The organism is Spirosoma montaniterrae, assembly GCF_001988955.1.
GTDB classification, from domain to species: Bacteria; Bacteroidota; Bacteroidia; order Cytophagales; family Spirosomataceae; genus Spirosoma; species Spirosoma montaniterrae.
In genome coordinates, this window is sequence record NZ_CP014263.1 from 4,565,231 (window position 1) to 4,767,500 (window position 202,270).

Here is a 202,270-nt window from a genome sequence, read left to right on the forward strand (position 1 = left end):
CAGCCAGCCGGTCGAGCCGGAAGCTGACCGGAAACGATAGCCCCGATACCGTAGCCCAATCGGCCCGAAAAACTGCCGGAACGCTGGGTAAATTAACTGCTAACCAGAACGATGCAATCAGCCCTATGCCTGTTAGCAGAATAGCTATACCGCCCGTCATACGCTGCCTCAATGCCAACAGCACCAGAAAACCGGCGAAGGGCAGCAACAAAACGATCGTTAACACTATTTGCAGACTATTCACTGTTTCGGGTATTCGTAATACGCATCAAATTGGGTGCGAATATCCCTATTCTGCCGTGGTGAAGCAAACAGTCGCATATAAGTAACCCCCGTTTTTGATACATTTACGAATGATTTCTTTACTCTACCTTATTCCAGCCCATGACAACATCAGCTATCCCCAACCTCCCCTGGACCGAATCGCCTTTTTTTCATCAGGAATTACAAAAATCGGGCCTTGATCCCGTTACAGCCGAGCAGGTACGTCGTTATGCAGAAGATGGCTACCTGATTTTCGATCCTCACATTGACGAATCAGTTCTCAATGATGCGCTGAAGGGTGTGCAGCCGCTCTATGGCAATGACCTTCGTAAGCAGGATGCCTGGCAAACGGTTCCGGCGATACGGCAGATTGCTACAGCACCCCACATTATGGAGATGCTTCGGGTGCTTTATCGTCGGGAGCCGATCCCGTTTCAGACACTTAATTTCCCCGTTGGTACTCAGCAACGCACACACTCTGATTCAATTCATTTTAACTCCATTCCGCAACGATTTATGTGTGGCGTATGGGTTGCGCTTGAAGACGTTCGCGACGACAACGGCCCGCTGCACTACTACCCCGGTAGCCACAAACTGCCCTTCTATGACCTGATCGATATGGGTCTGAAAGGTTCCGAGGCCCAAACAGTCGACGAAATATACGGTGGCACGTACAAACGATATGAAGAGCGGCTCGAAGAGATAATTCAGGCACACGGACTGAAGAAGGCTACGCTGAATATACCCAAAGGCAAAGCCATTATCTGGTCGTCGAACTTGTTGCACGGGGGCGAAAAAATTCTGACGCCCGGTTCCACCCGTCATAGTCAGGTGACACACTACTTTTTCGAGGACTGTGTTTATTACACGCCCCTGCGCTCAGACATTACCATCGACAAACTGTATCTGCGCAAAATCACGAATATCGTTACAGGCCAGCCAGTCGATAACAAGTATTTCAGCCAGCCACTGCCCGTCGAAGGCGAAGGCTATCCCAAACGCTATACAATCCCGGCATCGGTTCGGCGGTTTGGCCGGTATGTACCTTCGTTTTTGGTAAAGATGCTAAAACGCTAACGGTCAAACTTTCAGCCAGCCCGTCAGGCTCAGGCGGTCGCGGGTGGCGGGCAACACTTCGTGTTCGAGCCGCCCACTTTCGAAGCAGATCAACCGCCCGCCAACAGGTTCGACCGTAACGGTATGTTCGATGCCGCCGGGGTTGGGTAGGTAAAGTGCCAATTGCCCCCCATCGGTAGGTTGCCAGTTGCTGTTGAGGTAGCAGATGACCGACAGTTTCCGGCGCGAGTCGCTGCGGAACTGATCGAGGTGGCGTTTGTAGAACGTGCCGGGCGGATACAGGGCGTAGTGAAATTCATAATCGCGCAGGCCGAGGTAGCACGTTTGGTTTATATACTCGACAAATGCGCCAATGCGTTGCAGAAAAGTGGCTTCGGCAGGTGCGGCTGTGGCCTCATCAAGCCATACTATTTCGTCGCCCCGAATCGCTTTTTCGACCATTACCTGCTGATTTCCAACGCCTGCCGACCGAAACTGCCCGGCTTCTTTGCGTCGGTGCAATTGATCGGCCAGGGCGGTCGTTTCACCGGGCGACAAAAACGCGTCGGCTATACCGTAACCGTCTGTCAGAATGCCATCGATAATGGGTTCAAAGAGCGGGTTCACTGTTGTAGCTCGTTTAAATCGTCTACCTGAACACTGCGGAAATGCCGGTAAACCTGCAATACAATTGCCAGTGCCACGGCAGATTCGGCAGCAGCCACAACCATGACGAACAGAGCCAGCATCTGCCCCTGAATACGGTCGGGATCATATTGGCTGAACGCAACGAGATTAATGTTAACGGCATTGAGCATCAACTCGATACCCATTAACACCACAATGGCGTGGCGTTTAAGCAGCACAACGGCAAGCCCAATGCTGAACAGTGCAGCACCAACAATCAGAAAATAGTGACTTTCAACAGGTTGCATTCCGTTTTGTCTTACGCTTTTTTTACGCTTGCCAGATAGGTAGTCCCCACCAAAGCTGCCAGCAACAGGATACCAATAATTTCAAACGGGACAATATATTCTGTCATCAACTGACGCCCTACTGCATTGACGGTGCTTTCCCACCCAACGGGCCGGGTCAGTAATGCAAACGACGACCGGGCGATCAGCGTATAAAAAGCCACAAACAGCCCGCCCGCAACGAGAAATCCCACGGCCCAGCCGCCAAAGGCGTTTGATCGGTTCAGCACCGGAATCCGGTTCGGTGTCTGGCTGCCCCCGTTGGTCCTCGAATCAGGTTTGTGGGTTAGCATCACGCCGAAAATAACCAGCACCAACACGCCCCCCACGTAAATCATAAGCTGCGCTACGGCCAGAAAATCGGCACTTGCCAATACAAACAGACCGGCTACGCCCAGCAACGTCAGCAATAGCGAAAAAGCGGCATACATCACGTTGCGCGTGAGCAGCACCGCAACTGCCCCCAGTAGCGTAAGAGCCGAAAATCCGTAAAAAGCAAGCTGAACCATAACAAGTACTTACGACAATTAAGTTGATTCCTGATTCGGCGAGTTGGGCTTCGGTTTCATGGTAGGCCGGAAAGCGGGCTTCGGTTGAGGCATTTCTTTCGTTTCCTGCCTGGCTTCGGCTTCGGTCGGAACCGGCGCAACTTTCGGCTTCATGGCAGGTCGAAACGCCGGGCGTGGCCGGGCCGCGTCGGGCGTTGGCTCAGCTTCTGGTACGGGCGGAGTTTGCGCGGGTTCAGCCGCTTCCGTCTGCGTTACAACTGGCTTTGCCGTTGGTCGGAAAACTGGTTTCGGTTTCGGGGCGGCTTCGGCTGAAACAGGATTTTCAATGGTTTTAGCCGCTACCTGAGCCGCTTTAGCCGCTTCTTTCTCTCGAACATATTGTTCATACAACGCACGTTTTTCGTCGGCCTCTTCGGGCGTCAGGTTCGAGAAGTTGTAGGTTAATTTGCCTAATTCAAACTCGCTGTAGTCGAACTTCTTGTCCATTGTCAGGCACTCGGTCGGGCAAACCACCGTGCAAAGGCCACAGTAACAGCACTTTGCCATGTCGATATCGAATGTAGCTGCGTACAGGCGAATCGGCGACCCATCCGACGCACGGCCAACTTCTTCTGTAGCCTTGATAGGGTCGATGGTAATACAATCGACAGGACAGATTTTGGCGCATTTATCGCAGACAATGCAATCGTCGATTTCGTTTCGGAGCCGATAGCGGCCATTATCTGGAATGGGCAATTGTTCGTGCGGATATTGCAGCGTAACTAAGCCGTTTTGCAGATCGAAATAATTATCATCGGCAATACCTTCCGGTGTTCGGCGGTGCGTAGCATGTCGCAAATGCCGAAAAGTCAGGCTCAACCCCTTCAGCGTTGTCCGAATACCGTTGCGTATATCTTTAAAGTAGGTCATGTTACCAGTTAAGCGATTGACTAACTGAATGCATTCAATCACTTAATCATTCAATCATTCAATACATAGGAAACCGGGCCGGATCGCTCTCACTCATCAGCGCGTAAGCCGTCTCGATTACATCGTCAACACTGGGTTTCGAGAAATAATCCCCGTCGGAGCCGTAGGGCGGGCGGTGCGCTTTGGCCGATAGTGTACGCGGGATGGAGTCCAGATAACGGTATGCGCCCTGGTTTTCAAGTACTTGTTGTAGCATAAACGCCGATGCGCCCCCCGGCACGTCTTCGTCGGCAAAAATGACCCGGTTTGTTTTTTTGATCGATTCTACAATCGATTCATGCACGTCGAAAGGTAGCAGCGTCTGCACATCGATCACCTCTGCGCCGATGCCCATCTGCATCAGTTGATGCGCGGCTTCCAGCACAATCCGGCACATTGAGCCATAAGTAACAATTGTTAGGTCGTTTCCGGTGTGTAAAATTTCGGGAATGCCCAGCGGTACGCAGAACGTATCCAGATTGTCGGGCAGTTGTTCTTTCAGGCGGTAGCCATTCAGCGACTCAATCAACAGAGCCGGATCGTCGCCTTTCATGAGCGTATTGTAGAAACCGGCGGCCTGCGTCATATTGCGCGGCACCAGCACGTGCATACCGCGTAAACTACCCAGCATGGTTCCCATCGGGGAGCCGGAGTGCCAGATACCTTCGAGCCGGTGGCCGCGCGTTCTGACAATCAGCGGAGCTTTCTGACCGCCTTTTGTTCGGTAAAGCAACGTTGCCAGATCATCGGTAAGGGTTGCTAATGCGTAATAGATGTAGTCGAAATACTGAATCTCGACAATAGGCCGAAGGCCGCGCATGGCTAAACCAATGCCTTGCCCAATAATGGTGGTTTCGCGAATGCCCGTGTCGGTGATGCGAATCTCGCCGTACTTCTCCTGCAAACCCGCAAAGCCCTGATTTACATCACCGATATGCCCGACATCTTCGCCGAGGGCTACCGTGCGCGGGTCGCGGGCAAATAACCGGTCGAAGTATCGCTGCATCAGTTGATAACCGTCGACCAAAGGGCTGTCGTCGTTATAATGCGCCGGTACAGCCGCTACATGCATCGGCGATTCCGGCGATTGGCTGTAGAGGTGCGAACTGAATCGGTCGGCGTTTTCGGCATTGGTGCGGTTGAGCCAGGTTTGCAGCCCGCGCCGGGCCGCGCCAGTGTCGGTTCGCAGTACGCGCAACGCTTTCCGAACTGCCGACACCGCATCGCGCCGGAGGGGCGAAGCCGTTTTGCGCAGTTCTTCCCGAATGGCCATCAGGTCAGCCGCTTTGGGGTGATTGCGGGCGGCTTGCTGCAACAGGTCAACGGCTTCGTCGTGGTCGCCTTTCATCGACGTCTGATACGCACTCCAGGCATCTAAACGGGCCTGTTTGGCAACTTGCTTGGCTTCGGCTTCGATGGCGTCCAGCTCATCGTTGGTGGCGTATTCGTTTTCGCGAATCCAGTGCCGGAACATACGATTGCAGTCGTGTTCGTCTTCCCAGGCCAGCCGCTCTTTCGACTTGTAGCGTTCGTGCGAACCAGACGTAGAGTGTCCCTGTGGCTGGGTCAGTTCCTGTACGTGTACCAATACCGGCACGTGCTGCTCCCGGCAAATGTGGGCGGCCTGCTGATACGTTTCGAGCAGAGCCACATAATCCCAGCCTTTCACGGTAAAGATTTCAAACCCTTTGTCGTAGGCATCGCGCTGAAAACCAGCCATTGCCTTGGAAATACTTGCTTTAGTGGTCTGATACTCAATGGGCACCGAAATGCCGTACCCATCGTCCCAGACCGACATCAGCAGCGGCACCTGCAACACTCCGGCGGCATTCATACTCTCCCAGAACATGCCCTGCGAGGTTGAAGCGTCGCCGATAGTGCTAAAAATCACCTCATTGCCATTTCGCGAAAAGCCCCCCATATCGTGCAGTGCTGGGTTTTGCCGAAACAGTTTCGAGGCATACGCCAGCCCCAGCGAACGCGGAATCTGCCCGGCGGTGGGAGCAATGTCACAAACTGAATTGAATTTATCCGTTTGCGGACGCCATAGCCCCTGTTCGTCGAGCCAGCGGGTAGCAAAGTGTCCATTCATGGAGCGGCCTGCCGTATTCGGGTCATGAGCCACGTCAGTGTGGGCGTAGAGCTGGGCAAAAAATTCAGTCCAGCGCAGTTCGCCGAGAGCCGCTACAAACGTTTGATCGCGGTAGTAGCCGGAGCGGAAATCGCCCCGGTCGAACGCACGGGCGGCAGCAATCTGGGCTAATTCTTTGCCGTCACCAAATATGCCAAATTTAGCCCGCCCGCCCATAACGTCGCGCCGACCCAGCAAACTAACCTGTCGACTTTCGCAGGCCAGTCGATAGTCTGATAGGATTTTTTCACGACTGATAATACCTGTCGAGCGGAGTTGTTCGTTTGCTATCACAGCAGAGCCACGGGTTGAAAAAGTTCTACAATTAGTTTTTCTGACGAAGTGTTTTTCACGGATAAAGCCCGCAATCACGCGAAAGTAAAAATAAGGCAAAACATCTCAGCTTTCAAAAAAACGATTTTTTGCCGTTCTTTGTTGACAGGGCAGACACCAACAAGTATTTGGCAAACTCTTTGCTCTGACAACGATTTAGTAAGCGTAGCATATTAACAACCAAACCATAATTCTGATTAGTCCAATGAAAAAGATTTTTTCACTTTTCGTAGCTTTATTTGTCTTCGTTGCAGTTGGCTACGCGCAGAAGGGCGTTATGAAGTTTGCCAAAGAAACGCATGACTTTGGTAAAATTGAGCAGGGCAAGCCTGTAACGCATGTCTTCGAGTTTAAAAATACTGGTGCTGATCCTGTTGTCATTAGCGATGCGTCGGCTTCATGCGGCTGCACCAAACCCAACTGGACTCGTGAGCCAATCATGCCGGGCAAAACGGGTAATGTATCGGCTACGTTTAACGCAGCCGCTATGGGGCAGTTCACCAAAACAGTGACGGTGACAAGTAATTCCGAAGCGGGCCAAACCGTGTTATACCTGAAAGGCGAAGTGGTTTCCCAGAAAGACGCTGAAGCGGCTGCGGCTTCGGGCAGCAAGACTGCCAAGAAAGTTACCAAGACATCACGTTAACACGCTGAAGGGTTAATAGTGTGGTCTGGAAAGGCATCTGGTTGTTTACCGGATGCCTTTTTTTCATTGATCAGTGAGCAGCCAACAGCCATCCGTTTTAGGTTTATTAACCATAAAAACTACGTATCTTACTGCCAGTTGCCAACTGTTGGCTGCTAGTTGATAACTGTTCGCTGCAATGTTTTTTCTGACACTCGGCATCGTTGCCCTCATCGTGGGCTTTGCCATCAACACCCCCTCCCTGACGTTTTCGCGCTTTTCACGCCCTGTCAAAGTGATTGGGGCCGTTCTAATTGTGCTGGGCCTGCTTACCGCCAGTATTCGCCAGATCGACGCCGGGCAGGTAGGTGTTATTTCCCTGTTCGGTAATGTCAGCGACCGCACGCTTGAGTCGGGCCTGAACTTCGTGAATCCGCTTGCCAATGTAACGGAGTTCGACGTGAAAACGCAGAACTACACCATGTCGGCAACGCACGATGAAGGCGAAAAACAAGGTGATGATGCCATTCGGGTACTTACCGCCGACGGGCTGGAAGTCGTGATTGATCTGACCGTGCTCTACCGCATCGTATCGGCTGAAGCCCCGCGCATCTACCGCGAGATCGGCCCCGACTATACCGACAAGGTGGTACGTCCAATTACCCGAACGCGTATCCGCGACAACGCCGTGTATTATGACGCCGTAGCCCTCTATTCGACCCGGCGCGACGAGTTTCAGACCCGTATTTACAAAACTATCGAAGCCGATTTCCGCAAGCGAGGGATGATGTTGGAACAGTTATTGATACGAAACATCGACCTGCCCGCGTCGGTAAAGCGTACTATTGAGTCGAAAATCAACGCCGAGCAGGACGCCCAGAAGATGCAGTTCGTGCTGGCGAAAGAACGGCAGGAAGCCGAACGCAAACGGGTTGAAGCACAGGGCATTGCCGACTACCAGCGAATTCTGTCGACGGGCCTCTCAGACAAGCAGTTGCAGTACGAACAAATCAAAGCCCAGCGCGAACTGGCCCAGTCGCCCAATGCCAAAATCGTGATTATGGGCGGGCGGGGCAACGTGCCGCTGATCCTGAACGATAAGTGATTTATGAGCTATTTTAACGCCATCAGCCAGGCGCGGCAGGCGTCGGGCCAGTTGTTGAGCGAACCGAATTTGGCTGTGCGCAGGCCGTAGCCGTGTCCACCGGTCGGGTACAGGTGCATTTCGACCGGAACACCGTTTTTCAAACAAGCCCGATAATAGCCGATGCTGTTTTCGACCGGCACGGCCTTGTCGTCCTGTGAGTGAACCAGAAACGTGGGCGGTGTCTGACTCGTTACCTGCAACTCGTTCGAGTAGTAGGCAACCATATCCGACGATTTTTTCAGCTTACCGAGCAGTTTATCGCGTGAACCGGTATGTGCATTATCGCCAAACGTCACCACGGGGTATACCAGAATCGAGAAATTGGGTTTAGCCTGTTCGCTGGCGTTTGGGCCCCGGTGGTAGTGGGTAGAAAGCGTGGACGCCAGATGCCCCCCCGCCGAGAACCCCATTACGCCTATTTTATTGGCGTCGATACCGTAGCGGCTGGCGTTTTGCCGAATCAGCTTCATGCCCTGCATGGCATCCATGAGCGGCACCTCGTGCGGATTGGTCATGATCGTGGAGTCGGGCAGGCGGTATTTCAGCACAAAGGCCGTAACGCCCATGCCATTGAACCACCGGGCAATGTCTTCGCCCTCGTGCCCGGATGCCAGAATCCAGTAGCCACCACCGGGGCAGATCATCACAGCCGCACCCGTAGCTTTGTCTTTCGGAGGCAGATAAGCCGTCAGGGTTGGCACCGACACCTGACTGACACGGAGAATGCCGTCGTTGCCAGCTTCTGATTTTTCGGTAATGCTGGCTCCGGCAATGGCATTCGGAATGGCGTTATCGGGCCAGAGTTTAATGACTTCCTGAGCGCGGGCGGTTTGCGTAAACACAAGTAAGGAGACGAACGTAAGAAGCAACAGGCGCATAGCTACAACGAAGATGGATGCAGCAGAAAGCCGACTCCTTAGTCGACTCTACTCAAATTTCCACTTCCTGATCGGCGTCGGTCGAGCTGGTTTTTGGCCCGCCCAGTACGTCGACTAATTCTTTCACCCGATACACGGTCTTATTGTACTTATTGCCGAGCATGATAATGACGTATTCATCTTTCGGGCTGAACCAGAACATGGTGTTGTAGCCTTTCCACCAGCCGGAATGATAAATGTATTCGGGTTTATTAAATCCGTCGAGCATCATCCGAAACCCATAGCCGTAATTCTTGGCCCCTTTTCGCTCGAAACTGCGTGGAATAAACGCTTCAGCGAGGGTTTTGCGTTGCAGCAGACAATCGCCGTTCAGGGCGCGATACCAGCGGAATAAATCGCCAATGGTTGAGTAAATGCCCTTATCGCCCACTACGTCGTCATAATAATCTTTCGGAATACGCCGATTCCATTGGTATCCTGCCGTGCGGTGGTAATTGATCGAGTCGTTTTTGGTGGTTGCCACAAACGTCTGATGCATTCCCAGCGGCTCGAAAATATTTTTGTGGATAAACGCTTCGTAAGACTGCCCCGTTACCTTTTCAATGATCGACGCCAGCACCATATAGTTGGTATTGCTGTAGCTGAACCCCCGCCCCGGCACGTTATATTTCTTCGGTGTTGGCTTCACCGTGGCGAACCAGTGCATAATAGTGGCATTGGTCGGATACGGTTTTTCTTTCTTGTAGAAATTCACCTTCATGCTATCATCGAAGGCATAGGCATAATTGGGTAGTCCACTCCGGTGGCTGAGCAGTTCGCGAATGGTGATACCGTGATACGGAAAGTCGGGGTAGAACTTCTGGATCGAATCCTCCAGTTTTAATTTACCGGCTTCGATAAGCTTGAGCGTACCAACAGCGGTAAACGTTTTCGACAGCGAGGCTAACTGAAACTTGGAATCTTCGACCAGCGTATCGCGTTCGTTGCGCTCAAAATGCCCCAGCCCGAAGCAGTTTTTATAGAGAACAATGCCCTTCTGGGCAATCAGCACGTTGCCGTTGAAGCCTTCGCGGACCTTCTGCTGAATAATTGCTTCTATCTGTTGCGTTTTTGCGTCAGCATTGATCTTTTGCCGGATATTATTCTGTTCATCGGGCGATACCGTCTGCTCATCGGCGCAACTGCGCAGCGCCTGCGCCGACTTATTCAGTTCCTTTTGTGAACTCTGCCCACACGAAGCAACGCCGACACTTACTACAATCCATACACTTAGCCAACTCCAGCACTTTCTCATCCGCACCATTCCAACATGCATTAGTTTCACTCTATTTACGCTACCAACGTCCACAAAAATAAGAATAGTACATCAAGGATTTGGTTAACCATTGATAAGAAGCCAGAATTTCATCGATAGTGCTGTTATATTCTATTGAATGGGTTACGGGGTGATGGCACGGCAGGTCGCCGTTTGAGGATGCCCGTTTTACGAATACCCACATAACCACCGACGCTGTTTGGCAGCAAACCGCCCGCATCGAAACCAAACGAACTGTTTAGCACTACCCCACCCAGAATGGTCAACGGGACCGACGCCGTTAATAGTCCCGAAAACTGCGAAACAATCGGCACGTAAGGCGTTCCATATGTACCGGCATTTCGCCCATACGACAGGCGGGTTGTTAGTTCTACCTTGTTTAACAGCAAACCGCTTGCCCCAACGTGGTAAACGCTAACGCGGTTGTTAGCAATGGGAAATCGCTGCGGCAGCGACGGTCGCGTTTCCTGCGTGGGCGTTAAAAACGGCGTACCGATGGTTCGGCCAAAGTAAGTCCAGCCGTCAACAAACTGGCTGTGGTTAAAATAATCGTCGCGACCACGAAGTTGCGGATTATCGATAACGAACAGGCTTCCGCCCTGACTACCTGTGAAGAGGTACTCAACCGTTAGCTGACGTAGAAAAAACAATTCTCCTTCAGGTTGCCGACGGTTACGGATTCGTAGCCCATTCAAGCCATCCTGAATATTGGTGGCATAGAACAGCGAACCATCATCGTACATGAATTGCCGATACATGAACAGGTTCCAGTTGTTCAGGTCAACGTCTGCAGCCAGGTCGAGGGAGCCAAGATGATTGCCGATGCGATTTTCTTCAAACGAGGTAATGTTTGGGTCATCGGGGTCGGGGTTTCGGGTACCAAACATAACCGCCGGAAAATACCGCAGGGTTGATGGCAGTCTGCCGTTAACAGCCACGACCGGCCCCAGCACCGCCGGGTCGGCCCGCCCGCCCCAGATAACCTGATGATTAAATCCCGCATAAAGCCGAAACCGCCACGACGGTTTACCAATCCGGCCATATACGTACTTGTGATGCAGAAAAGACCCCGTAACCAACCGATTGGCGTTTTCAAACCAGCCATGTGCAAAAGCTCCCAGGAACGATACAACGCCTTTGGTGAACGGAACGGCTGTGTAAACGGGCAGGCCGATTTGTACTTTGGGAATGGGCAGTGCGTTCCCCGACCACGAATAGGCACCAGTAGAAAGCAGCGTATCGACTAAGCCAACAACTTCCCGTCGCCGACCGATGTAGGCTTCAAAGGCACCGAAGCGACCTTTCAAATAAGCTTCGGGTAGTATTAACTGATTTGTCAGGCCGGCATTGACTAATACTTCAGCCGCGTATCCCCAGTCTGCTTTAGGTTTGTAGGTGGTACTATCGGCAGATCGATAATCAGCAGACAGACGGGCACCAACACGAGCAATGGGGGTTTTCAGCGGTACTGTTCCGTACTGATTGGCGCGTAACCAAAAAGGTGTCTGGTCAGAAGCCGCCATTCCGCCCGCTTCAATCTGGTATTGATTACTGCGTTGAGCATGGGTTTCGAATACACCACAGATAATTAATAAACACCAGCCAGCCAGCCATACGATACGTCTCATAAATAGTTGCATTAGCCAACAGCCCGCCAATTGGCTTAGAGGATATGATTACTTACCGCGTCCCTGCGCCATAACCCGAAGCGTCTGTGCGATAATCCACATATCGAACAGAAACGACCGGCGTTCGGGATAGAGTAAGTCATAACGAAGCCGCTGCACCATTTCGTCTAAGTTGGCGGCATAGCCAAACTTGATTTGGCCAATCGAGGTGATGCCCGGTTTCACTTTCAGCAGCGAGCGGTATTCAGGAGCAACGGCAACAATCTGATCGATAAAAAACTGTCGTTCGGGCCGGGGTCCAACAACCGACATATCTCCTTTCAGAACATTATAAAACTGTGGAATTTCGTCTAAACGGGTTTTGCGCATAAAGCGGCCCCAGGGTGTGATGCGCCTGTCGAGCGTTCCAGCCGATAAAACCGGACCGGATTTTTCGGCATCGACGTACATACTCCGAAACTTGTAGATGGTAAATGGTTTACCGTCGCGGCCAATACGCTCCTGCCCATACAACACCGGTCCTGCCGACGTAATCTTCGTGATAAGTGCCATGATCAGGTAGATGGGCATACCCAGAATCAATACGCCGAGCGAGAACGCAATGTCGAATCCCCGCTTGAATATATTGATTCTGAAGTCGACCAGCATTTGCGACGACAGGTTCAGTACAGGCAGGAAATCGTGGTACTCGACGGATGCGCCTTTCAGTAAAAACCCACGGAAATCGACTAAGAGCTTAACCTGATAGTCGGCTTCTTCGGCATGATCTGCAATTTCTTTCAGGCGTGTATTATCGATGTAGGGCATACAGCAATACACACAATCGATGCGTTCTTCTTTGATAAATGCCCGTAGGTCTGTGCAGTCTCCCGTCAGCAACCCTGTATTATCTGGCTTGGGGTCATCGAAATAGCCGTAAAAATGAAAACCCATTTCAGGGTGCGTATCATAAAAACTGCGAATCGTTGCCGCCAGCTTACCGTAGCCCACAATAACGTACCGCCGGTTATTATACCCTCTCGCCCGGTATTCGCGTAGGAAAATCAGCCCACCTATCCGAAAGGCGGCTCCTAAGCTTACAAACAAAGTATAGGTGATCAGTAAATGCTCCCGCGAATAATAATAGCCTTTGACAGCGACCCAGTACACTGATATGACGGCGACGTGAATAGCTATCAACATCAGCAATTTCTTTATTAAATGGTCTGCTTTAAAGAGCTGACGCGGGAAAATATAGGGTTTGAGAAGTAGTATTTCCAGCAGCCAGATCAAATTGAACAGCAGCCAGAACGATGCATACGGAGGTTCGCTCACACTGTCGAGCGTCCGAAATTTAATCCAGTATGCTCCCAAAAAAGCCGCGTTTAAGCTGAGAAAATCAACGAAAACGTGCAATGGAAAGAATAGTATGGAATATCGGTGCCTCATAGGAAAGTTGAATCCACTTCGTAAATTAGAACAAATTGTATTCCAATAGCTCTAATTTACGAATGAGATTAGGTGCTTTTCAGCCGAACTTATTTTACGGTGTTTCCAGAACGTTACAAAATAGCAGCAAAAATCTGGCATAAACAACCTGATAACGAAACGGGTAGCCCATTACCGTTACCTGCTCTGCGTGGCAAACCATTGTTTTCGTACACTGAAAAAAGCACCAACGCCCTGCCGATACAACGTACCAGCATCAACAGCTACATTCGCCGTTAAATCAAATCCACCCAATAAATCAAGCGGAGCGATAAACCCGATAAATCCTGAAAACTGATTTCTGACAGGTACATACGGCGTATTATATGTACCCAGATTTCGGCTATACGAGAGCTTTGTCTGATAGGCAACAGGCCCGGTCAGGAATGAGGTCCGCACAGGCAAACTGCCCGACAGCCCCAGGTGAAGTACTGTCACCCTGTTGTTGGCCGTAAACGTTCCGTAAGGGTATTCGTTGTTCGGGCCAAGTGCCGGTGGAATAAAGGGAGTGCCTATAGTGTGTTGCCGATACCCCCATCCGTTCCGAATTTGCTGATGATTGAAGTAATCGTCTTTACCACGAAATCTTGCCTCATCGATGATAAAGATAGGCCCGCCCTGACTTGTCGTATTCAGAAACTCGACCAGAATGTCCCGCACGATTGCAGTAGGATCGTTCCGGCGAATACGAATTCCATTCAGCCCATCGGTAATATTGATGAGCGAATACAATGACCCGTCTTCAAACAGGCTTTGCCGGTACAGGTATAGCGTGTGCCGCACCAGATCAATTTCTGCCGCCACGTCAATAGACCCCAAGTGGTTGCCCACCCGGTTTGTCAGATCAAAATAGGTGTACTTCGTGGTATCCGTTCGCCCTCGGTTAATGCCTGTTACTACGTAAAAATAGTCGACCAATCCTGAAGGAAGTTTCCCGCCAACCGGAATGGTTCCCCCTGCGGTGCCGCCGTCGGCAGTGCGCCCGCCCCACACCACCTGATGGTTGAAGCCGCCATACAAACGAACGGAACTGGTTGGTTTACCCAATCGCAGATACAGGCTTTTTTGATGCAACATTGTGTTGCGTATGTAGTTCTCGGCATCTAAATAGCCGTGGGCATAGGTTCCCTGGACAGCAAGCCAGCCTTTCGTAAACCCAATGGGCGTAAAAACCGGGATAGAAACCTGTATTTTGGGCACGGGCATGGCATTGCCCGACCACGCGTATGACCCTGTTGACAGAGTCGAATCAGCTAAGCCAAACTTTTCGCGCCGACGACCAATATACATCTCGAAAACGCCCCGCCGAACTTTTAGATAAGCTTCGGGCAGCAATACAGCCCGCTCATACGAAAGTAGATTTGGTGCCATATTGCCAACAACGTTCACACCATAACCGAACTGAAAGGCCGATTCGCGCCATCGTCGGCTGCTGTTGCCGGTTGTGTCGTAGTCGCTGTAGATGCCTGCCCGAACTGTTATTAGTGGCGATTGCTTCGGCACGATGCCATATTGATTGGTTCGTAGCCAGAATGGGGTTTGCGTCGACGATGCTATGTATGTTCCTACTTCGCCCACATACTGGTCGGGCGGGTGAATAGCCTGAGCCACTGATTGATTGGTACTTACCCGCAACAGAACGACCAGAATTGCATAGATACTGTATTGACGAGAGAGGAGGTGCATGAAAAGGACGTTTGCTGCTGAGTTTAATTGCACAATAATAATGCCGCACATGAAGCTTTATTGCTATCTACACAGCTTATCGAGCGAACAGTCTCCGGCAAAGATAGTCACAAATAGAAAGACCCACGCCTAAAGCGTAGGTCTGCTCTGATACCTGTAAGGGTTTTAAAAGCTTACTTTTTTATTAACCGACTGGTAGCCCGTTGCTGATTTGTTTCAATAATGGGAATGTATACGCCCGTTGCCAGTGACTGCGGTTTCCACTCGATCCGGTGCTTACCCGCCGACTGCACTTCATTCTGCACCAACTGACCAACCACTTTCCCCTGCGCGTCTGTTACCCAAAGGCTGACATTGCCATCGGCAGGCAGCGCGTATTCAATTATTGTCGACTGCTCGAACGGGTTCGGAAATGCCGATAGTTGAAGCGGAAACTCTGAAGTGGCTACCAACGACACCGGCTTTATGAACGCCGAAAAGGTGCTGCCCTGCTTCGCTTCAAAGCCGGGCAACAACGTTACCGACCCACCAGCCTGATAGGCAACGTCTGTAGCAGGTTGTACCGTGCTCGTAGCCTCGATGGTTTCGATAGACTGCTCAAGGTGCCGACCACTTCCGGTATAGGTAAGTTGAATACGCAAATGCTGCTTGGGCGTTTGGGCAAAGCTAATTGCTCCACTCAGTAGCAGGGATAAAGCGAGGGCGTATAGTTTTGTCATTATCTGAATATCCTTGATTTATAGCCCTAAACTACAATTTCTTTACGAAACACTGCGTATTTTTCGTGAACAAAATCCTGAATACGTTTAATAAACAGCGATTCATCAAATTGTTCCGCATGTTGACGGATATAAACTGAATTAAACTGATCTTCGATACGCTCAAATTGTTTCACAGCAGCAATTAAACTATCAACCGTCTGCTCAGTAAAGAGTAGTGCTGTTGCTTTCTCAGGGCTATTATGCACTGAGACTGAGACCTGCGTAGTTAAAACCCCACCAGCGTTGTAGGCAATTACAGGCCGCCCCGCTGCATTAGCTTCTAAAGGCGTAATGCCGTAGTCCTCATGCTGGGGAAAAATGAAAGCCCGGCAACCTGCATATACATCGGCTAATTCCTGTGCTGATAAGCCGCTCATAAACGTTATGTTTTTTCCAGCAGCCGCCTTTATTTCATCAGCCTGAACGCCTTTGCCTACAATAACAAGCGGGTAACCCAGTTGGTTAAATGCCTCTACAACCAAATCTACTTTTTTATAGTACTCCAGCCGGGAGACAACCAAGAAATAATCCTTAACCCGGTCAGAGACATAAAACTTATCCGCGTTGACGGGAGGATTGATAATTTTTATAGGCTTATCAACCTTGTATGTCTGCCTAAGCCGTTGAGCGGTCTCATCCGTCATAGCTACATAATGATTGGGCCTCTGACCATATTTAAAATCAACGTCTCGTAGATAATTGAGTACGAGATCAAAGATGCCTTTCTTGACTGATCCTGCCTGTGCGTATTGTGCATATGAAGTCGGCTCCCAAGCTAAACGAAACGGCGTGAAACTATAACTAATTACCAGCGCGTCCGGTCGAACTTTAACGTATTTAGCACAATGTGTACCCGACATCACTATTACATCGTATTCGGTGAGATCATGCGACTGCATTGCCCAGATGCCAAACGGGAAGAATAAGTTCTTCATCAAGTCATCCGTTTTAGCGATTTGCTGTAGCCAAGTAGTGCGAATGTCGCAACCCTGAAACTCAGGAAACGTTAAGTGAGGTTGATAGCACTGCGTATAAATAGGGGCTTGGGGAAAGGCTTTATGGAATGACAATGCTACCTGCTCTCCTCCACCCCGACACATCAACCCATCCTGGACAAGCGCAATTTTCATAGTAAGGTGTTGCCCATTACCACTTTGGACACGGAACTCATTGGCAAAAGTAGACAAACACGTTGGGAAATTGAAATGTTATCAACGATACCCTTGTTTATGAACGCTCTGAATCTAAGTTTGGCCCGCTACTTTAAGAAAGCTTACAAGTGGGCAACGACAGCAAATTGCTGAAATTCCATATCGGCAATAGACTTCAATAAGATTGAGTTAAGAATATTGAAGTTTCTATAACCCTTCGGGTTAATTTCTCTGAGCGAGTTAATTCCCTCAACCTTAGCCAGTTTATAACCTGCTTCAACAAACATTCTTTCTATACTCTTCTTGGTGAAAAAACGTAGGTGAGTTTTATCAAAAATGCCTGCTCCTACATAGTAGAAATCCTTCTGAACAACAATATGGTGCATCGCATCAAAGAACCTGACATTAGGAATCGACGATACAATTACGCCTTTATCAGTAAGATACTTTTTGCAAAGCTCAAGTGCATCGAAGGGGTTTGCCAAATGTTCCAGTACATCGTTAAAAATAATGCAATCAAATTTTTGGCCCTGCAAATCAATATTCTCGTCAAAGACTGTGTTATAGACTTTATCGATAACAGACTGTGCTTTTTCGGCAGCCCTTCGGTCAGGCTCTATCCCCCAAACTTCGCAATTAAATTGTTTTTTCACAGCACCCGCAAATACACCACTGCTGCAACCAACATCCAAAACGTATTTTACATGCGGTGGAATGTAGGCAAGCATTTCATATCTGGCATGAGCATAGTAACTTTCATCCTTTGCGTTGTATTCCTTCTCTAACATAAAAATCTCATCAAAGTGATTTACAGGTGTAATAATAGCAAGTATTTTGATGAATAGCTTATGAGGTCTGAATGAAATTTGTGTTAGAACAAAGGCCATTGCCAATCAAGATAAGCTGATATACTACGTATCTAAGTAACAAAGCAACAAAGCTCTGCCTGAAAAAACAGAGCTTTGTTGCGAACATGGTTATCACCTGCCTACCGATTGAAATACTGTAGAGTAATTATTGCTTTTTAGCAGCATTACGCCTTATGTTGTTCACACGCTTCTCAAGTTGCTTCGAGATCCGTTTTAGCTCCTCATTCTCTTTTTTTAATTGAATCATGTACAACGTCAGTTCCTCTATCTTTTCCAGAAGTTTAGCATCCATCTTACCAACGTCGATTCCTTCACGAACAACCTCTTCTGCCGAGGCAACTCCGGGCAGGTGCTTATATTTTTCAACGTATTTTTCTACCTCGTTTAAACTCTTCAGCTTATATGAAGAATCAAAAACCCGGTCGCTCCAATCATTGGTGCTGGCAATAGCTACTTTAACTTTTTCGGTAAGAATCCCATCTTTTACATACAAACGATATCCGGCTGGAGTTTTCGTAACGCCCTGTCCAATCACCACGCCACCTGTATTTGTATTTACAACATTCTCACCTGCTATTGACCAATAACTGTCCTCTGTAGCAGCCAAGCGTCCACCGCTGTTAGTGCTGCCTAAAACAACATCGCCCTGAGCATTGACTGTAAGAAATTTAGTTTGGTTGATTAGCGCAGCCGAGCTTGCGTTTGTCAAATTAGTGAACCGTAGCCCACTCACACCCGATGTAGCTGACGTTATTTCCAGCTTGGTATTTGGTGCCGTGTTACCTATACCGATGTTAGCATTATTACCCAAAATCAATGCGTTACTTACTGTTACCTGAGCATTAGAGCCTATTGCAGCAGCATTAGTGAGATTTGGCGAAGAAGCGGGAACACCAGCCCCATTGCCAACAAATGTATTAGAACTGCCTGATTGATTTTGAATACCTGCATTTGTGCCAATAAATACATTGTTGGCACCATCTACGTTTAGAAAACCAGCACTCGTTCCAATAAAGAGATTCGAACTACCAGACTGATTTTGCTGACCAGCATTATTCCCTAAAAATGTATTAGCGTTACCGTTTGTATTATAATAACCGGTTTGTGTGCCTAAAAACAGATTATTATTGCCGGATCTATTTTGATTACCAGCTTGTGTACCGATAAAGATATTCAAACCACCATCCTGATTATTAACCCCTGCATTAGAGCCAATAAATGTATTATTACTACCAGTTGTGTTTGAAAGACCCGAGCCAACCCCAATAAAAGAGTTACCTACACCACTACTATTTGCACTACCAGATAAGAACCCTAAAAATAGGTTGGAGTGCCCCGTAGTATTACTGTAACCTGAGTTTGTGCCAATAAACACGTTCTGATAGCCAGAGGTATTCTGAAATCCAGTGAGGTGTCCTAAAAAAGTATTATTGGATGATGAAACACTTGCCTTACCAGAGGAATTGCCAATAAAGGTATTACCGATGCCATCCTTATTGCTGAGACCTGACATTGCCCCAATAAAAGTGTTACCTTCACCAGACGTATTAGACGATCCACTTAATGCACCAACAAACACATTGTAGTTTCCCTGGGAATTGCTACCTCCTGCGTCAGACCCTAAAAAGGTATTATCTGAACCAGACTCGTTCGCATAACCCGCCCCCGATCCATAAAACGAGTTATTATTGCCGCTTAGATTAAAAAAACCAGCCTGATACCCTAAAAAGGCATTATTGTAACCGGCATTATTTCTATAACCGGCTCCTGACCCAATGTATGTGTTATTATTACCAGTCGTATTATTAAAGCCAGAGTTATAGCCAACAAACGCATTACTTTGACCAGATGAGTTTTTATTACCGGCTGACGTACCTAAGAACACATTTTGGGTACCTCCCATATTCATGGTGCCTGTTCCCCTACCAATAAATAGGTTGCTAGATCCAGTCATATTAAGGTTTCCCGCACCAACACCTACTAGCGTGTTGTCAGAGCCAGGTGTTGTAGATGACGGTGAAGTAGCGACGTAATTCGACTGAGAGTACACTCGTGATGCTATTAGAACTAGCATACTAAACGTACATAGTAGTTGTCTGACCATAAGTGCGTAGCGTTGTATGATTAAGCAAATATACAGATTCATGTTATATACCTATCTCTTTAAGAAAAAAACTTGATGCTGACAAATTAATCTTATGTCCTACTTTCCCACTATGTTTATATGAATATATCATGTTTCTTAAATTCCTGCATCTTGATATTTACAATAGATCCTACTTGTTAAACTGTATGCGGGATGAAATAAACAACACAATTAGCAGAAACGTAGATATGTAGAAGTTCCAAAATCCTGCTGAAACTGTCAAATATGACACAAAACTTGAGTATAGGATCACGCTACTTGCTTTAATAACATCACCATTTGAAGCGTACTTTTTCGTCAAAACTGATAGTCTTCTCAACACATAGCCCCATAAGAAACCAAAAATTATTACGCCAATTATTCCGAAATTGATATACATCTCCCCAAAAATGCCCATTCTTAGGCCCGGATGAGTGACAGTGTCCAGACCAGCCGCCTTTACAGTTATTCTTCCTATACCATACGCTTCTCTTATAGGGTAAATTGAGGACGGAATAAACGACATGAAAGCTGCGAAATAGCTTAGTCCCCAATATAGTTCACCATCCCAGTTACCAAGAACCCAACTGAAATCTCTCAAATCGGAGAAAGTATTCCCATAAAAAATTTCCGGGATGAAAGAGATGATGGCTAAGTTGGGATCAATGTTGTCGATTTTGCTAGTATTTCTAATGAAGGCAAGTACCATCACAATTACTAATGTGACAACTATTATAAATATAACTTTTATAAACGGGAAGTACCCTTTGTTTCTGTATAAAACATACAAAACCCCAAAACTTAAACCTTGTAAGATTAAAGGTGCTCTCACTCCAAGAAAAAAACCAAAAAACACAAAGCTTAGCAGTAAGACCTTATCAACTGTTTTTCCGTACTGTAAAGCTCTGGTTGATATAGCTAAAAATACGAACTCAAAAGTTGACAGTATAAGTGTGTATATGGGAGCGAACTGTGTATTTAACTTGAAGAATTCTCTTGGGTTCTTAATTAAACCGGATGTAGCCGCGAAGTAAACAAACCCGCATAGAACCATTACATAAAAGGTAGAGAAAATGCGTATCACTGATGTACTTTTAGTAACGGCTATAAATAATCTTCCTAATGAAATTGCAAATGGTTTAATAATTGCTTCGACTGCCATAACTGGCCTATAAACATCATAAGCGTACTTTCCAATATAAACGCCAGTAAATCCAATCATTGTAACTATATATGCCTTATCTGAGTATTTCTCTATTGTATATAAATTATCGTATCCTAGCACGGCAAAGACATTCAGATTGGCACTACTAAAAGGATACATTACCAATACAGGAATGAAAAAGACCAAAAACATATTAAAACGCCAATAGTCTATATAACTCCCTGTTCTACGATACTGATTATACCAGCCCACCAAATACCATATAAGAACAATCGTATTTATCAGCAGTAGCCAATAATTAAACTTTAATACTCCATCGAATAATTCTACTTTCATAGGTTGACTTTGCTAATCTCCTACCCTGATTTTCTGCATCATATGTTAAGATAATACAGTTGAATTCGGGCTACTAACTTCTTTAATCACGTCCATAAGCTTTATAACCGACTTATTTAGATCAAAAAGTGGCAACCTTTGATAGCCTTTTTCAATTAAGCTTTTCCTCAGGGCAGCATCGTTCAGAATGGTAGTTAACCCATTCGTTATGCTCTCTATTTTGTGTGGATCCACATAAACGCTTGCATCTCCACACACCTCGGGCAAACTGGTTGTATTCGATACTAACGTTGGACAGCCGCAGGCCATTGCTTCAAGTGGTGGAATGCCAAAGCCTTCAAAAAAAGAGGGATAAGCGAACACTTGCGCATTCTGATACAGACCTACTAAATCAGTGTCACTCACATAACCAGTGAATACAACACGGGGGTCGCCAGCTACCAGTTCTTTAATACGATTATCGGCAAACACTTTGTGTTCAGATCCAACAATTAGTAGTTTAGTTTCGCCGAAATTGCCTGCTTTAAAAGCTTCTATCAATCCGGCAAAGTTCTTTCGCGGGTCAATCGATGAAACAGCGAGAATGTACGACCCATACTTATTAGGTAATTTCTGAGCCGGAGGCTCCAGAAATATTGACGATACGCTGGGATAAACGATATCTATTTTAGTTAGTGGAACTCCGTAGTGCTGGGCAATGTCCTGCTTCGTATTTTCACTGATTGTTATGATTCGCTTTGCCCCCGCTACTTCGCGAGGTATAAAGAAATTGTAAAGCAGTGAAAATCTGCGGGAAAACCACTCTGGGTGAAGTTTAAATGATAGATCAAGAACGGAGACAACGTTGTTACGATACATGATTGGGGCCAAGTTGCAAAAATTCAGCAACAATGGGTTCCCAAGACGATTCAATAGTAATGGTAACTCCAACTGCTCCCAAAGTATACCTTTACGCATCCGCCCTACAACCTGCACGTTCAGTTCCTCGGCAATATCTTTATGAATAATCCTGTCTGGTGCCAATAGGGTAATATCGGGGCGCAGTTGCTTGAGACCCCGGCATAATTCGATAGCAAATCGTTGCGTACCCGTGATGGGCTGAGTCAAAAAGCGAGCGTTAACAACTATTGAAGACGGCATAACTCTGTGTTTAATGAATAATGTAAATGGATGCCCAAGAGACACATTAATTAGTATGCCCTCGGCCTAAGAAAAATCTGATGCGATCCATAACAGACCGATAAGCGAACTCTCTCTTCGACAGAAGACCCGCCCATAGCCATAATCGATAATTTTCCTGAACAGCATCGAATGAATGTGACGCTCCTCCTTCGCGGAAGTTGGCCAAGACCTGCTCAAGCCGCACAAAAGGAACTTCTTTTCGCTGAAGCCTCAACATCAGCTCATAGTCGCCAACATATCGATAGGCTTCATCGAACAACCCGAATTGCTTATATAATTGTCGGGGCAAAAAACAGGTGGGGTGTTCAATCATTTGAGTGGTAAGCTGATTGGCGCAGGTGCAGCGTAACCCTATTACTTCTTCGTCTTTATACGTTCGCTGAATACCATGGTATACAGCAAGTCCAAAGTGTTTATAGGCATTCAATACCAACTCAACTGCTTGTGGCTCATACCAGTCATCGCTGTTTATAATACCAATTATATCTCCTTTTGCCATTTGAATGCCTTTATTCATAGCATTATAAATGCCCGTATCTGGCTCCGACTTGTATCGAACCACGGAGGGGTGTAGTGTTGCATATCTCTCTATGATTGATAAAGTTGCATCTGTTGATTGGCCATCAATCAGTATATACTCTATCTGTGGATAAGATTGTGCCAATACAGACTGAATCGTTTGCTCAATATGCTTTTCGCTATTGTAACAAACAGTAATTATCGAAACTATGCTCATAAAGCCAATGAGATTGGCGCGTTCAGTGCGCTAATTACATACATTTATTCGGTAAAATTAACTTACTTGCTATATCCAGGGTAGATTACCCAACCCAAAACTCCTATATTTTATCCAATACTCAAATTTATAGCGAAACCAATGTAAGTAGCTGCTATTATACTGTGTGCCCGATGAGGCACTGTAGCCTTCAATTCTTGGTAAGGTAATAAGCGGCCTGAAGGTGTAGGTGTTAGCAATAGCGGTTAAGGCAGCTTTCGACAAGGCATGTTCCAGGTAAACACCTGTGCTGTCGTTCAGCGTTTCTTTGTATGAAGAAAAATAATCGGCTACAAAGCTGGGCTTAAATCCAAAAAATCTTGAGTCACAGAATGTTAAGTTCCATTTGAAGTCGACCATAATATCAACATCAGGGTGAGATTCATAATCAGACAAGAATGTGTGAAAGTTGATAACTTTATAACGCCCTGTAACTTTGAATACAAAACCGGCATTTTTGATTATAGATGAGTTCAAGGTTGCATACTCTATACAGTTAAGTTCTCCCAATCCTTTACCAAGCCGCTTATCATAATTATTACCATTAAAGTACAAAATCTCAATTTTACCGGAGCCTATCTCATTGCTGAAATAGTCTGACAGATCATTATTCGAATTTTCTACAAAAACTATTGGAAAAGATACTTTTTTTAGCCAAAACTTGATGGACTCAATATATTGTCTTTTTCGGACTTCGGTGTCTTGGATTTCAGTTAACACCATTCCATTCGGATTAACCGTGCCCGTAAGCAATAAAACTGCGTTTGGATTCATCGTCGCAAAATTAGTACGTATGTCCATTTAAAGGCAATTATATCAATTCATGTCTTTACTGTACGTGACAGAAACGTTTGATAAAGAGCAAAAAACGATTTTCTGAACAAAAAGCTAATTAGAAGTAGAAAAACTACCCCTGAAACAGTTGACACAATGGCAATCTTCATTACCTCATTAATGCCTTTTAGCGCGGGTTGGTGCTTCGTATAAAAAGCTAACAGAATACACGTAAATATTACCAGCACTAAAGGCGACAAAGTGCCGGCAAGATAACCCTTAACTGACAATCCCAAACGCTTCAGGCTAATGTACACAACGTACCAATTTAATGTAAGTAATTTTGATAGTAAAGAGGCAAGAGCTATACCAAGCAAACCGTAGAATTGGCTCAAAGCAAATCCTAAAGTTACTGTTAGTAGGCCAGCTAACAGCGTCCATTTATTGAACGGCCATACACCGGTATTCCAAACGAAATTCCCGGCAACGGAATGTTGAACTTCAAAAAAAGTTATTAAGCTAAATACTATTGCATAAGAAGTACCCAAAAAATGTTTAGAGCCTACCCACAGCGTTATAATGTTCTCTCCACATACCAAAAGTATGACCAACATCGCACCTACAATTGACAGGCATACTACCATTGTATTAACAAATAAACTCTGAAGTCCAGCAAAGCGATCCTGTATATATTTTTTAGCAATAAATGGGGATATAACCTGATTAACTACCAGTGCGATAGATGTAACATAAGTGAATAGCTGCTGATTAATGACGTAATCTGAAATTTCGTTGGCACTAACAATAATAGATGCCATTAGTACACTTCCCTGAGCAATTAACCACCCGCCAAACTGATTAATTACTAAGGGAAAAGACTGGCTATAGATGCGTTTGGCAATTATGTATTGAAACAGTTGACGACGCGGTGTTTTATCATTCTCAAATATATATTTATGACGAACGTACAGGGTAAGGTGAAGTGAAATCAATTGGCCCATATTTTGAAACATAAAAGCTACTGCCACAAGTACAACAGATTTGTAAACAGGGAGTAGCACAAATAGTAAGGCGAAGTATAGAATTTGCCAGACGCTGCGAACAATGCTTTCAACGCCAACGTCGCGGTAGCCAATCAATAAAGCAGCCGGAATATTTGATAGCAAACTAAAAACAATACCCACAACATAAATACAGAAAGCCGTTTGAAGTGTAGTAGCATTAACAGCCTGGCTGTACATGACATAGTAAATTCCTACTACAACGATACTCACCCCTGTGAGAATTGCACAAAAAGAAAGTAGTGAAGTAGTGTATATCTGTTTGGGGGAATAAGAAGATAGGTCAGCAATTGTGTGATTATCAGAACTGCTTTCGTTGGCATTGTCTATGTAAGCGATTATTCGGGAGAGAGTTTGTATTAAACCTAAATCTGCCATTTGCAGGAAGGCACCAAACAGAAAAAAAATATACCAAAAATTTAACTCGTCTTTTGCTAAATTTTTAAACAGCAACGGGGTTTGAATGATACCTATTAAAATAGTCAGCAAGAATCTTACCCATGAGAAAGATACCCCTTTTATCAATCTGCCAAAGTCGGTTACGTTTTTTATCATTGTGTAAGTATGAAGCTCTACGATTAGAAGGTGGTATGCTGGATTAACTATCGCCTGTAAATCAACAACTTGATTAAATTTAAACTAGTGCCTTTTTAGCTTGCCTGTAGTGTTAAACTTAAGTGTTCCTGAATTGCTCATTTCACAATGGTAGATTAATAGTCAAAGTCAACATCCAATAGATCTCAAAGATTATATCCCTCTACCATCAGCTTACCCACCTCATCCATAGTATGTTGGGCAGTCCAACCTAATTTTGCGTAAGCTTTCGCCGGGTTAGCATGTCCTTCAGCAATGTCGGTTGGCCGAAAAAAAGAGGGGTCAGAACGGACATGATCCTCCCAATTCAAATCCACACGCTTAAACACGACTCGGATAAAATCGCGAAGTTTGTGCGTATGGCCCGTTGCAATAACGTAGTCATCCGCCTTATCATGCTGTAACATCATCCACATAGCCTCTACGTAGTCGGGTGCCCAGCCCCAGTCGCGGGCAATGTCAATGTTGCCAAGCGTTAGGGTCTCCCGGCTTCCGTTGGCAATACGGCAGGCAGCGGCTACGATTTTTTGCGTTACGAATCGTTCTGGTCGCAGGGGTGATTCATGGTTGAATAAAATGCCGGTGCAGGCTTGTAATTGATACGCTTCACGGTAGTTGGCGACCTGCCAGAAAGCAGCCGCTTTAGCCACTCCATACGGGCTGCGGGGCCGAAACGGCGTATTTTCATCAGCCGCTATGCTGCCCGTGTCTCCAAAGCACTCGCTGGAACCTGCGTTGTAAAACTTGATAGGCAAATTGCTAAAACGAATGGCCTCCAATAGGTTCAGCGTACCCACGCTGATGCTTTCCAGCGTCTCAACGGGCTGTTCAAACGACAAACCTACTGAACTCTGGCCCGCTAAATTGTACACTTCGTCAGGCTTTACGCGCAAAATAGTCTGCAAAACACTTCGGAAGTCGTTGATGCTGATTGAGACGAGTTTAATCTGTTGTTGAATACCTAAGCGGTTCAGGTTACGGAATGAAGCCATCTGCGCATCCCGAGATCCGCCGTACACTTCGTATCCTTTTTCTAACAGTAGTTTCGCTAAGTAGGCCCCGTCCTGGCCCGATACGCCACAGATTAATGCTTTCTTCATACATTCTTCCCCAATCAGACTGCAAGTTTACAGTACTATCGCGAGACGACCATCCGTTTCGGTGATTTACTATGCTCCGGGCAACCAATACCGCATTGAATTCCCGGCGTTTTTGCTATCATCAGACGCGTGTTGTGCCCAACAAACAGCAACCTTCTTGTTAGGCAAGGAGTTGTCTTGAGTATGATTGTCTCTGCTCCTATTCCGGCTCGTCATCATGCCGCCATCCGAACGGTGCTGGTGCTGGCTTACGTGGCCGGAATTATTGGTTTACATTTGCCGGGCCTGGCCAATTTCTTCCGCCCGCTTAGTCCGTTAATGCTTATCGGCTCGCTGGTTGTTCTGCTCCTATACCATACCGACTGGCGACCATCGTTTACTTTTTATGCTGTGTCGGCTGTTTTTGTGGGCTATTTCATCGAAGTGCTGGGCGTTCATACAGGTCTGATTTTTGGCAATTATGCATATGGCGCCGGGCTGGGGCCGCGTGTGCTGGCAGTGCCACCCGTTATTGGCATCAACTGGCTCACGCTTTCTTATTGCTGTGGCTCGGTCTGTAATCTGTTACCCACACCGGCCTGGGTCAAGGTTGCAGCCGCAGCAACGCTGATGGTTGTTCTCGACTTTTTCATTGAGCCGGTGGCCGTTCAGTTAGATTTCTGGACCTGGTTTGGTCAACCCGTGCCTTTGCAGAACTATGTGGGCTGGTGGTTGGTGTCGGCTGTTCTGTTTAGTATGTGGTACGCTCTGCCGTTTAAAAAAGAAAACCGTATGGCAAAGTGGTTGCTCGGTTTACAGTTCTTTTTCTTCATAGGTCATGGTTTGTTGAATTTATTTTAAACAACGTTAAACAAAATCCTTATCGTACGGTTCTTTAGGTGTCAGCAAAGAAGTTAATGAAATTTGGCGGTACGCTGGTATTTGCTTGTACATATCAGAATGGGTTTGTAGCTTGGGGGTTAATTTCGGGTGAAACTGGCTACGGATGCAGTGGTATGGTCAGTTTTGCCGACGTTCCTCCTTAACCACGACATCCGATGAGTAACTATTCAATAAAGGACTTAGAGCAGCTTTCTGGCATAAAAGCGCACACGCTACGCATCTGGGAGCAACGATACAATATTATAGCCCCTAAACGGACTGACACCAACATTCGTACCTACGACGATCAGGATCTGAAGCTGGTGCTGAACATTTCGCTGCTGAAAGATCACGGCTACAAAATTTCCGAGATCTCGAAACTGTCGGTCGAGGAAATGTACAGCGAAGTAATCAAGATTTCGGACCGTCAGCTTAACTACCCCGATCAGATTCACGCCCTTACCATTTCGATGATCGATTTGGATGAGGAGCGGTTTGAGAAGATTGTCAGCACCAATATTCTGCAATTTGGCTTCGAGAACACGATGATTCACATCATCTATCCGTTCCTGAGCCGTATTGGTACGCTTTGGGTAACGGGGTCTATTGGCCCGGCTCAGGAGCATTTCATCACCAACTTAATTCGGCAGAAAATTATCGTTGCCATTGATGGGCAGGTGAGCAAGCAACGGCCTAATGGCAAGAAATACATGCTGTTTCTGCCCGAAGGCGAGCTACACGAGATTAGCCTGCTGTTTGCCAATTACATTATCCGGGCGCGGTACAACAAAGTCATTTACTTGGGTCAAAGCCTGCCCTTCAACGAATTGGTATTCGCGTATAACGTTCATAAGCCCGACTACATATTTTCGGCTATTACATCGGTGCCGTCCAACCACGAGGTTCAGCCGTTTGTGGATCGGCTGACGCGTTCGTTCCCCGACGCTCATCTGCTGCTAACTGGCTATCAGGTTGTTGGCCAAGATATTAACATGCCCGAGAACGGCACGATCATCAACCAAATCGAAGACCTTATCCGCATCGCGGGAACGTGATTTCAGTGAACAGTTAGCAGCCAACAGCCAACCGTTATCTGCCGGATGGCATTGTTGGCTGTTGGCTGCTAACTGTTCACTGTGTTGATTGGTTTCCCGGCCTGGAAAGCCCGCAGGTTGTCGGCCACGTCGTGAAGAAGCCGAAGACGGGCTTCATAGCTGGCCCAGGCGATGTGGGGCGTTATCAGACAGTTTTTGGCCGTCAGCAGGGGGTTATCTGGTTTAGGCGGTTCAACTGACAACACGTCGAGACCCGCCCCGGCAATTTTCCCGGCATTGAGTGCATCGGCAACGTCCTGCTCATTGAGTAAACTCCCCCGGCTGGTGTTGATAAGCCAGGCTGATGGTTTCATGCGGGCGAGCAACTCGCGGTTCACGAACCCGATGGTGTCGGGCGTGGCCGGGCAGTGCAGCGATACGGCGTCGCTTTCGGCAAACAGCGTTTCGCGGTCAACATACGTGATACCCGGTTCGGCATCGCTGGTCTGTCGCCGATTCACCAGAACCTTCATACCAAAAGCGCGGCCAATCTGTGCTACCTTACCACCTATATCGCCGTAGCCAACTAATCCCAGCGTTTTACCCGCCAGTTCGATCAATGGGCTTTTGGCGTAGCTAAAATCGGGCGAGGCCACCCAGTCGCCTGCCCGAACGCTGTCGCTATGCCGCCCTACCTGATGGCTCAGTTCAAGCAACAGCGCAAAAGTCAGTTGAGCTACAGAATCGGTGCTGTACCCCTTTACGTTCGTGACCACGATACGCTGTTCGCGAGCGGCTGCCACGTCCACAATGTCGTAGCCGGTAGCCGTTACGCCGATGTAGCGCAAACGTGGCAGTTGGGCCAGCATGTCGCGGCTGAGTTTCACTTTATTGGTCAGCACGGCGTCGGCATCGCGTAGCCGCTCTACCACCTGATCGGGGGCCGAGCGGTCGTAGAGCGTCACATGGCCGAGCGATTGAAGGGGCAACCAGTCGAGATCGCCGGGATTGAGCGTAAAAGCGTCGAGGTAGATAATGTTCATATCGTTCTGAAACAAAGCTGATTATTTGGCAATATCTTTAGCCTGTTCACCAACGTCAGGCCACGGGTCATGTCATTCAATTTTACCGATATACTGCTGTGTTTCACCATTTTCCAACTGCTGTTCGTAAGTCTGTTTCTGTTCTCGCTCGACCGGGGCAAACGAGTCAGCAACGGCCTGTTGGGCGGCTTTTTTCTAAGCTTTGGCCTGAATTTGCTCGACGCGCTGCTGTTGCTGAAAGGGGTATATTTCGCTTACCCGGCCTGGGGCCTGTGGGGTACAAACATGGCACTGTTGTTTGGACCATTGCTATACCTCCACACGCAGTCGGTTATATACCGCGATTTTCGGTTAAAATTTTATCATATCGCACATGCACTGCCTTTTTTTCTGCTTACAGGATTCATGCTTTTTGGTTTTCACAGCCTGTCAGCCGGGCAACAGCAACAAATGCTGCGGACGATTATTGCCGAACAGTTGCCCAGAACGTTTTACCTCGGTACGGCTTTCATTTTTTGCCACTTCATTACATATCTGACGGTATCGCTGCGGCTTATCCGGCGGTATCGGCATACGCTGGTCAATCAGTTTTCGGCGGTTCAGAATAAGAATTTAAACTGGCTGGCATCGACCATTCTGTTTTTCCTAATGTTCGTCGGGTTGAGTTCGCTGCGATCTGTTATCGTACAAACTCCGCTGGCCCGCCATCAATGGCTGATTCTTGCCGGGTTGTTGCTGGCCCTGCTGTGGTTTATCAATCGCTTTCTGCTCAAAGCATTACGGTCGCCCGATCTGTTCGCCGGCCTGACTACCGACCAACTGGCTGAGTCGGACCGCCCGGCCTCGCTCCCCGCAACCGATCATGCCCCCCTCCTCGAGCAATTGGCCACCTACATGCAGGTGCAACAACCGTATCTCGAACCCGAATTAACGCTCGACGACCTGGCCCGACAACTCAACGTGCGGCCAAAAGCACTGTCGACGGCCTTGAATGAAGGACTCGGGCAGCACTTTTTCGACTATATCAACCGCTACCGGGTCGATGCGGCCAAACACCTGCTGACCAATTCGCCCGACCCGAAGCTGACCGTGCTGGAGGTTATGTATCAGGTAGGTTTCAATTCAAAATCTTCGTTCAATACGCTCTTCCGAAAATATACCGGCCAAACGCCCAGCGCGTTCAGGAAATCAATAATCAGCCGTTCGACTTTATGACGCGGAAAGTCGAACGCATTTAGTTGGTTCGACTTTATGAACTCGGTCGATCTGAATACGTTGCGCGGGCCAGTTTTGTCCCGAAACTAAATCGCAACGGTCATGCAACGCTCACTGATTCATCGTCTTACCCAACCAACCACAACCATTTCGGTTCTGCTCCTTGTGCTGGGAGCTATTGGCATTTTACTTTCATCGCCCAAGTGGCTCGTTCCTGTTGCGCCCTGGCTTAGCCCGGCCTTCTTTCTGTGCTACGTACAATACACAACCCTTCGCCGGAAATGGCTGTGGCTCTTCGTCGCTATCGTACCAGCCTCGGCAGTGGCAACGCTCGACGTGATGCCGTTTCCGTGGTTCGTGCTGGTGTTCGTCGTGCTGCTCGACGGGTTGAAGAACATAGTTTTATATGGTATACATCGATGGCTTACCCGCAACCAGCAGCAGTTTATCTGGACACTGGTTTTTCCCTCACTCTGGACGGTTCGGGAGTTCGTAGAAACGCAGGGCGATATTGGCACGTTTGCGTCTGTTGCCAACACGCAGTACTCGTTTAGCTGGCTGATTCAGTTGGCATCGGTCACGGGCATCTGGGGTATAACCTTCCTGCTCTACTGGTTTGCTGCTGTACTGGTCTGGGCCATTGGTAAGTACGCTGCCCGACAACCCTTTGCACGTGGCTTATTAGTTTATGGTTCCACGCTTGCCGTTGTGCTGTCGTTTGGCATTTATCGCTACTACTCGAATGAAACCGCATCGGCCAAAACGCTGACGGTTGGGGGCGTTACGGTGCCAAATCTGCACGTGCTGGAACGGTTGTACACTGACGCCACCGGCAAATCCGTGCAAATCGACCCGAAAGCGTCGCCAGCGTCGGCAGTGTTGCAGGAAGCGAATCGGGGGTTAATTGCCTTTATCGAAGATCCGGCTCCGGCGCGTTTCCAGCTTGGCTATCAGGCCATTCAACAACAGCAGGACAGTTTGTTCAGCCTATCGGAACGGGCTGTGGCGCGGGGGGCTAACCTGGTGCTATGGTCGGAAGGAAGCGCGTTGCTGCCCAAATCGGGCGAACCGGCACTAATTCAGCGTGGTCAAGCCTTTGCCCGCCGTTATCGGGTGTATCTGCTGATGGCGATGGGGACTATTTTGCCCGGCAAACTTACCTCAGACCGGTTGTTTCTCGAAAACAAAACCGTGTTGGTCGATCCAGGAGGCCGGGTTATAAATACCTTTTACAAGAACCATCCTGTGCCGATGGTTGAACGCAGCCTTCCCGGCGATGGGCGCGTACCGGCTATTCAGACACCTTACGGCACCATAGCCCCGTCTATTTGTTACGATGCCGAACACATCGGCACTATGCGGCAGCTTGGCTGGAAAAACATTGGCCTGTTGCTGCTCCCATCGGGCGACTGGTACGGTATTGCGCCCTATCATAGCTACATGGCCGTGTTTCGGGCTGTAGAAAATGGCTGCTCGCTGGCCCGGCAGGTAAGTGGCGGGCTGTCGATTTTCACCGATTACCGGGGCAACGTGCTGGCATCCAATGATTTTTTTTCGGGCAACGACCGGCTAACGGTTGTTAACATGCCCGTGGCTAACGTACCAACACTCTATACCCGCTTTGGCGACTGGCTGGCGTGGCTGTGTGTATCGTTGTTGGTTGTGTTTACGGGAAAAGCTCTATTTGACCGCATTAATAGAGACAGGACAATGCATCGACACCGCACCGACAAGAGCCTGACCGACGACGAGTTACGGACTGTATCGGTGCCTAAGCAGAACCTCTGAATTTTGACATCCTCCCCCCGCTAAAGCGGGAGGATTCCCTTAATTGGCGTACCATGTCCGATACGGAGAATGTTCCTGGCCGCGTTCACGTCTCTGTCGTGGACAGACCCGCAACACGTACACACCCAGTCTCTTACTCCCAACCCACTTAGTCCACTCGGCCCACTCTTTGCAAAGCAGTCTGAGCAAGTGACTGTTGAGAAATTTTCTTTCACCTCCCTGTATTCGATGCCAAGCGAAATTGCTTTATATCTAAGCATCTGTTTGAGGTCGGCCCAACCAGCGTCCGAGACGCTTTTAGCCAGGCGTGTTTTCCTGAGCTTGGAACTACTCACATTGCCTACTACAATTCGGTCGTACTCGCGTACCAGCCGGGTAGTAGTTTTGTGGTTCCAGTCCTTTCGTTTGTTTCTGATTTTGGCGTGTATGGCCGTTACCCGCCGTTTCTTACCGGCGCGTTGGGCCATTGCCAACAGTTGTTCGTATTTTTGGTTAAGTTCTCCCGGTCGAGTGTTACCCCATCGGAGAGCGTAGCTAATGTTTTCAGACCTAAATCAACGCCAACTTCCTTGCCTGTCTTGATCCGGCCTTTGTCAGCTTCCTCAATGACCAGATTCACAAACCAGTGGCCCTTAGAATCCTGCGCGAACGAGCCAAACCGGACTATGCCTTCCATTGGACGTGACAACCAAAAGCGGAATTTACGACCGCCGTAAGTGATAGAATCACCCTGAACCTTTACGCCCGATGCCTTGAAGGGAATCCAGCCTAAAGAACGTTTACGCGAACGCCAGTTGAGCCGGATACGCTTAAATTGCTTACAGCACTTGGCGTATTCTTCGCATACCGCCTGAACACTTTGGGAGTGCAAACCAAGTTCTTTAGCGCAACCTGACGTTAATTTGTTAAGGTCGAAAGCGGAGAATGTTTTACGGAACTTAGACCAACGCTCCTGGTTGCTTTGGTTACAGAAATTCCAGACGAAATTAACCGAGTAGCCCATCTGTTGCAGATGCTTACCCGTCGTTTCGTCTTTGATTCGGTAACTGAGCGTTGTTAAATTCATTGCCTAAGTATAATCATTAATAGCGAGTTATGCGAAAAAACGTTAACAGACCCGGCCAACGCTTTGGTTGCGCTGTCGCGCTGACCTCATATCCCCGCCCTGGTTGAATCGCTAATGCAAATAGCTTCTTTAAAAGCTATTTGCATTAGCGAACCGTCGCGTAGCGACCTAATGTTTATAGTTGATGCGATTCCCAGCATATCCCTGCGTCGCGTAGCGACCAAACAAATGATGGTCCAGTTCGGTCGCTACGCGACGGAAGGGTGGTTAAGGGACTGATTTTCTACAAACATTGGGTCGCTACGCGACGAAAATGCTAACACAAACAGCTTTTTAGACATCGATTCTTAGCCCATTTGTCCGTAAATTTGTTGTTTATATCAGAGCCATTTTCGATGAAATTGAGCCTTCAGTATCAGGAATCTTTTGAAGATCGCCATCACGGCCAAACCGACTCGGCACAGGCCGACATGCTCCAGACGGTTGGAGTAAGCTCCATCAACGAACTGATCGAACAAACGGTGCCCGAAGCCATCCGGCTGGCCCGCCCGCTCGATTTGCCCGCCCCTAAAACAGAAATGCAGTTTCTGGCCGATTTCAGGAAATTAGCCAGTCAGAACAAAGTCTTCAAATCATACCTCGGAACGGGCTATTACGACACCTTCACGCCGAACGTGATTTTGCGTAATATTCTCGAAAATCCAGCCTGGTACACGGCCTACACGCCCTATCAGGCCGAAATTGCGCAGGGTCGGCTCGAAGCACTGCTCAATTTCCAGACAATGGTATCCGACCTGACGGGTATGGACCTGGCGAATGCGTCGCTGCTCGATGAAGCCACCGCTGCTGCCGAAGCCATGCACATGCTCTATGCCATGCGCCCGGCAACGAAGAAATCGGCCAGCACATTCTTTGTGTCGAAACATTGCCATCCGCAAACTATCGACCTGATTTTCACCCGTGCAACACCCATTGGCATCAAGGTGCTGGTCGGCGATCACCGCACGGTCGATCTGACCAATGGTGATATTTTCGGACTGCTGCTCCAATATCCGGCTTCCAATGGAGACGTTTTTGATTATACCGATCTCATTGCCAGCGCGCATGAGTTGGGCATTACCGTTGCCGTTGCCGCCGATTTGCTCGCCCTGACGCTGCTGACGTCGCCCGGCGAAATGGGTGCTGACGTCGTTGTAGGATCGGCGCAGCGGTTTGGCGTACCGATGGGTTACGGCGGGCCACACGCGGCTTTCTTCGCCACCCGCGACGCTTTCAAGCGGCAGATTCCGGGGCGCATCATCGGCGTATCGGTCGATGCTGAGGGCAAACCTGCCATGCGAATGGCCCTGCAAACCCGCGAACAGCACATCCGGCGCGAAAAAGCTACGTCGAACATCTGCACAGCGCAGGTATTGCTGGCCGTAATGGCGGGCAGCTACGCCGTATATCACGGTCCACAACGGCTTCGGGCCATCGCCGAACGCGTACACGGTCTTACCAAAGTAGCGGCAACGGCCCTGCGCTGGAGTGGCTGCGAGGTAACTACCGAAAACTATTTCGACACCATAACGGTGAAAGTCGGCGATGTCGAATCGTTGAAGAAATCGGCGCGGGCAGCTCAGATCAACCTACGCTATTATGCCGATGACGAACACGTTGGCATTTCATTCGATGAGACAAAAACCCTGGCCGACGTAACCGAACTGCTCGATATTTTCGGAACGAAAGCCGATCTCGACGCCATTGCCGACGAATTAGAAATTACATGGCCCGAACGGCTCATCCGTACCTCGGAATACCTGACGCACCCGGTTTTCAATACGCACCATACCGAACACGACATGCTGCGCTATTTGAAGTCGCTTGAGGAGAAAGACCTTTCGCTGGTGCATTCGATGATTTCGCTGGGTAGCTGCACCATGAAACTCAATGCCACTGCCGAGATGATTCCGGTAACGTGGCCGGAGTTTGGCAAAATCCATCCGTTCGCGCCGAAAGATCAAACGCTTGGCTATCAGCAGTTGTTCAGTGATTTGAACGCCTGGCTGTGCGAAATTACGGGCTTTGCGGCTATGTCGCTGCAACCCAACTCCGGCGCACAGGGCGAATATGCGGGCCTGATGGTGATTCGCGCTTACCATGAAAGCCGGGGCGACAGTCACCGCAACATCGCGCTCATTCCGCAGTCGGCACACGGCACCAACCCCGCCAGCGCGGTTATGGCCGGTATGAAAGTGGTGATTGTAAAGTGCGACGAACGGGGCAACATCGACGTAGCCGATCTCCGCGCCAAAGCCGACCAGCATAGCAACGATCTGGCCTGTTTGATGGTGACGTACCCGTCAACGCATGGCGTTTTTGAAGAAAGCATCAAAGAAATCTGCGCCATTATTCATGAACACGGCGGGCAGGTATACATGGATGGCGCGAACATGAACGCGCAGGTGGGCCTGACCAGCCCGGCCACTATCGGGGCCGACGTGTGCCACCTGAATCTGCACAAAACATTCTGTATTCCGCACGGCGGAGGTGGTCCGGGCATGGGGCCGATTGGCGTAGCCGAGCAATTGGTGCCGTTTTTGCCGGGACACTTTACAGTAAACAGTCAACAGCCAACAGTCCCGGCGGGGAACCGCAACAGTCAACAGCTAACAGCGGGGCAACTACCTGCTGCCTACGGGGCGGTGTCGGCGGCTCCGTATGGCTCAGCCAGTATTCTGACGATTTCGTATGCCTACATTGCCATGATGGGTGGCGAAGGATTGACCAACGCCACAAAGCAGGCCATTCTGAACGCTAATTACATTAAAGCACGGCTGGAAGGTCATTACGAAACGCTATACACCGGCACGAATGGCCGGGCGGCTCACGAGATGATTATTGACTGCCGTCCGTTCAAGCAAGCCGCTGGCATCGAGGTCGAAGATATTGCCAAGCGGCTCATGGACTACGGTTTTCACGCACCAACGGTATCGTTTCCGGTGGCTGGCACGGTGATGATTGAGCCGACCGAATCGGAGTCAAAAGCCGAACTCGACCGTTTCTGCGAGGCTATGATCGCCATCCGCAACGAAATTCGCGAGGTCGAAACCGGCGAGGCCGACCGCGTCAGCAACGTGCTGAAACACGCGCCCCATACCGCAACCGTTGCACTGGCCGACGACTGGAATCGGCCTTACAGCCGCGAGAAGGCCGTTTATCCGCTGCCATACGTTCGCGCCCGCAAGTTCTGGCCAAGTGTTAGCCGCATCGACTCGGCCTATGGCGACCGCAATCTTGTTTGCTCGTGCATCCCGACCGATGCGTATGCCGAAGAAGTAGCGGAAGCGTAGTTCCCTCACCCCCAACCCCTCTCCCAAAACGGGAGAGGGAGCAACTCCCTTTACGTTAGCTTCCCTCCCCAAATAAAAGAGAAAGCGGCTCGCTTTGCATTAGCCCCTCTCCCGTTTTGGGAGAGGGGTTGGGGTGAGGGATTAGCGAAACATTCTTCAATAAAAGCCGATTGTATTCGTTAAAAATAAGTCCTGCTAAAAAACTTCCTATCTTGGCAGACCTACGGTTTTTCGTCTATTAATCGCTATGAGAATCTATACGTCGTCGGCACTGGGCCTGGCACTGGGCCTGACCCTCGCACTGTCGGGATGCAACCCGGCTATGCAGGCGTACAAAAAAGGGGTGCGGCATTTCGACGCCGGGGAGTATAATCTCGCCCTGCCGCAGTTTGAAAAAGCAGCTAAAGGCTCAATCGACGCGGCCCGGCTAAACTACTACACCGCCGAATCATACCGGCTTTCGAACCGGTTTGGCGAAGCGGCTCCATTCTACCAGAAAGCTTTAGAAGCCAACACGACTGAGCCGGAGACCCGCTTCAACTACGCCTATGCCTTGAAATCGCAGGGTAACTACACCGCAGCGTTAGAGCAGTTGCAGCAGTTTGTAGCAAACGCGCCCAAAACCACGGCCAAACCGGTAGTAGACAAGGCGAAGCGCGAAATCGAGACGCTGAAGGCTATCAACGCCATTGCGGCCAACAAGTTGGAGATTACGCTCCGAAATATGAGCAACTTAAACTCGCCAAATTCGGAGTTTGCGCCAGTGATTCGGGGCGATGAACTGATTTTCACGGCATCGCGCAAGGAGACGCAGTACAAGAACAACGGCCAACCGATGCTGGGCCTGTACAAGACCAAACTCAATGCCCGGCCCGACGAAACCGGCACCACAGCCGCGCCCGAACCGTTCAGTACGAACGTCTTTCAGGGCGATGTAAACGAAGGAACGCCCGCCTTCTCGAAAGACGGTAAGGCAATAGTATTTGCGCGGGGCAACAACGGCAAACGCAAGGGCGGCTTAGACGTTGATCTGTATATCAGCCGGTTAGGCGAAGGCGGCTGGAGCCAACCGCAACGGTTGCCCATCAGCGATTCGCTGGCCTGGGACGGCTCTCCTGCTTTTTCGGGCGATGGCCGGACGCTTTATTTTGCCTCAAACCGGGCTGGTGGTGCGGGCGGCATCGACCTCTACAGAACCAGCATCGACGCGTCGGGCCGGTTTAGCCGCCCCGTGAATATGGGCCGCGACATCAACACGCCGGGCGATGAGATGTTTCCCTACGTTGGCCCGAACGCTAAACTATATTTTGCCTCCGACGGGCATCCCGGCTTAGGCAAACTCGATGTCTTTGTGGCAACCCGCTCACAAGGCGTTACGCGGGTCGAAAACATGGGCCAACCTATCAACTCGCCTGCCGACGATTTCGGGCTAATCTACGTCAAACCCACCGAAGGCTATTTAGCCTCGAACCGACCGGGCGGTAAAGGCGACGACGATATTTATTTCTTCCAGGAAGGCACGGGTACATCGACCGATACGACGACGATTGCCCAAAACCCACCGGGCAGCACGGGTACTAACGCGCCGAAAGTTGTTCGTTATTTCCTGGCCGGAACCGTTTCGGTCAACGATTCGCCCGTGCTCCCGCTCGATTCGGCTAAAGTACGCGTGATCGATGATGCAACCGGACAACCCATTGCCGAAATCGTGACCGACCAGACCGGTTCGTTTGGCAAGTATCCGTTGCAGGAAGGTAAAGATTACACCATTCTGGCCGAGCGCAAAGGGTTTCTGACGCGCCGGGAACAGTTCACGATGCAGGGCAAAAGCATTCCGCAGGTGTTTCTGACCAAAGCCCAGACCGACACCACATTCTATGTACCGCTCTTGCTCGATAAGTCGGTCCTGAACAAGACGTTTGTGCTGGAAAACATTTATTACGACTTGGACAAGTACAACATTCGGGCCGATGCTGCCCCAGAGTTGGATAAAATCGTAGTAATTCTAAAAGACAACCCAACGCTCAAACTCGAACTCAGTTCGCACACCGACGTTCGGGCACCGGATGCCTACAACATGAAACTTTCGCAAAACCGGGCCAAATCAGCCGTTGATTATATTGTGTCGCAGGGCATTTCTGCCGACAGGCTGGTCGCAAAAGGCTACGGCGAAACGCGCTTAGTGGTGAAGAACGCCAAAACGGAAGAAGAGCACCAACGCAATCGCCGAACGGAGATTAAAATTCTGGAGTTGTGATTTTAAAGGGGAACACGCCTTACAGTATGGGGCGTGTTTTTTTCTGAACTACATCGGGCTGACGCTCGTGATGAGTTTCTATTGCCGCGCTTTGTCCCCGTGCCTGAATCGTTCTTATACGATACACAGTGCTTTCTGATTCAGTTTTTCGGGTAACTATTTCTACCAATCTTCCTTCCATTCGCTTAGCTGTTTCGACCAGCGTAATAGGTACTCGTACCAGTATCACATTTCTGAAACGTTCAGAGCCTGGATGAAGTACCTTATTGAGCAATTGATATTTACCTGTGATGACAATGTGCCGCTGATACTTCCGCCGAACCAGTCGACTACGTTGAGCTACCGTTTTAGTTTTCATTTTGCTCTTAACAGAGCCTGCAACAACGTGTGCGTCTGCCTTGCGAATACGCAACCAGTATTCATTTTTAACCGGTTTTTCATTGACAGATATGCTTTTCGGCAAAACTCTCGTTCGTAATATTTCCTCTATTGTGTTGCCCAGCGCGGTTAGTTCCGTGACAATGGCTGCCGACGGATTACCAGATAAACCATAGCGGATAAGGCGTTGGGCCTCTTCATACTCACCGCAATTTTTGGCTAAAGCAGCGGCACTTCTAAATAAAACGGCGCGGGTTGGCTGTTTTTGTTCATCCGAAAAGAAAGACATTGCTACTTCTTTCTCTAAATTAAATGCTTTTCGATATAGCAGGATTGCCTGTTCGCCGTTTTTATCACGCTCAGCCAACATCGCTTCCTGGGCATAGGCCATTGCCTGGCGATGTTGCTCTTTGAGTATGTGGCTATCTGTCATTTGAGAAAAAAGAGGGCTTCAGGCTTGCTAAATTCCGTGATGGCTATGTAGGCAGGAAGTTGAGTTGCGTCGGATTGCTGTGTTTGTTTTTTCTTCCGTTCAAGTCTGGACGTTATAGAATTCGTTTTGGTCTGTTGTCGTATGCCCGATACTTCTAAGCGGGCAGCAAAATCGAAGCCATTTTCTTCCATCAGCCAGAAATCGATGCCGTCGCCGGTTTTGGTAGTCTCAAAATTAGTATATCGCGTAAACTGTCTTACCAACAAAATGGCAACGCACATAGCTCCCCAGTCAGTGGTTCGCTTTTCATCGCGATATGTTTTGTGAATGGCATCAGTAATTACCAAATCCCATTGCACGCTAAACGTCAAGATGTCTTCATTAGTTTGCACATGAATCGTTACGTCACTGTCGTGGTTTTGCGATAAAAAACAAACGACAGCACTCTCAATCAGGCAAGCGCAAAATGCATCAGTAAGACCAATTTCAGTTTGTGAAAGACTCTCTAAGTGGAAATTCGACATTATTAAAGCAAACGTACAAGTAAGTATGCAAGTATATAAGATACCTTTTGTTAATGCAAACATTACATTATTACCACAGTTAATAATTCAGTCAAAGCAGGCATGGACAGACAGAACGATAAACTCCGCCAATTTTCCGTTGTATTCAGCGTCGTCACGATGATTGTGATGAATTACCTGTCAAATACGGGCGCATTTGGTGGGAAAACCAACGGCGAGATTTCTGATAAATATCATACGCTTATCACGCCGGCAGGTTACGCCTTCTCAATTTGGGGGCTGATTTTTCTGGGCTTGCTGGCATTCGCTATTTATCAGGCATTGCCGTCGCAGCGCACCAATCCACGTTTTCGGGCTATTGGCTGGTTGGTGGTTATCAATACCCTCGGCAATGCCATATGGAGTCCGCTGTTCAACAACGAACTCATTGGCGTGGCACTGCTCGTTATCTTAGTAATGCTGGTAACGGTGGCTATTATCGAACATCGGCTTTTAGCCCGGCGTGGATTCGCAAGACCGCGCGTGCCGGTCGTGGCCCCGGACTTAGACGCGACGCTACCCGAATCGGCAGCCCCGCCCGCCGAAACGTGGTTCGCCCGGATTCCGTTTTCTATTTATTTTGGCTGGCTTACCGTCGCTACTATTCTAAACGTAGCCGTATTTCTGAAAGCTACAAACTTCGATCTTGGCAGTTTGAGTGAATCGACCTGGGCTTCGGCAGTACTGGTGGTGGGACTGGTGATAGGCGCAGTAGTATTCAACAGATTTCGTAGTGTGGCCTATATATTGGTATTTACCTGGGCGTATGTAGCCATTGCCCGCGAACAGGCTGGAAATGGGCCGGTTGTCATGGTTGGCTACTTCGGAGTAGGCTTCGCTGTTGTTGCAGCTTTGATTGGACTGTGGTCGAAGAAAACGCCGGTATATTCTTGAGGTAGAGCGTGGTGCGGCACTCCGCACCACGCTCTGTTTTACTCTTCTATTACCTCAATACTCTGAATTTTATCGCCCTGCCTAATTTCGTCGATGATATCTAATCCTTCTACGACCTTGCCGAAAACGGTGTGATTACGGTCGAGGTGTTGGGTATTCTGGCGGTTGTGGCAGATAAAAAACTGTGAACCGCCTGTGTTGCGACCCCGGTGGGCCATGCTCAGCACACCCCGGTCGTGATATTGATTGTCGCCGGTTAGTTCGCAGGGAATGGTATAACCCGGACCACCCGCGCCGGTGCCGGTGGGGTCGCCCCCCTGAATCATGAAATTGGGGATAACCCGATGAAAGGTTACGCCGTCGTAAAATCCTTTTTTAGCGAGACTGATAAAGTTTTCGACCGCTTTGGGAGCATCTTTCTCGAAGAATTCGATTTTCATCGACCCCTTATCGGTGTTCATAATCGCAGTTGTCATGCTGAATTGATTTTGTTTGGTCGCAAAGGTACGAGGGAATTAAACGATAAATGTTGAGCTACTTCGGGCCATTATCAATTCGGTGCAAAAGCTTCCTGTGAGGATACAAAATCCTGACTTGACTTTTACTTGCCCATGCAACTAACTTGCCAAATGTTCGGTTAGAAAAGCGTACTGCTTTACCGTAACAAGCTGGTTTTGTGGGTTTTTACTTAGTCTGTTTAAGCATTTCTACCCACGCTTTGCGCCTTCTCCTTTTACATCTGTTCTGCTCGTTATGTGGATTGTACGGTTAGCGTTAGAAAAAAAGTACACCATTGCGGTAATGGCCCTGCTCATCCTGATTCTGGGCGGACTTTCCATTACGCAGATGCCAACCGATATTTTTCCACGCATCAATATCCCGGTCGTTTCGGTTATTTGGGGGTATAACGGCCTGTCGACCAACGAGGTAGAGAAGATGATTACCAACTTCTCCGAAACCTCCATCATCAACAACGTCAGCGATATTCAACGGGTCGAATCGCAAACGTATAATGGTACATCGGCCATTAAGCTGTATTTTCAGCCAACTGTGCGCATCGAAGAAGCCATTGCGCAGGTTACGGCCATTTCGCAGACGATCCTCGTCAGGATGCCGCCCGGCACGCAGCCTCCGCTGATTGTCCGTTACAACGCCACCGACGCGCCCGTGCTGCAACTCGGCCTGTCGTCCGACAGCCTGACCGAACCCCAGATTACCGACTATGCGCAGACGCGCGTTCGTCCGCAAATTGCCACGGTGCAGGGTGCCCGGTTATCGCAGGCGTTTGGCGGCAAAACCCGGCAGGTGGTGGTTGACCTCGACCCTGACCAATTAGTTGCGTATAACGTTACCCCCGAAGAAGTTACCAACGCCGTATCGGCTCAGAACCTGACGCTGCCCAGTGGCGTAGTGCGGCTCGAAGACCGCGAGTACGTGGTTCGGCTCAATTCAAAACCCGACGTTATCAACCTGCTGAACGATATTCCGATCAAAGTGGTCGGTGGTTCAACCGTTCACATGCGCGACGTAGCGAACGTACACGACGGAGCCAGCGTACAGACGAATATTGTGAAGCAGGACGGCAGCAAGGGTGTCTTGATGAGTTTAGTGAAAACCGGCAATGCCTCGACCACCGAGATTGTTGACCGTATCCGCAAACAGATTTTGCCGACCGTGCGGGCCGCTGCTCCGTCGAACCTGCGCATTCAGGAGTTATTCGATCAGTCGGTGTTTGTGCGGGCGTCTATCGAAGGCGTTTTAATTGAAGGGTTGATTGCGGCTCTGCTTACGGCAGCAATGATTCTGTTGTTTCTGGGAAGCTGGCGCAGCACGCTGATTGTGGCAATTTCAATTCCGCTGTCTATTTTATGCTCGCTGATTTGCCTTTATCTGCTCGGCGAAACCCTGAATATCCAGACACTCGGCGGGCTGGCTTTAGCAATCGGTATTTTGGTCGATGATGCCACCGTAACCATCGAAAACATCCACCGCAACGAAGAATTAGGAATGCCGTTGCGGCAGGCCATTCTCGAAGGTGCCCAGCAGATTGCCACGCCCACGCTGGTATCGACGCTGACGATCTGCATCGTGTTTACATCGGTGCTATTTCTGGAAGGCCCTGCCCGGTTTTTGTTTGGACCATTGGCCGAGGCTGTTGTGTTTGCCATGCTTGCATCGTATGTGTTATCCCGGACGCTGGTGCCGACTCTGGCCGATCTGATGCTGAAAGACGAATCGCAGCACGAGAACCAACACGCTCCTAAGAGCTCTGTTTCATTTTATGACCGATTTAACCGGGGCTTCGACCGGTTTCAGGCGCGGTATCTGCGGGCGTTGACCTGGACGCTCAACAATCGCCGAACGGTGTTTGGTATCTTTGTGGTGCTGGTGGCGTTTACTGCCGTGCTGGTGCCGTTTGTTGGTCGTGATTTTTTCCCACGCGTCGATGCCGGACAGATTAAGCTTCACCTGCGTGCCCCCGCCGGGTCGAGGCTCGAAGCAACCGAACAGATAGCAGCCCAAACCGCCGATATTGTACGGGAGGTAATCCCGGAAGAGGAGGTCGGCTCTATTATCAGCAACATCGGTCTGACCGCCGAGCGGTATAATTTTATTTTCACGGATAACTCATCGCTGGGGTCTGCCGACGCCGAGTTACTGATTTCGCTCACCGAAGAACGCTCCCGCCCAACCGGCGACTACATGCGCGAACTGCGGACGCGGCTCCGCGACGAAATGCCCGACGTGACGTACTTCTTCCTGCCTGCCGACATTGTTAGTCAGATTTTAAATTTTGGCCTGACGGCTCCCATCGACGTGCAGGTGTCTGGCTTCGACCGGGTCAATAATTTGACCGTAGCCCGGCAACTTCGCGACCGCATCGCACAAATACCCGGCGCGGTCGACGTGCATTTGCATCAGGTCTTAGATGCGCCCGAACTGTTTCTGGAAGTTGACCGCGAACGGGCCGCTCAACTGGGCTTGACCGAGCAGCGGATCGCTACCAACATGAATATTTCGCTGAGCGGCACCGGGCAGACGCGCCCCAACTTCTGGCCCGACCCGGTTACGGGTTTTCCGTACCTGATTACCGTTCAGACCCCACCCTACAAGCTTGATTCATACGACAAGCTACTGCGAACGCCCGTAGTGCCGGGAGCCGTGACGCCCCAGCTACTGAGCAACGTTACGACCGTAAAACGCACCGCTACGCCAGTGATTATCAACCGCGTCAATACCCAGCCCACCTATGACGTCTATGCATCAGTAGAACGCACTGACCTCGGCTCGGTGGCGAAGGAACTGAACGCGCTGGCGGCTGAGTTTAAAGAGCAGCTAAAACCGGGCAATACGATCAGCATACGCGGGCAGGTTGAAAGCATGGAAAGTGCATTCAGCCGGTTGGGGTTAGGCATTGCGTTTGCGGCCCTGCTGGTGTATCTGCTGATGGTCGTCAATTTTCAGTCGTTCCGGTATCCGTTCATTATCATCACGGCATTGCCGGGCGCGCTCTGTGGCATGGTCTGGATGCTGTTTCTGACCGGTACTACGTTCAGCATTCCGTCGCTGATGGGAGCTATTATGAGCGTGGGCGTTGCCACGGCCAATAGCATTCTGTTAGTCAGTTTCGCCAAAGACCACCTGCCAGCCGTGAACGACAACGCTTACGAAGCGGCTTTAGAAGCAGGCCGAACCCGGTTGCGGCCCATTCTGATGACGGCCATCGCCATGATTATCGGGATGTTGCCCATGTCGCTGGGCCTGGGCGAAGGTGGCGAGCAAAACGCACCGCTGGGCAGAGCCGTTATTGGCGGTTTGCTGCTGGCAACGTTCACGACACTGCTGTTTGTACCGGTGGTATTTAGTTATCTGGCAAGAAAGCCAAAACAAATATGAAAGCCCTCAAATTTCTCATACCGCTCCTGTTGCTGATCGGCCTGTTCGTGTTCTTTGGCGTGTTGCCGCGCATTCGCAACGCGCAGGAGTTGAAAGCCGAAGCCACTGCCGAGAAAAACCGCGAACCCGTCGTGAATGCGGTGCCCCTCAAACAAGCTTCCGACACCAGCGCACTCACGTTGCCAGGGCAGATTCAGCCCTATCGGCAAACGCCCCTCCAGGCCCGCACACAGGGATTTCTGCGGAGGTGGTACGTAGACATTGGTGCACGGGTGAAACAGGGGCAACTGCTGGCAACTATCGACGTACCCGAACTGGAACAGGATATTGCCCGCGCCCGCGCCGACCAGCAGTTAGCCAAAACCAATCTGGAGCGTTTGGAGAGCGTTCAATTACCGGGAGCCGTGGCAAAACAGGACGTCGATACGCGCCGGTCGGCGGTGGCGGTGGCCGATGCCAACCTGCGCCGGTTGCAGGCATTGAAAGCGTTGCAGGAAATTCGGGCACCCTTTTCGGGCGTCATCACCAGCCGAACGGCTGAAGTCGGTACGCTGGTATCGCCGGGGAGTACGCAGCCGCTGTTTACGATCTCTGAGTTAGGTTCGTTGCGGGTGTTTGTCGATGTGCCACAGGCGTATTACCGCTATATCAAAATCGGCCAGCCCGCCATCGTAAAAGTTGCCGAACTCGGAGACCGGACGCTGTCCGGCAAGGTCGTTCGCACGTCGGGTACGCTCCGCAACGACTCGCGGACGCTGCTCACCGAAGTACTGATTCCGAACCCAAAGAATGAGATTCCGGCAGGATTGTATAGTCAGGTGACGTTCAGTATGATTGCAGCGCAGGCTCCCGTGCTGATTCCGGCCAACGCCTTGCAGATTACTCCGCAGGGTGCGCGCGTAGTGGTGCTGGATGCCGAACAGCGCGTTCGTTTCGTGCCGGTTACGCTTGGTCGTGATTACGGTACTACGCTCGAAGCCACAAGCGGGCTAACGGGTAGCGAACGGGTTATTACCAATCCAAACGACCGCCTGCGCGAGGGTCAGAAAGTACGGCTACGGAAACCCGGAGCGGAGAAAAAAGTAGCATGATGAAGAAATACTTCCTGACTTTCTGTTTCTGGTATCTGGTTTTAAGTCGTTTAGCATTTGCCCAGACAACCGCCCCCCTGTCGCCAGCGGGTGGAGCGGTTACCCTGCCCGGCGAACCGGCAACGTCGGGTACTACAAATACGTCTGCTGCGTTGCCCAAACCCGGTGAGCCAGCACCAACGCTTTCGCTGGAAGGCTTTCGCCGGTTCAATGACCCCGAACTCGACCGGCTGATTCAGTTGGGATTAAACAGCAGTCCGAACCTGCGGGCTGCTTTGAGTCGACTGGAGGAGGCCCGAATTCGGGTGCGGGTAGCGCAGTCATTTCTGCAACCCGCGCTGCGGAGTTCGATACTTGTGACCACGCAGAGTCTGTCGGAGCATCGACCCATTGCCATTCCGCTGGCGAATGACCGGTTGCCCCGTTTTCAACTAAATACGTTTCAACTACTGCCCATCGATGCGAGTTATGAACTCGATTTGTTCCGACGCATTCGCACGGGCGTAACGCTGGCCGACTTACAGGCACAAGCCAACGATGCTGATTATCAGTCGTTTCGACTTACACTGGCGTCAGATATTGCCCGGACGTACTGGCTCATTCGGGGCAACGATACGGAGCAGGCCGTTTTTCGCCGGAATATTCAGGCCCGCGATACCACGCTGGCAATTATCCGCGAACGGTTTCGGATTGGTCTGATTAACCAGATTGACGTTCAACGGGCCGAAACCGACTACGCCAGCCTGCGCGTGACCCTGAAAGGGCTTGAACGCGCCCGCGCCGAACTTGTAAACGGTTTGGCGCAACTGTGCGCGCAGGACCCCGCCCGTTTTTCGGTCTCGACCGGAACGCTGCCCGGCGTAGTGCCAACGTATCCATACGCAGCCATCACGCCCGAACAGCTACAGCGTCGGCCCGATTTAGTGCAGTTGACGCGCCAGAATCAGATTGCCGCCACGCAGATTACGCTACAGCAGGCCACCACCATGCCGCGCGTTACGCTCGTTGGGCAGGGCGGGCTGCTGTCGGGGCAGCTTCGCTATTGGGTAGCCCCGAGCAGTGCCACGTATCTGGTAGGCGTAAACGCGTCGGTGCCGTTGTACGAAGGGCATCGCGCCCGGCAAAACATTGCCCTCTCGAAACAGCAGGTTCAAACCAACCAGCAAACCTACCAGCAGGCTATCCAACTCGCTCAGCGCGACGCCGAAACTGCATTGGACAACCTTACTCTTCTGCGCGAACAAATCGACCTGCAAAACCAAACCCTTGCGCTGGCCCGCCGAACCGAGCAATACAACCGCGAACTCTATGTACGCGGCCTGACTACCTACCTCGAAGTGCTTGATGCCCAGCGTACTATCTTAGTCACCGAGCAGCAACTGGCGCAGTTTCGTAGCCAGGAAGTGCAGTTTGTAGTAGCACTGTTACGGGCCGTAGGGGGCGAATTCTAAACCTTTTATTACTCAAATCGGTAAGATAGTAGCAACTTTGTAGCTTCATCACTCAGCCTGAATTTGTAAATCACCAATGAACAGTACATACGTTATCATCATGGCCGGGGGCGTTGGAACACGTTTCTGGCCGTTCAGCCGAACCAGCTATCCCAAACAATTCCACGACGTTCTTGGCACAGGCCGAACGCTCCTCCAACAAACCGCCGACCGTTTCGACGGCGTTTGCCCGCCCGAGAATATATTTATCGTTACCAGTTCGCTCTACAAAGACCTGTGTCAGCAGCAACTGCCGCAACTGACCGACGATCAGATTTTGTGCGAACCCGTAGCCCGCAATACGGCCCCGTGCATTGCCTACGCCTGCTACAAAATTGCCCAGCGCGACCCACAAGCCAACATTGTGGTAGCCCCCGCCGACCATATCATTCTGAAAGAAGAAGAATTTAAGAAAACCATTCGCACGGCACTCAATGCAACCGCCGGGCAGGATATTCTTGTGACGCTCGGTATTCAGCCCAGCCGCCCCGATACGGGTTATGGCTACATCCAATATCTGTTCGACCCGAGCGAAATTAAGCGGGTAAAGACGTTTACCGAAAAACCGAACCTCGAACTGGCACAGCAGTTTCTCGACAGTGGCGAGTTTGTCTGGAACGCGGGTATTTTTGTCTGGAACGTGCAGGCCATCATCACGGCTTTTGAAAAATACCTGCCCGACGTAGCCGAAATCTTCGCCGAAGGCAACGACGTTTACTACACCGACCGCGAAGAAGCGTTTATCGACAAAGCGTATTCGCTCACCAAAAGCATTTCGATTGATAACGGCGTGATGGAACGCGCTGATAACGTACACGTTGTGCTAAGCGATTTCGGCTGGTCGGACCTCGGCACGTGGAAGTCGCTCTACGAAGTGTCGGATAAGAATGGAGATCAGAACGTGGTGGATGGACACGTTATGCTGTACGACACGAAAAACTGCATCATTAAAACCCCTAAAGACCGGCTCGTTGCCATCAATGGTCTCGACGGTTTCATTGTGGCCGAATACGATAACGTGCTGATGATCTGCCGGAAAGAAGACGAGCAGAAAGTGAAAAACTTCGTAGCCGACGCCAAAGAAAAAGGCACGGAGTTTGTGTAGTGTTTTGTTACACAGAGATGCACGGAGCTTAAAAAGAGATTCACGGAGTTTTTTATCTATTTCTTCGTGAATCTCTTTTTAACTCAGTGCATCTCTGTGTAATAATGAAACTCATTCCTCCGGCGTTATGATTTTGTCAGAAGCCCGTCTTCCGTGAAACAGTTTTGCTTATTTATAACTCTATTGACCGGGAGCCTGCTGGCTTGCCGCGATTATACGCCCGCGTTCACGCCCGGCCCCGACGACCCGCGCCTGACCGGTACGTGGCGGCTTGCCGAACGCCGGTTCCGCAAAGACTCGACGTTTAGCGTTACAGACACAAACAAAATACCCCGGCGCGATACGGGTACGATAATCCGAGACGGTAAAGCCATTCGGTTCGATACGGTTGCTACAATTATCGAAACCATTCGTACCCCGCGCGATACCAGTTTTGATGTGCTGCGTCGCTATCCGGCAACTCCGCCCCAGACGCTCACGTTCGGGGCAGATGGCAGGCTGACAGCCAACGGTTCGGAAATGACGTATTTCAACCCTATCCGCACATTTCTCCTCGACCGCACGTTTCCCGACAGTTTATTTATCAATTTATATATCGCCACCAACGGCGCAAACGTACCCTCACGGATGCGGCTGGCGTTTCAGCGCGATACGCTCACACTCCTGCCCGGCTGCGAAACGCCCTGTTGGCTGAAATTTGTACGGGCCCAATAGTTATTGCCAGCCCTGCGCCCGAATCGGCGTTTGCTGACCAGCTTTGGTAGCCAGCACCACCTGCGACGGATCGGCGGTCAAATAGCCAATGGCCGTAATACGGGCATTTTGAGCTAATTTTTCGTACTCTTGTGGGCGTACCGTAAACAACAGTTCGTAGTCTTCGCCCCCGTTCAGGGCCGCTGTGATGGGGCTTATGTTGAACTCATCGGCAGCTAAATATGCCTGATCATCAATCGGAATATTTTCATCGAAGATAACCGCGCCCGTTCCCGACGCCCGGCAGAGGTGCAGCAATTCAGACGCCAGCCCGTCCGACACGTCGATCATGGCCGATGGCTGCACGCCGAGGTCGCGCAGTTCGTGAACAATGTCGGTGCGGGCATCGGGCCGCAGTTGCCGTTGCACCAGATACGCCCGTTCTTCCGAGAGCGTAGGCTGCATGTTGGGGTCGGCCAGAAACACCTGTTTTTCGCGTTCGAGCAGTTGCAGGCCGAGGTAAGCCGCGCCGAGATCGCCCGTCACGCACAGCACATCGTTCGGCTGGGCCGTGTTGCGGTAGGTAATTTTATCTTTAGGAACCTTTCCCAGCACCGACACCGACAGCACTAACCCCGACCGCGACGAGGTGGTATCGCCCCCAACCAAATCGACGTTATAAGCCGCGCAGGCCGCCCGGATACCGTCGTAGAGTTCATCGACCGCTTCGACCGGAAACCGGCTGCTGAGGGCCACACCGACCGTTACCTGCACAGGCAGACCGTTCATAGCCGCAATGTCTGACACGCCAAACGTAATAGCCTTATAGCCAAGGTGTTTCAGCGGTACATAAGTCAAATCGAAATGAACGCCTTCAATGAGCAGGTCGGTAGCGAGCAGGCCATATTGATCGCCCCAGTCGAAAACGGCGGCATCGTCGCCAATGCCGCGAATGGTGTCGGGTTGTGTAGGTATGGGCGTCGCCTGTTTGATTCGGTCGATTAGCCCTATTTCGCCGAGTGTATTTAGGTCAGTCATACGAATTGTGGGTGTAAGGGGTAAAGGTGTAGGGTTGGAAAGACGTTTATCTTCGTATAGCCCTTTCCAACCCTACACCTTTACCCCTTACACCCGTATAGTTAAAAAGCCGCTCCGCTTGACCTACGGAACGGCTTTGCACTAAAATTGGTTTGCTTTGGCTTACGGATTCGAGAGCGTGTAGATGTTTGTTGTGTTCCCCGTTTTCTGGCTTGCCGTTGTACGGGTCAATTTCACGCTATTATCACCCAAATCGCTGATTGTAAATTCGATAGTGCCGTTGGTGCCGGTTGGTGCCGGGTTCAGGCTGCTCAATACCAACCGCGAATCCGACGGAACCGAGTATTGCCCGGTAAATTTATTACCATCGAATTCGGTATATTCAACGGTCGGTGGTTTACTCAGATCGAGTCTGAAAGTAGCGTAGTTACGCACATTGGATGCGGCTCCCCGCGTATACACCGTTGTGTTATTTTCATCAACTTTCTGCGCGGTCCAGACCTTGGCGATACGCTCCGACACAGGGGCTACTTTTTTGCCGCGACAACCCGTCAATAAGCCAAAAATCAGTGTTGCCGCAAGAAAGGTAAACAGGGTATTGGTTTTCATGGTCACTTGTTGCATAAAATAGAAGTCGTGAAAGATACGCTATTTTTGTTTTTCGTAGCAAAAACAACGCCTAATTAATCGGGTCAATTGACTTAATGGACATATGCCGCCCCGCGAACCAACCGAACTTCGTAATTACACCCGCGCCCAACTGGCCCTTCGCAATGGGCAGGACCGCCCCGAAATCTGGTGCGCCTACGCCGGGCTAATCTACGACGTGTCGGCTTCGCGGCTTTGGCGTAACGGTAAACATTACGAACACTGGGCCGGGCAGGACCTCACCTCCGAACTTACCGACGCGCCCCACGCCGATTGGGTCTTCGAGCGGTTTACAATAATTGGAAAATTGATCTAACACCAATCCGTATGCTCATTGCCGACAGTGGCTCAACCAAAACCGATTGGCGGTATCTTGCCGCCGACGGGCAGGTACACGCCTTTCAAACGGACGGTTTCAATCCGTATTATCAGAGTACTCCGCAAATTGTTGAAACATTGCGGGCGCAGTTTCTGCCTCAGCTTGGCAACAACGCTGTCAGCCGTGTTTATTACTACGGTACGGGTTGTATTAACTCAACTGTAAATCAGCACATTATAGATGCGCTACGGGCCGTGTTGCCGGACTTGCAGACGGTTGACGTCAATAGCGATATGCTGGGCGCGGCACGGGGGGCGGCTGGCCGGGAGCCGGGCATTGTCTGTATTCTGGGCACGGGGTCGAACGCCTGTTGTTATGATGGCAACCAGATTACGCGCGGCATTCAGTCGCTGGGGTTCTGGCTGGGCGATGAGGGTAGCGGAGGCTATTTGGGCAAAACGCTGGTTCGGCAGTTTTTTCAGGAGCAACTCCCCACCGACCTGCACGATGCCTTTGCGGCCCGCTACCACCTCGACCGGGCCACATTGCTCGAAAATGCCTATCAGAAGCCCTACCCAAACCGGTACTTTGCGTCGTTCACCCCGTTTCTGTCCGAAAACATCGCGCATCCACACGCAGTTGGTTTGGTGACGGATGCGTTCACGTTGTTTTTGCAGACGTACATAAGCCGTTTCCCGGAAGCAACCATCTGGCCGGTACACTTCGTAGGGTCAATTGCCAGTTATTTTGCAGAGCAACTTCAGCAGGCATTGCAGCAGGCGGGTTTAACGCTGGGCCGCATTGTGAAAGCACCAGCAGAAGCATTGATTAAGTACCATAAACAGGCATAGTGCCTTAACTTTGTATAATAAAAATTAAACGCAGAGTACGCGAAGACTTACGCAGAGAAGAAAGATGAAACTCAGCGTGCTCTGCGCCCATCTCTTGTTACGCTGCGTTTAAACAAAACAACCTGAGAGATTTCAAATGGCAACTCGCTATTTTCTAAAAGTAAAAGACGTCGTTCGGGAAACGCCCGACGCCGTAACTATAACCTTCTGGCACCCGATCAACGAAGAAATTCGTTATCAGCCGGGGCAGTTCCTGACATTTTTGCTCAACATTAGCGGCCAAAAAGTCCGTCGCTCGTACTCGATGGCCTCCTCCCCCCACGTCGACGTGTCGCTGGCGGTGTCGGTGAAGCGTGTGCCGGGCGGTTTGGTTTCCAACTACCTCTGCGACCGTATCCGGCCCGGCGACGTGCTGGAAACGCTGGAACCAATGGGTACGTTTGTGCCGAAACTCGACTCGCAACATCGGCGTAACGTGGTGCTGATTGGCGCGGGAAGTGGCATTACGCCCCTGTTTTCGATGGCAAAATCGGTGCTGCACGTTGAACCAAACAGCCGCGTGTGGCTCATCTACGGCAACCGGAATCAGGAATCGATTATCTATAAAGCGCATTTAGACGCGATGGAGCAGGCATACGGGCCTACCCGTTTCCGCGTCACGCACGTACTGAGCCAACCTAATTTCGGCTGGACGGGGCCGGAAGGTCGGCTGAACCAGCATTTGCTGAGCCAGATGCTCGAACAACTGCCTGCCGCTGAATTGCAGAATGCCAGTTTCTACCTCTGCGGCCCCGATGGCATGATGGCCGAAGCCCGCGCGGCCCTGTCGCTGGTGGGCGTTCTGGCAGATCGGATCTACAAGGAAAGCTACACGACAGCCCTCGTTCCGGCGGGCGAATCCACGCCGGGCGACGTTACTGAGGAACCGCTCACCGACGATGAAGACAATGATTCGCCGGAGGTAACGGTGTTGTATGAAGGCAGCGAATACAAATTCGCCGTAGCTCCGCATCAGACCATTCTGGAAGCAGCGTTGGAATTGGATATTGACCTGCCCTACTCGTGTCAGGCGGGCATGTGTACGGCCTGTTTGGGTCGCTGCACGTCGGGCAAGGTAAAATTAGACGAAGAAGACGGTTTGTCGGACTCCGAACTAAAAGCGGGCTACGTGCTGACCTGCGTAGCCCACCCCGTTGGACCGAATGTGGTGATCGAAATCGAGTAACGCGGGTGGCAACCCGCGCCCTAAGAACGCTGACTGCGTTAAAGTTTAGCATCGTAGGGTATATACGCTTCCCATTGCCAGGGCGTGAACGTATCGCCGATGCTGTAGGCCAGCAGCTCTTTGAAAATCCGTTCGCCATTGTCGTTATTCGTCATGATGACAATGGCGATTTTTTTATCCGGGAACGCAATCGAATAGTGGCCCCAACCTTCGTCGTGCCCTTCCTTGAAGAAAGCCGGGCCATAAGGCGTTTGCAACACACCAACGCCAAGCCCGTAGCTTAGCGCAATAGCGTCATTATCGGTGCTGTCTACCCATGCCATCGGCCCAAACTGCCGACGCGACCGAATCCGTATTTGCGGTCGTATCATTTCCCGGAACGTGGTTGTCTGCAAACCGGTATGGCGTAGCAAAGCCGTATAAAACGCCGTAAAATCGGCCAGTGTCGTACTCATCGAACCGCCCGCGCTGGATTCTTTCCATCGCATGAGTTCGTAAGGTTTTCCAGCGTCATTGTGGCCGAAGCACACAGCGTTCTCAAATTGTTTCTGCCAGACGAAACTCGTGTTTTTCATGCCGAACGGGGTAAAAACACGTTCCTGCGCGAGCGTTTCTAATCCTTTGCCCGTAATTTGTTCAAGAACGAACTGAAGTAAATACAACCCTTCGCCCGAATAACTGTACCGGGTACCCGGCTCGAACTTGATTTTCAACTTTTTGTCGGGTTCAAACCAACGCCAGTTTGGGAAGCCGGTTGTATGGCTCAGGCACATTCGGGCCGTAATTTTTTCGTAACGCCGGTCTTCCCGCAGATGCTGATAGCCGCGATTCCAGCCGTCTATTTTGTAGTCGGGCAATGGTTTGTTGAGGTACGTAATGAGTGGCTGGTCCAGATTCAGTTTGCCCTCCTGCACGAGTTGCATAGCTATGTAAGCAAAAACCGTTTTGGCGAATGAGGCCGCGTACATGACTGACTCAGGCGTTAACGACACGCTTCGGGGTACATCGGCCAGGCCATACGTTTGACTGAAAACGGGCTTGTTCCTGTTGAATACGGAGATTGCCACGCCCGATACATTGGCAACCTGCATTAAGTGTTTGATTCTATGATCCAGACTGTCTGCCGAAAGCCGTGAGCCGTCGAGCCGATGAAGTGTTTGAGCGCGTAGAGTATGGCTAAACAGCGCAATAAGTAGCGAGCAGCGAAGAAGAAACAGCATACGTTATACCTGTGGATTACGGACGTGGTTTTTTAGGTGCAACTGCCGCCGGTGGTGCCGGTGCCGGTACAGACACAGCAGCCGGGCGGGCCGGTTTGGCCGGGCGGGCTACAGGGGCAGGTTTTGGCGGGCGGGGCGCACGAGCCGGACGCGGAGAGGCAACGTCTACATGCACATCAGCAACTGCGCCAATTAACTGAGCAACAGCCTCGCTGTGATTGCCCATTTGATCGGAGAGTTGGCTCATCTGCCTGTGTAACTTTTCATTCTCTTTCTCCAACTGTTCCAGCGGCTGCCGAGCCGCTTCAAGCTTCGCCTGATTTTGTTCAAGCTCTTTGTTTAGATTTTCAATTTCGGCTTCCTGTTTTTTGATTTCTGGTTCAAGGCTACTCAATTGCTTCTCAATATCGGCCTGATTTAGCTTTTGTTTGCCATCGTTATCCAGTAATCGCTGGTGTTGCTCCAGCAATTTTTCACGTTGCTCCATCAACTTGTCTTTCCGCCAGTTCAGCACTTGCTCGGCGCGTTCAACTTCCTCAATTGGAAACCGGAGTTTTTCCATTTGAAAAGCAATTGCCTGTCCTTGCTTTGTCCGTTGTTGAATCAACTGGCTTAAACTATCTAATTTTCGCTGATGCAGCTCTCGTATACGGTTCAGCGAATCGTTTAGCACACCTATATTACCAAGCGGAGCCAACGCATCATTCACCAAAGCGTTGTGATCGATTTCCGAAAGTTCTTTCAGTGTTTCTTCCGAAAACGTCGGGGCGTTTTCCAACGCCGACGTTACGATATTGTCGTAGTCGATGTGTGCCATACCTTCTGATAATGCCTTCATCCCTAAGTCAAAAGCTGCCGATTTCTCAAAGATAGTCAGCAAAATATCACGATCGGGCTGATTAACCGTATCGAGATTGAGCTGGCCGGTCAGTACCTGATCGAGCTGGCGTTGCAGCCGGTCGACGCGTGGTTTGGGCAGGCGTTGGCCGTTAAAAACTACGTAAGTCATTCGACCTTCTACCATACCATAGTCAATCCGGTTGCCGCTCGTGACGCCACTAAATCGCTGTGTCGATTTGGGTTTAGGCTTCGGTTTGGGCGTTGGCTGCTGCACGGCATAAACCGACATACTCACCAATAGCAGGGTAGCCAATGTTAGCCCGGCCAGGCTTGCATTCGAGACGAAAGGCCGCGTTGGAACGCCCAGCATCCGCCGAACCCGGTGCAATAGCTGCTGCCGTTTTCCGGCAAAAGCCATTGCCAGCGCGGGCGCATCCTGATTGGTAAGCCGAATTTCTTCGATACGCGCCAATGCCTGTGCCAGCATCCGGCCATTGCCGCCGATGGCTTGTACGGCCAGGTCGTCGCAGCAGTGTTCGCGCTCTTCGCGCACCCGCGCCGACAGCCACCACAGGGCTGGATGAAAGAAATAGAGTACCTCAACAACCGATTGGAGGAGATTTACGGCATAATCATACCGCTTCACGTGGGCCAGTTCATGCGCCAATACCGCTTCCAGTTCACGAACCGATAACTGCGTAACCAAGCCAACCGGCAACAGCAATACAGGCTTCAGCATACCCACTACCATAGGCATGGCTACCCGCGCCGACTCCCGAACGCGCACCACCGCGCTAATCTGCATAACTTCCCGCAGTTGATTTGCCAGATCATCGACCACCAGCGTAGACGGAACTCGGGCCGTTTGGCGCAGACGTTGAAGGTAGGCCCAGCCGCCTACTAATCGCAGCGCAAACACAGCCACGCCAATGAAATAAACCAGTACAAACTGGCTCAGATGGGCTTCCAGAAAAAGCAGCACCTGCTGATGCCAGGGCAGCGTTTTCGTAACAGCCGCCCACCGAATGGCAACACTGTGCGCTGATGTTGTCAGCGTGGCCGATGCTACCGCCGAAACAGCCGGTTTATAATACCAGCCGAACGTGATGGCCGATAGCAACACCTGCCCCAGCAACACCGACACACTTAGCCGGTATCGCAGTTCGCTCGACCGATTTTGTAGAAAATGCAGTAAAATGGCCGTGGGCAACACCAGCGCGAATCCCTGCCAGAGCGCGTGCAGCAGCGTCCAGCCCAGCGCGTCGGCCACAGGACCCGACAGAAAATTGAGGAACAGATTCATGGCGAAGTAAGGTTTTCGGAGTCAATAAGCCCTTTCTAAAGGGCGACAAATCCTGTTTAATCTTGTAAATCCTGTCTAATCCCGGTTCAGACGATTCAACAACTGCTTAATCTCGTCCAACTCTTCGGGCGAGGTTTTGTGCTGACCTAAGACCTGCATCACTAATTTCGTCGCGGAACCACGAAAAGCCGTTTCAACGAATCGATCAATTAGCCCGCGCTGCGTGTCTTCTTCCGTTACGGCTGCGGTGTAGGTGTGCGATTTGCTGGCTTCGTCGCGGGTTAGCAGCCCTTTTTCAAACATGATCTGCATTAGTTTCAGGGCAGTTGTGTAGCCAATGTCGCGGTTTTGGCTTAAATTTTCGTGAACCTGTCGCACCGTACTGGGGCCATTTTGCCAAAGTACGTGTAGTATCTCAAGTTCGGAATCGGTTGGTTTCATCAGCTATCTACGAATAATTTCGTAACAAACATATACGAACAAATTCGTAGATGCAAGTGATTGAACAAAAAAGTTTTACAATGAATTGTTGTAACGTGGCTGGAAAGCCGCATTATTGGTATGACCCCAACAGAAACACTGACTTTACCATCCCGCCCACCCCGGCGGTTTATTGGCGAAAACCTGAATCTGAACGGCTGGGCCGATGTGCAGCCGTTGTACGACGAACTGCTGAACCGTCCGCTCAACAGTGCCGACGACCTGCGGCAGTGGCTGATCGACCGAAGCGAGCTGGAATCGTACTTATCCGAAGACTTTGCCTGGCGGTACATCCGCATGACCTGCGACACGGCCAATGAGTCGTTGTTAAATCAGCTTAATTTTTTCATTGCCGAGATTCAGCCGCAGATGACCGCCTACGGCAACGACCTCGACCTGAAAACCGTTAATAGCCCGTATTTGAGCCAGTTAACCGACGCGGGTTTCGACGTGATGGTGCGCGGGATGAAAAAAGCCATCGAAATTTTCCGGGACGAAAACATACCGCTGCAAACCGAACTACAAACCGAGGAGCGGCAGTATGGAGCCATTGCCGGGGCTATGACAGTAACCATCGACGGGCGCGAAATGACGCTACCCGAAGCCTCCGACCGGCTGCAATCGACCGACCGGGCCATTCGCGAAGACGCCTGGCGCAAAATCGGGGAACGCCGGTATCAGGATCACGAAACCCTCGACCAATTGTTCGACCGGCTGCGCGACCTGCGGCACCGGGTGGCCGTTAACGCCGGTTTTGCCAACTTCCGCGATTATTCGTTTGCCGCACTGGGCCGCTTCGACTACACGCCCGAAGACTGCTTTACTTTTCACGAATCGGTGGCCGAGGCCGTAGTACCGTTATTGAACGACTTAGCCCGCGAGCGGAAACGGAAACTGAACGTGGAGCCGCTGCGCCCGTGGGACGCAAAAGTTGACGTTGACGGTCGCCCCCCGCTGAAGCCGTTTGAAACCGGAGCCGAGTTAGTCGAAAAAACCATCGCCTGTTTCGACCGATTGACCCCACCCCCAACCCCTCCCCTAAAACAAGGGGAGGGGAGCGAGTTTGGTAATGATCTGCGGATTATGCGGGCAATGGGCCACCTCGACCTGGAGTCGCGGAAGGGCAAGGCACCGGGCGGTTATAATTACCCCCTCGAAGAAATTGGCGTACCCTTTATTTTCATGAATGCCACCAGCAGCCTGCGCGACGTGGTGACGATGGTACATGAAGGGGGCCACGCCGTGCATTCGTTTCTGACACGCGATTTGCCGTTGAAAGCCTTCCGCAACCCACCGATGGAAGTAGCCGAACTGGCGTCGATGAGCATGGAATTATTGTCGATGGACCATTGGGACGTGTTTTTCGATAATCCAGCCGACCTGCGCCGGGCCAAACTGCAACACCTCGAATCGATTATCGAAACGCTGCCGTGGGTAGCTACCATCGATAAATTTCAACACTGGATTTACGAAAACCCGGCGCACACGGTGGCCGAACGACGCGAAAACTGGCTGCATATTTACGAGCAGTTTGCCGATTCTGTGACCGACTGGAGTGGGTTCGCTTATTACAAAGAATACATCTGGCAGCGACAATTGCATTTGTTTGAAGTGCCCTTTTATTACATTGAATATGGCATTGCTCAATTGGGTGCTATTGGCGTCTGGCGCAACTACCGGCGCGACCCGCAGGCCGGGCTTGCAGGCTACAAAGCCGCGTTGAGCTTAGGCTACAAAGCCCCCATACGCGACATTTACGCAGCCGCAAACGTACCATTCGACTTTTCGCGCCAACACATCCGCGAGTTAATCGGTTTTGTGGAAGACGAAATCAAAAAATTGACGGCTGTTGAGTCGTGAGGTTTTTTGGAAACCTTACGGGTCTAAGCTATTTTTGCCGAACCAATTCGTAATCAAGTAGCTATGAAACGCGTATTCCGTTCAGGAATTTTGGCCGTGGCGGTGCTGTCGCTGGCCTCCTGCGATTACCAGAAATACAACACCATCCGTCAGAAAGACGAGCGGGCAAGGGACTATCGGGCCGGTTATCGCGCTGGCGACGAAGAAGTTTACGGCGTACATCCTGATTCGGCGGCTGTGCAATCGAAATACAAATACACACCCAACCCAGCTTTAGAAGAGCGGACGCAGAAGCTCCGCGATAAACTGTTTGGAACCGGAACCATAGGCGAGGGCGCGTAACCAATAACTGATCAATTAGAAAAAGCGGTGAAGCAGCGTATTGTTGCTTCACCGCTTTTTCTTTGCCAGTTGGTACGAATCAACGCGTCTTTTTCCCCTCAAAAGCCAGTACCCAACAGCGGGGAGAAGGCCAGCATAGCTACTGGCAAACTCATTTGCTTATCTTTGCTAAAAATCATTAGTTTCTGAAATGGTAGCCGAAGCGACTCTCTCGCCTGATGCGGCCCAGCCGGATGTTTATGCGCAGTACGAAGCCGTTGTTGGGCTTGAGGTTCACTGTCAGTTATTGACCAACAGCAAAATCTTCGCTGCCGACGCCAACGCGTTTGGGGCCGAACCCAATACCAATATCAGCGTAATCACGCTGGCTCATCCCGGTACGCTGCCCAAATTAAACCGCAAGGCCGTGGAATACGCCGTTCGGATGGGGCTGGCCTGTGGCTGCGACATTACCCGCCATAACGTTTTCGCCCGGAAAAATTATTTCTATCCCGACCTGCCGAAAGGCTATCAGCTTTCGCAGGATAAAGGGCCAATCTGTGTAGGGGGTGGTATTCCGGTGAAAGCTAAAGACCCGCAAACGGGTCAGACCTATCACACAACCATTCAGATTCACCATATCCATCTTGAAGAAGACGCTGGCAAAAGCATTCACGATGGCGACGACTGGGCCACGCAGTTAGATTACAACCGCGCCGGAACGCCCCTCATCGAGATGGTGACGGAACCCTGTATCCGCACTGCCGACGAAGCCGGGCAATACCTGACCGAAGTTCGGCGATTGGTTCGCTACCTCGATATTTGCGACGGCAATATGGAAGAAGGCTCGCTGCGCTGCGATGTAAATGTTTCCATCCGGCCCAGGGGCGCGACTCATCTCGGTACGAAAGTTGAAGTAAAAAACCTGAACTCGATTCGGAACGTGATGCGGGCCGTCGACAGTGAGTTTCGGCGGCAGGTCGAACTGACCGAAACGGGCGGAACTATTGTGCAGGAAACCCGGACGTTCGATGCCGCTACGGGACGCAGTTCGGCCATGCGCGAGAAAGAAACGATGAACGACTACCGCTACTTTCCTGACCCCGACCTGACCCCGGTTGTGATCTCAGACGAGTGGCTGGCCGACATTCGGGCGCAAATGCCCGCTCTGCCGACCGAGTTGTACCAGAAGTTTATAACGCATTACGGCCTGCCCGATTACGATGCATCGCTGCTGACCGACGCCAAAGAACTGGCCGACTACTACGAAGCGGTGTGTCGGCACACGACCAATTACAAAGCAGCCTCAAACTGGATTATGGGTCCGGTGAAGGGGCAACTCAACGAAAAAACCCTGCGCGACCGCCAGTTTCCGCTGTCGGCAGAGCGGTTGGCCGCGTTGGTCGATTTGGTTGATAACGGAACGGTGAGCCAAACGGCGGCCCAGCAGTTGTTTGCCCTGATGCAGCAGCAGCCCGACGTTCGGCCAACCGATCTGGCACAGCAGCATGGGCTGGTGCAGAACCGCAATACCGACGCCCTGCAAGCGTTGGTAGAAGAGGTGCTGGCGGCCTGGCCCGACAAAGTGGAACAGTACCGAAAAGGCAAGAAAAACTTGCTGGGTATGTTTGTTGGGGAAGTGATGAAAAAATCGAAAGGGGCTGCCGACCCAAAATTGGTGAATGAATTGTTAGCGAAGTTGTTACAAGCAAAATGAGAAAACTATTTTTAGGCATAACGAGCCTGCTGATACTGAGTGCAGCCGCCCAGGCTCAGACCAAATCGTTTACGGTAACGGGCAAGATAAACAAAGCCACACCCGGCAGCTACGTGTACCTCGAAGCCAACGCGCAGCCCACGCGCAAGCTCGATTCGGCGAAGGTAGAAACGGATGGCACGTTCAAACTAACGCACCCGGTTGTAGAGGGGGGCGAGGTGTTTGTGCTGAACCCAGGCGGTGGACAGAAAATGGCCCTGCTTGTAGAAGGAGACGAAACACTGAACGTAGTAGCCGACGGTTTTCGCATGGACCCGAAGACCGGGCAACTGGGTAAAGCTGCCATCTCCGGCTCCAAAAACATGGAGTACTACGACAAACTGATGACGTTGCGCACCGACATGGAGAGCAAAGTTTCTAACTGGAATAAACAGGTAGCAACCGCCACCGAAAAGAAAGACAACAAACGCGTTGCCCAGATTGAGCAGGAGTATCAGGCCGCCGAGGCCGATGTGGTGAATAAAGTAAAAGCGATGTTACCCGAAATGGGCACGTCGCTCGTTTCGTTGTTCGCGCTCAATTTCATTAATATCGAAAGCGATTTCGCCACGTATGAAGAACTGGCAAATCGGTTCGAGAAAGAGAAGCCGAATAGCCCACACGCGAAGTCGCTGATTGGCCGGGTGAAGCGAATCAAAGGCGTCATGATCGGCTCGTCGGCTCCTGAAATTGCCCTGACCGATACGTCGGGGGCGGTAGTACCGCTGTCGTCGCTGCGGGGTAAATATGTCCTGATCGACTTCTGGGCGTCGTGGTGTGGGCCATGCCGCAATGAGAATCCGAACGTTGTGCGCATGTATAACAAGTTCAAAGACAAGGGTTTTTCAATCTACAGTGTCTCACTCGACCGCCCCGGCGACCGCGAAAAGTGGGTTCGGGCCATTCGCAACGACAACCTGACCTGGACCCACGTATCCGACCTGAAGTTCTGGCAGTCGCAGGCCGCACAGGAGTACGGCGTTCAGGCTATTCCAGCCACATTCCTGCTTGACAAGGAAGGCAAAATCATCGCCAAAAATCTGCGGGGCGAAGCACTGGAGCAGAAGCTGACCGAGATACTTAAATAGTGATGAGTGATGAACGATGAGTGATGAGTTTGCTGACGCAAAAAGAAATACACCGGCGTCAGCAAACTCATCACTCATCGTTCATCACTCATCGTTTTTTACCCCCACCTTCTATGAAAATTGCAATCGTTGGCTGTGGCAACATGGGCATGGCCTTTGCTAAGTCATTCATTCAGTACAACCTGGTCAAAACCGACGATCTGCTGCTGATTGAGAAAAGTACCGACCGTTCGGAGAGCCTCCGGCACGAAAAAGCGGGCGTTGTGGTCGATACCATCGGGCCGCGCGTGAGTGATGTCGATCTGATTATTCTGTCGGTAAAGCCACAGGATTTTAAAAGCGTACACGACGAACTGCGCCCTGTTATCAGACCCTATCAGTTGGTTTTGTCGATCATGGCGGGCATTCCTATCGCGCAGATTCAGGAGAAGCTCGGCCATCCGCTCGTGGTGCGGGCTATGCCCAACACCCCGGCTATGCTCGGCATGGGCATTACCGGCTTCACCGCAGCCAAAGAAGTTGACATGGCAAGCCTGCGCCGGGTCGAAAATCTGATTAATGCCACGGGCCGGTCGATTTTCTTAGAAGACGAGGCTATGCTCGACGCCGTAACGGCCCTAAGCGGCTCCGGCCCGGCTTATTTTTACTACGTCGTGAAAGCAATGGTCGAAGCCGGGCAACAGATGGGCTTCGACGCGGGCGTATCGTCCCTGTTGGTCAAGCAAACTATGCTCGGCGCGTATCACCTCATTAATAACGCCGATAAATCGCTGGACGATCTTATCAAGGCTGTGGCGTCAAAAGGTGGCACCACTGAGGCCGCCCTTCGCACGTTTGAGTCGGGTGGACTGTCGGATACGCTCATCGCCGGTATCAAAGCCGCCCAAACGCGGGCAACCGAGCTGTCGAAGGGGTGATGTGAAGCCGAAGTTGGAGATTCGGCTTCACATCATACACCTGTATAACTAAACGGCGTAATGGCCCGCAATTCCTGCTTCACCGAATCAGACACGTCTAACCCGTCGATAAAGGTTTGGATGGTTTGCTCGGTGATTTTTTCGTTGGTGCGGGTCAAAGCTTTCAGGGCTTCGTAAGGCTGTGGATAGCCTTCGCGCCGGAGAATGGTCTGGATTCCCTCGGCCACAACCGCCCAGTTGTCTTCGAGATCGGCACGAATAGCGGCCTCGTTCAGCTCAAGCTTATCTATGCCTTTCAGCAACGACTTCAGAGCAATAACCGAATGCGCAAACGGTACGCCGAGACTGCGTAAAACGGTTGAGTCGGTCAGGTCGCGCTGGAGCCGTGAAATAGGTAGTTTAGCTGATAAATGCTCGAACAGCGCGTTGGCAATGCCGAGGTTACCTTCCGAATTCTCGAAATCAATAGGGTTCACTTTGTGCGGCATGGCCGACGAACCTACTTCGCCCGCTTTCAGTTTCTGCTTGAAATAATTCATCGACACATACGTCCACACGTCGCGGTCGAAGTCAATCAGAATGGTGTTTAGCCGTTTGAAGGCGTCGAGCGTGGCTGCCAGCATGTCATAATGCTCAATCTGGGTGGTGAACTGACTCCGTACCATGCCGAGACGTTGCACGAAGTTGTCACCAAATTTTTTCCAGTCTTCGTTCGGATAAGCCACGGCGTGGGCATTGAAATTGCCCGTTGCCCCACCAAATTTTGCTGCCGTTGGCACGGCGTCTAACAGCAATAGCTGCTTTTCGATACGCTCTACAAACACCTGAATCTCTTTGCCCAAGCGCGTGGGCGATGCCGGTTGGCCGTGTGTCCGGGCCAGCATAGATACGTTTGCCCACTGTTCGGCCAGTTGTTGCAAACGCACCTGCACCTGCCGGTACAATGGCACAATTTCAACGTCCATCGCTTCGCGCAGAGACAACGGAATGGCCGTGTTGTTGACATCCTGCGATGTTAGGCCGAAATGAATAAACTCCAGAAATGGCTCAACCGGCGATCCGTTCAGCTTTTCTTTGATAAAATACTCAACGGCCTTAACGTCGTGATTGGTCGTTTTCTCGATTTCTTTGATCCGCAGCGCGTCGGCTTCAGAGAATTGCCCGTACAATGCCCGCAAAGCCGGAAACCGCGCCGACTCAACGCCCGCCAATTGTGGTACGGGCCACTCGCAGAGCGCGATGAAATACTCGATTTCGATACGAACCCGGTAGCGAATCAGGCCGAATTCGGAAAAGTAGGGAGCCAATGCCTCAACCTGACGACGATAGCGGCCATCGACGGGCGAAATGGCCGTAAGAGCAGACAAATTCATAGATTATTCTAAAACGCAAAGGTACAACTTCAGTCCGCTTTGCCACGCCCTATTTCCTCTGCCAGTTTTACCGTTAACCGTCAGCTACTGCCCGACGGAACGCTGTTGGTTTCCTACCAACCCCCACTTAGTAAAACAAGCACCTTTCACCGCCTGACACCCGGCCCGGCCCGGCTCTCTTGCGACTGCGGTTGTGATTGATTATTGATTTGGTGTGAGGGGTTATATTTACTTCGATTTTACTCAAGACATGAAAAAAATACTTTTCGTAATTTTCTATTGCTGGTTAGTCGGACCAGCGAGTGCCCAGACTGGGCTTTTCAATAAATCCATCCGCGTAGCAGGAGACCTGATAAACGATAGTCAGGATAAGAATGGAAAGTTCACCGGAGTAAGATATTCCCTAATCTACTCGAAACAAGTGTGGACGGATAGGTGGAATGTAGAGAGCGGAATAAGTTACATCAACTATTACTCTCTTCAGCAGTTTGAACCATATTCATATTTTTTCAAAGGCGATCACGCTCAACGTGTTTCGGCTGACTTCACCATCTTCTACGGTCTCTTAAAAAGTAAGCGACTTACATTTAAAATTGGCGCAGGGCCATCTATATGGTATCAACGAAACGGTGCCGTGAGAGACTTAACAGGGCATGTCAATGGCTCTCAGGTTCAGTATGTTACATTTGACAGGACATATACCAACGAAGCGGGCATAAGTATAAACATCGGTAGTGGCGTTGATTATAAAGTAGCTCCAAGAGTAGAACTTGGCATACGAGCAGGTATCATCGGCGACGTAACGAACCGATATGGTTATAGCGCGCTCATAGGTACGCTCACCGCTTTAGGCGCACAGGTTAGCTACCGCTTCTAAACGACACTCAAACAATGCCGCAACGCCTGTGGTGGGCGTTGCGGCATTACCAATCAAAACGGATTCAAATACACCCCTACCCCAATCCACGAGGTTTGCTGCTGCTCAAACTGACTGTATGGCCGGAAACCGGAATAGCCTTCGAGCAAAAACGTGATGTTGTTTTGTGTGCGGCCTACCTCTACGCCGATACCGCCGTGAATGCCGGGCCGGAAGTCGGTTTGCTGCCAGAATTTCACGTCGACTCCGCCAACCAGCCGGGCCGCCCGCTCCGACGTTTTTCTGTAGAACGTACCAATCTGGGCACTCAGGCGTTCGCGCTCTTCGCGTTTGCGTAGCCCAATACCTAAGCCGCCATAGACACGCCAATCGCCCACCATGCGCGAGTAGGTGGCATCGAGTACTTCGTAATTGACCGGATTGGGCGAAGGAGCCGTAATACGATTGCGGTAGATGAAATCATCGCCGAGGTGTGCCGACAGGTGGTACACCCGAAAACGCCAGTTGTGCATACCCCGCCGAACGTTATAAATAATGCTGACTTTATAGTCATTGTTCATAATCTGCCGACGCTGCCGCCCTTTGTCGGCATCCCAATAGACTTCAAACTGCGTAAACGATGCCAGATCGAGTACCAGTTCTTCTGAGCGACCGGGCGCGGTAGTTCGGCGGTAGAACGGCTTCGCAAAGCCAAACGCAAACGGCACAATGCTGCCTTTATATTTCTGACCCTCTGTGTAGTACACGGGTAGAACACTGCCGTAGGTCTGCGCTTCGAGCGGATCGAGCAAAATTGGATCGAACAGATGACCTTTCGGTAAAAACTCGTGTTTCGGGCGAGTCACAACGGCGGGTTCGCTGGCGACGGTGGCAGGGGCTACCGACACGCTATCGACTGTTTTGGCCGGGCGTTGCTTTTTTTCGCGCTTTGGGCGTTCGGCTTTTACAGCGGGTGGGGCTGCTTCTACCGGTGTTGGAGCCGTTTTCACGGGTTCTGTTACTACAGGTAGCGTAGCAGGGGCCGGTGGTGCTGGTTCAGCGGGCGTTTCTTTCCGGCGTTTCTCCCGTTTTTCTTTACGCGATGGCTCAGCAGGAGCCGATTTGGCCGTAGTTGGGGCTTCCACTGCGGTTGGCGCAGGGGTCACGGTGGGTTGCGGTGCGCTGGTTGTTTGCTTAGGTGGTTCCGGCTCTTTGCCTGCTCTTTTGGCCTGACGCTGCCGTTCTTTTTCGGCTTGCCGCGCTTCGTATTCGCGTTGTTTCTGCGCCCACTCGGCCCGGATCTGCCGTTCGCGCTGAACTTCGCGTTCTACTTTTTCTTTCTGCCGCTGCTCGGCGGGGGTCAGGGTGCGGGCGGCTGGAGCCGTAGTTTTGGGTTGTTGTGCAAGGGCTGTTGTGCCGGTTATTCCAAGCAGAAGCAACGTTAGTAGCGGGTGTTTCATAAAAAGCCAGATAACTGAAACAGCAAAGAGCACAGCCGCAATGGCTATGCCCTTACCAAATGCTATTTCTTCAATGCAGCGTAATGTTTATAAAAATAGGGGATTGTTTCGATGCCTTTGTAGAAGTTGAACAGGCCGTAGCTTTCATTGGGCGAGTGCAGCGCGTCGGAGTCTAACCCAAAACCCATCAGAATGGATTTGATACCTAACTCACGCTCAAACAAAGCCACAATCGGAATGCTGCCTCCGCCCCGCGTTGGAATGGGTTTCTTACCCCAGGCTTCTTCAAACGCCCGGCTGGCGGCTTCAAACTCCACCGAATCGGTCGGCGTCACATAGGGTAATCCACCATGATGTGGCTTCACCACTACCGATACGCCCGCCGGAGCAATGGCTTTAAAATGGTTGGTAAACAACTCCGTAATTTCATCGGGCGTTTGGTTAGGTACTAAACGCATACTGATTTTGGCCGATGCTTTCGAGGGTAGCACCGTCTTGGCTCCTTCGCCCGTGTAGCCGCCCCAGATGCCGTTTGCGTCGAGCGTGGGCCGGATGCTGGTGCGCTCGTTGGTCGAGTAACCGGCTTCGCCCATTACATCGTTGATGCCGAGGTCGCGTTTGTATTCGTCCAGGTCGAACGGAGCTTTTGCCAGTTCGGCGCGGTCGGCATCGCTCAGGTCAATCACGTTGTCGTAAAAACCAGGAATAGTAATACGACCCTGATCGTCGTGGAGGCTGGCAATCATCTTCGCCAGCACATTGATCGGGTTTGCTACGCCCCCGCCATACACGCCCGAATGCAGATCACGGTTGGGGCCGGTCACTTCCACTTCCACATACGACAACCCCCGCAAGCCCGCTTCGAGCGAAGGGGTTTCGTTCGATATAATGCTCGTATCAGAAATCAGAATTACGTCGGCCTGTAGCATGTCGCGGTGTTCGGCCACAAACGTGCCGAGGTGGTCGGAGCCGACTTCTTCTTCCCCTTCAATCATCACCTTCACATTGCAGGGCAGGCCGTCGGTTGCGCCCATCATCTCAAGGGCTTTGATGTGCATATAAAACTGCCCCTTGTCGTCGCAGGCTCCGCGTGCGTATATGCGCTCGTTGCGGATGGTTGGCTCAAACGGGGGAGTATGCCAGAGTTCGTAAGGGTCGGCGGGCTGAACGTCGTAGTGACCATAGACCAGGACCGTTGGGCGGGCAGGGTCAATTAGTTTTTCGGCGTACACGATGGGATGCCCGGCGGTTTCAAACAGTTGAGCATTGTCTAAACCTGCCGCCGTCAATTTATCGCGGACAAACTCAGCCGCCCGCCGGACGTCGTTTTTGAAGGAAGAATCGGCGGATACCGATGGAATGCGTAACAGGTCGAGCAGTTCATCGAGAAACCGCTGCTTATGTTCGGTAAGATACGTTGTTGACATAGAGGACTGACCCGGTCAAAAAAGTTGCCCCGAAGTTACGTAGTTTTCGCGCAACGACAGGGCAAAGAGCTTTATGATATGATTTTGTAGCTCAGTTTCTTTTCTTTCGGAGCCGAATCAGCACCGTTCGACTTTCCTGCCCACGCAACAGCCGACCGATGTTTTTCTGGTGGGTAAGCACAACCATCAGAAAAATAACAAAGCCGAACGCAATGAGCAGGGGCGGTTCTTTTTCGCCGAAAACGCGCAGCAGCAGCAGCACCGGAAAGGCGAGTGCTGCCATAATCGACCCTAACGAAACGTATTGTGAGGCAATGACCACCAGCAGAAAAACAGCGATGCAAAGCACGGCCACTTCGGGGTGAATTGCCAGCACCATACCTAACAGCGAGGCTACACCTTTTCCGCCTTTAAAGTTGGCAAAGACTGGATACAAATGGCCGATAACAGCAATCAGGCCAAAAACGATTTTGAACGTTAGAATTTCGTTGGTCGTGATGACGTCAAAGTTCCAGAGCAGGGTCGATAAAATAGCGGCTGTGTAACCCTTCAGCACATCAACCAGCATAACCACTGTGCCAGCGCGTTTACCCAACGTGCGAAACGTGTTGGTAGCACCAGCATTGCCGCTACCATACTGCCGAATGTCGATACCAAAAAATCCCTGTCCATACCAAACGGCGGTCGGGATTGACCCAAGTAGATAAGCCACTACTGCCGTTACGCAAATCAGAAGTACGTTCATTAACGAAATCAGAAGGAGTATTCAGTAAAAGAGAGACTGTATTGCAGATTCACTACTCAATTTCACAGTCATGTAACTGTAAAATTAATTTATGTTTGGCAACTTCGCAATTTATTTATCTCAAAAACCACTCGGCACGAGGGCAATTTTTGTCCATTTTACTTCCCTCCTACCACCACTTCAAGCAGTTCATCGTCACCCAAATACTTGTTGGCAGCTTGTAGTATGTCATCGGGCGTTACGGCGCGGATGTTGTTGATGTACGTCGTCAAAAAATCAGTAGGCAGGCCATCGAGGAGGATTACCTTGTAGCGGTCGGCAATTTCAAACGGTGTGTTCAACGACCCAACAAATTCGCCTGCCATGAAATTCTGTACGGTTTGCAGTTCGTCGGCAGTTACGGGTTCGGTTTGTAAAACCTGTATTTCCTTTCGAATCTCATCGAGTGTTTGTTGGGTGTTCTCTTTTTTCACGTCGGTGCCGATCAGCAGATAGCCATCATGCCGAAACGAGGGCATATTCGACGAAATACCGTAGGTAAAACCTTTGTCTTCCCGAATATTTTTCATCAGCCGTGAGCCGAAGTAGCCGCCTAACAACTCATTAGTAACCAGCATTTTAAAAAAATCGGGATGCGAACGTGTAAAGAGCCGACGCCCCAGCCGAATCGTTGACTGTACGCTTGCCGGCTTCGCAGCCAACACGGGCGATTTATCATTTTTCGCCATTGAACCGGCAAAACCCGACAATTCATCCGGGCGTACAGGTAATTGACCAAGCGTTTGATCGATTAGCGCAATATCGGTTTCGCTGACATCGCCCGATAAAATAAGCTGGAATGGACGGTTACGAATAACGCGCTCGTAGAAATCCGCAATATCGGTGCGGCTGATGGCTTCGATAGCTTCGGGCTGCTGACTCCGTCCGTAAGGATGAGCCGTTCCGAACAGTTTTTCACGGAATAGTATCCCGGCCAGATAGGCATTTTTCTCGAAATTGACTCGCAGGTTTTGTAAGGTGATATTACGCAGATCGTCTAACTCTTTCTCCGGAAACGTTGGTTCGGTAAGCAACTCACGAAGCATCGGCAGTACTTCTGGCAGAAAGCGGGTCAGGCAGTAGACAACAAGGCTGGCCCGGTCGGGGCCGCTGTTAAGTTCTAAGAATGCGCCGTAGCGGTCGAAATATTCACTAATCTGGGCTGATGACCGGCTTGAGGTGCCTTCGGCCAGCATTTTTACGGCAAAAAAAGCACTGGCGGGCGTTGTTTCATACCATGTGCCCGCATCAAATATACATTCGAGCCGCATCACCGGTTGGTGAGCCACTGTAATGCGGTGAATAGGAACGCCATTCGTTAGTGAGGTGGCCTGAACAGCGGGCAACCGCACGTCATGAATAGCCTGAAAAGAGGGCGATTGGGTTCTGTCGAGAATCATATTGGTGCTTTAAAAGCGAACGAGTGAAAGCGCGAGCGAGTAAACTGCTTCTACTCACTCGCGCTTTCACTCGTTCGCCTATTGATTTATTCTTCGCTGACGTCGTCTTCGCTGAAGATACGGTTCGCACTATTGAGGTTAATCAGCAACGAAATTCGGAATGTCTGCGCGAGCGGATTTCCCTGCCGCACAGGCAGCAGATATGAGAAATCTACGCCGAATTTCTGCTGAAGCCGCAAGCCAACGCCCGTTGTCAGGTATTTGCGCCCTCCTTTATCTGCCGACTCATGGAAGTACCCGACACGAGCGGCAAATTGCTCGTTATACCAGTATTCGATACCGGTTGAAATGGTAAACTCTTTTAGTTCTTCGCTTAATCCGCCCGGCGCATCGGCAAACGAACCGAAAACCGAACTGAAGTAATTTTTATTGTTGTTCACATTAGTCAACTGTCCATTTACAACCTGCAAATTGGGCGTAGGCACCATCAGTTTGTTCACGTCAACCAGAAAGTTGAATTTGTTGTACTGATCGGTGTAATAGGTCAACGCGGTTCCCAGGCGCAGGTTGGTTGGGATGAAATACCGGTCGATACCGCCGTAGTTGATTCGCCCGCCGAGGTTAGAAATCATACCACCAAAAGCCCAGCCCAAACCACGACCGGTTGAGCGATCACGCACTTCGTTCTGGTAGAACGCGCTAATGTCGGCAGCAGCGGTCGAACCGGGCTGCAAACCGGGCGATGATGAACCTGATGCCAGATTGGAGTTCAGGTACTTGAGGTTTACACCGAGCGAAAAGTTCTGCGACAACCGTTGCACAAACGAGCCGGTAAACGCATACTCTCGGGAGTTGAACGATCCGGCCTGTACGCCCGTTGCGGTCGTAAAGTCGACCGTCCCCAGGTCGAAATACATCATCGATGCACCTACAACCGAGTTTTTACCTACTTTGGTATACCCTCCCAGATACGTATAATACATATCACCGATCAGTTCGCGCAGCCAGGGGGTATAGGAAATAGCCAACCCTTTATCCTGTTTGGCAAATACTAACTTCGATGGGTTCCAGAACAGCGCGTTGGCATCGGCATCGCCCAGGGCTACGCCCGCATCACCCAGTGCCCCCGAACGCGCATCGGGCGTAAAATTCAGAAAGGGCACCGACGAAGTGGGTACACGCAGCGTGAGTGCCTGACCATTGAGGGCAGTCACACTGGATGGAGGAGTGCTTTGTGCGAGAACGGCGAGTGGGAAGAAACTGATTACACCGAGAAGAACACGGGAAAAATTGCGCTTCATAAAGAATGTGTTGGTCAACGACAGCAACAGATTGGGGTGAGAATGGCAGTCGTGTGCGGTCAAAATTACGACGAAAGGTTGGATTATGTGGGTAATTGGGTCGAGTTTCTGTGTTTCAATCGTTTTTTGTCGGTTTACTTACTGAGTAGAACCCGGCTGCTAACCGTTGCCGAAGCTCCGTCGGCGGCTGACCGAATCTGTAGTCGAATCAGATATTGCCCATTCGGAACAGCCTGCCCGGTGTCGGTTTGGCCGTTCCAGCTTCCTACCGGTATGGTAGCCGTACAGCCCGTACATTGGCCCGGCTGCTGACTTATGAGCCGCCCCATCACATCAAAAACCTCAAGTGTCCAGTCGAGCGGTTCATCGGTCCGATTCAGTTCAGCGGTCAGCGTTGATTCGCTCGTGATTGGGTTCGGCCTTGCCTGTAGATTTAACAGAGCCAAACCTGGTTGTTCAGAAACTATTATGGTCAACGCCTTCTCGACTGAATTATTGTTAATATCCCAGGCTTTGACCCGCAGTTGATACATACCCGGCGTCAGATTGCGAAACGTATAAGTGGCTTCTCCCTGCCGCCCGTCGGTGCCTTTCGCTACGTAAGCGTCGTTCAGAACAACCGGTATCTGCTCATTCAGCCGCCCTGTCAGCTCATGCCCTAACCCCGACCGAGCGGTATTTATACCCTTATCGTCGCTTAGCTGAACCCGGATGGTTACGTCAGGCCCGGCCACGCGAACAGCTTCGCCATCAGCGGTACTACCCGCTACTAATAAAGTCATGGATGGCGGCTGATTGTCAACTGCATCCGCAAAAATGCTGCCACCAATCAGCAACCCGTCATAATTTCCTGACGCATTCAGCAAACTATCAGACCGCACGGCGTAGGCATATAGTTTGCCGGGGCCAACTGTGTAGTTAATATCTTTGGGCAACGTAAACCGCACCGAGAAACGCCCTTCCTGCACGGGTACCTGTCCTGAAAAAACGGTACTCGTAAACGCCATATACGTCATTTTCGGACTTGTAGCATCGGCTCCCAGCGTACTTTGTGTAGTAGCTTTATCGAATAGCGTTAGCCTGACTGTACCCGAGAAATTCGCTAATCGTTGATTACTATGGCGGATTTCGCCCGATAGCTGAACCGTCTGTAAAGCCCGCAGCGTATCGGGCCGGGCCGGGTCGAGGTTTCGCCCATCGATTTGGGTTAGTACGACCTGCGCCTGCGGGTAAGCCAGCCGCAGGGATGGGTCGCCGAGCAAGGCGAAATTTCGATTGACCGGTCCGCTCAAACTGTTATTTTTCGTCAGTCGCATCACATCGCCCAATCGCGGCATCTGCCCATCGATAGGCGTGAATGCAGCGCCGTAGAAGGCTTCGTTCAGCAACAGATTCGTATTCGCATAAACCGGGCGCGTGGTTGTCAATAACCCAATGGCACCGCCTGTGCGGCTCAACAACGCTAACTCTGCGCCTGAGCTGACGTTCGGATCATCGTATCGCCCAAACTCACAAGTTGCTGTAATCCAAAGGGGTAAACGCTGATTTCGCCAGGAAAGAATGTCTTGTAGCGTAACGATCTGTTCATCGGCCAAATCAAGAATGCCGCCATGACCGCTATAGTTGATAATCAGCCGACCATCGATCATAGCCCGATTTATTCGCTGGTTTACCAAAGGAGCTTTCTGCCCATTCGGCGTATTTTCCTGCTGGAAGCTGTCTAAAAAAACGCGTTCGGTGCGGTAGGCGGGGCTTTTACGTTCTACGGCAGAGGCCAACTGATCGGCGTCGCGCTGGTGAATGTTATAGTCGCCATCGTCGCCAATCAGCATAACGCGCGTTTGCCAGTCACCTGCCAAAGCCGGGTCCGAACTATACCGGATAAGTTTATCTACTACCGTTCGGGCTTCTTCAATCGATTTAACCGGCAATCGGCCCACGCCAATATCCATACGTTCATCGCCTGCATACGTCTCAATCCATTCGCCCTCGTTCGGGTCCATAAAACCGAAATAATCGTCTGACGAATAACTTAACACAGGATGTAACGACTCGCGGCTTTCGTAGACAGGCACAAAATTCGTCATCTGTGTCCGACTGCTCTGCCTGACAATATTTCGGTAGTCGAATGTGGCATCGCCAAATAGCAGCAGGTAACGCAACTGACCAGGCTGTTTCAGATAAAAATACCGGGCTGCGTCGCGAATAGCTGTCGGATCGGGCTGACCGGAGCCAAATTCATTGACTACTTCGGTGGTCGTTACAACCAAAACCGACAATTTATCGTGTTCCTGCCGGAAGCGGGCCAGCCGTTCGGCCTGTACCCGAAACGCAGCGGGCGTAACGATTAGCAGATTTGGCGCATCCTGACCGCGAACATTCTGATTCCGAAGCCCAGCCAGCGACACAGGCGTTTTGACCTGTGCATCGGTAAACAGGAAATAATCCCCGCTTTGTGGAGCCGACCAAGCCGCTTCGTTAGTAGCCGACAGCGTATAGTTTTGTAGCGTTGGCACGAGTGGGTTTGTGACATTCCAAATACGTAACGCATTGGTAGCCTGCCGTATAACATACTGCCCGGCAACTAATCGGCGTAGCCAGACTGGCTGCTCGTATTGCCGGAGTTCGCGATTAATCTGGATTCCCAGAAAATCTACATACCCCTGCGCCGAAAACAGGCCATTTTTTCGATACGTCAGCGTCAATCGAAGTAAATTATTCGTCGTTGTCAGCCTTGTAACGAACGTATCAGTCCGAGTAATCCCCTGATAGTCATATTGGTATCCCGAAATAGCGGACATTGGCATTGTACCAATCAACTGTTCATTGACCTGCAACCGAAACAGCGTTGGTATGGTTGCCCCGGCCACAACCGACGCTGTTAGCCGAACAGGCGTATTAGCAACCATACCGGGCACCTCGAACGGCACGGTCAGCGTGGTATCAGTTGTCAGGTACTCGCCCAGCCACGCCCGGCCCGACCGTACACCCGGCACTTTCACCAAATCGCGTTCGTGGTATTGATAATCGTCGAAAGTCGTAACAGTTGGCGTAGCTGTCAGCGCACCGACAGGCCGTTCGGCTATCCGCAAACCAGGTGCCGGGCCAATCGTCAGAAAATAAAAGGTGGTATCACTATATGGGTTGATTTGATGTACGAACCGCCGGGTTGTTGAATCGTAGCGAACAGTTCCCGGACTTTGTCCAAAAAACAGTAGGGCATCGCCCGTATCGAAACGGCCATCGGCCTCGCCCGTAACCTGAATAGCGTTTTCGAGCAAGTCAGCAGGACGTGGAGTGCTATTACGCTGCGGTAACGTAGCTCCACCATTGCCATACAGTCGGAGCCGACGCGGGTCGGCACTGGCAAAGGCGGGGTTGAGCCGCGACAGCGTAGCCTGGTCGAGCCGGTACACGCCCGATTCGGTCACGCCAATTTTCACCCAACTACCCTCCCGCAAAACAGACTGCGCCAGAGCGGAATGAATGCTGAGGAGAGAAAAGTAGAAAATGGTAAATACAGAAATACCAACGGCTTTAAGACGTCGCCGACTGTAATTTCCACCTATCAACCATTTTCCATTTTTCATCATTCGTTAGTTTTTAACCTCAACCACCGCATGTGCCAGAATAGCGTAGGATCGCCCGGAGCCAATTTCTTTACAAACGACGCGGGTCCGGCGCATCGTACCGCGCACAAACGTCTTTTTCGCCAACTGAAAGGATGTGCCTTCGGGCAAATCGCCGAGTGTGGTTTGTTTATGAGCTAATTCAACGAGTGGCTGCCGGTCTGCCAGTCGCAAGGCACTAATTAGAGCCGGGTGAGCCGCCGTAGTTGCGGCTGGTTTTTGCATGTACCGAATCAGCGGATTCAGAATAGAGACGGGGAAAACGGCTTCGGTCAGCAGCGGTTGCATGAGCCGCTGAAAAGCCGTCTGCCAAACGTTGCCATGCGGCCTGGTACGCAACGGTCTACCCAATCGCCGGTAATTTCGATACACATCGGCATGAGCCACTTCGTGGATGTACGTTATCAGAAAGGCATATGGATTTAAATCGGCATTAACCGTAATCTGTATTTGTCCGGTTGGAAGCGTCCTGAAATCGCCAAATCGTGACCGTCGCGGCTTCACTACCCGAAACACGAAGTCATATTGTTGCCAAAGCTGCTGACAATAAGGAATAGAACGAGATGGAAAGTATTTTTGAAACGAATCTGCCACGGTATAAAAAGGAAAAAGCCCTATAAAAATAGAGCTTTTTCGTAAAATCGTAGCGGGAAGCAACTTACTTCGTCGCGCTGTCGGCAACAGCCGTAGCAGCTGAATCCACCGTAACGGCAGCCGAATCAACAGCCATCGTGGTGGTGTCGGTAGCCATAGCAGCCGTTGAATCAACAGCAGCTTCTTCCGTTTTTGGTTTGCTCTGGCAAGCAGCGAATGTTAGCATGCTGCTAACGAACAGGAGTGCGAATACTTTTTTCATTGCCCTTTGTCGGTGGTATTTTTATAATTCCGCTGCAAATATAGTTTTTTTTAAAACAATGCAACGCATACCGCTTCAGCTTTTGAACCGAGGGGATCTTCCTTAAAAAAAGACAATTCTATTTGGTACTTATACAAGAATAATTATCACAGAGACTCATTATCGTCGGACTTGGTAGACCGGGAGCGCAGTTTGTCATACATCCCTGTACTTCTAAACGTTAATAGCTTGTGTCCGAAATAGTTGGCGAGAAAGCTAAGCCCCATACCAACAACGTGTGAGCCTTTCTCACGCCAGAATGGTTTAAGCATTGGAAATAGCGGGTTAGCCACAAACTCGAGCGTTAATTTGGAAACGCCGACCTGAACGGCCAGGGCAATCAAGGCAATGATGAGAAATTTAATGGCTTCCCGACCCGTATTTCCGGTTTTACCCGCCGAGAAGGCGAATCGCTTCGTGGGGATGAAGCTAACCACTGTTGCCGTCAGATAGCCCAGAAGAACGCTTGTACCGAATTCAGCCCCAGCACGCCGGTAAAAAATCTGTGAAATAAAATTAACCGACGCACCCAACAGAGCAGTCAGAAAAAAGGAGAAAAAGCTTTTTTTGTATTCCCTGTATTTGGGCTGTTCAATACTGCTCACGTTCACGGACTTCCCTGCGAAACGATGGTTAGAGTCGTTTCAATGACAAAATTAGTTAATTCAACATGCGGTAGTCCCTGAGATGCTTAATTAACTGAGTAAGCGGTTCGTTTATTCAGGTTGCAAATCAGAACAGGTTCTGAAGAAGCCCAGGCATTACGCCCAAACCTAACGTTACTACGGTGGCAATCACCAGCACATATCGATAAACGGGCGAAACTTGAATTGGTTCGACAGCACCGTCGCGGAAATACATGGCAATGATAACACGGAAGTAGTAATAGATACCCACTGCCGACATCAGCACAGCTACCACCAGCAGCCAGATTTGCCCTCGTTCGGCGGCTGTTGAGAACATATAAAATTTACCCCAAAAGCCCGCCGTCAGCGGTATACCGGCCAGCGATAGCATCGACACCGCCATAGCAAAACCCAGCAAAGGGTTCTGTCGGGCCAGCCCATTGAACGAGTCGAAACTTTCGGCCACAACGCCTTCGCCCGATAACGTTTGGGTACTGCGTTGCTGCGCTACGAGTAAAAGCACGGCGAAGGCAGAAATTGTAGCCACTGAGTACGCCAGCGAGTAGAACACGATAGCCTGTTTGGTCTGAGTCCCCAACGCGGCCAGGCCAATGAGCAAATAGCCCGCATGCGATATGCTCGAATAGGCCATCATCCGCTTAAAGCTATTTTGATATACCGCCGTAATGTTACCGGCAATGAGTGTCAGGGCCGTGATGCCAGCCAGAATAGCCCACCAGAAACCATATACCTGACTGAACGAAACAGACAACAGCTTGAACAGTGCCGCAAAACCAGCCGTTTTCACTACGGTCGACATAAATGCCGTGAAAATGGTTGGCGCACCGTCATAAACATCGGGCGTCCAGAAATGGAACGGGGCCGCCGATACTTTAAACAATAGGCCAATCAGCAGCATCAGCAGACCCACATACATCAGCAACGACAGGCCCGCTTGCGGATTAGCCGCATAGCCTGCAATACCGGCCAGCGTAAATGAGCCGGTGGAGCCGTAGATGAGCGCCATGCCGAAAAGTAGAATGCCAGTGGCAAAGCAGCCCATCAAAAAATACTTCAACGCGGCTTCATTGGAGCGCAGATTTCGCTTGTCGCTACCTGTTAGCACATACATGGCTACCGACAGAATTTCGACGCCTACAAATAGCATAATCAGGTTCTCGAATCCGGCCATCATGATGCCACCGACCAGCGAGAACAGCATAATGGCGTAATATTCAGCCGGTTGGGCTTCTTCATCTTCTGCAAATCGACTCGATAAGGCTACTACCAAAAACGCCGACCCCAGCATAATAGCCGTAAAAACCATTGTCAGGTTATCGGTGCGAAGCATTCCGTTGAAATACAGATACGCTTTATTCCAGTCGTAGAAATTAGCGGCCAGTGCCAGCAGCAGCGACAACAGTGCAGCGGGCAGCAACAGCGTTCTTGACTTCTGAAAGCCCAGAAAGAGTAATGCAATACCTAAAACCGATAGCAGAACGATGGGTAACATAGTACGATGTTATTTCAGGGACACTGCCGTAGTTCCAATGTATTTCATCAGATTGGCAACGGCGGGTTCAGTAACTTTTAAAAACGTTTGCGGATATATGCCCATCCAGAATACCATTACCACTAACGGCACAAACACTAAGCTTTCCGACAGCGTCAGATCGGCAAAGTTCGTAGTACGCGACGACGGTGTGCCAAACATGCTTTTCTGGAACATACGGAGCATGTATACCGCCCCGAAAATGATGGTAAATCCAGCCGCCAGCCCAATGTAGTGATTGTAGGTATATACACCGTGTAGCAGCAGAAACTCGCCTACAAAACCATTGGTAAGCGGCAAAGCCACACTACCCAACAGCATAATCATGAAGAAAACCGTCAGCTTGGGCGTTGTTTTCGTGATGCCGCCAAGCTGATCGAGCTGATGAGTTTGGGTGCGGGCAAAAATGGCATCGGCTACGAAGAACATGCCAACCACGTTGACGCCGTGAGCGAGCATCTGAATCAATGCCCCTTGCATCCCGGTTTCGGTTTGCGAAAAGACGCCAGCCGCCATCAGCCCCACGTGCGAAAACGACGAATAGGCAATCAGTCGCTTCATGTCGCGCTGCCGAATAGCGATGATCGAGCCATACACAATGCCGATTACCGACAGCACGATGGCTGTGCGGCCCCAGGCTTCTACACCCAATGGCACAACCGGTAAAATAAACCGAATCAGGCCATATACGCCCATTTTCAGCATTACGCCAGCCAGTAGCATCGTTGCTGGCGTTGGCGATTCTACGTATGTATCGGGTTGCCACGTATGGAATGGGAACACGGGCATCTTGATGGCAAATGCAATGAAAAACGCCCAGAACACCCACGATTGTGCTTCAGGCGTTAGCTTCAGCCTGTAAAAATCAGTAATGTTCGCTGTATGATGCCCATCAACCAGCGGGGTTTGATAATACAGATACACCAGCGCAACCAGCATGAACAGGCTACCGAAAATGGTGTATATAAAAAACTTGAACGTAACCGGCACGCGATTCTCACCCCCCCACATGGCCGCAAGAAAATAAATAGGAATCAGCGCAGCCTCGAAAAAGAAGTAGAACAGAAACGCGTCGCGGGCTGTAAAAACGCCCATTAGCGCGGCCTGCATATACAGCATGAGTGCGTAAAACAGGGCCGGGCGCGAATACGACCGCTCGAAGGTTGACAGTACAATTAAGGGTACGACTAATCCTGTCAGCAAAACCAGCAGCACACTGATTCCATCGATGCCGCCACTCAATCGAATACCCAACGAGCTAATCCAGGCGTAGTCGTAGCCAAACTGAGAGGTAGCATCGGGCTTAAATTGAACAAACACGGCTACAGCATACACTAACTCAACGAGTGCGGCCACTAAAGCAGCCTGTTTCACACGCTCGCCCTTAATCAACAAAATCAGCGATGCCGCTACGACGGGATAGAGAATGAGGAATATGGTTTGCATATCAGAAGCGTACAAAGAACCGAAGGGCGAAAATGAGTACGATGCTTACGACCATCGCCAGCACATAAAAACCAATAGAACCGTTTTGCAGCCGCCGAAGCTGCCCAGCCCCCTGCCGAACCAGCCAGGCCACGCCATTCACAACACCATCGACCAGCATTTCGCCAAAGCTATACAAGGCGTCGCCAATACCGCGAACGGGCCGAACGATGATCGTGTCGTAGAGTTCGTCGATGTAGTATTTATTGTACACAACCTGCTCAGGCAGCGAACGCTCGGCATTTTCGGGAGCCGGAACAGCACCACGACTGACGTACATAACATAAGCCAGCACCAACGACAGCAGTGCCACGCCTGCCGACACCGCCATCAGCGTATATTCGGTGCTGTGATCGAGTGTTAGTTCCAGAGCGGCTGCGTTCACCTGTTTGGAACCGGCAAAAATGGGTTCTAAGAAATGGTGCAGCCAGCCACCACCGGGCAGATTCATGCCCCCACCAATAGCCGACAATATCGCCAGAACAACCAACGGCGCGGTCATGGTTGACGGCGACTCGTGCAGGTGGTGTCGCTGCTCCTCCGTACCCCGGAACTCGCCGAAGAACGTCAGGAACAGCAGCCGGAACATGTAGAATGAGGTCAGGGCAGAGCCTAATAGGCCCAATGCCCACAGCACTTTGTTGTGCACAAACACGTGTGCCAGAATTTCATCTTTCGAGAAGAAACCCGCAAACGGCGGCAAGCCCGAAATGGCAATTGTGCCGATCAAAAACGTAATAAACGTGATGGGTAGAGCCTTCCGCAAGCCGCCCATTTTTCGAATATCCTGCTCGTCGGACATTGCGTGAATCACGCTTCCCGCGCCAAGAAACAACAGGGCTTTGAAGAAGGCGTGTGTTACAACGTGAAACATGCCCGCCGTGTAGGCAGTGGCACTCAGACCCAGGAACATATATCCTAACTGCGACACGGTTGAGTAGGCCAGCACTTTCTTGATGTCGTTCTGCAACAAACCAATTGAAGCCGCCAGCAGTGCCGTAGCAATGGCGATCCCACCGATAATCTCCAGTGTCAGGGGCGAAAGCGTGTACAGCACGTTCGAGCGAATGACCATATAAATACCCGCCGTCACCATCGTTGCCGCGTGAATCAGGGCCGATACGGGCGTTGGCCCGGCCATCGCGTCGGGAAGCCACGTATAAAGCGGAATCTGCGCCGACTTGCCCATTGCGCCCACAAACAGCAGCAGCGTAATCAGCAGAATCGTGCTGTCGCCGATTTCTAAACTCGTTGCCTGTTTAAACACGTCGATATATTCAACCGTGCCAAACGTGTTGATAATCATGAAGATGCCGAGCAGAAAGCCGAGGTCGCCGATACGGTTCATGACGAAGGCTTTGCGGGCGGCATTATTGTAATTGGTATTCGTGTTCCAGAAGCCGATGAGCAGGTATGAGCACAGCCCCACGCCTTCCCAGCCGATAAACATGATGACGTAGTTCGACCCCATCACCAGCAGCAGCATGAAGAAAATGAACAGGTTCAGAAACGACATGAACTTGCCGAATCCTTCGTCGTGGTGCATGTAGCCGATGCTGTACAGATGAATCAGCAACCCCACGCCCGTTACAACCATCAGCATCAACAGGCTGAGTTGATCGATTTGAAACGAGAAGTTGATATGCAGATCGCCGACGCTTATCCAGTCGAACAGGTTAACGATGACTGGAGCCGTTTCGCCAGCCACCTGCGAATGGCCCAGAAAATAGCCAAACAGATAGCAAGTGATTAGAAACGAAGCAAAAACGGCAATAACCGCGATGGCACCAGCCGCACCTTTAGGTATGCGCCGGAAGCCAATACCGTTGATTAGAAACCCAATCAGCGGAAACAGGGGAATGAGTGCAGCGAGTAATTCGGGTTTCATACAGTTCTGTTTCAGGTTCAGGGCTCATCAGTCAAGGTTAGCTTTTGACAACGTTGAACGTAAACCCCGAACATCGAACAAGTTTACCACTTCAGTTTATTGAGCAGGCCCACGTCAATCGAGCGGGTATTTCGGTAAATCATCACAATAATTGCCAGCCCGACTGATACTTCGGCGGCAGCTACGGCCATGATGAAAAAGACGAATACCTGCCCCGCCGAGTCAGATCGGTACGACGAGAAAGCGATGAGAAGGAGATTCACAGCGTTGAGCATCAGCTCAACCGACATGAAAATGATGATGGCATTTCGCCGGGTCAGAACCCCGATGATGCCGATAACGAACAGTGCCGTACTGAGAATCAGGTAGTACGTAAGTGGTATTTGCTGAATAACCTCTGGTATAAGTACGTCCTGAGTGGGTTGCATAGGTGCCGGTTAATGGAAAGTGCCGCAAAGCTACTAATAATTTGTAATTGTGGAACGCGCTTTCGTGCCACCAAAACTACCAAATTACTTCCGTCCATTTACGTGGGTGAGCATTCGCAGCCGGATTTCGGTGAGTCGACGTTTGGTGTCGAGCGGAAACTCGCCTTTCAGCATCCAGTCGTAAAAAGCAGGTTCTTTTTGCAGAACGTCCAGTACGGGCCGGTCTTTGTGCTTACCAAAGTTGAAGACTTCAACGCCTTCGTTATTCAGAATGATGCGCCCGGCCAAGTCAACGTTTTTATTGGCGGTCAGGCTGTGCAACACATCCATATCGTTGTCGAAAACAACTTCCTGACCACTGTCTGAGCGGGTAACTTGTCCTTTGTAGCGTTGCACCTGTGCGTTTAGTACTTCGAGCGTGGCCAGCGTATCGGCTTCGGCTCCGTGTGCCCCTACGAGGTCTTTATCGCAGTAGAATTTGTAGGCCGCCGAGAGGTTACGCGGCTCCATGAGATGAAAAATGCGCTGCGCATCAAGAAGCCGCCGGTTTTTTACATCGAAATCAACGTTGGCCCGCAAAAACTCTTCGACCAGCAGCGGCACGTCGAACCGGTTGGAGTTGAACCCGGCCAGATCGCAACCTTCCAGAAACTGCGCCAGATTGCGGGCAACGGTTTTGAAGGGCGGAGCGTCTTTTACGTCGTCGTCATAGATGCCATGAATCAGGCTGGATTCGAGCGGAATCGGCATTCCCGGATTAACCCGCTGCGTTTTGCTGACAACCTCACCGCCCGGCATCGCTTTCATGATGCAGAGTTCGACGATGCGGTCTTTAGCCGTGTTAATGCCGGTTGTTTCGAGATCAAAAAAAGCGAGCGGCTTCCGAAGTACAAGTTGATGCGTCATAAACGCAAAGGTACGTGTAGAGACGCAAAATCTTGCGTCTCATCATGCGTCAGCCAAACCATTCACCCGAAAGAGACGCAAAATCACGACAGGGCTATCCAGCCAAAAGAGACGCAAAATCTTGCGTCTCTACTTTGAGGTTGCCATTACCATTTTGATGTTCAGTTTGGCACCAGTTTGCAGCACGTCGACCAAGTCCTGAACTGTCAGCGATTTATCGAACCGAACTACGACCGTTGGCTCGGCAATACCCGCCATGATGGTTTTCAGTTCGTTCTCCAGATTGGCCGGATCAACGGGCTTCTTGTCGATAAAATATTGCTTATTGCTATCCACCGAAAGCGTTACCTGCTTCTTGCTCAGTTGCTGCGACGATGCAGCTTTGGGCAACAACAGCTTGATTACGTTCGGGTTTGCTACCGTCGAAATGATGAGGAAGAATAACAGCAGAAAGAACATGATGTCGTTCAGCGACGAGGTCGCTACTTCGGCAGCAAATTTATTTTTACGTCGGAGTTTCATTTTACGTTCTTCATTGATTACCGTACCCGCTCGGCGGTGGGTTTTTGCAACACTTCGATAAACTCGAAGGCGTTCACTTCCAGCGCGAGCGTGAAGCGTTCGATCATCATATTGAGCAGGTGATAGCCCGTGTAGGCAATTACACCCACAATCAGCCCCGCACCCGACGTAATCATTTTTTCGTACAAACCACCGGCAATGATACCTACACTGATGTTATCGGACAGTGAGATGTCGTAGAAAATACGAATGATACCCGAAATAGTACCGATAAACCCAAGCATCGGCGCAATACCGGCAATGATGCCTAAGTAACCCATGTTCCGCTCTAACCGCGACAGCTCGATTTGTCCTACGGTCTCAATGGTGCTTTCAATTTCTTTGATCGGCGAACCAATCCGGCCAACGGCTTTCTCGAACACCCGGCCCATTGCCGACCGCTGATTACGGGCAAACGACTCCGCCGATTTGATATTTCCCTGCGCTACCATATCGCGCACGTTGTCGACAAAATTACCATCGACTTTGGTTTGCGACCGGATTACAAAGAATCGCTCGAAAATCAGGTACAGCGTCGCGAAGAAAAGAAAAGCGATGGGAATCATAACCCAGCCGCCTTTGGCAACCAGATCGAACAGTTGTAATGATTGGGGTTGAGCAGCCGCCGAAGTGGCCGAAAGCGACGCGGCTGTGGTGTCGACAGCCGGAACCTGGAGCAGGAGCATACGCGCGTAAATCGGGTAAGTGGATGAGAATGACCAGCGATTGTTTCCATCAGAAACGCACCGGATTCAACGGATATTGTTGTCAAAGATAACGAAGCCGCCCGTAACGCGGGTGGAAACCCGCAGACAACAACCGAAATTCCTTTTTTGTGGCGTCAGTACATCAGGCAAACTGCCGCACCACAGCCGCGATTTCTTCGGGGCGGTAGGCGCGGGTTTTCCAGCGGTCGAGACGGGGGTTCATAATGGCGAACCAGAACGGGGGCAGCAGAGCCAGCACAATCATGGTCGGATAGCCGCTGGGCAGTTGCGGGCTTTCGTCGAAATGCCGCAACACCTGATAGGGCCGCGATGCGTAGGCGTGGTGGTCAGAATGCCGTTGTAGCTGAAACAGAATAAAATTGCTGATTCGGTCGCTGGCATTCCACGAATGCAGCGGATTGACGCGTTCGTATTTGCCCGGCGATAGCTCGCGCCGGACAATACCGTAATGCTCAATGTAATTAATGGTTTCAAGCAGCAGAAAGCCGACCACACTTTGCACCGCGAAGAACACGGCTACCACCCAGACCACCGTACCAGTTAAAAAGCTGAATGCAGTCGTTAGCACTACGCATAGCAAAATAGGCAGAGCCGTAAACCAGATCATCTCGTTCCAGATGCCCCAAACGGGTTGCCCGGCTTTCGCCAGTAATTTCTCTTCGATTCGCCACGCGCTACGGTAGCCGCCCACCACCGACTGCCACCAAAACCCATACACCGACTGACCCCGGCGCGACGTGGCCGGGTCGAGCGGGGTAGCCACATGAACGTGATGGCCCCGATTGTGTTCGATCAGAAAGTGCATGTAGCTTACCGACAGCAGGGCCATTTTGGCATGAAACTGCGCTACCCGACTACTGCGATGGCCGAGTTCGTGGGCGACGTTGATGATGGCCCCGGCATGAAGGCCGATGCTTACCATCAGGCCCAGTTGCTGCCCAATAGTCATCGGTAACGTAACCAGCACGTAGCTTCCCCAAAGCAGCAGGGCGTAATGAATGTAGGGGTATGAGTAAACCAGTACATCGAAAAAGCGGTCACTGAGGGCTGTTTCGTATTGGTCTTTGTCGAGATTGGATCGGTCGCGACCGGCCAGCGCGTCGAGAATCGGGATCAGCACAAACGTAAACCCGACGGGTGCCCACGTCCAGCCCGGTCCGCCCACCAGCACCGAACCAACAATTACGGTGGGCAGGCTATAGGCCCACAAGAAGCCGATTTTTTTGACCAGGTTCATGGTTTTACCAGAATCTTCCCCCACCGTCCGTGCCGGTCGGCATGTTCGACGGCTTCAGCAATTTGGTCGAGCGAGTACGACGCTTCGACAGGCAGTTGAATCTTTCCCGAAGATAATAAACTGATAACGTTCTGCGCAACATCCTGCCGCGTGGCACTATCGACCCGGCGCATCCAGTCGGTGAGCCAGAAGCCTTTGACCGTCAGTTCGCGGAAAATCATCAGCCCTACGTTGAAGGCTGGGTCCTGCAAACTAAGCAGACCATACATGAGCATAGTGCCGCCTTTGCCGAGGCATTTTAACGCTTCGGATGCTGTATGTCCGCCCACCGCGTCGAGCACGCAGGCCACGCCGTTGCCGTCCGTGATTTGCTTCACACGGGTTGCCATGTTTTCGGTTTCAGTGTTGATAACTTCGGTCAGGCCCAATGCTTTCAGTTCGTCGTTGAGGTCGTCGCGCCGGACGGTGCCGATGGTGTTGATACCGCGCATCTTACAGAGTTGAATCACCATCTTGCCAAACGCCGACCCGGCTGCGGTCAGCATGAGCCAGCCACCCTCTTTTACGCCCGACTCCTGCACCATGGCATAGGCCGTAAACGGGTTTACGAACAATTGAGCGGCCACGTCGTCGGGCATCAAGTCGGGTACGGGAATCAGGCTTCGCTGGTGCGCGATGGCGTATTCCGACCACGTACCAACGCTTGTAAAGCTCACGCGCATACCGGTTCGCATCTGTACGCCCTCGCCCAGCGCATCGACCACGCCCACGCCCTCGAAACCCGCGCCCGATGGCAACTGAGGCCGGATGCCATACAGGTTCTGCACAAACATAATATCCGACGGATTGATCGGGCTGGCAACAACCCGAACGCGAACCTCGTTTGGTCCCGGTTCGGGCATTGGTACTTCGGTAGATTTCAGAATATCGGCGGGTTTGCCGGGCTTTTCAAAGATGATACTTTTCATAGCTCCAAAAATATCATTTAATTCGCACAAACTATTCCGAAACTCATTTCCTTGATGTCTACGTCTCCGTTTCTTGGCGAATTGATTGGAACGATGGTGCTGTTGCTGCTGGGCGATGGCGTCGTGGCTAACGTCGTATTAAAACAAACCAAAGGCAACTCAGCAGGCTGGATTGTAATTACGGCGGGCTGGGCCTTTGCCGTGACCATCGGCGTGTTCGTGGCGAAAGCGTTCGGCAGCGTCGATGCCCACCTCAACCCCGCCGTAACGGTCGCGTTTGCCATTGCCACCAGCGATTACAGCCACGTTCTGCCCTATATTTCGGCTCAACTCATTGGCGCGTTTCTGGGTGCCGTGCTGGTTTGGCTGCAATACCTGCCCCACTGGTCTACCACCCCCGACCCGTTCGATAAACTGGCGTGCTTTGCCACCGGCCCGGCCATTCGCAGCACCGGCCCGAATCTGTTGAGCGAGATTGTTGGTACGCTGGTGCTGATTCTGGGGCTGGCCGGTATTTCGTCAAAAAACCTCGGCGAACTGGCTATTGGCGTTGGCCCGTATTTGGTGGGTATTTTAGTCTGGAGTATCGGCTTATCGCTCGGTGGGTCAACGGGTTACTGTATCAACCCGGCCCGTGATTTCAGCCCCCGGCTGGCCCATGCGCTGTTGCCCATCGCCGGTAAAGGGTCGTCTGATTGGGGATACGCCTGGATTCCGGTGGCTGGCCCAATCATTGGAGCCATTATCGGCGGGTTGCTGATTCAGTGGTATGCGTTGTGAAATTAGATTCGCTGTTGATGGCGGTTTAGCCTTTCTGTTATCACTAACTACTTAATGACTATGAACCCAATCTTTGATGAGTTGAAAGAGTTGTATTGTAAGAATCCATTAGTAGATTGTATGAATAATATAATTTACGACGGCATAATTAGTGAGCATAATTACAACAAACAGGAACGGAAAATTCTGTTTATCGCTAAAGAACATAATCGCCTTAACGATAGCTACGATTCAGGCAGTTACCAAAACTGGTGGGCACCTGAGAATAAGGCTGATAATAACATCAGATACACGTTTTCGCATCGTCTTAGCGAGTGGTCGTATGGCCTACTAAACGATTTTCCAGACTACAGTCTTATTCAACCAACCGACAAACAGAACGCTCTGAAAGCAATAGCGTTTATAAATGTGAAAAAGACATACGGAGGAGCTTCATCGAACCCTGACGTATTAAAAAATTACATTCAAACGAGCCAAACTCTCCTCCAAAAACAGATACGAGAAATTGCCCCTAACATAATTGTCACCTGCTTTAGATACGACGATTTAACAAAAGAGTTATTTGGCTTTGACAGCATGTTACCCATTCCAAATTCAAGTTTCAGTTACCAAAAATGGAATGAAACACTTGTAATCAACTTCTACCACCCATCGGCTCGAAAAAAGAAGTGTAGTCTCTATTCACAACTTAAGGAGATTGTAGAAATCGCAAAATCGTCTGTGTAACCATGCCCCAGTACGTAGCCGCCATTGACCAGGGTACAACCAGTACCCGCTGCATTGTTTTTAACCGGCAGGGACAGATTGTTTCGCTGGCCCAGAAAGAACATAAACAGATTTACCCCCAACCGGGCTGGGTGGAACATAACCCCGAGGAAATCTGGAAAAATACGCTCGAAGTCATTGCGTTAGCCCGCATCAAAGGCAAACTATCGGTGCAGGACATTGCCGCCGTTGGCATCACCAATCAGCGCGAAACCACCGTTGTCTGGAACCGAAAAACGGGCAAAGCCTATCACAACGCTATTGTTTGGCAGGATACCCGCACCGGCGAGTTAGTGAGCCAGTTTGCAGCCGCCGATGCATTGGGACAGGACCGTTTCCGCGAGAAAACCGGCCTGCCGCTGGCAACGTATTTCAGCGGACTGAAACTCAAATGGCTGTTAGACAACGTACCGGGCCTGCGCGACGATGCCGAACGGGGCGACGCGCTCTTTGGTAATATGGACACCTTCGTGGTCTGGAACCTGACAGGCGGGCCTCAGGGCGGGCTGCACCTGACCGACGTGACCAACGCCAGCCGGACGCAACTCATGAACCTGCACACGCTCGGCTGGGACGATTCGCTGCTCGACGCCTTCACCATTCCGCGTGCTATGCTGCCGCAGATTCGGCCCAGCAGTCAGGTTTATGGTACGGTTACGTCGGAGGTGCTGCCGGGGGTTCCGGTGGCGGGTATTCTGGGCGATCAGCAGGCCGCGCTCGTCGGCCAAACCTGCTACGAACCGGGCATGGCAAAGAACACCTATGGCACGGGCTGTTTTCTGCTCATGAACACAGGTACCAAACTGCGCCCGTCAACCTGCGGACTGCTCACTACGGTAGCGTACCAGTTTGATAACCAACCCGTTCATTACGCCCTTGAAGGCTCCGTTGCCATTGCGGGTGCGTTAGTACAATGGCTGCGCGACAACCTCGGCATCATTGAGAAAAGCACGGACATCGACGCGCTGGCCCGGTCGGTAGACGACAACGGCGGGGCTTATTTTGTACCGGCGTTTTCGGGTCTGTACGCGCCCCACTGGAAAGCCGATGCGCGGGGCGTGATTGCGGGTCTGACGCGCTTCGTAACCAAAGGCCATCTGGCGCGGGCCGTACTGGAAGCAACAGCCTACCAAACCGTCGACGTGGTGCGGGCAATGGAGCAGGACGCGGGCGTATCGTTGCGGTCGCTGCGGGTCGATGGCGGCATGGTTGTGAATGATCTGCTGATGCAGTTTCAGTCCGACATGCTGAATTGCCCGGTTATTCGCCCCCTCATTACCGAAACTACGGCCCTCGGCGCGGCCTACGCGGCTGGGCTGGCCGTTGGATTCTGGAACGGCTTCGACGACCTCCGCCAGAACTGGGGCATCGCCAAAACGTATGAACCACACATGGAAGAAATCCAGCGCAGCAAATTGATGCGCGGCTGGCAAAAAGCCATCGAACGGTCATTTGGCTGGGAAGACCAATAGCTATTTCAATGTCGTTGGTTAGCCTGAAGCTGCCGCAACGACGCCAGATGCGCCAGTATGACCAGCGGCACCAGCACTGCCGGGAGCAGCACAAACGGAAAATACTGGAGCGCAATGTTCGGCTGCTCAAACGCAAACTGCTGCAAGGGCGTTGGGGCCGATAATAGACCGTTCACGGCAATAAAAATGACCAAACCGAGACAAATGACGTTCCAGCCAATCAGCGCAGTTCGGCTCATGGACTTGCGAACGAAGGCGAAATAATAGACGATGGGGGCCGTTAGCCCAGACAGTATGTCGAAGTTGCGGCCCTCGAACGTCATCAACTGCGGCACGGCCCGGTGTAGAAACAACCAGAACAGCACCAGTTCTACCAAAATGCGGATGCTATGAAAGATTGTGAGCGTTGGGCGGTCTAATCGGTCAAGGAATCGGTGGCCCGCTTTGGTGGCAAACAGCGTTATCACGGTTAGCAACGGCGGTAGTATGACCAGCCCGAAACGGGGCGAACCAGCGGGTGCTGCGGTGTAAAATCCCGACAGACTCAAGATAGCCTGTGCGACAATCCAGACTACAATAACCGCCAAAAAACGATTTGACCGGCCTGTGGCCCGATAAAACAGCATTACGGCAAGCAGCACCGTCACGCCGAACGTTATTGATACGTAATTGGGTAGAGATTCCATTGTGTGCGTGTAGTTAACGAGACAAAGGAACCGCTCCGCCAGAATTTTACGCTTGCCAAATGACAGGAAATACAGGCTCGATTACGACTTTTTTGTTAGTTCACGCCGGATGCGGCTCAGCGACGTGTCGGTAACGCCGAGATACGACGCAATATGTTTGACCGGAACGTGTTGAATCAACTCCGGGCTACCTGTCATGAGTGCCACATACCGTTCTTCGGCAGTTTGGGTAATCATCGACAGCGTTCGCTGTTTAAAGGCCGCAAACTCTTTCACCAGCATTGCCCGGCCAAATTCCCGAAAATCGGGTATGGTATGAAAAAGCCTGTTCACCTGTTCAAAAGAGATGCTGTACCCCTCGCAGTCGGTCAATGTCTGAAGCGTTTCGAGAGACGGCGTTCGGGTGAAAAACGAGGCTACCTCAATGACCATGCTGTTTGGCCCATATAGCCCTGTTGTTACTTCATCGCCTTCGCGGTTGTGCGTAAAAGCCCGTATCACGCCTTTGGTCAAAAATAGATACTCATTATTTGTGCCGCCTGTTTGGAGCAAACACATATGCTTCCTGTAGTGGCAGGCTGTAAATTCTGTTAAGACACGAGTTAACGTTTCGCCACCGATAGGTCTGATAGCTTCTATGTAATGAGCCAGTGGTTCTTTCTCCATTTGTGTCGTGTCTGTCTTTAGTTGCCGAGCGGGCTTCTGCCGTAATTCATAAATAGTCGTAAAATAACGCTATTTTGGGCGCATCTTTTTCTGTGAACTGTATTTATCTTCATGTCAAACTTTGTAAACCAGATTGCGTTTGTCACTGGCGCAGGTTCGGGTATTGGCCGGGCTACGGCACTGGCGTTTTCAAGAGCAGGCGCACGAGTCGTGGTAGCCGACATTAACGAAACCAACGGGCAGGAAACCACCGAACTGATTCAACAGGCCGGGGGCGACGCGTTTTTTGTGGCCTGTGACGTGGCTCAACCCGCACAGATTGAGGCTGCTATTCAACAGACCGTAGCCGCTTACGGGCGTTTAGACATCGGCATCAACAACGCGGGCATCGGCGGCAGGTTTGGGCGGCTCCTCGACCAAACGCAGGAGGATTTCGATCAGATGATGGCCGTAAACGTAGGCAGCGTTTTCTACGGTATGCAGTACCAGATTCGGCAAATGCTGACGCAGGATCAGCCCGGCGACCATCCAGTCCGGGGCAAAATCGTGAACGTTTCCAGCATTGCGGGTGTGCGCGGAATGCCAATGGGTGCCCCCTACAGTGCCTCGAAACATGCCGTACTGGGCCTGACAAAAACCGTTGCGCTCGAATACGCCAAACAGGGCATACGGGTAAATGCCATTTGTCCGGTCTACACCCACTCGACTATGGTTGACGACCTGATTAACAAGGCTCCCGGTATGGAAGACCGAATGCGGAAAATGATTCCGATAGGTCGTTTCGGCGAACCCGACGACATTGCACAAGCCATTTTGTGGCTCTGCGCCGACGAAAACGCCTTCTGTACCGGCCAGGCTATTCAACTGGATGGCGGCTTCACGGCAGGGTGACTAACTAAAAAGGGAGTTAAGTGAAAGAGGGTGTGCGCTATGGTACACAGTCAGCATACGGATTCTATTGTTGCTAACAATCTGATAAACAATGCGGTATTGCTTGTAGATGAGTTCACGGACTTTAGGACTTTCAACCTCCGGCACCATACGCCCCATTTCAGGGAAGTTGCGAAGGAGATCAGCTTTCTCGAATATTTTTTCGACAAAAGTTTCAGCTAATGGTTTTGAATATTGTGATAAGTACTCTGCTATGTTGTCAATGTCATCAACGATTTGATTCGACCAGTCTAACGTAACCACTTCGCTAATTTTCCTTTAAGTTCTTCCGTTGTATAAACTTCGCCCCGCTCCCCCTGGGCAATACCGTTTTCGACTTTTTGAACAAAAATCAAACGTTCTACTAAATCATCAATGGAGAATTCAGTTGGAAAGTCTCTTATGCTTTCCAACAACTTTTCTTTTGTTAACATAGCTAACGTGTTTTTTGGTAAATATAACAAATAATAAGCACTGCATGGCAACACAATTCTATTCGCCCCGCGACCTGCGATTCCAGCTTTACGAGGTGCTGAACGCCGAGCGACTGACGAAATTCGACTATTTCCGCGACCATGACCGCGAATCGTTCGACATGGTGCTCGACGCAGCCCGGCAAATCAGCGAAACAGTGCTGAAGCCGCTGCTCACGGTAATGGACCGCAACGAACCACAACTCGTAGCTGGCAAAATCCGGGTCCACCCGCAGATGCGCTCCATCATTAAAAAATTTGGTGATGATGGCTGGATCAACGCGCCCTTTCGCTACGACGAAGGCGGGCAGCAACTCCCGGCCACTATCATGAATGCCGCTACGTTTATCTTCGGCGCGGCCAACTACTCATCGAGCGTATTTCCGTTTCTGACCACCGGCGCGGCCAATCTGCTCCGTAGCTTCGGTTCCGCCGAACTTATCGACCGCTTTACACCGAAAATGTATGCCGGTCAATGGCAGGGTACAATGGCCCTGACCGAACCCGATGCCGGTTCATCGCTGTCGGACATTACCACAACCGCCGAACCCACCGATACGCCGGGCACGTATCAGATTCGGGGCCAGAAAATTTACATCTCGGCGGGCGACCACGATGCCGTTGAAAACGTGGTGCATCTGATGCTGGCGAAAATTAAAGGTGGCCCAGCAGGAGCAAAGGGCATTTCATTGTTTGCTGTGCCGCAACAGCGCGAGGAAAACGGTCAACTTGTTGATAATGATGTGTTGACGGCGGGGGTGTATCATAAGATGGGCTACAAAGGTGCGCCCATTGCTCACCTCATGGTTGGCTCGAACGGCGGGACTATTGGGTATTTGGTGGGCGAACCGCATCAGGGCCTGCGCTACATGTTTCAGATGATGAACGAAGCCCGCGTGGGCGTGGGCATGAACGCCGTTTCAATTGGTACGGCGGCCTATTACGCGTCGCTCGAATACGCCCGCGAACGTCCGCAGGGTCGGCCTGTTTCCGAAAAAGACCCAACCCGCCCACAAGTGCCTATCATTCGCCATGCCGATGTGAAACGGATGCTGTTGTTTCAGAAATCGGTGCTGGAAGGGTCGTTGAGTTTGCTACTCTATTGTTCCTATCTGGCCGATTTGTCGCACGTAGCTGACGGAGATGAAAAAGCCAACGCGGCTCTCTTGCTCGATTTGCTGACACCCGTTGCCAAATCGTACCCGTCGGAGATGGGGTGCCTGACCACGAGCGCGGCTGTGCAGGTTCTGGGCGGGGCAGGCTACACCACTGATTTTCCGGTCGAGCAGTTTTACCGCGAAGCCCGTATCCATCCCATTCATGAAGGCACAACCGGCATTCATGGGCTGGATTTATTAGGTCGGAAAGTGACGTTGCAGGGCGGAAAAGGCGTTCAACTGTTGCTGGCCGAGATAGAGCGAACGCTGGTTGACGCCCGGCCATACGCTGACCTGCAACCATTAGCCGATCAGCTTACGGCTGCATTAGGCAAACTTGATGCCGTTACGAAGCACCTGCTCAGCCTGGCCCCTTCTGACACAGAAGCATTTCTGGCCGACGCGACGCTGTACCTCGAATTGTTCGGGATAATTACTATTGCCTGGCAGTGGCTCCGGCAGGCAACGGTCGCGCAGAAGAATTTACCGGCTGCTGCTGGCGACGACGTTAACTTCTATCAGGGCAAGCTAATGACCGCCCGGTATTTTTACGAATACGAGTTAGTGAAAGTCTATTCGTTAGCCCGAAGGCTCCAAGCCACCGACCGGGTTACTTTAGCGATGAAAGGCGAGTGGTTCTGATGCAGAACTCACTGGCTTGCCAGCCATTCATCTTCTTTGTCCCGCATGACATCGGCTTCGTCGTCCGTTTTGTCGCCGTAGCCGCAGAGGTGTAGCAGGCCGTGGGCCAGCACCCGGCGCATTTCCTGCTCTGCCGACACGCCGAGATGCAATGCATTGTCAGCTACCCGGTCAACGCTGATAAAAATATCGCCTTCAATCAGACGCTCGGTTTCCGAATTGTCGAAGGTGATAATATCCGTGTAATAATCGTGCTGAAGGTGGTCGCGATTTACCTGGAGCAGGTAATCGTCTGAGCAGAAAATGTAGTTCAGCTCACCTACAGCATAACCTTCTGCGTTGGCCTGTCGTTTAAGCCATTGGCGCGTCGCCTGTTTCTGCGGCAGCTTGTAGTCAACGTCTTCGTTAAAGAATCGAATCATATCGGCAAAAATAGTTTATGAACGCCATTCAACTCACCGAATTACACCAGCCGGTTAAACTCACCGAGGTGCCAACGCCAACGCCCGGCCCCGGCGAGGTACTTATCAAGTTGCGGGCTGCGGCCCTGAACCACCGCGACGTGTTTATCCAGAAAGGACTGTATCCGGGCATTAAACTACCCGTTATTCTCGGTTCTGATGGCGCAGGCATCGTGGCCGAGGTTGGCACGGGTGTTGATCCGGTCTGGCGCGGGCAGGAGGTCGTCATCAACTGTTCGCTAAACTGGGGGTCGAACCCGGCGTTTTACGGCCCTGATTTCCAGATTCTTGGAATGCCTGCTAACGGTACGTTTGCCGAGTGCATTTCGGTTCCGGCAAACTATATCCACCACAAACCGGCGCATCTGTCGTTCGAGCAGGCGGCTGCGTTGCCGCTGGCGGGCCTGACTGCCTGGCGTGCGCTCATGACGCGGGCAGGGCTACACACCAGCGGACATCGCAGCCGGGAACGAGTGCTGATAACGGGCATCGGCGGAGGAGCGGCCCTGTTTGCGTTACAGTTTGCCGTGGCAGCAGGAGCCGAAGTCTGGGTGACGTCGGGTTCAGATGAAAAGATTGAACGGGCCAAAACGCTGGGTGCTGCAGGTGGCGTCAACTACCGCGAACCCGATTGGCTGAAAACACTGATGGCTCAGGCAAGTGGAGGCAAAACGGAGCATCCACTCCGGGGCTATTTCGATGTCATTATCGACAGCGCGGGCGGACCGGGTTTTGCCAAACTCATCGACGCAGCCGCGCCGGGCGGACGGATTGCGTTTTTCGGTGGCACAGCCGGTAACATCACCGATATTATTCCGGCGAAAGCGTTTTTCAAGCAACTTACGCTGTTGGGTTCGACCATGGGGACCGAAGCCGAATTCGGGAGTATGCTTGCCTTCGTTTCGGAGAAGAAAATCAGGCCGGTTCTTGACGAGATACTACCGCTGGCAGAAGCCGAACAGGCGTTTCGGCACATGGATGATGGGAAACAGTTTGGCAAAATAGTGCTGGCAATAAATGGCTGACGGGTACTTATCCACAATCTGTGTGTGGATAAGTATAGGGTTATTCACATTTTGTTGAAAGTTCCTTCGTCAAAACGACCAACCGGGTCGTTCGTTTTACCTTTGCCCCATGACGAGCACAACTACGAGCGTAACGGATATACTGCAACGGCGCATGGCCGAACGAACGGCATCGGGTTTGCTACGCCAGTTACGAACGGCAGAAGGAATGGTCGATTTTTGCTCGAACGACTATCTGGGCTTTGCCCGTTCGCCCGAACTGCGCGAAGCCATTCAACAGGCCGATCTGGCTTTTGACAAGCTGAAAACGGGCGCAACTGGTTCGCGGCTGCTGGCCGGACAAACTACCCTGGCCGAAGCAATTGAGTTAGATCTGGCTCAGTTTTATCGAACCGAAACGGCCCTGCTATTCAACGCTGGTTACGATGCCAACCTCGGTTTGCTGGCCTGCCTGCCACAACGGGGCGACGTGCTGCTGACCGACGAACTCGTTCATGCCAGCATGATCGATGGCGCACGGCTGTGCTATGCCAACCGCCAACGTTTCCGCCATAACGACCTGGCCGATCTGGAAGAAAAACTTCGCGATGCGTTTTTATCGACTGGCGGTCAGGTGTTTGTAGCGGTCGAGTCGCTGTATTCGATGGATGGCGACACGGCCCCGCTGACTGCCCTCTGCGACCTCTGTGACCGCTACGGGGCCGCGCTGCTCGTGGATGAGGCCCATGCAACGGGCGTGTATGGTCCCAACGGTGAGGGTCTCGTTGTGGCAATGGGCCTGCAAGAGCGCGTACTGGCGCGTGTACATACGTTTGGCAAGGCATTAGGCGTACACGGTGCGGCTGTGGCTGGCCCGGCAATCCTGCGCGATTACCTCATCAATTTTGCCCGCCCGTTCATTTATTCGACTGCGTTGCCCCCTCATAGCCTGCTGGCAATTCGGAGTGCTCATCAACACCTGCAAACGCAGCCGACGAATCGGCAGCGGCTACAGCAGCGAATTGCTCATTTTCGGCAACAGGTAGCCACGCTGTTACCCAACACGATCTGGACAAACAGCATCTCGCCCATTCAGTGCCTGATTGTGCCGGGCAACGATGCGGCCCGCGCCGTGGCAACGCATTGTCAGCAAGATGGTTTCGATGTGCGGGCCATTCTCAGCCCAACGGTAGCAGCGGGTCAGGAGCGGCTGCGTATTTGCCTGCACGCCTTCAACTCGGAGGAAGAAATAGTAAGGCTGGTCGACAGGCTGGCCCAAACAGGCACCCGGCTGTTTGCATGAACGAATTTATCTTACCCAAACAGCCGGGTGCCTGTTTGGACCTATTACCAATGTCTCAGAAAATTGTCGTTGCTGGAATCAGCACAGAAATTGGAAAAACCGTAACGTCGGCCATATTGGTCGAAGCCTTGCAGGCCGATTATTGGAAACCCGTGCAGTCGGGTGCGCTCGAAGATTCGGACACCGAAACGGTTCGGCGGCTCATCAGCAATCCGGTATCGCGATTTCATCCCGAAGCGTATCGGCTGCGCGAACCACTGTCGCCCCACGCAGCCGCCGAAATTGATGGCGTAACGATTGATATTGAGCAAATTACGCTTCCTGAAACCAATAACGCGCTGATAGTCGAGCTGGCTGGTGGCTTGTTGGTGCCGCTAAACGACCATGACCTAAACATTGATCTGGTGCAACGCTGGCAATTGCCCGTTGTGCTGGTGTCGCGCAATTACCTCGGCAGCATCAACCACACGCTGCTTTCCGTGGAAGCGTTACGAAGCCGACAGATTCCAATTCCTGGCATTATTTTCAACGGCCCCACTACGCCCGCTACGGAATCGTTTATTCTGAACTACACGGGGTTACCCTGCTTAGGCCGTATTGGTCAGGAACCGGAGATTACAAAGGATGTGGTGAGCCGCTATGCCACAGGTATTCAGCTACCAGCCTTGTACTAATTCGTTAAATCGTTCGAGCAGATACTGGCTTTTCGGTCCGACCTTGCCATCACCAATGGTGAGGTCGCCGATTTGCGTGATAGGCAGCACTTTCTTGGTCGAACTGGTGGTAAAGGCTTCGTCGGCGTCGTAAAGCTCCGACAGCAGCACGGGCCGCTCCTCGACCTTGAAATCGACAGCGGCCAGTTCCATCACGGTTCGGCGGGTGATGCCGCGCAATACGTGCCGGTTGGGCGTAACAATCCGGTCGCCTTTCACCAGAAAGAAGTTGCTGCGGCTGAGTTCGCTGATTTCGCCCCCGCGCTGATACAGCAAATCCGACGCGCCAGCCGCCCGAATGTCGGGAGCTTTGAGAATCACGCGCTTGTAGTCGGTGCTTTTCACCTCGGCCATCTCGCGCACATACTCGTCCAGAATCACTTTAATCCCATTCTCGTACTGCACGGGCGGCACGGGGTGAATTGCCTCGGTCAGAATGAGCAGATTGGGCTGTTCAATGCTAATGCTATCGGCAGAGTAGCCCCCCGTCATCACAAACCGAACCGCCACGTCCGGCTCGCCCGATTGCTCGATAAGCTGCATCACCACGGCGTAGGTTTCTTCTTTGCCGAGCGGCAGCGGCAAGTGCATCTGTGCCGCCGAGTTGCGAAATCGCTCCCAATACCAGTCCCACTGAAAGGGTTTGCCGTTATAAGTCAGAAAATAATCGAACATGCCGTAACCGCGCAACAGGCCGAGGTCGGTAATGCCAACCGCGAGTTCGGTAGTAGGGGCAATTGTGCCGTTGAAGTAGCCGTAGTGCATAGGAAATGCGTTATTTTAACGTTGCGTAGCAACCAAACCTATTTCGTTCGGTCGCTACGCGACGGAGGGGCCGGGGATAACCTTTGTTTCTATAAATATTAGGTCGCTAACGCGACGTTGTGGAACAGGAAAATTTAGGATGCCAGTACAACGGTCGGCTGTATGAGCAACGAAAATGTGTGCGCCAGCAACAAAATCCTGCGGGGCCGCCCGCGCGGTTAATCCTGTAAATCCTGTCCAATCCCGGTTCAGACACTTCAGACTAATTTCTTATACTTTATCCGCGTTGGCGTAGCGTCGGTACCGAGTCGTTTGCGTCGGTTCTCTTCGTATTCGGAGAAGTTGCCCTCAAACCAGTACACCTGCGAGTCGCCTTCAAAAGCCAGAATGTGCGTAGCGATGCGGTCCAGAAACCAACGGTCGTGGCTGATGACGACGGCGCAGCCCGCGAAGTTTTCCAAGCCTTCTTCCAATGCCCGCAGCGTGTTTACGTCGAGGTCGTTGGTTGGCTCATCGAGCAACAGCAGATTCGCGCCTTCTTTCAGAATCATGGCAAGGTGAACCCGGTTGCGTTCGCCCCCCGACAATGTCGCGATTTTCTTCTCCTGATCGGCTCCGGCAAAGTTGAACCGGCTCACGTAGGCGCGGGCGTTGCTTTGTTTGCCGCCGAGCATAATCCACTCGTTGCCGCCCGAAATGGTTTCGTACACCGTCTTGTTCGGGTCTAAGCCATCGTGTTCCTGATCGACGTAGGCCACTTTTACCGTTTCGCCCACCGCAAAACTGCCCGCGTCGGGTTTCTCGCGGCCTGTAATTAGTTTGAACAGCGTGGTTTTACCGGCACCATTCGGGCCGATGATGCCCACAATACCACCCTGCGGCAGTCGGAAGCCCAAATGCTCGAACAGCAGCCGGTCGCCGTAGGCTTTGGCAACATCCTCAGCCTCAATCACCTTCGCGCCCAAACGCGGGCCGGAGGGAATGAAAATCTCTAAGCGTTCTTCTTTCTGGCGATTGTCTTCGTCTAAGAGCCGTTCGTAGGCACCCAATCGCGCTTTCGACTTGGCCTGTCGGGCTTTCGGTGCCATCCGAACCCATTCCAGTTCGCGTTGCAGCGTCTTTTGCCGTTTCGACTCTGATTTTTCTTCCTTCGCCAGCCGCTGCTGTTTCTGGTCGAGCCACGACGAATAGTTACCCTTCCACGGAATGCCTTCACCCCGGTCGAGTTCGAGAATCCAGCCTGCTACATTGTCTAAGAAATAGCGGTCGTGCGTTACGGCAATGACCGTGCCTTTGTATTGCCGCAAGTGTTCTTCGAGCCACAGCACCGACTCGGCATCGAGGTGGTTGGTCGGCTCATCGAGCAGCAGCACGTCGGGTTGCTGGAGCAGCAGTCGGCACAGCGCTACGCGCCGTTTTTCGCCCCCGGAGAGGTTGTCTATAACCGCATCGGGCGGGGGGCAGCGAAGCGCATCCATGGCCCGTTCGAGCTTTTGGTCGAGTTCCCATGCCTCATGCTGGTCGAGTTTTTCCTGCACTTCGCCCTGCCGCGCCAATAGCTTGTCGAAGTCGGCATCGGGGTCGCCGAAGGCTTCGTTGATTTCATCGAACTCTCTGAGCAGGTTCACCACGTCCTGAACGCCCTCCTGCACCACCTCCAGCACGGTTTTGCCAGCCTCGAATTTTGGTTCCTGTTCGAGCATACCAACCGAGTAGCCGGGCGAAAACACAACTTCGCCGGTATAGTTCTTGTCGATACCGGCAATGATGCGCAGTAAGGTTGACTTCCCCGACCCATTTAGGCCCAAAACCCCGATTTTGGCACCGTAAAAAAAGGAAAGGTAGATGTTCTTTAGGATTTGTCGGTTCGGCGGAATATTTTTACTCACGCCCGCCATGGAGAAGATTATGGTTTCCTGACTCATTAATTTCTAATAGATTTGTGGTTGGCAAAACGTCTCAAAATTAACCCACAGCGCAGCCTTAACCAAGAACAGGAATGGAAAACGCTTCACTGGTAGACGAATACGGTTACGTCTTAGACGGAAAGGTATTTTTGAAAGGCTACCTGGATTACCCCGACCGCCAAATTGGCGAAGTCAAACGCACCGAGCAGGAAGCGCTCGATTATTTCAAGAATCGCTTCATCATTGCCGAGAACAAAGTCAGTCAGTTAGAAAAAGACATTGAGGAGGCCCAGAATAAAGGATCGTACCTCACTAAGCTGGTTCAACTTCGGAAGAAACTGATCAGCTTCGACGCCCTCGGCGATTTTCCGCCCCTGCTCGACCGGCTCGATGCACAGGAGAAAATCCTGAACGAACTGATTACGGTCAATCAGCTCAAGAATCTTGAAATCAAACGCGCCCTGATTGCCGACGCCGAAGCCATTGTCGACAGTACTGAATGGCGGCAAACTGCCGACGAACTTCAGGAAATCAAAACCAAATGGATCAAAACCGGCCCGGTCGATAAGACCGTGGAAGGTGAGGTTGAAGGGCGGTTTCAGGAGTTACTCGACGGGTTCTTTACGCGTCGGCGCGAGTTCTTCAATGAACAGAACAAAGTAATTCAGGAGCGGCTCGACAAGTACGACGAGCTGATTCGGCTGGCGTTTCGGGCCAACCGGCTCGGCGATCTCGACGCGGCTTTTCAGGAAGTTCGCAGGCTCAACAACGCCTGGAAGCAGGTTGGCGAGGTGCCCATCAAGAAAAGTGGTAAACTGTATAAGCAGTTTAAAAAAGCCACTACGATGTTCTACACCAAGTATAACGAGGCTAAGGGCATTGTGATTGAGAAGAGGATTGACCCGCGCATCGAGGCTCAGATGAAGATGGTCGATGAAGTCGAGAAACTTTCGCGCCAGTCCGACATTTTTGCGGCTGCCGAGCGGGCTAAAGTCTTGCTCAATAGCTGGAAAGAGGTGAAAGTGCCGTTTAAGATGCAGGATAAATCGCTCAACGACCGGTTCCGGGCAGCCTGCGACAAAATCTTTGAACTCAGCTACCTCGGTCGTGTGCTGGCCCGCAAGTACCCGGCTTTCGATCTGAAGAGTCAGGCCGAACAGATTCGGACCAAGATCCGCGAGATGGAATACTTAGTCCGGCGCGAAAAAAGCGATCTGCAATTTGCCCTTCAGGATGCCGACGGTCTCGACCCTAACAAGGACGAAGACAAACAGATTCTGAACAAAATCAATACGCAGAAGCGCAAAATTGCGATGAAGGAAACCATCCTGCGTGAGTTCCAGAAACAGTTGGAAGCAGTAGGGTATTGATTTTCCGTTTCTTCCGCAAGGCGGTGAATTAATTCACCGTCTTACGGAAGAAACCCAACATGAGTTTTAGGCGTGCCGCTACAGTGAGTAGCGGCACGTTTCGTTTTGGGTGGTTGTTATCTCTGTATGGAAACAAGCATAAAATCGTACCAAGCCGTTGCCGGTCCTTTCCGTGATGCGGTTGTAGCGGCCACCAACGCCCGCAAGTTCGTTCGGCTCGAATACCTGACCGATTTGAGCGAGTTCATCAAAGCCGACGTGGCCCTGCGCCGGTTGTATGAGCAGGACGGGGCCGAGTTTCTGGAATTCGCCACGGGCGAGACTGTCCGGCTCGACCGGGTGGTGAGTATCGGCGGGGAGTTATCGCCCCTGTTTCCGGGCTATGCCAACTACTCATGCGATTGTTGATAAAATAGATTGATGCTCAGCAAAGGCCGTTACTTCATGTGATGGCCTTTGTTAGTTTCTTGTGGCTAACTCATTGATTTATAAAACATTTACATACATTTGAGAAACACTTGTACCTCCATACCATCTGATAACGATGATTACCCTTGCCGATTGGGAATCGCAGCATGAAAAATGGTCGGAAACCGATCTAAGCCTGATGACATCGGATGCCGGTTGGCGGAAACGCAGCCAGAAAAACGGCATTACCATCTGGCAACAAGCCTTTGCCGACGATAAAAACGACTTGTTCCGCTGGCGAATCCCAAACGTAGCCGCTCCGTATGACTCCGTACATGACGTGTTCGCCAATAAGATGGTTGATTACCATCAGTATTGGACAGCCGAGTATACAGGGGGCTTTTTAGTGAAACACTTAAGTGAAAACGCCCAAATCATTTACCAGCAATTCAATCCAAACATTCCATTTATCGCTAAGCGTGACCTGCTGTATATTCAGTGGTCGAGACGAGTCGATAAGAATACGTTGCAGACGAGCTTTCGATCTATTGTTTTAGACGAGCTGCCAGTGCCTGCGGGTTTTGAGCGAATTGACTGGTGGGGCGGGCATTTGTTCGAGGCCAACACCGACGGCACGAGTCAGCTTGTTCTGATCGACCGCGAAAACCAGGGTGGCCTCTTCCCCGCCTTCCTGATGAATGCCGTAATGCCGGGCTACCTGACTCATCAATTCGAGCATATTATCGATTTCTTCAACAAAGGCGGCCCCGACGCACACGAAAAACTGCCCGACTCAACGAACACAGCCCTATCATTGAAACACGTATTCACCGCACACTGATTAGACACGTAGCGTCATGGCGTTTTTGAACTGGTTAGCGAGTTACGAAGGCATTATCAATCAACTTTGGCTATTTACCATCACAGCAACCGCGGTGTTGTACGTAATCTGTAACGTATTGCCCGACCGAATTGTGGGCCGTATTCTGCCCTTACACGCCGTATTCAAGCCGAAAACCAACGTTGATCTGGATTTCCAGTCGATTGGCTACGCGCTATTACACACGACCTGGGTCACAAAAATCACTCATGCCACCATACTGATTGAAGCTATGCTGTGGTTCGTCATTTTCCAGAGCTGGCACTGGAGCATTCCGTTTCTCGTCTTAGCCGTTATGCTCGTTCAGTCGCTCTTTATTGGCGACCTACGCTTCGGAAGTTGTTTTATGCTGGTGGGCATCGCTACGTGTGCGGGTGCTGCCTACACCATCGACCGGCTGGGAATGCGCCATGCCGTGCTGCTGGCTGAAGTCGTGCTGATGCTGGGCGGTTTGCTGCGAATGTTGAGCCATTCTGCCGAATTGATACCCCCACTGTTGGTCAATAATTCCGATCAGTTCGAGAAGCTTTCGTCCCGGAACATAAACTGGAAAGTGCCGCTTTCTTCCATCGTCGGCTACGTGGGTGAGTTTGGCAGCAGCCTGCCGAACCGAATTCTGCCCGTTCAGGTCAACTATCTGTACCAGACCCTTTTTCGGGTTAAACCGCAAACAACATTGTCGTGGCCTGAAATCGATACAGCCGCCAAGACGGTACTGGTCGGCGGTTATTCCAAACTCAAGAGCCTACAGACGTATTACAACAGCGTTACGGGTGGGAAATAGGTTTGTTTTTCCTGACCCACGGTTAAATCATTTTTAAGAATATTACTTCAAACCCGTATAAAAATCGAAGGTTTCTTCAAGTACATTTTGATAGTGTAAGCGGTATGGATGTCGCGTAGGTAACACCACTGAAACGAGCATACTGGTTTCGGCATCCGTAAGCTCAAAATCTATCTTATCATACTGCCCGCTCGCGTATTGATTAAACCATCGCGCGAATACCCGATGCCGGGCCTTATGGCGTCCATCTAAACTTTCACAGACGTATAAAAGTAAATCACCACTGTTCACAAAGTAGGTTTGGGCCAGATATATCAATGTCAGTTCAACACGCGGATCATAAGGGCCAGGCGTGTAACCTTCATCGGGACCAAAGCTAAATTCGGCAACTCCGGCATTTTTTACAAACTCATCGTCAAAGTGGTGGGATGCATCACGGAATTCGGTGGTATATCGAACGGCGTGGCATGTAGTAAAGCTGATGGACCCGTCAGCGTTTTCCTGAAGGGCGTAAGGGATTAACAAGACGAATTCCTTTTTGAGACAAAATATCGCGGTTTCCGGTCGTCAGGGCCTGACGAACTTCGTTCTTTTCGGCAACCCGCTCCCGGATGAAATCAGCTAATGTGCTTTTCGGGTCAACTTTCACGTAGCGTGTCATCTGAACTTACGTTTTTAATGGAAGGAGTTATGCACAAAATTAGTTCAACGTTAGTCACTAGGCAATTATAATCTAAACAACACAGCTATACTACTGAACAGATCGCGTTCGCACCAACGCCTTTACCCGATCTAGGTCGGCATCCCGGCCACTGCGCCACGTAGCAGGACCGACCGCTACAGGTACGTCGGGCTGAACGCCCAGGCCCCGGTCGGGTTGCTGACTATTCCAGCGGATATGATAGTAGGGCACCATAAGTTGGTACTTTGTATTCGGCAATTCGACCCGGAAACTGTGGCCCGCATTGCAGCTTACTTCGCCCCCACCCGTTTCGCGGCCCACGATTGTTACCTGCGAGTTGAGCGACCTGGCTAAAGCCGGAAAAATGGCAGCCGCCGAAAACGACAGGCTGTTTGTCAGCACAAACACCGGTCCCGTAAACCGACGACGTGTGTAGGGTTTTACCTCACGCCGGTAGTAGGTCTGCTGCAACAGGCCGTTGGCATCGCGTTTTACCCTCAGCTTTAGATCGAGCCACGGAAACAGCCCCCCGTACCGCACCTGTGCGGGCAGATTGCCTTTGTCGCGTCGTTTGGCTACGGTTGAGTCCCAGAATCGGAACGGTCGGTCGGCTACGTAGCGGAGCAAATCGCGGCAGGTGATGGCACTACCGCCAAAATTGCCCCGCACGTCGATCACTAAGCGTTTCACGTTGCGCTCCCGCAACAACCGGAACACCCGTCGAAATTGTCGGCGCATAGCCTCATTCTCAAACCCGTCGATGCGCAATACCGCTAACTGATTCGTCGGGGCGGTCGAATCGTCATCGACTAAGGTTAGCGATAACTCTTTTTTCTTGAGCAGGGGTGCCGACCGTAGCGTTTGCTGCTGTTTCCGGGCCGTATCGGCTTCGGCTTTTTTCTGGTCTTTTTTGACGGATTTTCGACTAAAGCGCAACGTTTCGGTGCGGAGTTGCCCACTGCTGTCGGCTACCAGAACAGTTAGCGAGTCGCTATACCCAAAAGCAGCCTGATACCACGTCCCAAACCGCGTTGCCGTGAGCGACCGTCGGGCTGCCGTGATGTAGCCATCTGCCCAGTTCTGGCTCTCAAACTGTCGTAGTAAGGTCGATACCGATTTCCCGTTTACGGCTACCAATTCATCGAATGCCTTAATGGTTGGCTGGTCTTTCGGGGCAGGGGCCACGTAAAGCCGCCCCTGATCGTGAATAAGCGACAGCGGAAACGGCGCGAATTTATTTCGTCTTACGTACCGCGACCGGTCGGCGGAGGCATTCAGACTCGTATGCACACAGCGCACTAAGCCGAGGTAAGGCCGCACTACCAGCCCAAAAGCGGCATCGGTCATGGGTTTGGTTAGCTGGCTGAGCGTCTGCCGATACGCTACGTCCATACTATCGCGGGGCGTGTAGCGATAGAGACCGGGGTGCAATTGCTCCAGAGCCATGTGCAACACCTGAAAATCTTCGCGCAGTTGCTGGGGCGTATAGAGCCGATTTGGGTCGTACGATTGGGCGTATAAAGTTGGTGAAAACAGTAGTAGTGCGAACAGCAGACGCATCGATATAAAGTTGATAAAAACCATCTCTCAAAACTACGGCTTTATCAATCATACCGCCGTGGCTTCATGCAAACGCTGCGGTCAGAGATCGTATAATAGTACGATGTAGTTAGAGACTAAGTCGTGCAGAATTCACCTTTTCAGTAGATTCAATTTACGGTCTTTCTATTTTAATAAATCTATTATAGTTTATTTTGCCATTACGAATCTTTACTGGCAAGAACTTGATCTCTTCTACTAAACGCACGACTCCTTTATCGACAACACAATTTGAGCCGACGTGGTCAATAGCGTTAAGTATCGGTTTGCTGATTGTGCTGTTTTCGCACCTCGGCTTCATGCCTTTGGATACGGGTGATGAGGCCCGGCGGGCATTGGTGTCGCTGGAAATGATCCTATCGGGCGATTATATCACGCCTACGCTCAACGGCGACCGCTATTTCAACAAGCCACCACTCTATAACTGGATTATTATTGGTTCGTATAAATTATTCGGCAACTACTCATCGTTTGCGCTGCGGTTTCCGATGGTGGTGTCGCTATTGTTACTGGGGCTTACGGTATTTGGTTTCGTGCGCCGTTATACAAACGCGACCGTTGCCTTTGCAGCCGCGCTGATGACACTGACCAACGGGCGGGTACTCCTGTTCGACTCGCTGCTGGGGCTGATCGAGATTACGTTTTCGTGGGTTACGTATACGGCCATGCTGCTGGTTTTCCATTTTGGACAGCAACGACGATACTGGCTGCTATACCTAACGACCTACGCGCTTACGGCAATCGGTTTTTTGCTAAAAGGACTCCCCCCGCTGGCTTTTCAGGGACTGACGCTTGTAGGCTGGTTTGTTTATACCCGCCAGTATCGGCAATTGCTGCATCCGGCTCATGTGGTCGGCATCCTGCTGTTTGTGTTGATAACCGGCTGTTATTACTGGCTGTACTTCAGTCAGAATGCCATTCCATTACGCGACGTTGCGGGTGTGCTGTTCAATGAAAGTGCCAAACGAACCGGGCTTGCTTTTGGCATAGGAGCCGCTTTGCTTCACATACTAACTTTCCCGTTTGAGCTGGTCTACCATTTTGCGCCGTATTTACTGCTGGTTGTTCTGCTATTTCGGCGAAATAGTCTGAATCTGCTCCAGGCTCACCCATTCATTGCGTTCAATACGCTGGCGTTTTGCCTGAATGTACTGATTTACTGGACGTCACCCCAGGTTTACGCCCGCTACCTGATCGGCCTTATGCCGTTGTTATTCACTGTACTGGCTTATCTGTACTACGAACACAGCCGCCCTGCCGACCGGCCCCGGTGGTGGGTCGAGCGAATATGGCTGGGGCTGACCGTTATAGTAGCTATTGGCTGCTGGACATCGGTTTTTTACCCCGCCACGCGCGTACTGCCCGGCGTTGTCTGGAAAACGGCAGTCGTTTCAGGGCTGTTGATTGTGCTGGCCTGGCGGCTGGCCCAACCGTCGGCCAATCGGCTGGGGCTGTTGATTGCCGTTATGATTGTGATTCGGCTGGGTTTCAACTGGTTCGTATTACCCGGTCGGGCCGTTAAGCGGCAGTTTTACAAGGAATCTGCCGAGCAGGCGGCTCGTCAAACAATTGGTCGGCCCTTGTTTGGTTATCACACAACCGTTGGCAACGATAACGCCACCGATGTCAGTTCGTTTCATATATCGGCAGTGCGGGGCGACATTCTTCGCAAAACCGACCGCAAACTTCCCGGAGCCTATTACATCGCCGATTCCGTAAGTCTTAAGGGTGAGCAGTACCGCCGAATCGGGGAGGTCGTTCTGTTCGACCGGCACCCGGCTTTTATCGTTCAGTTTGATTAATTCGTAGCCTATGTCTGTACACTCCGTTTCTCCTTTTCTTTCGGTTGTTGTCTGCGTATACAACGAAGCGGGTAACGTTGCTCCGCTCGTTGACCAGATTAGCCGGGCTATGCAAGGCGTCGATTACGAGTTGATTTATGTAAACGACGGGTCGACTGATGCTACCCTGACTGAATTGAGAGCTATCGCGCTTCCGCAATTGATTATTCTGGATCTGCAAACCAACTACGGCCAAAGTGCGGCTTTAGCGGCTGGTATCGAAGCGGCACGCGGGCAGTTTATTGCAACGCTCGACGGCGATCAGCAAAACGACCCTGCCGACATACCTCACCTGCTGGCTCACTGCGAACTGCACGACCTCGACGTGGTGGCTGGCCTGCGGGCCAATCGGCAGGATGGGTTCTGGCTTCGCAAAGTACCGAGCCGGATAGCTAACGCCTTGATTCGGCGGGCAACCGGACTACAATTGCGCGACCTCGGTTGCGGGCTAAAAGTTTTCCGGGCCGATCTTGCCAAACAGTTAGGCATCTACGGCGAACTGCACCGGTTTGTACTGCTACTGGCCCAATTTGAAGGTGCCCGCATGGATCAATTACCGGTTCATCACCGGCCCCGCCAAATTGGTCAATCGAAATACGGTTTGGACCGCACCTTCCGGGTTATAAGCGATCTGGTTTTTTTAGTATTCTGGAAAAAATACCGACACAAGCCCATGCATCTGTTCGGCAAGGTGGGTGTAATCAGCCTGTTTATGGGCCTGACTACGTTGAGCTGGCTGGCTGTTCAAAGCCTGATACAGAGCGACCCGCCTACCGTGCTGCTGCCTGTGGGGCTTTTGCTGACGATAGGCGGGTTACAGTTTCTGGGATTTGGCGTTATAGCCGAACTTCAGATACGAACCTACTATGAATCACAGGCCCGAAAGCCCTATAAAGTTCGACGCGTCTACCGGGCATCTGCCGACGCTCACCGGATAGAAACCTGCATAAGCTGACGACCCAGCTCGTGAATCGACGTTTCCAAGCGTTTAGCCAACTCGTCGCACGGATGCGTGGAGCCCGTCATAAACTGCCCGATAAGGTCAGGGTCAATACCTGACTGATGAGCTAAATAGCTGGTTTTGAGTTGCCGGAAGACTTCCCACAACGCCGATGTATCATATACGGACACGAACGGAATTTTCTGAAGCGTAGCGCAGACCTCAGGCGCATCGTTAGCAGCAAACTCCAGCCAGACTGATCGCAGCCGGTCGGCTACGCAATCGGGGCCGCACCCCTGCGAGATCGCGAGCAGACCGGGTATTTCGATTCGTCCCCAAAACGTAGCGTCCTGTCTTTCCAGGATCATGGGCAACGACTTTCGTTTACCAAAGGAAGCCGACCAATGATCGGTTTCTTTCCAGCGGTGCGCCTGCCGGGCAGCCGTGTTGAGCGTACCGAAAGGCACCTCGTCAATATCCTGATTAGGGATAATTAAATAGGATGGTTTTAAGACAGAAGGGCACCGGAAAATCGTATGTCCCTCATAATCGCGGATAGCTTCCCACCCTTTTTCCAATACTATGCTGCTAAGCAAATTTACTCTCATTCTCTTACGACCCGATAGGTTGCTACTGGACCAAGTCGTGTAAATATACCACCAAATAGAAAATTCAAAAATTCTAATACACAACTACAAAAAAAATAATTTGAATTGTCATATATTTTGGTGTCAGACTACTCAGTAGGAATGAAAGTCTCCTAAAAGTTACAAAACGGATCGCAGACAAAATTGTACTATAGCAAGTTTATTGACCCATCCGTAAGAAAAATTTCCAGCGATAATTCTTTTAGTCCACGAGCCCTATAACTGACTCTATTATGCAAACACGTAGTGGATTTACAGTCTACTTCGTGCCCAATAGCATAGCCAACCTATTTTTTAAGTACTGGCCTATTTGCTCCAGAATCGGCTTATACACTATTTTGTTAGCCTCAATACTGTTCACCGTATTATTTTTCGCCTTGTAATAAACCAACTGATCACTAACCGTTTCGACAATTGACAGGGCATCATTCAACCCGATTTGCCGCGTATTCAACAGGTAAATGAGTTGTTCACGGGCGTCATCTACTGTAGATACCGGAAAAAAAGATGTGTTTTTTCCGTTGTGATGGGTTGCAATGTACTGGTTCATGGCGACGAAAATTTCTTTCACTTATGACGGATTACTCATAAGAATAATAGCAAACTGAGTAATAATACTCAAAAAGGCGATTTTTCATGTATGTACAATCTCCTTCTTTGCTACTATTAAGACATTTTAATCAATCCAGGGTCACAAAAAATTTGTTTAATAATAAATTAGTATACAACGTTCGCATGAGTATTTAATTTACTCTGCTCATTATCATACCATGACAGTGCCGTGTATCTGTTGATACCAGGCTACAAAATCGCGTAGGCCGTCTTTGAGCAGAATAGACGGTTTATAATGAAGTTGATCGGCAGCACGTCGTAAATCAGCCTGTGTGCAATATACATCGCCGGGTTGCTCGGGTTGCCAGTCGATGCGGGCCGGTAAGCCAGTCGCCCGTTCCAATAATTGAACCAATTCGTGTAGACTGGTCGATGATGGCCCGGCTATGTTTACGATGTTGAAGCCTTTTATATACTGAATTGCCTGAACAATGCCCGATACCGTATCGTGTACGTGGGTATAGTTTCGGGCGGTGTTTCCGGAACCATACAACGTGATCGGCTCTCCGTCGAGCAGTTGCCGGGTGAATCGGGTGATAGCCATTTCGGGTCGCTGACGAGGACCATATACAGTAAAAAATCGCAGACAGGCCACATCGAACCCATATAAATGATGATAGGTGTGTGCTAATAGTTCTGCCGAACGCTTCGACATGGCATACGGCGACAGTGGCTGGGCAACCGCATCGTCTTCCCGAAACGGAAGGTGGGGCGAGTTTCCGTAAACAGATGATGACGAAGCCATTACCAATCGGCTTACCTGCGCACTACGCATGGCCTCGAGTACGGAAAGCGTTCCGCTAACGTTTACGTCAAGACAAACTGCCGGTTCATAAACAGATGCCCGCACGCCTGTTCGGGCCGCAAGGTGAACAACTACCTGACAGCGATACCGCCGAAGTAGATCGGCCACCAAAGACTGATCGCGAATATCGCCCTCTACAAAGTGAAATCGGGTGTTGCTCCAGAATGGCTCGATATTCAGTCGTTTATCGGCAGGACTATATTGCCCGTCGAGGTTATCCAAAGCGACAACCGAGTGGCCCGCCGTCAGTAACCGCTCAGTCAGGTGAGAACCAATAAAGCCAGCCGCGCCCGTTACGAAAATAGTCATGATACTAATTTATTTATCTCTTTTGGCCGATTGAATACCTTCATTTGTTAATTTTTCGGTAGTATTCCCAAAAATTAGCATTATATTTGACTAACCGGCGACTCGATGATTCTGATTGATTGCTCTCGGTAACTAATCATGCATATTTGGCAAACCATTCGGGAAGCTTTCGTACCCGCCAAATCTGACATCAAGGACCCTTGCTTCTGGCGGGTCGACATTCATTCGCACCTTCTGCCGGGTGTCGATGATGGCGTCAGTACTACAGAACAGGCTGTGGCCTGTTTGACTCAATTGAGCCAATGGGGAATCAGAAAAGTGATTACTACCCCCCATGTTAGCCGCGACTGGCACCCCAATGAATCGTTTGTGCTGCGGGGCGGGCAACAGTTGCTGCAAAATCTGGCCGATGAACACGAACTTGGCCTTACCATTGAAGTAGCGGCTGAATATTTGCTCGATGAGTTTTTCATTGAACTGCTCAATGCCGGTGATCTGCTGACATTCGGGCGCGAACGGTATCTGCTGTTTGAGCTTGGCTGGGCGGCTGCCCCCCGGCAACTTGACGATATACTGTTTCGGATGCAGGCGCGTGGGTACAAACCCGTGTTGGCTCACCCCGAGCGGTATCTGTACTATTATAATGCCCTGCCCGCTCTGGCTCAGCTTCGGGCGAATGGTTGCCTGTTTCAGCTCAACTGGGGGTCGCTGACCCGGCGCTATGGTGAACGGGTGCAAACGCAGGCTAACATGTTTCTTCGCCATAATTGGGTCGACTTTTTTGGCAGCGATATGCATCGTTCTGGTGATATTACAACTATGAACTCGTTGTTTACTTCTCCGTATTATAGTCAATTGAAACGACAAAGCCTTCTCAATGAGAGTTTAATTTAGGGTAACACGATAAAGGTAACAAAAAAAGTGTATATCCCAATTTTTACAAATACCTGTAAACCTTGTTTGCGGTAGAGATTGGTTGCACGCCGACCGAGGATAAAGATATTTTTTGTTACTAATTTCAGTATTACAAAAATATAATGTCTATATTTCGCCATCATTTGACCAATGAAGCATTCGCTTTACTGTTAGTTCTGGATGTCTCGACGCATTCAACGTATGAAGATTCTACTCTTTCTGCTCAGTTTCTTCCTGATTATCAGCAATAAGGTTTGGTCGCAGACCGACACTACGGTCGACCGTACCCGGCATTCGGCGGTGTATTCGGCTGAGGTAGCTGGCTTAGGTGCTACAGGTCCGCGAACGCCTTTTTGGTTGCGGGCCAATCAGTTTGGCATTATTCCGGCCAACAGTCCGGCGGGGATAGCCATCGTAAGCGCAAATCATACGTATAAATTTAGCCCATATCGGTCGCGACAACTTTCGTATGGCGTGGAAGTTGTTGGGCAGGCAGGTCGTGCGTCGCGGGTGGTGCTGCCGCAGGCGTATGTTTCGCTCGATCTGGGGCGATTCAGCCTGTGGGGTGGTCGCCGAAAGGAGATTATTGGCCTCGGCGACTCTACGCTCACATCGGGCTTTTACGCATGGTCGGGCAATGCACTGCCAATTACTAAGGTACAGTTTGGCACCAACGGTTTTGCGCCGTTGGGTTTTACGCGTAACCTGATATGGGTTCACGGCTTTTTTGCCCACGGCTGGTTTGCCAACTCCGACTCCCTTCAGGGGGCATATCTTCATCAGAAAGCGTTGTATGTGCGCCTTGGCAAACCCGGTTGGCGGGTTCGGTTTACGGGGGGCGTGCTGCATAACGCGCAGTGGGGTGGCCGGTCGACCTTCGTGCCGTCATTGAAAGCAACCAACTGGCAACTGCCCGATTCGTTCAGCGATTACCTGTATGTGCTGACCGCCCGCGAAGGTGGCCCCCCCGACTCGCCTAACCTGACCGACCACGACCGGGTTAACCGCATCGGCAACCATTTGGGCAGTATCGACTTCGGTATAGAGGCCGACCTGGGCCGCTGGCAGGCGATGGGCTACTACCAGCATCCGTTTGAAGATAAATCGGGCGTGGCCTTTCAGAATATGCCCGACGGCCTGTATGGTCTCCGGCTGCAACGACAGTCTGACGCAGGTTTTCGCATCGACCATATATTGGTGGAGTACCTGAACACGATGAGCCAGAGTGGTTCGCTGATTGGGGTTTCGCGCTACGACGGCAAAGATGATTACTTTAATAATTTTCAGTACCTCGACGGCTGGGCGCACGACCGTAATGTAATTGGTACGCCTTTTTTATCGCGCCGGGCCGACATCCGGGCCGATCTGCCCTACGGTCCAGAAAGGCGGATCTGGGCCATTGCCAATAATCAGGTACAACTATATCATCTGGCAGTAGCCGGAACAGCCGGTCAGAGCCGCAACGGGCAACTTGTTCGGTGGCAGATAAAGCTATCGGCCAGCCAGAACCACGGTGCCCCCCGGCTTGGCTTCCAACAACCCATTGGGCAGTTTTCGGGTCTGGCATCCGTAGTATGGCCGCTCAACTGGCTGGGCGGCTCCGAACTGCGTACAAGCCTTGCCCTTGATCAGGGGCAATTATTAACGAACGCAGTTGGCGGCTGGCTAAGCCTTCGCAAAACATGGAAAACTAAACGTTGACAGGTGTAGACCGTCAACCAAGAAGCTTACTTAAAGTAAGTAAAATGTAGAGAGAGTAGTTCACTAAAAGCCGTTCCCCACACGTTGGGAGCGGCTTTTGTTTTTTGACTACATATTTTTACGTGCGTCACATAATACCAATTTGACGTTGCACTGGCGTGTGGCTGACGCGAAGGAGACGCAAAGGGGAGTGTGGCTGACGCAAAGGAGACGCAAAGGGTTGCGTCTCTACGCTGGATGGGTCAATTGTAGAGACGCAACCCTTTGCGTCTCCTTCGCGTCAACCACACGCCACATCTGATTCAATCTTACATAAGAAGCTATTTTGGCTCAACGGTTTGAATCATGCTTTGGATTAATAGTAATGTGAATTTTACATAAACTGATTACTATTTAGTTACCGATAGTTATTTTTATTAAATTTTTCAGGCGTTTATACGGCAGTTTCATTATTTCAGGATATAAAATGACTAATTACACAAAAACCAATCTGTTCGGCGTAAACTACGCAAGCGTTGATTATGCATCTGCCACAAACATAATCATTAACCATGCTGTCGATAACCGCAGTTTTGGCGTATCAGCTTTGGCAGTGCATGGTTTGATGGAATCCAATCGAAACGAGGTCGTTAGGCGTCATGTCTCCCAAATTGATATGGTGGTTCCCGATGGGAAGCCTGTTCAGTGGGCATTAAATGCATTGAACAATGCTGCTCTCAAAGACCGTGTATATGGCCCTGAGCTAACCCGGCATGTATTGAAAGCGGCTGGTGAACAGCGTTTAAGAGTGTATTTATATGGGAGTACCAAGCCAACACTCGACAAGTTGCAACAACACATTCTCAACACCTATCCCGGTGTTGTGGTATGTGGAATGCACGTAGATCGCTTTCGCGATGCTACCCCGGAAGAAGACGCCGACGACATTCGCAAAATCAATGCGGCAAACGCGCATATCGTATTGGTCGGGCGCGGCTGTCCTCGCCAGGAAATCTGGGTGGCCCAGCACTTAGGCAAGGTCAATGCTGTAATGATGGCTGTAGGAGCCGCTTTCGATTACTTTGTTGGTAACATCAAACGTCCCCCCGTTTGGATGCAGCAAGTTGGCCTGGAATGGCTATTCCGGCTTTCTCAGGAACCACGGCGCTTATTTAAACGCTACGCCGTTACCAACTCCCTGTTCATAATCTACTTTCTGCGGGCAAGCTTGCGTAGAACCTCCAACTCAGTTAGTTAACTTTTCTCTCATAACCGAAATACGCATTCTTTTTGAACCGGTACGTCGGCGTTCAACGACGCGCTCGTTAACATATATTACTCAAAATGTAAATATTTTAAGCAGAACTAACCAGGTTGGTTCTGCTTTTTCATTGGATTACTATGAGTAAAAATACAACCTTCTTATTTTCAACAAATAATGTATCGTATCAGAAAAATACAAATAAGTTATGTTTATAGCATTTTAGGCAATCAATCTCTATATATCTTCCCTACTGCACAAATATCAATAATAGGCACTTTTTAGCCAGTTATAGAAGATAACATCCGTAAACAATCATCTGCCGTTTAAAATATTTCATGTGACATGATTTTTATGCACTGTCATAAGTGCAAAATATTATGTCTCTACATGAAACCGTTTTCTCCTGAATTCTACCGAAAAACCGGTAGAACATGCAGTTCATCGAACAGAACCGACCTACCCCCTTTTCAGAAGCCAACTTTGATCAAGCAAAACGCAAAAACGATCAAAAACATGGCAACTTCTACCGCAAACATCAGAACTAATACCCCCACAACGGTTTGTTACAAAGGACAGATCATCCGTATCGCTGCCATGTTCGCAGTCATTGTTTCAGTTTTGTTCAATCTGACAAGTTGTACACAATTTGCCGAAGAGGTTAAGCCGGTTGACACTGCGGAGACGAGTGTAGCAGGTATAAGAGCGTCGGCTATTCTTGATAGCAGCCGCTCATTGAAGGCTTCTGCCACATTTCCTGTTGGAGTTGCTTTTAACTCATCCATCATTAAAAAGAGTCCCAAGGCGTACAACTTCTTCTACAGTCAGTTTAATTCAAAAACTGTTCATGCTTACATGAACACGCAGCCTAAGCAAGGGCAATTCAACTTGGGTGAGGTGGATTACTGGGTTAGCGAAGCAGAAAAAAAACCAATTCGGCTGCATGGCCACTGTTTAGTCCACCGTATGGATGCTACTTCATGGTTTGCTCAATTCAAAGGTAATACGACTGGTTTCGAGAATGCTGTTAAGAACCACATTCAAACGGTAGTTGGTCGTCACAAAGGCAAAATCAAAAGCTGGGATGTATTCAATGAAGTCTTTGAGACCAGCTCAGGGGCTATTCGGAAAACGTCGTTTCGGGATTTATATACCAGTGATGCCGCTTACTTAGAGTTTGTTAAACGTTGCTTCCAATGGGCCAACGAAGCTGACCCAAACGCTCTGTTATTCTACAACGATTTTAACTTAGAATCATCTACGCCAAAATTAGAAGCAGTAATTGGGTTGGTGAATAACATCAGGAAGGCTGGTGTTCGGATCGACGGTATCGGTACTCAAATGCACATCACCGTTAATACCCCAAATAATGGCATCCGCAACTCTTTCCAGCGGTTAGCTTCTACAGGTCTGCTCATCCATGTATCTGAATTAGATATCGCTGTTAACCCACAAAATGTTACCCCCTTAGTGATGACTCAGCAATTGGAGAACAGTCAGGCGGCCAAATACCAGTCAGTTGCGTCTCTGTACAAGACTAATGTACCGGCTCGCTTGCAGTATGGCATCACCTTGTGGGATTTCAGCGACGGTGATAGCTGGTTAGTGAAGGTGCAAAACAAGGTGGACATGCCGAACATTCTTGATAAAGATTACAATAAGAAACCTGCCTTCTACGGTTTTCTGAACGGATTACAGAATTAGGATAACCCTCGCTACGTCACTACTCTCTTTACATTTTGCTTAACGAACGAAGGCCGCTTATGCGGCCTTCGTTCGTTAAGCGTTTGGTATTGCCCTACTTACCGCACAACGTCATTATAAATAGCCATTAATTGTTCGTAATTAGATTCAGGCGTGAATTCGTTTAAGTATTTCGCCCGTCCTCGAAGTCCCATCTGTATAGCCATATCTTTGTTAGACAGGACACGGTGAATTTTCTCGACCAAGTCTTCAACTGAATCATTTTCAAATATATAGCCAGTTATTTCGTCATCAATTAATTCGGGAATCCCCCCCATGCGAGACCCGATCACGGCAGTCCCCTTTGCATAAGCTTCTACAACTACCCGACCAAACGGCTCATACCATACCGAGGGAATTACCAGTGCCTGCGCTTTGCCGATAACCTCATAGGTATCGGTCAGTGGCAACTTACCCAAATAATCGACATTATAGTTTTCAGCTAAAGCCATCACTTCGGGAACAAGCGGACCTTCGCCGATTATCTTCACACGAATGGAGGTTGGTAGCTTCGGTATTGCTTTTAGCAATAATAAAATGCCCTTTTCTGCCTGTAGCCGGCCTACATATACTATATAGTTTTCTTTGCCAGCCGACAAACCAGGATCAGGAAAAACAAAGTTGGGCTTTACAGTGATTTTGTTAGCCGGAAAACCACCTTCTACCATTTTAGCTTTTACAAATTCTGATACGCTAATAAACCTATCGATTTTACTCCAGGTTGGAAGTTGATTGTGCAGCCATAGCATAGAAGCGGCTGTTGCACTGGCTGCTTTATTACCCCGATAGCAGTTATGCTGAATGGCTGGAATCTTCGCTGTTTTTTTCAAACATAGCTCACAGACATGGCCGTCACGATACAATAGACTATTTGGACACAGGAACCGATAATTTCGCACGGATTGAACCACCGGAACGCCTTCTGCCTGAGCCGCGTAATAAACTGACGGGGATATTAACGGAAAAAAATTTTGTACATGAACAACGTCAAACTTCTGCTCTTTCAACAATTTCCGGACATAGCTATAAGCTTCATTTGACCATAACGTGCGTAGCCCAACCGACACATTTGATAAAGCAGCTACTTTGGTATTGTTTTCGACATAAGAAACCACCGAATTACCGTACTTCTCCAAAATGGCTACTTCTGCCCGCCGTGATTCTCCTTCACCGCCTTTTATCAAATACTCGTTATGAATGCTCAGGATTCGCATATAGATTACTATTCAAGCTAACTGATTAGATTGGCCTAACTGTTGGCGGCTTTGATACAGGTTGTCAACATTCTCATTTTCAACTTGTTGCCTTAAGTAGTAAGCATAGTCCAGCCACGAATAACTACGGATGTATTTTTCAATATCGTTAGGGTCGATAAGTGGCAAACGACCTTCTTTTATAGCATACACCGAATCGATCAGGTCATTGAAATCGGAGAAGGTATACGCAATGCCTTCCTGTCGGCAATCTTTAAAGTTGCCAAAGTCAGGTCCGATAACTGTTTTGAAATTAGCGATTGACTCAATCAATGCACCCGAACTTAATACGCTCTGCGATTGATACGTAAAAACAACAGTTCGAGAAGCATGCATCAATGTCTTAAGTTCTTCGTCGGAGGTAAACTTATTACAGATAGTTATACGATCTGTAACTAAACTCATCAAAGCCTGATAATACGTTGAATCAGGGCATTTCCCCTGAATATGTATGCGCAAGTTATTGTCCCCACGTGCATGAACAGCTTCTAAAAACTCCTTAATTCCTTTATAGGGAAGTATGGAACCCCACACCAAGACATCATATTCAGAATCGGCTGATGTAGGGAAAGTTGATTCGTTTTGTTTGAATGGGTGTGGATAATAGACGATGCTGCGTGCACCAGGTAGTTGTACATCTCCAGTATGGGCAATTCTGACATCTGCCTGTTTCATTAACAGTTTCCGGAAATAGGCAGCTATTCGTCGGTTTTTGGGACTGTGACTAACTTTGTTGTGAATAGTCCATATAACTTTTACGCCCGACAGTTTCAGAAAAGGTATTAGAAAAATTAACGCAATTGCCTGTACATGGCCCATAGTGCGGTTGGCAACCTCTTCTACCCAGTTAAAAACGACAGCATCTAAACGATGTGCATACCGAAAGATATCAATCACACCCAGCCAGGCGGTTTTACTACGTACCACGCTCACCTCGGTCTCTTCCAAAGCCTTTACCAAATCTTTAATGTAGGGGTTCGTATCAGGCTTTATACTATATGACCGATCAGGGTATACGTACATTTTTATTTGTTTCATAATTAATTTCAGGTGTAGAGGTAGGGGAAAAAGTCATTCTGGTACAGAAGCTTCGATTCTCGCTTCCCAATGATTTTGGCCGGAACACCACCGGCTATGCTCATGGGTGGAACGTCTTTCGTCACTACTGCTCCTGATGCGATAACACTCCCCCGCCCAATGCGTACACCCGGTAGAATCGTTACGCGCGAGGCAACCCAAACATGGTCTTCAATGATAACATCGCCACTTTTGGTGTCGTGGTAGTCTGAGTGGGGGTCGTGTTCAAGCGTAAAAATCCAGGTGCCGCGCGCAATATCCACATTGTTATGAATGACAATTTTTCCAGCTCGTCCATCAAGCAAGCAATCCGGATTAATGATACAGTTATCACCAATCTGAATGTGGCTTTTGTCGATATGTTTGCTCAGTATCTTTACGTTTACGCACACATTCGACTTCTTGCCCAGCCGCAAATAACCGCGAATCAGTAGAAGACGAATACCATTGATGGGTATTCTGGCGATAAAGGCGTTATAAACGTACAACCTTAACGCTGTAGCAAACTGCTTTACTTTCAGGCCCATACAATTGTGCGTAATGATTTGATAATTAGTTTCGCATAGCTAAGGGTTAGATTTGCCCAGCCAAACACGGTGTTGGCATGTCGTTTATTCAGCACTATATTATGGCGGATGTTATGAAGAGAGCGGTTAGAGACAAGCATCTTTCTAAGATCGTCAAAACTCCGCGCTTTTGTCAGACCTGTAGACTCCCGATTATTATAAATTTTGAGTGTCGGCACGGCAAATGAAGCGACACCAAGCTTACCTGCCCGGAGAAAAAAGTCCATATCGCCGTGGTATTGAGGAAATATGTCAGCGTCGAAGAAACCAACTTTTGTTAACACGGTAGCTGGAATAACCGTACCCATGCCACCCGACCAGTCGATTCGGATAATGTCGTTGAACTGCCCACGGTCGGTCTCGTTGGCCCCTATTAGTTTTTTCTGACCTGTTTTGTGGGAATAATAACAACCATAATTGAAAAGCTTATTCGACTCGCCAAGCCAGTATATTTTGGAAACCAAAATAGAACGGCTGTAGGCGGGTTCTTTTTTTAGTACCGCATCAAGCTCCACAAAGTAGTCGATTTCGCACAGCGTATCGTCATTCCAAAGAATAACGAAATCGGCCTGTAAATGCTCTACGGCGTGTTTGGCTCCGAGATTTACAGCCCCACTCCACCACAGATTTCCATCACCTTTTATCAAGTGTATGTCTGGGTAATGCCTGGAAATCCATTCTGAACTGCCATCGGTTGAGCCGTCGTCAACAACGACTACTGCAAAGCGATACGCACTATCCAAAACGTGATTTTGGTGGTAACTAAGGGCGTCATACAGCGACCGGATGCCCTTCTGTGTGAGCAACAGCCGGTTGTGAATGGGTATGATGATGCAGATGGTATTCATTGGCTTTATCCGTTATGTAGAAAAGGCAGGCAAAAGGCACGAAGTACGACGGAGTCTCGAAGAAGTTGGCCCCCGTGAAAGCCGTTAGTGCACACAGCACGAAGCACAATCGAATGTATCTGGGTATAATCAGATGCTTACGCGGAATAAGCACTTTAGCGTAGAACATAATTACGACCACTACGTAGAACAAGCCAAACTTGTTGAAAGCACCTATTAGCCCTACATCGCTTCTGTATAAACCCAACCCCCACTTCAACTGCTCTTTAATTTCTTTACCATAGGGGCTTAGATCATGCTCCCACCCATTACCAAGCAGGTAGCACAGCGGGTGCGGCCAATACTCAAACAGGAAATAGTTTATTTCAAGTGCCCGAACATAATCGCCGGAGGTGACTCCCTGCTCTTTCGACAACTCGATCAGTGCCAATATAAAGTCGCCAGCAACAGCGAAGAATACGAGAGCAAACCCAAAAAATAAGGTTGTGAAACGAATACGTTTGACACTGGCAACTTTAAAGTTGAGGAAAACATCGGCGGTGAAAACCAGTATCAGGCCGAATATCACTTGCCTTGACTGCATGAGTAGTATAGCGGCAATCACTAAGGCAAATAATGCAATGTTTGATAGCGACAACTTCTCATAGATCTTCTGCCACATGTAGGTAGCCAGAAAATAACTGAATCCGACACCCGCTATCCAAATCCGCACAATCCCCCCCCTTATATCGACATTTCGCTCCTTACCATCCTCATAGGTCACACCGTGGTATACATCGAACAGAACAGTAGGGTAAGTGAACTGCTGCACGACCATAATTATTGACCAGGCAACCCCAAAAATGATGAGCAGCTTCTCCAATTTATATGGATCAACGTTCATTTTATGGAGTGCGAAATACAGCAACCAGAAGAAGATTACTCTGGATGTTAATAACGACAAGGCAAAATTTTGGTCGTGAAATAAAAAGGCTGGTATAGCACTCAGCAAGCTGAGAATGATGATTGCCTTGACGTAAAAGACAAATGGTGTTCGTATGCGCTTGGGGTGCGATACATTATACCAAATCAGCACTAATACGATAGCGGCCTCTAATGCATCAAAATATATATCATCAATGAGCGAGAAAGAGAACAGACGTACTGAGACGGCAAACAGTATTCCGATTAGAAATAAGTGACTGTTCATGTAGAGTGCGAGTTATTATTCGATGCAAACACAAATGCGGATTGCACTTGTCTCATTTATTCCACAAACCCACGGCAGTACCTGAGATAATTTTTTGGCATTGCAATGAGTACACTACGCCTAACACCAGAAAAAACAGCGTATTAGTCCCTACCACCCCAATTATTCCAAAGCTTTTGCCGAAATAGATGGCAATGGGAATGTTCAGCAAAGCCCCAATAATGACGAGTATCAGTTGTAAACGAATCTTGCCAATTCCATTTAGCAGGTAGACATGCAGCATATGCCATAGATTGGCAATTACGTACATAGCCATGCATACTGATAAGGACATTGGAACAGAAACACTCTCACCTATCCACAGCTTAAAAAGCAAGGGCGAACAGACTAAAATCAGAATTGTCAGTGCCGCAAAAGCAAGCCATAGTTTTCGCATCTGGTGCAGGCTATTTCTCAACCAGTTGAAATCCTGCTTCGCATAGGCGTCGGTGAATGAACTCCACAAGGGTAGCATGATGATGTTAAACACCACGATAGTTACGGAGAATAGCTTGTAACAAACACTGAAGATAGTGACCTGTTCAGGGCCAAGCAACTGATTGATAATTACATAGTTGGATTGAAAGATTACCAATACGCTAATCTGAATGACGAAGAAAATACCGCCTGTGTTCAATAGGCTACCAGCATGTTTAAAGCGAATAAACTGCCAGTTGGGAGCCAGAGAAGCAAGCACATTGCGATACAGAAACAGCGATGAAACAATGAAGGCCAAAACAGGCATACTCGCCACAATCGCCACCAGTGCAAACAGGCTGCTTGGTACGTAGTGTATGCAGTAGTAGATGGCGGCTAACGTGCTGAGTTGACCAAACAGCGCAATGAACGAGGCTTTGGCTGATTGATGAGTTGATGCAAGCACAACATTGATAAGCTGCACTACAAACTGAATGCAAAAACAACCCACGGCCACCCACATTACCGAGCGTAGTGTTTCTTCTTTCTCGGCGTCTACGTTCAGCACGCTTCTCCACTCCACAAAACTGCTACTGACCGCAAACACGACAAAGGTTAAAATCGCAATCAGGGCAAGAACGGCGTAGGTAGTGCTGACATAAACTCGCGCTTTTTCTTTTTCACCAATCGCCAGCGAGTGAGCCAGCTTATTCCTAAGACCATTGCCCAAACCGACGTCGAAGAAATTAAGCCACTGAACAATTGAGCTAATAGTTAACCAAACACCGTATTGCGCCGGAGAAACATAGTTGATTGTCATGGGAACCAGTACCAGCCCAACTAATATTCCACCAGCCCGGATCAGGAAAGAAAGAGCAATATTTCGTCTAACCAACACTGTCCTTTCGTGGCCTCTCACGAAAAAATCGGTCAGTTTACTTTTTAGGGCAGTTACCATTAGCATAAAAGACTGCTCTTCCTCAGCGGATTATTTATGATTCTTCTCGTAAAGAAAAAATACGTTCTGGGCTGTACATGCTTGTCAAACCGTCACGGCCAGACGGGCTAGCATGCTGTCGTGAATCTGCACCATCGTCGCCTTTAGGTCATACGTCCACCACCAGCCCGGATAGTGGGCCTGGAACTTGCTCAGATCCGAGATGTACCAGATGTGATCCCCACTCCGGTTGGTCTCACTGTACTGGTAGTTCATCACGTTGCCCGAAATCTCCTCGCACAACCCGATGGCCTCCAGCATCGAGCAGTTGGCATACCGGCCACCACCCGCGTTGTAGACTTCGCCCGCCCGGGGTTCTGATAGAAATGCCAGAACATGTTCACCAGATCCCAACTGTGGATGTTGTCCCGCACCTGCTTGCCCTTGTAGCCAAAGATCGTGTACTGGGTGCCAGTGATGGCGCACTTCATCAGATAACTCAGAAAGCCGTGCAACTGCGCCCCCGAATGGTTGGGACCCGTCAGGCAGCCCCCCCGGAAAACGCCCGTCTTCATGCCAAAGTAGCGACCATACTCCTGCACCATGATGTCGGCGGCTACCTTGCTGGCCCCGAAGATGGAGTGCTTGGTATGGTCCAGGCTCATGTGTTCATCGATGCCGTGTTCAAAGTAGGCATGGGTCTGCTCGATTTCCCAGCGGGTATCGGTCTCGATGAGGGGCAGGAAGTTAGGATTGTCGCCGTAGACCTTGTTGGTGGAGGTGAAGATGAAGACGGCTTCGGGGCAGTGCAGGCGGGTCATCTCCAGGAGGTTAAGCGTGCCAACGGCATTGACGCCAAAGTCGGTGAAGGGTTCGCGGGCGGCCCAGTCGTGGGAGGGCTGGGCCGCGGTGTGGAGGATGAGCTTGATGTCGGTTCCGAACTCCTGGAAGATGGTCTGGAGCTGGGGCACCTCGCGGATGTCGGCGGTGCGGTGGTGGTAGTTGGGGAAGGCGTCGGCGAGTCGGTTTCGGTTCCAGTCGGTGGAGCCGTCGGGTCCGAAGAAGTACTGACGCATGTTGTTGTCGATGCCGACGACGAGGTCGAATTTATCGGCGAAAAAGGCGACGGCTTCACTGCCGATGAGGCCCGCCGAACCCGTAACTAATGCAATATTCATAGAAAAACAGTTTTTGTAGAGGTAATTGATTACCAGGCTTTTTTGTCTCCTTTAATCATGCAGGTAGCCGTCCACCAGCAGATTTTTATGTCTAACAGAAATGTGCGTCTTCTGATGTATAGCCGGTCTAAGCGCACGCGCTGAACCATGTCGACCAACCGGGCAGTTTCGCCCCGGCAACCGCGTACCTGCGCCAGTCCGGTGATGCCGGGCTTTACGGCATAGCGGCTGGGGTAGCCGGGCAGCGTGTGCCAGTGCTGGGCGTCGAGGGCAATGGGATGCGGACGTGGGCCAACAATGCTCATCTGCCCCATCAGTACATTGAATACCTGCGGCAGTTCGTCGAGGTTGGTTTTACGCAGTACGCGGCCAATACTCGTGATACGCCGGTCGTTTTTGGTGGCCTGCTTAAAGGTCGCGTTGCGCTCGTAGGTCATCGTTCTGAACTTCAGGCAGCGAAACGGGCGACCGTTGCGGCCCGTGCGCAACTGCACGAACAGAGCCGGGCCGGGCGAATTGATCCGAATGGCAAGAGCCAAAGCCGGTACTAACCAACTCAGCACCAGAATCACCGCAACTGAAGCCACTACGATATCGAAGGCACGTTTTATCCAAATGCCCACTTGATAGCCCAGCACCGTGCGTGACTGGCTCGCTGAATGCACATCCGTAACGGCAACCGGCTCCGAAACCGGTGGTATGAAAAGGTCGAGCATAATGGGTATGGATAAAAATTACTATTTCCGCTTGTGAATCGTGATTTTGGCAGGCTTATTCGGTTCCTCATAATAGCCGCCGTAGCCGTAACTGTAGCCGTATTGATACGACTCGCCCCCGCCAACGCCGTTCAGAATCAGGTTTAAGCGTTGAAACCGGTGTTCTTTATATAAGTTGTCGATCATGCGGATATAGGCTTTGGGCGTATGGTCGTGGCGCACCATAAACATCGTGGCGTCAACGTGGGGCGCAATCAGTTGTGCATCGGTCACTAACCCAATTGGGGGCGTATCAACAATGATGTAGGCAAACCGCTGGCGCAACTCGCGGAAGAGTTCTTCAAGCTGTGGGCTGCTGAGCAATTCGGCGGGGTTTGGCGGAATTGGCCCGCTTGTGATGATGTGGTAGTTCGGAAAGCCGGGAATCTCCTGCAAGATGTCGTCTACAGTGGCTTCCTGAATCAGGTAGTTGCTGATACCCACGGTGTTTAGCAGCCCAAGCACCGAGTGTAGTTTAGGTTTGCGGAGATCCATTTCCAGAATCACCGTTGGGCGGTCGACCAATGCCAGGCTGGCTCCCAGGTTCAGCGACAGAAACGATTTACCTTCGCCACTGATGCTTGAGGTGAACATCACTACCTGACTGTCGGTGGGATTCGAGCGCAGAAACTGGAGGTTGGTACGCAGCGTTCGGATCTGTTCGGCAATAACCGAGCGTTTGCCCGATACCATCACGAGCGGATCGACGTTGCGGCTCGCCATAATTTCGCCCAGAATAGGCACCTGCGAGGCCGATTCAATATCAGACCGGCGGCTAACGCGGTCGTTCAGGGCGTCGCGGGCGGCAATAGCTCCCACAGGCAGCATCAGTCCCAGCAGTCCGAACAGCAGAAAGATGGTAGCTTTCACGGGCTTCACCGGCTCCGAACCCGACCGGGGCGGGTCGATGGTGCGGCTGTCGGCCACGGTCGAGGCATAGGACAGGGCCGTTTCTTCGCGCTTTTCAAGCAGGTACGTGTACAGGTTGTTTTTGATGGCCTGCTGCCGGGTAATGTTCACCAGTGCCCGTTCTTTGCGCGGAATTGTCCGAATCTGATTCTCCAGTTGGCGGTTGGTGAGCCGGAGCTGCTGCCGGGTGCTGGTCAGTGCCTGCTTCATGTTCTGTACATTGTCGGTCAGGCTGGCTTTGGTAGCTTTTATCTGACTATCGAGCGACTGCAACATGGGGTTGTTGAGCGTGGTGGTGCGGCTCAACTGATCGCGTTGCAGTTCCAGCTCGTTCAGTTTGCCCACTAAGCCCACCAGCACGGGGTCGCTCACGCTGAGCGTTGCCGGGGCCATTCCGCGCTCGTTGCTGCGGCTGCTCAGATACCGTTCCACGTCTTCGATTACGCCAAGCTGAATGGTTGTTTTATTCAACTGGCTATCATTATCTTTCACAGTTTCCAGAAATACCTGCGCCTGCGAACTCAGGTCGGTAATTCCCTCTGCCGACTTGAAACTTTCAACGCCTTTTTCTACCGTCGAGAGTTCGCCCGCAATCAGCCGCAACCGCTCCTCAATGAAGCTGAGCGTATTAGAAGCCACAATGTTCTTATCGACTACGGCGGCCTGATTGTATTCGCTGATGAGTTTGTTCAATACGGCTTCGCCTTTGCGCGGCACTGCATCTTCGAGCGTAAGCTGCAACACGGTCGAGGCTTTGCTCGTAGGTTCAACGGTTAGCTGCTTAAGATACCCTTCAACCGCATCCTGCCGGGGCAGCACCTGCACAATGATGGGGTCGCTACCCGTTTTTAATCGATGATGAGCAAATACCCGCACCCGACCATACGGCGTTTGAACGCTCTGATTGACCGGGTAAATTTTGTCGTTGATCCGTACTGTATTCGGGCTGGTAGCGGTAATTTCCAGTTCGTTCTCATACAATGCCGGCGTAGGTTTCTCTACCACCAACCGAATGGGGGCAACATCGTAGATTTCGCGTTTGCCGAGGTTGGTCGGCTGAAAATACTGCACGTCGAGACCGAGACCACCCACTACCTTATCCATCAGGGCGTGTGATTTCAGGATTTCCATCTCATTTTCCACGACCTTTTTCGGCGCGAAAATGTCCATCTCTTTCAGGATGTTTTCTTCGCTCAGCCCTTTCTTGTCGTCTTTGATGAGCAGGCTGGTCTGCACCTTATAAATAGGTGTTTGATAGAGCAGGTACGCATAGGCACCGGCACCGGCCAGAATCAGTGAGGCAACAAACCATTTCCAATGCCGCGCGTAGCGCATCAGGATCGCCCGCAGGTTGGGCGTATTCTCCGCTTCGTATAATTGATACGGAGCATAGGCGTAATTATTCTGATTCGACATGAACGTGTCTGTTTAGAATTGCGAAACGATAATCGCAAGAAAGGATAAACCGCTGAGTATGATTGGTAATAGCTGATTGGTTCGGTCGGCAGTAGCTGCCCGAACCCGCGTAGGTTCTACATACACAATATCGTTGGGGTGCAGGTAGTAGTAGGGCGAATTGAACAGATCGCGCTGGGTCAGATCGATGCGGCCAAAACTCCTGTTTCCGTTTTCTTCCCGGATAATCAGCACGTTATCGCGCCGACCATATATAGTCACGTCGCCCGACAGGCTGAGGGCTTCGAGCAGGGTAATCTGTTCGTTCGGTATCGAAAACAGCGATGGGCGGGCTACCTCCCCCATGACTGATACCCGAAAGTTCAGATTACGAATGTTGACAGTAGGCTCTTTCAAATACTCTTTAAGCGACTCGCGCAGCCGGTCTTTCACCTGGGTAATGGTTTGCCCACTCACTTTCACTTTTCCCAGCATGGGCAGCTCAATCATACCGTTGGCATCTACCAGATACCCGTTAGCTGGCAAAAGCGGAGTGGTATTTGTTACCTGCATCGGTACGTTGCCTCGTTCGGCAACGGTGATGGCGGCATACGGATTGAAAAAGCTGGTTGCTTCCGGGTTCAGGCTGCTCACCTGCACCGACAGGATGTCGCCCGGTTGAATAGCAGGCACGTAGCGGTCAGGAATGGTCAGACTTGCTTTTTGCCCCGATACGTCCTGAAAGTAAGCTAAATGTTGGGTGCTGACGCAGCCTGTCAGCCATTGTGTACTGATAAGGAATCCAACCAGTAGGCGCAGAGAGAACAAACGTAGAGTTGGTTTAGCCAGATGTAGAGTCATACAATTGATTTTCCTGAGTTCGCAGAGTAGTTTATCGCACACTTATTACAGTATGCCTTTATTATTGTCCAGACAAAAATAGTAAAGTTTTTGTTTACGAAACAATATCAAAGTTACAACGGTAATATATTTTTCTTAGTGATTTTTCCGCTTACATCAGCATAATATACCACCTAAAGCTGCGATGGCGAGCATAAATGTTTATGCCAAAAAACTTCTTTTTTTCTAACAATCATTTGATTATCAGATGTTTATAACAGATGTGTTTTTATCACGGTAGGCCGTTTAATTTTCTATTATTTCTTAATTACCCAGAAAATTTTCCAAAAAACTTTACTGATTTCATACAACTGTTACTGTGAAAAATACCAGTAAAGTTAGGTAAAAAATAAATAATATGTTACTGTTAATTTTATACAGTAAATTCAAACTAAATTTATTGCGATGTTTATGCGACTATCTCTATTCATCAGCTTCCTTTTGTTCGCAAATCAGCCAGGACGGGCTGCCCATCAGCCCGATACATCTGGTGTGATTACGCGACAACACGCCGTTCGCCTGCATATAGGAACAACGGGGCCGGGGCTGTTTTATAACCGGCAACTAAGCTCAGCAAAGCGGTTGTGGTTGCGCGTTGGCGGGCAATATATTGCTTACCGTCAACCGATTCGGGTCAATGTCTCGTCGGAGTCGTACATCACCGTCGATCCTGATTTTATGATTGGGCTGGCGCAGGCCGGGCTGATGTGGCAACCGTTCCGGCGCGGGTCGTTCTATCTGGCGGGCGGGCTTGGGTATACCTGGCATCCGCACCTCGGCGCAGTTGTTACTACCGATAAAAAACTGAATCTGGGTGGGCTGGAACTGCTGCCCGAAGACGTCGGTACGGTCAGTTTAGCCGTTCGCTGGCGTCCGGTAGTGGGTTATTTCGGCTTCGGTTTCGGGCGACCCGTTCCGCGCAGACGCTGGGGTGTGGGCGTTGAGCTGGGCGCGTTCTACCTCGGTCGGCCCCGTGTCGATCTGGCCTACGAAGGTTTTTTAGAGACAACCAACCTGAGCGAGCAAGTGCCTGTAGTTGAGCGAAATCTGTCGAATTATCGCTATCTGCCATCGTTAAATTTTACGCTTACGTACCGACTACCATGACTGTTCGTCTGCTTTATCTGCTATTCTTTTTTGTTACGCTCGATGCCTGCCAAAACCCGCTCGACGGCGTACAGTTGCGGCTGAAAGACCCGCTTCAGGAAAGTGTTGTCGAGTGTCGTCTGTATGACCCGGCGGGCAATCCGCTGCCTAAAAACAGCCGGGTAATTCTGGCCGGACCCGACGCCAGCCGGGTTGTGACAACATTGAACACCACTAACTTCAAAATTAACAGCGATGGTGTTCTGCTGATGGCTGCATCGCCCACTGTAACGCCAGGCCCGGCCCAGCCGCTGCGGTTCACGGTGGCCGTTGAAGCCGATGGCTACTTAGCTGTTGTTCAGCCGATTGTGCTAACTGGCCCGGCCCGGCAAACGCGGGTGCTGCGCCAGATCAATCTTGCCAGACCGCCCCGAAGTCTGGTAGCCGCGCAAACAAATAGCCGGGCCAGTACCGACGGCACCCTGCCAACTACCCTCGCCCTCACCACTGCCGAACAAACGCCCGACGCTGACCGCGCTACGGTTACGTTCGCGCCAGGCACCAAACTAACTGACCGCGACGGGCAACCTGTGGGCGGCAATCTGACACTGGCCGTACTGCACACCAACACCCGTACAACGGCTTCGACCAGTCAGGTGCCGGGCGGAGGCATTTTGTCGGATGTTAAGCCGCTTCCGGGCCAACCCACTCCCGGTACGTTACGCATCACGTCGATAGCCGGGTCGGTTACGTTCGCGCTGTATAACGAGCAGTATGCGCTGGTTCGCAGTCTGTCGCAGCCCATGCGCTGGACGATGGAGCTGAATCCGACTACCATCAATGGGCAAAAAGCGCGGGCCGTACAGGTGGGCGATACCATTCCACTGTATAGTTACGATGCGTTTACGAATCGCTGGCAGCAGGAGAAACCCGGCATTGTGGCCCGAAACAATCAGACCGGGCGGCTCGAATACCGGGCCGAAGCCACCCACGCGGCTGCCTACGTTGCCACCTGGACCGAGTCGGTCTGTGATTTGGGGCCGGTTTTTCGGGTCAATAGCAAGCTTGCCAACGTAGACGTTAATTACCGGTGTCAGTTGGTCGATGCCCGCACCAACGAAGTGGTTGGTAATTTCTATGCGAACGTGAACAACGGTGCGCTGATTCGGGTCTATAACCAGGTATCGGGCCGAAGCCTGAAACTGCGCGTATACGACGAAACCGACGCCTGGGGCAAAGGAGCGAAAGGCGGGTTAATGGCCGAATCGGGCGAGGGCATCACCTGCGACCAAACGCCCGTTGCCATCAATTTAAGTGCCCTGCCAGTGCCGCCTGCCATGAAACTGGAAATACGGTTTGCCTGCCCCAAAGGCACGAAGTTGGACGAAGCCTCGCTCCCGGCCCTGTTCAAAGCCCAGTACAGTGAAGTAGGCAAAGAAAACTGGCGCGACCTGCTGACGGCCACGCGCACCCAACGGGCGGCCACGTCGTATAAACTTCAGGTGGGCAAACGCTACGATTTCCGGGCCAGTACCGACGGCGGGGCTACCTGGCCGTTGCGCCAGCCTAACTATCTGGTAGACAAAGCCGACTGGACGCTGAAAATAGAAGCCGAGATGTATTGTAAATGACTCCACGCATGAAAATCCTGATTCTTCGCTTTTCTTCTATCGGCGATATCGTACTGACTACCCCCGTTGTTCGATGCCTGAAGCAACAATTACCCGGGGTGTCGGTGCATTTTTGTACGAAACGGGCCTATCAGCCACTAATCGAGCATAATCCGCATATCGGTCATCGGCATTATTTAGACGACCGCCTGCCCGACCTGATTCGGCAACTCCGCGCCGAACGGTTCGATTACGTAATTGACCTGCACAACAACCTGCGAACGCGCCTGATTAAAACCGCTCTGGGCGTTCGTAGCTACACTGTCGATAAGCTGAATCTTCGCAAGTGGCTCTACGTGCGGTTTAAGGTAGACGTGATGCCTGACCTGCACATTGTAGATCGCTATTTGGCTACGGTAGTGCCATTAGGCGTCAGAAACGACGACCTCGGCTTGGACCATTTTATACCCGACCATGAGCAGGTTCCGTTCAGTAGTCTGCCCATAACGCACCAATTTGGTTATGTTGCTTACGCCATTGGCGGGCAGCATGCCACCAAACGCCTGCCCGCATCACGCATGGTCGACCTATGTCGGCAGTTAAACGAACCGGTCATATTGCTCGGCGGCACCAACGACCGGGCCGCTGGTGAGCAGGTAGTAGCCCTGTTGGGCAGCAAACGGGTTTACAACGCCTGCGGCCTCTACAGTATCAACCAATCGGCTTCGCTGATACAACAGGCGCGAATGGTATTCAGCCACGACACCGGGCTGATGCACATAGCGGCAGCCTTTCAGAAAACAGTTTATTCTATCTGGGGCAATACTACGCCCCGGCTGGGTATGTATCCATATAAAACAAAGTTTATAGTTCTGGAGAATCAAACTATACACTGCCGCCCCTGTTCTAAAATCGGCCATGATTATTGCCCACTGGGACATTTCCGCTGTATGATCGACTTGCCTATTCCGGCTGATGTGCTGTCGTCGGCCCAACAGAAAACAATTAGCTGATCGTTTCTTACCCGGTAGACAGTATTAACTACAACAATAGACCATAAAATTTTTATTAAATGTATAGTTCTGATAAACAAAGGTTTATATAAAATTCACCTGCCTTTTAATCAATAATCTAATTTATTGCAATCTAAGGTTGTAAACCCTGCGTATGCCTGTCATTCTGTTCAACGCAGAACAGTGTTTTCAAACCTTTTATTACTCAATGAAAAACGTTAACAAACTCCCCGAAACGACCCCGATATTGGCTGATAGCCGCCGGTCGTTTCTGCGGGTGGCTTCAGTGGCAGCCGTTACGGGTGGCCTGCTGACGGCCTGCTCAACGGCAGACATGCAAGTACAGCCCAGCGGGGCACGGGCCGCTGCTCCGGGCGATGTTGTTACCCTCCCCGGTGGCGATATCGGCATCCTTAACTACGCCTACGTGCTGGAACAGCTCGAAGCCAGGTTCTACGAAATGGTAGTGGCGAACTTCTACGAAGGCATTACGCAAATGGAGCGCCAGTTGCTGACAGACCTGCGTAACCACGAGGTTATTCACCGCGAGTTTTTCAAGGCCGCCCTGGGCGGAGCCGCTGTTCCGCAGCTAACATTCGATTTCAGCGGTATCAATTTCCGCCAGCGCACCGACGTGCTGACGGCAGCAAAGGTATTTGAAGACACGGGCGTAGGTGCTTACAACGGAGCGGGTAAATACCTGCAAAGTGCCGATTTCCTCACGTTGGCCGGTAAAATTGTATCGGTCGAAGCGCGGCACAGTTCGATCATCCGCGAAATGCAGTACATGAACCAAACGGCCTTTGCGGGCGAAGACATCGTAGACCCGAATGGCCTCCATCTGGCGTTTGAGCCATCGGCAGTACTGCCTAAGGTTCAGCCGTTTATCCGCGAAACAATCGATGCCCGCAATCTGCTAACCCGCGCAGCTTAAACTACTCAGCAATCATGAATCTCCAAAATATATTCAATGAACTCGAAAAGGTCGACGGGGAAGTATTCGACCGGTTGGCGCATGTATCACGCCGGGGTTTGTTTAGCTCCCTGACGAAAAAAACGGTAGCTGTAGCGGCACCCGCTGTTATGGCTTCGGCTATGACCAGCGCATACGGCCAAAGCAGCCAACTGCCACAAAACGTGGTCGACGTGCTCAACTTCGCCCTGCTGCTGGAGTACCTGGAGTACGAATTCTACGACATTGCCAACAATTCGCCCGGCCTGGTTCCAAACCAGTTTAAGCCGGCGTTCGAGTTTATCCGTCGGCATGAAGAAGTACACGTCAAATTGCTGAAGTCGGTATTAGGCTCGCGGGCGATTGCCAAGCCGGGTTTCGATTATTCGGCGAAAGGAGCTTTCCCTGATACATTCCGCAACTTCCAGACCTTCGCGGCTGTGTCGCAGGCGTTTGAAGACACGGGTGTACGGGCCTATAAAGGTCAGGCTGCCAACCTGATGAATGCCAAGCCAATTCTGGAAGTAGCCCTGCAAATCCACGCGGTAGAAGCTGCCCACGCAGCCCGCGTTCGGAACATTCGCGGTCAGAAAGGCTGGGTTGTTGGTGGTGGTCCGCAGGGTCTGCCTGCTGCCGCTGCCGGTGTGTATATGGGCGAAGACAACGTGATTCAGGGAGGTGCCAATCTGGTAGCCCTGCTGGGGAGCCAATTCTCGACCGACGCCATCACAGAAGCGTTCGACGAGCCGCTGACCCGCGAACAGGTTGTCGCTATCGTGACGCCGTTCTTATAAATTTCTGTTTATTTTGAGTCCTACACATGATGTGTAGGACTCAAAACATTTCTGATACAACCGTAAAATCCCTTCCTTTAGGGCGGGTGTACAAGGTCAGGCCCACAGCGCAATCGGTACGCCGACCGAGTCCGTTAACTTTAAAGGGTACTGATACTGCATACTGCCGAACGCACCCAACCAGCAAAGTCAACTGGCTTTGCTGGTTGGGTGCGTTCGGTTTGTGTATAACCTGGTTTTGGAATTTCTAAAATTACGCTGGGCCGGGCTTAACTCAATGCTGGACTACAAAGCAGACTGATACGGCAGGAACATCCTGCGTATCGGTTGCTTTGCGTCCCGGCGGGAAGCGAAAGCTTTCGAATCTGTTCGGTGTGCGGTTGGCATAACAAAAATTTAAACCTATCAGACCGTGTTTGGACGCATACGGCAATGGTCATAGCGTTGGGCGTGACCAGAACGCGGGGGAGGATTGGTTATCGTTTCAGCCACAACAATACGCTGATTAAGACAGACACCAACGCTGATGCCCAAAGAATCCAGGTCATCCAATGCGCTGGTACTTCGCGGTGGGGTCGGTAAAAAAGGGCTGGTTTCGCTGGCACCATCTCACCCGCTGCATTACGGGCGCAGAAATCGGCAAAATTCGCATAGTCGGCAAATTGCGCCAGTGCGTCGAGCGTTCCAAGCGTCGCGTCTGATGAGTGCCAGAACGTTTGGAGGTCGTGGGCTTCAACCCATTGGTTGGTATGCATCATCACTCGTTCGCTCAACGTCTCAAAATCGCGCAGTTGCCAGTGTTCGGGCGGTTCCCAGCGCAAAATACGCTCGATTTGCTGTTTGAGATCGTGCGTAGATCGGCCAGGCCTGTCCGACAAGCCGTCAGGCCAACTAATGTGCCGGGTTTTTCTAATAGGCATAGTCAAATAAACATATTTTTCTTGCCAATTACTGTCTACTCCAGCTCAAACGTTATCGTTACGTTTCCAGAGCCAAGAGCCGCTGCCAGCCCCGCCGGATTGTCAATTCGTCCGAGCTTGGTATAGGAGTAAGAAGTTCGAAAGGTTTCGTAAAACAGCACCAGTGTATTAGACCCATATAACATCAGGTCGCCGGTTTGAATCGTGCCGGGGTTTGCTGCATTGGTGGGCAATACACTGGTCAGTTCGGCAAACTTCTCATTTCCATTCAACTCCCGCATAGAAAGGGTAATTGGCAGACGGGCTTTGAAAGCAGTGACGGTTGGATTGTCGAGCAAAGTTGCCGTGAACGTATTGGCCTCTATTCGGATAATTAGTCGATTGGTCATCTGAATTTTATCGTTGTTGGTTGTGCCGACCGTATCCTGACCGGTAGGATTTGTAGGTTTACAAGCTGTTGCGCTGACGAAAAACAGCAAGAGCGGCAGTAAGAGCGTAAACGAACGGTTCATGGTACTTGCTTGAATGTTTTGCTGAAATTGTAAGAGACCATCACATTCCACATGAAGTGCTGATTACCCGGTATGTTAGACGTAAAAGTCTGATTTATAGTCGATTGTAGTGAGAATGGAATGCCTTTTTTAGCTACTATGGCGGTCGCTGAAAAATAACTCCCCTGATGGCTGTCGACGTACATTAAGTATACCATCGGAATCAGGTTTAGTCCGAATCCGCTCCCAAGCCTGATAGCTGAGATGCTACTGTTTAAAAAGAAAACATCTGTGTTTTGCGGTCCCCATTTTTGCAATCCGCTGCCATGCAAATACACCGCGCCAATGCTCCAGTTGGGCGTAATCTGGTAGTTGGGTACCACCTCAGCCGCTGCGAAGCGTAGTGTTTCGGTAAGTTCACTGCTAATGCCATTTTCGGTTATTGTTCTTCTTACCAGCGTAAAGGCTGGATGAACGCCGATTCGCAAACTGAACTTCTTTTGCTCGATCAGGCGATACCTGAACCAGAAAATGAACCCACCTTTACTGGCATCTGGAACCAGACGAATGTCGGGGTCGAAACTGAACCTTTTCTTGCGCCAATAAAAATTCATAATAACCGCCGGGCTATTTAACGAAAATGTTGGGATGATAGAAAACCCATTGTTGGTAAGACCTACTGAACCCGAAACCGTGGTGAGGCCCTGGGTGCTGTCGGCAGACTGTGTAAAGCCCGTCAGCGACGCAAGTGTAAATGTCAGTAGTGCTAAACCAGTGACGATACGCTTCATTTACAGGTAATTATATTGGTGATAAATAAATTCATCGTAAAATTACCCTGCCCCCACTTGCTTACTTATATACATTTTACGGTTATGCTTACCACTTTTACAGATGCCGCAGTGAGCCACGGCTTTTGAGCGTAGATTTGATGCTAAAACAAAGCAGATGATTACTTACGACACCATAAAAAAGTACTGCGATACGTTTAACAACACAGCGCAGCACCCGCTCATTAGTTTGGTCGATTTCAACAAATCCGCCCTAATGAGCCGAATGAAGTTCACGTTGGCGTTTTATGCCATCGTCATTAAAGAAACCCGCTGCGGTGATTTGCGGTACGGTAACAAGTACTATGATTATGCCGAGGGTACTATAGTGTTTTTTGGGCCAGGGCAAGTAGTGACGAACGAGCCTGAAGGAGAACTACATAAACCCTATGGTCAGGCTCTTATCTTCCATCCCGACCTCATTAAGGGCACGAGCCTGGGCAGACAGATTCACGAATATTCATTTTTCAGGTATCAATCCAGCGAGGCTCTCCATCTTTCCGAAAAAGAAAGAGAAATTGTGAATACTTGTTTTGGCAATATTGCCACTGAAGTCGGCCAAAATATTGACCGGCACAGTAAGAAGTTAATAGTGGCTAATCTTGAACTGCTTTTAAAGTATTGTCTGCGTTTTTATGACCGCCAGTTTATTACCCGTGAGCAGGTCAACCGGGGCGTTATCGAACAGTTCGAGCAGAAACTCAGTGAGTATTTAGCAGGCGAAAAGCTAAAAACTTTTGGTGTTCCTACGGTAGCCTATTTTGCCCATGAGTTACACCTTTCACCGAATTACTTTGGCGATTTGATTAAAAAAGAAACTGGAAAATCGGCTTTAGAATATATCCAGATGCACTTGCTTGACCTGGCAAAAGAACGAATTTTCGATACCAGCAAATCAGTAAGTGAAATTTCTTATGAGTTAGGCTTTAAGTACCCACAGCATTTTACCCGATTTTTCAAACAAAAGGTAGGCGAAACGCCCAATGAGTATAGAGGATTAAACTGAATAGGCTTTCGCACAGTAGGCCCCAGAATCCAGTAAATAAACGTAGAACGTGACTGGTCAATCTACACTTTGACAATTACGCGCTTCTTCCACATCCACCACAAAATGCCGAACCAGATGAGTACAAACGTAAGTGCGCCCGCCAGTGATGCATTTTTAGGGTCGGTAAAGGGCGGGGCAATGAAGGTGCGATATAGATAATCGCGTAAGTTGACTTCCGAACCATCGGGCTGAGCCACTTTTATCAGGCTCATGATACGTGGAATCAGGCCCGACAAAAAGAATACTGTGATGGCATTAACGCCAAACGCGACAAACGGCATAGCCCAGCGTTGCCTGCCGGTTGCTCCCCCAGCCTGTACGTCGATGAACCAGTAACACAAAGCCAGCCCGAGCATTGCCAAACCGCCCGCCAGCAACACATACGACGAAGTCCACAGGGCTTTGTTGATGGGAAAAAAACCGTCCCAAATCAACCCACCCAGCGTAACAAGGCAACCCACTGCAAAGAGCCACGCTACTTTTTCGGTCGCATCACGGTTGCTCCGAAGCCAGCGGCCTGTGAGCAGACCAACAAGGCCAGTGCCAATAGCCGGAATAGTGCTTATCAAGCCTTCGGGGTCCCAGACTTTGGCGGGTTTGTAAACGTGCGCGGGCGTCAAAATCGTGCGGTCGACCCAGGCTGCGAAGTTAGATTCGGGTTCGAGATTGGGGTAGCCTACGCCGGGAACGGGAACAACGGTGAGTAACAACCAATAACCGATAAGCAGAATAGCCAACAACCATCCCTGCTGACGGGGTGATGTTCTTAGAAAAATAAGCGAACAAACCAGATACACCAGCGCGATGCGTTGCAGTACGCCCATGACACGCACGGTACTGATGTCGAACTTAGGGAAGAAATTGAGAAACAGCCCCAGCAGAAACAGCGTTATACTCCGTTTCACAATTTTTTGCACGACTCCCTTACCTCCACCTCTCTCTCTTTCGCCCCCTAATGCATACGTGATAGACACGCCAACGATAAACAGAAAAAACGGAAAAATAAGGTCGGTGGGTGTCCAGCCGTGCCAGTGGGCATGTTCAAGGGGTGCGTAGATATGGCCCCAGTCGCCGGGATTATTGACCAAAATCATGCCTGCTACGGTGATACCCCGAAAGGCATCGAGCGAAAGCAGGCGGGTGGACGCGACGGGTGTTCCGATTGAGGAAGGCTGATAAGTAAAGGAGGTTTGCATACTGGCTAAATCAGGTAGGGCGAAGATACACAACGACAGCGTCAAAACGCTGGCTTACCCCAATTCTACAGAGCCTGCTGTTCAGTAAACATCTCAATACCAATTGCCTGCATCAACTGGCTGGCGTTGAAACTGGTACAGATGCCGTCGCGCAACGTATAATCGAATACTAACTCGCCGTTAGTCAAATCAGATTGGAAATGGTAGTTACGTACAAATTCGCTGGCGTCGGTGAGTTGGCCGAGTTCGAGGTCGTGGGTCGAAACGAAGCCCGACGCTGTAGTTTTGTGCAACTGCCGAATCAGAGCTTCGGCTCCCCGGTGGCGGTCGGCAGAGTTCGTACCTTTCAAAATTTCGTCTAAGAAGTATAAAACTGGCAGGTGTCTCTGCGAAGCAGAACGCTGTTGCTTCGTGAGCTTAATCAACGTTTTCAGCCGGAGTAGTTCCGCATAAAACGACGACGTACTTTCTTCGAGCGAATCCTGTGTGCGCATACTTGTGAACACCCGCACGGGCGAACACCGGAACGATTCGGCACTGACCACCGCACCTGCCAGTGCCAGCACTACATTGGCCCCCACCGTGCGTAGAAATGTACTTTTTCCTGACATATTCGAACCGGTAATCAGCACCGTTTGGCCCGAACCTTCCAGCGAAAGCGAATTGGCAACGCTGCGGTCGGGGGGCAAAAGCGGATGAACTACCTGCATCATGTCGAGCTGAATGGAGCCGTCTACGATGTTGGGCGTGGCGTACTGCGGGTGCGCGTAGGCAAAACCAGCCAGACTATTGAGGGCTTCGAGTTCGGCCAGAGCCTCGAACCAGCGACTAAGGTGCGGGCCGTATTGCTGCCGCCAGCGTTCGAGCCGAAACAAATAATGAATGTCCCAAAGTGTGGGCAGGCCGAGCAACAGCGAGAAATAAGCGTTGCGTCGGTAGTTCAGGGCTTCGGTCAGCCACGCCAGTTGGCCGATAGCTTTCGAGGCTGTTAGGTTATCAGAGGTCAATGCTTTGCGAATGGCTTGCAGCCGTAGCGCGTCGCCTTTAACGGTTTCGGCCTGACCGAATAAACTCCGGTAGGCACCCAGCGCGGTTGAGATGGTGAAGGTTTGTTCGCTCAGCTCTTTTGCCCGGTTAGCGGTCTGACTCAGCAAAAACCCATGAGCCGCCAAACCAGCCAGCACAGCCGCGCCGGGTACATAACCTGATAACCAGGCAATAAACAACGCCAGTGTAACGGCGGGCAACCCAAACCGCAGGACGTTCAGGAAAGCAGGTAGCGGAGTTCCCTCGGCAGTAGCCCAGCTAACGAGCGTTTCGGGCGAACGGCCAATGGTTTCTTCCTGATAGGCCAATACCTCAAACCGTTGCCGCCACTCAAGTTGGGGCGTCAAATCGGCCACGGCCAACTGCCGTAAGTGTATGGCATCGGGCAATGACGGATTCAGCAGCCACTGTGCCAGCCGGTTTTCGCCCTCGTGCGTATGTGTCCGGTTCAGAAGTCGAAACAGCGATTGCCGCCCGAATACGTCGAGGTCGCTGCTGTAGGAATGCGCTGGATTCACGAATCGCTGGTCCATCTCCGGGCGCAGGTACTGCCGGTTGAGCCGGGCCGCTTCGTCCTGATTGATAAACGCCAGATGCCGGTTTAGTTCGCGTTCCTGCCGTATCTGCTGATGCTTTTTCAGCAATGCCAGAAAGCCCACAATGCCCGCTAACAAGGCCACAACCGCTCCCGTTTGCTGGTCGGCCCGCGCCAGCAACCAAACGATAATAACTGCCCCAAAAAACCAGAGAATCCGCCAGAACGCCAGTTGGTTATATCGCCGTTGAGCGGCTTGTCCGGCTTGCTGAAATTGCTGTTGACGGACGGAAAAGGTATCGGACATACGTAACGCGGCTGTAAAGCCGCTTTGTTTCGCACTGCTCTGTTACTTACGGCTTTCCAGCCGCGTTACTGATTACACCCTTGACAAACGCCCTGAATGAGCAGGTTCATTTCTTTGCGGGCGTAGCCGTCGGGCAGGGCAATGGCCGGGATATGAACGCCGTCTAAGCAGGTGGTTTGGCCGCAGGTTTCGCACTTGAAATGTACGTGGTCGTGATGGTGGTGGCCTTCGGTGCAGGTTTCACGGCAGAGGGCATATTTGGTGCCGCCTTCATCGTCCAGCACCTTGTGAATCAGGCCCACGTCCAGAAACGTCCGCAGCGTTCGGTAGATCGTTACGCGGTCGTGGTCAGGGCCGAGGCCACTCTCCACGTCGCTATGCGCCAGCGCGTGACCGGCGTTCAGAAACAAATCCAGCACTTCTTCCCGGCCACTCGTGTGCCGCAGGTTGAAGGTTTTGAGCGTTTGGGCAGCGGTCATGGTTTTAGTGAACCTTTGTGTAGAGACGCAGGATATTGCGTCTCACTCGCGTCAGTAATTTTCACCAACCGGAAAAATTATCCGGCGGCTAAGACGCAATATCTTGCGTCTCTACTCTATTGTTTCAAACTGCAATTTAACCAGATTGGCGTAAATGCCGTCTTCGTATAAAGCCAGTTCGTCGTGGGTGCCCTGTTCGGCAATCAGGCCGTCGCGTAGCACGTAAATCTGATCGACCTTCCGAATCGTTGCCAGCCGGTGAGCAATAATAATCGTCGTGCGGTTTTGCATCAACTCGTCCAATGCGTCTTGCACCAAGCGTTCGGACTCGGCGTCGAGCGAACTCGTTGCTTCGTCGAGAATCAAAATCGCCGGGTCTTTCAGAATGGCGCGGGCAATGGCAATGCGCTGCCGCTGACCACCCGATAGTTTAACACCGCGTTCGCCCACAATGGTTTGCAGACCGTCGGGAAAGGTGTCGATAAACTGGAGTGCGTTGGCTTTGCGGGCTGCTTCGCGTACTTCGGCTTCCGTTGCACCCGGTTTGCCGTACTGAATATTCTCAAAAATTGTACCGCCAAACAGCATTACTTCCTGCGGCACCACGGCGATGTTCTTCCGTAACTCGGTCACGTTAAAGCTCGTCAGGTCGCGGCCATCGACGGTTATCTGCCCGCTGCCGCGTTCGTAATACCGCATCAGCAACTGCACAATGGTCGATTTACCGGCTCCGCTCTGACCTACGAGCGCGATTTTCCGTCCGGCGGCTACGTCGAGCGAAATGCCGCGCAGCACCGGCATATCGGGCCGCGACGGGTACGAAAACTGCACATTCTGAAACCAGACGTGGCCCTGTACCGGCACAAACAACGGTGTCTGTTCGTCGGCGTTCACTTCCGATGATTCGTCTAAAATCTCCAGAATCCGCTCCGACGCGCCGATTGTCTTCTGAATCTGCGCGTACATGTCGCCCATCCCCGCCACCGAGCCGCCAATGAAGGCGGTGTAGAAAATAAACGACAACAAATCGGCAAATGGAATTTCGCCCGATTGCACCAGTATACCGCCGTACCAGACAATCGCCATGATGCCGCCGAACATAGTCGAGATGATGAACGACACAAAAATGCCCCGGTACGTTGCTGTTTTCAAGGCCGTATCGACCATCAGCCCCAGTGCCGAACCGTAGCGATTAATCTCTATCCGCTCGTTCGTGAACGCTTTTACGACGTTGATCGATTGCAACGTTTCTTCGACAATCACGCTTGCAGCCGCCAGCAAATCCTGCGCCCGCTTCGACAGTTTACGGATGAACCGCCCGAAAAACATGGCCGCCACGATGATCACCGGGAAGGTCGCCAGCATGAATAGCGTCAGTTTCCACGACACGTAGAAGATGAAAATCGTACCGCCGATGAGCGTGGCCACCTGCCGAAACAGTTCGGCAATCGTAATCGAAAGCACGTCCTGCAATTGCGACACGTCGGCAGAAATACGGCTTGTCAGTTCGCCCACGCGCCGTTTCTCGAAAAACGGAATCGGCAGCGTGATAATTTTGGCGTACACGGCCTTGCGGACGTCGGCCATTGAGCGTTCGCTGACCTGCGCCGAGAAGTAGATTCGCAGGAACGAGAACAGAGCCTGCAAAATCAGGATACCCGCAAAAATCAGAATCACCTGATTGAGCGTAAACGGCGACTGCCCCTGAATTACCTTTGTCACCTGCCCAATCAGAGCCGGGAAGCTGAGCGTCGTAGCTGTTGAGAGAGCCAGAAAAATAGCTCCCAGTATGAATTGTGTGCGGTAGGGCCGCACAAAACGGAAAATCCGCAGGGTCTTTTTCAGGCCCTCACGATCTAATTTTCCTTTATCCTGTTCCGGTGTTTCTTCGCCGAAACTTCGTGTTCGTTTTGCCATTGTTTTATTCCGTCTGCCCCTTATATCCCGACTGTTCAAAAATCTGCCGGGTGTCGGCGTTACGCATCAGGTCGGCAATGCTGACATTGTTGCGTTCGTCGTGATACCGCCCCACAATCCGCCAGCCGAGCCACCGACCGATGGCACCGGGGCAGGCCGGGCCGATTTCTGCCGTAAAGGGCCGTTCGTTCAAATATCGTTGTTTTATGGCCGGATTTGTTTGATATAGCAACTGATTATCAATAAAATGCGCCCAAACAATATCCTGCGCGTTAAACGTTTCGGTCAGTTGCTTGTCTGTATAACCGACAATTAAGCTATCGGCCACCTCGGGCAACATGGTTTTTGTAAAGACAAACCCTTTTCCATAATACACCATGTCGGCCAGCATGGTTTGGTCGGTGCGGTTCGTGGCATTGTATTTGTCAGAGATGGCGAAGACGATAGCCGGTACGATGTAATCTTTTTGATATCGGCGTAGAATGTACTGTGGATATTCTGGTCCCTGCGGACGGTATTTGGCAGTCGGCCCGGCGAAGTAATCAAGCCCAATGACGATCAGACTGTCAGTAACGACCAAATCAGGCCCTGTAAAGCCCGTCACGATGGTTGCAATGCGGGGCACCCGGAAGTCGGGGAAGTCTTTTTTGATGTTGGTAAAGGCTTCGGCCAACTGATTTTTCAGGTCGGTCATGTCGCCAAACTCGGCCTGTACCTGTTGATTCAGTTCGTTCAGAGCCGGATTGTTGACCCGGTTGGTCAATTCCCGGACAAGGGCTGTATCAGAACCAGCCTCATTCGCGTTAAAGTACAATTGAACTACGCCGGGGTTGCGATTCAGAAACGCCCGGATACCATTGGCCGACTTGTCGGCGAAAAGTTGCTGATCGAGCCGAAGTAGCGTAACGTCTTCTTTTTTAGAACACGAGACCAGAAAAAACAAGCAAAAAAGGCCCAGCGGGGCCATCCACAATCGCATCGACATCATCAGTTTTCTGTATTGAAAACGTGCAAAATTATGAAAAAAGTTGCAGGGCTTCTCCTGATTTTGACAACCTTACCCCTGACCGGTGCTGTAGCCCAGTCGTCGGTGTCGCGCGTTAGCCGACCGCTTAACAGTTATTCGAAAGAATCGGACAAGCGGTTTCGTAAGATTCTGGGCGACAACTATACCGACCAGAATCAGGCGGATTATGATGACGAAATAAAACGTCGGCGACGCCGTCGGCAGCCAACCGACGACCGCTACGACGAAACCGGCCCCGACTATGCCCGCCCGAACAAACTGATTGAAATGAGCATCCGGTTCGCACCTTCGCTTAATCTGAACACTGCCGAGGGTATGGGTAACTACGCTGGATTTCTGCCCAATGGCGGGGGCGTTCGCATGAGCGTGGGGCCTGTGTTCGATTATTTCTTTTTCAAAGATCGATACGCATTTAGTTCAGGGCTTTGGTATACCATCAAGCGGTCGGGTTTTCAAATGCCCGCGTCGTTTGGTTCGTCGCGGTTTACGCCGGGCGCACCCGAAAAAGAATCCATCTATAATCTGCAATACCTGCAAGTGCCGCTTACCGTGAAAATGTTTGCCAACAACATTGGGCCAAATGTGCGGTTGTATGTGCAAACGGGTGGCCTGTTGAGCCTGAAATTAGCCGAACGTGCTTTACAACAGGAGCGCAATGGTCTCTATCTCGCCGAGAGCGGGGGCGACCGGCGGCAATATAGTTTTGGCGACGTTGAACTGCTGCTGGGAACGGGCGTTCAGTACAAAATCAATAACGTCAACGCCTTCAACCTCGGCGTTAGCTACCAGCGCGGCCTGCTGAACGTGTCGCGGGCCAATCAACTGACCTCGAAAAACCGGGTGGTGAGTTTAGATTTAGGGTTTAAGTTCTGATTTTTCAACTGCAAAGACGCAAAGCTTTTCGCGAAGTGCGCAATAGACATCTTTGCGTACTTCGCGTAACCTTTGTGCCTTTGCGGTTAATTTTTTTAAATCCTTATCTCAATTCCTTTCTCCCGCAGGTACTCTTTCAGGGCAGGAATCTCGATTTCTTTGAAGTGGAATATGCTCGCAGCAAGCCCGGCGTCGGCCTGGCCGGTAGTGAACACATCCACGAAATGATCCATCGACCCGGCCCCACCCGACGCAATGACCGGAATGTTGGCCGCACCCGAAACCCGCGCCGTTAACTCCAGCGCGAAACCTGCTTTGGTGCCGTCGGTATCCATTGAGGTCAATAGGATCTCGCCCGCGCCCCGGTTCTCTACTTCCTTCGCCCACGCAATCGTCTGTAGTTCAGTTGGTTTTCGTCCGCCGTGGGTGTGAACAAGGTGCTGCTCACCCACCCACCGCGTATCAATTGCTACTACTACGCATTGACTGCCGAACTCCAGTGCGAGTTGGTCGACTAAGCCGGGGTTACGAACAGCGGACGAGTTGATGGAAATTTTGTCGGCCCCGGCGTTCAGTAGTGCCGATACATCGGCCACGGATGAAATTCCCCCTCCTACCGTGAACGGAATATTGATGGTGTGCGCCACATTACGAACGAGGTCAATCAGCGTTTTGCGTTCATCGACCGTGGCTGTAATATCCAGAAAAACCAGTTCATCGGCACCTTGTTCGGCATAGATAGCCGCCAGTTCGACGGGGTCGCCTGCGTCGCGGAGGTCCACGAAGTTGGTGCCTTTCACGGTGCGCCCGTCTTTGATGTCGAGGCAGGGAATAATGCGTTTTGTAAGCATACTAATAACTTTCGATGGGTTTGTACTCCATACAATACGACTCATTGTTGGCTGATGGCTGTTAACTGTTTCAGCGTTACGCGTCCTTCGTAAATGGCTTTGCCCACAATGACGCCATACAGGCCCATATCGGCCAATGTTTCAATGTCTCCCATGTTCGAGACGCCCCCGCTGGCAATAATGTTCAGGGTTGAGAAGCGGTCCTGCATGTTGCGGTACAACTCAAACGAAGGCCCCTGTAACAGCCCGTCTTTGGCAACGTCGGTGCTGATAACGTACTGAATGCCCCCTTCAACCCATCGGTCGAGGAAATCGTAAATCCAGACATCGGTGCCTTCTTCCCAGCCGCTAACGGCGATTTTCTCGTTTTTCGCATCGGCTCCGAGAATAATTTTCTCCGACCCGTGTTGTGAAACCCACTGTTCCAGCACGTCGGGCTGTTTTACGGCGATGCTGCCGCCCGTAACCTGTTTGGCTCCGCACTCGAACACCGTCCGCAGGTCGTCGTCCGACTGAACGCCCCCGCCGAAGTCGATGTGTAGACGGGTTTTGGTGGCAATCAGTTCCAATACCTTCCAGTTCACAACGCGCTTTTCGCGGGCACCGTCGAGGTCTACCAGATGCAGGCGGGTTAGTCCGGCATCTTCGAACTGCATTGCCACGTCGAGCGGTCGGGCGTTGTACTCTTTTTTCTGGTTGTAATCGCCCTGGGTGAGCCGAACGGCTTTCCCGTCGATAAGGTCGATAGCGGGGATGATATACATATAGTTTAAACGCAGAGGGGCAGAGGTTTACGCAGAGTTCGCAAAGTAGTCTCTGTGTGCTCTGCGTAAACCTCTGCCCCTCTGCGTTTGAATCAAAGTTTCAAAAAGTTCTCTAAAATGGTTTGCCCGGCGTTGCCGCTTATTTCGGCGTGAAACTGGGCGGCATAAAAATTGTCGCGGTGAAGCATCGCGCTGAATGGGCGTACGTAATCGCAAACCGCCGTAGTTTCGGGACAAACGTCGGCGGCATAGCTGTGTACGAAATACACGTAGGCGTTTTCGGGAAGCCGCTCGGTCAGCGGACCGCGTAGGGTATGAATGTTGTTCCAGCCCGTGTGCGGCACTTTCAGCCGTTGACCGTTCAACACGCCATCGGTAGGGAACCGACGCACGTCGATATCGAAAATACCCATGCAGGTCGTGTTGTTTTCTTCCGAATGGCGGCACATCAACTGCATCCCAACGCAGGTGCCCAGCACCGGCTGTTTCAGGCTCGGTATCAGTTTGTCCAGTCCACGCTGGCGCAGGTAGGCCATTGCTGTGCTGGCCTCGCCAACGCCCGGAAAAATAACTTTGTCGGCAGAGCGGATTTCGGCTTCGTCGTCGGTAAGCAGGTAGGGTGCGCCCAGCCGGTCGAGGGCAAACATCACCGACTGCACATTGCCCGCGTTGTATTTAATAATTACGGTTTTCATCCAACGGCAAAGGTACGGCTTCTGGGCAGGCACCACAAAAACTATTACCTTGCAGGCATGAATCTGCACGAATTTATTCGATTGGCCCTTGCCGAAGACGTTGGCGATGGCGATCATACGTCCCTGTCGACCATTCCGGCAGATGCGCGGAAGCGGGCGCGGCTGCTGGTAAAAGAAGCTGGTATTCTGGCCGGGGTCGAAGTAGCCCAGGCTATTTTCGCCGAAGTTGACCCTAATTTTATCGTGGACGTGCTGATGCACGACGGCGACGCCATCAAGCCCGGCGATATTGTGCTGACTGTAGACGGCAACGCCCGCAACATTCTGACCGCTGAGCGGCTGGTACTCAATTGTATGCAGCGTATGAGCGGAATTGCTACCCAAACACGCCGGATGGTAAACCTGCTCGAAGGCACCCGCGCCAGGCTGCTCGACACGCGCAAAACCACGCCCAATTTCCGAATCTGCGAAAAAATGGCGACCAAAATCGGCGGGGCCGTAAACCACCGTTTCGGCCTGTACGACATGATTCTGATTAAAGATAACCACGTCGATTATGCCGGCAGCATCGAAGCGGCCATTACCAAAGCCGTTTCGTATCTGCGCGAAACGGGCCGTAACCTCCGCATCGAGGTCGAAACCCGCAATCGCGCCGAAGTTGAAGAGGTGCTGCGTGTAGGGCAGTCTGACGCGACCCGGGTAGACGTAATTTTATTAGACAACTTCACTCCCGACGGTATCCGCGACATGGTGCGGCTCATCAACGGGCGTTTCGTGACCGAAGCATCGGGCGGCATCAACGAAGACAATCTCCGGGCCTATGCCGAAACGGGCGTTGATTTCATCTCGTCGGGCGCACTCACGCACCAGATCAAAAGTTTGGATTTGAGTTTGAAAGCGTATTGAGTATCGTTTTTCGGTTCCATCAGCGGGCGAATTAATTCCAGGACGCATAGTCCGGGACGCGTAGTCGTCCGCTGATGGAAAGTTTCTGTAGTGTGTTGATCATGACTGACTGTCGTCTTAAATGCCGTTCAGTTGTAGTGGACTAAACAAAAAGTTTTACTTTTGATAACGAACAGTTGATCCGATATGAACCAGATAAAGATACCCGCAACCCAACCTCGGACGCCTAACTCCGTGCCTACAGCTAATCCCATGCGGGTTTATTACTCTGATGATGTAGCGGCTGCAGGTGGTCTGGAACAACTCTTACGCGAGATTGGGAGCGATCAGCCTAAAAAGTTACCTGAGTTAAGTTTTACAGAAGAGGAGTGGGAATCTATGTTGTCGCAAGGGTTATAAATAGAAATTATATCAACTCATGCTGCTTGATACAAACGTATTCATAGAGTTAATCCGAAAAAAAGCTGAATTACCGCCCTTTGCTGTCATATCAATTATTACAGTAGGTGAGTTAAAAGCCTTTGCTATTAAACGGAACTGGGGTTATCAGAAAAGGGCTACGCTGGAAAAAATAATTGGTGAGATTCCTGTACTTGGTATTGAACCAACGCTTACAGATGTGTATGCAACAGTCGATGCTTATAGCCAGGGACTATTAATCTCGGACCCGTTACCTCCAGGCATAACCGCCAGAAATATGGGTAAAAACGACATCTGGATAGCCGCCACAGCACTATACTACGATGTAGAACTTCACACGGCTGATAATGATTTTGACCATTTGCTGCCCATTGGTTTGCGATTGGTCAAACTGTAATCAAATGAGCATACACAAACTTACCATTTCGGTACGTTATTTGAAGCAGGGTGCGATGTGCTGATACGTTGCATCTATTTTGTATGAACAATACCTATACCGTTACGGCCTACTTACTCCTGTTTATTACATTTGGTGCCAATGCCCAACTGCGTAACGATTCGACCCGCGTCCAGAATCTGGGTAATCAGGTTAATTCGGAGTACAACGAAATCAACCCGATGATTGCGCCGGATGGGAAAACGCTGTACTTCGCCCGTATCAGCCACCCCAACAATACGCACGGCAATAAAGGCAGTCAGGACATCTGGTACTCCGAATTTGACGAAGCCAGCAAACAGTGGGGTCCTGCCCGGCGTATGGGTTTTCCGCTCAACAAAGACGAATACAACTGCGCCTACAGCATCACGCCCGACGGGCAAACGATGCTCATTAAAGGGCAGTACGAAAACGGCAACTACCTGACGCGTGGCTTTTCGCTCAGCAAAAAAACGGCAAGCGGCTGGTCGCCCCCGCAGAAAATCGATATTCCGAACTACGTTAATCTGAGCAAAGGGCAGTTCGATTGCGGCTTTATGTCTGCCGATGGTAAAGTGCTGCTGATGGCGTTCAGTGAGAAAAAAAACAGCAAGGAAGATGACCTTTACGTGAGCTTCCGGCAGAAAGACGGTTCGTGGAGCAAGCCAATGGATATCGGCCCGGAGGTGAACACCAAATTTACCGAAACTACGCCCTTTTTGGCTCCCGACGGAGCCACACTCTACTTTTCGAGCGACCGCGAAGGGGGCCTCGGTAGCAACGACATTTACGTAGTAAAGCGCGTTGATAAGACCTGGAAACACTGGAGCAAACCCGTAAATCTCGGCCCGGCTGTGAATACCGATGGTTACGATGCTTATTATACGCTCTCGGCATCAGGCGATTACGCTTATCTGACTACGTTCAAAAATACACTCGGCAAAGGCGACATTGTTCGTGTCAAGTTAGGCGACGATACACCCCCGGCCAACGCCCCGGCAAAAGTCGGCGGTGGCAACGACCTGGCCCAGAATCCGGCCAACACCCGGCCCGACCCGGTCGCGCTCATCAGTGGCAAAGTAATCGATCAAACAACGGGCAAGCCCATCGAAGCCCGCATTGTATACCAAACCCTGCCCGACGGGGCCGAAGCAGGCGAAGCGACCTCCGACCCGATTACGGGCGAATATAAAATTGTGCTGCCCTACGGTCAGCGATACACAATGAGGGCCATCGCCAAAGATTTTATCGCTGAGGGCGATAACATTGACCTGACCAAAACAGCCGGCTTTCAGGAAATCAAGAATAAAGAGTTGAAATTAGTGCCGATTGAAGTAGGCCGGACCGTGCGGCTCAACAACATTTTCTTCGACACGGGCAAGTCCGAACTGCGGCCTGAATCCGGCCCTGAACTCGACCGGCTTGTTATTACATTAAACGACGCGCCCAAAATGGTGATTGAAGTACGCGGCCATACCGACAACACTGGCTCGAACGAAATTAATGCCAAACTCTCGCAAGACCGGGCCGACGCCGTGCGCGAATATTTCATCAGCAAAGGCATTGAACCCGACCGTATTGCCAGCAAAGGCTTCGGTGAAACCAAACCCGTTGCTACCAACGACACCGACGAAGGCCGCCAGCAGAATCGACGCGTGGAGTTTGTGATCGTGAAGAAATAATAACACCTCTAATCAAGCCCCGGTCGTCGGAATGCTCTGGCATTCGGGAAGAGCGTTTCGATGTCCCGACGCAGGTGGCAGAGCAGGGCCAGCAGGTCGAGTACATCGTCTGTTTTGTCAGGGAAATGCGTCAATAACGTTTCCCAGGCCATTAGCGACCGGTCGATGCTAACCAACACGAGTTTGGCTTTGCCGAGGTGATAATCATTCAGATGCTCGTCGGTGGCAGGCTCGGTCAGGAAACGCAGTGCTGAGAGTAGCTTAACCGGAATTAGTGTACGATACCAGCCGATAACGTCCCACGCATCTTTCAGTGCGCGTAGTACCGGCATAGCGTCTTCTTCGGTTTGCAAACCCAGTTCAACGCGCCAGCGTTGTTCCTGCCCCGCATTCGTCAACAAGTCTTTTTCTGCGGAGAGCCAGCGGCCACTTTGTTTCAGGTAGACGTTGGCGAGTTTCGCCAGAGGGTGCCGCCGGATGTCGACAACGGGCAGTAGGGCTTTTTCCTCCAGGGCCAGCGTTTGGGGTTCGGTAGGCGTATCAGGGCCAATCAGCCGATTCGTCTGATTTAGTTTTTCAACATACTGCTTTGTTAGGGTCAAGGCGTCGGTAAGCTGCTGAACTAAATCCGGGCTGTTCGTAGCGGCTTTTACTAACCCGGCTTCCTGCTGAATCTGAAAACTTCGGCAACGATTCGTGAACAGGCATCGTGCACACCATGCGTCGCAGTAGTTATATATGCCTGGAATAGGTTTGCTGAAAGAATCCATCGAAATATCTTTTACTGGTGCTATTATATTTTGTAAATATATAAAATGTCAGAATAATAGTAAAGTTGTTTTTTGAAATGCAATACTATCATTAATCACTAAAATACAGACGGAAACAATTCAGGTGATTTATGGCTTACGATGATAAATAGCCACAACTTCCAATTTACTATGCAACTTAACGCTGGCTGCGAACTCCAGTTCGAGGCCCAGGGACCAACCCCTCTTGTGTTAATGCTCCGACCGCGCTCCGGTGCCGGGCAATGGATTATGCGTGAAGAATACCAGATTACGCCCTCCGTCAACGTGACCGAATTTACCGACATGTACGGCAATTTGTGCCAGCGGTTAGTTGCTCCAGAAGGGCCATTCTCAATTCACTTTTCGGCCACAGTGCAAACCGCCGACGCCATAGACGTAGAGCCGGGTGCACCGTATACGCCCGTAGAAGACCTGCCCGACGACGTGCTGCACTACACGCTGCCCAGCCGTTACTGCCAGTCGGATCAGTTGGGTGATTTGGCTGCGGAGATCACCAATGCCGTTGAACCGGGCTACGATCAGGCCGAAGCCATTCGGAAATGGATTAACGAAAACGTAAAATACCAGTATGGCACCAGCGATGCCAGCACGTCGGCGGTTGATACGGCAAATGCCCGTGTTGGCGTGTGCCGCGATTTTACACACCTTGGCATTTCACTGTGCCGGGCATTAAATATACCGGCCCGGATGGTGGTAGGTTATTTGTACCAACTCAAACCGATGGACTTGCACGCCTGGTTTGAAGCGTACATAGATGGTCGTTGGTTTACGTTCGACGCTACGCAGCAACAGCCGCGCGGTAATCGTATTACCGTTGCCTACGGACGTGATGCTGCCGACGTGGCCTTCACAACGCAGTTTGGACCGATGACGCTCAACGACATGAAAGTTTGGGTCGACCCCGCTGAAATTGCTGAAAACTAACGTTCCCTTCCGTAAGGGGGCGACTTAAGTCGCCCCCTTACGGAAGGGAATAAAAAAAGCGCGGCACTGATATGTGCCGCGCTTCTGCGTTTCAATTTAGATGTAGAGCAAAAAACTACCGAACGGCAAACTCACCAGCTCCGATACGGAAACCTTCGGCGTAGAGTTCTACCGTGTATTTGCCCGGCTTATAGGGAATGCCGCGCGTATACAGCAGTTCAACGTTCTGACCCTTACTGGTGTAATTCACCGTTTGCTTGGTTGTATAGATGGTCTCGTTGCCATCGACAGTGAACGTACCCGAACCATTCGCCATGTCTGACACAACTGCACCGTCGGGATCAAGTACCCGCACATACACGTCTTTTGGCTCTTCTTTGGTCAGCGGGTTATCGAGCAACGTGTACATCAGCTTGATTTTGTCTAAGCGACGTGCTTTGTAGGCATCGTCTTCCTTTACTTTGCCTTTGGCGTTAACAGCCAGCACTTTCACATTCTGTGCTTTCAGCGCAGCCGCACGAGTTACTTTCGTGCTAAGTTCCTGATTTTGCGAAACTACCGTCGTTACCGAATCTGCCAGTCGCTGACGCTCGGTTTTCAGACCCGTATTTTCTTCGTCAAGCACCTTCACATTGGTTGCCAGCGTCACGTTCTCGCGTTGTAGATTGGCAATAAGCGTATCTTTCTCGATCAGAAACGCTTCGTACTGCTTGATTTTGGCCTCGTATTTGGAAATCGAAATCCGATTACCCCGGCGCAGCGATGCTCTGTCTTCTTCGAGCTGGGCCTTCACTTTCTCCAGCTCCGAAACGTCGCCACCTAACTTCTGAACCTCAGCAATTTTGGCATCCAATGCCGTCGAAATCGAATCTAACTTAACGCGGGTTGTTGAGAGTTCTTCAACGCGCTCGGAGATAGTCACCTCCTGATTTTCGGACACTTTTTTCTGATCGAAGTAGAGGTAACTAACCATACCAGCTAAACCCGTCATAATGATCAGAGCAGCCAGCAGGGCACCGTTGGTTTTTGACTTTGGGGGATTGTTCTCCATTGTAAATAGTCAGTTTAATTGGACATGAACACGTACTCAGGTAAAGGTTTCGGTCATTAAAAATGGATAGAAAAACAGCCTATACGGTCAACAATGGAATCACAACATCATAACAATTTCCAACACTACTATCCTTACTGAAGACGCTATCGTAACGATATTCAGGAAAGATGTATTGCCCTGTATTACAAACAGATTGTCGACAAAGTTCATAATTAATGATTTGATAAACAAATTATTGCGCCAAATAATAAACAATTTACCTTGTAAATGAGATACATAGAGCCCGATTTAGCCCGGCTGGGCCAATACGAAAATTTGAGCCAGCGGCCCAGCTTTTTCGTTACTTTGACGAATGAATTATATCGAACTGCAACTATTAATTTCGCCCGATTTTACCGATATACTCACTGCCGAACTCGCCGAACTGGGGTTTGAGTCGTTTGTTGAAACCGATCAGGGCTTGAATGCTTATATTGTTGAGCCAGATTTCCGGGAAGACGCCATACAGGAACTTGTTGCGAAATACGCCAGCCAAACCGCAATAGCCTACGCAGTCAGTTCGTTAGAAAAACGAAACTGGAACGCCGAGTGGGAGAGTGGATATGAACCGATTGAAGTGGCGTCCCAAGTCCGGGTCCGGGCGTCCTTCCACGAGAAGGATGCCCGGTTTCGTTACGACATTGTCATCAATCCGAAAATGTCGTTCGGAACCGGCCACCACGAAACTACGGCCATGATGCTCGAACACCAGCTTAGCCTGGATTTCAGCAGAAAAACAGTGTTGGACGTAGGCAGCGGAACGGGTATTCTGGCCGTTTTGGCGGCTAAAATGGGCGCACAGGCCGTGGTAGCCTTCGACATTGAGGAGTGGGCCGTTGAAAACGCCCGCGAAAACGCCGACCTGAACCAATGCCCGCAAATCAGGGTCTTTCAGGGTACCATTGCCGACGTAGACCCGGCAAGCCGCTACGACGTGGTGCTGGCTAACATCAATCGAAACGTATTACTGGCCGAAATTCCGACCTACACGCACCTGCTCAACGAAGGCGGTTATTTGCTCGTCAGCGGTTTCTACGAAGCCGATGCCGTTGATATTGAGCAAAAAGCCGCCGAGTCAGGGTTAACACCGGTTCAGGGAATGACAATTCGGGGATGGACGTCGTTACTATATCAAAAGCCGGACAGCAGTTGGCTGACAGTTATGACGACCAACTTATTTACAGCAAATGCGCAATGAAACGAAGTATAGTTTGTCTTTTTGGGATAGCCTTGCTAACCGTTACGTCGTTGACTGCCTTCGGGCAGGCAGTGCGGCTGTCGGATAAGCCCGACCAGTTTATGGCCGACGTCCAGAAGCTGATGGCAACGGGTGGGCCGGGTGCAGCCCGCACGGGGGCCGAGTTGCAGGCCGTTTGGTCGGAAAATCGGCTGACGCCCCAGCAGCAGGAACGCGTGATGACGCTGAGCCGTAAAATGAACCAGAAACGGCTCGCTCCGGCCACGTTCTTCGCGTCGTTCTATGGCTCTGTTGTCGCAGCCGCCAATGCCCAGCCTGCCGCCGACATTGACGGGCTGCTGACCGTTGCCGAGAAGCTATTCGAGACCGCCGACGCCCGCACCTTTGGGCAAAGTCTGCAAACGACGCGGCTGTTTCTGGAAAAACGACTGTTATATACCAGTAATTACAACAAGCTATACGTTCATGGCGGCTCGTTCCGCTTCCGTTTCATAGGCAACGACGCGCCCGTGTCAACTTCGCAAGCCGCCGAGAAAACCCCAGCCCAACAAACTGCCGATTCATTGGCTGCGGCCAAAGCGGCTGCCGAGCGGTCGCGCTTCGACGGCTGGGACGAGCCTCAGCCGGGCGATTCAGCACAGCCTCGTTCGTTGGGCGTGCAGTTTGTGCCGCAACGCCGAGCGTTGCCGACAGTGTCGGGAGCCGTGATTACGCTTACCGACGTGTCGCTGGCGATGGTTGCCAACAAAGATTCGGCGGTATTGGCAAATACATCGGGTGATCTGCTGTTGAAAGAAGGCGTTTTTGTGGGCAAAGGGGGTAAGTTCACCTGGGAGTCGGTAGAGCGGCCCGATATTTTCGTGACGTTCAGCGAGTACGCGCTGCCCATCATCAGCCCGCGTTTGCAGGCCGACGACGTGACGCTGACTGCCGAGGGATTGACCGCCAAACCCGTGAAGGGCGTTTTTGAGTATGTGCTCCGCAAACGGGCTGGCCCAACTAATTACCCGCGCTTTATGTCGTGGCAAAACGACGCAAAAATTCCGGGTCTGGGTGCTGATGTAGACTATCGGGGTGGGCTGGCTTTGGCCGGTACGCAGTTGGTGGGCGCTTCGGCCAGTGGGCAACCGGCAGTGATCGTTGTCAAACACAACGGCAAACCGGCGTTTAAGGCCAGTAGCCGCCGGTTCGATTTTAAAGACTCTACCATCACGGCGCAGTCGGCGGCTTTCGTAGGCTATATCGACGCCGATTCGATTACACACCCCGCCGTTCAGTTTAAATTTGATAAAACCCAGCGCGTGGCCTGGCTCAATCGGCCCGACCGCACCGAGTTTGCCCGTGTGCCGCTGGCCGATTCGTACCATAAATTCTACATTCTGCCCGAAGTGACGCGCTGGGACCTGCCCCGCCGGAAGGTTGATTTCTATCAGGTAGGAGCTAAACGTGAAGTACCGGTTCGGTTCGAGTCGTTCGATTATTTTCTGCCGCAGCGGTATTCTGACATTTCCGTCGATTACGGGTTTCATCCGCTACAAATCGTTGCGAATTTCGTTTCAACCAAAAAGCAGCAGACGTTTACCGACGACGAGATTACGCAGTCGGTGAAGCAGGTAAGTCCGGTGGCTCTGCGGGGCGCTTTGAATCGAATGGTGCTGGAAGGCTACATCGACCGCGATGCTGCCGGGCTGATGCGCCTGAGCCGCAAAGGGGTGCTGTATGTGCTGGCGAATGTGCAGAAAAAAGACTACGACAACTTCCAGGTGCAATCGACCTTTGCCTCGAACGACAGCACCAAAAACGCGACCATCAATTTAGATGATAAACTGCTGACCATTCGGGGCGTTAGCGGCTTCACCATCTCCGATTCGCTCAAAGTCTTCGGCTTCCCATCCGACAAAACCCTGCGTATTGGCAAAGGCCGGGCTTTTTCGCTGAACGGCCAACTAAAAGCGGGAAATCTGCGCTATGCCGGGCAGAACCTGCAATTCGACTACGACAAGTTTTCGATGAACCTCAACAAAATCGATTCCATTACCTTCTCGTCGCAGAAATTAGCGGCTCAGGGCAAGGAAGGCGAAGTTGGGGGCGACATCAAGTACGAGAATCCCGGAACGGTCTTTCTGGCCGGTGCCGACAATAAGTCGGGGCAGATGAAGGGCAAAAAGACCACGCAGCGGCTCGTGATGCCACAAGGCATGACCGTCTATTTCGACCAACCCGTTCGTGGTGATCTGATTTATAATAAGAAGGTCTATTTCAAAATCCCGGCTATCGACAACGACAGCATCGGGCAGGGCGACATTTCGTTTCTGGGTACGTTCTACTCCGACGGTATTTTCCCGCCTTTCAAAGCCGAGCTAAAAACCATGCCCGACAACACGCTGGGCTTCGTGCATAAAGCACCGGCTACAGGATACCCGGTCTATAGCAGCAAACCCGGCGGGCCAACCGTGAAACTGACCACCGAGCTTACGATGGACAAAAACGGGTTGCGGGCCGAGGGCGTACTGAACCACCTGACCACCACACTCAACACCGGCGGTATGCTGTTCATGACCGATTCGCTGCTGGCGTCGGGCGCGAACGGTGAGGTGAAAGAAGGGTTAGTCGGGAAAACCTACTTCCCGCAGGTGAAGCTGAATAACTACAGCCTGAAATGGTGGCCCAAAGCCGACAGTATGGTGATTACGACGCAGAAAAACAACTTCGTATTCTATAACGCCACCACCAATCTGGAAGGCGAAGTTGTGCTGCGGTCAACGGGTTTGTTTGGCAGCGGCACCCTGCGCCGGAAAGACTCGGAAGCCATCTCGAAACGCATAAAGTTCAACAAAGACGGTTTTCTGGCAAACGACGCGCAGTTCAAAATTTTGTCTGACAAGGAGAACGCCCGCCCAATTCTGCTCGGCAATGGCGTTGATGTAGATTTTAACCAGACAAAGGGACTCGTTGGGCTGGCGATTAATAACACGTCAGAATTAGTTGGCGACTCGGTTGCGGCCAGTCTGGAGTTTCCGTCGGCAGCTTACAAAACCAACATCAACCGGGCGCAATGGAATGTGAACGCCCGCACCATTGCCATGAAGGGCGATGTGAAAACGTCGACGTTTACAGCCACCAGCGAAGAGCAGGAGGGACTGACATTCAATGGTTCGGCGGCTTTGTACGATGTCGAGAAAATGATGCTGAACATCAGCGGGGTACCTTACGTGACGGCTGCCGATGCTCGTATTTTTCCTGACAAAGGGATCGTTACTGTCCGGCGCAACGGCGAAATGATGGCCCTCAAAAATGCCCGATTGGAGTTAGATACGGTTAGTTTGTTCCACAAACTGAAAAACGGCAACATTCAGGTCTTGTCGCGCACTCGTTTTGCAGGCGACGCTACCTACCTGTACCCGACCATGAAAGGCGACACGGCGGCTATTAAAATGGGCAGCTTTGAGTTGAAAGAAGCCCCCGCAGTGGCGGCCAATTCCCCCTCTCCTGAAAAGCAGGAAAAGGGGGGAGGGGATGAGGTGAGAAAGCCCACTCGCAAAACCAATCGCACTCCGAAAAATACAAATGCCGGGAAAACATACTTTACCGTAGCCCGTGCTGAGGTGGAAGAAACGGATAATCTGCAATTGGCCCCGCGCATTTTGTACAAAGGACTGATTACGATGGAAGCTCCGCGTCAGGATTTGGCTCTCGACGGGGCCATTAAACCGGCCTTGAAAAAACGCCGTGACCTGGAAGGAAACTGGATTCCGTTCAAAGAAAAAATTGGCGAACGGCTTGAAATAAAAGTCGATAAAACCCTGAAAAACGAAGGCGGGCAGCAACTTGTGGCCGGTATCCATTTCCGGCTCGGCGGTGGCAGCAATTCAGCGAGCGGGCTGTATCCTACGTTCCTGTCGGCCAAAGAAGACTCCCGCGACGATGACCTGTTTACGGCAACGGGCGTGATGCGCTACGACGAAAAAGACAAACTGTACCGCATTACCTCATCGACCGCTACCGAATCTATCGCCGAACTCGACAGCGCGAGCGATGATGTTGAAAACGCCTTCACGTTCAACGATCCGCGCGGGCTGATGACGTACAAGGGCAAACTGAATCTGCTGAACGCCAGACCAAACGAGTACCTGCTGGCGGCTGGTTCGGCCCGAATCAACATCGACAGTGCGCTGTATCGCTTCAATACGTTGCTGGCCTTCACGTTCCCGATGCCGGAACCCATCACGACGGCCATTGCCAGCAAACTGATTACGGCCAATCAGGAAGAACGCAACGACGAAGCCGCCGACGACGACCTTAATCGACTGTCAGACAAGCTCTTGCCGCTGATTGGGCAGCAAGCCGTTGATGCCTACCGGACAAAGGCACAGAACGCACACGTACCGCTCAGTCAGGCATCACCCAAACTGAATGCCGCTCTCGTGCTGGCAAATGCCAACCTGCGCTGGTCCGATAAGTTCAACGCCTTCTACAGTGTCGGGCGGCTGGGTGTGTCGAACATCATGACCGCCGACATCAACGCACAGATGGACGGGTTTATCGAAATTCGCAAAATGCCTAACGGCGACGAAGCGAGTATTTATCTCGAAGCTTCGGAAGATGAGTGGGTGTTTTACGATTACAAACCGGGCAACGGACCGGGTTCAGTGGGGCAGTTAGCTATTGTAACATCGAGTCAGGACATCAACGACCGGCTGCTGGCAGGGTCGAAGAACAGCGGGAAAGCGGCTTTAGAACTGGTTTCGGCCACGACCGACGAGAAAGAATTATTTGTAGACCGCTATCTGGATCAGTACAAAACCAGACCGAAAGCCGCGCCGAAGCCCAAAACGCAGCCTAAAGCACCAACGCCCGCAGCCCAGCCCACGGTCGCTGCGTCGTCGGACCCGTTCGACGAAACGGTTGAACCTGCCGAGCCAAAAGCGGCTGAACCGGCCCCGAAAGCCGCCAAAGGCGCGAAGACGAAGCCGCAGAAGGCCAAACCCGGCCAACTACCCGCTGCTGCCGACAAGCCGGCCCCGAAAGTGGCGAAAGAGGAGCCGAAGCCGAAAGAGAAGAAAAAAGACAAAGAAGACGAACGTGAAGGGTTTTAGTAGCTTTGTGGTTCCGGGCGGGACGCGTCTCGCCCGGAATCACAAAGTCTTATGAAAGCCCTCTGGCGCGACCTCCGCACCCACCTGCAAACCGATTTCCAGCCCGACCTCTACGGAGCTGTTGCCGTTTGGCTCGTATTGTTGCTGACAGTCAACTATTACCTCGATCTGGAAGATTCGTATATCGACTCGTTTCAGGGACAACCCATCTGGCCGGTGTTCTATTTCGGCCTGTATGCCACCTGCTACTACGTCAGTGTCTGGCTCTGGACGCACTTTTGCCACCGGCCCGACATTTGGCGAAACCGGGAATTCTGGACACGAAGCCTGACGGCCCTCATCAGCTATTCCATTTATTCGGGGTTCTACGCGCATAGCGAACTAAGCCGACAACTCTGGGATGGGCAGGCGTTTGTATTTCTATACTATTGCCTGCACAACCTGCAATCGCTGTTGACGATTGTGCTGCCGCTGTACCTCTTTTACCGATTTGCTGACCCGCAGCCGAGCCAATTTTACGGCATGGCACCCAAACGTAAAGGGTTGGTTTTGTACCTCACGCTGCTGGCCCTGATGGTGCCGCTGATTACGTGGGCGTCGTTTCAGCCCGATTTTCTGGCAAGCTACCCCACCTACCACGATACCAGTGCGAACGAGTTTTTTGGCGTGCCTGAGTGGGTTACGACCCTGATTTATGAACTATGCTACGGCTGGGACTTCGTGCCAACCGAACTGCTGTTTCGGGGCTTTTTAGTCATTGGCATGAGTCGCGTGCTGGGCAGCGGAGCCATATTGCCCATGATTGTCTGGTACTGCGCCATTCACTTTGGCCGACCTGTAGGCGAAGCCGTATCGTCTATTTTCGGTGGCTATCTGTTGGGCGTACTGGCTCTAAGTACGCGCAGCATCTGGGGTGGTCTGCTCATCCACATCGGCATCGCCTGGGGCATGGAGATAGCAGCTTTTTTGCAAAAGTATTAGTGATTACGCGGAATGGCTCGTTGTCGAATAATATTGGGTTCTATTACAGTTATAAACCCCCTGAATTCCCACCCTTCATCATCTAAACGGAGTAGCAAACGACCTGGAAAATCGGGTAAATAGTCGTCTAATCGAAAATAAATTACGCCAATTGGTCGGTAGCCGTCTTTAAAAATCAGTGTACCATGATCACCATCGAAGGTTAGTAATAGCCTTTTTTCATCAATTGCTGCCTGCATGACGGCTGTATCTGGCAAGCCACCCTGGTCAATCCCAATATGACGGACATCCCAGCCTGCATCGGTTAACGCCCGGAAAGCGGGAATAGGGAAATTTTCATCAGCGAGCCAACGTAGGGTTGCTGGATTCATGAAGCCTGACGCAATGAATCATGAATTTTAAACACATCATCCCGAATAGTTTCGAGCATAAATGCATATACGGCTGGCAAAGCTTCTTTGGATAAGGTAGGATAGCTTTCCAAGAGCATAGCTTCTGTCCAGCCGTTAGCAAGACGTTCTAAAATAAGTTCTACTGATAGGCGAGTGCCCTTAATAATTGGTTTCCCTGCCAAAATCGCCGGGTCTGTATGGATATAGTTGCGCCAATTCATGAGCCTGATGATTTAAAGTAATCTACTCCACTGGAGCCTCCACAATAGTAACGATTTTCCACATGCCGCGAATGTCGTGCAGGGGTACTGTCACGTTGCCGCCGTTAGGGTTGTCGGAGTGTAAGGTTAGATATTTTCTGGTAATCAGTTCGTTGTCGCGGATGCGCTTGACCACGAAATAATCGCGGTACATCACGGCATACACTCCGCCCGATTGATACTCCCAATCGCTTTCGCTGACCGGCACGGCCAGCACTTTAGCCCCGTGTGCCAACTGCGGACTCATGCTGTTGCCCGAAATTTCAAGCACAACAGCCTGTTTGTGACCTTTCGCCACAGGTTTGCGTACCCGGAACAATTCGGCATCGGCCATGCTGCTGCGGTCGGCATAACTTTCTACGAAGGTGGCATAAAAACGGACAGGCACAAACGGCACCTCAACGGTGTCTTCGTCGGCGTTCAGAGCTACGGCATTGGTTTCTGGCGAGTTCAGCACGGGTTCGATACCCCGAATCAAATAGTCGGCACTGATTTGCGGGTAGCAGGCCAGCAAACTCATGATGGTGTCATACGATGGTTTGGCCCGACCATTCAGAATATTATAAAACTTAGAGGGGTTCTCGCCTAACTCTTTGGCAATCTGGTAGATAGTAATGCCGAGTGCATCGAACACTTGCTTTAAACGGTCCTGTATGTTCGTTGATGTAGCCACCTTAGTTGAACATTTTTTACCCATTGTAGTATGGATATATTGTGATTATAATACAAGTAAAATATATTGCGCTTGTATTAGAACAAACTTACGACTAATACAGACGAAAGACTACCCAAAAAGACACTATCTAATAGAAATTTAGTGAATCGAAACCGATTATCGACCCACACGCAGCCAACCGTTCTGTTTATCGACATGAACAGTTTCTTTGCTTCCTGCGAACAACAGGTGAATTATTGGTTGCGGGGCCGGCCAGTAGGGGTGTGCGTATACACGGGTCCGCATGGCTGCGTAATTTCGCCGTCCATCGAAGCTAAAAAGCGGGGTGTTAAAACCGGAATGCGGTTAGACGAAGCCATACATCTTTGCCCGGAATTGGTTCCCGTCGAAACACACCCCGGACGGTATCGGGAGTTTCATGTGAAAATTATTGAGGTACTGCGGACGTTTGCCGATGATGTGGTGCCCAAAAGCATTGATGAAGCAGTTGTTGATCTTACTGATTATCAATTAGTTTACCCCAATATGCAGCAGGTGGCAATGCAGATTAAACACGCAATCCGGCGCGATGTGGGCGACTGGCTGCGCTGCTCCATCGGCATTGCGCCCAATGTGTTTTTAGCCAAATTAGCGTCCGACATCCAGAAACCCGACGGCCTGACCATCATTACGCCCGAAACCATCGACGGTGTACTGCGCCGATTGAGATTGCTGGATCTGCCCGGCATCGGCGACCGCATGGCCGCCCGGCTTGAAGACGCGGGTATCCACACGCCACTCGACCTGCGCTATGCCCAACCCGAACGCCTGAAAGCCATCTGCAAAAGCGTGGTTGGCTGGCGATGGCATCTGCGGCTCAATTTTGCGGGCGAAGTTGATCTCGACAACAACGAGGAGTACAAAAGCATGTCGGCCATGCGAACGATTTCGGGCGAGCAGCGGGCATCCGCCGAGCGGCTCGATGAACTACTGCTGTCGCTCTGCCTGACACTCGAACGGCGCATGGTTCGCAATGGGGTATTCTGCCAGAACATGTCGTTCTCGTGCCGGTACCACACTGGCAAAACATATAACTACGACGTCAGCTTTCCGGCTCCCATGCAGGACGGCCCCGAACTTTACCGCATCATCCGCGAACGGCTCGACAAGTTTCAGGCCGCGCACCAGTGCGAACCCGTGCTGAACGAATATCTCCGCACAATGAGCGTGGTGGTGCATCGATTTGTTGCTGCCGATGCCGTGCCGCTGCATTTGTTTGACGATAACACTCGCAAAGACAAACTCCGCCAAACGGTCTACAACCTCAAAGACAAATTCGGCTCCGATAAACTCATTCGCGCCACCGAACTCCGCGACAACCCCGCCTATCGTGACGTGATTGGTTTCGGAAACATCAAGGATTTATAACACGCCCATTTTTCCATTCTGAAAATCGGCAAACGCTTCCATAATTTCCTCGCGGGTATTCATCACGAAGGGACCATAAGCGGCCAACGGTTCGCGGATGGGTTCGCCTGCCAGAATGAGCAATTTGCCATCAGAACCGGCTGAGAATGTAAGTGTATCACCGTCGGCGTTGGTCAGCGCAAGTTGACCGCGCGTAATCGGTTCGCCATTCAATTGTGCTGAACCACTGAGAGCATATACAAAAACCGTGTAGTCGGCTGGCATAGTCAGCGTTTCGGTCTGTCCGGTGGTTAACGTTAAATCGGCCAGAACAACCGGGCTGAAGGTATGCGCCGGACCAGTCAGGCCCGATAACTCGCCCGCAATGACGCGTAGGGCACCACCACCGGGCAGCACTGTAGCTGGTATGCGCGAGGATGCAATGTCCTGATACCGGGGCGAATTCATCTTGTATTTGGCAGGCAGGTTCACCCATAACTGCACAAAATCGAGCCGCCCGCCCTGCCGCGAAAACGCGCTTTCGTGCTTTTCTTCGTGGATAATGCCCGAAGCTGCTGTCATCCACTGCACGTCGCCCGCGAACAGTTTACCGTGATTACCCGCCGAATCGCGGTGTTCGAGTGCACCTTCATAGACAACCGTAACGGTCTCGAAGCCCCGGTGTGGGTGCTGATCAACGCCTTTTGGGTGTTCGGAAGGGGCTACCTGCATCGGGCCGTGGTGGTCGAGCAAGAGGAACGGATTGTAGGGCCGCGAATTCTGCGGGTGAAAAGCATTCAGACCAACAAAGCCATCGCCCACACTGTTGGGCTGAGCGGTTTTTACGGAAGCAACAGTTCGATTCATGACAGGTGTAATTAATGTAGATACATGCAAAATATAAACTGTACCTGTTATCAATTAGTTCGCGCCGGATGTGCCACAACTAAACAGGTATGTTTTGCTCCTTTGGGCAAAAAAAGGTGGTTCGTCCACCAACGGTTGAGCGTTCGATACGGGTGCGGCAGCGGGGGCAAAACTTGTGCGCTTCTACGTCGTCGTAGGGCGAATCGTCCCATTCGCGGACGTGAATTAGAAAACTGTTCGGAAAGTCGCGGTAGGTGGCTTCATGGCGAATGGCCGTTTCCAGCACGAGCCGAGTGGCGTCGTGCAGGGCGGTTAGCTGTTCGTTGGTGAGTGTGTCGGCGCGTTGTTCGGGGTGAACGCGGGCCTGAAACAACACCTCATCCACAATCCAGTTGCCTAATCCGGCCACTACGCTCTGATCGAGCAAAACGGGTTTAATAAAGGCTTTCTTGCGCCGGATGCGTTCGCTCAGTTCATTCACCGAAATGTCTAAGCCGTCGGGTGCAATTTTCTTGCGTTCCAGAAACGCATCGATGCTATCGATTAAGCCAACCCGCTCAAACTTACGCGGACACAAAAAGCCGAGGTTGAAGCCATTACTAAACTCGAACACAATGCGGGCAAAGCGGGGCCGGTCGAGCGACGCGTGGTAGTATTCGAGGTCGCCGGTCATGCCGAAGTGCATGTGTACGATTACGTCGGGCGCGTCGGTTAATACGAACAGATTTTTGCCTACCCGGCGCGTTCCGGTAAACTGTCGCCCCACGAGCGTGGTCAGCAATGTGTTATAGTCGGTGGTGAGAAGTTTTCTGTCTTCAACTTCGATATGAGCAATCGGCTGGTTAAGCGACGATGTTTCGAGGTATTGTCGTCGGATTTCAACTTCGGGCAGTTCGGGCATATGGGCGTTGCTTTACCCGTATAAAACATCAGGCCCGGCTGCTTGTTAGATTCGGAGAAGGCCGTATATTTGCTAAGTCAAAAATTAGTATGCACGCATACTGTTTTTGACGGAAATAACTACAGAACCGATGCAGCGAACGCGTAGAGATGCTCTGAAAATGAAAAAAGCCTTCCCAGATGAGAAGGCTTCCGTTGCGGTGGTGGTGATGGACGGAATCGAACCGCCGACACAAGGATTTTCAGTCCTTTGCTCTACCAACTGAGCTACATCACCGAAACGTGGGTGCAAAAGTACGTTTTCGTTTCCATTTTGCAAGTTTCTGACCGGAATAAATTTTTAGTAATTTTTACCTGATTGACTATTTTGCTGACAGTCAGCCTTATTAAGACCCCAAACCAATGCACATTCTTCAGCAAATTTTATTCGTAGCAGCTTTAGCCGTAGCAGCCTGGTTCGTTACGAAGCGCGTGAAACTGATTGCACGGGCCATCAATTTAGGTCGCCCCGAAGACCGGACCGACAACCCCGGCGAACGCTGGCGCACGACGCTGTTGGTAGCTTTCGGGCAAAAGAAAATGTTCACCAATCTGCTCGTGGGCGTAATGCACTTCGTCATTTATGCCGGGTTCATTATCATCAACCTCGAAATTTTAGAGATTATTTTAGATGGCATTTTGGGTACGCACCGACTGTTTGCGCCCTACATCACACCCATCTATCCGTTTCTGATCAACGTCTTTGAGGTGCTGGCATTCGGCGTTCTGGCCGTTTGTGTCGTTTTTCTGACGCGCCGGTTCGTTGCCCGCGTAAGCCGATTGCAGGCCGAGCGGCACCGCGAACTGCGCGGTTTCTCAATTCCTGATGCCACAATTATTCTGACCGCCGAAATTATCCTGATGATTGCCTTCCTGACCTGGAATGCATCTGACAGTGTGCTGCGCGACCGGGGTGTGGGCTATTACGGCGACTTGCAGGGTGTTGTGCCGGATTTCCTGATTAGCCAGTACCTGAAGCCACTGTTTGCCGGGTTCAGTGATACCGCACTGGTAGCCTACGAGCGCGTGTCGTGGTGGTTGCATATCCTTGGTATTCTGGCATTTGCCGTGTACGTGACTTACTCGAAACACCTGCATATTGCGCTCGGCTTCCCGAACGTGTATTTCTCGGACCTGCAACCTAAAGGCGAAATGCAGAACATGCCCGCCGTGACGAAGGAAGTGCAACTGATGCTCGGCTTGCCGGTTACGACCGAACCCGATGGCTCACAGGCTAACGACAACGGTATGCAACCCGCCGAAGCTACGTCGGGCGAGTCCACACCAGACGAAATCGGGCGTTTTGGCGCGAAAGACGTGTATGACCTGAAATGGATCAACCTCATGAACGCGTACAGTTGTACCGAATGTGGTCGCTGTACGGCGGCTTGCCCGGCCAATATAACCGGCAAAAAACTGTCGCCCCGCAAAATCATGATGGACACCCGCGACCGGCTCGAAGAGATTCAGCGCGGCTGGCAAACCAACGGCGTCGATTATAAAGACGAAAAATCATTGCTGGGCGACTACATTACCGCCGAAGAACTGAACGCCTGCACCACCTGCCAGGCATGTATTAATGCCTGCCCCATCAACATCAATCCGCTCGATATTATTCTGCAATTGCGCCGGTATAGGGTCATGGAAGAGTCGCAGGCTCCGGCATCCTGGAACGCCATGTTCAGCAATATCGAAAACAATATGGCTCCCTGGAAATTCTCGCCCAGTGACCGGTTCAACTGGGCCGAAATGGTAAATGAGAAGTAGTTGTAAAGTTGTAGCGTTATAAAGTTGTAGAGTTGGCTCCGCCATCATCCGTCAACTTTGTAACGCTATAACTTTACAACTCTACAACTTGATAATGATGACAACTGAAAAAACATACACCGTGCCGACAATGGCCGACATGATGGCCGCTGGCGACGAACCTGAGGTCTTGTTCTGGGTTGGTTGTGCTGGTTCGTTCGATGATCGGTACAAGCGCGTTACTGTTGCGTTCGTGCGCATCCTGAACCACGTAGGTATCAAGTTTGCCGTACTCGGCCCCGAAGAAGCCTGCACTGGCGACCCGGCCCGGCGGGCGGGCAACGAATTTCTGTTTCAGATGCAGGCCATGAGCAATATCCAGGTGCTGAACGGCTACAACGTAAAGAAAATCGTGACGGCCTGCCCGCACTGTTTCAATACACTCAAAAACGAGTATCCCGAACTGGGCGGTAACTACGAAGTGATTCACCACTCCACTTTTCTCCAGGGACTAATTGACGAAGGCCGCATTCGCGTGAAAGATGGGCAGTCGTTCAAAGGCCGTAAAATCACGTTCCATGACTCGTGCTATTTAGGCCGGGCCAATAAAATTTACGAAGCTCCGCGCGAGGTGCTGGCTGCATTAGACGCCGATCTGGTCGAGATGAAGCGCGTAAAAGCGAACGGCCTTTGCTGCGGAGCGGGTGGCGGTCAGTATTTTAAGGAGCCGGAACCGGGCAACAAAGACGTGAACGTAGAGCGCGTGCAGGAAGCGTTGGCTACCGGTGCCGACACCATCGCCGTGTCATGCCCGTTTTGTATGACGATGATGTCGGACGGAGTGAAGAACCAGAACCGCGAAGACAGCGTTCGGGTCTATGATATCTCCGAGCTAATCGCGCAGGGGGAAGGACTTTGACAGTGAACCGCCAACAGCGAGCAGCCAACAGTTAATCGTACTGAGTGGACATCTCACTGTTGGCTGTTGGCTGCTAACTGTTGACTGAATATGTACACCAACTTTGCCAACTTGCCCGATACAGCCCGCGTGTGGGTCTATCAGGCCAATCGCCCGCTCTTGGATGCGGATGTAAGTACGATTCAGAATGCTTTGCAACCTGCGTTGGAGCAGTGGGCCGCACACGGGCAACCGCTGCTGGCATCGGCGCAGGTAATCGAGAATCGGTTTGTGGTTATTGGCGTCGATGAGGGCTACAACCTGCCGAGCGGCTGTTCTATTGACGCGTCGGTACGAACGCTTCAACAGATTGGGCAGCAGGCTGGGATCGATTTTTTCGACAGGTCGGCGGCTGTGCGCGGAGCCGATGGGCTGGTGCAGACGTTCGCGTTGCCTCAGATTAAAGCCGCCGTTGCTGCCGGGCAGATTGCCCCCGATTCAATTATTTTTAATACGCTGGTCAAAACCAAAGCCGAATTCTTGACAGATTGGCAGATTCTGGCGAGTCAGTCATGGCTAAAGCGGTATTTTGGCGTAGATACGCAACCCTCTGCGTCCTCTCCGGTGTCAGCAGTGGGTCACGATTAATTCAATAGGGTATAAGTTTTTCCAACTACTTATCTAAAAAATTAAAACCCGTTCTAACGCTGACGTTTTACAAAACGTTCATGACAAATCGGCATAATTGCCTGATTTTAAACCTTTATTTTGAACAAAGGATTGATTTTTGCAGTAAAGTACGAACAACACGTAGCGAACTGGTTTGGTGCCAGCATCGAAATCGTTGAGCCGGGCCGATAGGAAACGGCAATTAACCCGTACTTTTATGGCGACCATTCCCGAAGTTATGCCAGATACGCCAACTCGCGACGATCAATTACTGCCAGGCGACAATGCCGCTGAACAACCGGCGGCAGAAACACCCGTTCGTCGGTATACCGACGAGCAGAAATATCAGGTGTTCAACAAGGAGTTCATGCCCCACATTGACTCCATGTACAATTTTGCCTTCCGGCTGACCAACGACGAGGACGATGCCAACGATCTCGTGCAGGATACCTACCTGAAGGCGTTTCGGTTTATTTCGTCATTTGAGCAAGGAACTAACGCAAAAGCGTGGCTGTTCCGCATTCTGAAGAATAGCTTCATCAACGATTATCGGAAAAAAAGCAAGGAACCGGCTAAAGTCGATTATCAGGACGTAGAAACGACCTATAATTCGGAAGATGCCGAAACCGAGCACACCGTCGACCTGCGGGCCGAATCGGTTTCTGATTTAATTGGTGATGAAGTAGCCACCGCCCTAAACTCATTACCGGTTGACTTCAGAACGGTGATTATTCTCTGCGATATCGAAGGATTTACGTATGAGGAAATGGCTAAGATTCTGGACATTCCGATTGGCACTGTCCGGTCGAGATTGCACCGCGCTCGTAACCTGTTGAAAGAAAAATTGCGTGATTACGCGGCTTCGATGGGGTATAATGAAGAAAGTGACGAATAAACCGAACTTTTTCTACGCATAAATTGGTTCTGCTGATAACTTAACGTATTATTATTTTTGGAATAAATATAATTTTTCCAATGCAAACGTCGTTGCCATCATCGTCTTCATCCAGCCTTCGCCCTGCGATGAAAGAACATTGCGATCACCAGGCAGATTGCTTGAAGATGATACAATTAATTCTGGATGGGGAAGCCACCGAACAGCAACTCGCCCGCCTGCGGGATAACTTAGAGACCTGCCAACCCTGCATTCGCATGTATCATTTGGAGAAGGAAATCAAGGAGTTGCTTACCAAGAAAATGGAAAAAAGGTGCTGCCCCGATCAGTTAGTGGCAACCATCAAAGCCAAGATTCTTACATTCAGCTAACCAAAACACAACCTAATTGGGGTAATCAGACCACCGTTCCAAACGGCCCTGATTACCCCAATTCACTTTAAACAGTTTACCAAACTTGGACGGCAAACTCATTATCTTCTCGGCTCCTTCGGGGTCTGGCAAAACCACCATCGTCAAGCATTTGCTGGCCGGGAACGCAAATCTCGGCTTTTCTATTTCGGCCTGCACCCGCGACCGCCGGGGTCGCTCAGAGGAAAATGGTAAAGATTATTATTTTCTGACACCCGAAGAGTTTAAGCAGAAAATTGATAATCACGAGTTTGTAGAGTGGGAAGAGGTGTATGTTGGCGCATTTTATGGCACATTAAAGTCTGAAATCGAACGGCTGTGGGCGGCTGGTAAACACGTACTGTTCGATGTTGACGTAAAGGGTGGCCTAAAACTAAAAGAATATTATGGCGACAAGGCACTGGCGGTTTTCGTGAAGGTTCCCGATGAAGAAACCCTCCGTCAACGCCTGATTGGACGCGGTTCTGAAACGGAAGAAAGCCTGTCGAAACGGCTGTTTAAAGTGCATTTCGAGATGAGTTTTCAGAATGAATTCGACGTTATTTTAGTCAACGACGATCTGGAAACCTCATACCGCAAAGCCCAGCAATTGGTCGACGATTTTGTCAGAGAAGGCAAAATGCCCGCCAAAGGAACGGTTATTTGACAGAGTTATAGAGTTGTAGGGTTATATGGTTGTAAAGTTGGGCTGTAGCCTTCTTTTGCGAAGCAACCCTACAATGGTATAACCCTACAACGGTACAACTACTGATGAAAATAGGTTTGTTCTTCGGGTCGTTCAACCCGATTCATATCGGACATCTGATTATAGCCAACACAATGGCGACATCGACCGACCTGGAGCAGGTCTGGTTTGTGGTATCGCCCCAGAATCCGTTTAAGAAAACGAAAAGTCTATTACACGAATTCGACCGGTTCGACTTGGTGGAGCGGGCCATCGCCGATAACAGCCGTTTAAAAGCCACCAACATCGAGTTTTCGATGCCTAAACCCAGCTACACGGTCGATACGCTGGCGCGACTAAGCGAGAAGTATCCGCAACACCAGTTCGCGCTCATCATGGGCGAAGACAATCTGGAGCAGTTTGCCAACTGGAAAAATCATCAGGCTATTCTCGATTTCTACGGTCTGTACGTGTATCCGCGCCCCCGCGCTGCCGACAGCCCTTTCAAAACGCACCCCAACGTTCGGCTGGTTCAGGCTCCTTTGTTGGATATTTCGGCCACGTTTATCCGCGAAAGCCTGAAAGCTAACCGCTCCATCCGCTACATGGTGCCGGAGGTAGTCGAAGAAATGATAGAGCGGAAGAAGTTTTACGTTTGAGCGTAATGCGGCTGGAAAGCCGCTCGTCTATTCAAGTTAATGTGTTTACCGGCGGCTTTCCAGCCGCATTACACATCACTTACGGTATCCCGTTCTGGAACGTAATTTCGGTGGCTAAACCGATGGCACTGAATCGGATTGCTACCGAACGGCTTCGTGATTTGGCACCGGCTTTATCGCATTGCGGGCCTTTTTGCAGAAAATAAATGTAAAATTTCTGATTCCGGTCAGCAATCTGATTAACGTCGGGCCGACCCAGCAGTTCGCCGATGGAGTTGGCTGTTTTGCCCCGGATGTTTTCTATTTCAGCGCGGAAGTCAGGTTCGAGCGCGGCCCGCACACCGTTGCACCCCCCCCGGTCGCCCCGCCATTTTTTCAGGTCGAGTTTGCCAAGCTGATCTGGTGCGGGACCGCAGGCTGTGAGGAGAATGCTTACTATAATGGTAGTGAGTGGGCGCATACGTAATGCGGCTGGAAAGCCGCTTCTTCCTAAATCTTTACAAAAGCGGCTTCCCAGCCGCGTTACACTACTCATTATAGATCACCTGCAAAACAGTTTGTCCAACGGCTTTGAGCGTGGCCCGGTCAATGTTGCTCATATCGTCTTCGGCGGTGTGCCAGGCCGGAAAGAAGCCGCCTGTACCAATGTTGGTATGAATAATATCAATCATCGGAATTTTAGCGATGGTGTTGGGAGCTACGTGGTCGTCCATGATAGCACTGCCAGGGGTATCAACAAAGTACTGACTATAGCCCAGCCGACTGGCGGTTTGCCATATGTTGTTTGTTACGTTGGGAGCGAACTGCATGGAGTGGCCCTCTTTAGGAAACGTTGCGCTTTTGGCTCCAACCATATCGAGCAGAATGCCGTAATAGGCCGAATAGCCCGGCTTGTGGGGGTTTTTGGCCCAGTAGCGCGACCCAAGACAGAAGCCCATGTAATCGTACTGATTGCCACTTGCTTGCTCAAAGTCATCTTTTACTTTTTCGCCACTGCCCCAGTCTTCGGCGTCGAAGAAAATAATGTCGATGCCTACGCCGGGTTTCTGTTGCGCCTGCTGAATGGTTCGGGCCAGTTCGAGTAACACGCCCACCCCACTTGCGCCGTCGTTGGCGGCTGTTACGGGCTTGTTTTTATCGGCAGCATCAGGATCGTTGTCGGCGTGCGGGCGCGAATCCCAGTGGCTCGCCAGCAAAATTCGTTTGGTAGCCTGCGGATTGATGCTGCCGATGATGTTGCGGGCGTTCAGCTTCTTCCCGTCCCAGGTGGTTGCCACAAAATTCTGTTCCGTCACCGTACAGCCAAACTGCTTTAACTTAGAAACCAGATAATTACCGGCGTCAACGTGTGCGGGCGTATTAGGTACGCGAGGGCCAAAAGCCACCTGCTTGTCAATATAGGCATAGGCCGAGTCGGCGTTGAAAGCGGGGGCTGTCACCTGAGCGGGCTGTTCGTTGGTTTGCGTCGCGTCGGTCTGCTTTGGTTTTTCGCGGCAGGCCGAAATGGTTAAGGCCAGAGCCAGGAAAAAAATTGTGGACTTAGTCATGATATTACTCTTCATACGCCCAGTCGATCTGGTGTTTCATGTCTTTAATTACCAGTCCCTGCGCTTTGAAATACGAACGAATCTGGTCTACCTTGTCGTATTGCCGCTGCTCTTTGTACTCGCGATAGAGTGTTAACAAGCCATCGACAACGGGCTGATCGGCAGTGCCTTCTTCGCGTAAGCCCAGCACCTCCTGCATTAATGTAACAAACGAATCTTTCAATAGGATAAACACATCTTCGCCCAACGCAGCCGGGTGTAGCTGAGTGGCGTAGAGCATATTCACATACTTGAGTAGCGTGAACACCTGCGCTATCGCTACAGCCGTGTTCAGGTCATCGTTCATGGCGTCGTAGAACTGCTGCACCGCCTGCCGAATGTCCTGCTGCTTTTTCTCGTCGGCAGACACCGTTTCGTCGGCCTGATACTGTAACGTTTTGGCGATACGCAGCCCGTTGGCAAGGCGTCGATACCCTTTTTGGGCCGCTTTCAAGGCTTCGTTCGAGAAATCGAGCGTACTGCGGTAGTGCGATTGCAACATAAAAAACCGCACTGTCATAGGGCTATAGGGCTGGTCGAGCAGATAATGACTACCGGCAAACAACTCGGAGGGTAGAAACGAGTTGCCCAGCGACTTACTCATTTTCTGCCCGTTCACAGTGAGCATGTTCGAGTGCATCCAATACCGAACCGGCTCAACGCCCGTCAGCCCGTCGCCCTGCGCGATTTCGCATTCGTGGTGTGGAAACTTCAAGTCCATGCCACCGCCGTGAATGTCGAACTGCTTACCGAGGTATTTGGTACTCATGCAGGTACATTCGAGGTGCCAGCCCGGAAAGCCTTCGCCCCAGGGCGAGTTCCAGCGCATGATGTGTTCGGGGGAGGCTCGTTTCCAGATGGCAAAATCGAGCGGGTTGCGCTTCTCCGACTGCCCGTCCAACTCGCGGGTTTCGTTCAGCAAATCGTCTAAGATGCGGCCCGACAGTTTGCCATAGTTGCCGCCCTGCTGATTATATTTCTCAATATCGAAATATACCGAGCCATTCGATTCGTAGGCTAACCCTTTGGCTAACAGCGTCTGCACGGCTTCGATTTGTTCAACCATATGCCCCGTGGCGGTGGGTTCGATACTGGGCGGCAGCATGTTGAACGCTGTCAATACAGTATGAAAATCGTTGGTGTAGCGTTGCACGATTTCCATTGGCTCCAGCTTTTCGAGTTTCGCCATGCGCCCGATTTTGTCTTCGCCTTCATCGCCATCGCCCACGAGGTGGCCCACGTCGGTGATGTTGCGCACGTAGCGAACTTTGTAGCCAATGTGCGTCAGGTAGCGAAAGAGCGTATCGAACGTCAGGAACGTGCGCGAATTGCCGAGGTGGACATAGTTATAAACCGTTGGCCCACAGACGTACATGCCTACATAGGGCGGACTGAGCGGCTCGAACAGTTCTTTTTGGCGGGAAAGCGTATTGTACAGCTTCAGGGGTTGCATGTCGCGAAATTACGCATTCCGGTTTGGAAAACGGCGAACCCACTCAAGTTCGCTATCTTTGCTGGAATTTTTAGTGAAAAGTGAAGAGTGAAAAATGCAAAGTGCCTGCAAGTTCGGGGCGTTATTCATTTTTCACTTTGCATTTTTCACTCTTCACTTGAAAGATGCAAGTTGTCGAAGTAGGCGCGAACGCCCGGTATCAGAAAGAATTTATTCAGTTTCCCGTGCGGCTCTACCGGAACGATTCGTGCTGGATTCGTCCGTTGGATGCCGACGTGGAGGAGGTGTTCGATCCGGCCCGCAACAAACGCTTTGACCACGGTGAATGCACGCGCTTTCTACTGCTGAACGACCGGGACGAGACCATCGGACGAATAGCGGCTTTTGTCGATTACGAGATTGCCAGCTTAGACAATGACCAGCCTACGGGCGGCATAGGATTCTTCGAGTGCATCGAGAATCAGGAGGCTGCTTTCGCGCTCTTCGACGCAGGCAGGATATGGCTACAGGAACGCGGCATGGAAGCCATAGACGGGCCGATAAATTTCGGCGACCGTGACCGTTGGTGGGGCTTGCTCGTCGATGGGTTCGACCGCGAACCGAACTACTGTATGCCCTACACCAAGCCGTACTACATTCCGTTTTTTGAAAACTACGGCTTTCAGGATTATTTCAAACAGTTTACGTTTGGCATTCCAACTACCTGGGATAAACTGGTCGATATGTCGCAGGCGGTGAAAGACCGCGCCCGGCGTATCTACGAAAATCCGGAGTATAGCTTCCGCACGCTTGACAAGCGCGACCTGCCCGCTGCCGCCGAGCAGTTTCGGCATATCTACAACGCGGCCTGGGGCCAACATGCGGGCGTGAAAGAAATGACTGCCGAACAGGCGCAGGGGCTGATGCAGAAGCTAAAGCCGGTTATTGACGAGAAAATCATCTATTTCGCCTATCACGGCGATGAGCCGGTGGCCTTTTTCGTGTGCCTGCCCGAACTGAACCAGATTTTCAAGCATGTTAATGGCAAATTAGACCTGATAGGCAAGCTGAAATTTCTGTGGCACGTTGTCCGCAAAACCAACCGCAAAGCCTTCGGGGTAGTGTTTGGCGTGGCTCCGGCGCATCAGGGCAAGGGACTCGAAGCGGCCATCGCACTTCGGATGCCGCACGAAGCCGATACGAATCCGAATTTCCAGTACGATACGCTCGAAATGAACTGGGTTGGCGATTTTAATCCCATTATGGTGCGCTTCGTGAGCCAGTTAGGATCAACTATCGTCAAAACCCATGTGACCTATCGCTATTTGATTGACCGTACCAAACCATTTAAACGCTGCCCCGTAATTGGGCGAAAGAAAGAAAAATAATGAGCTTAGTAACCGTTGGTTCCGTTGCGTTCGATGCGCTCGAAACGCCTTTTGGCAAAACCGATAAAATTATCGGCGGTGCTGCCACCTACATCACGCTGTCGGCGTCGTATTTCACGGAGAAAAACAATCTCGTAGCTGTCGTAGGCGACGATTTTCCGCAGAGCATGATCGATATTCTGGAGAGCCACGGCGTTGATACGCAGGGACTGGAGATTCGGAAGGGAGAGAAAACGTTTTTCTGGTCGGGCAAGTACCACAACGACATGAACACCCGCGATACGGTGGAGGTGCAACTGAACGTAATGGGCGATTTCGACCCAAAAATTCCCGATGCTTACCAGGATTGCCAATACCTGATGCTTGGTAATACATCGCCGACGGTACAGCGGCTGGTAATTGAGCGGTTGCATAATCGCCCGAAACTGATTGTTCTGGACACGATGAATCTCTGGATTGAGATTGCCAATCCCGACCTGATGGAACTGCTGAAATTAGTCGACGTATTGGTAGTGAACGATGAAGAAGCCCGGCAACTCACCCGCGAGTATTCGTTAGTACGGGCAGCAGCCAAAATTCGCGAAATGGGGCCGAACACCGTCATCATTAAAAAAGGCGAACACGGTGCGTTGCTATTTCAGGGCGATCAAATCTTTTTCGCTCCCGCGCTGCCACTCGAAGAAGTGTTTGACCCAACCGGCGCGGGCGATACCTTCGCAGGAGGTTTTATTGGCTATTTAGCTCAAACCGACGACAGTTCGTTCGACAATATGAAGCGGGCCATTATTTACGGTTCAGCAATGGCGTCGTTCTGCGTCGAGAAGTTTGGTGCTGAGCGTATTATGAATCTGACGCAGGAAGAAATCGATGCCCGCGTTCGGGAGTTCATAAAACTGTCGGCCTTCGGGCTAGTATAAACGTTTCGGATAGCTGAATCGTTATATACCAGCATTTCAACCTCTACAACGACCGTATGGTACGTTTTTTCTCCTGTCTGAGCTTACTGCTCTGCACAACCCTGGCTTTGTCGCAGCCAGCCGTTCAACCTAAACAAGGTAAATCCCCCGCTCGGTCGGCAAGCCCGGCCAGCAAAGCAATCAACCTCAATGCCCCCATCCCAACCGACCCGGCAGTGAAGGTGGGCAAACTACCAAACGGCCTGACGTATTACATCCGCAAAAATGCCGAGCCGAAAAACCGGGCCGAACTGCGGTTGGTGATCCGGGCGGGGTCGGTACTCGAAACCGACGAGCAGCAGGGCCTGGCCCATTTTATGGAACACATGGCCTTTAACGGCACCAAAAACTTTCCAAAAAATGAACTCGTCAACTTCCTGCAATCGGCGGGGGTACGGTTCGGAGCCGACCTGAACGCCTACACAGGTTTCGACGAAACGGTGTATCAACTGCCCGTTCCGACCGATTCGGCGCGGCTGTTTGAGCGGGCTTTTCAGATTCTGGAAGACTGGGCACACAACGCTACCATCGACCCGGCAGAGGTTGAAAAAGAACGGGGCGTTATTCTGGAAGAACGGCGGCTTGGGCGCGGAGCCGGTCAGCGGATGCGCGATAAATATTTTCCGATTTTACTCAACAATTCGCAGTATGCCAACCGCTTACCGATTGGCACCGAGCAGGTGCTGACGACGTTTAAGCCTGAAACGCTGCGGCAGTTTTACAAAGATTGGTATCGACCCGACCTTATGGCCGTGATTGCTGTGGGCGATTTTAACGCGACCGAAGTCGAAGCGATGATTCGGGAGAAATTCGGGCGAATTCCGGTGGTTAAGAACGCAAAGCCGCGCCGGGACTACGAAATTCCGGCACACAAAGATACGAAAGTGGTGATTGTGACCGACCCAGAACAGCCGAATACGGTGGTGCAGGTGATTTACAAACGCCCCGAAATCAAAGAGCGGACCCTCAACGACCTGCGCGAAAGCATCAAACGCGGCCTGTTCAACACCATGCTGGGCAACCGGATTCAGGAACTGACGCAGCAGGCTAATCCGCCGTTTCTGGGCGGCTACAGCAATTACAGTGATTTTCTTGGCAATCTCGATGCCTTTACGTCCATTGCTGTAGCGAAGGAAGGTAATGTAGAGCGGGCCATTCGGGCGGTATTGGACGAAAATGCCCGTGTAAAACAATTTGGCTTTACAGCTACCGAACTGGCCCGCGCCAAGCAGGAATTTTACACGAACGTGGAGCAGAGTTATAGCGAACGTAACAAAACCCGCTCGGCTAATTTCGTCAGTGAATATGTTCAGAATTTCACCGATAAAGAGCCATACACAAGCATCGACTTCTACTTCGATTTCACGAAAAAGGTGCTGCCCGGCGTTGCCCTCGATGAAGTCAATACGCTGGTCGATCAGTTTATCAGGAACGAGAACCGGGCCGTGATTGTGATGGCCCCGGAGAAAGATAAAGCCAAACTGCCGACCGTTGAGCAGATTATCGGCTACGTCGATAGCGCGGGCAAAGACCTCAAACCTTACGAAGACAAAACCCTCGACGCGCCATTGGTGGCAACACCGCCCACGCCTTCGCCCGTGTCAAACGCACGCGAAATCAAAGAAATAGGCGTCACAGAATGGACACTCCGCAACGGCGTTCGGGTAGTGCTGAAACCGACGGATTTCAAGAACGACCAGATTTTATTTTCTGGAGTGAGTTTTGGCGGCACGTCGCTCTACGAGTTGAAAGATTTTCAATCGGCGCGGTTTTCGAGTACGCTGGCGGCTATGGGCGGCACGGGTGCTTACAGTCAGGTGCAGTTAGGCAAATTTTTGGCTGGCAAGCAGGTAAATGTATTTCCGTTTGTGAGCGAGCTGAACGAAGGCGTCAACGGCAGCGCGGCCCCGAAAGACCTTGAAACGGCACTGCAACTGCTCTACAGCTATTTCACACAACCCCGCAAAGATCCCGACGTGGTGGCCGGGTTCCTGTCTAACCAACGAAACGCGCTGCAAAATCAGATCAACACGCCCACGCCCCAACGGGTGTTTCAGGATACAATATCGATCACGCTGGGCGCGAACAATCCGCGTCGGCAACCGCTTAAACCGGCTGATTTAGACAAGATTGATCTCGACCGGGCCATCAGCATCTATCAGGAACGCTTCGCCAATGCAGGCGATTTCACGTTCTTCTTCGTCGGCAATTTCAACGAAGAAAACATTAAGCCGCTCATCGAAAAATACCTCGGCGGTCTGCCCGCCACACCTGGCAAAACCGAGAAGTTTACCGACCTCGGCATTCGGATTCCGGCGGGACAACTGAGCAAAACCGTTTATCGCGGTCTCGACCCGAAAGCTACCGTGCAGATGGTGTATAGCGGAGACCTGACATGGTCGCCCGAGACCACAACGCAATTAGACGCCCTGGCCGAAGTGCTGGAAATCAAGCTGATTGAAAAGCTGCGCGAAGAAGAGAGTGGCGTCTATGGCGTTGGGTCCAATGCCAGCTACAGCAAATACCCGGTGCCGCGCTACACGTTCCGCATCAGCTTCGGCTGTGCGCCCGAAAACGTAGAGAAGCTGATTGCCAAAACGCAGGAGATCATAAATACTATCAAGCAAAACGGTGCCGCTCCGGGCGACATTGCCAAGTTTAAGGCCGAAACCTGGCGCGAAACTGAAGTGCAGTTGAAAGACAATCAGTTCTGGCTCGGCTATCTGCAAAGTCAGTATTTCAATCAGGATGAGCCGACCGAAATTCTGCGCGAAAACGAGCAGTTGAATAAAGTGACCGTCGATAGCACGAAAGCAGCCGCTAACAAGTATCTGGCCGACAACGTTGCCCGGTTCGTGCTGCTGCCGGAGAAAAAAATGGAGATAGGTAAGTAGTATCGGTTGAAGGTAAATTTAACCTGTCGTTTTCCGCAAGTTGCGCTCTATGCCTCAACAACCGCCCCAACTCCGAACCGTTGCCGTAACACGCTACGTAACGCCCCTGCGCGAAGGAGGTTCGTTGCCCGCCATCGTCGAAGCCGACGACGAGTTTCTGTATGTGCTGAAGTTTCGTGGGGCTGGGCAGGGTGCCAAAGCCCTGATTGCCGAACTCATTGCGGGCGAACTTGCCCGCGCAATCGGTTTGCGCGTACCCGAACTGGTGTTCGCTACGCTGAGCGAAGCCTTTGGCCGCACCGAACCCGACGAGGAAATTCAGGATTTGCTCCGGGCCAGCGAAGGACTGAATCTCGGTCTGCATTACCTCTCCGGAGCCATTACGTTCGACCCGATTTTAAACACTATCGATGCCCGTTTAGCCTCAGAAATCGTATGGTTCGATTGCTTTATCACAAACGTTGACCGAACGGCCCGGAATACCAATATGCTGATGTGGCACAAAGAGTTGTGGCTTATCGACCACGGCGCGGCTTTGTATTTTCACCATTCCGGTCAGCCGTGGGAAGAGCAGGCAGTTCGGCCCTTCGTAGCCATAAAAGACCACGTCCTATTGCCCCGCGCTACCGAACTCGACGCCGTTGACGCTGACTTCCGCCAACGCCTGACACCCGACCGCATCCGGGCTATCGTATCACTCGTACCCGACGAGTGGCTGACCGATGCCGAATCGGACGCTACGCCCGACGAACGGCGCGAGGTATATGCCCGGTTTTTAGAAACCCGCCTGGCTCATTCCAACACCTTTTTGACTGCTGCTAACGATGCCCGGAATGCACTTGTATGAATACGCCGTAATTCGGGTGGTGCCGCGCGTTGAACGCGAAGAGTTTCTGAACGTGGGCGTTATTCTGTATTGTTCGGCGCAGGGATTTCTGCAAACCAAATTTGCGCTTAAGGAAGAACGGCTACGGGCATTTTCGAGTGCTGTAGACATATCTGAACTGCACGAGCGTTTGCAGGCATTTGAGCGGGTGTGTGCGGGTCGGCGTGAGGGCGGGCCGATTGGTCAGTTACCGATTGCCGGACGGTTTCGGTGGCTGACAGCCGCCCGTAGCACGGTGGTGCAACCATCGGCGGTACATCCGGGCTTATGCGTCGATGCCGCCGAAATGCTGGAGCGTTTGGTTGAGCAGTTGGTGCTTTAGTCGGTTCAACCCGACGACGTGTTGCTTACCGTTCCCTCAATTAGTCGCCGTTAGCCAATTATTTTAAATAACTTTCTGGTAATCAGCAGGAAGTTATGAAAATCAAACCCGACACCACGTTAGTCGAGTATTTTTATCATTGGGAGCGTACTACGCCTGATCGTATTTTTCTTCGGCAGCCCTTTGGCGATACCTGGCTCGACTTTACCTGGCAGCAGGCTGGTGAGCAGGCCCGTAAGTTAGCGGCCTACCTGCATTCGCTGGGTTTACCGCCCAAAAGCCGCATTGGGCTGGTGTCTAAAAATTGTGCTGAATGGTTTATCAGCGACATTGCTATCATGCTGTCGGGCCATGTGTCGGTGCCATTTTACCCAACACTTACGGCAGAACAACTTGAGCAGGTAGTCGTACATAGCGGCTGCAACGTATTGTTAGTCGGCAAGTTAGACAACTGGAACGCTATGAAGGCGGGTGTTCCGAACGGTGTAATCTGTGTTTCGTTTCCTACGTACAACCCCGACCCAGCGCATGTGCAATGGGCCGATGTCATGACGTCGCAGATACCCTTTAGCGACTCACCCCTACCATCACCCGATGAGCTTATGACCATTGTGTATACGTCGGGCACCACGGGCAATCCAAAAGGCGTGATGCTGACCTTTGGCGGTTTCGCTCTTGTATTGCATTCACTTAAAGAGTTTGTACCAATAGAAGTTCCAGCCATTCGGTTGCTGTCGTATCTGCCGCTGTGTCATATGGCGGAGCGTGGTATTTTAGCCAATATGGCCCTGGCAACAGGCGCAACGGTTCATTTCACGGAGAGCATCGACACGTTTTCTAAAAACTTAGCTGCCGTTCAGCCAACGCATTTTGGGTCGGTGCCACGCATTTGGGTTAAGTTTCAACAAGGTATTCTGGCGAAAATGCCGCAGAAACGACTCGATTTGCTGTTGCGCATCCCCATTCTGAGTGGTATTGTGAAGAAAAAGATCAGAACAACTTTAGGGTTAGGTCAGGTGCAGTTTATTGGGGTAGGAGCCGCGCCGATGCCGGTTAGCCTGATGCTGTGGTTCAGACGTTTAGGCATTCACATGCAGGAAATTTACGGCATGACTGAAACAACCTCGACCATCAGCGTTATGCCGCGCAATGGCATTAAAGATGGGACCGTTGGAAAAGCCTTAGCCACCGTGACGGTAAAAATCGACCCGGACACGGGCGAAATTTGCGTTAAATCACCCCACAACATGCTGGGCTATTACAATGAACCCGCCATGACCGCCGAAACCCTTGGTACTGACGGCTGGTTGCACACGGGCGACAAAGGCGAGGTTGACGCGGAGGGTTATTTAAGGATAACGGGCCGGGTTAAGGAAATGTACAAAACAAGTAAGGGTGAATACGTAGCCCCGTCCCAGATTGAACTGCGCTTTGCCGATAATGCGTTGATCGAGCAGGTGTGTGTAGTAGGGCAGGGACTGCCTCAACCCGTTGCGCTGATTGTATTGTCCGAATCGGCCCGCGCCGAAGACAAAACAATTGTCGCCGAAAGTTTACGCCTGACGCATCAATCGGTCAACAAAATTCTGAAACCTTACGAGCGGGTACAGAAAATCGTTGTCGTGCAGGAGCCGTGGACAGTAGAAAACAATCGCATGACACCAACGATGAAGCTGAAGCGAAAAGAGGTAGAAAAAGCCTTCGCATCGCGCATCGAAGGCTGGTACGAACACAAAGACGATTTTATCTGGGAGATGTAGTTCAGACTGTCGTTGCTGCTACCACTGGCACATTGGTTTTTTTAATGGCCTCAATGCCACCTTCCACGTTTATTACGTTGTGAAATCCCCGTGCTTTCAGAATCGAACTTGCCACCATCGACCGGTAGCCCCCGGCGCAATGCACATAGAGAGGTTCATGGCGTGAAAGCTGGGCCATATGGTCGTTGATATTATCTAACGGCATATTCTCGGCATCGCGCACGTGACCGGTTTCAAATTCTGCCGCTTTGCGTACATCAACGACGGTAAAGTTCGATGCATTTTGCCAGCGTTCGGCAAACGTAGCCGGGGAGATTGATGCTACCGTGTCTACCTCGTTTTCACTTTTTTGCCAAGCCGCAAAGCCCCCGTCGAGGTAGCCTATGCAATTGTCGTAACCCACGCGGGCCAGCCGCAGTACGGTTTCTTCTTCTTTGCCAACGGGTGTCACGAGCGCGATGGGCTGCTTCAGATCGGGAATCAGTGCCCCTACCCAGGGCGCAAATTGTCCGTTCAGGCCAATGTTTATGGCGTTCGGAATAAATCCATTGGCAAACTCGGTAGCATCACGCACGTCGAGTATCAACGCCCCCGTTTCGTTCACGGCAGCTTCGAACATCGCTGGCGACAGAGCCTGACTGCCTCGTTGCATAACGGCATCGATAGATTCGTACCCTTCTTTGTTGAGTCGAGCATTTTCGGCGAAATACGCCGGAGCCTCGGTCAGGCCATCGAGAACTTTTTCAACGAATTCGTCTTTCGTTTCAGCCCGCAACGCGTAGTTAAAGCGTTTCTGATTACCGAGCGTATCGGTAGTTTCTTTGCTCATATTTTTGCCACAGGCCGACCCAGCCCCATGTGCCGGGTACACAATTACGTCGTCGGGCAGGGGCATAAGTTTGGTATGCAGGCTGTCGTAGAGCATCCCGGCCAGGTCATGTTCCGTCAGGTTGCCTTTAATGGCTAAGTCGGGGCGACCTACATCGCCGATGAAGAGGGTATCGCCCGTAAAAATGGCGTGTTCCCGGCCCGTTTCATCAATCAGCAGGTAGGTTGTCGATTCAGGCGTATGGCCGGGCGTATGCAAAACCTTGATCGTTACATCGCCGAGCGTAAAGATTTCGCCATCGTGGGCGTGATGTACGGCGTAGGTCGTGTTGGCATTGGGACCATATACAATCGTTGCGCCGGTTTTGGCTGCCAAATCGAGGTGGCCCGATACGAAATCGGCGTGGAAGTGCGTCTCGAATACGTATTTTATGTGCGCTCCGGCTCGTTCGGCTTTGCGGATGTAAGGCGTTGTTTCACGCAACGGATCGATAATAGCTGCTTCGCCGTTACTTTCGATATAATAAGCTCCCTGCGCCAGGCACCCCGTATACAACTGTTCGATAATCATAACACTTCTTTCAAAATCACATACCCCGCTACCATCAGCACAAACCAGCCGAATCCTTTTTTCAGTTTTTCGGGTGCCACAAAACGGGCGAAATACATACCGAGAAAAATCCCGACAATAGATAAACCCGTAAAGGGCAGCAGAAAATTCCAGTTCAGTTGGGTATGCTGGATGTCGCCCAGGAAGCCAACGAACGAATTCACGGCAATAATCAGCACCGACGTTGCTACGGCGCGGTGAATAGGCAACCCGGCCAGCAGCACCAGCATTGGCACAATCAGAAAACCGCCCCCGGCCCCGATGGTTCCGGTCAGCAAACCAACGGCCAGGCCGTCGAGCGCGAGATTGCCATAGCGTGGCCTACCGTCGGCGGCTTCGCCCTGTTCGGGCCGGTCGCTGCGAATCATGGCGCGGGCGGCTAACACCATTACCACCACAAAGAAATACAGAATGGCGTTCGGCTTCGACAGCGTAAACGTCTCAAATTGAACGAGTGGATCGGGCAGCGCGGGCAGCAAAAACCGCCGACTGAGGTAAACCGACACGAACGAAGGCAGGGCAAAAGCCGCCGAAACGCGCAGATCAACGTGTTTTTGCCAGAGATGGCTGATTGACCCTACCAGCGAAGTTACGCCCACCACAAACAGTGAATACGTGGTTGACAGCACGGGCGAAATTCCAAACGCATAAACGAAAATTGGCACCGTCAGAATCGACCCTCCACCCCCGGCCAGGCCAATGACCAAACCAACCAGCAGGGCCATCGCATAGCCTATAGAGTACTGAATATCCATGAATAGGCAAAACTAAGGCATTCGACGCGATGTTCGGACGCCATTAAATACAAACGGTCTCCGACAGTTGTGTCAGAGACCGTTATACAAATGAGCTAAGACCTGTCAATCAGGCAAATCATTAAGATTACTGTTTTTGCGGCTATACAGGAAGTAAACGATTAATCCCAGGATGCCCCACACCAAGAAGGTCAGCTTGGTATCGTGCCGCAAATTCCACATCAAATAAAGATTCGCCAGAATACCCAGCGTAGCAATGACCGGCAGGGCGGGGGTACGGTAAGGCCGTTCGAGGTTTGGCTCCCGGACGCGCAGTAACCACACGGCCCCGCAAATCATGGCAAAAGCAAACAGCGTTCCCGAACTGCACAATTGCGATACTTTGTCGATAGGAGTCAGCGCAGCTACTGTTGAGACAATGGCACCCACGAAAATAGTGCTTTTCCAGGGGGTTTTAAAAGTCGGGTGAATGGACGCGAACAAGTTACGGGGTAGCAGCCCGTCTTTAGCCATACCGAGGAAAATCCGGGTTTGACCGAGCATCATCACCAGCATCACCGATGTCAGGCCCGCAATGGCGGCAATCGTAATCAGGTATACAGCCCAGGTCAGGCCCTGATCGGCAAATGCCTGCGCAACGGGTGCTTTCAGGTCGAGGGCATCGTAGCGAACCATACCCGTCAGCACGAGCGACACCAGAATATACAAGATCGTGCAAATAATGAGCGAAGCAATAATGGCAAACGGAACGTCTTTCTTGGGGTTAATCGCTTCGCCAGCCTGTGTCGAAACGGCATCGAAACCGATGTAAGCGAAGAAAACAATCCCAGCCGCCGTCACGATACCATCGAAGCCAAAGTGCGTTTGTCCGGTTTTATCAACCACTGGGTCGGGAATAAACGGAGTCCAGTTGGCTACATCGACGTAAAACGCACCCGCAACGATCACGAAGATTACGGTGGCTACTTTCACCATCACAATGATGTTGTTGGTACTGGCGGCTTCTTTGATGCCCTTAACCAGAATATACGTAACCACCCAAACGATCAGAAACGCGGGCAGGTTGATCGCGAACGAAAAATCGGGAACAGCCTGACCAGCCGCCCGCATGGCTTCGGCTTTTTCCTGCGCCGTTACGGGGTCATTCATCAACCAAACGGGCGGATGAACGTTGAACAGGTGCAAAAACTTTTCAAAGTAGCCCGACCAGCTTACGGCTACCGTAGTAGCTCCCATCATGTACTCAAGAATCAGGTTCCAGCCAATAAGCCAGGCAAACAACTCGCCTACAGTGCCATACGAGTAGGCGTAAGCTGATCCTTCAACGGGCAGAATGGAGGCAAATTCGGCGTAGCAAAGAGCGGCAAATGCACACGCTATACCGGCCATCATGAACGATAGGGCCAACGCCGGGCCAGCCCATTCGTTGGCGGCAATACCGGTGAGCACAAACACACCCCCGCCAATAACGGCACCAATGCCGAGCGACGTTAGCCCCCAGCGTGTTAGCACCCGCTTCAGCTCGCTTTTTTTCATGTCGGCCTCATAGGCCGCTAACGGCTTCTTTCGCCAAACGCTGGTTGTGTCACTTGGTTTTACTTGGGTTTCCATGCAGGAAAAGAATTCAGTTTGGTAAAAAGGACGTTCTGTAAAAGAAAGTTAGGTATAAACGTTGCGAAAGATACAAAAATATTGACTGGTTGAATGATTGAGTGGTTGAATGAATTGGTCTGAGACAAGCATTCAATCACTCAATCATTCAACCAGTCAATATTTTTATTTCTGCGACGGCTTAATTAGCGGAGCTTTTACTTTTTTCTCTTTTTTCTCCGTGAATTCTTCAGGCGTTTCGGTCGGCTTGTCCGTGAAGTCCGCCGGAATGGCGTCGAATCCAGCTTTCTTTTCTAATCGGGCTGGGACCGCGTCTTCTTTGTCCTGATCGCGGCTGAGCGCATCAACCACAATCGGCGTTGCCACAAACAGCGACGAATACGTACCGACAATTACCCCAATCAGCATCGCGAACGAGAAGCCACGGATGGTCTCGCCCCCAAAAATGAACAGTACCAGCAACACCAGAATGGTTGAGAAACCCGTAACGGCGGTGCGGCTCAGGGTGGCGTTCAACGCATTGTTGATAACCGTAGGTATGCTTTCTTTCTTGCCACGATTATCGTTCAGGTACTCGCGTACCCGGTCGAATACAACGACGGTATCGTTCATCGAGTACCCCATAATCGTCAGCAAAGCTCCTACAAACGCCTGATCGACGTCGAGTGAGAAGGGCAGAATACCGTTAAAAATCGAGAAGATAGCCAGAATCACGAGTACGTCGTGGAACAGAGCTACCACAGAACCATACCCAAAAGCAAGTCGCTTGAACCGAATCAGGATGTAGACGAACACCACCGCCACGGCCAGCAAGATAGACCAAAGGGCCGATGTCATGATGTCGTAGGCAATGGTTGGGCCAACTTTCTGCGAACTTTCGATGCGGGCAGGATTGCCTTTCAGGCTGCTCAACCCTTTGTAAACAGCCGCTTCGGCCTGTTTGTCGGCTTCGGGCGTGGTTACGTCAACCAGATATGGCGTGGTTACTTTTACCTGATTAGCTCCAATGCCTGTGCCGCCGTAGGTCTTCACTTCAGGCGCGGCACCCAGCACCGGCTCCAGAGCAGACCGAACCTCGTCAGTACTAACCGACTTCTCAAAACGCACCACATATGAACGGCCTCCCTTGAAATCGACGCCTAAGCCAAAACCTTTGAAGATAATGGAGATGACGCCGAGGGCGATAATGACCGACGATACCGTGTAGTACAGCTTCCGGCGTGATACGAAGTCGAAGTTCGAGTCTTTGAACAGATTAGCCGCCCACGACGAACTGAACGACAGCGTTTTGCCATTGCGAATGTAGTACTCCAGAATCAGGCGGGTAATGAAAATAGCCGCAAACAACGATGTCAGAATACCAATAATCAGCGTCGTGGCAAAGCCCAGAATCAGACCTGTTCCGAAAATGAATAGAATTACCCCCGTCAGGAAGGTTGTCACGTTCGAGTCGATAATGGACGACAGCGCGTTTTTGAATCCATCGGCTACGGCCAATTTAAAACCTTTACCTTCGGCCAGTTCTTCTTTGATCCGCTCGAAAATCAGTACGTTGGCATCAACGGCCATACCAATCGAGAGTACGATACCAGCAATACCGGGCATGGTCAGCACGGCACCCAGCGAAGCCATTACGCCCAGCAGGAAGAACAGGTTCACGAACAACGCAAGGTCGGCAATCAGACCGGCGCGGTTGTAGTAGAACACCACGAAGGCCAACACGAGCAAAATACCAATCACCGACGACAACACGCCTGCGCTCACGGCTTCCGAACCCAGCGTGGCTCCCACGATGCTTTCTTCCACAATTGTGGTCGGCGCGGGCAGCTTACCGGCTTTCAGCACGTTTGCCATGTCTTTGGTTTCTTCGACCGTGAAGTTGCCCGAAATGCTTGAACGGCCATTCGGAATTTCGTTCTGCACGTTCGGAGCCGTGTAAACAAGGTTATCCAGCAAAATCGCCACCGGGCGACCTACGTTAGCCGCCGTCAGGTTTTTCCACTTGCGGGCACCTTCGGCATTCATATTCATGGTCACTTCGGGCCGACCACGATCATCGTAGTCGTTGGCTGCTTCTGTAATCACGTCGCCTTCGAGCGGGGCGCGGCCAGCAGCCTTCTTCAGAAAATAAATCGGCAGAATTTCTTTCCCATCGGTAGTTGTAAATGACTTCCGATCCCAGGCAAAAAAGACGTCTGCCGGAAAGAGGTTGCGTACTTCGGGGGTATTCAGCACGGCGTTGGCGCGGGCCGTGTCTTTAAGATAAACGCCTAACTGATCCTGACCAACGGGCAGAAATAACTGTGTCAGAGCCGTGCTTTGCGCTGCTGCTGCCGCCGTATCGTTCTTGGCCGTACCCGCCGAATCTTTTTTGGCACCCTGCGCCAGTTGACTTTCAAGGCTTGTACCTTTTGCCGCCGAGCCGGTAGCCGGTGCGGTTGTAGCAGCCGTTTTAACAGCCGCTTTTCGGGCAGTTTCTTCGCGCAACAGGTAAGCACCCATACCTTCAAGTGCCGGGGCCAGTTCGTTCAGGCGGTACACTTCGGTAAATTCAAGCTTGGCGGCACCGGTCAGCAGCCGACGGACGCGTTCGGGATTGTCAACACCGGGCAGTTCAATCTGAATACGACCCGAACCTGGCAACCGCTGAATATTGGGGTTAGCCACGCCAAACTTATCGACCCGCGCCTGAATGATCTGGTATGCCCGCGTAATGGCACCTTCCACTTCTTCATTCAGTAATTTCCGCACTTCGGTATCCGACGACTGGAAATTGATTTTGCTGCGATTCGCGCTCGTAGCAAACAGGGTAGCCAGTTTAGTATTCGGCGAGATTTCCTTGTAATTATCGACAAACAAGTCGACGAAGCTCGTCCGGCTGGTTTTCTGGTCTTCAGCCGCCTGTTTTAAGGCTTCTGCAAATTTTGGGTCGCGGTTATTACCCGACAAACCGCGCAGAATATCGGCGGGCGACACTTCGAGTACTACGTGCATACCGCCTTGTAAGTCAAGGCCCAGGCCCAATTCGCGTTCGCTCACCTCCTGGAGAGTGCTGCCTAAATACACCGGCTCTTTCCAGAGCGAATCGAGGTATTTCTGTTTTTTAGCCCGGTCAACAACACCTTGTTTGTTGGTCGCGTAAGCCTCGGCATCGGCCTTGATGCTGCGCGAGACAAACGTGAACGACAGGAAGTAGATGCAAATCGCTGCAATAACCCCCGTCAGAATCAGAATTCCTGTTCTATTTTGCATGTAATGTACCGACGGGCTTCAGCCCGTGCCTATTGATAAAAAATAAATTGATAATGACCGATGGTTGTATTCAGTCTGTGTAATGACTACTTCGGGTAGCCAAAAGGCGAGTGATTATCGTACAGGCTGATGCCCGTAGGTACGATTAGTGCGTTACGGCGCGTTGGGCGCAATAGTCGTTCCGAAAACGTGTCGGAAATACGAGAAGAAATAATGCGGAAACTGAAAATGCCGCAACAGCGCAACACTGAGCAGCAGCAACAGCACAAACGTAGGTTCTGGCAGTAGAAAGGCCGTTTGGTGGCCTCCGCCCACGCAGGTGGCGGGCGTAACAACGGCTTCAAAGCCAGCCGCGCTTAGTTGGGCATCCTGTGAATGCGACTCTGCTGATTTACCCGTTTTGCCGTGTTCAACAGCGGCTTTCTTGGTCAACTCTGCCCGTTGCTGCACCATGCCGCCAGCACCCCAAACTGCCGTAAACAGCAGCAAAGTAGCCAGCATCAGGCTCGAAAAACGTTGTATAACGCGCGGTTGCTTCATGGAATCGTGAAACGGATGACAAATTTCGTACCATTTCCCCATGAAAGCAAGCGAATTATTCGGCGAAGACGGCTAAGTTCAAAACAAACTACCCTGCACGACTTTCGGCTGTAGCACCGGCTCGCGTAGATTGAGGCCACAGTGTTGGTTGAGCTGCCGTGTCCAGTATAGAATCAGTTCGGGCGCGGTGTCGTTGTCGCCCCCGCCGTGAATGAATAGATAAGCCGTTTGTAGCCCCTTCTCGAACCAGGTTTTCAGCCGTTGCACCCAGGCGTCGGCGCGGCTATAGTCGGTAGGGTGGCCTTCGTTGGCAATGAATCGTAGCGTTAGTACGGGGCTGCTCAGACCCATATGCAGCACGTCGCGCCGACCGGCTACGTCGGTAATCACTACGTGCCGATGCAGGTTGTGCAGCCGTTCGAGGGTTTGGTTCCAGATTTGGGGGCGAAACCAGTCGGGGTGGCGAAACTCAACGGCCACGTCCAACTCATCGGGCAGCGATTTCAGGTACGTTTCCAGCACCGGCCATTTCTCCGGCCCGAACGAGGGCGGCAATTGCAGAAACGACATACCCAGAAACTCTTCTAAACTCAATATAGCATTCACAAACTCGTCGGTCAGGCTCTCGGAAGCAACCAACAGGCGTTCGTGGCTGATAATCTGCGGAAACTTAGGGCAATACGTAAAGCCGGGCCGGGCGGGCGACCCGGTAGCTTCCGTTTTCCATTTTGCGATCATACCCGCTGTCGGAATCTGGTAATGAGTCAGATTGAGTTCAATGGTGTTGAACTGCCGGGTGTAATAATGCAGGAAATCACGCTCTTTGGCAGTTGAAGGATACACCTTGCCAACATAATCCTTGTTCGCCCAGATTGGCCCGCCTATGTACACCTGCGGTTGCCAACTCAGGTTACGGGGCGTTGGCTCAACCGCTGCCCATACGCGGGCGTTGAAAGGCGCACCCGGTGGCAGTGCGAAGTTAACCGTATCGAGATTAGGCGTTTTTCCGAATTCCATGTCTGTGCTGATGAAGTGACAAGTAAACAAAAAATACGTCGTATTTGTCACAAAATACACCGTATGCCCCCTGGGAGCATATCGACTTGTTGAGTTGGTCAGAACAAGTTCGGTATCAGCTTGGCACTAAATCCGCTAAAGAAGTGTTTGACATCCTCCCCTCCCTAAAGGAAGGGGATTCCCAAACGAACAAATAGTCTGAGATGGTTCACGTTTCAACTTCCACCGCCCCCCAAGCACTAAGCCTGAAAAGGTCTTACACGGAATCCACGCGCTTAGACGGTAAGCCCTACCGCAAAATTCCAAATATTCTTAGCCGCATTCTCGTCGCGGTCATGCTCACGTTTACAGTCGGGGCATTGCCAGTTACGCACAGTAAGGGGCATAGCCTGAGCCACGTAGCCACAGCACCAACACCGTTTGGAGGAGGGAAAGAAACGGTCAATCTTCACCAACGCTTTACCCCGCCAAACACACTTGTAATCCAGCATCGACACGAACCGACCGAACGAAGCGTCGCTGATATGCTTTGCCAGTTTACGATTTCTGACCAGACCCCGCACGTTCAGGTCTTCCACCGCGATTACGTCAAACCGGCGTACTATGTCGGTCGTGACTTTGTTGAGGTGGTCAACGCGGGCATTGGACAACTTTTCGTGGACTTTGGCAACTTTGATACGTTGACGGTTCCAACGTCCCGAACCTTTGGTTTTCCGGCTCAGGGACTTTTGGGCTTTTGCCAACTTGGTTTCGTACTTTCTGGTAAATCTCAGATTAGCAATCCGTTCGCCGTTACTCAGCGTTGCCAGTCGATTGATACCCAAATCAACGCCGATAGATTCGCCGGTTTTGGCGAACGTCTGGGGTGTTTCGTCCAACACCAGCGAGACGTAATAGCGTCCGGCCCCCGTCTTGCTGATAGTCACAGTCGTCGGCTGAGAGGTGAACGAGCGCGACCAACGGACTTTAAGTTTACCAATTTTGGCAAGACTCAAAACACTGTTGGTATACTTGAAAGCAGAGGTGGTGTATTCAGCACTTTGTCTGTCGCGTTTGCTCTTGAATCGGGGGTACTTAGCCCGGCCCGCAAAGAAGTTGCCGAACGCGGTTTGCAGGTTTCTGAGACTCTGTTGCAAAGGGACGCAACTGACCTCGTTGAGCCACTGGTGTTCAGGAGTCTTTTTGAGAGCGGTCAGGGCGGCACTGGATTGGTTGTAGTTGATGCGTTCCCCATTGGCCCACGCATCTGTCCGCAACCGCAAGGCCCAGTTCCAGGTAAAGCGCGTATGCCCAAATACCCGGCTCAATTCCTGAGCCTGCGTATCGGTGGGATAGCAGCGAAACGTGTACCGGACTTTCACAGTCTAAAGATACAAAAGGCATCTCACACAATCAACAGTTTATTTGTAAACTTTGGAATCGTTGCGTCTCCCCGTGCACTGGCCTTGCAACGCTACGCGCTTGCTGCCGAACGTCGGCCTGGCGCGATTCCTCCCCCCGCTAAAGCAGGGGGTTTCCTCGCGGGATTATCATGAGTTTTTAGATGCCGTTGAAACATTAGTACTATGGATAAGCAAACATTGGTAGAAAACGCCATACAAAGGATAGGCGATAGTTTGAAACAACGTGGTTTACTCCTAACTGATTATCGCGTTATGCCTGCTTATTATGGCTACCTTGTTTACCCAGCGCGTGTGGGCATTGTTATTCCATCGCTAAAAGGCAAGTCGGTCGGCGAGCGTATTGGTATTACCAGTGGGATAGCTCGTGAAGTTTTATCCGCCGAAGAGCGAGCCTTGGTCAATGCGCTGCTGCCGTTTACTTCGTCGGAAGAAATGAACGAAAACTTCGACGAACGCATTGCCCGCGTCATGGTCGAACACGCTTGGCCGGACTAACTGACACGCACGTTGAAATTAATCGAAATCAGTGTCCCGTCCGGTAAATCTCCGAGACGGGCTTATTTTTGCACTTCAAACGGGTCTGCCCCGCCGAATCCCATGATCGCTAAAACATATAGTCCGCAGGAAATAGAAGAGAAATGGTATCAGTACTGGCTTGATAACCAATTCTTTAAATCAACGCCTGATGCGCGTGAGCCGTACACCATCGTGATTCCGCCCCGAATGTGACGGGTATGCTACACATGGGACACATGCTCAACAACACCATTCAGGACGTGCTGATTCGGAAAGCGCGGATGGAAGGCAAAAACGCCTGTTGGGTGCCCGGCACCGATCATGCAAGCATTGCCACCGAAGCTAAAGTAGTGGCAATGCTCAAAGAACGCGGTATCAACAAGCACGATCTTACCCGCGAACAGTTTCTGGAGTATGCCTGGGAATGGACGCACAAATACGGCGGTATCATCCTGCAACAACTCCGTAAACTCGGCGCATCGTGCGACTGGGACCGGACACGCTTTACAATGGAACCGGCTCTGTATGAATCGGTTATCGATACCTTTGTTGACCTCTATGAGAAAGGCAAAATCTACCGGGGCGTTCGCATGGTGAACTGGGACCCGCAGGGCCTTACCGCCGTTTCCGACGAAGAGGTGATTACAAAGGAAGTACAGCAAAAACTTGTCTATATCAACTACGCCATTGCCGGTAGCGAGGGCGAATCGATTACAATTGCCACCGTCCGTCCCGAAACCATCATGGCCGATGCGGCTATCTGCGTAAACCCGAACGACGAACGATATAAGCATCTGCATGGTAAAAAAGCACTGATTCCACTCATCAATCGTGAAATTCCAATTATCACTGACGACTATGTGACGATGGACTTCGGTACGGGTGGTCTGAAAGTAACGCCCGCCCACGACCCGAACGATTACGCACTGGGTATCAAACACAACCTGCCCGTAATCGACATCCTCAACGACAACGGCACCCTCAATGAAAAAGCGCAGATTCTGGTTGGGCAGGATCGGTTTGCGGCTCGTAAAGCCATTATCAAACTACTCGAAGAAGCTGGTCATTTAGCCAAAACCGAAGACTATAAATCGAACGTTGGCACGTCGGAGCGGACGGGCGCGGTGATAGAGCCGAAACTGTCGTTGCAGTGGTTTTTGAAAATGGACGAGATTGCCAAACCCGCCCTCGAAAACGTGCTGAACGACACGATACAGCTTAATCCGCCAAAGTTTAAGAATATGTATCGGTCGTGGATGGAGAATCCGCACGATTGGTGTATCAGCCGTCAACTGTGGTGGGGGCAGCGTATCCCGGCTTTTTATTTGCAGGATGGCACCGTCGTAGTGGCCCGAAACAAACACGAAGCTCTCGAAAAAGTGCAGCATGAGCGGCTGTTGTTTGCCATGACCGAAGCCGACCTGACGCAGGACGACGACGTATTAGACACCTGGTTTTCGTCGTGGCTCTGGCCGATGTCGGTTTTCAAGCCTTCGGGCAACCCCGATGACCGGGATGCCGGACCACCGAAAGCCGGGCCGAACGATCTGGCTTACTACTATCCAACCAACACCCTCGTTACGGGTTTTGATATTATTTTCTTCTGGGTAGCCCGCATGATTGTGGCCGGGTACGAATACCAGCACGAGCGGCCATTCAAAGACGTATATTTTACGGGTATGGTACGCGATAAGCTGGGCCGCAAAATGTCGAAACAACTTGGCAATTCGCCCGACCCGCTCAACCTCATCGACCAGTACGGGGCCGATGGCGTTAGAACGGGCATGTTGTTTAGTTCAGCCGCTGGCAACGACCTCTTATTCGATGAAAAACTCTGCGAACAGGGCCGCAACTTCAGCAACAAAATCTGGAACGCCTTCCGGCTGGTAAAAGGTTGGACCCCCACCGGCGTAGAGACACAGACATCGCTGCCCATCCGGTGGTTCGAATCGAAGCTGAACGCAACGCTTACGCAGATTGAAGACGATTTCAGCAAGTTTCGTATTTCAGATGCGTTGCAGGCTATTTACAAGCTTATTTGGGACGATTTCTGTTCACAGTACCTCGAACTTATCAAACCAGCTTTTGATAGTGAGACCGGCATGGCCCAGCCCATCGACCTCGCCACCTACAACGCGACCATCAATTTCTTTGAGCGGCTGATGTGTTTGGCACATCCGTTTATGCCATTTATTACCGAAGAAATTTGGCAGGACATTCGCGAACGAAAACCCGGCGAAAGCATTTGCGTGGCTACGTTCCCACAGCCAAACGTTATCGATACGCAGATTCTGACCGATTTCGAGACGTTGTTCGACATTATTACCAACGTGCGGAACATTCGGAACAGCAAACAGATTTCGCCTAAAACCACGTTGCCGCTGGCAATCCGAACGGCTTCGTCGGCCCGCTTCCAGCCACTCGAATCACTGATTCAGAAAATGGCGAATGTGTCGGACATCAGTTACGTGGCGGAGAAACCCGACGGCAGTTCCAGCGTAGCTTTTCTGATAAAGGCCGATGAGTTTTTTGTGAACGTTGCCGGTGAGATAGATGTGGCGCAGGAAATTGAAAACGCTGAGAAAGAGTTGGCTTATCATATTGGCTTCCGCGACTCGACCCTGAAAAAGTTATCGAACGAAAAATTCGTCGCCAATGCCAAACCCGACGTGGTTGAGCGCGAACGCCAGAAACTTGCCGACGCCAATGCTAAAATTCAGGCACTGGAGGAGAGGCTCGGCGCATTGAAATAAGATGTACCGGTCCGGTTAATCGGGTAGATATATTCTACCATGTTAATTTACAAAAAAATACAAGAATATTCGTATAATTGCCCTATTAACCTTCATTGTTAACAAATGAACAAATGTGTTTTTTTAGACCGCGACGGCGTTCTAAACGAAGACCGGACCGACTACGTCTATCGGGTTGAAGATTTTATTATTCCCGACGGTGTACCCGAGGCACTGCATTTGCTGAAAAATGCCGGTTATTTGCTCATTGTTATTACTAATCAGGCAGGCATCGCTAAAGGGCTTTACACGCGCGACGACGTTATGGCGTGTTATCATTATTTGCAGCAACAGTGCGGTAATGTTATCGATGACATTTATTATAGTCCGCATCATCCGGCGTTCGACAGTCATTCGCTAACGCGTAAACCCGACTCGTTGCTGCTCGAAAAAGCAATTGCCAAATACAACATCTCCACCAGCGATTCCTGGATGATTGGCGATGCCCTGCGCGATATGCAGGCTGGTCGGCGGGTGGGCGTCCGCACGGTGCGGATTGCCCACGATGCGCAGCCTTCACCCGACTATGATGGGTGTGCGTCTAACTTGCTCGAAGCATCGCGATTTGTGTTGGAGCAGGCATAAAAAACGCCCAACGCGAACCTTGCGGGGTTTGTGTTAGGCGTTTTGTCCAATTGTTCCATTCTCTACGCCCGTATCTGCACAGGAGCGGGCTTTTGTACGCTACCATAAGCTGGGCAGGTAGCCCGGCGGTTACACGCGCTCAGCGATACAGTAGCCAGCACGATGGTCAGAATAAATAGCTTTTTCATCTACAATAACCTTCCGTTTAATGATTTGGTATGCTCTGAGACACAACGAATTTAGTGCCAAAAACTGTATTTCAGGCTTCTTCCTTCGCTAATTCTGCGGCTTCTTCACGCTCTTCGGCAGCTTCCGTTGCATCTAATTCAGTTGGGCCAGGTTCGGCATCACCGTATCCCAGAATTTTCAGCATAACCTCGCTATTCTGCTCAGGCGCAAACAGACGCGAGCGCAAATTTCCCTGTTCGTCTTTATCGACAATAACATGTTGCGGAGCAGGAATCAGGCAGTGCTGAATACCCCCGTATCCACCCAGCGATTCCTGATAAGCACCCGTGTGAAACAGGCCAATATACTGCTCTTCCTGCTCCTGATCGAAGATAGGCAAATACAGATCGGCACTGTGCGTTTCGGTATTATAAAAATCGTGCGAGTCGCAGGTTAGGCCACCGAGGTTCACTTTCTGGTAAGGATTGTCCCAGTTGTTTACCGATAGCATGATATATTTCTGACCCAGACCCCACGAATCGGGCAGTTGCGTAATGAACGACCCGTCGATCATATACCACAACTCCTTGTCATTCTGCAACTTCTGGTCGATTACTTTGTAAATAACGGCCCCGCTCTCGCCCACCGTGAACGAGCCGAACTCAGTGAAGATATTCGGCACCGGCACGTTGTTTTTATTGCATATCCACTGAATGCTCTCCACGATCTGATCAATCATGGCCTGATAATCATACGTAAACTGAAACGACGTTTGAATCGGCATACCTCCGCCAATATCAATCGAATCGAGATCAGGGCAGATTTTGCGCAATTCGCAATACTTATACATGAACCGGCTCAATTCGCTCCAGTAATACGCGCTGTCTTTGATGCCCGTGTTGATGAAGAAGTGTAGCATTTTCAACTTAAACCGCTCATTCGTCGCGATTTTGTTGCGATACAGTTCATTCACATCTGAGTAACGAATACCGAGCCGAGACGTATAAAACGCAAAATTGGGTTCCTCGTCAGTAGCAATTCGGATACCTAAATTAACGGTTTCTGCGGTTACTGTATCTTCGTAGGCTTCAATCTCCTTCAGGTTATCAAGAACTGGAATTACATTAAACCCTTCGTTCAGCAATTCAGTAATATACTGTGTGTACAGTGGGCGTTTATAGCCATTACTGATAATGTACGTTTGCTTGTTTACCTTCCCCATTTTATACAACTCCCGGATAATGGGAATATCGTAGGCCGACGAGGTTTCGAGGTGAATGTTGTTCTTGAGTGCCTCTTCAAGCACAAACCGAAAGTGGGATGACTTGGTGCAGTAGCAGTACGTATAGGAACCTTTGTAATTGTACCGCTTCATAGCGTTCTTGAACAGCAACTTGGCGTGTTCAATATGCTCCGTGATTTTGGGTAAATACGTCAGTTTCAATGGTGTACCATACTCCCGAACAATGTCCATCAAGGGCACATTGTTGAACAACAGTTGGTTGTTCTCCACATTAAACTCCCGCGTGGGGAACTCAAATGTCTGGTCAATCAGGTCATAGTAAGTTTTCATCCCTACGTTTGGCGCATACAAAGACTACCGGTCGTTGCGGTTTATAATTAAAAAAACAGCCGCGAAATTGATGCCAATGCCTGAACTTTCCAAGCATAGTCTATTCGCAAGATAGTCAACAAGATTATCCGGGGTTTGATTCGGAAACCTGCAAATTTAATAGTGACGAAATACATCTTACTTTTGTGCTTCGACACTATCTTATTGACCTCAATGCCTCAGGCTATTCATTTTATTTCTATCGGCGGCAGTGCTATGCACAACCTCGCCCTTTCGCTTCATCATCAGGGTTATCAGATTACAGGCTCCGATGACGAAATATACGAACCGTCGCGGTCGAGACTGGCTCAACACGGCCTGTTACCGGCAGAAATGGGTTGGTTTCCTGAGAAAATTTCTCATCACCTGAGTGCCGTTATCGTTGGGATGCATGCTCGGTCAGATAATCCTGAACTGGCAAGAGCACAGGAACTCGATTTACCAATCTTTTCGTATCCCGAATTCATTTACCAGCAGAGTAAACAGAAGCAACGAGTGGTAATTGCTGGCAGTCACGGCAAAACAACCATCACATCGATGATTCTGCATGTACTTAAGTACCATAATCGCAAGTTCGATTATTTGGTGGGAGCGCAGCTTGACGGCTTTGAAACGATGGCTCAATTAACGCCCGACGCGCCCATCATTATCATCGAGGGTGATGAATATGCATCGTCGCCCATTGACCCGCGCCCGAAGTTTCTGCACTATCATCCGCACATTGCGCTTATTAGCGGCATTGCCTGGGACCATGTGAACATTTATCCGACCTGGGATCAGTATGTCGATCAATTTGAATTGTTAGCCGAAGCCATGCCTAAAGCTGGCATTCTGGTTTTTGATGAAACTGACGATATGCTCGATGTGATTGGGCAAAAGGAGCGGGAAGACATTGTGAAACTACCTTACGAAGCTCACCCAAGCGACATCGTCGATGGTCAAACGCTGCTGATTACGAAGAAAGGCGAGAAAATACCTGTACTGGTTTTTGGCGAACACAACATGAAAAACATCGCTGGTGCAATGACCGTGCTCGACCGTATTGGCATCACCGACGATCAGTTTTATGCAGCCATTCCAACATTTAAAGGTGCTGCCCGACGTCTGGAGAAAATAGCTGAACGCGGAAATCGGATACTTTTTCGTGACTTTGCCCATGCACCATCAAAAGTAGAAGCAACAACGGAAGCCGTTAAAAGACAGTATCCTGACCGAAAATTGCTGGCTGTAGTTGAGTTACACACATACAGTAGCCTGAACAAAAACTTTTTAAGTCAGTATAAAAATTGCCTGGATGCTGCTGAAGAAGCGGTGGTCTACTTCAACGCTCACACATTAGCCGTTAAACAACTGGAACCAATAACTGCCGAAGATATTCTGACCGCTTTTGATCGAGCCAATCTTCGGGTGTTTACGGACAGTGATGCATTGGCAGATTACCTCAGTCAGCAACGCGATGCTGCCGACGTGTTTTTGTTGATGAGTTCGGGCACATTCGGCAATTTGAGTAACGACAAGCTGATTAAACAACTCCTTTGAGTTAGATACATTTAATTCATTTCAAAATCGTTATTACCCTTCATGCAGAGTCTTGTTGTTTATTGTGGCTCCAGTTCTGGAACAAATCCCATTTACCGTGAAACGGCTATTGAACTTGGCGAAAAAATGGCCACTCGCGCCATCCGGCTCATATATGGCGGTGGTGGCTTTGGGCTAATGGGCAACGTAGCCGACGCTGTTTTACAGAACGACGGAGAAGTAACGGGCGTAATTCCAAATTTCTTAGCTGATCTTGAAGTAGCGCACCAAACACTTACAGAACTGCATTTCGTAGAAACAATGCATGAGCGCAAGTTCAAAATGGTTCAATTGGCCCGTGGCGTAGTGGCTCTACCGGGTGGTTACGGCACCCTTGACGAACTGTTTGAAATCCTTACATGGCGTCAATTAAAACTGTATGAAGGTCCGGTAGTGCTAATAAACATTAATGGCTATTACGATCTTTTGCTACAACAACTTGACAAATGCATTACTGACGGTTTTCTAAAAGCCGAGAATCGCCAATTGCTGACAGTGGTAGATAACGTAGATGAGTGTTTGGAAAGAATAGCAGCGTATTGGGCGAACTGATAACTCGCTACAGACAGTCACAAAAACAGAGAGCGCAACAATCTGATGACTGTTGCGCTCTGCAATCCTAAAAAAAGTCAGGTGGCACCTACCTACTCTCCCACCTGTGACGGCAGTACCATCGGCAGTACGGGGCTTAACGGCTCTGTGCGGAATGGATAGAGGTGTACACCCGCCCGACCAGCACCAGCCTGACTTTTTGCTCTTCTGCCGATACCGCATCCCTGCGCTATCGCCGTACCTGCTTGTCTTTTACCCTACAGAAAGAAATCCATAACCAAACCCCGCCAACCACCTGCCCCTCAACCTGCCACAAACCATACGCTCTCGGGCTCATTAGTAGTGCTCAGCTCAACGCGTCTCCACGCCTACACCTGCACCCTATCCACGTCGTCGTCTCCAACAACCCTTACCACACGGAACACTCATCTTGGGGCCGGTTTCGCACTTAGATGCCTTCAGCGCTTATCCTAACCCAACGTAGCTACTCGGCCGTGCCTGCGGCCAGACAACCGATCCGCCAGCGGTTGGTCCATCCCGGTCCTCTCGTACTAAGGACAGACCCCCTCAGTATTCCCACGCCCACCACAGATAGGGACCGAACTGTCTCACGACGTTCTGAACCCAGCTCGCGTGCCACTTTAATCGGCGAACAGCCGAACCCTTGGAACCTTCTCCAGCCCCAGGATGTGACGAGCCGACATCGAGGTGCCAAACCTCCCCGTCGATGTGAGCTCTTGGGGGAGATCAGCCTGTTATCCCCGGCGTACCTTTTATCCTTTGAGCGATAGCCCTTCCATGCGGAACTACCGGATCACTATACCCTGCTTTCGCACCAGATCGGCCTGTTTGCCTCACTGTCAAGCCCGCTTCTGCTATTGCACTCCCCAGCCGATTACCGTCCGGCCTGAGCGGACCTTGGGAAACCTCCGTTACCCTTTCGGAGGTGACCACCCCAGTCAAACTACCCACCAAGCAATGTCCCCATAAAGGGTTAGGACGCCGGTTGTGAAAGGGCGGTATTTCAAGGTTGGCTCCAAGATGCCTGGCGACACCCCTTCACAGCCTCCCGCCTATCCTACACAGCCACAACCAGCACCCACTACTAAGCTGTAGTAAAGGTGCACGGGGTCTTTCCGTCCCGTGGCGGGTAAGCGGCATCTTCACCGCTACTACAATTTCACCGAACTCATGGTTGAGACAGTGCCCAGATCGTTACACCATTCGTGCAGGTCGGAACTTACCCGACAAGGAATTTCGCTACCTTAGGACCGTTATAGTTACGGCCGCCGTTTACTGGGGCTTCAGTTCAAACCTTCGCCCTTGCAGACTAAGCTCCCCCCTTAACCTTCCAGCACCGGGCAGGTGTCAGACCCTATGCGTCAACTTTCATTTTGGCAGAGTCCTGTGTTTTTGGTAAACAGTCGCCTGGGCCTCTTCTCTGCAGCCGCTCCCGAAAGAGACGGCCCCCCTTATCCCGAAGTTACAGGGTCATCTTGCCGAGTTCCTTAACCATGATTCTTTCGCGCACCTTAGAATATTCTTCCCGGCTACCTGTGTCGGTTTGCGGTACGGGTACCGTTGCGCTTACCATCACCCCACTTTTCTTGGAAGCCCCTTCAGCCTTTCGCTTCGACCGAAGTCTCCGCTCAGCGTGCTATTCCGTCAGCACCCAAGACCCCCAGCACTCCGTCATGAGGTGACCTGCAACAGTAGTACGGGACTATTAACCCGTTCCCCCTCAGGTCCCGCCCTTCGGCTGCCCCTTAGACCCCGA

Annotated in this window: 178 protein-coding genes, 1 tRNA gene, 2 rRNA genes and 2 pseudogenes (2 of these 183 cut by a window edge); 76 read left to right on the forward strand and 107 right to left on the reverse strand. The window is 51.0% G+C overall.

Annotated features, from left to right (window positions below; all coding sequences use genetic code 11):
• On the reverse strand, window positions 1-226 hold the start of the coding sequence (locus tag AWR27_RS19630) for an NADH-quinone oxidoreductase subunit 5 family protein (protein ID WP_232325877.1). Its footprint begins 1,652 nt before the window's first position; only the first 226 of its 1,878 coding nucleotides appear in the window; the start codon lies at window positions 224-226; its stop codon lies beyond the left edge, outside the window.
• 158 nt (window positions 227-384) lie between these two features.
• Here AWR27_RS19630 and AWR27_RS19635 point away from each other — a divergent pair, with 158 nt between their 5' ends.
• Window positions 385-1,341: a phytanoyl-CoA dioxygenase family protein gene (locus AWR27_RS19635; protein WP_077132764.1), complete on the forward strand. Its 957-nt coding sequence runs from the start codon at window positions 385-387 to the stop codon at window positions 1,339-1,341.
• Window positions 1,342-1,344: 3 nt separating this feature from the next.
• Here the strand turns inward: AWR27_RS19635 and AWR27_RS19640 are convergent, their stop codons facing one another.
• Genes AWR27_RS19640 through AWR27_RS19660 form a run of 5 tightly spaced genes read right to left on the reverse strand, consistent with a single transcriptional unit; the run spans window position 1,345 to window position 6,176 of the window.
• Window positions 1,345-1,947, reverse strand: a complete 603-nt coding sequence (locus tag AWR27_RS19640) for a 2OG-Fe(II) oxygenase (protein WP_077132765.1) — start codon at window positions 1,945-1,947, stop codon at window positions 1,345-1,347.
• A complete protein-coding gene (gene nuoK / locus AWR27_RS19645; protein WP_077132766.1) occupies window positions 1,944-2,255 on the reverse strand; it encodes an NADH-quinone oxidoreductase subunit NuoK in 312 nt (103 codons plus the stop codon). Before nuoK (AWR27_RS19645) ends, AWR27_RS19640 begins: the two co-directional genes overlap by 4 nt.
• An 11-nt stretch (window positions 2,256-2,266) precedes the next feature.
• Window positions 2,267-2,803, reverse strand: coding sequence for an NADH-quinone oxidoreductase subunit J family protein (locus tag AWR27_RS19650; RefSeq protein WP_077132767.1), 537 nt, complete (start codon window positions 2,801-2,803; stop codon window positions 2,267-2,269).
• A gap of 18 nt (window positions 2,804-2,821) precedes the next feature.
• On the reverse strand, window positions 2,822-3,712 hold the full coding sequence (locus tag AWR27_RS19655; RefSeq protein WP_083732913.1) for a 4Fe-4S dicluster domain-containing protein: 891 nt from the start codon (window positions 3,710-3,712) through the stop codon (window positions 2,822-2,824).
• A 58-nt stretch (window positions 3,713-3,770) separates the two neighbouring features.
• Window positions 3,771-6,176 carry an alpha-ketoacid dehydrogenase subunit alpha/beta gene (locus AWR27_RS19660; RefSeq protein WP_077132768.1) on the reverse strand — a complete coding sequence of 802 codons (2,406 nt, stop codon included), beginning with the start codon at window positions 6,174-6,176 and terminating at the stop codon, window positions 3,771-3,773.
• A 244-nt stretch (window positions 6,177-6,420) separates the two neighbouring features.
• Between AWR27_RS19660 and AWR27_RS19665 the strand changes: the two genes are divergently transcribed.
• A complete protein-coding gene (locus tag AWR27_RS19665; protein WP_077132769.1) occupies window positions 6,421-6,861 on the forward strand; it encodes a DUF1573 domain-containing protein in 441 nt (146 codons plus the stop codon).
• Between the two features lie 178 nt (window positions 6,862-7,039).
• A complete protein-coding gene (locus AWR27_RS19670; protein WP_077132770.1) occupies window positions 7,040-7,945 on the forward strand; it encodes a prohibitin family protein in 906 nt (301 codons plus the stop codon).
• 8 nt (window positions 7,946-7,953) lie between these two features.
• On the opposite strand, the gene AWR27_RS19675 is transcribed toward AWR27_RS19670, so the two are convergent.
• The 15 genes from AWR27_RS19675 to AWR27_RS19745 all read right to left on the reverse strand — a co-directional run bounded on the left by AWR27_RS19675 (window position 7,954) and on the right by AWR27_RS19745 (window position 26,854).
• A complete protein-coding gene (locus AWR27_RS19675) occupies window positions 7,954-8,865 on the reverse strand; it encodes an alpha/beta hydrolase (protein WP_077132771.1) in 912 nt (303 codons plus the stop codon).
• A gap of 52 nt (window positions 8,866-8,917) precedes the next feature.
• Window positions 8,918-10,180 (reverse strand): serine hydrolase domain-containing protein, encoded by a 1,263-nt coding sequence (locus AWR27_RS19680; RefSeq protein ID WP_232325878.1) that lies wholly within the window; start codon window positions 10,178-10,180, stop codon window positions 8,918-8,920.
• Window positions 10,181-10,284: 104 nt separating this feature from the next.
• The gene (locus tag AWR27_RS19685) at window positions 10,285-11,808 is read right to left on the reverse strand and encodes a capsule assembly Wzi family protein (RefSeq protein WP_077132773.1); all 1,524 of its coding nucleotides are present in this window, start codon (window positions 11,806-11,808) and stop codon (window positions 10,285-10,287) included.
• Window positions 11,809-11,856: 48 nt separating this feature from the next.
• A complete protein-coding gene (locus AWR27_RS19690) occupies window positions 11,857-13,236 on the reverse strand; it encodes a sugar transferase (RefSeq protein WP_077132774.1) in 1,380 nt (459 codons plus the stop codon).
• Between the two features lie 177 nt (window positions 13,237-13,413).
• Entirely contained in the window at window positions 13,414-14,961 is a 1,548-nt protein-coding gene (locus AWR27_RS19695) for a capsule assembly Wzi family protein (RefSeq protein WP_077132775.1), read from the reverse strand.
• Between the two features lie 173 nt (window positions 14,962-15,134).
• Window positions 15,135-15,680: a T9SS type A sorting domain-containing protein gene (locus AWR27_RS19700; RefSeq protein ID WP_077132776.1), complete on the reverse strand. Its 546-nt coding sequence runs from the start codon at window positions 15,678-15,680 to the stop codon at window positions 15,135-15,137.
• Between the two features lie 26 nt (window positions 15,681-15,706).
• Window positions 15,707-16,852, reverse strand: coding sequence for a glycosyltransferase (locus AWR27_RS19705; protein WP_077132777.1), 1,146 nt, complete (start codon window positions 16,850-16,852; stop codon window positions 15,707-15,709).
• A 143-nt stretch (window positions 16,853-16,995) separates the two neighbouring features.
• Window positions 16,996-17,760 (reverse strand): class I SAM-dependent methyltransferase, encoded by a 765-nt coding sequence (locus tag AWR27_RS19710; protein ID WP_083732914.1) that lies wholly within the window; start codon window positions 17,758-17,760, stop codon window positions 16,996-16,998.
• A gap of 127 nt (window positions 17,761-17,887) precedes the next feature.
• Entirely contained in the window at window positions 17,888-19,696 is a 1,809-nt protein-coding gene (locus AWR27_RS19715) for a beta strand repeat-containing protein (protein ID WP_232325879.1), read from the reverse strand.
• A gap of 322 nt (window positions 19,697-20,018) precedes the next feature.
• Window positions 20,019-21,368: an O-antigen polymerase gene (locus AWR27_RS19720; protein ID WP_077132778.1), complete on the reverse strand. Its 1,350-nt coding sequence runs from the start codon at window positions 21,366-21,368 to the stop codon at window positions 20,019-20,021.
• A 45-nt stretch (window positions 21,369-21,413) separates the two neighbouring features.
• Window positions 21,414-22,508, reverse strand: coding sequence for a glycosyltransferase family 4 protein (locus AWR27_RS19725; protein WP_077132779.1), 1,095 nt, complete (start codon window positions 22,506-22,508; stop codon window positions 21,414-21,416).
• Between the two features lie 46 nt (window positions 22,509-22,554).
• On the reverse strand, window positions 22,555-23,286 hold the full coding sequence (locus tag AWR27_RS19730; RefSeq protein WP_077132780.1) for a glycosyltransferase family 2 protein: 732 nt from the start codon (window positions 23,284-23,286) through the stop codon (window positions 22,555-22,557).
• 69 nt (window positions 23,287-23,355) lie between these two features.
• Complete coding sequence (locus AWR27_RS19735) at window positions 23,356-24,099, reverse strand: hypothetical protein (protein WP_157579274.1); 744 nt, start codon at window positions 24,097-24,099, stop codon at window positions 23,356-23,358.
• A 47-nt stretch (window positions 24,100-24,146) separates the two neighbouring features.
• Window positions 24,147-25,715 (reverse strand): lipopolysaccharide biosynthesis protein, encoded by a 1,569-nt coding sequence (locus AWR27_RS19740; protein ID WP_077132782.1) that lies wholly within the window; start codon window positions 25,713-25,715, stop codon window positions 24,147-24,149.
• A gap of 185 nt (window positions 25,716-25,900) precedes the next feature.
• A complete protein-coding gene (locus AWR27_RS19745) occupies window positions 25,901-26,854 on the reverse strand; it encodes a GDP-mannose 4,6-dehydratase (RefSeq protein WP_077132783.1) in 954 nt (317 codons plus the stop codon).
• 183 nt (window positions 26,855-27,037) lie between these two features.
• Between AWR27_RS19745 and AWR27_RS19750 the strand changes: the two genes are divergently transcribed.
• Together AWR27_RS19750 and AWR27_RS19755 are read left to right on the forward strand one after the other, a co-directional pair.
• Window positions 27,038-27,694, forward strand: a complete 657-nt coding sequence (locus tag AWR27_RS19750; RefSeq protein WP_077132784.1) for a carotenoid biosynthesis protein — start codon at window positions 27,038-27,040, stop codon at window positions 27,692-27,694.
• A 197-nt stretch (window positions 27,695-27,891) separates the two neighbouring features.
• Entirely contained in the window at window positions 27,892-28,770 is an 879-nt protein-coding gene (locus AWR27_RS19755) for a MerR family transcriptional regulator (RefSeq protein WP_077132785.1), read from the forward strand.
• Between the two features lie 68 nt (window positions 28,771-28,838).
• On the opposite strand, the gene AWR27_RS19760 is transcribed toward AWR27_RS19755, so the two are convergent.
• Entirely contained in the window at window positions 28,839-29,792 is a 954-nt protein-coding gene (locus AWR27_RS19760) for a D-2-hydroxyacid dehydrogenase (RefSeq protein ID WP_077134097.1), read from the reverse strand.
• Window positions 29,793-29,861: 69 nt separating this feature from the next.
• On the opposite strand from AWR27_RS19760, the gene AWR27_RS19765 reads away from it, so the two are divergent.
• Together AWR27_RS19765 and AWR27_RS19770 are read left to right on the forward strand one after the other, a co-directional pair.
• On the forward strand, window positions 29,862-31,007 hold the full coding sequence (locus tag AWR27_RS19765) for a helix-turn-helix domain-containing protein (protein WP_077132786.1): 1,146 nt from the start codon (window positions 29,862-29,864) through the stop codon (window positions 31,005-31,007).
• A 102-nt stretch (window positions 31,008-31,109) separates the two neighbouring features.
• Complete coding sequence (locus tag AWR27_RS19770; RefSeq protein ID WP_077132787.1) at window positions 31,110-32,795, forward strand: nitrilase-related carbon-nitrogen hydrolase; 1,686 nt, start codon at window positions 31,110-31,112, stop codon at window positions 32,793-32,795.
• Window positions 32,796-32,815: 20 nt separating this feature from the next.
• Here the strand turns inward: AWR27_RS19770 and AWR27_RS26160 are convergent, their stop codons facing one another.
• Together AWR27_RS26160 and AWR27_RS25575 are read right to left on the reverse strand one after the other, a co-directional pair.
• Window positions 32,816-33,262, reverse strand: coding sequence for an RNA-guided endonuclease InsQ/TnpB family protein (locus tag AWR27_RS26160; RefSeq protein WP_198045038.1), 447 nt, complete (start codon window positions 33,260-33,262; stop codon window positions 32,816-32,818).
• Window positions 33,229-33,861, reverse strand: coding sequence for a transposase (locus AWR27_RS25575; protein ID WP_198045039.1), 633 nt, complete (start codon window positions 33,859-33,861; stop codon window positions 33,229-33,231). Before AWR27_RS25575 ends, AWR27_RS26160 begins: the two co-directional genes overlap by 34 nt.
• A gap of 395 nt (window positions 33,862-34,256) precedes the next feature.
• Here AWR27_RS25575 and gcvP point away from each other — a divergent pair, with 395 nt between their 5' ends.
• Together gcvP and AWR27_RS19785 are read left to right on the forward strand one after the other, a co-directional pair.
• Window positions 34,257-37,193, forward strand: a complete 2,937-nt coding sequence (gcvP, locus tag AWR27_RS19780; RefSeq protein ID WP_077132788.1) for an aminomethyl-transferring glycine dehydrogenase — start codon at window positions 34,257-34,259, stop codon at window positions 37,191-37,193.
• A 247-nt stretch (window positions 37,194-37,440) separates the two neighbouring features.
• Window positions 37,441-39,450 (forward strand): CHU_0125 family OmpA-like outer membrane integrity protein, encoded by a 2,010-nt coding sequence (locus AWR27_RS19785; RefSeq protein WP_083732915.1) that lies wholly within the window; start codon window positions 37,441-37,443, stop codon window positions 39,448-39,450.
• A gap of 19 nt (window positions 39,451-39,469) precedes the next feature.
• Here AWR27_RS19785 and AWR27_RS19790 read toward each other — a convergent pair whose 3' ends face one another.
• Both AWR27_RS19790 and AWR27_RS19795 read right to left on the reverse strand, forming a co-directional pair.
• Window positions 39,470-40,261 carry a hypothetical protein gene (locus AWR27_RS19790; RefSeq protein ID WP_077132789.1) on the reverse strand — a complete coding sequence of 264 codons (792 nt, stop codon included), beginning with the start codon at window positions 40,259-40,261 and terminating at the stop codon, window positions 39,470-39,472.
• Window positions 40,258-40,785, reverse strand: coding sequence for a hypothetical protein (locus AWR27_RS19795; RefSeq protein WP_157579275.1), 528 nt, complete (start codon window positions 40,783-40,785; stop codon window positions 40,258-40,260). Before AWR27_RS19795 ends, AWR27_RS19790 begins: the two co-directional genes overlap by 4 nt.
• Before the next feature lie 102 nt (window positions 40,786-40,887).
• Between AWR27_RS19795 and AWR27_RS19800 the strand changes: the two genes are divergently transcribed.
• Entirely contained in the window at window positions 40,888-41,718 is an 831-nt protein-coding gene (locus AWR27_RS19800; protein WP_077132791.1) for a tryptophan-rich sensory protein, read from the forward strand.
• A 38-nt stretch (window positions 41,719-41,756) separates the two neighbouring features.
• Here AWR27_RS19800 and AWR27_RS19805 read toward each other — a convergent pair whose 3' ends face one another.
• Entirely contained in the window at window positions 41,757-42,194 is a 438-nt protein-coding gene (locus AWR27_RS19805; protein ID WP_077132792.1) for a peptidylprolyl isomerase, read from the reverse strand.
• Window positions 42,195-42,471: 277 nt separating this feature from the next.
• On the opposite strand from AWR27_RS19805, the gene AWR27_RS19810 reads away from it, so the two are divergent.
• The 5 genes from AWR27_RS19810 to AWR27_RS19830 all read left to right on the forward strand — a co-directional run bounded on the left by AWR27_RS19810 (window position 42,472) and on the right by AWR27_RS19830 (window position 50,015).
• Window positions 42,472-45,615 carry an efflux RND transporter permease subunit gene (locus tag AWR27_RS19810; protein WP_077132793.1) on the forward strand — a complete coding sequence of 1,048 codons (3,144 nt, stop codon included), beginning with the start codon at window positions 42,472-42,474 and terminating at the stop codon, window positions 45,613-45,615.
• Complete coding sequence (locus tag AWR27_RS19815; RefSeq protein WP_077132794.1) at window positions 45,612-46,706, forward strand: efflux RND transporter periplasmic adaptor subunit; 1,095 nt, start codon at window positions 45,612-45,614, stop codon at window positions 46,704-46,706. The genes AWR27_RS19810 and AWR27_RS19815 overlap by 4 nt, the downstream gene beginning before the upstream one ends.
• Complete coding sequence (locus tag AWR27_RS19820; protein WP_077132795.1) at window positions 46,703-48,157, forward strand: efflux transporter outer membrane subunit; 1,455 nt, start codon at window positions 46,703-46,705, stop codon at window positions 48,155-48,157. The genes AWR27_RS19815 and AWR27_RS19820 overlap by 4 nt, the downstream gene beginning before the upstream one ends.
• Before the next feature lie 76 nt (window positions 48,158-48,233).
• Window positions 48,234-49,301 (forward strand): mannose-1-phosphate guanylyltransferase, encoded by a 1,068-nt coding sequence (locus AWR27_RS19825; protein ID WP_077132796.1) that lies wholly within the window; start codon window positions 48,234-48,236, stop codon window positions 49,299-49,301.
• Between the two features lie 153 nt (window positions 49,302-49,454).
• Window positions 49,455-50,015, forward strand: a complete 561-nt coding sequence (locus AWR27_RS19830) for a hypothetical protein (RefSeq protein WP_077132797.1) — start codon at window positions 49,455-49,457, stop codon at window positions 50,013-50,015.
• Here the strand turns inward: AWR27_RS19830 and thiL are convergent, their stop codons facing one another.
• Window positions 50,016-51,032 carry a thiamine-phosphate kinase gene (thiL, locus tag AWR27_RS19835; RefSeq protein ID WP_077132798.1) on the reverse strand — a complete coding sequence of 339 codons (1,017 nt, stop codon included), beginning with the start codon at window positions 51,030-51,032 and terminating at the stop codon, window positions 50,016-50,018.
• A gap of 162 nt (window positions 51,033-51,194) precedes the next feature.
• Entirely contained in the window at window positions 51,195-51,641 is a 447-nt protein-coding gene (locus tag AWR27_RS19840) for a hypothetical protein (protein WP_077134099.1), read from the reverse strand.
• 103 nt (window positions 51,642-51,744) lie between these two features.
• Between AWR27_RS19840 and AWR27_RS19845 the strand changes: the two genes are divergently transcribed.
• From AWR27_RS19845 to AWR27_RS19855, 3 genes are all read left to right on the forward strand, one after another.
• Window positions 51,745-51,996: a cytochrome b5 domain-containing protein gene (locus AWR27_RS19845; RefSeq protein WP_077132799.1), complete on the forward strand. Its 252-nt coding sequence runs from the start codon at window positions 51,745-51,747 to the stop codon at window positions 51,994-51,996.
• A gap of 11 nt (window positions 51,997-52,007) precedes the next feature.
• Complete coding sequence (locus tag AWR27_RS19850; protein ID WP_077132800.1) at window positions 52,008-52,850, forward strand: N-acetylglucosamine kinase; 843 nt, start codon at window positions 52,008-52,010, stop codon at window positions 52,848-52,850.
• A gap of 136 nt (window positions 52,851-52,986) precedes the next feature.
• Window positions 52,987-54,075, forward strand: coding sequence for a ferredoxin--NADP reductase (locus AWR27_RS19855; protein ID WP_077132801.1), 1,089 nt, complete (start codon window positions 52,987-52,989; stop codon window positions 54,073-54,075).
• A gap of 38 nt (window positions 54,076-54,113) precedes the next feature.
• Here the strand turns inward: AWR27_RS19855 and AWR27_RS19860 are convergent, their stop codons facing one another.
• The 3 genes from AWR27_RS19860 to AWR27_RS19870 all read right to left on the reverse strand — a co-directional run bounded on the left by AWR27_RS19860 (window position 54,114) and on the right by AWR27_RS19870 (window position 57,879).
• The gene (locus tag AWR27_RS19860) at window positions 54,114-55,295 is read right to left on the reverse strand and encodes a serine hydrolase domain-containing protein (protein WP_077132802.1); all 1,182 of its coding nucleotides are present in this window, start codon (window positions 55,293-55,295) and stop codon (window positions 54,114-54,116) included.
• A 16-nt stretch (window positions 55,296-55,311) separates the two neighbouring features.
• The gene (locus AWR27_RS19865; RefSeq protein WP_077132803.1) at window positions 55,312-57,438 is read right to left on the reverse strand and encodes a M56 family metallopeptidase; all 2,127 of its coding nucleotides are present in this window, start codon (window positions 57,436-57,438) and stop codon (window positions 55,312-55,314) included.
• Between the two features lie 75 nt (window positions 57,439-57,513).
• Window positions 57,514-57,879 (reverse strand): BlaI/MecI/CopY family transcriptional regulator, encoded by a 366-nt coding sequence (locus tag AWR27_RS19870; protein WP_077132804.1) that lies wholly within the window; start codon window positions 57,877-57,879, stop codon window positions 57,514-57,516.
• A 120-nt stretch (window positions 57,880-57,999) separates the two neighbouring features.
• On the opposite strand from AWR27_RS19870, the gene AWR27_RS19875 reads away from it, so the two are divergent.
• From AWR27_RS19875 to proC, 5 genes are all read left to right on the forward strand, one after another.
• Entirely contained in the window at window positions 58,000-59,778 is a 1,779-nt protein-coding gene (locus tag AWR27_RS19875; RefSeq protein ID WP_077132805.1) for a M3 family oligoendopeptidase, read from the forward strand.
• Window positions 59,779-59,841: 63 nt separating this feature from the next.
• Window positions 59,842-60,120 (forward strand): hypothetical protein, encoded by a 279-nt coding sequence (locus tag AWR27_RS19880; RefSeq protein WP_077132806.1) that lies wholly within the window; start codon window positions 59,842-59,844, stop codon window positions 60,118-60,120.
• Between the two features lie 190 nt (window positions 60,121-60,310).
• Window positions 60,311-61,816, forward strand: coding sequence for an Asp-tRNA(Asn)/Glu-tRNA(Gln) amidotransferase subunit GatB (gatB, locus tag AWR27_RS19885; protein ID WP_077132807.1), 1,506 nt, complete (start codon window positions 60,311-60,313; stop codon window positions 61,814-61,816).
• Window positions 61,813-62,943, forward strand: coding sequence for a TlpA disulfide reductase family protein (locus AWR27_RS19890; protein WP_077132808.1), 1,131 nt, complete (start codon window positions 61,813-61,815; stop codon window positions 62,941-62,943). Before gatB ends, AWR27_RS19890 begins: the two co-directional genes overlap by 4 nt.
• 113 nt (window positions 62,944-63,056) lie before the next feature.
• Window positions 63,057-63,860 carry a pyrroline-5-carboxylate reductase gene (gene proC, locus AWR27_RS19895; protein ID WP_077132809.1) on the forward strand — a complete coding sequence of 268 codons (804 nt, stop codon included), beginning with the start codon at window positions 63,057-63,059 and terminating at the stop codon, window positions 63,858-63,860.
• A gap of 32 nt (window positions 63,861-63,892) precedes the next feature.
• Here proC and purB read toward each other — a convergent pair whose 3' ends face one another.
• Window positions 63,893-65,233, reverse strand: coding sequence for an adenylosuccinate lyase (gene purB, locus AWR27_RS19900; RefSeq protein ID WP_077132810.1), 1,341 nt, complete (start codon window positions 65,231-65,233; stop codon window positions 63,893-63,895).
• A gap of 634 nt (window positions 65,234-65,867) precedes the next feature.
• On the opposite strand from purB, the gene AWR27_RS25405 reads away from it, so the two are divergent.
• A complete protein-coding gene (locus tag AWR27_RS25405) occupies window positions 65,868-66,110 on the forward strand; it encodes a hypothetical protein (protein WP_157579276.1) in 243 nt (80 codons plus the stop codon).
• A 53-nt stretch (window positions 66,111-66,163) separates the two neighbouring features.
• Here the strand turns inward: AWR27_RS25405 and AWR27_RS19910 are convergent, their stop codons facing one another.
• From AWR27_RS19910 to AWR27_RS19995, 18 genes are all read right to left on the reverse strand, one after another.
• Window positions 66,164-67,549 carry a DUF1207 domain-containing protein gene (locus tag AWR27_RS19910; RefSeq protein WP_077134100.1) on the reverse strand — a complete coding sequence of 462 codons (1,386 nt, stop codon included), beginning with the start codon at window positions 67,547-67,549 and terminating at the stop codon, window positions 66,164-66,166.
• Window positions 67,550-67,611: 62 nt separating this feature from the next.
• A complete protein-coding gene (locus tag AWR27_RS19915) occupies window positions 67,612-68,976 on the reverse strand; it encodes a dipeptidase (protein ID WP_077132812.1) in 1,365 nt (454 codons plus the stop codon).
• Between the two features lie 91 nt (window positions 68,977-69,067).
• Entirely contained in the window at window positions 69,068-69,721 is a 654-nt protein-coding gene (gene plsY, locus AWR27_RS19920) for a glycerol-3-phosphate 1-O-acyltransferase PlsY (protein ID WP_077132813.1), read from the reverse strand.
• A gap of 158 nt (window positions 69,722-69,879) precedes the next feature.
• Window positions 69,880-71,160 carry a M16 family metallopeptidase gene (locus AWR27_RS19925; protein WP_077132814.1) on the reverse strand — a complete coding sequence of 427 codons (1,281 nt, stop codon included), beginning with the start codon at window positions 71,158-71,160 and terminating at the stop codon, window positions 69,880-69,882.
• 86 nt (window positions 71,161-71,246) lie between these two features.
• Window positions 71,247-72,461 (reverse strand): type IX secretion system outer membrane channel protein PorV, encoded by a 1,215-nt coding sequence (porV, locus tag AWR27_RS19930; protein ID WP_077132815.1) that lies wholly within the window; start codon window positions 72,459-72,461, stop codon window positions 71,247-71,249.
• 134 nt (window positions 72,462-72,595) lie between these two features.
• Entirely contained in the window at window positions 72,596-76,054 is a 3,459-nt protein-coding gene (gene porU, locus AWR27_RS19935; protein ID WP_232325880.1) for a type IX secretion system sortase PorU, read from the reverse strand.
• A gap of 3 nt (window positions 76,055-76,057) precedes the next feature.
• Entirely contained in the window at window positions 76,058-76,684 is a 627-nt protein-coding gene (locus tag AWR27_RS19940) for a sprT domain-containing protein (RefSeq protein ID WP_077134102.1), read from the reverse strand.
• A 64-nt stretch (window positions 76,685-76,748) separates the two neighbouring features.
• A complete protein-coding gene (locus tag AWR27_RS19945) occupies window positions 76,749-76,946 on the reverse strand; it encodes a PG1828 family lipoprotein (RefSeq protein ID WP_077132816.1) in 198 nt (65 codons plus the stop codon).
• Between the two features lie 146 nt (window positions 76,947-77,092).
• Window positions 77,093-77,596, reverse strand: a complete 504-nt coding sequence (locus tag AWR27_RS19950) for a GtrA family protein (protein WP_077132817.1) — start codon at window positions 77,594-77,596, stop codon at window positions 77,093-77,095.
• Window positions 77,597-77,717: 121 nt separating this feature from the next.
• On the reverse strand, window positions 77,718-79,124 hold the full coding sequence (locus tag AWR27_RS19955; RefSeq protein ID WP_077132818.1) for an NADH-quinone oxidoreductase subunit N: 1,407 nt from the start codon (window positions 79,122-79,124) through the stop codon (window positions 77,718-77,720).
• A 9-nt stretch (window positions 79,125-79,133) separates the two neighbouring features.
• Window positions 79,134-80,609 carry a complex I subunit 4 family protein gene (locus AWR27_RS19960; protein ID WP_077132819.1) on the reverse strand — a complete coding sequence of 492 codons (1,476 nt, stop codon included), beginning with the start codon at window positions 80,607-80,609 and terminating at the stop codon, window positions 79,134-79,136.
• Window position 80,610: 1 nt separating this feature from the next.
• Entirely contained in the window at window positions 80,611-82,536 is a 1,926-nt protein-coding gene (nuoL, locus tag AWR27_RS19965; protein WP_077132820.1) for an NADH-quinone oxidoreductase subunit L, read from the reverse strand.
• Window positions 82,537-82,619: 83 nt separating this feature from the next.
• A complete protein-coding gene (nuoK, locus tag AWR27_RS19970) occupies window positions 82,620-82,964 on the reverse strand; it encodes an NADH-quinone oxidoreductase subunit NuoK (protein WP_077132821.1) in 345 nt (114 codons plus the stop codon).
• An 84-nt stretch (window positions 82,965-83,048) separates the two neighbouring features.
• On the reverse strand, window positions 83,049-83,870 hold the full coding sequence (locus AWR27_RS19975; RefSeq protein ID WP_077132822.1) for a 3'-5' exonuclease: 822 nt from the start codon (window positions 83,868-83,870) through the stop codon (window positions 83,049-83,051).
• 129 nt (window positions 83,871-83,999) lie between these two features.
• Complete coding sequence (locus AWR27_RS19980; RefSeq protein WP_077132823.1) at window positions 84,000-84,392, reverse strand: ExbD/TolR family protein; 393 nt, start codon at window positions 84,390-84,392, stop codon at window positions 84,000-84,002.
• Window positions 84,393-84,409: 17 nt separating this feature from the next.
• Window positions 84,410-85,117: a MotA/TolQ/ExbB proton channel family protein gene (locus tag AWR27_RS19985; RefSeq protein WP_077132824.1), complete on the reverse strand. Its 708-nt coding sequence runs from the start codon at window positions 85,115-85,117 to the stop codon at window positions 84,410-84,412.
• 163 nt (window positions 85,118-85,280) lie between these two features.
• Window positions 85,281-86,396: an alkane 1-monooxygenase gene (locus AWR27_RS19990; RefSeq protein WP_077132825.1), complete on the reverse strand. Its 1,116-nt coding sequence runs from the start codon at window positions 86,394-86,396 to the stop codon at window positions 85,281-85,283.
• Window positions 86,393-87,364 (reverse strand): zinc-dependent alcohol dehydrogenase family protein, encoded by a 972-nt coding sequence (locus AWR27_RS19995; RefSeq protein WP_077132826.1) that lies wholly within the window; start codon window positions 87,362-87,364, stop codon window positions 86,393-86,395. The genes AWR27_RS19990 and AWR27_RS19995 overlap by 4 nt, the downstream gene beginning before the upstream one ends.
• Before the next feature lie 54 nt (window positions 87,365-87,418).
• Between AWR27_RS19995 and AWR27_RS20000 the strand changes: the two genes are divergently transcribed.
• From AWR27_RS20000 to glpK, 3 genes are read left to right on the forward strand one after another with little or no spacing between them, the layout of a single operon-like run.
• Window positions 87,419-88,144: an MIP/aquaporin family protein gene (locus tag AWR27_RS20000; protein WP_077132827.1), complete on the forward strand. Its 726-nt coding sequence runs from the start codon at window positions 87,419-87,421 to the stop codon at window positions 88,142-88,144.
• A gap of 60 nt (window positions 88,145-88,204) precedes the next feature.
• Window positions 88,205-88,870: a hypothetical protein gene (locus AWR27_RS20005; protein WP_157579278.1), complete on the forward strand. Its 666-nt coding sequence runs from the start codon at window positions 88,205-88,207 to the stop codon at window positions 88,868-88,870.
• Window positions 88,871-88,872: 2 nt separating this feature from the next.
• A complete protein-coding gene (gene glpK / locus AWR27_RS20010; protein WP_077132829.1) occupies window positions 88,873-90,381 on the forward strand; it encodes a glycerol kinase GlpK in 1,509 nt (502 codons plus the stop codon).
• A 5-nt stretch (window positions 90,382-90,386) separates the two neighbouring features.
• Here the strand turns inward: glpK and AWR27_RS20015 are convergent, their stop codons facing one another.
• Together AWR27_RS20015 and AWR27_RS20020 are read right to left on the reverse strand one after the other, a co-directional pair.
• Window positions 90,387-91,067 carry a hypothetical protein gene (locus AWR27_RS20015; protein ID WP_077132830.1) on the reverse strand — a complete coding sequence of 227 codons (681 nt, stop codon included), beginning with the start codon at window positions 91,065-91,067 and terminating at the stop codon, window positions 90,387-90,389.
• Window positions 91,068-91,148: 81 nt separating this feature from the next.
• Window positions 91,149-91,733, reverse strand: coding sequence for a Crp/Fnr family transcriptional regulator (locus tag AWR27_RS20020; protein ID WP_077132831.1), 585 nt, complete (start codon window positions 91,731-91,733; stop codon window positions 91,149-91,151).
• A gap of 111 nt (window positions 91,734-91,844) precedes the next feature.
• Here AWR27_RS20020 and AWR27_RS20025 point away from each other — a divergent pair, with 111 nt between their 5' ends.
• On the forward strand, window positions 91,845-92,624 hold the full coding sequence (locus AWR27_RS20025) for a glucose 1-dehydrogenase (RefSeq protein WP_077132832.1): 780 nt from the start codon (window positions 91,845-91,847) through the stop codon (window positions 92,622-92,624).
• Here AWR27_RS20025 and AWR27_RS26165 read toward each other — a convergent pair whose 3' ends face one another.
• Together AWR27_RS26165 and AWR27_RS20035 are read right to left on the reverse strand one after the other, a co-directional pair.
• Window positions 92,625-92,927, reverse strand: coding sequence for a type II toxin-antitoxin system RelE/ParE family toxin (locus AWR27_RS26165; RefSeq protein WP_077132833.1), 303 nt, complete (start codon window positions 92,925-92,927; stop codon window positions 92,625-92,627).
• Window positions 92,915-93,097 (reverse strand): hypothetical protein, encoded by a 183-nt coding sequence (locus AWR27_RS20035; RefSeq protein ID WP_077132834.1) that lies wholly within the window; start codon window positions 93,095-93,097, stop codon window positions 92,915-92,917. Before AWR27_RS20035 ends, AWR27_RS26165 begins: the two co-directional genes overlap by 13 nt.
• 44 nt (window positions 93,098-93,141) lie before the next feature.
• On the opposite strand from AWR27_RS20035, the gene AWR27_RS20040 reads away from it, so the two are divergent.
• Window positions 93,142-94,935, forward strand: a complete 1,794-nt coding sequence (locus AWR27_RS20040) for an acyl-CoA dehydrogenase (RefSeq protein WP_077132835.1) — start codon at window positions 93,142-93,144, stop codon at window positions 94,933-94,935.
• An 8-nt stretch (window positions 94,936-94,943) separates the two neighbouring features.
• Here AWR27_RS20040 and ybeY read toward each other — a convergent pair whose 3' ends face one another.
• A complete protein-coding gene (ybeY, locus tag AWR27_RS20045; protein ID WP_077132836.1) occupies window positions 94,944-95,357 on the reverse strand; it encodes an rRNA maturation RNase YbeY in 414 nt (137 codons plus the stop codon).
• Window positions 95,358-95,374: 17 nt separating this feature from the next.
• Here ybeY and AWR27_RS20050 point away from each other — a divergent pair, with 17 nt between their 5' ends.
• The 3 genes from AWR27_RS20050 (at window position 95,375) to bioD (ending at window position 98,377) form a co-directional block, all read left to right on the forward strand.
• On the forward strand, window positions 95,375-96,421 hold the full coding sequence (locus AWR27_RS20050) for a quinone oxidoreductase family protein (protein ID WP_077132837.1): 1,047 nt from the start codon (window positions 95,375-95,377) through the stop codon (window positions 96,419-96,421).
• A 109-nt stretch (window positions 96,422-96,530) separates the two neighbouring features.
• On the forward strand, window positions 96,531-97,703 hold the full coding sequence (locus AWR27_RS20055) for an aminotransferase class I/II-fold pyridoxal phosphate-dependent enzyme (RefSeq protein ID WP_077132838.1): 1,173 nt from the start codon (window positions 96,531-96,533) through the stop codon (window positions 97,701-97,703).
• Between the two features lie 50 nt (window positions 97,704-97,753).
• Window positions 97,754-98,377: a dethiobiotin synthase gene (gene bioD / locus AWR27_RS20060; RefSeq protein ID WP_077134103.1), complete on the forward strand. Its 624-nt coding sequence runs from the start codon at window positions 97,754-97,756 to the stop codon at window positions 98,375-98,377.
• On the opposite strand, the gene AWR27_RS20065 is transcribed toward bioD, so the two are convergent.
• Together AWR27_RS20065 and ettA are read right to left on the reverse strand one after the other, a co-directional pair.
• Complete coding sequence (locus AWR27_RS20065) at window positions 98,360-99,181, reverse strand: aminotransferase class IV (protein ID WP_077132839.1); 822 nt, start codon at window positions 99,179-99,181, stop codon at window positions 98,360-98,362. The genes bioD and AWR27_RS20065 overlap by 18 nt on opposite strands.
• A gap of 257 nt (window positions 99,182-99,438) precedes the next feature.
• Window positions 99,439-101,106: an energy-dependent translational throttle protein EttA gene (gene ettA, locus AWR27_RS20070; protein WP_077132840.1), complete on the reverse strand. Its 1,668-nt coding sequence runs from the start codon at window positions 101,104-101,106 to the stop codon at window positions 99,439-99,441.
• Window positions 101,107-101,180: 74 nt separating this feature from the next.
• Here ettA and AWR27_RS20075 point away from each other — a divergent pair, with 74 nt between their 5' ends.
• From AWR27_RS20075 to AWR27_RS20090, 4 genes are all read left to right on the forward strand, one after another.
• Entirely contained in the window at window positions 101,181-102,458 is a 1,278-nt protein-coding gene (locus tag AWR27_RS20075; RefSeq protein ID WP_077132841.1) for a DUF349 domain-containing protein, read from the forward strand.
• A gap of 126 nt (window positions 102,459-102,584) precedes the next feature.
• A complete protein-coding gene (locus AWR27_RS20080) occupies window positions 102,585-102,866 on the forward strand; it encodes a hypothetical protein (protein ID WP_077132842.1) in 282 nt (93 codons plus the stop codon).
• A gap of 136 nt (window positions 102,867-103,002) precedes the next feature.
• Window positions 103,003-103,707, forward strand: coding sequence for an SRPBCC family protein (locus tag AWR27_RS20085; RefSeq protein ID WP_077132843.1), 705 nt, complete (start codon window positions 103,003-103,005; stop codon window positions 103,705-103,707).
• A 16-nt stretch (window positions 103,708-103,723) separates the two neighbouring features.
• Window positions 103,724-104,530: a hypothetical protein gene (locus tag AWR27_RS20090; RefSeq protein ID WP_077132844.1), complete on the forward strand. Its 807-nt coding sequence runs from the start codon at window positions 103,724-103,726 to the stop codon at window positions 104,528-104,530.
• Window positions 104,531-104,572: 42 nt separating this feature from the next.
• Here the strand turns inward: AWR27_RS20090 and AWR27_RS20095 are convergent, their stop codons facing one another.
• From AWR27_RS20095 to AWR27_RS20100, 3 genes are all read right to left on the reverse strand, one after another.
• Window positions 104,573-105,055: a DUF6169 family protein gene (locus tag AWR27_RS20095; protein WP_077132845.1), complete on the reverse strand. Its 483-nt coding sequence runs from the start codon at window positions 105,053-105,055 to the stop codon at window positions 104,573-104,575.
• On the reverse strand, window positions 105,021-105,191 hold the full coding sequence (locus tag AWR27_RS25580; protein WP_198045040.1) for a hypothetical protein: 171 nt from the start codon (window positions 105,189-105,191) through the stop codon (window positions 105,021-105,023). The genes AWR27_RS20095 and AWR27_RS25580 overlap by 35 nt, the downstream gene beginning before the upstream one ends.
• Window positions 105,192-105,281: 90 nt before the next feature.
• On the reverse strand, window positions 105,282-106,772 hold the full coding sequence (locus AWR27_RS20100; protein ID WP_198045041.1) for a S41 family peptidase: 1,491 nt from the start codon (window positions 106,770-106,772) through the stop codon (window positions 105,282-105,284).
• A gap of 224 nt (window positions 106,773-106,996) precedes the next feature.
• Here AWR27_RS20100 and AWR27_RS20105 point away from each other — a divergent pair, with 224 nt between their 5' ends.
• Entirely contained in the window at window positions 106,997-108,613 is a 1,617-nt protein-coding gene (locus AWR27_RS20105; protein ID WP_077134104.1) for an ArnT family glycosyltransferase, read from the forward strand.
• A gap of 10 nt (window positions 108,614-108,623) precedes the next feature.
• Complete coding sequence (locus AWR27_RS20110) at window positions 108,624-109,607, forward strand: glycosyltransferase (protein ID WP_077132847.1); 984 nt, start codon at window positions 108,624-108,626, stop codon at window positions 109,605-109,607.
• Here the strand turns inward: AWR27_RS20110 and AWR27_RS20115 are convergent.
• From AWR27_RS20115 to AWR27_RS20125, 3 genes are all read right to left on the reverse strand, one after another.
• Window positions 109,580-110,200 carry a type II toxin-antitoxin system HicA family toxin gene (locus tag AWR27_RS20115; RefSeq protein ID WP_077132848.1) on the reverse strand — a complete coding sequence of 207 codons (621 nt, stop codon included), beginning with the start codon at window positions 110,198-110,200 and terminating at the stop codon, window positions 109,580-109,582. The genes AWR27_RS20110 and AWR27_RS20115 overlap by 28 nt on opposite strands.
• 298 nt (window positions 110,201-110,498) lie before the next feature.
• Window positions 110,499-110,789 carry a hypothetical protein gene (locus tag AWR27_RS20120; RefSeq protein WP_157579279.1) on the reverse strand — a complete coding sequence of 97 codons (291 nt, stop codon included), beginning with the start codon at window positions 110,787-110,789 and terminating at the stop codon, window positions 110,499-110,501.
• A gap of 213 nt (window positions 110,790-111,002) precedes the next feature.
• Window positions 111,003-111,965, reverse strand: a complete 963-nt coding sequence (locus AWR27_RS20125; RefSeq protein ID WP_077132850.1) for an SDR family NAD(P)-dependent oxidoreductase — start codon at window positions 111,963-111,965, stop codon at window positions 111,003-111,005.
• 138 nt (window positions 111,966-112,103) lie between these two features.
• On the opposite strand from AWR27_RS20125, the gene AWR27_RS20130 reads away from it, so the two are divergent.
• The 4 genes from AWR27_RS20130 (at window position 112,104) to AWR27_RS20145 (ending at window position 117,525) form a co-directional block, all read left to right on the forward strand.
• Complete coding sequence (locus tag AWR27_RS20130) at window positions 112,104-112,859, forward strand: tyrosine-protein phosphatase (protein WP_077132851.1); 756 nt, start codon at window positions 112,104-112,106, stop codon at window positions 112,857-112,859.
• Window positions 112,860-113,081: 222 nt separating this feature from the next.
• Entirely contained in the window at window positions 113,082-114,581 is a 1,500-nt protein-coding gene (locus AWR27_RS20135) for a capsule assembly Wzi family protein (protein ID WP_077132852.1), read from the forward strand.
• Between the two features lie 466 nt (window positions 114,582-115,047).
• A complete protein-coding gene (locus tag AWR27_RS20140; RefSeq protein WP_077132853.1) occupies window positions 115,048-115,818 on the forward strand; it encodes a WecB/TagA/CpsF family glycosyltransferase in 771 nt (256 codons plus the stop codon).
• 519 nt (window positions 115,819-116,337) lie between these two features.
• Window positions 116,338-117,525, forward strand: a complete 1,188-nt coding sequence (locus AWR27_RS20145) for an endo-1,4-beta-xylanase (protein WP_232325881.1) — start codon at window positions 116,338-116,340, stop codon at window positions 117,523-117,525.
• Between the two features lie 98 nt (window positions 117,526-117,623).
• Here AWR27_RS20145 and AWR27_RS20150 read toward each other — a convergent pair whose 3' ends face one another.
• From AWR27_RS20150 to AWR27_RS20195, 10 genes and pseudogenes are all read right to left on the reverse strand, one after another.
• A complete protein-coding gene (locus AWR27_RS20150) occupies window positions 117,624-118,778 on the reverse strand; it encodes a glycosyltransferase family 4 protein (protein WP_077132855.1) in 1,155 nt (384 codons plus the stop codon).
• Window positions 118,779-118,790: 12 nt separating this feature from the next.
• A complete protein-coding gene (locus tag AWR27_RS20155) occupies window positions 118,791-119,855 on the reverse strand; it encodes a glycosyltransferase family protein (protein WP_077132856.1) in 1,065 nt (354 codons plus the stop codon).
• Window positions 119,856-119,863: 8 nt separating this feature from the next.
• Window positions 119,864-120,157, reverse strand: coding sequence for an acyltransferase (locus tag AWR27_RS25850; RefSeq protein ID WP_232325882.1), 294 nt, complete (start codon window positions 120,155-120,157; stop codon window positions 119,864-119,866).
• Between the two features lie 254 nt (window positions 120,158-120,411).
• A complete protein-coding gene (locus AWR27_RS20165; protein ID WP_077132858.1) occupies window positions 120,412-121,308 on the reverse strand; it encodes a glycosyltransferase family 2 protein in 897 nt (298 codons plus the stop codon).
• Window positions 121,232-122,497 carry a hypothetical protein gene (locus tag AWR27_RS20170; protein WP_077132859.1) on the reverse strand — a complete coding sequence of 422 codons (1,266 nt, stop codon included), beginning with the start codon at window positions 122,495-122,497 and terminating at the stop codon, window positions 121,232-121,234. Before AWR27_RS20170 ends, AWR27_RS20165 begins: the two co-directional genes overlap by 77 nt.
• Window positions 122,498-122,549: 52 nt before the next feature.
• Window positions 122,550-123,911, reverse strand: a complete 1,362-nt coding sequence (locus tag AWR27_RS20175) for a lipopolysaccharide biosynthesis protein (protein ID WP_198045043.1) — start codon at window positions 123,909-123,911, stop codon at window positions 122,550-122,552.
• An 84-nt stretch (window positions 123,912-123,995) separates the two neighbouring features.
• A pseudogene (locus tag AWR27_RS20180) lies at window positions 123,996-125,068 on the reverse strand (NAD-dependent epimerase/dehydratase family protein).
• A 29-nt stretch (window positions 125,069-125,097) separates the two neighbouring features.
• Window positions 125,098-125,784, reverse strand: a complete 687-nt coding sequence (locus AWR27_RS20185; protein ID WP_083732921.1) for a sugar transferase — start codon at window positions 125,782-125,784, stop codon at window positions 125,098-125,100.
• Between the two features lie 21 nt (window positions 125,785-125,805).
• Window positions 125,806-128,148 carry a GumC family protein gene (locus AWR27_RS20190; RefSeq protein ID WP_077132861.1) on the reverse strand — a complete coding sequence of 781 codons (2,343 nt, stop codon included), beginning with the start codon at window positions 128,146-128,148 and terminating at the stop codon, window positions 125,806-125,808.
• A gap of 12 nt (window positions 128,149-128,160) precedes the next feature.
• The gene (locus AWR27_RS20195) at window positions 128,161-128,955 is read right to left on the reverse strand and encodes a polysaccharide biosynthesis/export family protein (protein WP_077132862.1); all 795 of its coding nucleotides are present in this window, start codon (window positions 128,953-128,955) and stop codon (window positions 128,161-128,163) included.
• Between the two features lie 483 nt (window positions 128,956-129,438).
• Between AWR27_RS20195 and AWR27_RS20200 the strand changes: the two genes are divergently transcribed.
• From AWR27_RS20200 to AWR27_RS26170, 6 genes are all read left to right on the forward strand, one after another.
• Window positions 129,439-130,134, forward strand: a complete 696-nt coding sequence (locus AWR27_RS20200) for a hypothetical protein (protein ID WP_232325883.1) — start codon at window positions 129,439-129,441, stop codon at window positions 130,132-130,134.
• Window positions 130,131-131,744, forward strand: a complete 1,614-nt coding sequence (locus AWR27_RS20205; RefSeq protein ID WP_077132863.1) for a hypothetical protein — start codon at window positions 130,131-130,133, stop codon at window positions 131,742-131,744. The genes AWR27_RS20200 and AWR27_RS20205 overlap by 4 nt, the downstream gene beginning before the upstream one ends.
• An 8-nt stretch (window positions 131,745-131,752) precedes the next feature.
• Window positions 131,753-132,736: a glycosyltransferase family 9 protein gene (locus AWR27_RS20210; protein WP_083732923.1), complete on the forward strand. Its 984-nt coding sequence runs from the start codon at window positions 131,753-131,755 to the stop codon at window positions 132,734-132,736.
• A gap of 208 nt (window positions 132,737-132,944) precedes the next feature.
• A complete protein-coding gene (locus AWR27_RS20215) occupies window positions 132,945-133,670 on the forward strand; it encodes a ferritin-like domain-containing protein (protein WP_077134107.1) in 726 nt (241 codons plus the stop codon).
• Window positions 133,671-133,684: 14 nt separating this feature from the next.
• Window positions 133,685-134,482 (forward strand): ferritin-like domain-containing protein, encoded by a 798-nt coding sequence (locus tag AWR27_RS20220; RefSeq protein ID WP_077132865.1) that lies wholly within the window; start codon window positions 133,685-133,687, stop codon window positions 134,480-134,482.
• Between the two features lie 163 nt (window positions 134,483-134,645).
• Complete coding sequence (locus AWR27_RS26170; protein ID WP_418346645.1) at window positions 134,646-134,783, forward strand: helix-turn-helix domain-containing protein; 138 nt, start codon at window positions 134,646-134,648, stop codon at window positions 134,781-134,783.
• A 175-nt stretch (window positions 134,784-134,958) separates the two neighbouring features.
• Here the strand turns inward: AWR27_RS26170 and AWR27_RS20230 are convergent, their stop codons facing one another.
• The 3 genes from AWR27_RS20230 to AWR27_RS20240 are packed head-to-tail and all read right to left on the reverse strand — an operon-like array spanning window position 134,959 to window position 136,684.
• Window positions 134,959-135,402, reverse strand: a complete 444-nt coding sequence (locus AWR27_RS20230) for a hypothetical protein (RefSeq protein ID WP_077132866.1) — start codon at window positions 135,400-135,402, stop codon at window positions 134,959-134,961.
• 35 nt (window positions 135,403-135,437) lie between these two features.
• Window positions 135,438-135,914, reverse strand: a complete 477-nt coding sequence (locus AWR27_RS20235; RefSeq protein WP_077132867.1) for a cyclophilin-like fold protein — start codon at window positions 135,912-135,914, stop codon at window positions 135,438-135,440.
• Complete coding sequence (locus AWR27_RS20240; protein ID WP_198045045.1) at window positions 135,911-136,684, reverse strand: hypothetical protein; 774 nt, start codon at window positions 136,682-136,684, stop codon at window positions 135,911-135,913. Before AWR27_RS20240 ends, AWR27_RS20235 begins: the two co-directional genes overlap by 4 nt.
• A 157-nt stretch (window positions 136,685-136,841) precedes the next feature.
• On the opposite strand from AWR27_RS20240, the gene AWR27_RS20245 reads away from it, so the two are divergent.
• The gene (locus tag AWR27_RS20245; RefSeq protein WP_077132868.1) at window positions 136,842-137,729 is read left to right on the forward strand and encodes a helix-turn-helix domain-containing protein; all 888 of its coding nucleotides are present in this window, start codon (window positions 136,842-136,844) and stop codon (window positions 137,727-137,729) included.
• Between the two features lie 62 nt (window positions 137,730-137,791).
• Here AWR27_RS20245 and AWR27_RS20250 read toward each other — a convergent pair whose 3' ends face one another.
• The 5 genes from AWR27_RS20250 to gldB form a co-directional block, all read right to left on the reverse strand.
• Window positions 137,792-138,967 carry an acyltransferase family protein gene (locus AWR27_RS20250; RefSeq protein WP_077132869.1) on the reverse strand — a complete coding sequence of 392 codons (1,176 nt, stop codon included), beginning with the start codon at window positions 138,965-138,967 and terminating at the stop codon, window positions 137,792-137,794.
• A gap of 65 nt (window positions 138,968-139,032) precedes the next feature.
• Window positions 139,033-140,856, reverse strand: coding sequence for a MutS family DNA mismatch repair protein (locus AWR27_RS20255; protein WP_077132870.1), 1,824 nt, complete (start codon window positions 140,854-140,856; stop codon window positions 139,033-139,035).
• A gap of 65 nt (window positions 140,857-140,921) precedes the next feature.
• Complete coding sequence (locus AWR27_RS20260; RefSeq protein ID WP_077132871.1) at window positions 140,922-141,335, reverse strand: Fur family transcriptional regulator; 414 nt, start codon at window positions 141,333-141,335, stop codon at window positions 140,922-140,924.
• A gap of 111 nt (window positions 141,336-141,446) precedes the next feature.
• On the reverse strand, window positions 141,447-143,252 hold the full coding sequence (locus tag AWR27_RS20265; RefSeq protein ID WP_077132872.1) for an ABC transporter ATP-binding protein: 1,806 nt from the start codon (window positions 143,250-143,252) through the stop codon (window positions 141,447-141,449).
• 4 nt (window positions 143,253-143,256) lie between these two features.
• A complete protein-coding gene (gldB, locus tag AWR27_RS20270) occupies window positions 143,257-144,231 on the reverse strand; it encodes a gliding motility lipoprotein GldB (protein WP_077134109.1) in 975 nt (324 codons plus the stop codon).
• Between the two features lie 39 nt (window positions 144,232-144,270).
• On the opposite strand from gldB, the gene AWR27_RS20275 reads away from it, so the two are divergent.
• The gene (locus AWR27_RS20275) at window positions 144,271-145,152 is read left to right on the forward strand and encodes a porin family protein (RefSeq protein ID WP_077132873.1); all 882 of its coding nucleotides are present in this window, start codon (window positions 144,271-144,273) and stop codon (window positions 145,150-145,152) included.
• A gap of 95 nt (window positions 145,153-145,247) precedes the next feature.
• On the opposite strand, the gene hisF is transcribed toward AWR27_RS20275, so the two are convergent.
• The 3 genes from hisF to hisH form a co-directional block, all read right to left on the reverse strand.
• On the reverse strand, window positions 145,248-146,003 hold the full coding sequence (gene hisF, locus AWR27_RS20280; protein WP_077132874.1) for an imidazole glycerol phosphate synthase subunit HisF: 756 nt from the start codon (window positions 146,001-146,003) through the stop codon (window positions 145,248-145,250).
• 41 nt (window positions 146,004-146,044) lie between these two features.
• On the reverse strand, window positions 146,045-146,767 hold the full coding sequence (gene hisA / locus AWR27_RS20285) for a 1-(5-phosphoribosyl)-5-[(5-phosphoribosylamino)methylideneamino]imidazole-4-carboxamide isomerase (protein ID WP_077132875.1): 723 nt from the start codon (window positions 146,765-146,767) through the stop codon (window positions 146,045-146,047).
• A gap of 92 nt (window positions 146,768-146,859) precedes the next feature.
• Window positions 146,860-147,462, reverse strand: a complete 603-nt coding sequence (gene hisH, locus AWR27_RS20290) for an imidazole glycerol phosphate synthase subunit HisH (RefSeq protein WP_077132876.1) — start codon at window positions 147,460-147,462, stop codon at window positions 146,860-146,862.
• Between the two features lie 57 nt (window positions 147,463-147,519).
• Here hisH and nadC point away from each other — a divergent pair, with 57 nt between their 5' ends.
• The 3 genes from nadC to AWR27_RS20310 all read left to right on the forward strand — a co-directional run bounded on the left by nadC (window position 147,520) and on the right by AWR27_RS20310 (window position 150,885).
• On the forward strand, window positions 147,520-148,368 hold the full coding sequence (gene nadC, locus AWR27_RS20295) for a carboxylating nicotinate-nucleotide diphosphorylase (protein ID WP_077132877.1): 849 nt from the start codon (window positions 147,520-147,522) through the stop codon (window positions 148,366-148,368).
• Window positions 148,369-148,786: 418 nt separating this feature from the next.
• Window positions 148,787-149,185 carry a PIN domain-containing protein gene (locus AWR27_RS20305; RefSeq protein WP_077132879.1) on the forward strand — a complete coding sequence of 133 codons (399 nt, stop codon included), beginning with the start codon at window positions 148,787-148,789 and terminating at the stop codon, window positions 149,183-149,185.
• Window positions 149,186-149,268: 83 nt separating this feature from the next.
• Window positions 149,269-150,885, forward strand: a complete 1,617-nt coding sequence (locus AWR27_RS20310) for an OmpA family protein (protein ID WP_083732925.1) — start codon at window positions 149,269-149,271, stop codon at window positions 150,883-150,885.
• A gap of 8 nt (window positions 150,886-150,893) precedes the next feature.
• On the opposite strand, the gene AWR27_RS20315 is transcribed toward AWR27_RS20310, so the two are convergent.
• Complete coding sequence (locus AWR27_RS20315; protein ID WP_077132880.1) at window positions 150,894-151,655, reverse strand: hypothetical protein; 762 nt, start codon at window positions 151,653-151,655, stop codon at window positions 150,894-150,896.
• A 171-nt stretch (window positions 151,656-151,826) separates the two neighbouring features.
• Here AWR27_RS20315 and AWR27_RS20320 point away from each other — a divergent pair, with 171 nt between their 5' ends.
• Window positions 151,827-152,621, forward strand: a complete 795-nt coding sequence (locus AWR27_RS20320) for a transglutaminase domain-containing protein (RefSeq protein ID WP_077132881.1) — start codon at window positions 151,827-151,829, stop codon at window positions 152,619-152,621.
• A gap of 115 nt (window positions 152,622-152,736) precedes the next feature.
• Here AWR27_RS20320 and AWR27_RS20325 read toward each other — a convergent pair whose 3' ends face one another.
• Window positions 152,737-153,672 carry a hypothetical protein gene (locus tag AWR27_RS20325; protein ID WP_077132882.1) on the reverse strand — a complete coding sequence of 312 codons (936 nt, stop codon included), beginning with the start codon at window positions 153,670-153,672 and terminating at the stop codon, window positions 152,737-152,739.
• A gap of 355 nt (window positions 153,673-154,027) precedes the next feature.
• Here AWR27_RS20325 and prmA point away from each other — a divergent pair, with 355 nt between their 5' ends.
• Genes prmA through AWR27_RS20340 form a run of 3 tightly spaced genes read left to right on the forward strand, consistent with a single transcriptional unit; the run spans window position 154,028 to window position 160,989 of the window.
• A complete protein-coding gene (gene prmA / locus AWR27_RS20330) occupies window positions 154,028-154,912 on the forward strand; it encodes a 50S ribosomal protein L11 methyltransferase (protein ID WP_077132883.1) in 885 nt (294 codons plus the stop codon).
• Window positions 154,909-160,008, forward strand: coding sequence for a hypothetical protein (locus AWR27_RS20335; RefSeq protein ID WP_077132884.1), 5,100 nt, complete (start codon window positions 154,909-154,911; stop codon window positions 160,006-160,008). The genes prmA and AWR27_RS20335 overlap by 4 nt, the downstream gene beginning before the upstream one ends.
• Window positions 160,009-160,059: 51 nt before the next feature.
• A complete protein-coding gene (locus tag AWR27_RS20340) occupies window positions 160,060-160,989 on the forward strand; it encodes a CPBP family intramembrane glutamic endopeptidase (RefSeq protein WP_077132885.1) in 930 nt (309 codons plus the stop codon).
• On the opposite strand, the gene AWR27_RS25585 is transcribed toward AWR27_RS20340, so the two are convergent.
• From AWR27_RS25585 to AWR27_RS20355, 3 genes are read right to left on the reverse strand one after another with little or no spacing between them, the layout of a single operon-like run.
• Window positions 160,986-161,360 (reverse strand): DUF5615 family PIN-like protein, encoded by a 375-nt coding sequence (locus tag AWR27_RS25585; protein ID WP_077132886.1) that lies wholly within the window; start codon window positions 161,358-161,360, stop codon window positions 160,986-160,988. The two genes, AWR27_RS20340 and AWR27_RS25585, sit on opposite strands and share 4 nt — an antisense overlap.
• The gene (locus AWR27_RS20350; RefSeq protein ID WP_077132887.1) at window positions 161,357-161,602 is read right to left on the reverse strand and encodes a DUF433 domain-containing protein; all 246 of its coding nucleotides are present in this window, start codon (window positions 161,600-161,602) and stop codon (window positions 161,357-161,359) included. Before AWR27_RS20350 ends, AWR27_RS25585 begins: the two co-directional genes overlap by 4 nt.
• A 22-nt stretch (window positions 161,603-161,624) precedes the next feature.
• Window positions 161,625-162,314, reverse strand: coding sequence for a LexA family transcriptional regulator (locus tag AWR27_RS20355; RefSeq protein ID WP_077134111.1), 690 nt, complete (start codon window positions 162,312-162,314; stop codon window positions 161,625-161,627).
• A 144-nt stretch (window positions 162,315-162,458) separates the two neighbouring features.
• Between AWR27_RS20355 and AWR27_RS20360 the strand changes: the two genes are divergently transcribed.
• Window positions 162,459-163,724 (forward strand): DNA polymerase Y family protein, encoded by a 1,266-nt coding sequence (locus AWR27_RS20360; RefSeq protein WP_077132888.1) that lies wholly within the window; start codon window positions 162,459-162,461, stop codon window positions 163,722-163,724.
• On the opposite strand, the gene AWR27_RS20365 is transcribed toward AWR27_RS20360, so the two are convergent.
• From AWR27_RS20365 to AWR27_RS20375, 3 genes are all read right to left on the reverse strand, one after another.
• Window positions 163,719-164,570, reverse strand: coding sequence for a pirin family protein (locus AWR27_RS20365; protein WP_077132889.1), 852 nt, complete (start codon window positions 164,568-164,570; stop codon window positions 163,719-163,721). The genes AWR27_RS20360 and AWR27_RS20365 overlap by 6 nt on opposite strands.
• Before the next feature lie 79 nt (window positions 164,571-164,649).
• Window positions 164,650-165,471: an Fpg/Nei family DNA glycosylase gene (locus tag AWR27_RS20370; protein WP_077132890.1), complete on the reverse strand. Its 822-nt coding sequence runs from the start codon at window positions 165,469-165,471 to the stop codon at window positions 164,650-164,652.
• A gap of 200 nt (window positions 165,472-165,671) precedes the next feature.
• Window positions 165,672-165,747: transfer RNA gene (locus tag AWR27_RS20375), tRNA-Phe, on the reverse strand.
• Between the two features lie 125 nt (window positions 165,748-165,872).
• On the opposite strand from AWR27_RS20375, the gene AWR27_RS20380 reads away from it, so the two are divergent.
• From AWR27_RS20380 to nadD, 7 genes are all read left to right on the forward strand, one after another.
• On the forward strand, window positions 165,873-167,276 hold the full coding sequence (locus AWR27_RS20380; RefSeq protein ID WP_077132891.1) for a 4Fe-4S dicluster domain-containing protein: 1,404 nt from the start codon (window positions 165,873-165,875) through the stop codon (window positions 167,274-167,276).
• Window positions 167,277-167,373: 97 nt separating this feature from the next.
• On the forward strand, window positions 167,374-168,174 hold the full coding sequence (locus AWR27_RS20385; RefSeq protein ID WP_077132892.1) for a (Fe-S)-binding protein: 801 nt from the start codon (window positions 167,374-167,376) through the stop codon (window positions 168,172-168,174).
• Window positions 168,175-168,264: 90 nt separating this feature from the next.
• Entirely contained in the window at window positions 168,265-168,801 is a 537-nt protein-coding gene (locus AWR27_RS20390) for a hypothetical protein (RefSeq protein WP_077132893.1), read from the forward strand.
• Window positions 168,802-169,039: 238 nt separating this feature from the next.
• Window positions 169,040-169,717, forward strand: coding sequence for a sigma-70 family RNA polymerase sigma factor (locus AWR27_RS20395; protein WP_198045047.1), 678 nt, complete (start codon window positions 169,040-169,042; stop codon window positions 169,715-169,717).
• 167 nt (window positions 169,718-169,884) lie between these two features.
• Window positions 169,885-170,088 carry a hypothetical protein gene (locus AWR27_RS20400; protein WP_232325884.1) on the forward strand — a complete coding sequence of 68 codons (204 nt, stop codon included), beginning with the start codon at window positions 169,885-169,887 and terminating at the stop codon, window positions 170,086-170,088.
• 85 nt (window positions 170,089-170,173) lie between these two features.
• Entirely contained in the window at window positions 170,174-170,773 is a 600-nt protein-coding gene (gene gmk, locus AWR27_RS20405) for a guanylate kinase (RefSeq protein ID WP_077132895.1), read from the forward strand.
• Between the two features lie 104 nt (window positions 170,774-170,877).
• Window positions 170,878-171,450 carry a nicotinate (nicotinamide) nucleotide adenylyltransferase gene (gene nadD, locus AWR27_RS20410; RefSeq protein WP_077132896.1) on the forward strand — a complete coding sequence of 191 codons (573 nt, stop codon included), beginning with the start codon at window positions 170,878-170,880 and terminating at the stop codon, window positions 171,448-171,450.
• A 79-nt stretch (window positions 171,451-171,529) separates the two neighbouring features.
• Here nadD and AWR27_RS20415 read toward each other — a convergent pair whose 3' ends face one another.
• The 3 genes from AWR27_RS20415 to cysS all read right to left on the reverse strand — a co-directional run bounded on the left by AWR27_RS20415 (window position 171,530) and on the right by cysS (window position 174,489).
• On the reverse strand, window positions 171,530-171,910 hold the full coding sequence (locus tag AWR27_RS20415) for a hypothetical protein (protein WP_077132897.1): 381 nt from the start codon (window positions 171,908-171,910) through the stop codon (window positions 171,530-171,532).
• A gap of 67 nt (window positions 171,911-171,977) precedes the next feature.
• The gene (locus AWR27_RS20420) at window positions 171,978-172,997 is read right to left on the reverse strand and encodes a M28 family peptidase (protein WP_077134113.1); all 1,020 of its coding nucleotides are present in this window, start codon (window positions 172,995-172,997) and stop codon (window positions 171,978-171,980) included.
• A gap of 4 nt (window positions 172,998-173,001) precedes the next feature.
• Window positions 173,002-174,489, reverse strand: coding sequence for a cysteine--tRNA ligase (gene cysS, locus AWR27_RS20425; RefSeq protein ID WP_077132898.1), 1,488 nt, complete (start codon window positions 174,487-174,489; stop codon window positions 173,002-173,004).
• Window positions 174,490-174,653: 164 nt separating this feature from the next.
• Between cysS and AWR27_RS20430 the strand changes: the two genes are divergently transcribed.
• The 6 genes from AWR27_RS20430 (at window position 174,654) to AWR27_RS20455 (ending at window position 182,674) form a co-directional block, all read left to right on the forward strand.
• On the forward strand, window positions 174,654-175,856 hold the full coding sequence (locus AWR27_RS20430; RefSeq protein ID WP_077132899.1) for a hypothetical protein: 1,203 nt from the start codon (window positions 174,654-174,656) through the stop codon (window positions 175,854-175,856).
• Window positions 175,856-176,773, forward strand: coding sequence for a PfkB family carbohydrate kinase (locus AWR27_RS20435; RefSeq protein ID WP_077132900.1), 918 nt, complete (start codon window positions 175,856-175,858; stop codon window positions 176,771-176,773). Before AWR27_RS20430 ends, AWR27_RS20435 begins: the two co-directional genes overlap by 1 nt.
• Window positions 176,774-176,829: 56 nt before the next feature.
• Window positions 176,830-179,706, forward strand: a complete 2,877-nt coding sequence (locus AWR27_RS20440; protein ID WP_077132901.1) for a M16 family metallopeptidase — start codon at window positions 176,830-176,832, stop codon at window positions 179,704-179,706.
• 49 nt (window positions 179,707-179,755) lie between these two features.
• The gene (locus tag AWR27_RS20445; protein ID WP_077132902.1) at window positions 179,756-180,553 is read left to right on the forward strand and encodes a HipA family kinase; all 798 of its coding nucleotides are present in this window, start codon (window positions 179,756-179,758) and stop codon (window positions 180,551-180,553) included.
• The gene (locus AWR27_RS20450) at window positions 180,531-180,914 is read left to right on the forward strand and encodes a DUF3037 domain-containing protein (protein ID WP_077132903.1); all 384 of its coding nucleotides are present in this window, start codon (window positions 180,531-180,533) and stop codon (window positions 180,912-180,914) included. The genes AWR27_RS20445 and AWR27_RS20450 overlap by 23 nt, the downstream gene beginning before the upstream one ends.
• A 95-nt stretch (window positions 180,915-181,009) precedes the next feature.
• Window positions 181,010-182,674 (forward strand): AMP-binding protein, encoded by a 1,665-nt coding sequence (locus AWR27_RS20455; RefSeq protein WP_077132904.1) that lies wholly within the window; start codon window positions 181,010-181,012, stop codon window positions 182,672-182,674.
• A 1-nt stretch (window position 182,675) separates the two neighbouring features.
• Here AWR27_RS20455 and AWR27_RS20460 read toward each other — a convergent pair whose 3' ends face one another.
• The 7 genes from AWR27_RS20460 to AWR27_RS20490 all read right to left on the reverse strand — a co-directional run bounded on the left by AWR27_RS20460 (window position 182,676) and on the right by AWR27_RS20490 (window position 192,648).
• Window positions 182,676-184,073 carry an MBL fold metallo-hydrolase gene (locus AWR27_RS20460; protein ID WP_077132905.1) on the reverse strand — a complete coding sequence of 466 codons (1,398 nt, stop codon included), beginning with the start codon at window positions 184,071-184,073 and terminating at the stop codon, window positions 182,676-182,678.
• On the reverse strand, window positions 184,070-184,867 hold the full coding sequence (locus AWR27_RS20465; RefSeq protein WP_077132906.1) for a sulfite exporter TauE/SafE family protein: 798 nt from the start codon (window positions 184,865-184,867) through the stop codon (window positions 184,070-184,072). Before AWR27_RS20465 ends, AWR27_RS20460 begins: the two co-directional genes overlap by 4 nt.
• A 105-nt stretch (window positions 184,868-184,972) precedes the next feature.
• A complete protein-coding gene (locus tag AWR27_RS20470) occupies window positions 184,973-186,478 on the reverse strand; it encodes an APC family permease (RefSeq protein ID WP_077132907.1) in 1,506 nt (501 codons plus the stop codon).
• 165 nt (window positions 186,479-186,643) lie between these two features.
• Complete coding sequence (gene secDF / locus AWR27_RS20475; RefSeq protein WP_077132908.1) at window positions 186,644-189,730, reverse strand: protein translocase subunit SecDF; 3,087 nt, start codon at window positions 189,728-189,730, stop codon at window positions 186,644-186,646.
• Window positions 189,731-189,883: 153 nt separating this feature from the next.
• Entirely contained in the window at window positions 189,884-190,270 is a 387-nt protein-coding gene (locus AWR27_RS20480) for a hypothetical protein (protein WP_232325885.1), read from the reverse strand.
• Between the two features lie 78 nt (window positions 190,271-190,348).
• Window positions 190,349-191,287: a DUF72 domain-containing protein gene (locus tag AWR27_RS20485; RefSeq protein WP_077132910.1), complete on the reverse strand. Its 939-nt coding sequence runs from the start codon at window positions 191,285-191,287 to the stop codon at window positions 190,349-190,351.
• 275 nt (window positions 191,288-191,562) lie between these two features.
• Window positions 191,563-192,648, reverse strand: a complete 1,086-nt coding sequence (locus tag AWR27_RS20490; protein WP_077132911.1) for an RNA-guided endonuclease InsQ/TnpB family protein — start codon at window positions 192,646-192,648, stop codon at window positions 191,563-191,565.
• Window positions 192,649-192,852: 204 nt separating this feature from the next.
• Between AWR27_RS20490 and AWR27_RS20495 the strand changes: the two genes are divergently transcribed.
• The 3 genes and pseudogenes from AWR27_RS20495 to AWR27_RS20505 all read left to right on the forward strand — a co-directional run bounded on the left by AWR27_RS20495 (window position 192,853) and on the right by AWR27_RS20505 (window position 196,583).
• Window positions 192,853-193,185: a hypothetical protein gene (locus AWR27_RS20495; protein ID WP_157579280.1), complete on the forward strand. Its 333-nt coding sequence runs from the start codon at window positions 192,853-192,855 to the stop codon at window positions 193,183-193,185.
• Window positions 193,186-193,287: 102 nt separating this feature from the next.
• Window positions 193,288-195,959: pseudogene (locus tag AWR27_RS20500) on the forward strand (valine--tRNA ligase).
• Window positions 195,960-196,064: 105 nt separating this feature from the next.
• Window positions 196,065-196,583, forward strand: coding sequence for a D-glycero-alpha-D-manno-heptose-1,7-bisphosphate 7-phosphatase (locus AWR27_RS20505; RefSeq protein WP_077132913.1), 519 nt, complete (start codon window positions 196,065-196,067; stop codon window positions 196,581-196,583).
• Window positions 196,584-196,645: 62 nt separating this feature from the next.
• Here AWR27_RS20505 and AWR27_RS25990 read toward each other — a convergent pair whose 3' ends face one another.
• Together AWR27_RS25990 and AWR27_RS20510 are read right to left on the reverse strand one after the other, a co-directional pair.
• Window positions 196,646-196,771, reverse strand: a complete 126-nt coding sequence (locus AWR27_RS25990; protein ID WP_257788518.1) for a hypothetical protein — start codon at window positions 196,769-196,771, stop codon at window positions 196,646-196,648.
• Between the two features lie 71 nt (window positions 196,772-196,842).
• Window positions 196,843-198,324, reverse strand: coding sequence for a type III PLP-dependent enzyme domain-containing protein (locus AWR27_RS20510; protein WP_077132914.1), 1,482 nt, complete (start codon window positions 198,322-198,324; stop codon window positions 196,843-196,845).
• Window positions 198,325-198,537: 213 nt separating this feature from the next.
• Between AWR27_RS20510 and AWR27_RS20515 the strand changes: the two genes are divergently transcribed.
• Together AWR27_RS20515 and AWR27_RS20520 are read left to right on the forward strand one after the other, a co-directional pair.
• Window positions 198,538-199,902: a UDP-N-acetylmuramate--L-alanine ligase gene (locus tag AWR27_RS20515; protein ID WP_077132915.1), complete on the forward strand. Its 1,365-nt coding sequence runs from the start codon at window positions 198,538-198,540 to the stop codon at window positions 199,900-199,902.
• Window positions 199,903-199,944: 42 nt separating this feature from the next.
• On the forward strand, window positions 199,945-200,493 hold the full coding sequence (locus tag AWR27_RS20520; RefSeq protein ID WP_077132916.1) for an LOG family protein: 549 nt from the start codon (window positions 199,945-199,947) through the stop codon (window positions 200,491-200,493).
• Window positions 200,494-200,572: 79 nt separating this feature from the next.
• Here the strand turns inward: AWR27_RS20520 and rrf are convergent.
• Window positions 200,573-200,684 (reverse strand): 5S ribosomal RNA (rrf, locus tag AWR27_RS20525).
• Between the two features lie 124 nt (window positions 200,685-200,808).
• Window positions 200,809-202,270: ribosomal RNA gene (locus AWR27_RS20530) — 23S ribosomal RNA — on the reverse strand; it runs 1,383 nt beyond the window's last position.

Coding starts and splice junctions, on each gene's coding strand:
- AWR27_RS19635 (WP_077132764.1), top strand. CDS start 385: ATGACAACATCAGCTATCCCCAACCTCCCCTGGACCGAATCGCCTTTT.
- nuoK (WP_077132766.1), bottom strand. CDS start 2,255: ATGCAACCTGTTGAAAGTCACTATTTTCTGATTGTTGGTGCTGCACTG.
- AWR27_RS19650 (WP_077132767.1), bottom strand. CDS start 2,803: ATGGTTCAGCTTGCTTTTTACGGATTTTCGGCTCTTACGCTACTGGGG.
- AWR27_RS19655 (WP_083732913.1), bottom strand. CDS start 3,712: ATGACCTACTTTAAAGATATACGCAACGGTATTCGGACAACGCTGAAG.
- AWR27_RS19665 (WP_077132769.1), top strand. CDS start 6,421: ATGAAAAAGATTTTTTCACTTTTCGTAGCTTTATTTGTCTTCGTTGCA.
- AWR27_RS19670 (WP_077132770.1), top strand. CDS start 7,040: ATGTTTTTTCTGACACTCGGCATCGTTGCCCTCATCGTGGGCTTTGCC.
- AWR27_RS19675 (WP_077132771.1), bottom strand. CDS start 8,865: ATGCGCCTGTTGCTTCTTACGTTCGTCTCCTTACTTGTGTTTACGCAA.
- AWR27_RS19680 (WP_232325878.1), bottom strand. CDS start 10,180: ATGCATGTTGGAATGGTGCGGATGAGAAAGTGCTGGAGTTGGCTAAGT.
- AWR27_RS19685 (WP_077132773.1), bottom strand. CDS start 11,808: ATGAGACGTATCGTATGGCTGGCTGGCTGGTGTTTATTAATTATCTGT.
- AWR27_RS19690 (WP_077132774.1), bottom strand. CDS start 13,236: ATGAGGCACCGATATTCCATACTATTCTTTCCATTGCACGTTTTCGTT.
- AWR27_RS19695 (WP_077132775.1), bottom strand. CDS start 14,961: ATGCACCTCCTCTCTCGTCAATACAGTATCTATGCAATTCTGGTCGTT.
- AWR27_RS19700 (WP_077132776.1), bottom strand. CDS start 15,680: ATGACAAAACTATACGCCCTCGCTTTATCCCTGCTACTGAGTGGAGCA.
- AWR27_RS19705 (WP_077132777.1), bottom strand. CDS start 16,852: ATGAAAATTGCGCTTGTCCAGGATGGGTTGATGTGTCGGGGTGGAGGA.
- AWR27_RS19710 (WP_083732914.1), bottom strand. CDS start 17,760: ATGGCCTTTGTTCTAACACAAATTTCATTCAGACCTCATAAGCTATTC.
- AWR27_RS19715 (WP_232325879.1), bottom strand. CDS start 19,696: ATGACTGGATCTAGCAACCTATTTATTGGTAGGGGAACAGGCACCATG.
- AWR27_RS19720 (WP_077132778.1), bottom strand. CDS start 21,368: ATGAAAGTAGAATTATTCGATGGAGTATTAAAGTTTAATTATTGGCTA.
- AWR27_RS19725 (WP_077132779.1), bottom strand. CDS start 22,508: ATGCCGTCTTCAATAGTTGTTAACGCTCGCTTTTTGACTCAGCCCATC.
- AWR27_RS19730 (WP_077132780.1), bottom strand. CDS start 23,286: ATGAGCATAGTTTCGATAATTACTGTTTGTTACAATAGCGAAAAGCAT.
- AWR27_RS19735 (WP_157579274.1), bottom strand. CDS start 24,099: ATGAATCCAAACGCAGTTTTATTGCTTACGGGCACGGTTAATCCGAAT.
- AWR27_RS19740 (WP_077132782.1), bottom strand. CDS start 25,715: ATGATAAAAAACGTAACCGACTTTGGCAGATTGATAAAAGGGGTATCT.
- AWR27_RS19745 (WP_077132783.1), bottom strand. CDS start 26,854: ATGAAGAAAGCATTAATCTGTGGCGTATCGGGCCAGGACGGGGCCTAC.
- AWR27_RS19750 (WP_077132784.1), top strand. CDS start 27,038: ATGATTGTCTCTGCTCCTATTCCGGCTCGTCATCATGCCGCCATCCGA.
- AWR27_RS19755 (WP_077132785.1), top strand. CDS start 27,892: ATGAGTAACTATTCAATAAAGGACTTAGAGCAGCTTTCTGGCATAAAA.
- AWR27_RS19760 (WP_077134097.1), bottom strand. CDS start 29,792: ATGAACATTATCTACCTCGACGCTTTTACGCTCAATCCCGGCGATCTC.
- AWR27_RS19765 (WP_077132786.1), top strand. CDS start 29,862: ATGTCATTCAATTTTACCGATATACTGCTGTGTTTCACCATTTTCCAA.
- AWR27_RS19770 (WP_077132787.1), top strand. CDS start 31,110: ATGCAACGCTCACTGATTCATCGTCTTACCCAACCAACCACAACCATT.
- AWR27_RS26160 (WP_198045038.1), bottom strand. CDS start 33,262: ATGGCCCAACGCGCCGGTAAGAAACGGCGGGTAACGGCCATACACGCC.
- AWR27_RS25575 (WP_198045039.1), bottom strand. CDS start 33,861: ATGAATTTAACAACGCTCAGTTACCGAATCAAAGACGAAACGACGGGT.
- gcvP (WP_077132788.1), top strand. CDS start 34,257: ATGAAATTGAGCCTTCAGTATCAGGAATCTTTTGAAGATCGCCATCAC.
- AWR27_RS19785 (WP_083732915.1), top strand. CDS start 37,441: ATGAGAATCTATACGTCGTCGGCACTGGGCCTGGCACTGGGCCTGACC.
- AWR27_RS19790 (WP_077132789.1), bottom strand. CDS start 40,261: ATGACAGATAGCCACATACTCAAAGAGCAACATCGCCAGGCAATGGCC.
- AWR27_RS19795 (WP_157579275.1), bottom strand. CDS start 40,785: ATGTCGAATTTCCACTTAGAGAGTCTTTCACAAACTGAAATTGGTCTT.
- AWR27_RS19800 (WP_077132791.1), top strand. CDS start 40,888: ATGGACAGACAGAACGATAAACTCCGCCAATTTTCCGTTGTATTCAGC.
- AWR27_RS19805 (WP_077132792.1), bottom strand. CDS start 42,194: ATGACAACTGCGATTATGAACACCGATAAGGGGTCGATGAAAATCGAA.
- AWR27_RS19810 (WP_077132793.1), top strand. CDS start 42,472: ATGTGGATTGTACGGTTAGCGTTAGAAAAAAAGTACACCATTGCGGTA.
- AWR27_RS19815 (WP_077132794.1), top strand. CDS start 45,612: ATGAAAGCCCTCAAATTTCTCATACCGCTCCTGTTGCTGATCGGCCTG.
- AWR27_RS19820 (WP_077132795.1), top strand. CDS start 46,703: ATGATGAAGAAATACTTCCTGACTTTCTGTTTCTGGTATCTGGTTTTA.
- AWR27_RS19825 (WP_077132796.1), top strand. CDS start 48,234: ATGAACAGTACATACGTTATCATCATGGCCGGGGGCGTTGGAACACGT.
- thiL (WP_077132798.1), bottom strand. CDS start 51,032: ATGACTGACCTAAATACACTCGGCGAAATAGGGCTAATCGACCGAATC.
- AWR27_RS19840 (WP_077134099.1), bottom strand. CDS start 51,641: ATGAAAACCAATACCCTGTTTACCTTTCTTGCGGCAACACTGATTTTT.
- AWR27_RS19845 (WP_077132799.1), top strand. CDS start 51,745: ATGCCGCCCCGCGAACCAACCGAACTTCGTAATTACACCCGCGCCCAA.
- AWR27_RS19850 (WP_077132800.1), top strand. CDS start 52,008: ATGCTCATTGCCGACAGTGGCTCAACCAAAACCGATTGGCGGTATCTT.
- AWR27_RS19855 (WP_077132801.1), top strand. CDS start 52,987: ATGGCAACTCGCTATTTTCTAAAAGTAAAAGACGTCGTTCGGGAAACG.
- AWR27_RS19860 (WP_077132802.1), bottom strand. CDS start 55,295: ATGCTGTTTCTTCTTCGCTGCTCGCTACTTATTGCGCTGTTTAGCCAT.
- AWR27_RS19865 (WP_077132803.1), bottom strand. CDS start 57,438: ATGAATCTGTTCCTCAATTTTCTGTCGGGTCCTGTGGCCGACGCGCTG.
- AWR27_RS19870 (WP_077132804.1), bottom strand. CDS start 57,879: ATGAAACCAACCGATTCCGAACTTGAGATACTACACGTACTTTGGCAA.
- AWR27_RS19875 (WP_077132805.1), top strand. CDS start 58,000: ATGACCCCAACAGAAACACTGACTTTACCATCCCGCCCACCCCGGCGG.
- AWR27_RS19880 (WP_077132806.1), top strand. CDS start 59,842: ATGAAACGCGTATTCCGTTCAGGAATTTTGGCCGTGGCGGTGCTGTCG.
- gatB (WP_077132807.1), top strand. CDS start 60,311: ATGGTAGCCGAAGCGACTCTCTCGCCTGATGCGGCCCAGCCGGATGTT.
- AWR27_RS19890 (WP_077132808.1), top strand. CDS start 61,813: ATGAGAAAACTATTTTTAGGCATAACGAGCCTGCTGATACTGAGTGCA.
- proC (WP_077132809.1), top strand. CDS start 63,057: ATGAAAATTGCAATCGTTGGCTGTGGCAACATGGGCATGGCCTTTGCT.
- purB (WP_077132810.1), bottom strand. CDS start 65,233: ATGAATTTGTCTGCTCTTACGGCCATTTCGCCCGTCGATGGCCGCTAT.
- AWR27_RS19910 (WP_077134100.1), bottom strand. CDS start 67,549: ATGAAACACCCGCTACTAACGTTGCTTCTGCTTGGAATAACCGGCACA.
- AWR27_RS19915 (WP_077132812.1), bottom strand. CDS start 68,976: ATGTCAACAACGTATCTTACCGAACATAAGCAGCGGTTTCTCGATGAA.
- plsY (WP_077132813.1), bottom strand. CDS start 69,721: ATGAACGTACTTCTGATTTGCGTAACGGCAGTAGTGGCTTATCTACTT.
- AWR27_RS19925 (WP_077132814.1), bottom strand. CDS start 71,160: ATGATTCTCGACAGAACCCAATCGCCCTCTTTTCAGGCTATTCATGAC.
- porV (WP_077132815.1), bottom strand. CDS start 72,461: ATGAAGCGCAATTTTTCCCGTGTTCTTCTCGGTGTAATCAGTTTCTTC.
- porU (WP_232325880.1), bottom strand. CDS start 76,054: ATGATGAAAAATGGAAAATGGTTGATAGGTGGAAATTACAGTCGGCGA.
- AWR27_RS19945 (WP_077132816.1), bottom strand. CDS start 76,946: ATGAAAAAAGTATTCGCACTCCTGTTCGTTAGCAGCATGCTAACATTC.
- AWR27_RS19955 (WP_077132818.1), bottom strand. CDS start 79,124: ATGTTACCCATCGTTCTGCTATCGGTTTTAGGTATTGCATTACTCTTT.
- AWR27_RS19960 (WP_077132819.1), bottom strand. CDS start 80,609: ATGCAAACCATATTCCTCATTCTCTATCCCGTCGTAGCGGCATCGCTG.
- nuoL (WP_077132820.1), bottom strand. CDS start 82,536: ATGAAACCCGAATTACTCGCTGCACTCATTCCCCTGTTTCCGCTGATT.
- nuoK (WP_077132821.1), bottom strand. CDS start 82,964: ATGCAACCCACTCAGGACGTACTTATACCAGAGGTTATTCAGCAAATA.
- AWR27_RS19975 (WP_077132822.1), bottom strand. CDS start 83,870: ATGACGCATCAACTTGTACTTCGGAAGCCGCTCGCTTTTTTTGATCTC.
- AWR27_RS19980 (WP_077132823.1), bottom strand. CDS start 84,392: ATGAAACTCCGACGTAAAAATAAATTTGCTGCCGAAGTAGCGACCTCG.
- AWR27_RS19985 (WP_077132824.1), bottom strand. CDS start 85,117: ATGCTCCTGCTCCAGGTTCCGGCTGTCGACACCACAGCCGCGTCGCTT.
- AWR27_RS19990 (WP_077132825.1), bottom strand. CDS start 86,396: ATGAACCTGGTCAAAAAAATCGGCTTCTTGTGGGCCTATAGCCTGCCC.
- AWR27_RS19995 (WP_077132826.1), bottom strand. CDS start 87,364: ATGAAAAGTATCATCTTTGAAAAGCCCGGCAAACCCGCCGATATTCTG.
- AWR27_RS20000 (WP_077132827.1), top strand. CDS start 87,419: ATGTCTACGTCTCCGTTTCTTGGCGAATTGATTGGAACGATGGTGCTG.
- AWR27_RS20005 (WP_157579278.1), top strand. CDS start 88,205: ATGAACCCAATCTTTGATGAGTTGAAAGAGTTGTATTGTAAGAATCCA.
- glpK (WP_077132829.1), top strand. CDS start 88,873: ATGCCCCAGTACGTAGCCGCCATTGACCAGGGTACAACCAGTACCCGC.
- AWR27_RS20015 (WP_077132830.1), bottom strand. CDS start 91,067: ATGGAATCTCTACCCAATTACGTATCAATAACGTTCGGCGTGACGGTG.
- AWR27_RS20020 (WP_077132831.1), bottom strand. CDS start 91,733: ATGGAGAAAGAACCACTGGCTCATTACATAGAAGCTATCAGACCTATC.
- AWR27_RS20025 (WP_077132832.1), top strand. CDS start 91,845: ATGTCAAACTTTGTAAACCAGATTGCGTTTGTCACTGGCGCAGGTTCG.
- AWR27_RS20035 (WP_077132834.1), bottom strand. CDS start 93,097: ATGTTAACAAAAGAAAAGTTGTTGGAAAGCATAAGAGACTTTCCAACT.
- AWR27_RS20040 (WP_077132835.1), top strand. CDS start 93,142: ATGGCAACACAATTCTATTCGCCCCGCGACCTGCGATTCCAGCTTTAC.
- ybeY (WP_077132836.1), bottom strand. CDS start 95,357: ATGATTCGATTCTTTAACGAAGACGTTGACTACAAGCTGCCGCAGAAA.
- AWR27_RS20050 (WP_077132837.1), top strand. CDS start 95,375: ATGAACGCCATTCAACTCACCGAATTACACCAGCCGGTTAAACTCACC.
- AWR27_RS20055 (WP_077132838.1), top strand. CDS start 96,531: ATGACGAGCACAACTACGAGCGTAACGGATATACTGCAACGGCGCATG.
- bioD (WP_077134103.1), top strand. CDS start 97,754: ATGTCTCAGAAAATTGTCGTTGCTGGAATCAGCACAGAAATTGGAAAA.
- AWR27_RS20065 (WP_077132839.1), bottom strand. CDS start 99,181: ATGCACTACGGCTACTTCAACGGCACAATTGCCCCTACTACCGAACTC.
- ettA (WP_077132840.1), bottom strand. CDS start 101,106: ATGAGTCAGGAAACCATAATCTTCTCCATGGCGGGCGTGAGTAAAAAT.
- AWR27_RS20075 (WP_077132841.1), top strand. CDS start 101,181: ATGGAAAACGCTTCACTGGTAGACGAATACGGTTACGTCTTAGACGGA.
- AWR27_RS20080 (WP_077132842.1), top strand. CDS start 102,585: ATGGAAACAAGCATAAAATCGTACCAAGCCGTTGCCGGTCCTTTCCGT.
- AWR27_RS20085 (WP_077132843.1), top strand. CDS start 103,003: ATGATTACCCTTGCCGATTGGGAATCGCAGCATGAAAAATGGTCGGAA.
- AWR27_RS20090 (WP_077132844.1), top strand. CDS start 103,724: ATGGCGTTTTTGAACTGGTTAGCGAGTTACGAAGGCATTATCAATCAA.
- AWR27_RS25580 (WP_198045040.1), bottom strand. CDS start 105,191: ATGACACGCTACGTGAAAGTTGACCCGAAAAGCACATTAGCTGATTTC.
- AWR27_RS20100 (WP_198045041.1), bottom strand. CDS start 106,772: ATGCGTCTGCTGTTCGCACTACTACTGTTTTCACCAACTTTATACGCC.
- AWR27_RS20110 (WP_077132847.1), top strand. CDS start 108,624: ATGTCTGTACACTCCGTTTCTCCTTTTCTTTCGGTTGTTGTCTGCGTA.
- AWR27_RS20115 (WP_077132848.1), bottom strand. CDS start 110,200: ATGAGAGTAAATTTGCTTAGCAGCATAGTATTGGAAAAAGGGTGGGAA.
- AWR27_RS20120 (WP_157579279.1), bottom strand. CDS start 110,789: ATGAACCAGTACATTGCAACCCATCACAACGGAAAAAACACATCTTTT.
- AWR27_RS20125 (WP_077132850.1), bottom strand. CDS start 111,965: ATGACTATTTTCGTAACGGGCGCGGCTGGCTTTATTGGTTCTCACCTG.
- AWR27_RS20130 (WP_077132851.1), top strand. CDS start 112,104: ATGCATATTTGGCAAACCATTCGGGAAGCTTTCGTACCCGCCAAATCT.
- AWR27_RS20135 (WP_077132852.1), top strand. CDS start 113,082: ATGAAGATTCTACTCTTTCTGCTCAGTTTCTTCCTGATTATCAGCAAT.
- AWR27_RS20140 (WP_077132853.1), top strand. CDS start 115,048: ATGACTAATTACACAAAAACCAATCTGTTCGGCGTAAACTACGCAAGC.
- AWR27_RS20145 (WP_232325881.1), top strand. CDS start 116,338: ATGGCAACTTCTACCGCAAACATCAGAACTAATACCCCCACAACGGTT.
- AWR27_RS20150 (WP_077132855.1), bottom strand. CDS start 118,778: ATGCGAATCCTGAGCATTCATAACGAGTATTTGATAAAAGGCGGTGAA.
- AWR27_RS20155 (WP_077132856.1), bottom strand. CDS start 119,855: ATGAAACAAATAAAAATGTACGTATACCCTGATCGGTCATATAGTATA.
- AWR27_RS20165 (WP_077132858.1), bottom strand. CDS start 121,308: ATGAATACCATCTGCATCATCATACCCATTCACAACCGGCTGTTGCTC.
- AWR27_RS20170 (WP_077132859.1), bottom strand. CDS start 122,497: ATGAACAGTCACTTATTTCTAATCGGAATACTGTTTGCCGTCTCAGTA.
- AWR27_RS20175 (WP_198045043.1), bottom strand. CDS start 123,911: ATGGTAACTGCCCTAAAAAGTAAACTGACCGATTTTTTCGTGAGAGGC.
- AWR27_RS20185 (WP_083732921.1), bottom strand. CDS start 125,784: ATGCTCGACCTTTTCATACCACCGGTTTCGGAGCCGGTTGCCGTTACG.
- AWR27_RS20190 (WP_077132861.1), bottom strand. CDS start 128,148: ATGTCGAATCAGAATAATTACGCCTATGCTCCGTATCAATTATACGAA.
- AWR27_RS20200 (WP_232325883.1), top strand. CDS start 129,439: ATGCGACTATCTCTATTCATCAGCTTCCTTTTGTTCGCAAATCAGCCA.
- AWR27_RS20205 (WP_077132863.1), top strand. CDS start 130,131: ATGACTGTTCGTCTGCTTTATCTGCTATTCTTTTTTGTTACGCTCGAT.
- AWR27_RS20210 (WP_083732923.1), top strand. CDS start 131,753: ATGAAAATCCTGATTCTTCGCTTTTCTTCTATCGGCGATATCGTACTG.
- AWR27_RS20215 (WP_077134107.1), top strand. CDS start 132,945: ATGAAAAACGTTAACAAACTCCCCGAAACGACCCCGATATTGGCTGAT.
- AWR27_RS20220 (WP_077132865.1), top strand. CDS start 133,685: ATGAATCTCCAAAATATATTCAATGAACTCGAAAAGGTCGACGGGGAA.
- AWR27_RS20230 (WP_077132866.1), bottom strand. CDS start 135,402: ATGCCTATTAGAAAAACCCGGCACATTAGTTGGCCTGACGGCTTGTCG.
- AWR27_RS20235 (WP_077132867.1), bottom strand. CDS start 135,914: ATGAACCGTTCGTTTACGCTCTTACTGCCGCTCTTGCTGTTTTTCGTC.
- AWR27_RS20240 (WP_198045045.1), bottom strand. CDS start 136,684: ATGAAGCGTATCGTCACTGGTTTAGCACTACTGACATTTACACTTGCG.
- AWR27_RS20245 (WP_077132868.1), top strand. CDS start 136,842: ATGATTACTTACGACACCATAAAAAAGTACTGCGATACGTTTAACAAC.
- AWR27_RS20250 (WP_077132869.1), bottom strand. CDS start 138,967: ATGCAAACCTCCTTTACTTATCAGCCTTCCTCAATCGGAACACCCGTC.
- AWR27_RS20255 (WP_077132870.1), bottom strand. CDS start 140,856: ATGTCCGATACCTTTTCCGTCCGTCAACAGCAATTTCAGCAAGCCGGA.
- AWR27_RS20260 (WP_077132871.1), bottom strand. CDS start 141,335: ATGACCGCTGCCCAAACGCTCAAAACCTTCAACCTGCGGCACACGAGT.
- AWR27_RS20265 (WP_077132872.1), bottom strand. CDS start 143,252: ATGGCAAAACGAACACGAAGTTTCGGCGAAGAAACACCGGAACAGGAT.
- gldB (WP_077134109.1), bottom strand. CDS start 144,231: ATGCGATTGTGGATGGCCCCGCTGGGCCTTTTTTGCTTGTTTTTTCTG.
- AWR27_RS20275 (WP_077132873.1), top strand. CDS start 144,271: ATGAAAAAAGTTGCAGGGCTTCTCCTGATTTTGACAACCTTACCCCTG.
- hisF (WP_077132874.1), bottom strand. CDS start 146,003: ATGCTTACAAAACGCATTATTCCCTGCCTCGACATCAAAGACGGGCGC.
- hisA (WP_077132875.1), bottom strand. CDS start 146,767: ATGTATATCATCCCCGCTATCGACCTTATCGACGGGAAAGCCGTTCGG.
- hisH (WP_077132876.1), bottom strand. CDS start 147,462: ATGAAAACCGTAATTATTAAATACAACGCGGGCAATGTGCAGTCGGTG.
- nadC (WP_077132877.1), top strand. CDS start 147,520: ATGAATCTGCACGAATTTATTCGATTGGCCCTTGCCGAAGACGTTGGC.
- AWR27_RS20305 (WP_077132879.1), top strand. CDS start 148,787: ATGCTGCTTGATACAAACGTATTCATAGAGTTAATCCGAAAAAAAGCT.
- AWR27_RS20310 (WP_083732925.1), top strand. CDS start 149,269: ATGAACAATACCTATACCGTTACGGCCTACTTACTCCTGTTTATTACA.
- AWR27_RS20315 (WP_077132880.1), bottom strand. CDS start 151,655: ATGGATTCTTTCAGCAAACCTATTCCAGGCATATATAACTACTGCGAC.
- AWR27_RS20320 (WP_077132881.1), top strand. CDS start 151,827: ATGCAACTTAACGCTGGCTGCGAACTCCAGTTCGAGGCCCAGGGACCA.
- AWR27_RS20325 (WP_077132882.1), bottom strand. CDS start 153,672: ATGGAGAACAATCCCCCAAAGTCAAAAACCAACGGTGCCCTGCTGGCT.
- prmA (WP_077132883.1), top strand. CDS start 154,028: ATGAATTATATCGAACTGCAACTATTAATTTCGCCCGATTTTACCGAT.
- AWR27_RS20335 (WP_077132884.1), top strand. CDS start 154,909: ATGAAACGAAGTATAGTTTGTCTTTTTGGGATAGCCTTGCTAACCGTT.
- AWR27_RS20340 (WP_077132885.1), top strand. CDS start 160,060: ATGAAAGCCCTCTGGCGCGACCTCCGCACCCACCTGCAAACCGATTTC.
- AWR27_RS25585 (WP_077132886.1), bottom strand. CDS start 161,360: ATGAATCCAGCAACCCTACGTTGGCTCGCTGATGAAAATTTCCCTATT.
- AWR27_RS20350 (WP_077132887.1), bottom strand. CDS start 161,602: ATGAATTGGCGCAACTATATCCATACAGACCCGGCGATTTTGGCAGGG.
- AWR27_RS20365 (WP_077132889.1), bottom strand. CDS start 164,570: ATGAATCGAACTGTTGCTTCCGTAAAAACCGCTCAGCCCAACAGTGTG.
- AWR27_RS20370 (WP_077132890.1), bottom strand. CDS start 165,471: ATGCCCGAACTGCCCGAAGTTGAAATCCGACGACAATACCTCGAAACA.
- AWR27_RS20380 (WP_077132891.1), top strand. CDS start 165,873: ATGCACATTCTTCAGCAAATTTTATTCGTAGCAGCTTTAGCCGTAGCA.
- AWR27_RS20385 (WP_077132892.1), top strand. CDS start 167,374: ATGACAACTGAAAAAACATACACCGTGCCGACAATGGCCGACATGATG.
- AWR27_RS20390 (WP_077132893.1), top strand. CDS start 168,265: ATGTACACCAACTTTGCCAACTTGCCCGATACAGCCCGCGTGTGGGTC.
- AWR27_RS20395 (WP_198045047.1), top strand. CDS start 169,040: ATGGCGACCATTCCCGAAGTTATGCCAGATACGCCAACTCGCGACGAT.
- AWR27_RS20400 (WP_232325884.1), top strand. CDS start 169,885: ATGATACAATTAATTCTGGATGGGGAAGCCACCGAACAGCAACTCGCC.
- nadD (WP_077132896.1), top strand. CDS start 170,878: ATGAAAATAGGTTTGTTCTTCGGGTCGTTCAACCCGATTCATATCGGA.
- AWR27_RS20415 (WP_077132897.1), bottom strand. CDS start 171,910: ATGCGCCCACTCACTACCATTATAGTAAGCATTCTCCTCACAGCCTGC.
- AWR27_RS20420 (WP_077134113.1), bottom strand. CDS start 172,997: ATGACTAAGTCCACAATTTTTTTCCTGGCTCTGGCCTTAACCATTTCG.
- cysS (WP_077132898.1), bottom strand. CDS start 174,489: ATGCAACCCCTGAAGCTGTACAATACGCTTTCCCGCCAAAAAGAACTG.
- AWR27_RS20430 (WP_077132899.1), top strand. CDS start 174,654: ATGCAAGTTGTCGAAGTAGGCGCGAACGCCCGGTATCAGAAAGAATTT.
- AWR27_RS20435 (WP_077132900.1), top strand. CDS start 175,856: ATGAGCTTAGTAACCGTTGGTTCCGTTGCGTTCGATGCGCTCGAAACG.
- AWR27_RS20440 (WP_077132901.1), top strand. CDS start 176,830: ATGGTACGTTTTTTCTCCTGTCTGAGCTTACTGCTCTGCACAACCCTG.
- AWR27_RS20445 (WP_077132902.1), top strand. CDS start 179,756: ATGCCTCAACAACCGCCCCAACTCCGAACCGTTGCCGTAACACGCTAC.
- AWR27_RS20450 (WP_077132903.1), top strand. CDS start 180,531: ATGCCCGGAATGCACTTGTATGAATACGCCGTAATTCGGGTGGTGCCG.
- AWR27_RS20455 (WP_077132904.1), top strand. CDS start 181,010: ATGAAAATCAAACCCGACACCACGTTAGTCGAGTATTTTTATCATTGG.
- AWR27_RS20460 (WP_077132905.1), bottom strand. CDS start 184,073: ATGATTATCGAACAGTTGTATACGGGGTGCCTGGCGCAGGGAGCTTAT.
- AWR27_RS20465 (WP_077132906.1), bottom strand. CDS start 184,867: ATGGATATTCAGTACTCTATAGGCTATGCGATGGCCCTGCTGGTTGGT.
- AWR27_RS20470 (WP_077132907.1), bottom strand. CDS start 186,478: ATGGAAACCCAAGTAAAACCAAGTGACACAACCAGCGTTTGGCGAAAG.
- secDF (WP_077132908.1), bottom strand. CDS start 189,730: ATGCAAAATAGAACAGGAATTCTGATTCTGACGGGGGTTATTGCAGCG.
- AWR27_RS20480 (WP_232325885.1), bottom strand. CDS start 190,270: ATGAAGCAACCGCGCGTTATACAACGTTTTTCGAGCCTGATGCTGGCT.
- AWR27_RS20485 (WP_077132910.1), bottom strand. CDS start 191,287: ATGGAATTCGGAAAAACGCCTAATCTCGATACGGTTAACTTCGCACTG.
- AWR27_RS20495 (WP_157579280.1), top strand. CDS start 192,853: ATGGATAAGCAAACATTGGTAGAAAACGCCATACAAAGGATAGGCGAT.
- AWR27_RS20505 (WP_077132913.1), top strand. CDS start 196,065: ATGAACAAATGTGTTTTTTTAGACCGCGACGGCGTTCTAAACGAAGAC.
- AWR27_RS25990 (WP_257788518.1), bottom strand. CDS start 196,771: ATGAAAAAGCTATTTATTCTGACCATCGTGCTGGCTACTGTATCGCTG.
- AWR27_RS20510 (WP_077132914.1), bottom strand. CDS start 198,324: ATGAAAACTTACTATGACCTGATTGACCAGACATTTGAGTTCCCCACG.
- AWR27_RS20515 (WP_077132915.1), top strand. CDS start 198,538: ATGCCTCAGGCTATTCATTTTATTTCTATCGGCGGCAGTGCTATGCAC.
- AWR27_RS20520 (WP_077132916.1), top strand. CDS start 199,945: ATGCAGAGTCTTGTTGTTTATTGTGGCTCCAGTTCTGGAACAAATCCC.